The sequence below is a fragment of the Streptomyces luteogriseus genome, from assembly GCF_014205055.1.
In the GTDB taxonomy this organism is placed as follows: Bacteria; Actinomycetota; Actinomycetes; order Streptomycetales; family Streptomycetaceae; genus Streptomyces; species Streptomyces luteogriseus.
In genome coordinates this window covers 1,705,064-1,935,749 of sequence record NZ_JACHMS010000001.1, presented here as the reverse complement: position 1 = coordinate 1,935,749, position 230,686 = coordinate 1,705,064, and the positions used below count along the sequence as shown (strand labels likewise).

Annotated in this window: 184 protein-coding genes and 2 pseudogenes (2 of these 186 cut by a window edge); 93 read left to right on the top strand and 93 right to left on the bottom strand. The window is 71.4% G+C overall.

Going from position 1 to position 230,686, the window contains the following annotated elements; translation table 11 throughout:
* A protein-coding gene (locus tag BJ965_RS08615; protein ID WP_184908135.1) for a hypothetical protein crosses the window boundary here: on the top strand, nt 1-1,727 show its 3' portion. 847 nt of this gene lie to the left of the window's left edge; 1,727 of the gene's 2,574 nt are visible here — the last part of the coding sequence; the start codon falls outside the window, past its left edge; it ends in the stop codon at nt 1,725-1,727.
* Between the two features lie 121 nt (nt 1,728-1,848).
* Complete coding sequence (locus tag BJ965_RS08610) at nt 1,849-2,211, top strand: hypothetical protein (protein WP_184908134.1); 363 nt, start codon at nt 1,849-1,851, stop codon at nt 2,209-2,211.
* Between the two features lie 12 nt (nt 2,212-2,223).
* On the opposite strand, the gene BJ965_RS08605 is transcribed toward BJ965_RS08610, so the two are convergent.
* The 3 genes from BJ965_RS08605 to BJ965_RS08595 all read right to left on the bottom strand — a co-directional run bounded on the left by BJ965_RS08605 (nt 2,224) and on the right by BJ965_RS08595 (nt 3,417).
* Nucleotides 2,224-2,643 carry a PIN domain nuclease gene (locus tag BJ965_RS08605; protein ID WP_102908751.1) on the bottom strand — a complete coding sequence of 140 codons (420 nt, stop codon included), beginning with the start codon at nt 2,641-2,643 and terminating at the stop codon, nt 2,224-2,226.
* Nucleotides 2,643-2,885: a type II toxin-antitoxin system VapB family antitoxin gene (locus BJ965_RS08600; protein ID WP_102908766.1), complete on the bottom strand. Its 243-nt coding sequence runs from the start codon at nt 2,883-2,885 to the stop codon at nt 2,643-2,645. Before BJ965_RS08600 ends, BJ965_RS08605 begins: the two co-directional genes overlap by 1 nt.
* A gap of 97 nt (nt 2,886-2,982) precedes the next feature.
* Nucleotides 2,983-3,417: an ATP-binding protein gene (locus tag BJ965_RS08595; RefSeq protein ID WP_184908133.1), complete on the bottom strand. Its 435-nt coding sequence runs from the start codon at nt 3,415-3,417 to the stop codon at nt 2,983-2,985.
* A 166-nt stretch (nt 3,418-3,583) separates the two neighbouring features.
* Between BJ965_RS08595 and BJ965_RS08590 the strand changes: the two genes are divergently transcribed.
* The gene (locus BJ965_RS08590; protein WP_184908132.1) at nt 3,584-4,465 is read left to right on the top strand and encodes a helix-turn-helix domain-containing protein; all 882 of its coding nucleotides are present in this window, start codon (nt 3,584-3,586) and stop codon (nt 4,463-4,465) included.
* On the top strand, nt 4,462-4,647 hold the full coding sequence (locus BJ965_RS08585; protein ID WP_184908131.1) for a DUF397 domain-containing protein: 186 nt from the start codon (nt 4,462-4,464) through the stop codon (nt 4,645-4,647). Before BJ965_RS08590 ends, BJ965_RS08585 begins: the two co-directional genes overlap by 4 nt.
* 51 nt (nt 4,648-4,698) lie before the next feature.
* Here BJ965_RS08585 and BJ965_RS08580 read toward each other — a convergent pair whose 3' ends face one another.
* From BJ965_RS08580 to BJ965_RS08565, 4 genes are all read right to left on the bottom strand, one after another.
* Complete coding sequence (locus tag BJ965_RS08580) at nt 4,699-5,712, bottom strand: EcsC family protein (RefSeq protein WP_313666758.1); 1,014 nt, start codon at nt 5,710-5,712, stop codon at nt 4,699-4,701.
* 148 nt (nt 5,713-5,860) lie between these two features.
* On the bottom strand, nt 5,861-10,039 hold the full coding sequence (locus BJ965_RS08575; protein ID WP_184908130.1) for an Eco57I restriction-modification methylase domain-containing protein: 4,179 nt from the start codon (nt 10,037-10,039) through the stop codon (nt 5,861-5,863).
* Entirely contained in the window at nt 10,039-12,981 is a 2,943-nt protein-coding gene (locus BJ965_RS08570) for a DEAD/DEAH box helicase (RefSeq protein WP_184908129.1), read from the bottom strand. The genes BJ965_RS08575 and BJ965_RS08570 overlap by 1 nt, the downstream gene beginning before the upstream one ends.
* Nucleotides 12,982-13,003: 22 nt before the next feature.
* Nucleotides 13,004-19,417, bottom strand: a complete 6,414-nt coding sequence (locus BJ965_RS08565) for a protein kinase domain-containing protein (protein ID WP_184908128.1) — start codon at nt 19,415-19,417, stop codon at nt 13,004-13,006.
* Between the two features lie 324 nt (nt 19,418-19,741).
* Between BJ965_RS08565 and BJ965_RS08560 the strand changes: the two genes are divergently transcribed.
* The 6 genes from BJ965_RS08560 to BJ965_RS08535 all read left to right on the top strand — a co-directional run bounded on the left by BJ965_RS08560 (nt 19,742) and on the right by BJ965_RS08535 (nt 24,065).
* Nucleotides 19,742-20,173, top strand: coding sequence for a WXG100 family type VII secretion target (locus BJ965_RS08560; RefSeq protein ID WP_184908127.1), 432 nt, complete (start codon nt 19,742-19,744; stop codon nt 20,171-20,173).
* A 55-nt stretch (nt 20,174-20,228) separates the two neighbouring features.
* Nucleotides 20,229-20,543: a WXG100 family type VII secretion target gene (locus BJ965_RS08555; protein WP_184908126.1), complete on the top strand. Its 315-nt coding sequence runs from the start codon at nt 20,229-20,231 to the stop codon at nt 20,541-20,543.
* Nucleotides 20,543-22,270: an RNase A-like domain-containing protein gene (locus BJ965_RS39215; protein ID WP_246545865.1), complete on the top strand. Its 1,728-nt coding sequence runs from the start codon at nt 20,543-20,545 to the stop codon at nt 22,268-22,270. The genes BJ965_RS08555 and BJ965_RS39215 overlap by 1 nt, the downstream gene beginning before the upstream one ends.
* A gap of 229 nt (nt 22,271-22,499) precedes the next feature.
* On the top strand, nt 22,500-22,997 hold the full coding sequence (locus tag BJ965_RS08545) for a hypothetical protein (protein ID WP_246545864.1): 498 nt from the start codon (nt 22,500-22,502) through the stop codon (nt 22,995-22,997).
* Between the two features lie 29 nt (nt 22,998-23,026).
* Nucleotides 23,027-23,332, top strand: coding sequence for an RNase A-like domain-containing protein (locus tag BJ965_RS08540; RefSeq protein WP_184908124.1), 306 nt, complete (start codon nt 23,027-23,029; stop codon nt 23,330-23,332).
* Between the two features lie 37 nt (nt 23,333-23,369).
* Complete coding sequence (locus tag BJ965_RS08535) at nt 23,370-24,065, top strand: contact-dependent growth inhibition system immunity protein (protein WP_184908123.1); 696 nt, start codon at nt 23,370-23,372, stop codon at nt 24,063-24,065.
* A gap of 102 nt (nt 24,066-24,167) precedes the next feature.
* Here BJ965_RS08535 and BJ965_RS08530 read toward each other — a convergent pair whose 3' ends face one another.
* Nucleotides 24,168-25,697 carry a helix-turn-helix domain-containing protein gene (locus BJ965_RS08530; RefSeq protein ID WP_184908122.1) on the bottom strand — a complete coding sequence of 510 codons (1,530 nt, stop codon included), beginning with the start codon at nt 25,695-25,697 and terminating at the stop codon, nt 24,168-24,170.
* An 84-nt stretch (nt 25,698-25,781) separates the two neighbouring features.
* A complete protein-coding gene (locus BJ965_RS08525; RefSeq protein WP_030838640.1) occupies nt 25,782-25,982 on the bottom strand; it encodes a DUF4236 domain-containing protein in 201 nt (66 codons plus the stop codon).
* A 263-nt stretch (nt 25,983-26,245) separates the two neighbouring features.
* Between BJ965_RS08525 and acnA the strand changes: the two genes are divergently transcribed.
* Nucleotides 26,246-28,963, top strand: a complete 2,718-nt coding sequence (acnA, locus tag BJ965_RS08520; protein ID WP_313666757.1) for an aconitate hydratase AcnA — start codon at nt 26,246-26,248, stop codon at nt 28,961-28,963.
* A 174-nt stretch (nt 28,964-29,137) separates the two neighbouring features.
* Here acnA and BJ965_RS08515 read toward each other — a convergent pair whose 3' ends face one another.
* The 7 genes from BJ965_RS08515 to BJ965_RS08485 form a co-directional block, all read right to left on the bottom strand.
* Nucleotides 29,138-30,493, bottom strand: coding sequence for an ABC transporter substrate-binding protein (locus BJ965_RS08515; RefSeq protein ID WP_184908120.1), 1,356 nt, complete (start codon nt 30,491-30,493; stop codon nt 29,138-29,140).
* 86 nt (nt 30,494-30,579) lie between these two features.
* The gene (locus tag BJ965_RS08510) at nt 30,580-31,878 is read right to left on the bottom strand and encodes a sugar ABC transporter permease (RefSeq protein ID WP_376777907.1); all 1,299 of its coding nucleotides are present in this window, start codon (nt 31,876-31,878) and stop codon (nt 30,580-30,582) included.
* On the bottom strand, nt 31,875-32,654 hold the full coding sequence (locus BJ965_RS08505) for an ATP-binding cassette domain-containing protein (RefSeq protein ID WP_184908118.1): 780 nt from the start codon (nt 32,652-32,654) through the stop codon (nt 31,875-31,877). The genes BJ965_RS08510 and BJ965_RS08505 overlap by 4 nt, the downstream gene beginning before the upstream one ends.
* A 14-nt stretch (nt 32,655-32,668) precedes the next feature.
* Nucleotides 32,669-33,751, bottom strand: coding sequence for a substrate-binding domain-containing protein (locus tag BJ965_RS08500; RefSeq protein ID WP_184908117.1), 1,083 nt, complete (start codon nt 33,749-33,751; stop codon nt 32,669-32,671).
* Nucleotides 33,751-36,705 carry a SpoIIE family protein phosphatase gene (locus BJ965_RS08495; protein WP_246545863.1) on the bottom strand — a complete coding sequence of 985 codons (2,955 nt, stop codon included), beginning with the start codon at nt 36,703-36,705 and terminating at the stop codon, nt 33,751-33,753. Before BJ965_RS08495 ends, BJ965_RS08500 begins: the two co-directional genes overlap by 1 nt.
* 361 nt (nt 36,706-37,066) lie before the next feature.
* The gene (gene murJ / locus BJ965_RS08490; protein ID WP_184908116.1) at nt 37,067-38,755 is read right to left on the bottom strand and encodes a murein biosynthesis integral membrane protein MurJ; all 1,689 of its coding nucleotides are present in this window, start codon (nt 38,753-38,755) and stop codon (nt 37,067-37,069) included.
* 130 nt (nt 38,756-38,885) lie between these two features.
* A complete protein-coding gene (locus BJ965_RS08485) occupies nt 38,886-39,944 on the bottom strand; it encodes a lytic polysaccharide monooxygenase auxiliary activity family 9 protein (protein WP_030838658.1) in 1,059 nt (352 codons plus the stop codon).
* 580 nt (nt 39,945-40,524) lie between these two features.
* Between BJ965_RS08485 and BJ965_RS08480 the strand changes: the two genes are divergently transcribed.
* Entirely contained in the window at nt 40,525-40,935 is a 411-nt protein-coding gene (locus BJ965_RS08480; RefSeq protein WP_184908115.1) for an MmpS family transport accessory protein, read from the top strand.
* Nucleotides 40,936-41,088: 153 nt separating this feature from the next.
* Here BJ965_RS08480 and BJ965_RS08475 read toward each other — a convergent pair whose 3' ends face one another.
* Nucleotides 41,089-42,123: an acetylxylan esterase gene (locus BJ965_RS08475; RefSeq protein ID WP_184908114.1), complete on the bottom strand. Its 1,035-nt coding sequence runs from the start codon at nt 42,121-42,123 to the stop codon at nt 41,089-41,091.
* 231 nt (nt 42,124-42,354) lie between these two features.
* Between BJ965_RS08475 and BJ965_RS08470 the strand changes: the two genes are divergently transcribed.
* From BJ965_RS08470 to BJ965_RS08450, 5 genes are read left to right on the top strand one after another with little or no spacing between them, the layout of a single operon-like run.
* The gene (locus BJ965_RS08470; protein WP_184908113.1) at nt 42,355-43,347 is read left to right on the top strand and encodes an ABC transporter permease; all 993 of its coding nucleotides are present in this window, start codon (nt 42,355-42,357) and stop codon (nt 43,345-43,347) included.
* Complete coding sequence (locus tag BJ965_RS08465; protein WP_184908112.1) at nt 43,341-44,213, top strand: carbohydrate ABC transporter permease; 873 nt, start codon at nt 43,341-43,343, stop codon at nt 44,211-44,213. The genes BJ965_RS08470 and BJ965_RS08465 overlap by 7 nt, the downstream gene beginning before the upstream one ends.
* 39 nt (nt 44,214-44,252) lie before the next feature.
* Entirely contained in the window at nt 44,253-45,905 is a 1,653-nt protein-coding gene (locus tag BJ965_RS08460; RefSeq protein ID WP_184908111.1) for an ABC transporter substrate-binding protein, read from the top strand.
* Complete coding sequence (locus BJ965_RS08455; RefSeq protein ID WP_246545862.1) at nt 45,902-46,714, top strand: hypothetical protein; 813 nt, start codon at nt 45,902-45,904, stop codon at nt 46,712-46,714. The genes BJ965_RS08460 and BJ965_RS08455 overlap by 4 nt, the downstream gene beginning before the upstream one ends.
* Entirely contained in the window at nt 46,711-48,705 is a 1,995-nt protein-coding gene (locus tag BJ965_RS08450; protein WP_184908110.1) for a beta-galactosidase, read from the top strand. Before BJ965_RS08455 ends, BJ965_RS08450 begins: the two co-directional genes overlap by 4 nt.
* 59 nt (nt 48,706-48,764) lie before the next feature.
* Here BJ965_RS08450 and BJ965_RS08445 read toward each other — a convergent pair whose 3' ends face one another.
* Together BJ965_RS08445 and BJ965_RS08440 are read right to left on the bottom strand one after the other, a co-directional pair.
* Entirely contained in the window at nt 48,765-50,747 is a 1,983-nt protein-coding gene (locus BJ965_RS08445) for an alpha-glucuronidase (protein WP_184908109.1), read from the bottom strand.
* Between the two features lie 20 nt (nt 50,748-50,767).
* Nucleotides 50,768-54,565, bottom strand: coding sequence for a GH92 family glycosyl hydrolase (locus BJ965_RS08440; RefSeq protein ID WP_184908108.1), 3,798 nt, complete (start codon nt 54,563-54,565; stop codon nt 50,768-50,770).
* 368 nt (nt 54,566-54,933) lie between these two features.
* On the opposite strand from BJ965_RS08440, the gene ngcE reads away from it, so the two are divergent.
* The 11 genes and pseudogenes from ngcE to BJ965_RS08385 all read left to right on the top strand — a co-directional run bounded on the left by ngcE (nt 54,934) and on the right by BJ965_RS08385 (nt 70,376).
* Nucleotides 54,934-56,388, top strand: a complete 1,455-nt coding sequence (ngcE, locus tag BJ965_RS08435) for an N-acetylglucosamine/diacetylchitobiose ABC transporter substrate-binding protein (RefSeq protein WP_184908107.1) — start codon at nt 54,934-54,936, stop codon at nt 56,386-56,388.
* Nucleotides 56,389-56,430: 42 nt separating this feature from the next.
* Nucleotides 56,431-57,357 (top strand): carbohydrate ABC transporter permease, encoded by a 927-nt coding sequence (locus tag BJ965_RS08430; protein ID WP_184908106.1) that lies wholly within the window; start codon nt 56,431-56,433, stop codon nt 57,355-57,357.
* A gap of 3 nt (nt 57,358-57,360) precedes the next feature.
* Nucleotides 57,361-58,284: a carbohydrate ABC transporter permease gene (locus tag BJ965_RS08425; RefSeq protein ID WP_184908105.1), complete on the top strand. Its 924-nt coding sequence runs from the start codon at nt 57,361-57,363 to the stop codon at nt 58,282-58,284.
* A 1,256-nt stretch (nt 58,285-59,540) separates the two neighbouring features.
* The gene (locus BJ965_RS08420; RefSeq protein WP_184908104.1) at nt 59,541-59,963 is read left to right on the top strand and encodes a hypothetical protein; all 423 of its coding nucleotides are present in this window, start codon (nt 59,541-59,543) and stop codon (nt 59,961-59,963) included.
* Between the two features lie 942 nt (nt 59,964-60,905).
* Nucleotides 60,906-61,722 (top strand): annotated as a pseudogene (locus BJ965_RS08415) (IS5 family transposase).
* 176 nt (nt 61,723-61,898) lie between these two features.
* The gene (locus BJ965_RS08410) at nt 61,899-63,110 is read left to right on the top strand and encodes an ROK family transcriptional regulator (protein ID WP_184908103.1); all 1,212 of its coding nucleotides are present in this window, start codon (nt 61,899-61,901) and stop codon (nt 63,108-63,110) included.
* A gap of 133 nt (nt 63,111-63,243) precedes the next feature.
* Nucleotides 63,244-64,344, top strand: coding sequence for an ABC transporter substrate-binding protein (locus BJ965_RS08405; RefSeq protein ID WP_184916939.1), 1,101 nt, complete (start codon nt 63,244-63,246; stop codon nt 64,342-64,344).
* A 188-nt stretch (nt 64,345-64,532) separates the two neighbouring features.
* The gene (locus BJ965_RS08400) at nt 64,533-65,324 is read left to right on the top strand and encodes an ATP-binding cassette domain-containing protein (RefSeq protein ID WP_030838725.1); all 792 of its coding nucleotides are present in this window, start codon (nt 64,533-64,535) and stop codon (nt 65,322-65,324) included.
* Nucleotides 65,321-66,613 (top strand): sugar ABC transporter permease, encoded by a 1,293-nt coding sequence (locus BJ965_RS08395; RefSeq protein WP_184908102.1) that lies wholly within the window; start codon nt 65,321-65,323, stop codon nt 66,611-66,613. Before BJ965_RS08400 ends, BJ965_RS08395 begins: the two co-directional genes overlap by 4 nt.
* A gap of 181 nt (nt 66,614-66,794) precedes the next feature.
* Nucleotides 66,795-68,720 (top strand): 1-deoxy-D-xylulose-5-phosphate synthase, encoded by a 1,926-nt coding sequence (dxs, locus tag BJ965_RS08390; RefSeq protein ID WP_184908101.1) that lies wholly within the window; start codon nt 66,795-66,797, stop codon nt 68,718-68,720.
* A gap of 156 nt (nt 68,721-68,876) precedes the next feature.
* Nucleotides 68,877-70,376, top strand: coding sequence for an amino acid permease (locus tag BJ965_RS08385; protein WP_184908100.1), 1,500 nt, complete (start codon nt 68,877-68,879; stop codon nt 70,374-70,376).
* Between the two features lie 411 nt (nt 70,377-70,787).
* Here BJ965_RS08385 and BJ965_RS08380 read toward each other — a convergent pair whose 3' ends face one another.
* A complete protein-coding gene (locus BJ965_RS08380; protein WP_184908099.1) occupies nt 70,788-71,159 on the bottom strand; it encodes an NTP pyrophosphohydrolase in 372 nt (123 codons plus the stop codon).
* An 82-nt stretch (nt 71,160-71,241) separates the two neighbouring features.
* Between BJ965_RS08380 and BJ965_RS08375 the strand changes: the two genes are divergently transcribed.
* On the top strand, nt 71,242-72,261 hold the full coding sequence (locus BJ965_RS08375; RefSeq protein WP_184908098.1) for a hypothetical protein: 1,020 nt from the start codon (nt 71,242-71,244) through the stop codon (nt 72,259-72,261).
* Nucleotides 72,262-72,376: 115 nt separating this feature from the next.
* On the opposite strand, the gene BJ965_RS08370 is transcribed toward BJ965_RS08375, so the two are convergent.
* Both BJ965_RS08370 and BJ965_RS08365 read right to left on the bottom strand, forming a co-directional pair.
* A complete protein-coding gene (locus BJ965_RS08370) occupies nt 72,377-74,506 on the bottom strand; it encodes a 3-hydroxyacyl-CoA dehydrogenase NAD-binding domain-containing protein (protein ID WP_184908097.1) in 2,130 nt (709 codons plus the stop codon).
* Entirely contained in the window at nt 74,503-75,720 is a 1,218-nt protein-coding gene (locus tag BJ965_RS08365; RefSeq protein WP_030838745.1) for a thiolase family protein, read from the bottom strand. The genes BJ965_RS08370 and BJ965_RS08365 overlap by 4 nt, the downstream gene beginning before the upstream one ends.
* Before the next feature lie 304 nt (nt 75,721-76,024).
* Between BJ965_RS08365 and BJ965_RS08360 the strand changes: the two genes are divergently transcribed.
* From BJ965_RS08360 to BJ965_RS08340, 5 genes are all read left to right on the top strand, one after another.
* Entirely contained in the window at nt 76,025-79,438 is a 3,414-nt protein-coding gene (locus BJ965_RS08360; RefSeq protein WP_184908096.1) for a WD40 repeat domain-containing protein, read from the top strand.
* An 8-nt stretch (nt 79,439-79,446) separates the two neighbouring features.
* Nucleotides 79,447-81,123 (top strand): hypothetical protein, encoded by a 1,677-nt coding sequence (locus BJ965_RS08355; protein WP_184908095.1) that lies wholly within the window; start codon nt 79,447-79,449, stop codon nt 81,121-81,123.
* Between the two features lie 65 nt (nt 81,124-81,188).
* Complete coding sequence (locus BJ965_RS39865; RefSeq protein ID WP_184908094.1) at nt 81,189-82,241, top strand: hypothetical protein; 1,053 nt, start codon at nt 81,189-81,191, stop codon at nt 82,239-82,241.
* Nucleotides 82,238-83,623, top strand: a complete 1,386-nt coding sequence (locus tag BJ965_RS08345) for a hypothetical protein (RefSeq protein ID WP_184908093.1) — start codon at nt 82,238-82,240, stop codon at nt 83,621-83,623. The genes BJ965_RS39865 and BJ965_RS08345 overlap by 4 nt, the downstream gene beginning before the upstream one ends.
* Before the next feature lie 67 nt (nt 83,624-83,690).
* The gene (locus BJ965_RS08340; protein ID WP_313666754.1) at nt 83,691-84,227 is read left to right on the top strand and encodes an SLATT domain-containing protein; all 537 of its coding nucleotides are present in this window, start codon (nt 83,691-83,693) and stop codon (nt 84,225-84,227) included.
* 58 nt (nt 84,228-84,285) lie between these two features.
* On the opposite strand, the gene BJ965_RS08335 is transcribed toward BJ965_RS08340, so the two are convergent.
* Both BJ965_RS08335 and BJ965_RS08330 read right to left on the bottom strand, forming a co-directional pair.
* Nucleotides 84,286-85,323, bottom strand: coding sequence for a LacI family DNA-binding transcriptional regulator (locus BJ965_RS08335; protein ID WP_184908091.1), 1,038 nt, complete (start codon nt 85,321-85,323; stop codon nt 84,286-84,288).
* Complete coding sequence (locus BJ965_RS08330; protein WP_184908090.1) at nt 85,320-87,791, bottom strand: glycoside hydrolase family 2 protein; 2,472 nt, start codon at nt 87,789-87,791, stop codon at nt 85,320-85,322. The genes BJ965_RS08335 and BJ965_RS08330 overlap by 4 nt, the downstream gene beginning before the upstream one ends.
* A 163-nt stretch (nt 87,792-87,954) precedes the next feature.
* Between BJ965_RS08330 and BJ965_RS08325 the strand changes: the two genes are divergently transcribed.
* From BJ965_RS08325 to BJ965_RS08315, 3 genes are read left to right on the top strand one after another with little or no spacing between them, the layout of a single operon-like run.
* On the top strand, nt 87,955-89,268 hold the full coding sequence (locus BJ965_RS08325) for an ABC transporter substrate-binding protein (RefSeq protein WP_184908089.1): 1,314 nt from the start codon (nt 87,955-87,957) through the stop codon (nt 89,266-89,268).
* Complete coding sequence (locus BJ965_RS08320; protein ID WP_184908088.1) at nt 89,268-90,215, top strand: carbohydrate ABC transporter permease; 948 nt, start codon at nt 89,268-89,270, stop codon at nt 90,213-90,215. Before BJ965_RS08325 ends, BJ965_RS08320 begins: the two co-directional genes overlap by 1 nt.
* Complete coding sequence (locus tag BJ965_RS08315; protein WP_184908087.1) at nt 90,212-91,042, top strand: carbohydrate ABC transporter permease; 831 nt, start codon at nt 90,212-90,214, stop codon at nt 91,040-91,042. Before BJ965_RS08320 ends, BJ965_RS08315 begins: the two co-directional genes overlap by 4 nt.
* Nucleotides 91,043-91,072: 30 nt before the next feature.
* Here BJ965_RS08315 and BJ965_RS08310 read toward each other — a convergent pair whose 3' ends face one another.
* The 3 genes from BJ965_RS08310 to BJ965_RS08300 form a co-directional block, all read right to left on the bottom strand.
* Complete coding sequence (locus tag BJ965_RS08310; RefSeq protein WP_184908086.1) at nt 91,073-92,362, bottom strand: ribonuclease D; 1,290 nt, start codon at nt 92,360-92,362, stop codon at nt 91,073-91,075.
* Nucleotides 92,363-92,548: 186 nt separating this feature from the next.
* On the bottom strand, nt 92,549-93,211 hold the full coding sequence (locus BJ965_RS08305; RefSeq protein ID WP_003993737.1) for a response regulator transcription factor: 663 nt from the start codon (nt 93,209-93,211) through the stop codon (nt 92,549-92,551).
* Nucleotides 93,212-93,555: 344 nt separating this feature from the next.
* Entirely contained in the window at nt 93,556-94,230 is a 675-nt protein-coding gene (locus BJ965_RS08300; RefSeq protein ID WP_184908085.1) for a DUF3000 domain-containing protein, read from the bottom strand.
* Nucleotides 94,231-94,332: 102 nt separating this feature from the next.
* Here BJ965_RS08300 and hemE point away from each other — a divergent pair, with 102 nt between their 5' ends.
* Both hemE and BJ965_RS08290 read left to right on the top strand, forming a co-directional pair.
* Nucleotides 94,333-95,400, top strand: a complete 1,068-nt coding sequence (gene hemE / locus BJ965_RS08295) for a uroporphyrinogen decarboxylase (protein WP_184908084.1) — start codon at nt 94,333-94,335, stop codon at nt 95,398-95,400.
* Nucleotides 95,401-95,514: 114 nt separating this feature from the next.
* Nucleotides 95,515-95,847 carry a hypothetical protein gene (locus BJ965_RS08290; RefSeq protein ID WP_031109274.1) on the top strand — a complete coding sequence of 111 codons (333 nt, stop codon included), beginning with the start codon at nt 95,515-95,517 and terminating at the stop codon, nt 95,845-95,847.
* Between the two features lie 137 nt (nt 95,848-95,984).
* On the opposite strand, the gene BJ965_RS08285 is transcribed toward BJ965_RS08290, so the two are convergent.
* Nucleotides 95,985-97,373, bottom strand: a complete 1,389-nt coding sequence (locus BJ965_RS08285; protein WP_184908083.1) for an FAD-dependent oxidoreductase — start codon at nt 97,371-97,373, stop codon at nt 95,985-95,987.
* 27 nt (nt 97,374-97,400) lie between these two features.
* Nucleotides 97,401-98,381: a DUF4349 domain-containing protein gene (locus BJ965_RS08280; RefSeq protein WP_184908082.1), complete on the bottom strand. Its 981-nt coding sequence runs from the start codon at nt 98,379-98,381 to the stop codon at nt 97,401-97,403.
* A gap of 158 nt (nt 98,382-98,539) precedes the next feature.
* Here BJ965_RS08280 and hemG point away from each other — a divergent pair, with 158 nt between their 5' ends.
* Together hemG and hemQ are read left to right on the top strand one after the other, a co-directional pair.
* Nucleotides 98,540-99,985, top strand: coding sequence for a protoporphyrinogen oxidase (gene hemG, locus BJ965_RS08275; RefSeq protein WP_184908081.1), 1,446 nt, complete (start codon nt 98,540-98,542; stop codon nt 99,983-99,985).
* 5 nt (nt 99,986-99,990) lie between these two features.
* Nucleotides 99,991-100,734 carry a hydrogen peroxide-dependent heme synthase gene (gene hemQ, locus BJ965_RS08270; RefSeq protein ID WP_184908080.1) on the top strand — a complete coding sequence of 248 codons (744 nt, stop codon included), beginning with the start codon at nt 99,991-99,993 and terminating at the stop codon, nt 100,732-100,734.
* Here hemQ and BJ965_RS08265 read toward each other — a convergent pair.
* The 3 genes from BJ965_RS08265 to BJ965_RS08255 form a co-directional block, all read right to left on the bottom strand.
* Nucleotides 100,683-102,344 (bottom strand): alpha/beta hydrolase, encoded by a 1,662-nt coding sequence (locus BJ965_RS08265; RefSeq protein WP_184908079.1) that lies wholly within the window; start codon nt 102,342-102,344, stop codon nt 100,683-100,685. The genes hemQ and BJ965_RS08265 overlap by 52 nt on opposite strands.
* Before the next feature lie 114 nt (nt 102,345-102,458).
* Nucleotides 102,459-103,229, bottom strand: coding sequence for a TIGR04222 domain-containing membrane protein (locus BJ965_RS08260; protein ID WP_184908078.1), 771 nt, complete (start codon nt 103,227-103,229; stop codon nt 102,459-102,461).
* Between the two features lie 86 nt (nt 103,230-103,315).
* A complete protein-coding gene (locus tag BJ965_RS08255; RefSeq protein WP_184908077.1) occupies nt 103,316-104,059 on the bottom strand; it encodes a DUF4142 domain-containing protein in 744 nt (247 codons plus the stop codon).
* Nucleotides 104,060-104,442: 383 nt separating this feature from the next.
* Between BJ965_RS08255 and BJ965_RS08250 the strand changes: the two genes are divergently transcribed.
* The 3 genes from BJ965_RS08250 to BJ965_RS08240 are packed head-to-tail and all read left to right on the top strand — an operon-like array spanning nt 104,443 to nt 109,025.
* Entirely contained in the window at nt 104,443-105,909 is a 1,467-nt protein-coding gene (locus BJ965_RS08250; RefSeq protein ID WP_184908076.1) for an aldehyde dehydrogenase family protein, read from the top strand.
* A gap of 57 nt (nt 105,910-105,966) precedes the next feature.
* A complete protein-coding gene (locus BJ965_RS08245; protein WP_184908075.1) occupies nt 105,967-107,523 on the top strand; it encodes a GMC family oxidoreductase in 1,557 nt (518 codons plus the stop codon).
* The gene (locus tag BJ965_RS08240; RefSeq protein ID WP_184908074.1) at nt 107,520-109,025 is read left to right on the top strand and encodes an APC family permease; all 1,506 of its coding nucleotides are present in this window, start codon (nt 107,520-107,522) and stop codon (nt 109,023-109,025) included. Before BJ965_RS08245 ends, BJ965_RS08240 begins: the two co-directional genes overlap by 4 nt.
* A gap of 39 nt (nt 109,026-109,064) precedes the next feature.
* On the opposite strand, the gene BJ965_RS08235 is transcribed toward BJ965_RS08240, so the two are convergent.
* Nucleotides 109,065-110,681 carry a DUF692 domain-containing protein gene (locus BJ965_RS08235; protein ID WP_184908073.1) on the bottom strand — a complete coding sequence of 539 codons (1,617 nt, stop codon included), beginning with the start codon at nt 110,679-110,681 and terminating at the stop codon, nt 109,065-109,067.
* Between the two features lie 182 nt (nt 110,682-110,863).
* On the opposite strand from BJ965_RS08235, the gene BJ965_RS08230 reads away from it, so the two are divergent.
* The gene (locus tag BJ965_RS08230) at nt 110,864-111,055 is read left to right on the top strand and encodes a hypothetical protein (RefSeq protein ID WP_184908072.1); all 192 of its coding nucleotides are present in this window, start codon (nt 110,864-110,866) and stop codon (nt 111,053-111,055) included.
* 12 nt (nt 111,056-111,067) lie between these two features.
* On the opposite strand, the gene BJ965_RS08225 is transcribed toward BJ965_RS08230, so the two are convergent.
* The 4 genes from BJ965_RS08225 to BJ965_RS08210 form a co-directional block, all read right to left on the bottom strand.
* Nucleotides 111,068-111,529, bottom strand: a complete 462-nt coding sequence (locus BJ965_RS08225) for a DUF7144 family membrane protein (protein WP_184908071.1) — start codon at nt 111,527-111,529, stop codon at nt 111,068-111,070.
* Between the two features lie 69 nt (nt 111,530-111,598).
* Nucleotides 111,599-112,360, bottom strand: a complete 762-nt coding sequence (locus BJ965_RS08220; protein WP_184908070.1) for an aminoacyl-tRNA hydrolase — start codon at nt 112,358-112,360, stop codon at nt 111,599-111,601.
* 144 nt (nt 112,361-112,504) lie between these two features.
* Nucleotides 112,505-112,684 carry a hypothetical protein gene (locus BJ965_RS08215; RefSeq protein ID WP_030838829.1) on the bottom strand — a complete coding sequence of 60 codons (180 nt, stop codon included), beginning with the start codon at nt 112,682-112,684 and terminating at the stop codon, nt 112,505-112,507.
* A 28-nt stretch (nt 112,685-112,712) separates the two neighbouring features.
* Complete coding sequence (locus BJ965_RS08210; RefSeq protein WP_184908069.1) at nt 112,713-114,230, bottom strand: FAD-dependent oxidoreductase; 1,518 nt, start codon at nt 114,228-114,230, stop codon at nt 112,713-112,715.
* 86 nt (nt 114,231-114,316) lie between these two features.
* On the opposite strand from BJ965_RS08210, the gene BJ965_RS08205 reads away from it, so the two are divergent.
* On the top strand, nt 114,317-114,691 hold the full coding sequence (locus tag BJ965_RS08205) for an ArsR/SmtB family transcription factor (protein ID WP_184908068.1): 375 nt from the start codon (nt 114,317-114,319) through the stop codon (nt 114,689-114,691).
* Entirely contained in the window at nt 114,688-115,173 is a 486-nt protein-coding gene (locus BJ965_RS08200) for an SRPBCC family protein (protein ID WP_184908067.1), read from the top strand. Before BJ965_RS08205 ends, BJ965_RS08200 begins: the two co-directional genes overlap by 4 nt.
* 125 nt (nt 115,174-115,298) lie before the next feature.
* Here BJ965_RS08200 and BJ965_RS08195 read toward each other — a convergent pair whose 3' ends face one another.
* The 5 genes from BJ965_RS08195 to zapE all read right to left on the bottom strand — a co-directional run bounded on the left by BJ965_RS08195 (nt 115,299) and on the right by zapE (nt 121,820).
* Nucleotides 115,299-116,681 (bottom strand): PhoX family protein, encoded by a 1,383-nt coding sequence (locus tag BJ965_RS08195; RefSeq protein ID WP_184908066.1) that lies wholly within the window; start codon nt 116,679-116,681, stop codon nt 115,299-115,301.
* A gap of 90 nt (nt 116,682-116,771) precedes the next feature.
* Complete coding sequence (locus tag BJ965_RS08190) at nt 116,772-117,764, bottom strand: SPFH domain-containing protein (RefSeq protein WP_246545861.1); 993 nt, start codon at nt 117,762-117,764, stop codon at nt 116,772-116,774.
* A 171-nt stretch (nt 117,765-117,935) separates the two neighbouring features.
* Nucleotides 117,936-119,420: a SulP family inorganic anion transporter gene (locus BJ965_RS08185; RefSeq protein WP_184908065.1), complete on the bottom strand. Its 1,485-nt coding sequence runs from the start codon at nt 119,418-119,420 to the stop codon at nt 117,936-117,938.
* Nucleotides 119,421-119,428: 8 nt separating this feature from the next.
* Nucleotides 119,429-120,010, bottom strand: a complete 582-nt coding sequence (locus BJ965_RS08180; protein ID WP_184908064.1) for a carbonic anhydrase — start codon at nt 120,008-120,010, stop codon at nt 119,429-119,431.
* A 706-nt stretch (nt 120,011-120,716) separates the two neighbouring features.
* The gene (zapE, locus tag BJ965_RS08175) at nt 120,717-121,820 is read right to left on the bottom strand and encodes a cell division protein ZapE (RefSeq protein ID WP_184908063.1); all 1,104 of its coding nucleotides are present in this window, start codon (nt 121,818-121,820) and stop codon (nt 120,717-120,719) included.
* A gap of 37 nt (nt 121,821-121,857) precedes the next feature.
* Between zapE and BJ965_RS08170 the strand changes: the two genes are divergently transcribed.
* The 4 genes from BJ965_RS08170 (at nt 121,858) to msrB (ending at nt 125,295) form a co-directional block, all read left to right on the top strand.
* A complete protein-coding gene (locus tag BJ965_RS08170; protein WP_184908062.1) occupies nt 121,858-122,673 on the top strand; it encodes a pyrimidine reductase family protein in 816 nt (271 codons plus the stop codon).
* Between the two features lie 245 nt (nt 122,674-122,918).
* Nucleotides 122,919-123,392, top strand: a complete 474-nt coding sequence (locus tag BJ965_RS08165; RefSeq protein WP_184908061.1) for an indole-3-glycerol phosphate synthase — start codon at nt 122,919-122,921, stop codon at nt 123,390-123,392.
* Nucleotides 123,393-123,481: 89 nt separating this feature from the next.
* A complete protein-coding gene (murC, locus tag BJ965_RS08160; RefSeq protein WP_184908060.1) occupies nt 123,482-124,873 on the top strand; it encodes a UDP-N-acetylmuramate--L-alanine ligase in 1,392 nt (463 codons plus the stop codon).
* A gap of 14 nt (nt 124,874-124,887) precedes the next feature.
* Nucleotides 124,888-125,295 carry a peptide-methionine (R)-S-oxide reductase MsrB gene (gene msrB, locus BJ965_RS08155; protein ID WP_030838861.1) on the top strand — a complete coding sequence of 136 codons (408 nt, stop codon included), beginning with the start codon at nt 124,888-124,890 and terminating at the stop codon, nt 125,293-125,295.
* Here the strand turns inward: msrB and BJ965_RS08150 are convergent.
* The 8 genes from BJ965_RS08150 to BJ965_RS08115 are packed head-to-tail and all read right to left on the bottom strand — an operon-like array spanning nt 125,276 to nt 139,051.
* A complete protein-coding gene (locus BJ965_RS08150) occupies nt 125,276-129,436 on the bottom strand; it encodes a hypothetical protein (protein ID WP_184908059.1) in 4,161 nt (1,386 codons plus the stop codon). The genes msrB and BJ965_RS08150 overlap by 20 nt on opposite strands.
* Nucleotides 129,433-131,160, bottom strand: a complete 1,728-nt coding sequence (locus tag BJ965_RS08145; RefSeq protein WP_184908058.1) for a toll/interleukin-1 receptor domain-containing protein — start codon at nt 131,158-131,160, stop codon at nt 129,433-129,435. The genes BJ965_RS08150 and BJ965_RS08145 overlap by 4 nt, the downstream gene beginning before the upstream one ends.
* Nucleotides 131,157-133,082: a hypothetical protein gene (locus BJ965_RS08140; protein WP_184908057.1), complete on the bottom strand. Its 1,926-nt coding sequence runs from the start codon at nt 133,080-133,082 to the stop codon at nt 131,157-131,159. The genes BJ965_RS08145 and BJ965_RS08140 overlap by 4 nt, the downstream gene beginning before the upstream one ends.
* Nucleotides 133,079-133,420, bottom strand: a complete 342-nt coding sequence (locus BJ965_RS08135; RefSeq protein WP_184908056.1) for a hypothetical protein — start codon at nt 133,418-133,420, stop codon at nt 133,079-133,081. The genes BJ965_RS08140 and BJ965_RS08135 overlap by 4 nt, the downstream gene beginning before the upstream one ends.
* On the bottom strand, nt 133,401-134,951 hold the full coding sequence (locus BJ965_RS08130) for a hypothetical protein (RefSeq protein WP_184908055.1): 1,551 nt from the start codon (nt 134,949-134,951) through the stop codon (nt 133,401-133,403). Before BJ965_RS08130 ends, BJ965_RS08135 begins: the two co-directional genes overlap by 20 nt.
* Nucleotides 134,948-136,441 (bottom strand): hypothetical protein, encoded by a 1,494-nt coding sequence (locus BJ965_RS08125; RefSeq protein ID WP_184908054.1) that lies wholly within the window; start codon nt 136,439-136,441, stop codon nt 134,948-134,950. Before BJ965_RS08125 ends, BJ965_RS08130 begins: the two co-directional genes overlap by 4 nt.
* Nucleotides 136,438-138,582, bottom strand: a complete 2,145-nt coding sequence (locus tag BJ965_RS08120; RefSeq protein ID WP_184908053.1) for an Hsp70 family protein — start codon at nt 138,580-138,582, stop codon at nt 136,438-136,440. Before BJ965_RS08120 ends, BJ965_RS08125 begins: the two co-directional genes overlap by 4 nt.
* Before the next feature lie 16 nt (nt 138,583-138,598).
* Nucleotides 138,599-139,051 (bottom strand): hypothetical protein, encoded by a 453-nt coding sequence (locus tag BJ965_RS08115; protein ID WP_184908052.1) that lies wholly within the window; start codon nt 139,049-139,051, stop codon nt 138,599-138,601.
* 289 nt (nt 139,052-139,340) lie between these two features.
* Here BJ965_RS08115 and BJ965_RS08110 point away from each other — a divergent pair, with 289 nt between their 5' ends.
* Together BJ965_RS08110 and BJ965_RS08105 are read left to right on the top strand one after the other, a co-directional pair.
* On the top strand, nt 139,341-139,829 hold the full coding sequence (locus BJ965_RS08110) for a hypothetical protein (RefSeq protein ID WP_184908051.1): 489 nt from the start codon (nt 139,341-139,343) through the stop codon (nt 139,827-139,829).
* A gap of 52 nt (nt 139,830-139,881) precedes the next feature.
* Entirely contained in the window at nt 139,882-140,394 is a 513-nt protein-coding gene (locus BJ965_RS08105) for a RipA family octameric membrane protein (protein WP_184908050.1), read from the top strand.
* A gap of 9 nt (nt 140,395-140,403) precedes the next feature.
* Here the strand turns inward: BJ965_RS08105 and BJ965_RS08100 are convergent, their stop codons facing one another.
* A complete protein-coding gene (locus tag BJ965_RS08100) occupies nt 140,404-143,307 on the bottom strand; it encodes an ABC transporter substrate-binding protein (protein WP_184908049.1) in 2,904 nt (967 codons plus the stop codon).
* 220 nt (nt 143,308-143,527) lie between these two features.
* Between BJ965_RS08100 and BJ965_RS08095 the strand changes: the two genes are divergently transcribed.
* The 5 genes from BJ965_RS08095 (at nt 143,528) to BJ965_RS08075 (ending at nt 149,915) form a co-directional block, all read left to right on the top strand.
* Entirely contained in the window at nt 143,528-144,586 is a 1,059-nt protein-coding gene (locus tag BJ965_RS08095; protein ID WP_184908048.1) for a LacI family DNA-binding transcriptional regulator, read from the top strand.
* Nucleotides 144,587-144,607: 21 nt separating this feature from the next.
* Nucleotides 144,608-145,960: an ABC transporter substrate-binding protein gene (locus BJ965_RS08090; protein WP_313666752.1), complete on the top strand. Its 1,353-nt coding sequence runs from the start codon at nt 144,608-144,610 to the stop codon at nt 145,958-145,960.
* A gap of 114 nt (nt 145,961-146,074) precedes the next feature.
* Nucleotides 146,075-147,016 carry a carbohydrate ABC transporter permease gene (locus BJ965_RS08085; protein WP_184908047.1) on the top strand — a complete coding sequence of 314 codons (942 nt, stop codon included), beginning with the start codon at nt 146,075-146,077 and terminating at the stop codon, nt 147,014-147,016.
* Nucleotides 147,013-147,831: a carbohydrate ABC transporter permease gene (locus BJ965_RS08080; RefSeq protein WP_184908046.1), complete on the top strand. Its 819-nt coding sequence runs from the start codon at nt 147,013-147,015 to the stop codon at nt 147,829-147,831. The genes BJ965_RS08085 and BJ965_RS08080 overlap by 4 nt, the downstream gene beginning before the upstream one ends.
* Nucleotides 147,832-147,860: 29 nt before the next feature.
* Nucleotides 147,861-149,915, top strand: coding sequence for a beta-galactosidase (locus BJ965_RS08075; RefSeq protein WP_184908045.1), 2,055 nt, complete (start codon nt 147,861-147,863; stop codon nt 149,913-149,915).
* 166 nt (nt 149,916-150,081) lie between these two features.
* On the opposite strand, the gene BJ965_RS08070 is transcribed toward BJ965_RS08075, so the two are convergent.
* Genes BJ965_RS08070 through BJ965_RS08060 form a run of 3 tightly spaced genes read right to left on the bottom strand, consistent with a single transcriptional unit; the run spans nt 150,082 to nt 152,580 of the window.
* Nucleotides 150,082-150,816, bottom strand: a complete 735-nt coding sequence (locus BJ965_RS08070; protein ID WP_184908044.1) for an FAD:protein FMN transferase — start codon at nt 150,814-150,816, stop codon at nt 150,082-150,084.
* A gap of 5 nt (nt 150,817-150,821) precedes the next feature.
* Nucleotides 150,822-151,226 (bottom strand): FMN-binding protein, encoded by a 405-nt coding sequence (locus tag BJ965_RS08065; RefSeq protein ID WP_184908043.1) that lies wholly within the window; start codon nt 151,224-151,226, stop codon nt 150,822-150,824.
* A gap of 13 nt (nt 151,227-151,239) precedes the next feature.
* On the bottom strand, nt 151,240-152,580 hold the full coding sequence (locus tag BJ965_RS08060; RefSeq protein ID WP_184908042.1) for a ferredoxin reductase family protein: 1,341 nt from the start codon (nt 152,578-152,580) through the stop codon (nt 151,240-151,242).
* 152 nt (nt 152,581-152,732) lie between these two features.
* Between BJ965_RS08060 and BJ965_RS08055 the strand changes: the two genes are divergently transcribed.
* The 6 genes from BJ965_RS08055 (at nt 152,733) to BJ965_RS08030 (ending at nt 158,489) form a co-directional block, all read left to right on the top strand.
* Nucleotides 152,733-153,431, top strand: a complete 699-nt coding sequence (locus BJ965_RS08055; protein WP_030838894.1) for a response regulator transcription factor — start codon at nt 152,733-152,735, stop codon at nt 153,429-153,431.
* Nucleotides 153,428-154,885, top strand: coding sequence for a sensor histidine kinase (locus BJ965_RS08050; RefSeq protein WP_184908041.1), 1,458 nt, complete (start codon nt 153,428-153,430; stop codon nt 154,883-154,885). Before BJ965_RS08055 ends, BJ965_RS08050 begins: the two co-directional genes overlap by 4 nt.
* Before the next feature lie 81 nt (nt 154,886-154,966).
* Nucleotides 154,967-156,091 (top strand): ABC transporter ATP-binding protein, encoded by a 1,125-nt coding sequence (locus tag BJ965_RS08045; protein WP_184916933.1) that lies wholly within the window; start codon nt 154,967-154,969, stop codon nt 156,089-156,091.
* Nucleotides 156,088-156,792, top strand: a complete 705-nt coding sequence (locus BJ965_RS08040; protein WP_031110369.1) for an ABC transporter permease — start codon at nt 156,088-156,090, stop codon at nt 156,790-156,792. Before BJ965_RS08045 ends, BJ965_RS08040 begins: the two co-directional genes overlap by 4 nt.
* Nucleotides 156,789-157,454, top strand: a complete 666-nt coding sequence (locus BJ965_RS08035) for an ABC transporter permease (RefSeq protein WP_184908040.1) — start codon at nt 156,789-156,791, stop codon at nt 157,452-157,454. The genes BJ965_RS08040 and BJ965_RS08035 overlap by 4 nt, the downstream gene beginning before the upstream one ends.
* 78 nt (nt 157,455-157,532) lie before the next feature.
* Nucleotides 157,533-158,489, top strand: a complete 957-nt coding sequence (locus tag BJ965_RS08030) for an ABC transporter substrate-binding protein (protein WP_184908039.1) — start codon at nt 157,533-157,535, stop codon at nt 158,487-158,489.
* 65 nt (nt 158,490-158,554) lie between these two features.
* Here BJ965_RS08030 and BJ965_RS08025 read toward each other — a convergent pair whose 3' ends face one another.
* From BJ965_RS08025 to BJ965_RS07990, 8 genes are all read right to left on the bottom strand, one after another.
* Entirely contained in the window at nt 158,555-159,139 is a 585-nt protein-coding gene (locus tag BJ965_RS08025) for a GTP-binding protein (protein WP_184908038.1), read from the bottom strand.
* Nucleotides 159,126-159,485: a DUF742 domain-containing protein gene (locus tag BJ965_RS08020; RefSeq protein WP_184908037.1), complete on the bottom strand. Its 360-nt coding sequence runs from the start codon at nt 159,483-159,485 to the stop codon at nt 159,126-159,128. Before BJ965_RS08020 ends, BJ965_RS08025 begins: the two co-directional genes overlap by 14 nt.
* 1 nt (nt 159,486) lies before the next feature.
* Nucleotides 159,487-159,918 (bottom strand): roadblock/LC7 domain-containing protein, encoded by a 432-nt coding sequence (locus BJ965_RS08015; RefSeq protein ID WP_020271575.1) that lies wholly within the window; start codon nt 159,916-159,918, stop codon nt 159,487-159,489.
* A 14-nt stretch (nt 159,919-159,932) separates the two neighbouring features.
* A complete protein-coding gene (locus BJ965_RS08010; protein ID WP_184908036.1) occupies nt 159,933-162,359 on the bottom strand; it encodes a sensor histidine kinase in 2,427 nt (808 codons plus the stop codon).
* Nucleotides 162,360-162,550: 191 nt separating this feature from the next.
* On the bottom strand, nt 162,551-163,555 hold the full coding sequence (locus BJ965_RS08005) for a substrate-binding domain-containing protein (RefSeq protein WP_184908035.1): 1,005 nt from the start codon (nt 163,553-163,555) through the stop codon (nt 162,551-162,553).
* 497 nt (nt 163,556-164,052) lie between these two features.
* Entirely contained in the window at nt 164,053-165,297 is a 1,245-nt protein-coding gene (locus BJ965_RS08000) for a cytochrome P450 family protein (RefSeq protein WP_184908034.1), read from the bottom strand.
* A 126-nt stretch (nt 165,298-165,423) separates the two neighbouring features.
* Nucleotides 165,424-165,882, bottom strand: a complete 459-nt coding sequence (locus BJ965_RS07995; protein WP_184908033.1) for a DUF6114 domain-containing protein — start codon at nt 165,880-165,882, stop codon at nt 165,424-165,426.
* Nucleotides 165,882-166,553, bottom strand: a complete 672-nt coding sequence (locus tag BJ965_RS07990; protein ID WP_184908032.1) for a DUF6230 family protein — start codon at nt 166,551-166,553, stop codon at nt 165,882-165,884. The genes BJ965_RS07995 and BJ965_RS07990 overlap by 1 nt, the downstream gene beginning before the upstream one ends.
* Before the next feature lie 638 nt (nt 166,554-167,191).
* Here BJ965_RS07990 and BJ965_RS07985 point away from each other — a divergent pair.
* On the top strand, nt 167,192-167,833 hold the full coding sequence (locus BJ965_RS07985; protein WP_184908031.1) for a Tat pathway signal sequence domain protein: 642 nt from the start codon (nt 167,192-167,194) through the stop codon (nt 167,831-167,833).
* Between the two features lie 18 nt (nt 167,834-167,851).
* On the opposite strand, the gene BJ965_RS07980 is transcribed toward BJ965_RS07985, so the two are convergent.
* On the bottom strand, nt 167,852-168,778 hold the full coding sequence (locus BJ965_RS07980) for a lytic polysaccharide monooxygenase auxiliary activity family 9 protein (protein ID WP_184908030.1): 927 nt from the start codon (nt 168,776-168,778) through the stop codon (nt 167,852-167,854).
* A 361-nt stretch (nt 168,779-169,139) separates the two neighbouring features.
* Between BJ965_RS07980 and BJ965_RS07975 the strand changes: the two genes are divergently transcribed.
* From BJ965_RS07975 to BJ965_RS07950, 6 genes are all read left to right on the top strand, one after another.
* Nucleotides 169,140-170,939: a S8 family peptidase gene (locus BJ965_RS07975; protein WP_184908029.1), complete on the top strand. Its 1,800-nt coding sequence runs from the start codon at nt 169,140-169,142 to the stop codon at nt 170,937-170,939.
* A gap of 280 nt (nt 170,940-171,219) precedes the next feature.
* Complete coding sequence (locus BJ965_RS07970) at nt 171,220-171,867, top strand: ScbR family autoregulator-binding transcription factor (RefSeq protein ID WP_030838943.1); 648 nt, start codon at nt 171,220-171,222, stop codon at nt 171,865-171,867.
* A gap of 55 nt (nt 171,868-171,922) precedes the next feature.
* Complete coding sequence (locus BJ965_RS07965; protein ID WP_184908028.1) at nt 171,923-173,113, top strand: damage-control phosphatase ARMT1 family protein; 1,191 nt, start codon at nt 171,923-171,925, stop codon at nt 173,111-173,113.
* A gap of 105 nt (nt 173,114-173,218) precedes the next feature.
* Nucleotides 173,219-175,414: a germacradienol/geosmin synthase Cyc2 gene (gene cyc2 / locus BJ965_RS07960; protein ID WP_184908027.1), complete on the top strand. Its 2,196-nt coding sequence runs from the start codon at nt 173,219-173,221 to the stop codon at nt 175,412-175,414.
* Nucleotides 175,415-175,437: 23 nt separating this feature from the next.
* Entirely contained in the window at nt 175,438-175,578 is a 141-nt protein-coding gene (locus BJ965_RS07955) for a hypothetical protein (protein ID WP_184908026.1), read from the top strand.
* A 132-nt stretch (nt 175,579-175,710) separates the two neighbouring features.
* Entirely contained in the window at nt 175,711-176,277 is a 567-nt protein-coding gene (locus BJ965_RS07950; RefSeq protein WP_184908025.1) for a PDZ domain-containing protein, read from the top strand.
* A gap of 9 nt (nt 176,278-176,286) precedes the next feature.
* On the opposite strand, the gene BJ965_RS07945 is transcribed toward BJ965_RS07950, so the two are convergent.
* Entirely contained in the window at nt 176,287-177,042 is a 756-nt protein-coding gene (locus tag BJ965_RS07945) for a phosphodiesterase (RefSeq protein ID WP_184908024.1), read from the bottom strand.
* Between the two features lie 185 nt (nt 177,043-177,227).
* Between BJ965_RS07945 and BJ965_RS07940 the strand changes: the two genes are divergently transcribed.
* Together BJ965_RS07940 and BJ965_RS07935 are read left to right on the top strand one after the other, a co-directional pair.
* Entirely contained in the window at nt 177,228-178,355 is a 1,128-nt protein-coding gene (locus BJ965_RS07940) for an aminopeptidase P family protein (RefSeq protein WP_184908023.1), read from the top strand.
* A 46-nt stretch (nt 178,356-178,401) separates the two neighbouring features.
* Nucleotides 178,402-179,409, top strand: coding sequence for an aminoglycoside phosphotransferase family protein (locus BJ965_RS07935; RefSeq protein WP_184916930.1), 1,008 nt, complete (start codon nt 178,402-178,404; stop codon nt 179,407-179,409).
* Between the two features lie 294 nt (nt 179,410-179,703).
* Here BJ965_RS07935 and treZ read toward each other — a convergent pair whose 3' ends face one another.
* Entirely contained in the window at nt 179,704-181,449 is a 1,746-nt protein-coding gene (treZ, locus tag BJ965_RS07930) for a malto-oligosyltrehalose trehalohydrolase (RefSeq protein ID WP_184908022.1), read from the bottom strand.
* Nucleotides 181,450-181,623: 174 nt separating this feature from the next.
* Between treZ and BJ965_RS07925 the strand changes: the two genes are divergently transcribed.
* Both BJ965_RS07925 and BJ965_RS07920 read left to right on the top strand, forming a co-directional pair.
* Nucleotides 181,624-182,175 (top strand): DUF1707 and FHA domain-containing protein, encoded by a 552-nt coding sequence (locus BJ965_RS07925; protein WP_031111569.1) that lies wholly within the window; start codon nt 181,624-181,626, stop codon nt 182,173-182,175.
* A 161-nt stretch (nt 182,176-182,336) separates the two neighbouring features.
* Complete coding sequence (locus BJ965_RS07920; protein WP_184916927.1) at nt 182,337-183,695, top strand: M14 family zinc carboxypeptidase; 1,359 nt, start codon at nt 182,337-182,339, stop codon at nt 183,693-183,695.
* A gap of 67 nt (nt 183,696-183,762) precedes the next feature.
* Here BJ965_RS07920 and BJ965_RS07915 read toward each other — a convergent pair whose 3' ends face one another.
* From BJ965_RS07915 to glgX, 3 genes are all read right to left on the bottom strand, one after another.
* Nucleotides 183,763-185,013 (bottom strand): M14 family zinc carboxypeptidase, encoded by a 1,251-nt coding sequence (locus BJ965_RS07915; protein WP_184908021.1) that lies wholly within the window; start codon nt 185,011-185,013, stop codon nt 183,763-183,765.
* Between the two features lie 110 nt (nt 185,014-185,123).
* A complete protein-coding gene (gene treY / locus BJ965_RS07910) occupies nt 185,124-187,493 on the bottom strand; it encodes a malto-oligosyltrehalose synthase (RefSeq protein ID WP_184908020.1) in 2,370 nt (789 codons plus the stop codon).
* 106 nt (nt 187,494-187,599) lie between these two features.
* The gene (gene glgX / locus BJ965_RS07905; protein WP_184908019.1) at nt 187,600-189,765 is read right to left on the bottom strand and encodes a glycogen debranching protein GlgX; all 2,166 of its coding nucleotides are present in this window, start codon (nt 189,763-189,765) and stop codon (nt 187,600-187,602) included.
* A 179-nt stretch (nt 189,766-189,944) separates the two neighbouring features.
* On the opposite strand from glgX, the gene BJ965_RS07900 reads away from it, so the two are divergent.
* The 4 genes from BJ965_RS07900 to BJ965_RS07885 all read left to right on the top strand — a co-directional run bounded on the left by BJ965_RS07900 (nt 189,945) and on the right by BJ965_RS07885 (nt 194,408).
* On the top strand, nt 189,945-190,790 hold the full coding sequence (locus tag BJ965_RS07900) for a Tat pathway signal sequence domain protein (protein ID WP_184908018.1): 846 nt from the start codon (nt 189,945-189,947) through the stop codon (nt 190,788-190,790).
* 58 nt (nt 190,791-190,848) lie between these two features.
* Nucleotides 190,849-192,165 (top strand): copper amine oxidase, encoded by a 1,317-nt coding sequence (locus BJ965_RS07895; protein WP_184908017.1) that lies wholly within the window; start codon nt 190,849-190,851, stop codon nt 192,163-192,165.
* Nucleotides 192,166-192,267: 102 nt separating this feature from the next.
* Nucleotides 192,268-193,509 (top strand): SAV2148 family HEPN domain-containing protein, encoded by a 1,242-nt coding sequence (locus BJ965_RS07890; protein WP_037832048.1) that lies wholly within the window; start codon nt 192,268-192,270, stop codon nt 193,507-193,509.
* Nucleotides 193,510-193,685: 176 nt separating this feature from the next.
* Nucleotides 193,686-194,408, top strand: a complete 723-nt coding sequence (locus BJ965_RS07885; RefSeq protein WP_184908015.1) for a 3'-5' exonuclease — start codon at nt 193,686-193,688, stop codon at nt 194,406-194,408.
* A 25-nt stretch (nt 194,409-194,433) separates the two neighbouring features.
* Here BJ965_RS07885 and BJ965_RS07880 read toward each other — a convergent pair whose 3' ends face one another.
* Nucleotides 194,434-195,297 carry a phosphotransferase enzyme family protein gene (locus BJ965_RS07880; protein ID WP_184908014.1) on the bottom strand — a complete coding sequence of 288 codons (864 nt, stop codon included), beginning with the start codon at nt 195,295-195,297 and terminating at the stop codon, nt 194,434-194,436.
* Between the two features lie 158 nt (nt 195,298-195,455).
* On the opposite strand from BJ965_RS07880, the gene BJ965_RS07875 reads away from it, so the two are divergent.
* From BJ965_RS07875 to mgt, 4 genes are read left to right on the top strand one after another with little or no spacing between them, the layout of a single operon-like run.
* Complete coding sequence (locus BJ965_RS07875) at nt 195,456-196,418, top strand: carbohydrate ABC transporter permease (protein ID WP_376777906.1); 963 nt, start codon at nt 195,456-195,458, stop codon at nt 196,416-196,418.
* Nucleotides 196,415-197,248 (top strand): carbohydrate ABC transporter permease, encoded by an 834-nt coding sequence (locus BJ965_RS07870; protein ID WP_184908013.1) that lies wholly within the window; start codon nt 196,415-196,417, stop codon nt 197,246-197,248. Before BJ965_RS07875 ends, BJ965_RS07870 begins: the two co-directional genes overlap by 4 nt.
* Nucleotides 197,248-198,522, top strand: coding sequence for an ABC transporter substrate-binding protein (locus BJ965_RS07865; RefSeq protein ID WP_184908012.1), 1,275 nt, complete (start codon nt 197,248-197,250; stop codon nt 198,520-198,522). Before BJ965_RS07870 ends, BJ965_RS07865 begins: the two co-directional genes overlap by 1 nt.
* A 46-nt stretch (nt 198,523-198,568) precedes the next feature.
* Nucleotides 198,569-199,774 carry a macrolide-inactivating glycosyltransferase gene (mgt, locus tag BJ965_RS07860; RefSeq protein ID WP_184908011.1) on the top strand — a complete coding sequence of 402 codons (1,206 nt, stop codon included), beginning with the start codon at nt 198,569-198,571 and terminating at the stop codon, nt 199,772-199,774.
* 30 nt (nt 199,775-199,804) lie between these two features.
* Here mgt and BJ965_RS07855 read toward each other — a convergent pair whose 3' ends face one another.
* Entirely contained in the window at nt 199,805-200,755 is a 951-nt protein-coding gene (locus tag BJ965_RS07855) for a zinc metalloprotease (protein ID WP_184908010.1), read from the bottom strand.
* A 200-nt stretch (nt 200,756-200,955) separates the two neighbouring features.
* Here BJ965_RS07855 and BJ965_RS07850 point away from each other — a divergent pair, with 200 nt between their 5' ends.
* The gene (locus BJ965_RS07850) at nt 200,956-201,273 is read left to right on the top strand and encodes a hypothetical protein (protein WP_051715162.1); all 318 of its coding nucleotides are present in this window, start codon (nt 200,956-200,958) and stop codon (nt 201,271-201,273) included.
* Nucleotides 201,274-201,341: 68 nt separating this feature from the next.
* Here the strand turns inward: BJ965_RS07850 and BJ965_RS07845 are convergent, their stop codons facing one another.
* Nucleotides 201,342-203,594 carry an MMPL family transporter gene (locus BJ965_RS07845; RefSeq protein WP_184908009.1) on the bottom strand — a complete coding sequence of 751 codons (2,253 nt, stop codon included), beginning with the start codon at nt 203,592-203,594 and terminating at the stop codon, nt 201,342-201,344.
* Between the two features lie 338 nt (nt 203,595-203,932).
* Between BJ965_RS07845 and BJ965_RS07840 the strand changes: the two genes are divergently transcribed.
* Both BJ965_RS07840 and BJ965_RS07835 read left to right on the top strand, forming a co-directional pair.
* On the top strand, nt 203,933-204,481 hold the full coding sequence (locus tag BJ965_RS07840; RefSeq protein ID WP_184908008.1) for a DUF1697 domain-containing protein: 549 nt from the start codon (nt 203,933-203,935) through the stop codon (nt 204,479-204,481).
* Nucleotides 204,474-204,848, top strand: coding sequence for a nuclear transport factor 2 family protein (locus tag BJ965_RS07835; RefSeq protein ID WP_184908007.1), 375 nt, complete (start codon nt 204,474-204,476; stop codon nt 204,846-204,848). Before BJ965_RS07840 ends, BJ965_RS07835 begins: the two co-directional genes overlap by 8 nt.
* On the opposite strand, the gene BJ965_RS07830 is transcribed toward BJ965_RS07835, so the two are convergent.
* On the bottom strand, nt 204,829-205,068 hold the full coding sequence (locus BJ965_RS07830) for a hypothetical protein (RefSeq protein ID WP_184908006.1): 240 nt from the start codon (nt 205,066-205,068) through the stop codon (nt 204,829-204,831). The genes BJ965_RS07835 and BJ965_RS07830 overlap by 20 nt on opposite strands.
* Before the next feature lie 273 nt (nt 205,069-205,341).
* On the opposite strand from BJ965_RS07830, the gene BJ965_RS07825 reads away from it, so the two are divergent.
* Nucleotides 205,342-206,169 carry a GvpL/GvpF family gas vesicle protein gene (locus BJ965_RS07825; RefSeq protein ID WP_184908005.1) on the top strand — a complete coding sequence of 276 codons (828 nt, stop codon included), beginning with the start codon at nt 205,342-205,344 and terminating at the stop codon, nt 206,167-206,169.
* 3 nt (nt 206,170-206,172) lie between these two features.
* Here BJ965_RS07825 and BJ965_RS07820 read toward each other — a convergent pair whose 3' ends face one another.
* The 15 genes from BJ965_RS07820 to BJ965_RS07750 form a co-directional block, all read right to left on the bottom strand.
* Complete coding sequence (locus BJ965_RS07820) at nt 206,173-206,913, bottom strand: sirohydrochlorin chelatase (protein WP_184908004.1); 741 nt, start codon at nt 206,911-206,913, stop codon at nt 206,173-206,175.
* 5 nt (nt 206,914-206,918) lie between these two features.
* Nucleotides 206,919-207,815, bottom strand: a complete 897-nt coding sequence (locus tag BJ965_RS07815; protein ID WP_031107443.1) for an ABC transporter permease — start codon at nt 207,813-207,815, stop codon at nt 206,919-206,921.
* Nucleotides 207,802-208,590, bottom strand: a complete 789-nt coding sequence (locus BJ965_RS07810; protein ID WP_184916916.1) for an ABC transporter ATP-binding protein — start codon at nt 208,588-208,590, stop codon at nt 207,802-207,804. Before BJ965_RS07810 ends, BJ965_RS07815 begins: the two co-directional genes overlap by 14 nt.
* Before the next feature lie 46 nt (nt 208,591-208,636).
* Entirely contained in the window at nt 208,637-209,743 is a 1,107-nt protein-coding gene (locus tag BJ965_RS07805; RefSeq protein WP_184908003.1) for an aliphatic sulfonate ABC transporter substrate-binding protein, read from the bottom strand.
* 222 nt (nt 209,744-209,965) lie between these two features.
* Nucleotides 209,966-211,300, bottom strand: coding sequence for a sulfate adenylyltransferase subunit 1 (locus BJ965_RS07795; RefSeq protein WP_030839044.1), 1,335 nt, complete (start codon nt 211,298-211,300; stop codon nt 209,966-209,968).
* A 2-nt stretch (nt 211,301-211,302) separates the two neighbouring features.
* Nucleotides 211,303-212,238 carry a sulfate adenylyltransferase subunit CysD gene (gene cysD / locus BJ965_RS07790; protein WP_030839047.1) on the bottom strand — a complete coding sequence of 312 codons (936 nt, stop codon included), beginning with the start codon at nt 212,236-212,238 and terminating at the stop codon, nt 211,303-211,305.
* Complete coding sequence (gene cysC / locus BJ965_RS07785) at nt 212,235-212,771, bottom strand: adenylyl-sulfate kinase (RefSeq protein WP_184908002.1); 537 nt, start codon at nt 212,769-212,771, stop codon at nt 212,235-212,237. The genes cysD and cysC overlap by 4 nt, the downstream gene beginning before the upstream one ends.
* Nucleotides 212,772-212,794: 23 nt before the next feature.
* On the bottom strand, nt 212,795-213,505 hold the full coding sequence (locus BJ965_RS07780) for a phosphoadenylyl-sulfate reductase (RefSeq protein WP_184908001.1): 711 nt from the start codon (nt 213,503-213,505) through the stop codon (nt 212,795-212,797).
* The gene (locus BJ965_RS07775) at nt 213,502-213,690 is read right to left on the bottom strand and encodes a hypothetical protein (RefSeq protein WP_104778151.1); all 189 of its coding nucleotides are present in this window, start codon (nt 213,688-213,690) and stop codon (nt 213,502-213,504) included. Before BJ965_RS07775 ends, BJ965_RS07780 begins: the two co-directional genes overlap by 4 nt.
* Nucleotides 213,687-215,384, bottom strand: a complete 1,698-nt coding sequence (locus BJ965_RS07770) for a nitrite/sulfite reductase (protein ID WP_184908000.1) — start codon at nt 215,382-215,384, stop codon at nt 213,687-213,689. The genes BJ965_RS07775 and BJ965_RS07770 overlap by 4 nt, the downstream gene beginning before the upstream one ends.
* Nucleotides 215,385-215,513: 129 nt before the next feature.
* Nucleotides 215,514-215,597 carry a putative leader peptide gene (locus tag BJ965_RS40105; protein ID WP_311241247.1) on the bottom strand — a complete coding sequence of 28 codons (84 nt, stop codon included), beginning with the start codon at nt 215,595-215,597 and terminating at the stop codon, nt 215,514-215,516.
* Between the two features lie 126 nt (nt 215,598-215,723).
* The gene (locus BJ965_RS07765; RefSeq protein ID WP_184907999.1) at nt 215,724-216,296 is read right to left on the bottom strand and encodes a GNAT family N-acetyltransferase; all 573 of its coding nucleotides are present in this window, start codon (nt 216,294-216,296) and stop codon (nt 215,724-215,726) included.
* Nucleotides 216,297-216,363: 67 nt separating this feature from the next.
* Nucleotides 216,364-217,674, bottom strand: coding sequence for a hypothetical protein (locus BJ965_RS07760; RefSeq protein WP_184907998.1), 1,311 nt, complete (start codon nt 217,672-217,674; stop codon nt 216,364-216,366).
* Nucleotides 217,675-217,849: 175 nt separating this feature from the next.
* Complete coding sequence (locus BJ965_RS07755) at nt 217,850-219,127, bottom strand: GAF domain-containing protein (protein WP_184907997.1); 1,278 nt, start codon at nt 219,125-219,127, stop codon at nt 217,850-217,852.
* A gap of 263 nt (nt 219,128-219,390) precedes the next feature.
* Entirely contained in the window at nt 219,391-221,025 is a 1,635-nt protein-coding gene (locus BJ965_RS07750; protein ID WP_184907996.1) for an acyl-CoA dehydrogenase family protein, read from the bottom strand.
* A 110-nt stretch (nt 221,026-221,135) separates the two neighbouring features.
* Here BJ965_RS07750 and BJ965_RS07745 point away from each other — a divergent pair, with 110 nt between their 5' ends.
* On the top strand, nt 221,136-222,317 hold the full coding sequence (locus BJ965_RS07745; protein WP_184907995.1) for a YihY/virulence factor BrkB family protein: 1,182 nt from the start codon (nt 221,136-221,138) through the stop codon (nt 222,315-222,317).
* A 115-nt stretch (nt 222,318-222,432) separates the two neighbouring features.
* Here BJ965_RS07745 and BJ965_RS07740 read toward each other — a convergent pair whose 3' ends face one another.
* Nucleotides 222,433-223,248, bottom strand: coding sequence for an NmrA family NAD(P)-binding protein (locus tag BJ965_RS07740; protein WP_184916913.1), 816 nt, complete (start codon nt 223,246-223,248; stop codon nt 222,433-222,435).
* Nucleotides 223,249-223,419: 171 nt separating this feature from the next.
* Between BJ965_RS07740 and BJ965_RS07735 the strand changes: the two genes are divergently transcribed.
* Both BJ965_RS07735 and BJ965_RS07730 read left to right on the top strand, forming a co-directional pair.
* The gene (locus BJ965_RS07735) at nt 223,420-224,391 is read left to right on the top strand and encodes an AraC family transcriptional regulator (protein WP_184907994.1); all 972 of its coding nucleotides are present in this window, start codon (nt 223,420-223,422) and stop codon (nt 224,389-224,391) included.
* Between the two features lie 191 nt (nt 224,392-224,582).
* Complete coding sequence (locus tag BJ965_RS07730) at nt 224,583-225,272, top strand: helix-turn-helix domain-containing protein (protein ID WP_184907993.1); 690 nt, start codon at nt 224,583-224,585, stop codon at nt 225,270-225,272.
* On the opposite strand, the gene BJ965_RS07725 is transcribed toward BJ965_RS07730, so the two are convergent.
* The gene (locus BJ965_RS07725) at nt 225,252-225,656 is read right to left on the bottom strand and encodes a VOC family protein (RefSeq protein WP_184907992.1); all 405 of its coding nucleotides are present in this window, start codon (nt 225,654-225,656) and stop codon (nt 225,252-225,254) included. The two genes, BJ965_RS07730 and BJ965_RS07725, sit on opposite strands and share 21 nt — an antisense overlap.
* A 63-nt stretch (nt 225,657-225,719) precedes the next feature.
* Between BJ965_RS07725 and BJ965_RS39860 the strand changes: the two genes are divergently transcribed.
* Nucleotides 225,720-225,851 (top strand): hypothetical protein, encoded by a 132-nt coding sequence (locus BJ965_RS39860; RefSeq protein ID WP_281402779.1) that lies wholly within the window; start codon nt 225,720-225,722, stop codon nt 225,849-225,851.
* A 36-nt stretch (nt 225,852-225,887) separates the two neighbouring features.
* On the opposite strand, the gene BJ965_RS07720 is transcribed toward BJ965_RS39860, so the two are convergent.
* Nucleotides 225,888-226,352, bottom strand: a complete 465-nt coding sequence (locus BJ965_RS07720; RefSeq protein WP_184907991.1) for a helix-turn-helix domain-containing protein — start codon at nt 226,350-226,352, stop codon at nt 225,888-225,890.
* 168 nt (nt 226,353-226,520) lie between these two features.
* Nucleotides 226,521-227,567 carry a LacI family DNA-binding transcriptional regulator gene (locus BJ965_RS07715; protein ID WP_184907990.1) on the bottom strand — a complete coding sequence of 349 codons (1,047 nt, stop codon included), beginning with the start codon at nt 227,565-227,567 and terminating at the stop codon, nt 226,521-226,523.
* A 279-nt stretch (nt 227,568-227,846) separates the two neighbouring features.
* Between BJ965_RS07715 and BJ965_RS07710 the strand changes: the two are divergent.
* Both BJ965_RS07710 and BJ965_RS07705 read left to right on the top strand, forming a co-directional pair.
* Nucleotides 227,847-228,267: pseudogene (locus BJ965_RS07710) on the top strand (alginate lyase family protein); the annotation flags it as partial.
* A 161-nt stretch (nt 228,268-228,428) separates the two neighbouring features.
* Nucleotides 228,429-230,033 carry a carboxylesterase/lipase family protein gene (locus BJ965_RS07705; RefSeq protein ID WP_184907989.1) on the top strand — a complete coding sequence of 535 codons (1,605 nt, stop codon included), beginning with the start codon at nt 228,429-228,431 and terminating at the stop codon, nt 230,031-230,033.
* Here BJ965_RS07705 and BJ965_RS07700 read toward each other — a convergent pair.
* Together BJ965_RS07700 and mmuM are read right to left on the bottom strand one after the other, a co-directional pair.
* Entirely contained in the window at nt 229,986-230,189 is a 204-nt protein-coding gene (locus BJ965_RS07700) for a LacI family DNA-binding transcriptional regulator (protein ID WP_376777905.1), read from the bottom strand. The genes BJ965_RS07705 and BJ965_RS07700 overlap by 48 nt on opposite strands.
* A 154-nt stretch (nt 230,190-230,343) precedes the next feature.
* A protein-coding gene (gene mmuM, locus BJ965_RS07695) for a homocysteine S-methyltransferase (RefSeq protein WP_184907988.1) crosses the window boundary here: on the bottom strand, nt 230,344-230,686 show its 3' portion. 569 nt of this gene lie beyond the right edge of the window; 343 of the gene's 912 nt are visible here — the last part of the coding sequence; its start codon lies beyond the right edge, outside the window; its stop codon occupies nt 230,344-230,346.

Sequence of the window (230,686 nt, the reverse complement as noted above, 5' to 3'; positions counted from 1 at the left end):
GCAGGCGCCTGATTCCCGGCTTCGTCAAGCCGGCGGGAAGCCGCATCGTCCGGGCCTGTCTGTCCCTGCCCGACACGGTGCCGGCTCCCACGGACCAGTACGTCTACCAGCTCGCGGGTTCGGTCCGGCTGCTGGTCACGGACGTCGTCGAGGGAAACGGCTCCTCCTGGGCGGTCCGGGCCGACGCCCTGGTACGGCTCAACGGTCTGGAGGCGGAACGCACCGGGCTGTGGCGTCCCAGCGTCGCGCTCGACGAGAAGTACGTCCCGGCGGCCCGCGCCTCCAGCACTTGTGAGCGGGCCCCGCTCACCGAACCCGCGGCCAGCGGGCCCAAGACGCCGGAGACCGCACCGGGGAAGGCGGCCGACGAGCTCAGGAAGGTACTGGAGGGGGTCGCGGCGAAGGGCGCCACGATCACCTGGGGCGAGCTGACCGAGAGGCTCGGCAGGTGGGTCCACGACCTGCCGAACCCCAAGCGCCAGGAACTGCTGGTCGAGGTGGACAGGCCGCGGGTGCCCGACCACCCGCTGCTGAGCGTCCTGGTCGTCACCCACCTGGGGAGGCCCCTTCCGTACCTGGGGCAGGTACTGAGCCGCCTCGGAGCCGCCGAGCCGGCCTCGGAGTTCGCCCTGCAGCAGTGGGCGGCGGCCGAGACCAAGAAGACGCACGGGGCGTACGGACACCGGAGGACACGCGCGTCGGCCGCTCCGCCGTCCGCTGCGAAGCGGCCGGCCACCGGGGAGCGGGCACCCATCGGGAGCGACCTGAAGCAGGCACACCGGAGACGCGCGGAGATGCGGGAGAAGCTGGAGGAGGCGGCGAGGACCCGAGCCCGGACGAAGGGGGCGCGAGCCCAGCGGCTCTCACAGGCGATTCGGCAAGGAGAAGAGCATCTCCGACGGTACGAGGAAGTCCGCTCCCGGGGGCGGGCGTTGCGCGACTGGCTGGGAGAGGGCGACCGACTCCTCGGCCTCCTCATCGGTCTGATCGGCCGCCCCATCACCGTCACCCCGGCCAGGGCGGAGCGTCGGGCCGTCGCTCCCGAACCGAAACCGGCCAAGGCCCCCGAACCGAAGCCGGTCGAGAAGAAGGATCCGAACCTCAGGAAGGTCCGACGCCTGCTCGGCGAGCTGGACCGGACCCATGGGCACCGGCCCACCCAGGACCTGCTGCGACTGCTCGACGAGATCGGGAAACACCGCGATCAGCTCGCCCGACCGCTGCCCGCCGCGGAAACCAAGCATGTCGAGCGGTGGCGGAGCAGGCTGGAGGATCGGAGGTCCGCCGAGCGCTCCGCCCAGGCGGCGGCCGCCTCACGGAACGCATCGGCGGGGACGGGCCGCACCGCCGGGCCACCGCGGGACGACCGCCTGCCGACCGAAGGGATCGACAAGCTGGCCCCCACGGTCCGCGACATCCTCAAGGAACTGGCTCGCGCCGACGGCACTCCCCTGAGCTGGGGCGATCTCCGTCTTCGAGCGGGTGGGCAGCTCCCGTTCCTGCACCCCGACGACCAGGTCGCGTTGCTCGTCGCGGCGGACCGGGGCACACCGGGGAACGAACCGCTCCTGTCCACGCTGGTCGACCATTCCGTGGCCGCCCCGCACCGGCTCTACCACCTGGTGCGTCTCGGTTGCGGCCGGGAGCCCGTCCCTGATGCGGAGCTCGAAACCCATCGGGCCATGGAAGCTCTGCGGTTGCGGCAGATCTGGCGATACCGACGGTGAACAGGCCACTGGATCGACATCCGTGGCGAGGCGACGGCGAAGCCGTGTGCGTCACGCTCCGACCGGCGTCGTCAGTACCGTATCCGCTATGCGGTCACCTCCCACCAGCGATACGGGACGCATGGACGCGACGACCCCCGCCCCCGGCGCCGAAGTGCTGCGGGACCGTTACCGCAGTCGGCTGCCCGAGGACCTGCAGCAGCTCACCGGTCCCGTCGAGGGCACCGTCGACCTGCCGCTCCACATCGTCTGGTCCGGGCGGACGACCTACAGCCTGGACCGCCCGAAGTCCCGCATGACGCTCTACAGGACCGTCCTTGCCGAGGGCCTACGCGAGGACCTGGCGGCCTTCCTCCACCACCGGCTGCTGGCCGAGCAGTGGCCTGTGCTGCGTCGCCTGGTCAGCCCCTACATTCGCGAGGTCTGGGAGGGCGCCTTCTCCGAGCTGCTCCGCACCGCTCCGGACGGCCTGGGACGGCGATGATCTCGGACTCCCTCACCGGTCGGCACTGCCGGGCGGGACGACCCATTCGGTGGGCTGGCCGGTGAGGGAGGCGATCATGTCGAAGTCTCCGTCGTAGTGGAGGACCGTTCGCCGGTTCAGCTCCGCTGTGGCGGCGATCAGCAGGTCGGGCAGGGACAGAGCGCGGTGGAAGCCTGCGTTGAGGGCATGGCGCTGGATCTCGAGAGCGCGGGTGAAGGTGTCGTCGTCCGTGCGGAGGTAGTCGAAGGCGTGCAGCCATGTGCTGATCCGCGTCGCCTCCGAGCTGTCCCGAGCGGAGTGGATCATCTCGAACTCGGTGGGCCGGCACACGGCCAGGAGGTAGCGCTCGTGCAGAGGCTTGAGCACCTCCTTGACACTCGGCTTCGTCCAGCGGGCCAGGGCGGACTTGTCGATCAGGTACCGGTCCTGCATCAGGCGGCCCGGCCTCCGTCGCGCTTGAGGGAGCCGTCTGCGTTGCGGGGCCCGGTGGTCTCGACGATCTCACTGAAGTCGAGCTCCCCGGCCTCCATGGCGTCGAAGCCCTCCTGCCGCAGATGCCTCTTGACGGCGTCCTCCATGGCGAGACGGACGGCTTTGGCCTTCGTTTTGGTCCCGTAGATGCGCATGGCCTCGGCGACCATGTCCTCATCGAGGTCGATGACGGTTCTGGCCATGTGGATGATCCCTTCGAAGGTGACCTTGCCTCGTGAAACGATATCATTCTTCACGTAAGATAGATATCGATCGGCGCGTGCAGGCGGGCAGTCGTCCTTACGGCGTCGAGAGCACCGCGCGGACAGTCTTGCCGCTGGGCGGGTAGGGGACGCAGTCCCAGTGGTCGGCGAGGGCGGCGACGAGGGTCAAGCCTCGCCCGCAGGTGTGGAGTGCGTCGGTGCCCTTCGGGGCGATGTGCGGGAGCAGGTCACCGCGGGCGTCGGTGACCTCGACGCGCAGCCGCCCGCCCGACGGGTCGAGGGCGAGCGTGAGTCGGAAGCTGCGGCCCGGTGAGCGGCCGTGGAGGACGGCGTTCGCGGCAAGCTCCGCCACCACGGTCTCGGCACGCTCTGTGAGGTCCTGCCCGGCGCCCCAGGACCGCAGTTGCGTCACCGCGAGCAGCCGGGCGAGCCGGGCACCGCGTCGAGTGGACGACAGCAGCTGCGTGAAGGTGCGGGTGGGGGCTGCCAGTTGGGGAGCACGTTGGTTCATGACGCCAGAGTGGCGGTCACGCACGGGTGAGAGCGAGAACGGCGCCCCGTACGCGGAGTCAGCGTACGGGCACACGGAGTGGACAGTACGCCCTGTGTTCCGTCACGCTGAGTGGCGAGTGCGGGTGGCGTGAGAAGCCGCCTCGGTACGGAGAGAGGGGCGGCGGATGGGCATGGTCGAAGGGGACGTGGCCGAGGGCGTCGAGGCGCGGGCGGTTCCGGCGGGGGAGTGGGAGCGTGAACCCCATCCGTCCGACAGCCTGCGCACGTTCGGCGCGGTCGTCCAGGCGCTGCGCGAGCACGCGGGGCTCAGCAGGGCCGAACTCGCCGAGAGGGTGCGGTACTCCAAACACACCGTGGAATCGGTGGAGTTGGGCCGCCGCATGCCCGACACCCCCTTTGTGGACCGCGCGGAGGAGGCCCTCGGCAACACCGGCGCGCTGCGGATGGCCGCCCGGTATCTCACCCGGGGCGAGGCGGGGCTGGCGGCCTGGTTCCGGCGGTGGGCCCGGCTGGAACGGGAGGCGGTGAGCCTGTGTACGTACGAGTGCAGGCTGGTGCCGGGGTTGTTGCAGTCGGAGGCGTATGCGCGGGCACTCTTCGAGAATCGGATCCCGCTGCTGACGGATGAGCAGTTGGAGGCTCAGGTTGAGGCGAGGATGGAGCGGCAGCGGATGCTGTACGAGCGTCCGACAGTTCCGTTTCACTTCATCGTTGAGGAAGCGGTCCTGCGGCGGAGGCTGGGCGGTGCCGAGGTACGGCGCGAGCATCTGAACCACGTTCTGGAGCGCACGTTGCCTCGCAACGTGACGTTGCAGATCATGCCGCTGGAAGCCGAGTACCACTCGTGCATGGATGGGCCTCTGCGCCTACTGGAGACCCCGGATGGGCGTCGACTCGCATACTCGGAGGGCCAAGAGAGCGGGCGGCTGATTGGCGACTCGAAAGAGGTGAGAGTTCTCCAGCAGCGCTATGACACACTGCGGTCGCAGGCCCTGCACCCCAAAGATTCCCGGGCCTTGCTGGAGCGACTGCGAGGAGAGACATGACCACGACGGAACTCGCCTGGTTCAAGTCAAGCTATAGCGGTAGCTCGGGCGACGACTGTGTGGAGGTTGCCGTTACCGAGCAGGCCATCCACGTACGGGACTCCAAGGATCTGGCCCGCCCGCCCTTCGCCGTGGGCCGTGAGGGCTGGGCGTCGTTCGTGCGGTTCGTCGACAACGCCTGAGGGATCGGCGGACGTGACGATGGCGCCTCGGTTCAGGCGCCACCGCAGCGCTCACGTGGCGTCGGCCCGGGGGTCGTCATCCTCGTCGGTCGCCAGAGCGGCCGGGAGCGGCAGCCCGTACTTCTCGCACAGGAAGCGGGTCTGGCAGTACCGCTGGGCGTCCTTGGCCACCCTGCCGAGGACCGCGGAGTTCATGCCGGCGCCGATGAGGATGCCCACGAACGGCACGACCTTGGCGACGTTCTGCACCGGCACCCTGGAGCCGGCCGGGCCGAGTTGCTGCATCAGCTTCTCCAGGGCGGCCAGGAGACGGTGGTCGTCGCGGAGCTTCTCCGACCACTTGACGCGTCCCTTGAGGGCGTGCGCCGCCCGAGCGGTGTCACGCAACGGCTCGGCCTTGGCTGCCTGAGCCATGAAGGACCGGCGTACCAGGCGCTGGATGAAGACCTGTTCGTCGGGGTCCTTGGCGTCGTAGCCGTACGAGTACGCGATACGCGACGCGATCGACGTGCTCAGTACCTGGATGACGAGGATGTCCGCCGTCATCGCGGCGGGGATACCGGCGACGGGGACCATGGCCAGCAGGCCCATGGCGCCGCCTTCGAACGCGCCGGCGGTGCGCCACTTGAGGGTGTTGCGGGTCAGCAGCCGGTCGCAGACCTTGAGGTCCTGCTTCCGTAGTTCGGTGAAACTGTCGAGTTCGAGCCCCTGCTTGCGGGCGAGCTTCTCGACGTTCTTCGGGTCGTTGAGCTCCATGGCCCATTCGTTGACCAGTTCGAGCAACGCCGCCGCGCCCGCCAGCGCCGGTCGCATGGTCTTGTCGGCGACCGCGTCGCCCGCGCGACGCATCGGTTCCGAGATCGCGTCCGGGACGGCGTCGGCGACCCGTCTGGTGGCTTTCCCGGCGGCCTCGCCGGTGCGACTCAGCGCGGTGCTCGCCCAGTTCGGCAGGCCACGGCGGTTGTTGCGGCGCTGCCAGTGGTCGTTGAGCGTGGCCCACACCTGATCGTCGTACTCGCTCATCGCGGGTATGCCGTCGCGGAGTTGGTTGGCGTCAGTGCTCACTGAGGTTCTCCGTTTCGACGGTGGTCGCCGGGTGGCGTGGTGCGGGGCTGAGTGTTGTACGGGTCCGCGTAACTGCGCTTCTTGAAGTGCGGGCCCCGGGCAGGTGGTTGGGCCCGCTCGCGTTCTCGGACGGGTCAGGGTGGGGCTGTCAGGCTGGGTGCCTGGGGCCGTGGCCCGGGGGCGGGGTGAGGGGGGAGCGGTACGCGCCGGACTCACCCTCGGAGAGCGGGGTTTCCAGGGTCAGGCCGGCGGTGGCCATGCGGTCGTACTCGGTGAGGACGAGGCGCTTGGTCCGGTACTCGCCGAACGCGGAGATCTCGTTGTTCTTCAGGCCGCCAGACTCGGACTGGAAGGACTCCAGGATGTAGTCGGTGTCCTCGCGGGAGATTCCGTACAGGTGGAAGAAGTAGGCGTCCAGCTCGGCACGCAGTTGGGCTCGGCGGTCGTCGTCCCACTGGAACGGCTCGTCCTCGTCGCCCAAGTCGCGGGCGAGTGGGGTCATGTCGTAGGCCGTGTAGACGAGTTCGAGGACGCGGGGAAGAAGGAAGGGGAGGTGGGGTTCGAGGGTCGTGGGAGTGGGGACGGGGAGCTGCTTCCAGATGAACAGCTTCATGTGGGCGTCGCTGATCTTTTGACGGCTCACGAAGTCGAAGACCAGGGACGACTGGGTCGCGATCAGGGCGGCGACCAGTGAGGGTGCGACGCGGGGGAGCATCAGGGGGTAGGTGTGCAGGGTGGCTACGCGCGGGATGAAGGCCGGGATCGACGTGCGTTCGTTGGTCGAGGCGGTCACATCGCACCAACCGCAGAGCCAGTCGCGGTCCCAGTGGGCATCGGAGAGGCGAACATTGACGCCGGGCACGTCAACCGACCGACCATTGCGCTCCGTTGGGATCGTCCCATTCTGCTGGACCCAGTTCAGAGGCAGGGCCTGACGCGTCGGGTCACGCAGCTCCTTCTCAGGCAGATAGCTCGGTTGGTTCTGTCGATTCACCGCGGTCAGACTCTTGACGACATCGGCGGCACGGTGGTTGAAGAAGTCGACCATCTTGGCTTCGTACAAAGGCAGCATGCGGTCATCCCCGCGCACAAAGGCATGGCCCTGAAGCTGCCAACCCTCTTCTTCCAACTCGGCGCGGGTGCGGAAGATGTCCCCGTCGTTGGCGCTGCGGAAGATGTACTTGAAGGAGATCTTCCACGGGTCGCCGTCTCGCGCTTTCTCGTTCTGCAGTACTGGAAAGCGACGGTAGACACCTGCCGTGAGGTCCGCGTCCCGTCGGTTGCGGAAGATCGGAAGGGTCCCCGTGTTCGGGTTGATGAGTGCCAGTTCCTCCGGCGTCATCGTGAAGACACAGTTGTCGTCGTCGAGATCGATGATGTCGGAGAGGAAGAACCCGAAGCGCGCGGCGGGCACCCGTACGGATCGGCCCGTGAGGGCGAGCAAACAGAACTTGTATCCGGGGTGGACACTCTCGAACCACTTGCCTCCCTTCGGCAGCGCAGGAGACGTTGGTCGCCGATTCTCGAAGTCCAGTAGCGACGCCAGCGCACCCCTGCGTACGAAGTCGCCGAACAGGAACTGCCCACCAGCGTTCGTGGCGATCGCGGTTGGGATGATAGAGCCGAAACGGCCGGTTGGGCTGCACACGGATGAGAAGAGCTCGGTGAACAGCTGATCCGTCTGGAGCTTGGTGACGCCCCCAGCCGTGAGCCCTTGCGCGCACAGAGGGAAAACGCCCGAGTTCGCCGCGAACATGAAGGTCGACTTCAGCGTTCGGCGCGCGATCTGGTAGCGCTCCGCCTCCTCGGCGTTCTCTTGAAGCCATTCGGTGATGCGCTTGCGCATGGCGGTGCCCGCCAGTTCCGCGATAGACGGTTGCACCACGCTGAAGTACTTCTTGTCCTCAAATTCGGAACGGTCCCACGGCGGATTCCCCACCACACACGAGAACCCCCCGGCCCACCCCGTCGCCGAATCGACTGCACCTACGCCCGCCGAAACGTCCCCGTCCTCCGGAACCGCGAAGACCTCCGGGAACTCCAAGTGCCAGTGGAAAAAGGCGTACTGGTCCCGCAACCGCACGATCTCGTCGTGCGTCGACTGCGGTGCCGCGTCCCCCTCGGGATCCTCCAGCCCCCGGAACACCTTGTGCGTGATGGCCGGCGGTGCCTCCTCCTTCTTCACCCAGACGAACGCCGCACACCACGCGTCCGCCAGGTGCAGGGCCCGCAGATACTCCGCCGAATTCGCCCAGTCCCGGTAGTCGGCCTCCTTGCGGCGGATGTCCTTGAGGTCACCGGCCGGGGCCGCCGTGATCCGGCGCAGCCCGCGTGCGAACGAGCCGTTGGCGACCTTCGTCTCCGTCTCGACCTCGAACAGCCCTCCCTGACCCTCGCGTTCGAGAGCGTTACGGGAGAGGAGCTGCCGTGCCCACCCCTCGTCGTCGCCTTCGGCCTTCTTGAACGCCTTGTCGGGGATCCCGTCCCGCATCAGCGCGGGCGTCGCCCCGATCAGGCCGTTGCCGTGCTTGATGTGGGCGTCGAGGAAGCCGAGCGGGCGGCCGGGCTCCATCGCCTCCAGCCACAGCGACACCTTGGCCAGCTCGACGGCCATGGGGTTGAGGTCCACGCCGTACACACAGCGCGCGACGACCTGGTGCAGGGCGTGGCGCACGGCCTCGTCCGTGGGCTCCGGGTTGCGCTCACGCACCGCGGCCACCCGCTTGGCGATACGCCGGGCCGCCGCCACCAGGAAGTGCCCCGACCCGCACGCGGGGTCGCACACCGTGAGGGACAGGAGCTCCTCGACGATTGTGTCGGCGGGGTCGGGCCGCCCCTCGTCGCTCGCGCGCTGCTCCCCGCGCTTGACGGCGTCGTCGATCACCGGGTTCAGCGTGGAGTCGAGGAGGGTCTCGGTGAGCGGGGTCGGTGTGTAGTAACTGCCAGTCTTCTTGCGGTCGTTGCCGATCCGGTCGACCAGTTCGAAGGTGCGGTCGGCGGCGCTGTGCTTGGGCACCAGCTCCAGCAGCGCCTCGTACACGGACCCCAGTTCCTCGGCGCCCATGCGCAGGTAGTCCACCGGACGCCAGCGGGCGGAACCCGCGTCGCGCACGCGGGCCAGGTGCTTGACGGCCTCGAAGAGGTGGCGGTTGGCGAGCCGCACGCCACGCAGGGGCTTGTCGGCCGGGGTGTCGTTGAAGAGGCCGCCGAGTCCTCTGAGGCCCAGCTCGGGGCGGCCCTGCTCGGAGCCCAGCGCCTCGATCAGCAGCTCCAGGGCGCGGTACCGGTCGCCGTGGGCCGTGCCCAGGCGTCGTAGCGCATGGCGGCGGAGGCGGGCCGTGGAGAAGTAGCGGGTGAAGCGGTCGACGGTCCGTTCGTCCGCGTCGGGGTCCAGCAGGGCGCCCCGGTCCTCGGCCACGAAGAGGAAGATCATGCGGTAGACGAGCCGCAGCAGGGCCGTCTGGAAGGCGTGGACGTCCAGGTTGGCGCGGAGGGCGGTGTTGTCCGGGTGGCTCAGGAACCCGGTGCCGAGGACGGTGAGGGCCGCCTGGACGCCGTCGCGGAAGTGGTCGAGGGCCCGGCTGCCGGACTCTATGGCGACCGTCCGCCACTTCTCCAGCCAGCACCCCGACGCCGCCGTCCCCTCCGCCACCGTGAACCGCGACGCGTGCAGCACGCAGTACAGCAGCACGAACTCGCTGAACAGCTCGCCGTCGAAGATGGCTTCCAGGTCGAAGTCGACGTAGGCGGCCGTAGCGAAGGACGAGGAGTCGCGCAGCAGACGTACCTGGCGGCCGTTGGTGAGGACCGCCCACAGGTGGGCCTCGGTGCGGTTGAGGCAGTCCTGGACCATGGACTGCGGGGGGACCTGGCCGGGGGCCGGGCGCTTGTCCAGGTCCTGGTTCCAGGGGACGAGGTGGACGAGGGCCGGGCCGTGGCGGTGGGAGACCGGGAAGTGCCTGTCCGGGTCGGAGTCGGCCGGGATGCCCGCCGCGCCCACCTCTGTCAGCGCGCCGAAGTCCAGCTTGCGGAAGAGCTGGGAGAGCCAGTCGGTGCCCGCGCGGCCCGTCGGGTCCGCGGCGGGGGCGCCGGTCACGGGGTCGGAGGGCAGGGCGGCGCGCAGGTCGCGCCAGAGCGGCTTGAGGTACTCCCAGGCGCGCTCGGCCTCGTCGCGCACGGGCACCGAGGAGGGCAGGCCGTAGTCGGCCGGCTTGGTGCCCGGCAGGTTCTGCCCCTCGGGGATGCGCAGCAGCATGTCGGCGGGGAGGAGTCCGCCGACCGTGGTGACGGCGGTGAAGGCCAGGGCGGTGCGGGTGGCGGCGGACATCAGGCTTCGGCTCCGGACGCGGTAGAGGCGGGCTGCGGCAGGTAGACGTACACGCCGAGGACGTCGGCCGGCTCCTGGGGGACGACCTTCAGGCCGCGGACGATCTCCTCGTTGGCCTTGCGGACCCGGCGGTGTGAGGCGTCGAGTTCGGCGGCCAGGCGGGTGCCGTACTCGGAGAGGTGCCCGGCGAGGTCCGGCAGCCCGTCCAGATCGCGGCTGATCTGGTTGCGGGCCCGCTGCTCGTGGGTGTTGGCGCTGGCGCGGGCCGCGAGGAGCGCGGCGGCCGCGTCGTCGTCCAGCCAGCGGGCGCGGGAGGGCAGGCCCTCGTAGGCGAGCAGACGGGCGTCCTCGGCGACCAGCTGCTGATCGCCCTTACGGGACGGGAGGGTGAGATGGAAGCGGTAGCGGACCAGGAGGAGCGTGGTGCGGATCGTGACCGCGTCCGTGGTGACCACACCGCAACGGCGGGCCGGGCGCGGGCCGAGGGTGTTCGCGTCGAGCGCCGAGTCCAGGACGTAGGAGGCCACGGCTCCGATCGCCGGATCGGTGCGGACCAGGGCGGCCTCGCCGCGGGCGACCGCCGGGGTCGTACGGAACGGGATCTCGCGGTCCTCCTCGACGAGCCGGCCGCCGAGGGTGGCGGCGAGCGCGTCCCGCAGGCCCGCCGGGGTGCCGCCGACCTGCGCGGTGAAGTCACCGCCGCTGTCGCGTGGTTCGCGGACCAGGGCGTCCAGCTCGCGCAGCGCCTCCAGGGCGAATTCGCGGACCTCGTCGGCGCCGCCGAGGGCGGCCCGTACGGCGGCGACCTCCCGGGCCACCTCTTCCGGGTGGATGGTGCGCTGGGCGTACTTGGACTGGGAGGTCTTCTCCCGCTCGGCGGCCGAGGTCCACTCGCGCTCGATACGCTCGAAGGACTCCTGGTGGCCGTCCAGCTCGAACAGGCTCTCCTGGCTGCCCTGCCGTCCGTGCAGCAGCAGCCACTCCACCACGGCGTCGGTGACACCGGAGGCGGTCTCGTCGGGCACGGAGACGGAGATGCCCAGGTCCTTCTTGATCTGCCGGTGCTTCGCGAACAGCACCTCCAGGACCTTGCCGTCGATCCCGTTGTCCTCGCCGAACATGGTGATGACCCGGACCTCGTCGCGCTTCTGGCCGTACCGGTCGACGCGGCCCTCGCGCTGGTCGTGACGGGTCGGGTTCCAGGCCAGGTCGTAGTGGACGACGGCGTCGAAGTGGTGCTGGAGGTTGACGCCCTCCGACAGGCAGTCGGTGGCGATCAGCACCCGGCGGACGGCCGGGTCGCCCGCCTCCTCGGCGGAGTCGGCGCCGAGCTCCTCGATGCGCTCAAGGCGCTGCTGCGGGGAGAGCGTGCCGGTCACGGCGGCGATCTTCGTCTTCTTGCCGAGCTTGCCGTCGAGTTGCTGGGCGAGGTACTCCGCGGTGGGGATGTAGCGGCAGAAGACGATCGGGTGGTAGCCGTCGGCGATCAGCTTCTTCAGGTGGCCGGTGAGCGCCTTCAGCTTCGCGTCCTCGGCAGGGCCGACCAACCGCGCCGCCCGCTGCGAGAGTTCGAGCAGCCGGGCGCCCGCCTCCTCCGACTCGGCGGCTCCCGGAGCGACGTCCACGCCCTCCAGCCGGTCGTTGTCGGCGGAGTCGGCCGCCACCTTGGCACCCAGCGCGTCCGCCTCCTGTGCGGTGCGGGCCGCGGCGGACTCCGAGCGGGTCTTGAGGGTCTGCGCGGCGGCCGCCGGCGAGGACACCATCGAGCGCAGCAGCGCGATCACCGACCACCAGGCGATACGGGCTTCCCGCTTGCCCTGCTCCCCGGCCGTCTCGACGCGGTCCCGGGCGTAGGCGATGGCGTCGTCGAGCAGCGCCCGGTAGGCGGGGGTCAGCCGGTACGGCTCGTCCTTCGTCCAGCGGTCGGAGGGGAAGGCGGTCCGCTCGGCAAGGGAGTCGTCGGTGAGGCCGTCCTCCTTGGTGAGATAGGTACGGACGTCGGCGCGCTTGCGGGCCACGAAGTGCTCGGCGAGCTGCGCCCGCCCCGCCGGGGTCTCCAGGTTCACCGTCGCCAGCTCGGGCCGGACCAGGCCGAGCAGGTTGCGGAACGCGGACTCCTTGCCGGAGTGCGGGGTCGCGGTCAGCAGCAGCAGATGCCGGTCCGGGTCCGCGGAGATCCTGCGCAGCAGCTCGTAGCGGAGCTGGTTCGTGGAGGACGTGCCGCCCTGCGTGGCGTCGTCGGCGGCCACACAGGAGTGCGCCTCGTCGACGATCACCAGGTCCGGACAGTGCCGTACGAAGTCCTCGCGATGGCGGGTCGACTTGATGAAGTCCGTCGAGATGATCGTGAACGGGTGCCTGTCGAACAGGGACTGGCCCAGCTCCAGGCCACGCTCCAGACGCGACACCGTGGAGGCCAGGACCAGTTCGGCGTCGATCCCGAACTTCTCCCGCAGCTCGGACTGCCACTGCTCGGCGAGCGAAGGGGAGCAGAGCACGGCCAGCCTCGTCGCCTCGCCCTGCGCGAGCAGCTCCTTGACGATGAGACCCGCCTCGACCGTCTTGCCGATACCGACGTCGTCCGAGATCAGCAGCCGTACGGTGCGCTGCCGCAGGGCCATCAGCAGCGGGACCAGTTGGTAGGCGCGGGGCTCCACGGCGATCGACGCCAGCGAGCGGAACGGGCCCGCGCCGGACCGGAAGCCGACGCGCAGTGCCGTGCGCAGCAGACCGGCGGCCCGCTGGTCACCCAGGTCGTCCGCGCTCGGCTTTGCGAACTCCGCGTGGCGCACGTCCTCGAACGCCGGGAAGACGGCCGCGATGTCGTCCTCGCTCCCGCCCAGCGGGCGCAGCACCAGCATGTCGGCGGCGCTCTCGGGCAGCACCACCCATTCCCGGCCACGGGCGGCGACCAGCGAACCGGCTGTGTACGTGAGGCTCATGAGATGTCCCGGTTCCTAGCGGTCAACGGAGGTGGAAATAGGTGGCGTTGTGGTCGGCGATGGCGTCCCAGTCCGCGTCCGTGGGGAACCGTAGGACGTCCCAGCCGGCCTCCTCCAGGCGGTAGCCGGCTTCGAGGTCACGGTCGGAGCCGGGCGCGTGGCCGGGGACGTCGACGAACACGGCGAGGTCGGCGCCGTCCAGATGGAACACGAGGTCGGGGCAGGCGTCCGCCTCCGGGACGGGCACACGGACCTCGTCGGGGAGTCGGTGGCCCTTCGCCCGCAGCCAGCCGAGCAGGTCGCCGTCGGCGACGAGCGCGGCGAGATCGGCCTCCACGGGGGTCGGCGAGGTGTTCCCGGTGCCGGTGGCCGCCGCGTCCGGCGAGACGCTGCCGGATCCGCCGGGTGCCGGGGCCGAGACCGGGCTTCCCGGCCCGGAGGCCGCCGGAGCCAGCCTGCGGAACCGTTCGCTGCGGGACTCGCCGCGGTCCTCGCGCTCGGTGCGGGCCTCGGACAGCCGCAGCAGCAACGGCTGGGCCGCGTGCCGGCTCAGCTGGCGGTGGTGGGTCTGGTTGCCGTAGGTCAGCAGACAGGCGTAGCAGCCGCGGGCGCACTTCTCGCCCTCCGCCGGGCCGCCCTCGTCCTCGCCGGTGTCCCGGTCGAAGTGGCAGATCTCCAGGGCGGTCTTCGCGGCCTCGGCGAGGGCGCCCCTCTCGTGCTGGATCCGGCGCAGCACACCGGCGCCGCCCTCGGCGGCCTCCGTGAACAGCATGCGGCGGCGCGGCCCGTCGTCCGGCGGCAGCAGCTCCGCGGTCAGCTCGGAGTCCTCCAGCTCGAACGCCGCCTCGATGCCCCGCTCCAGCGCGTACAGGAACGACAGCGCCACCGGCTCGGGCAGCGGCTCGTCCAACGTGACGACGAGGATGTTGCGCCGGTCCTCCACGAACGGCAGGACCCGCTTCTTGCGCCGCTTCTCGTTGCCGTCGTCGTCGACCACCGGCATGCCGGTGCCCTCGATGGCGTCCGCGGCGGCCCGGTCGTTGAGCCAGCGGCCGTCGCCCAGGTCCAGCCAGTAGCCGTCCAGCTCCCCCTCCTTGTCGCGGACACGGCCGAGATTGGTGATCCGGACCGTGGCCGAGTCGCCGTAGTCCAGGTCGAGGACGGGCGTGCCGTCGGCGTCGGCGACATGTGAGGTGAGACGGCCCTTGCGGGCGCCGTGGTCCTGGAAGGCGTACGAGGTCTCCAGACGGAAACCGGCCCGCCGGCGCTCCTCCTCATCGGAGGAGATCCGCTCGCGCGGAGTGGTGTACACGGTGTGCAGATGGAGCAGACCGGTGCGCTTGCCGCGCAGCTCCTCCCCGCACATGTCGCACCGGTCGAGGCCGGGCCGGACGACGTAGTGATAGCCGCAGCCGTCGCAGCGCCGGGCCTCCGCCGTCGCCAGCTCGCCCGAGGCGTCCGGCGGCAGCTGCACCCGCGTGACCTGGTAGCGGGCACCCTCGTGGTAGATAAGAGCGCCCGGACCGAACTCGCGGATCGCGAGGAACCGGGGCCGCTGGAGATAGTCCCCGTCGGCGTTGCGGCGGTTGCCGGACCGCGGGATGTACGCGGCCAGCGGCAGCCGCGGGAAGCTGTAGCCGGGCAGGAACCCCTCGGACGCCAGATAGCGGTACGGATTGAAGTCGCTCATCACCGACTTGTTGTCGGTGGAGCGGTTCAGCAGCAGGTTCGTCTGTGTCTCGGCCTCCCGGCGGCGGCTGCGCGCCCGGCTCTGCTCGCCCTGCGTCAGGGTGTGGTCGACGACCCGCTTGTTCTGCTCGTACTGGTCGATGACGGCCGCCCGGAACAGGTCGCGCCACCGGTCGAAGGCGGCGTCGAACTCCGCCGGGGCCCGCTCGATGCGGTCCTCGATCCACTCGTCGTACCACCACGTGGTCGTCTCGAAGTCCGCGATCAGCGGGGCGAGAACGGTACGGGCGGTGTCGGCCGCCCGTGCGCGGGCGGCCTCGTCCAGGGACCGGTCGCGGAACTCCGAACGCAGCGGCAGCGGCATCAGCGGATCGGGGCGGTCCCCGCCCTCGGGGTCGTAGGCGACGTCGACGACCCCCGGGATCGCGGTGCCGAGCTTCATGTCGGCCTCTGCCAGCCAGATGCCCTGGAGGTGGGAGCGGACCAGGTCTTCATTGGCCAGATCCAGCCGCGGTGGGGCCACCTGCCCCGACACCATGTCCTGGGAGCGGCGGAAGTAGTACTGGTCGTGACTGTTGCCCGTCGCGCAGTACGTGGTCACCAGCGCGGGCTGACCGGAACGGCCCGCCCGGCCCGAGCGCTGCGCGTAGTTCGCCGGGGTCGGCGGTACGTTGCGCATCAGCACGGCGTTGAGCGAGGAGATGTCCACGCCCAGCTCCATCGTCGGGGAGCAGTACAGCAGAGGCAGTTTGGCCTCCCGGAACAGCTCCTCACGCTCCAGCCGGTCCTCCGGAAGGACCTGGGCGGTGTGCTCCCGCGCGTACAGGCCGGCCAGCTCGGCGGCCGCGGTGCGGTAGAGGTCCCGGAAGAACGGGTTGACGCGCGGGCCCTCGCCGCCTCGGTAGGTGCGCGCCAACGGGTCGACCACGCCCCGCTCACCGGTTCCGGCCCGCCAGATCAGGTGGGCGGCCGACACCCGGTAACCGGTGCGCTTCTGCGCCGCGCGGCGTCGGTAGGCCGGGCCGGAGAGCTCCGGGGTCGCGTCCACCTCGCGGATCAGATCCGCGTCCCTCAGTACCTTCAGCAGATCCTCGATGACGGTCTGTACGTCGTCCAGCGAGAAGGACGGATCGCGCAACTCGGGCATGTTCCGCTGCAGGTACTTGCCGAACTTGCCACGGGCCGACAGGAACAGCGCGGAGCGCTCCATACCCGGCCGGGACCCGTAGGGGTAGGCGGTTCCGACGGCCGGCCGGTCGCTCTCGCTCAGCACCCACGCCCCGGCCAGCCGCTCCTCGCTCGCCCGCTGAAGGACGTCGAAGTCCTCACGGAAGTACTGCACGTCGATGGCCAGCGCCCGCCGCATGAAGTCGAGCAGAGTACGGGTGATCTCCTCGCGCAGGGCCGGGTCGGCGCCCCGCAGCACGGCGTGCGTGGATTGCCAGCGCTCGTCGTTGGCGGCGAGCCAGTCCAGGTCCTCGTAGTCGATCCGCAGCAGCCCCGTCTGCTCCAGGTTCGGCATCGTGATGCGCCAGCCGCGCTCCAGGTCGCGGTAGAGGCGGTATCCCACGACCTCCCTGAAGGTCTTCACGGCCCGGCGTTCCATGGCGGGCGTCAGGTCCGCGCCCGTCGTGTATTCGCGGGGCGTCAGGCCCATCACCTCGGTGACGGCCTCGGCGAGGTCGTCGTGGCTCAGCCCCTCCTCACCGGCCCGCACCGCGGCCTGGTACAGGGCGCCGCGCAACTGCGTCACCTGGGCGAAGTCGTTGAAGTGCCCGGCCTGGAGCGAGGCGTCCTGCCGGTTGTCGACGAAGGTGAGCAGCTTGCGGGCCTCCTTGCCCAGGCTCTCCTCCGGCACCGCGCGCAGTGACTTCACGATCGACGCGGAGATCAGCGAGGTCGCCGAGGAACGCCCCTCCTGGTCCAGGGTGGCCAGCTTGGCGAAGTCGCGGCCGCGGGTCTGCTCGTAGGAGACCTGGCAGTGCACACAGAACAGGAACGGCGCCGGGACGAACGCCGCGGTCAGCCCCTCGTCCGATTCGTTCCCGTGGGCATCCACGACGACCCGCTTGGGCACCCGGGGCCGGTAGGACTTCTTGACGACCGTCACACCCTGGGCGTCCGGCTCCAGCCACGACTCCGGCAACCGCCGGTCGTCCACGGCCTTCTGCGCATCGGCCGGCCACTCGTAGTCCTCCCCGGGCATGCCCAGGTACAGATAGCCCTCGCCCTGGCGGCCCCCCGAGGCGGAGGTGTCCCGACGCGGCTCGTACCGGAAGCTGCCGCGGTCCTCGGTCCGCCACACGGTCAGGTACTCCTGACCGCACTCCCGGCAGAACGCCAGCGGGAACAGCGGCTTGCCGTCGCTGTCCGGCTGCTCTAGCTGGTAGGTGCGGGTCAGCGGCCGGGTGAGCGGATCCTCCAGCGTCGTGTAGACGGTGTCGCCCTTGGACAGGAACTGGTGCAGCCGGAACGCGAACAACGGCCGCTCCGTCACCGGGTGCTTGGCCTGCGCCCCCGCCTCCAGCGTCGTACGGATCGCCTCGCGCACACTCTCCTCGGGGACTCCGGAGGCGGCGGCCAGTTCCGCCGCCGCGGCCTCGACGGTGTCCGGGGCACAGCGGCGCAGCCGCCCTGTGCCCTCCTCGGACTCCAGACCGAACCGGGACTCCACCCAGCGGGCCAGCGGATCCTTCGTCAGCGCGTCGTACGAGCGGGGCGCAGCCGGGACCCGCAACCGTTCGGCGGGTACGGTCCCGGGTGCCTCGTCGGTCGCCCGGACCAGGGTCTCGCCGATGACCCGCTTCGGCAGCACCGTCGTACCGAACAACCGGCCGGCCACCCGGGCCACCTCGCGCCGCTGGTCCTCCCAGGAGCCCTCGGTGGACATGGTCGCCGAGGTGCCGATGCACTGGAGGGTCTTCGAGGCGCGGCAGGCCTCACGCACGCGGCGGATCAGGAGCGCCACGTCCGCGCCCTGCCGGCCCCGGTAGGTGTGCAGCTCGTCGAAGACCAGGAACTGCAGCCCCTCGGCCATGCGGATCAGGCTGGTCCGGTCGTCCGGCCGGGTCAGCATCAGCTCCAGCATCACGTAGTTGGTCAGCAGGATGTCCGGAGGATCCTTGCGCAGCTTGCGACGGTCCTCGTCGGACTCCTGGCCGGTGTAGCGGGCGAAGGTGACCGGCTCACGGCCCTTGCCGAAACCGTGTCGCAGGTACTTCTCCAGCTCGCCAAGCTGCGAGTTGGCCAGGGCGTTCATCGGGTAGACGACGATCGCCCGCACCCGGCCGCCCGCGTCCGGGCCCGCCGCCTGACGCTCCTTCAGCACCCGGTCCACGATGGGGACGATGTACGACAGCGACTTTCCGGAGCCGGTACCGGTGGTGAGCACATAGGAGTCGCCCGCCTGCGCGGCCTCGATCGCCTGCCGCTGGTGGAGGTGGAAATTCAGCGGCCGGCCGTCGGGGCGCGGCGAGGTCTTCTTCTTGCCGGCCTGGAAGATCTCCGCGCACCGTGGGTGCAGTACCCCGTCCCGGACGAGGTCGGTGACCTGGCCGCCGTCGGCGAAGAACGGGTTCAGCGACAGCCACGGGTCGGGCCACTGGGACTTCGCCGCCAGATCGTCCGCGACGAAGCCCTCGATCCGGGCGTCCCGGATCACCGTCGCGCTCCTGGTGAAGCTCTCGTACTCGCCGATCAGGGCGGCGTGGATGCCGAAGACGTCCATGGCCTCGGGCAGGCGAGCCTCCCTGCGCGGCACGGGTGACGGCGCGGCCGGAGCGGGCTCGGGGAGCAGGGCGCGCAGCCGCGCCACCGGGTCCATCGCCTGCCAGTGCGGAGCGAGCAGGGCGGCCGTTTCGTCCGGCGCGAACGCGAGCGGGATCAGCGCCTCACGGACCAGGTCGGCGTTGTCGGGCCGTAGTTCGGCGTCCTTCTCCAGGAGCCGGTCCACCAGTCGGACCAGTTCGGCGGGCAGATCCGGGCGCACCAGGGTGAGCCGGGGCGGACGCTCGTGCTGGTGCTGCTCGGAGAGTTCGTAGGGGGTTCTGGCGGAGAACGGCGGCCGTCCTATCAGCAGCTCGTACAGGACGCAGCCGAACGCGTAGAGGTCTGCGGACGCGGTGACCTGTTCGGCACGGAACTGCTCGGGCGCCATGTAGCGGGCCGTACCGACGCTCACGCCCGTGCTGGTCAGGCGGGTCTGGTCGGGATCGTCCACGACCGAACCCATGCCGAAGTCGAGGACCTTGACGGTGCCGTCGCGGGTCAGCATCGCGTTGGCCGGCTTCAGGTCGCGGTGGACGACCCCCGCGGTGTGCGCGGCGGTGAGACCGGAGGCGATCTGCGCCCCGATGGCGGCGGCCCAGGAGACCGGGAGTTGGGGCTCCTCGTCGATGAGGTCGGCGAGCGGATGACCGTCGAGCAGTTCCATGGCCAGGTAGGGCAGGCCGGTTCCGCCCGGCGCCCCGTCCGTACCGCCGTCGACGAGCAGGGTGAGGTTCGGGTGGCCCTGGGAGAGCATGCGCATGATCCGCACTTCGCGGCGGAAACGGTCGATCTCCTTGCCGGACCCCGAAGAGTCGACGGCGACCCCGGTCCGGGCGCGCAGGACGGTCTTGAGCGCAACCTCCCGGTGCGGGGAGTCCGGGGCGGCCTCAAGGTCCTCGGCCCGGTGCACCTCGCCCATGTTCCCGCGCCCCAACATCCCCGTGATCCGGAAGCGTCCGTCGACCGTCCCCAGGCTCACTGGCCCTCCCCGTCTCACCCGGCGTATACAAGGTGGGTACATCCGTAGGAAGCGTATACCTTCACCTGTTGACGAGCATCACACCTTCACGTTGACACTGTCAACGGGCAAAGCGCGGCGCGGTGTACGGCAGGCCGTGGCGCTCACCGGATGCGCCGGAGGCTGATCGGGGCACCTCGTCAGCAAGGAGTTCTGGCACCGGCTTCTTTCGGCCACGTACGGCCTGGTCGTGATGCCTCCCGCTCAACGGAGTGCTACACCTCGTACGATCACCTTGCGTATGTGACATGAGAGGCCGCAGCGATGGGGCGGGGGTAGTACGGCATGGGCACACCAGGCTCAGTGGCGGGGCAGGGAAACGGTCCCGATGTGCGCGTGTCCCGGGACAACCTCACCAAACTCGCCGAGGACCTCGACGACATGCAGGGCCACCTGGACAGACAGGTCCGACGCATGGACGCGATCGTCGACCGCGTGGAGGCGGGCTGGCGTGGCCCGGCCGGGGCCGCGTACCGCGCGTTCCACCAGGCCGCCGCTGAGGACGCCGTACGCATCAGGGACGTCATGCGTCACCTGGAGCAGGCCGTTCGCCTGAGTCGTGACGGTTTCTCGGAGAAGGAACTGGACGTGCTCCAGCAGATGCGCAGCGTCCGGGTGGACATCAACAGCGAGGTCGACCGGCTGTCCGCCCCTAACCCGGACACGGGGACCGACAGCGCGCCAGGCGGTCGGCGCAGCAGTCTCGACTCGTTCTGACGCCGCGGCCGGCCCCACCCTTTACAGCGCAGTTCCGAACACGAAACGGGGATTCATGACGACCGGGCCGTCGTATGACGACCACATCACCGTGTCCCTCACCGGTCTCCGCGAACTCGCCGGTGAATTGGAGGACATCCTCAAGAAATTGAACAACAGGCTCGACGATCTCTACGACCGTGCCGTCCCGGTCGTGCTGTCCTGGGAAGGCGAGGCCCGCGAAGTCTTCGTCGACAAACTCGACGAGTGGGACCGCTCGGCGCAGGACCTGCAGGCGGCGCAGAAGTGGCTTCACGCCTGTGCGACCACCTCTCACGTCAATTACACGGCCGCACATCAGGCCGTGCTGCGGGGCTGGGGTGCGCGCTGATGGCCGGCCCGCAGCCGGGTGTGCAAGCGCCCGGAGGGCAGAACGGCACCATCGACGTCAAGCCGTCCGACCTCTACCGGGTGTCGGCGGGAGTCGCCGCCCAGCAGACGCCGATGGACAAGGGCGCGAAGACCCTTATGGACGAGCTGAACAAGTACCCGGACGCCGGCGGTTACGGAACCGCTCCGCAGGCGTTCGCGACCTCGTACGTCAAAGTGGGCAACCGCTTCCTCGAGGTGTGGGCCAAGAGTGTCGTGAGTATCGGCGGAGTGGCGGTCGGCTTCACCACGACGGCCAACAACTACGCGAAGGCGGAGGCGGCCAACGATCCCTCCGGGCGAACGAGGGCGGTCACTCAGCCAGCGCCGCAGGTCGTCGACAGGGCTCCGGCCTACGGTCCCGTACCCAACCTCAAGTGGGGTGATGACGACGGGGGCGACGACATCATCCGCACCCTCCTGGAGTGGGTGCCGGAGCCCGTCCGCGACGTCCTGCGCCCCATCGTGAAGCACGCCTTCCGTATGGGGAAGGTCGCAGAGGTCTACCCTTACCCGCAGCAGCACTATCTCAACTCACTGTCCCAGGCGTGGATGGCGACGACCTCGACGCTCTCGATGTCCGAGACCGCGCTGACCGGAAACATCAGCAGCATCACGCAGCAGAGCAACAGCGAATGGCACGACGCCATGCGGCAGTTCTGCAGCGCTCTGTGGGGGACGACCGCGTGGGGCACGAGCCGCGAAGGCTACGAGTGGAAGCACGACTCGGCCTCGTCGCAGGCCTCCTCGCACCCGGTGATGACGGTGCTGTTCGACACCGCCCAGAAGGTCGGCGACCTGCTGTACGACTTCGCCGAAGCAGCCGTCTACCTCAATCGCGAGGTGTGGGACGTCTACGTGGACGCGATCCGGGAGGCGATCCCCAAGGTGGAGGTGAACCTCAAGGACGGTGTCGGGATGGACGACGTCAAGGGCCTCATCAAAGGTGTGGTGAAGGGGGTTGCCAAGGGAGCGAGACAGCTCGGCGCGGGCATCGTCCTCAACCTCGACACCGGTCGGCTCAATGCGATCGTCACCGAATACAACCGGCGGGTCAACGCGCTGGTGCCTCGTCTCGATGCGCTGGTGGGACCGTTGGACGAGGCATATCGCAGTGCGCCGACCTTCCACGCCGAAGAGGCGCGCGCGCAGGCGTTCGGTGCCCGGGCACTGAACGAGTTCCGGACCGAGCACACATACACAGTCCCGGGAGAGGACCCCAGAAACCACTTCTATCCACTGGACCTGGCCGGCCAGGAAGGCATTCATGGGAGCCACGGCGTCGACAAGCACATCGGACTCAGCGATGACCAGCTGAAGCAGCGCCTGCGGGACCAGGGGAACGCACCGTCGGCCTCCACGTACAAGGATCTGGCGTCCGCGCAGCGTCTGACGCAGCGGGCACTCGACGACATCAACAACGCCCAGCGCGTGGAGGACTGGATCAAGAGGGTGGAGAGGCGGGTGGCCAACAACCCCAACTGGAACCCCGACAACTCGAAACTCGACCCGGCTCTCAAACTCACCGTGAGCGAGGTGACCGGTCGCACCGTGGAACGCGGTGACTACACCTCGCACGGTATGAACGCCTCGGCAAGCGAGGTGCATTCCGTGCAGGTGGCCCTGAAGTACAAGACGGGTATTGACCCGCCCTTCGTCGTCGTCACCTCGTACCCTGTCAGTCCTTAGCAGATCGTAAGGTTCGTTCGTGGTTCATGTTCGTGGCAATGAAGACGGTGACAGCTTGGTAGTACACATCACACGCCTCTTCATCGACGGTCCGATGAGGAGGGTCCTGGAGCTCGCCGCCGCGGTGCGGGACTCCGAGGGAGCGCTTTCACTCGACGCCGAATTGCGGCGTTTCATCCGGACCACGCACGCAAGCGTTGCGACGGAGTGGGTGTGTCCCATCGAAACCGTGACCGCGCTGCTCGACCATGTCGCCGGTCTCTGTGCCGAAGGCGCGGAAGCCGCGCCGCAGGAGTTCCATGACCTCCTGGAACGAGCCGGCGCCGGAACGGACGCCGCCGCGTACCTGCACTCCCTGTCGAGGACGATCCGCACCCTGGCCCAGAACTCGCAGGACGATTACGACGAGCTCCCGTTGTCCCGTTGGGAGGTCGACGTCAGATTTCCCCGGCTCTCCGGGTTCGGGGTCAACTGGGTGTACGACGCGGAATACGCGACCCTTCAGGATTCCCTTCAGGCCGCAATCGATTCCGAGCATCCCTACTGCGGCGAGTTCCTCGCCCCGCTCGCCGCCGAGGCCCAGTCCGCCCTCGTGCTCTTCCCGGGGGGTCAGGCAATGGAGGACAGTCTGTCCCCCGTCGTCGGCTGGGCGACCCCCCAGGCGCTGCGTCACCTACTCCAGGCCGTCGACGACCACATGCAGCGGGAGCACACCGCCCCGTCATGACCCCAAATCCTTCAGAGGTCCTCACCGCCATGCCGTCCCGGAACCGGTCCGCCACCTACCCCGACCGAGAGACCGCCCAGTGGGCCACGCAGCAGGTCGTCACCGCCAACGAGCAAGTCGTCCACCGCTGGCTCGCCCAAGGCACGCGGCCCCGGCTGACCATCGAGGCGTCCTGGCCTACGCGGCCCGACCCCATCGGCCGGGTGCTGTTGCAGGCGATGATGCTGGCGGGGCGGGAGCCCGTCGACGTGCGTGCCGCGCGCGTCGTGCTCAGGCGGGACGCGTCAGCCCCGCACGGCTTCGTCGTCCATGCCACGTTCCCCGTCTATCTCTAGCGCATCCGCCGCTGGTCATCCATGAAGGCCTTTCCTCGTGCCCCTGAGCCCTCTCGAACACGACCGCCGCTACGGCGAACTGGACCAAGCGATCCGTGCCTATGTCGGGCAGTCGGCGGACGACACGCCGGACGCACCCGGCCACGCCCTGACGGCCTACCTCCGGCACACCTGGCACACCCGTCCCTGGGCTCTGGCTGTCGCCGAGCGGCAGGTGCGGGAGTACGCCGAGAACCCGCCCGGACGGCTGAGGCAGCGGCTGGGCGAGTTCTATGCGATCCCCGACGTGGGCCTGCCCGAGGGAGAAGTGCAGAAGTGGCTGTACACGCTCGCTGCCCACATCAGACGCAGCATCGAGAAGGGCGAGGTGCCGCCGCCCGCTGCGCCCGCCACCCACTGGGAGTGGCACGCCCGGTTCCCGGAACTCGGCCAGTTCCTCGGCGGGTGGTTCTCGCAGGACATGCCGGACGAGTTCGAGGATCATGACGCGGCCGTCGCCGACTACCGGACCTCCACCGACCCGCAACTCGTCGCCCGCCTCGTCGGCGAGCTTCAGGAATTGCTCGCCCTCGATCTCGACGAGTCCGACTGTGCCCTGGCTGTCGCAGAGCTGGGCATGGAGGTCGACCCCCCGGCCCCGTACGCCCCGAGCGGCTGGCTCGCCCACCTCGCCGATCGACTCGCCCAGCCGAGCGCGGCGTACAGGCCGTCGCCGCGGGCCGGGCACGAGTAGCCGGGACTCTGCCGGCGGCAGGTCGGGTCGTGGGCGCGTTCTGCCGGACCCCTCTCAGACGCGCAGCAGTGCAGGTCGAAATGGGCCCGGCTGCCTCACCCCTCAGATGTCCCGGAACGTCTCGATCTGTGCCCCCACCGAGTTCAGCCGCTCCGCCAGTTCCTCATAACCGCGGTTGATGACGTACACGTTGCGCAGCACCGACGTGCCCTCGGCCGCCATCATCGCGAGGAGGACGACCACCGCGGGGCGCAGCGCCGGTGGGCACATCATCTCTGCGGCGCGCCAGCGGGTCGGGCCCTCGACCAGGACGCGGTGGGGGTCGAGCAGTTGGAGCCGGCCGCCGAGGCGGTTCAGGTCGGTCAGATAGATCGCGCGGTTGTCGTAGACCCAGTCGTGGATGAGGGTCTTGCCCTGGGCGACCGCCGCGATGGCCGCGAAGAACGGGACGTTGTCGATGTTCAGGCCGGGAAACGGCATGGGGTGGATCTTGTCGATCGGCGCCTCCAGCTTGGAGGGCCGGACGGTGAGGTCCACCAGCCGGGTGCGGCCGTTGTCGGCGAAGTACTCGGGCGTGCGGTCGTGGTCGAGGCCCATCTCCTCCAGGACCGCCAGCTCGATCTCCAGGAACTCGATCGGCACCCGGCGCACCGTCAGCTCCGACTCGGTGACCACGGCCGCCGCGACCAGGCTCATCGCCTCGACCGGGTCCTCGGAGGGGGAGTAGTCCACGTCGACGTCGATGGTCGGCACGCCGTGCACGGTCAGCGTGGTCGTGCCGACGCCGTCGACCTTGACACCGAGCGTCTCCAGGAAAAAGCACAGGTCCTGGACCATGTAGTTGGACGAGGCGTTGCGGATGACGGTGATGCCGTCGTGCCGGGCGGCCGCGAGCAGCGCGTTCTCGGTCACCGTGTCGCCGCGCTCGGTCAGGACGATGGGGCGGTCGGGGCTGACCGCGCGATCGACCTGGGCGTGGTACTGGCCCTCGGTGGCGGCGATGTCCAGGCCGAACCGGCGCAGCGCGATCATGTGCGGCTCGATCGTGCGCGTGCCGAGGTCGCAGCCGCCGGCGTACGGCAGCTTGAACTGGTCCATGCGGTGCAGCAGCGGGCCGAGGAACATGATGATGGAGCGGGTACGGCGGGCCGCGTCCGCGTCGATCGTCTCCAGGTTCAGCTCGGCCGACGGCACGATCTCCAGGTCGACACCGTCGTTGATCCACCGGGTGCGCACACCGATGGAGCCCAGCACCTCGAGAAGGCGGTACACCTCCTCGATGCGGGCGACGCGGCGCAGCACCGTGCGCCCCTCGTTGAGCAGAGAGGCGCACAGCAGCGCCACGCACGCGTTCTTGCTCGTCTTCACGTCGATGGCACCGGACAGCCGACGCCCGCCGACCACGCGCAGATGCATCGGACCGGCGTAGCCGAGGGACACGATCTCGCTGTCGAGGGCCTCCCCGATCCGCGCGATCATCTCAAGGCTGATGTTCTGATTGCCGCGCTCGATCCGGTTGACCGCGCTCTGGCTGGTGCCGAGCGCCTCCGCCAGCTGCGACTGCGTCCAGCCCCGGTGCTGCCGGGCGTCACGGATGAGTTTGCCGATGCGTACGAGGTAGTCGTCTGCCATGCGCTTGAGGTTATCTCAGATATGAGATGTCACTCGGCCGGGGGGTCCGAACGGGTGACAGGACGTCAATATCGGCCGGTGTCCTCAGTGTCGGCGCGCCTTCGTGGTGCGCCGCCATCCGAAAGGTCCGGGCAGATCCATCGATGTCGTACGACGTCCGGTGCTGCTGCGGGTGTGGCGCGGGCCGTTCTTTCCGCCGCCGGTGGTGATGGACCAGGAGCGCTTGTTGATGTTCAGGCGCACCCCCGGAAGGATCCGGAAACTCTTGCGGAACGTGAGCGGCATGCCTGTCTCCTCCTCCGTCGGGCGTGGGTACCTGGTTCGGATACCCGGGAAAAGGGCGCACATGACCGCACTGCGGACGCCGGGGCATGACCATCCGGCGCTCGTGTACTAGAGTTATCTCGACATCGAGATATCTGCCGAGAGAGCACTCCAGTCGCCACCCTGGTAAGGGTTACCTAACTTAGCCTTACCTTAGCGGATCGGCCAAGATGCCGTGGCGGCAGGATCGTGGTGGTACGCGCACATCAATGAAGGAGACTGTCGTGTCGGCGAACAGCTTCGACGCCCGCAGCACGCTGCAGGTGGGCGACGAGTCGTACGAGATCTTCCGGCTGGACAAGGTGGAGGGCTCGGCTCGCCTTCCCTACAGCCTCAAGGTCCTGCTGGAGAACCTGCTCCGCACCGAGGACGGCGCGAACATCACCGCCGACCACATCCGTGCCCTCGGCGGTTGGGACTCGCAGGCCCAGCCCAGCCAGGAGATCCAGTTCACGCCGGCCCGCGTGATCATGCAGGACTTCACCGGCGTTCCCTGTGTCGTGGACCTCGCGACCATGCGTGAGGCCGTCAAGGAGCTGGGCGGCGACCCGGCGAAGATCAACCCGCTGGCGCCGGCCGAGCTGGTCATCGACCACTCCGTCATCGCCGACAAGTTCGGCACGAACGACGCCTTCAAGCAGAACGTCGACCTCGAGTACGGCCGCAACAAGGAGCGCTACCAGTTCCTGCGCTGGGGCCAGACCGCGTTCGACGAGTTCAAGGTCGTCCCGCCCGGCACCGGCATCGTCCACCAGGTGAACATCGAGCACCTGGCCCGTGTCGTCATGGTGCGCGACGGCAAGGCCTACCCGGACACCCTGGTCGGCACCGACTCGCACACCACCATGGTCAACGGCCTCGGCGTGCTCGGCTGGGGCGTCGGCGGCATCGAGGCCGAGGCCGCCATGCTCGGCCAGCCGGTCTCCATGCTCATCCCGCGTGTCGTCGGCTTCAAGCTCACCGGTGAGCTCACCCCCGGCACCACCGCCACCGACCTCGTCCTCACGATCACCGAGATGCTGCGCAAGCACGGCGTCGTCGGCAAGTTCGTCGAGTTCTACGGCGAGGGCGTCGCCGCCACCTCGCTGGCCAACCGCGCCACCATCGGCAACATGTCGCCGGAGTTCGGCTCCACCGCCGCGATCTTCCCGATCGACGACGAGACCATCAACTACATGCGGCTCACCGGCCGCAGCGAGCAGCAGCTCGCGCTGGTCGAGGCGTACGCCAAGGAGCAGGGCCTCTGGCTGGACCCGAAGGCCGAGCCGGACTTCTCCGAGAAGCTGGAGCTCGACCTCTCCACGGTCGTCCCCTCCATCGCCGGCCCGAAGCGCCCGCAGGACCGCATCGTCCTCGCCAACGCCGCCGAGCAGTTCAAGACGGACGTCCGCAACTACGTCGACTCCGTCGACGAGGCGGGCCAGGAGTCCTTCCCGGCCTCCGACTCCCCGGCCGTCGCCCCGAACGGCGCCCCGTCCAACCCGGTCACCGTGACGGCCCCCGACGGCACGTCGTACGAGATCGACCACGGTGCGGTGACGGTCGCGGCCATCACCTCCTGCACCAACACCTCCAACCCGTACGTCATGGTCGCCGCAGCGCTGGTGGCCAAGAAGGCGGTGGAGAAGGGCCTGACCCGCAAGCCGTGGGTCAAGACCACGCTGGCCCCGGGCTCCAAGGTCGTCACCGACTACTTCGAGAAGGCGGGCCTGACCCCCTACCTCGACAAGGTCGGCTTCAACCTCGTCGGCTACGGCTGCACCACCTGCATCGGCAACTCCGGCCCGCTGCCGGAGGAGGTCTCCAAGGCCGTCAACGACCACGACCTCGCGGTCACCTCGGTCCTCTCCGGCAACCGGAACTTCGAGGGCCGGATCAACCCCGACGTCAAGATGAACTACCTGGCGTCCCCGCCGCTGGTCGTGGCCTACGCGCTCGCCGGCTCCATGAAGGTCGACATCACCAAGGACGCCCTGGGCGCCGACCAGGACGGCAACCCGGTCTTCCTGAAGGACATCTGGCCGACCGAGGCCGAGGTCAACGAGGTCGTCGCCAGCGCCATCGGCGAGGACATGTTCGCCAAGTCCTACTCGGACGTCTTCGCGGGCGACGCCCAGTGGCAGGCGCTGCCGATCCCGACCGGCAACACCTTCGAGTGGGACGCCGAGTCCACCTACGTCCGCAAGCCCCCGTACTTCGAGGGCATGACGATGGAGACCACCCCGGTCTCCGACATCTCCGGCGCCCGCGTGCTCGCCAAGCTCGGCGACTCGGTCACCACCGACCACATCTCCCCGGCCGGCGCCATCAAGGCCGACACCCCGGCCGGCAAGTACCTCACCGAGCACGGTGTGGAGCGTCGTGATTTCAACTCCTACGGCTCGCGCCGCGGCAACCACGAGGTCATGATCCGCGGCACGTTCGCCAACATCCGCCTGCGCAACCAGATCGCGCCGGGCACCGAGGGCGGCTACACCCGCGACTTCACCCAGGCTGACGCCCCGGTGTCGTTCATCTACGACGCCTCGCAGAACTACCAGGCCGCCGGCATCCCGCTGGTCGTCCTGGCCGGCAAGGAGTACGGCTCCGGCTCGTCCCGCGACTGGGCCGCCAAGGGCACCGCGCTCCTCGGCGTCAAGGCCGTCATCGCCGAGTCCTACGAGCGCATCCACCGCTCGAACCTCATCGGCATGGGCGTCCTGCCGCTCCAGTTCCCGGAGGGCCAGTCCGCCGCGTCCCTCGGCCTCACCGGTGAGGAGACCTTCGACTTCACCGGCGTCGAGGAGCTCAACAACGGCACCACCCCGCGCACGGTGAAGGTCACCACCGACACCGGCGTCGAGTTCGACGCGGTCGTCCGCATCGACACCCCCGGCGAGGCGGACTACTACCGCAACGGCGGCATCATGCAGTACGTGCTGCGCAGCCTGATCCGCAAGTAAGCGGACCGCCACGGCAGTTCGAGGGCCGCGTTCCCGGGTGACCGGGGGCGCGGCCCGCGCCGTTCGCGGGCGGCCCCGGGGAGGGGCGGGCCGCGTTCCCGGGTGACCGGGGGCGCGGCCCGCGCCGTTCGCGGGCGGCCCCGGGGAGGGGCGGCCCCAGTGAGCGGTGGTGAGTCACTCGCCCCGGTACTTCGCCGCCGCGGCCTGGGCGAGGTCCTGGGACTTGTCCAGGGCCGCGTCCACCGACTGCTGCCCGGCGATGGCCGCGGCGATCTGCTCGGAGACGGCCGTACCCAGCACGGCGAACTCGGGGATGCCCAGGAAGCCGATGCCCTCATAGGGGCGGGGGCCGACGCCCGGGTCCTTGGGGTCGGCGGAGTCCGTCGCCGCCGTGAACTCCTGCCGGTACCAGGCATCGGCCGCCTGCTGGTACTCGGGCTTCTCGTAGAGCGACATGCGGTTCCCGGCGGGCGCCGAGGTCCAGCCCACCTCCTGGCCGACCAGCTCCTGGAACTCCTTGGAGGAGGCCCAGGAGATGAACTCCCAGGCGGCGTCCTTGTTCGCGGACGCCTGCTGGACGCCCCAGGCCCAGGTCCACAGCCAGCCCGCCTTGTCGGTCCTCTCGTGCGGTGCCGGGACGTAGCCCACCTTGCCCTTGACCGAGGAACTGTCGGCCTCGATCGACGAGGCCAGCGACGTGGCGTCGTACATCATGGCGCACTTGCCCTCGACGAAACGGTCCAGGATCTCCAGCACGCCCATCCGCTCGGCGCCGGGCTGCCCGTGGGTGCGGAGCAGGTCGACGTAGAAACCGACGGCCTTCCTGAACTCCGGTGAGGTCAGACGGGCGTTCCAGTCCATGTCGTACCAGGCGCCGCCGAAGGTGTTGACGACCGTGTTGATCGGGGCGAGGTTCTGGCCCCAGCCGGGCAGGCCGCGCAGGCAGATGCCGCTCGCGCCCTCGGAGCCGTCGACCCGGGCGGCGAGGTCGGCGACCTGCTGCCAGGTCGGGTCCGGCGGCATGGTCAGCCCGTCCTTGCGGAACAGGTCCTTGCGGTACATCAGGAAGGAGCCCTCGCCGTAGAAGGGTTCGGCGTAGAGCTTGCCGTCCTCCCCGGTCAGCGAGGACTGCAGATTCGGGAAGACGTCGTCCTGGTCGAACTCCTCGTCGGCCTTCACATAGGAGTCGAGCGGGGCGAGCCAGCCGTTGTCCGCGTAGATCGGCACCTCGTACGCGCTGACGCTCGCCACGTCGTAGGTGCCGGCCTGGGTGGCGAACTCGCGGTTCATCTTCTCCCGCGCCTCGTTCTCCGGCAGCAGCGTGTAGTCGACGGTGATGCCGGTCTCGGCCGTGAAGTGCTTCCTGGTGAGCTTCTCGAGGGTCTGGATCTGCGGCACGTCCGTCGCGAGCACGCTGAGGTCGGCCTGCTCCTCGCCGCCGGGCAGATCGGAGTCACCGCACCCGGCGAGGACCAGACCGGCGGCGGCCGCGAAGGCCACGGCCGCCTGGGTGAGGCGGCTTCGTTTCATGACATAGCGCCCCATACCCACCATTTCCCCGCGTTAGGCATTCCGAACGAAAAGGAATATCAGGTGAATTCCGGGCATGCCTGCCCTCAGGGTCGGCCGCGTCTGGCCTGAGCGCGCCGCGAGAGCGCGTCGGCCGCCACGGCGGCCAGCAGCACCCCACCGGTGATCATGAACTGCACGGCGTCCTGCACCCCCAGCAGCCCCATGCCCGAGGCGATCGACTGGATGACCACCACGCCGAGCAGCACCGACCAGGGCGAGCCCCGCCCGCCGAACAGGCTCGTCCCGCCGATGACGGCCGCCGCGATCGCGTTGATCAGCAGCATCCCCGAACCGGCGGCACGCGCCGTCGTGGGGCTCGCCGAGGTCAGTCCCGAGGCCACGAACAGCCCGCCGAACGCGGCCAGCGTCCCCGACACCATGAACATCGCGATCCGCACCCGCTCCACCCCGATCCCGGCACGCCGCGCCGCCTCGACCCCGCCGCCGAGCGCGTACACCCGCCGCCCGTAGCGGGTGCGGCGCAGCACGTAGTCCGAGACGACCAGGACCACCAGGAAGATCAGCAGCGCGAGCGGCAGCCCCTGGAACCGATTGAGGGTGTGGGCCCCGGCGAAGGCGACCACCGCCAGCAGACCGGTGCGCATCCAGATCTCGCCCCCGGGCCGGTAGGGCATCCCGGTCGCCCGGTGGCGGTTCCGCCGGCGGCGGGCGGCCAGGAAGTACCCGCCCGTGCCGAGCGCCGCGACCGCGTACGCCGCCAGGTCGTTGCCGAAGTGCCTGCTGGTCAGGGAGGCGACCAGGCCCTCCTCGTCGATGTTGATCGTGCCGCTCGCCCCCAGCAGGTAGAGCGTCAGCCCGTTCCAGATCAGCAGCCCGGCCAGCGTCACCACGAAAGCGGGCACGCCGAGCCAGGCGTGGAAGAACCCGTGGAAGGCGCCCACGGCCGTGCCCGCGGCCACCGCCACGATCACCGCCAGCCACTCCGGCACCCCCTGGTTCACGTTCAGCACGGCGAACGCCGCCCCCGCCAGGCCGCTGACCGAGCCGACCGACAGATCGATCTCCTTGATCAGCAGCACGAACACGATGCCGACGGCGACCAGCCCGGTCCCGACGATGTCCACGCTGAGGTTGGACAGGTTGCGCGGCGAGAGGAACTTGTCGTCCAGCCCCTGGAAGACGATCCAGATCACGATCAGCCCGGCGATGACCAGGAGCGGCCCGCGCTCGCCGTCGCGCACTCTGCCGCGGACGTCCCGGGCGTATTCCCGCACACTGTCCTGCCAGCCGCGGCCGGCGCGTCGCTCGCGGCCGGTGGCGACCGGCCCCGCACTGCCCGGCCCGGCCGGTCCACCGCCGCCGTGCGGCCCGCCGCGGCTCACGGCCACGCCTCCTCGTCGCCCTTCGAGCGATGGGCCACGGCGTTGTCCGCCGCCCCGGTGACGGAGGAGATGATCTGCTCCTGAGTCACGGTGCTGACGTCGAACAGACCGTTGTTGCGGCCCAGCCGCAGCACCGCGACCCGGTCCGCGACGGCCTTGATGTCGCCCATGTTGTGGCTGATGAGGATGATCGCCATCCCGCGGTCGCGCACCTCCTCGATCAGATCGAGCAGATGGCTGGTCTGCTCCACGCCCAGGGCGGCGGTGGGCTCGTCGAGCAGCAGCACCTTGGGCACGCCCATCAGCGAGCGGGAGATCGCCACGGCCTGCCGCTGCCCGGCCGACAGCTCGGCGACCGGCATCCGTACGTCGGGGATGCGGATCGACAGGGCGCGCATCAGATCGCGGGCCCGGCGCTCCATCTCGACCTCGTCGAGGACACCCACCCGGTCGATCTCGCGGCCGAGGAAGAGATTGCCGACCACGTCCAGGTTGTCGCACATCGCGAGGTCCTGGTACACGGTCGCGATGCCCAGGGCGTGGGCGTCGTGCGGGCGTTTGATCTGTACCAGGTGTCCCTCCCACTCGATGATGCCCCGGTCGGCGGGACTGACCCCGGAGATCACCTTGACCAGCGTGGACTTGCCGGCTCCGTTGTCACCCGCCAGCGCCACGACCTCCCCGGCCCGCACCTGGAGGTCGACGTCCACGAGCGCCTGGACGCCGCCGAAGCGCTTGGTGATGCCGCGCAACGCCAGTACGGGGGGATGGGCCACGGGGACCACCTCGCTCACCGGGTGAGCCCGGCCCGGTCGCAGGCGGGGCGGAGCTTCGGGGTGCAGATCTGGTCGAGCGTGTAGACGCCGTTCCGCACGACCGTCCGGCCGATCGTCTCGCGCGTCACTGCGGTCGGGGTGAGCAGGACCGCCGGGACGTCCTCCGTGGTGGGGCTGTCCACCGTCGTCGTGACCAGGGCGTCGATGTCGTTGCCGCGCGCCAGGGCGACGGCCATCGCGGCGGCCGCCTCGGTCTCCAGCCGGAACGGCTTGTAGACGGTCATGTACTGCTCGCCCTTGACGATGCGCTGCACGGCGTCGAGGTCGGCGTCCTGCCCGGTGACCGGGGGCAGGGGCGAGACACGGGCACTCTTGAGGGCCGAGATGACACCGGCCGCGATCGAGTCGTTGGCCGCGAGCACCCCGTCGATCCGGCTCGGCCCGAGGTCGCTGATCGCGGCGGACATGTGGTCGTGCGCGTTCTCCGTGCGCCACCCCAGGGTGTCGTACGACTTCAGGATCCGCACCTCGTCCCGGAGGGCGGCCCGGGCTCCGCCCTCGTACCAGGCGGCGTTGGGGCTGGACGGGTCGCCGTTCATCATGACGACACCGCCGCCGTCGGCCCTGGCGCCCATGCCCTTCATGAGTGCCTGGCCCTGGAGCATGCCGACCTGGGCGCCGTCGAAACTGACGAACCCCGAGATCGGGCCCTCGGCGAGCCGGTCGTAGGCGACGACCGGGATGCCCTCGCGCTGTGCGGCGCGGACCGAGGAGCGCAGGGCCTTGGGGTCGACGACGTCCAGGATCAGGGCCGAGACCCCCCGGGTGATCATGGAGGTCATCTGCTGCCGCTGGCTCGCCGCGTCGTTCTCGGCGTTGGCGTACACGACCGTGCAGTCGGCGCACAGCTCCTCCACCCGCTTCTCGATCAGCGGCTTGTCCGACTTTTCCCAGCGGGGCACGGCCCGGCTCGGCAGCAGCAGTCCGATGGTCAGGCCGCCCTCGCCCTCCCCGCCGCTGTCGGTACATCCGGCGAGAGACACGGCCAGGAGGACCGCCAGCAGCCCGGCGGCGCCACGCAGGCCGAGGCGGCCCATCAGGGACCTCCCTCGCGCGTCTCGGCCCGGGGCTGGGACGGGGCCGGACGGAGGCGGTGACGGTTCTGCTCGCTCCGTCCCCGGCCGCCTTCGATCCCGCCCCGGTCCCCTCCTTCGTGCCGCTCCCGGCTCCCGCCTTCGCCGAGGTCCGCGGCGTGTTGTCCGGCCCGGGGCGCGGGCCCGTCGCCGTCGCGGTCCGCTGTCCCGCCACGGTCCCGGTCCTGGCCCTGCTCGCGGGCCTTGCGCCGGTTCCGGCCCAGGCCCCAGGTCCGGTCTCGGCCCAGGCCCCAGCCGCGGCCAGGCTTCCGCTCCTCCTCCGGCTCGGCTTCCGGTTCCTCGTCCGGCTCCTCGCCGGACTCCGGCTCCCCTTCCGGACGGGTGACGACGATCTCGCTCCACACCTGCTTGCCGCCGCCCATCGGTACCGAGCCCCAGACCGCGGACACGGCCTCGACCAGGAAGAGCCCGCGGCCGCCCGTCGACTCCCAGTCCACGACCACCGGCTTGGCCGGCGCCCGCGGCGAGGAGTCGCTCACCGTCACCCGCAGCCGGTCCGCCGCCAGGGTCAGCTCCACCCGGACCGCGCCCTGCGTGTGCACCAGCGCGTTGGTGACCAGCTCCGACACCACCAGGAGCACGGTGTCGGCCTCGTCCGCGATACCCCACGAGCGCAGCGTGCGCGCACTGAACCGGCGGGCGTGCATCACCGCGTCCGGCAGCCGCCACACCACCCAGCCCGCCCGCACCGGCCGAACCCGCATCCCGTCGTAGCGCAGCAGCAGCACCGCCACGTCGTCCTCGCGGCGCCCGTCCTCGCCGAGCAGTTCGTCGGCCATTTGCCCGGGGTCGGCGGGGTCGGCCGCGGCGAGCGCCTGGCGTACGAGCCGCATGCCCTCGTCCACCTGCAGATCCGACGACTCGACCAGACCGTCCGTCACCAGCGCGAGCACCGAGCCCGGGGCGAGTGCCATCGCCGTCAGCGGGAACTCCGCGTCCGCGAGGACGCCCAGGGGGAGTCCGCCCTCGACCGCGATCTCCGCCGTGCTGCCGTCGGGATGCCGCACGAGGGGGGCCAGATGCCCGGCCCGTACGAACAGCGCGTTGCCCTCCTCCATGTCCAGCTCGACGTAGCCACAGGTGGCGAACAGGTCCGTCTCCATGCCCACGAGCAGCCGGTTGGCGTGCGCGACGACCACGTCCGGCGGATGCCCCTCCACGGCGTAGGCCCTGACCGCCGTACGCATCTGGCCCATGATCGTCGCCGCCCCGGCGCTGTGCCCCTGCACATCCCCGATGACCAGGGCCACCTTGTTCTCCGACAGTGCGATCACGTCGTACCAGTCGCCGCCCACCTGGAGTCCGCGCCGGGCGGGCAGATAGCGGGCGACCGCGGTGCCCCCGGGCAGCCGGGGGAGCCGGCGCGGCAGCAGGCTGCGCTGGAGCATCGTCGCGAGTTCCTGCTCGGCGTCGTAGGCGTGCGCGCGTTTGAGGGCCTGCCCGACGAGTCCCGCGGTCGCGGTCAGCAGGGCCCGCTCCTCGGGGGCGAACTCGTGCGGGGTGTCCCAGCCGACCAGGCACACCCCCGCCACCCCGCTCTTGGCCGGCAGCGGCAGCACCGCGAGCCCGCCGGGGCCGATCCCGGCGAGCCCCGGTTCCAGCACGGAACCCGCCGGCCACAGGCTCATCCGCCCGTCACGCAGCGCCGCCTGGAGCGTGGGCAGGGCGGTGACCGGCGCGTCGGGCCACTCCGAGCGCCACTCGCGCCGCCACAGCTCCGGCCAGGCACCGGCACCCGGCGGGTCGAGCACGGTGACCGCCAGCCGGTCCTCCAGCAGCTCGGCGAGCGCCACCCGGTCGGCACCCAGCGGCTCGCGCAGCGCGGCGACCACCACACGGCTGACGTCCCGCACGGTCGTGGCGTCGTCGAGGGCGGCCGTCAGCCACTGGATCCGGGCGACGTCGCTGGCGCTGCGGCGCAGCACCGGCGCCGCGCTCACCACGCCCAGCACCCGCTCCGGGGCGCCCTCGGGCCCCTTCAGCACCCGGCAGCTCAGCCGCAGCCAGCACAGTTCACCGGTCGGCCTGCGGATCCGGAACTCCAGCTCACGGCGGCCCGGGGTCTGCGCGGACGGCTCGATGACCGACATCAGCGCGGGGACGTCCTCCGGGACGCTGTAGGAGAGCAGGGTGTCGGTCTTGCCGTCGAAACCGCCCTCGGGGATGCCGACGAGTTCGAGCAGGGCCGGATCCGTCTCGACCAGCCCGGTGCCGGGCGACAGGGCGAAGGACCCGACCCCCATGGCGCGCAGGGCCGAATCCAGCAGGGGGGAGGGCGCCGACCGGTCGGCCTCGCCGCGCAGCCGCTCGGCGACGACCTCGGCGTACCGCTCCAGGAACTCCCGCTGTTCGGCGCCGAACCCCTCCCCGGCCTCTCCCACCACCACGAGACACCCCAGCCACCCGCCCGCGGCCCCCAGCGGCAGCGCCCCGAGCGGCACGGCGGTGGCGGCGGCTTCCGTCCGTCCGGGGAGCACCACACCCGGGAGCCACACGGCCCGCCCCCGCAGAAACGCCTCGGCGACGGCCGGACAACCGTCTCCCGAGTCGGTCGGGTCCGGCGGTACGGCGGGGGCAGCGCGGTGCGGGGCGGCAGGTGACTCCGGTCGTCCGGGGGAGGGGCTCGGCCCCGGAGGTCCCCCGGAATCCGAGACCGTCACCCGCCCCGGCAGCTGGTACCGCTGCCCGGGCTCGGCCTCGGCCTCGGCCGACTCCACCAGGCAGAGCTCCGCACCGTCCTCACTGCGCACGTACACCGCCGCCAGCGCCACGCCGGCGAAGGCCAGCAGCCGGATTCGCGCGGCCGTCTCCGGAACGGGACGAGGCGGACCGGTGCCCCCGTTCCCCGGCGCCCGGAGACCGGGGGCCGCGGCCCGGGCATCGCCGTAATGGGGCATGTCCGCATCCACCTCCCGTCCACACCGCGGTCAGCGGCAGGTGGGAGTCCCCGGAACTCAGGCGACGACGACGCGGGCACGGGACCGGCGGCGCGGGGTCGCGCCTCCCATGGCGGTTCCACGCCGCTCATGAGCGGCAGGGCACCCACACAACAGAATCGCACACCTGGATAACAGCGACATATGGGGCGGCCTGGCCGGCCCGGCAGGCGTCACCGGCGGGTTCTGATCGCCCGCCCCGGGGAGCCGGGACACCGCTCCGGTGGCAGCGGGGAGACCTCGGCGGCGATCCCCGTCCGGGGCTCACCCGCCCGGACAGCAGCCCCGCCACAACGCTCCGGGCCCCCGGCGCCCCGGGCCGTCATCGCCGGCCCGCGAGACCGCGCAGCTCGCCGACCCTCATCAGGCGGCCCAGGGCGAGGTAGGCCACCGCCAGCACGGCCGTTCCCGCGGCAAGACTCACCGCGGTGGGCCAGGTGCCCGTCCCCAGCGTGGCGGTACAGGCCCGGGCGGCGCCCCAGCCCAGCCCCGCGGCGAGAGCCGCGGCGCACAGCAGCTTCGCGTACGTGCGCCGCAGCTCCCCGTCGTCGAGACGGCCGCCCAGCCTCCTGCACAGCCGCCACGCCGTGACGGCCAGCCCGGCCAGATACGACACGGCGTAGGCGCCGGCCATGCCGGTCACCGCCCAGCGCGCGGGCAGCAGCAGGTGGCAGCCGGTGACCAGCGCGATGTTCACGGCGGCGATCCACGTGGCCATGAAGAACGGGGTGCGGGTGTCCTCGAAGGCGTAGAAACCCCGCAGCAGGAGGTACTGGGCCGAGAACGGGATCAGCCCGAGCCCGAACGCCTGGAGCATCTGCCCGAGCGGCTGGGCGGTGGCGGCGTCGGCCGCGCCGTGGGCGAACAGCAGCGTCGAGATGTGGGGGCCCAGCGCCAGGAAGAGGAATCCGGCCGGCACGATGACGACCCCGGAGGCTCGCAGTGCCCGGGAGAGATCGGCGCGCAGCTCGGGGACCCGGTTTTCGGCAGCGGCCCTGCTCATCCGCGGCAGCAGCGCCGTCACCAGGGAAACGGTCACGATCGACTGCGGCAGCATCCAGATGGTCTGCGCGTACATGTAGGCCGTGTAGCCGGCGCCGGCATCCGGCAGGGCCTGGTCCGCGGCGTTGGCGAAGTTCGTCACCACGGTCAGCGCGACCTGGTTGACCAGGACGAACAGCAGCGTCCACTTCGCGGCGTGGACACTCTTGCCCAGACCGGCGCCCCGCCAGTCGAAGCGAGGCCGGAACCGGAAGCCCGAAGCGCGCACGAAGGGGATCAACGCAAGGGCCTGCACGGCGATGCCGGCCGTCGTCCCCAGCCCCAGCAGCCGCACCTGCCCCGCGGTGATGTCCTCCACCCGGTCCGGGACCGTCATCAGCCCGAGGTACGCGCCGAACATGCCGATCAGTACGACGTTGTTCAGCACCGGCGTCCACATCATCGCGCCGAACTTCTCCCGGGCGTTGAGCACTTGGCCCAGGATGCCGAACACGCCGTAGAAGAAGATCTGCGGCAGCAGGAACCGGGCGAAGACCACGGTGAGTTCGAACGCCTCGTGGCCGTCCGCGGTGTCGCGCATGTACAGGCCCACGATCTGCGGCGCGGCCCAGACGGCCAGCGCCGTCCCCGCGGCCAGCACGCACAGCACGAGCGTCACCAGCCGCTGCTCGTAGGCCCGTCCACCGTCGGCCTCGGTGGCCCGCGACCGGACCAGCTGCGGCACCAGCACGGCGTTGAGCGCGCCGCCGATCACCAAGGTGTACAGACTGGTCGGCACGGTGTTCGCCGTGTTGTACGTGCTCGCCAGCAGCCCCGTGCCCAGCGCCGCGGCCTGAAGCACCTGCCGGACGAGCCCCGAGGCCCGGGACACCACCGTGCCCAGGGCCATCAGCAGGGCGGAGCGGGCCGGCCCGCCCTTCCTCCCCGTGCCGCTCCGTGCCGGCTGCCGCCCGCTGCCCTGCCCGCTCGTGGCCGCCGACTCGGCCGCGGCCTTCGCCCCCTCCGTCATGGCGGCCAACCTATGCGCTCAAGATCCGGAAAGGGTGCGGGACCGGCGTTCTTCGGCCGCCCCGGCCGTACGGCCCGACGGGCCCGGTGACCACGGCGCTCGGGTCACCGGGCCCGCCCCGTACGGCGGTTCAGCCCACCCGGCAGGGCGGACTGCTCGTGCTTTCAGCCCCCGAACCGGAGACGACGTAGCCGAACGTCGTGCTCTTGCCCGGGGCCAGGGAGCCGTTCCAGTTGGCGTTGTGGACCATCACCGCCTGGCCGTTGTAGGTCGCGCTGCCGCTCCACAGGCTGTCCACCTTCTGGCCCGCCGGGAGTGTCCAGTCGACCATCCAGCCGAGCATCGGGACCGTGCCGGTGTTGGTGACGGTCACCTCGGACTGGTAGCCGCCGTTCCAGGTGCCGGTCGTCCTGCGGGTGGCCGTGCAGGTGCCGGGCACCGGCTCGGAGGGGTTGCCCGGCTCCTTGATGCCGGTCACCTCGCCGTTGCCACCGTCGAATACGACGTCGGAGCACGAGTAGAAGGTCTCCTGGCTGTCCGAGCGCTGCCAGACCATGTAGATGATGTGGCGGCCCGACTTGGCGGCCGGGAGCTTGCCGGTCCAGGAGTAGTTGGCCTCGACCGTCCCCGGGGAGCCGTTCAGTGGCGGGTGGTCGACCGAGAGGAAGGGCTGGGCCTCCATGTCGTTCCAGGTGAGCGTCTTGGTCGGGTCGAAGCCGTCCTTGGTGATGTAGACGTAGAACCAACCCGGGTGCGCCGCCCAGGCGTTGTACGAGAAGTCGACCGTCGCCCCCGAGGTGAGATGGGTCAGCGGCCAGTCCTTGCTGGGCGTGTTGAACCCGGTGAAGTTGGTGTTGCCGCCGCTGCACAGCTCGCCGTCCGGTACGAAGCCCCGGGTGCGGCCGGCGCCGTCCGAGCGGAGCACCGAGAACCAGTTGTAGAACGGCGTGGTACCGCTGACCTGCTGCGCGCCGCGGCACGCGGGGTTGACCGGCTTGATCTCACCGGTGTCGGTCAGCCCGTCCTGCCAGCACAGGAAGGTGCGGCTGCCGGGCTTCATGGGGGTGCCGTGTGCCTCCGCCTCACCACCGGCCGTCATGACCAGGCCTAGGGCCGGGACGGTGACGAGGAGGGAGAGCAGCACGAGGAAGAGGGCTCTGGCCCGGGTGGGGAGCGCTGATCGGGGCATCGCGGATCCTCCCGGCTTTCTTGTCAGGATCATGACAGCATCATCCGTTCGTGGGGGTGTCGGACCTGCGGATGTGTGTGCCTGGATGCGCGGGATGGGAGCGACTCGAGGGCGGGTTCCGGTCCACCGTGATGGGAGCGCTCCCACCCCGCCTGTTGCGGAAGTTAGCGCCCGGCGGCGCAGATGTAAACGGCCCGGGCGAACGCCTCGGGCGAAAGGGTGCCGACCGTGGGGCCCGGCGGCCGGTGAGGGGGATGCGCCCGTCGCGTGGTGCGGGCCCGGGGGACGGGGCCCGTTCGGGTGGCGCACCGACCACCTTGCGGCCCACGAGGGACTCCGGGACACCGGTGCCCACGGCCTCCACCGTCCCGGACCGCAGTGCGCGCTCACTCCGCCGTACTCGCGGACTCCGGATGCGGGGACGGCTCGTCACGTGGTGCCTCACCTGGGAAGAGGCGCGGGCGCAGGCAGGTGTCATCGCCCGTCCCCGGCCCAAGAGGCCGCCGGGCAAAGCAAGTTGACTTTGCCTTCCCTTTGCGGTTGGCTGCGGATCCGACCATCATGATCCGGGGGGATCCACGTGAACCGCGCTCTTCGTGCAGTCGTCTGCTCCGTCGCAGTCGGCACTCTCGCGCTCGGCCTGAGCTCCTGCTCCGAGGCGGTCGACCAGGTCGACAAGGCGGTGAACGAGACCTACGAGGTCACCTACGAGGTCACGGGGAAGAACATCGACTCGATCGACTTCCACGGCGGCGGTGGCAAGGCCATGGAGCCGAAGGTCGAGTCCGTGTCGAAGCCCGAGCTGCCCTGGAAGAAGACGGTCACCCTGCGCGGCATCATGCCCGCGGCGGTCATCCCGGTCGCCACGGACCCCGAGGGTTCCCAGGTCACCTGCAAGATCATCCACAAGGGCAAGGTGCTCGAGGAGCAGAGCGCCGAAGGCCTGGTGACCGCCGGCGGCTGCACCGCGGAGTCCCCGGTCACGGAGTGATGCCAGGAGGTACGGCGGGATGGCGCGGCTTTGAGGCCTGCGCCACCGTCGTGCCGGCCGAACGCGCGCTGCGCCGTGGACTTGAGTGACTCCGGCCACGCAGGTGCTCGGGCCGGCCGCACACCTCGCGGCCCAGGAGGCCTCACCACGAGGTCAACCCGCCCCGGACACTGACCGCGAACCCCCGCCGACGTCACCCGGCTCGTCCAACACCGCACGCAGCCAGTTCAGTTGGCGCCGCACCTGCACAGCCTCGCCCCCCTCGTGCCCGTTGAACGCATACGCGTGGATCTCCTTGCGCGGCTGCGTACCGGTCAGTTCGGCATAGCGGTTGAAGGCGGCGTACGCCCCGCTCGGCGGACACACCGTGTCCCGCAGCCCCACTCCGACGTGGGCCGGGGCCTGCGCCCGCCGGGCGAAGGAGACGCCCTCGACGTAGGAGAGGGTGCGGCAGGCCGCCTCCTCGGCGCCCCGGTGGACGGAGAGGTAGGCGGCGATCTCGCCGTAGGGGCCGGCGTCGGTGAGGTCCAGGGCGCGGCGGATGCCGCACAGGAGCGGAGCGGTGACCAGGACGGCCGTCAGGTCCGGGACGAGCCCCGCGACCGCCAGGGCCAGCCCGCCGCCCTGGCTGTTGCCGACCGCCACGGTCCGCTCCGGATCGACGCCGGGCAGTCCCCGTACCGCCGCGACCGCGCGGACCGCGTCCGTGATCAGACGCCGGTAGTGGTAGTCCTCGGCGGCGAGCAGCCCCCGCACCGCAGGACCGGGCCCGCCCGGCGCGACGGCGTGCGGATCGGGTGTGTCACCGCCGCACCCGTACTGGTCGCCCTGACCGCGGTTGTCCATGAGCAGATGCGCGTACCCGGCGTTGACCCACGTCAGACGCTCATGGGGAAGGCCGCGTCCGCGCCCGTACCCGGCGAACTCGACCACGGCGGGCAGCGGTTCACCGCTCCCGGCCGGCCGGCTGAACCACGCCCGCACCGGGTCGCCCGCGAAGCCCCGGAACGTCAGGTCCCAAATACGCGTCAGCCGGAGACCCGTCTGGACCGGCCGCACCGACACCACCGGGTCCGTCTCCCCGGCCGCCTTCAGGGTGTCCCGCCAGAATGCGTCGAAGTCGGCGGGTTCCTCGATGTCCGGGCGGTAGCACTCCAGTTCCGGCAGCGGCAGGTCGAACGCGGGCACGGCGGCACCTCGCAGGAGTCGGTTGTCATACAGAAACTTGCGGTGCGGGAGGGGTGGTCGCCCCGGGGGTCTACCCAGCTTCGACGGCGTTCCAACGCGCCCCAGGCGTCCCGTCCGAGGACCGCCGTACCCATTGACAGCGCTTTCTGCTGCCCTTAGGTTGCCGCGGAGTTACCGGTAAGCGCTCGAAAGTTTCGGTTCCGCGTCCCACGCCCACGGGAGGCCCGAGCAATGAGCACGTCCACCACATCGGCCCCGCCGGGCACCCAGGACCAGCCTCCGGCCCGGGCCGCCCCCCGGCGCGGCAAGCGGGCGAACGCCCGGACGAGTTGGCGGCGGGCGCTGCGCCGCGACTGGCGGTTGTACTCGCTGGCGATCCTGCCGCTGCTGTTCTTCCTGGTCTTCCGCTATCTGCCGATGATCGGCAACGTCATCGCCTTCCGGCGCTTCGAGCCCGGCGGTTCCCTCTTCGGCGAGGACTGGGTGGGGCTGCGCTACGTGCGGATGTTCCTCAGCGACCCCACCTTCTGGCAGGTGTTCCGCAACACCCTCTGGCTGGGCGGGCTCACCCTCGTCTTCTGCTTCCCGATTCCCGTCGTGCTGGCGCTCCTGCTGAACGAGGTGCGCAGGCGTTCCCTGAAGCGGTTCGTGCAGTCGGTGTCGTACTTGCCGCACTTCCTGTCGATCGTGATCGTCGCCGGCATCACCCTGCAGATGCTGGCGAGCGACGGCCCGGTCAACCATGTCCTGGGCCTGCTCGGCCACGACCCGGTTCGCTTCATCCAGGAACCCCAGTGGTTCCGCGCCCTCTACGTCGGCTCGGAGATCTGGCAGACCGCCGGCTGGGGCACGATCCTCTACCTCGCCGCGCTCACCACGATCGACGAGGACCTGTACGAGGCCGCCCGCATCGACGGTGCCAACCGCTGGCAGCAGATCTGGCACGTCACCCTGCCGGGGATCCGGCCCACCATGATCACGCTGCTGATCCTCAACGTCGGCACGTTCATGGCGGTCGGCTTCGAGAAGGTGCTGCTGCTGTACAACCCGCTGACGTACCCGACCGCCGACGTGATCTCGACCTACGTCTACCGGGCCGGTGTCGAGTCCAGCAGCTTCAGCTACGCCGCCGCCATCGGCCTGTTCGAAGCGGTCATCGGCCTGGTCCTGATCACCTCCGCCAACACGCTCTCGCGCCGCACAGTGGGGACCAGCCTGTGGTGAAGCCGAGCCGCTCCTACCGGGTCTTCCAGGGCGTCAACGGGGTGGTCCTCACGCTCGTCGTGCTGGTCACCCTCTACCCGTTCGTCAACATCCTCGCGCGGTCCTTCAGCGGGGAGCGGCAGATCCGGGCCGGTGAGGTGACCCTGTGGCCCAAGGGGTTCAACCTCACCACGTACAAGATCGTGTTCCAGGACGCGATGTTCTGGCGGAACTACGGCAACACCGTGCTCTACACGGTCGTGGCGACGGCGATCGCCATGGTCCTGACGACCTGTTACGCCTACGTCCTGTCGAAGAAGCAGCTCAAGGGGCGCGGCGTGCTCGTCGGCATCGCCGTGTTCACCATGTTCTTCACCGGCGGCCTGATCCCGAACTACATCCTGGTCACCAGCCTCGGCCTGAAGAACAGCGTGTGGGCGATCGCCCTGCCCAACGCGATCAGCGTCTTCAACCTGCTGGTGATGAAGGCCTTCTTCGAGAGCCTGCCGACGGAACTGGAGGAGGCCGCGCAGATCGACGGCCTGAGCACCTACGGCGTCCTGCTGAGGATCGTGCTGCCGCTGTCCAAGGCGGTCGTGGCGACGATGGTGCTCTTCTACTCGGTGTCCTTCTGGAACTCCTGGTTCAGCGCGTTCCTCTACATGGACCACTCCGATCTGATGCCGGTCACCGTGTACCTGCGCAACCTCATCGCGGGCGCCACCGGAGGCGGCAACGCGGGTGCCGCCACCGCGGAGCTCAGTCAGGTGGGCGCGAGCATCCAGGCGGTCACGATCGTGCTCACCGCGCTGCCGATCCTCTGCGTGTACCCGTTCCTCCAGCGCTTCTTCGTCTCGGGCGTGATGCTCGGCGCGGTCAAGGGCTGACGTCCCCCCTCATCCCGCCCACGAACCAGAGGAGTTCCCGTGCAGAACGCAGGAGATTTGTCCCGGCGTCAGATTCTGGCCGCCGCGGGCTTCATCGGCCTCGCCACCCTGACCGGCTGCGGCGGCGACGAGGGCGGCGATGCGAAGGACCTCACGAAGAAGCGGAACGGCGCGATGAAGGACTACCAGCCCGGCCAGCAGTTCAAGGCCTCCAAGGCGCTGTCCTTCTCGATGCTGCACAACGACAACCCGGTCTACCCCCTCAAGGACGGCTGGCTGTTCTGGAAGGAGGTCACCAAGCGCACCGGGATCACCATCAAGCCGCTCGACGTCCCGCTGGCCGACTACGAGAAGAAGCGCAGTGTCCTCATCGGCTCGGGCGACGCCCCCTTCATCATCCCGAAGACGTACCACCCCGGCGAGGTCGCCTTCGTCTCCTCGGGGGCGATCCTCCCGGTCAGCGAGTACGTCGACCTGATGCCCAACTTCCGGGACAAGGTGAAGAAGTGGGGTCTCGAGCCCGAGCTCGACTCCATCCGCCAGTCCGACGGCAAGTACTACCTCCTGCCCGGCCTGCACGAGAAGCCCAGGTCCGGCTACTCGCTCTCGTTCCGCACGGACATCCTCGACAAGCACGGGCTCACGCTGCCGGAGACGTGGGACGAGGTGTACGACGTCCTCAAGGCGCTCAAGGCCGAGTACCCCGACACATACCCCTGGACCGACCGCTGGAGCACCAACACCCCGTTCCCGTGCGGGGCGTTGTTCCAGTACCTCGGCCAGGCCTACGGGGTGAAGGCCGGCTGGGCGTACGACAACATCAGCTTCGACACCACGGCGCGGAAGTTCCTCTTCACCGCCACCCAGGACGCCTACCGGCAGATGGTCGAGTACCTGAGAAAGATCGTCGCCGAGAAGCTGCTCGACCCGGAGAGCTTCACCCAGCAGGACGACCAGGCCGTGCAGAAGCTGCTGGCCCAGAAGTCCTATGCGATCAGCGCCAACCCGCAGGAGCTGGTGCAGAACTACCGCTACAACCTGAGCAAGCAGGTCAAGGGCTCGAAGATCGAGATGGTCCCGGTACCCCTCGGACCGGCAGGACCGATTCTGCTGAGCGGCATCCGGCTGGAGAACGGCATCATGATCTCCAGCAAGGCTCTCAAGAGCGACACCTTCGTCGCGATGATGCAGTTCGTGGACTGGCTCTGGTACTCCGACGAGGGCCAGAAGTTCTGCAAGTGGGGCGTCAGGGGCGTCACGTACACCGAGTCCGGCGGCACGTACACGCCGAAGCCCGGGATCTCGCTGATGGGCTCCGACCCGGACGCCCCGAAGGACCTCCAGAAGGACTACGGCTTCTTCAACGGCGTGTTCACCTACGGCGGCAGCTGGGAGCTGGTCTCCTCCAGCTTCAGCCCGGACGAGAAGAAGTTCCAGGACGTCATGTCCCGGCGCAAGGAACTGCCCGTCGACCCGGCCCACCCGCTCCAGTCCTTCGAGCAGGAGCAGGCGACCCTCTGGGAGACGCCGCTCAAGGACGCCGTCATCCAGAACACCCTCCGGTTCGTCCTCGGCAAACGGCCGATGTCCGAATGGGACGCGTTCCTCGCGGAGTTGAAGTCGAAGAACATGCAGCAACTCGTCGACCTGCACAACAAGGCGTACGAGCGGTTCATGAAGGAGAACGGATGATCCCGGGCGGACGAACGGCGACCGCCGGGCCGGATGTCGCCGGCACGATCACCGCGCGCACCTCCGGCTCCGGCACCCTCTCGCGCACCTCCGGCTCCGGCACCCTCTCGCGCACCTCCGGCTCCGGCACCCTCTCGCGCACCTCCGGCTTCGGCACCGGCCCCCTCTCCCGCGCCTCCGCCCTCGTCCACACCCTCCTGACCACCGAGGCACTGCTCCTCCTCGCCGCCTCCCCGGGCCTGGCCGGACTGCTCCTGCTCGGCCCCGACCCCGCGAACCTCCCCCTCGCGGCCCTGTGCCTGCTGCCGCTCGGACCGGCCCTGTCCGCCGCGCTCTACGCCCTCCACCACCGCAGCCGCGACCTGACCGAACTGCACCCGGCCCGCGCCTACCTGCGCGGCTGGCGGCTCAACGCCGTACCGGCACTGAAGCTGTGGGCGCCCCTGCTGGCCTGGCTGACGGTCATCGCCTTCACCCTCACGCACTTCGCCGCCACCGGCCTGCCCGGCTGGTGGGCCCTGCTGCTCGGGGCGATCGGCGTGGGTTCCCTCCTCTGGGGCGCGCACGCCCTCGTCCTCACGTCCCTCTTCGTCTTCCGGACCCGGGACACCGCCCGCCTCGCCGCCCACTTCCTGGTCCGGCACGGCCGCGCCACCCTCGCCGCCGCCTCCCTGCTGGTCCTGACGGCCGCGTCGGCCGGCCTGCTCACCGAGGCCCTGCCCGCCCTGCTGGCCGCCCCGCTGCTGCTGTCCCTGCTGCACGGCAGCCGGACCGTGATCGGCGAGACGCGGAGGGACTTCACCGCATGACGCACAAGATCCGCTACGGCGGTGACTACAACCCCGAGCAGTGGCCCCAGGAGGTCTGGGACGCGGACCACCGCCTGTTCACCCGGGCCGGAATCGACACGCTCACCGTCGGCGTCTTCACCTGGTCCGTCACCCAACCGGGCCCGGACACCTACGACTTCACGATCCTGGACCGCATCCTGGACCGGGCCGCCGCCGAGGGACGCCGGGTGTGCCTGGCCACCGGAACCGCCGCCCTCCCACCCTGGCTCGCGACGAGACACCCCGAGGTCAACCGCACCGACTTCGAGGGCCGCCGGCACCGCTACGGCCAGCGCCACACCTTCTGCCCCGGCTCACCGGTGTACCGGGAGCACGCCACCGCTCTCGCCTCGCGCCTCGCCGAACGGTACGCCGGCCATCCGGCCCTGCTCGCCTGGCACATCAACAACGAGTACGGCGGCGCCTGCTACTGCGACCTGTGCGCCGAGGCGTTCCGGGCGTGGCTCCGGGACCGGCACGGCACCCTCGACGCCCTCAACGACGCCTGGTGGACCACCTTCTGGTCCCACCGCTACACCGACTGGGACCAGATCGAACCGCCCAGCGCCCTCACCGAGCACTGGCGCGGTCCCGACCACACCGCGTTCCAGGGCATCACCCTCGACTGGTTCCGCTTCACGACCGACGCCCTCCTCGGCTGCTTCCTGGCCGAGAAGGAGGCGATCCGCGCCCACGACCCGGACACGCCCGCCACCACCAACTTCATGGGCCTCTTCCGCCCCCTCGACTACCACCGCTGGGCTCCCCACCTGGACTTCGCCTCCTGGGACAACTACCCGCCCCTGGACGCCCCGCCGACCCGGCCCGCCCTCGCCCACGACCTGATGCGCGGACTGAAGGACGGCGCCCCCTTCTGGCTGATGGAGCAGACCCCCTCGACGACGGCCTGCCGGGACGTCAACCCGCTCCGGCGGCCCGGCGAGCTCCGCCTCGCCACCTTCCAGGCCGTCGCCCACGGCGCCGACGCCGCCCTCTACTTCCAGATGCGCGCCTCCCGCGGTGCCTGCGAGAAGTACCACGGGGCCGTCGTCGGCCACGCGGGCCGCGACGACACCCGCGTCTTCCGCGAAGTCGCCGAGCTGGGAGGGGAACTGGAGGCCCTGGGCGCCCGCACCCTCGGCGCCCGTACCCCCGCCCGCACCGCGCTCCTCTTCGACTGGGACAGCTGGTGGGCCCTGGAGATCTCCGACGGTCCCTCCCGGCTGGTCAAGTATCCCGACGTGGTCCACGCCTACTACCGGGCCGCCCGCGAGGCAGGAGCCGACCTGGACGTGATCCCCCAGACCGCCGACCTCACCGGCTACGACGTGGTCCTCGCCCCCGCCCTGCACCTGGTCAAGGGCGACCTCGCCACCCGCCTGGAAGCCGTGGCCGCCCGCGGCGGCGCGGTCCTGGCGACCTTCCTCTCCGGCCGCGTGGACGAACACGACCGGGCCTTCCTCACCGACGTCCCCGGCCCCCTCGCCCGCCTGATGGGCATCCGCGTCGACGAATGGGACGCCCGCCCACCGGAGTTCGCCCAGACCGTCCCCGAACTGGGCGCGCAGGCCCGGCTCGTCTTCGAGATCGTGCTGCCGCGCGGCGCCGAGACGGTCGCCACCTACGGCACCGACTTCTACGCCGGCACCCCGGCCGTGACCCGCAACCGGTTCGGCTCCGGCGAGGCCTGGTACGTCGCGACCGCCCTCGATCAGCAAGGGGTCGACCAGGTGGTCCGCCGGATCCTGACCCGCCACGACCTGCTCGGCCCCTACGCGGACCACCCGGCGGTGGAGACCGCCACCCGGGTCGCCCCCGACGGCACCCGCCTGCTCTTCCTCCTCAACCACGCCCCCGAACCGGCCCGTCTGACCGCCCACGCCGCCTTCACCGACCTGCTCACCGGCAAGCGGACCGGCCAGGGCGAACCCCTGGAGCTCGACCCGCTGGGCGTGGCGATCCTTCAGTAGGTCCGCTCTGCCAGCGGATCCGCCCTGCCAGGGGTTCCGCCCGTCAGCGGATTCGTCCGTCAGTGGATGAGCCGCCCCCGCCCGTCCGGCACCCCGGACTTGCGGAAGAAGTAGCTGTTGACCTGATCGCGCCACTCGCGGGCACTGCGGAGCTGCTCCTCGTAGCGCTCGGCCACCCGGGCGTGGCGCGCCGGGTCCACCAGCCCGGTCAGCGAACCCCACACCGCCCGGGCCTCCTCCACCTCCTCGACCCCCTCGAAGTGGGTGTCGTAGATGTGCTGGATCACGGTCTTCCCGCTCTTCAGCACATGCCCGTACGGCACATGGTGGAAGAACAGCAGCAGCTCGTCCGGGCAGGTGTCCGGCGACTCGTAGAGCTCGGCCCACGGCTTGCCGTACTGCCCGGCGTACCCCGTCCCGCTCGCCACACCGCGATCGACCCCGACGCCCTCCCGGTCGGCGAAGTGGTACGTCCCCCACGGGCTGTACTCGTACCCGTCCACACTCGGCCCGTAGTGATGCCCCGGCTGCACCATGAAACCCACACCCAGGGGAGCGGTGTACTTCTCGTACGTCCGCCACGAACCGTCCAGCACGGCGTGCAGCCCGCCCGTGAGCCCCTCCAGGGCGTCCGGGAAACTGAGGGCGATCCACTCGTCGAGCACCGCGCCCGGCTCGGCGTCCGGCTGCCAGGCCAGCCGCCCGAAGGTGTACAGGTTCGCCTGCGCCAGCGGATGCCCCGTCCAGAACGGGTCGTCACCGACGTTCGACACGGCGACCAGCCCGCCCCGCGCCACCTCACCCACCGACAGCCCCTGTTCGTGCCGGAACCGCAGGACCTCGCTCCACATCGGCCCCAGCCAGCACACGTGCCGTTGCTGCCCGGTGTACTCCTGGGTGACCTGCAGCTCCACCGCCAGCCGGGTCCGCGGCATCGCCCCGAGCAGCGGCGACACCGGCTCCCGGACCTGGAAGTCCATCGGCCCGTGCTTCACCTGGAGCACGGCGCCGGCCGCGAACTCCCCGTCCAGCGGCACGAAATGGTCGTACGCGGCCCGGGCCCGGTCCGTCGTGCGGTCCCGCCAGTCCTGGCGATGGTCGTAGACGAAGGCCCGCCAGTGCACCGTGCCGCCGAACGGCTCCAGCGCCGCCGCCAGCAGGTTCGCGCCCTCGGCGTGACTGCGGCCGTAGGCGAACGGCCCCGGCTGCCCCTCCGAGTCGGCCTTCACCACGTACCCGCCGAAGTCGGGGATCGCCTGGTACACCCGCCGGGTCGCCTCGGCCCACCAGCCGCGCACCGTCCGGTCCAGCGGATCGGCCGTGGGCAGCCCGCCGAGCGTGATCGGCGCGGCGAAGGAGACCGACAGGTGGGTGCGGACGCCGTAGGGGCGCAGCGCCCCGGCGATCTCGGCGACTTCACCGATCCGGTCGGTGAGGAGACGCGCCTCGGCCGCATGCACATTGACGTTGTTCACGGAGATCGCGTTGATCCCGCACGCCGCGAGCAGCCTGCCGTACGCCCGCACACGGTCGAGTTCGCGCCGCGCCCTGCCGTCCTCCCAGAACAGCGAGCCACCCGCGTACCCGCGCTCCACCTGGCCCATGACCGGGTGGACGGCCACGTTGTCCCAGTGGTCGAGCATACGCAGGGCGAGCGCGGGGCGGTGGACCTCCCGTGCCCGTGCGCCGGTGAAGGCCGCCTCCCCGAGACGGACGACGTGGAACAGGCCGTAGAGCAGGCCGCGTCCATCGGAGGCGGTGACGGTCGTCGTGCCGTCCTCGCGGGCGAAGGCGAAGCCCTCGTCGCCGAGGTCGTCGCCGCCGAGGCCGAGGACCAGGTCGTACGCGCCGTCCGGCACGGCGTCCCGTACGGCCCGGCCCCCGAACCGCCGACAGGCCTCGGCCAGCTCCCCGTGCACCGTCTCCACCAGGGGACCCGATCCCCGGATCATGGTCCGCCGGCCGCCGACCGCCCGGAAGGCGGCGGGCGGCAGCCAGGCCGGGTCGACCCCTTCGGGCAGGACGGGCACGGGAAGCGGCATCGGACCCCCAACTAGGCTGCTCAGGAGAGCAGTTCGACCTCCGCCAGGGTGGCCTCGCCGTCGAGGACCAGGCGGTACTTCTCGTACGTACCCGGCTGCCTCACGGAGAACGCGCGGGTCTGCCGGTCCCAGGCGAAGGACTCCCCGGAGCGCCGGTCGAGCGTCCGCCAGGTGGTGCCGTCGGAGGAGCCCTGGAGCGTCCATCCGGCCGGTGCCTTCGCTCGGTCCGCCGATGACGTCAGCGTGTACTGGACGGCCTCGGCACCCTTCGGGACCGGCAGGTCCACGGAGGTCACCGCGGCGTCCGTCGCCGAGGTGTCGTCGAACAGGGCGCCGTCACCCTTCAGCACGTCCGCACGCGGCGCCGGCACCTCGTCGTCGCGGGTGATCGACACGGGCGCGGCATGCTCGCCCGTGCCCCAGGACGACGGCCGCGAGCCCATGTCGAACTCCAGTACACCGCCCTTGGCGATCAGGGAGTGCGGCAGCGAGGTCTTGGTCCAGGTCCGGCCGTTGACCTTCAACCCCTGCACGTAGACGTTCCTCGCGCTGTTCCGCGGCGCCTTCACCACCAGTTCGCGCCCGTTCTCCAGATGCACGGTCGCCTTGGTGAACAGGGGCGAGCCGATCGCGTACTCGCCGCTGCCCATCACCAGCGGGTAGAAGCCGAGCGAGGAGAACAGGAACCAGGCCGACTGCTCGCCGTTGTCCTCGTCACCGTGATAGCCCTGCCCGATCTCGCTGCCCGTGTAGAGCCGGGACAGCACCTCGCGGACGTTCTTCTGCGCCTTCCAGGGCTGCCCGGCCGCGTCGTACATGTAGATCGCGTGGTGGGCGACCTGGTTGGAGTGCCCGTACATGCCCATCCGGACGTCCCGCGCCTCGGTCATCTCGTGGATGACCCCGCCGTACGAGCCGACGAACTCGGGGGAGGCGGTCTCCGGCGTGGAGAAGTAGTCGTCGAGCTTGTCGGCGAGGCCCTTGCGCCCGCCGTACAGGTTCGCCAGACCTCGGCTGTCCTGCGGGGCGGTGAAGGCGTAGCCGTACCCGTTGGTCTCGGTGTAATCGTGGCCCCACACGCGCGGGTCGTACTGCGAGGACTCCACCCGCCAGTCGCCCTCGGCGTCGCGGCCCTGGAAGAACCCGGCCTTCGCGTCGAAGAGGTTCACATAGTCCCGGGCGCGGTTCAGGAAGTACTCCGACTCCTCCTTGTAGCGCCGCTCACCGGTCTCCTCGTAGAGCTTGTGGCCCATCCGCGAGATGCCGTAGTCGTTGAGATGGCCCTCCAGCGCCCAGGACAGGCCTTCGTGCGTCTCGGTGCTCGTGTAGCCGAGGAACGGGGAGGTGGCCATGCCCTTGCGGCCGACGCCCGAGTTCGGCGGTACGACCGTGGCGTTCTTCACCGCCGCCTCGTAGGCCGCCTTCGCGTCGAAGTCGACGCCCTTGACGTACGCGTCCGCGAACGCCACGTCCGACGAGGTGCCCGTCATGAGGTCCGCGTAGCCGGGGGAGGACCAGCGCGAGGTCCAGCCGCCGTCCTTGTACTGCTGCACGAACCCGTCGACCAGCTCACCCGCCCGGGACGGGGTGAGGAGCGAGTACGCCGGCCAGGTGGTCCGGTAGGTGTCCCAGAACCCGTTGTTCACGTACACCTCGCCGTCGACGATCTTCGCCCCTGTGTGCGTCGGGGTGTCCGGGTTCGGCATGGGGGAGAAGGGCGAGGCGTACTTGTGCCTGCCGCCGACCTTCTCGAAGCCGGAGTTCGGGTACAGGTACAGCCGGTACAGGCTGGAGTACAGCGTCGTCAGCTGGTCGGGGGTCGCGCCCTCGACCTCGACCTTGCCGAGCAGCCGGTCCCACTGCCGCTGGGCGCTCTTCTTGACCGCCTCGAACGACCTGCCCTCCGGGATCTCCTGGCGGAGGTTGTCCTTGGCCTGGTCGAGGCTGATGAGCGAGGTCGCCAGGCGCAGGGTGACGGTCCGGTCGTCGGCCTCGAAGCGCAGATAGCCCTTCACACCGGCCGACGACCCCTCACTCACCGGCTTGTCGAACTCGCCGTAGACGAACAGCCGGGTCGCCCCCGTCGACAGCCCGGACTTCACGTCCGAGTAGCCGGTGACGACCCCGTTCTCCTTGTCCAGGGTCAGCCCCGCCTGGTCGGTCACATTGTCGAAGAGGACACTCGCGTCGTCGCCCGGGTAGGTGAACCGCAGCGCCGCCGCGTGATCCGTCGGCGCCATCTCGGCCTTCAGCCCGTTCTCGAACCCCACCCCGTAGTAGTACGGCCGCGCGGTCTCGTTCTCGTGCCGGAAGGCCAGCTCCCGGGCCTCCCGGCCCAGCTCCGGAGTGCCGGAGGCGAGGGACGGCATCACCTGGAAGGTCTGCCGGTCGCCCATCCAGGGGCTCGGCTCGTGACTCGCGCTGAACGCCTGGATCGTCGGAAGGTTGTCCGCGTTGTTCGCACGCGCGTAGTCGTACAGCCAGCTCAGCGAACCCGCGTTGGTCACCGGCGTCCAGAAGTTGAAGCCGTGCGGCACCGCCGTCGCCGGGAAGTTGTTGCCCCGGGAGAAGCCGCCGCTGGAGTTGGTGCCCCGGGTCGTCACCGCGTAGTCCGACAGATGCGCCTTCGGCCGCTCGGGCGTGACGGACTCGATGCTCACGTCGTCCAGCCAGCCCCGGAACTTCGCCGGACCCTTGGGGGAGTCGTACGCCACCAGGACCCGGTCCACGGTCTTCCCGGCCGCGACCGAGCCGATCCGCGCCTCCACGTCGTTCCACTGGTTGACGTAGAGGATCTTCGCCGCGCCCTGTCCCTGCGGGGTCAGCGGGAAGCCGTGCTGGTCGGTGGCGCGCAGATCGCTCAGATGGGTGCCGTCGGTGAAGGCCAGGTCGACGGAGACGTTCGTCGCGTCGTAGTCGAGGTCACCGTCCGCCATGGACGGGAAGATGCGGTAGGCCAGCCGTGTGTTCCGGCCCACGGCCACGTTCACGTCGAAGATCTTGTTGTACGAGTAGGCCCGGCCCTCGGCGGTGTGCCGGCCGGCGTAACGCAGGGCGCGCTTACCGGTGAACCCGGCGCCCGCCTTGGCGGTGGGGGAGCCGCTGGGGCCCCGGTCGACGAGGGAGAGCATGTCCTGTGGGACGGGCCCGTCGGCTCCGCCCGTGGACAGCTGTAGGTCGGCGAGCTGGAGGATGTCGCCGCCGTTGTTCCGGTTGACCTCCAGCCGGAAGTGCCGGTACTCGGCGGGCTCGGCCAGGTCGTACGTCTTCGTCTGGAACCGCTCTTCGAAGGACTCGCCGGAGCGGGTGTCGAGCGTCGTCCACTCCTTGCCGTCGGCCGAGCCCTTCAGCGTCCAGTCCTTGGGGTCGCGTTCATCGGCGTCATTGGCCGACGTCAGTGCGTAACGCGCCAGTTTGACTGGTTTGTCCAGGTCGAACTCCACCCAGCCCGTGGGCTCGAAGGCGAGCCACTTGGTGCTCGGTTCGAGGTCGACGAGGTTCTCCTTCACCTCGCCGCCGCCCGTGTTCTCGGCGCTGGCCCGGACGTCGATGACCTGGTCGGTCACATTGCCCGGTATGCCGCTGCTGTAGCCGCCGTCGACCCCCGAGGCCCGTTTGCCGCCGTCGGGGGTGGTGTCGACGGTGTTCAGCCAGTCCGGAACCGGGTCGTCCGCCTCGAACGAGGACGCGAACTCCCGGTCGGGGCTCTCGGGGGCTACGGGCCGTGCGACCGCAACGCCCTGTGAACTCAGGGTCAAAGCGAAGGCGGTCGCCGACACGACCGCCGAACCCCATCTGTGCCGAGCTTTCCGCTGCATCAACGGGTACCCTCCCTGCGCAGTGGACAACGTTGTCACCTTCGATGCGCAAGGACCAGTAGTTGCCCAAGTGGCCGGGAGTGTCAAGGGTGTTGCCTGTGGCATTCGGGCGCGTCGACCGGGATATTTCCGGCGGAGCACCCACAGGCCGCTCATACTTCCGCGAGGTCTCAACTCGGATAAGACCCACGGCCAACCCTGTGTTCGATGTTGATCCGCTGGCGGGAAGTGGACTATACCTGTCGCACGCTTCACCCGATCCGCACATCACCACCCGCACTTCCCTGCACGACCCAGCTTGACCCGATCGCGGTGCCGGGAAGGATCCGGTTCACCGCCTGAGTCCTGGAGAAGGCGAGGACTTGAGCATGGGATCCACTTCCGCCGAGAACCACGGCACCGAAGGTGTCGGCCGCCGTGATCTGATCAAAAGGTCTGCCGCGCTCGGGCTGATCTCCGTCCCCACCATGAGTTTCCTCTCCGCCTGCGCCAGCAGCGGCGGCGACGACAGTGGCGACAAGGCCAAGGCCGGCAAGAAGACCGCGAAGAACCCGCTCGCCGTCAACGACACGGCCGGCATGGAATTCGTCCTGTTCGACGGCGGCTTCGGCAAGGAGTACGCCGAGGACGCCGTGAAGATCTACGAGAAGAACTTCCCCAAGGTGAAGGTGAAGTTCTCCGCCACCCAGAAGATCCAGTCCACCCTCCAGCCCCGCTTCAACCAGGGCACCCCGCCGGACCTCATCGACAACTCCGGCGCCGAGCAGATGGACATGGGCGTCCTGGTCGGCAAGGACCAGCTCACCGACCTCACCCCGCTGCTCGACGCGCCCTCCTACGACGACCCGGACAAGAAGGTCCGTGACACGCTGCGCCCCGGCATCGTGGAGATGGGCCAGTTCGACGGCGAGAAGGTCTGGATCCTGTACTACGCCTACACGGTGTACGGCGTCTGGTACTCGCAGAAGGCCCTGGACTCGCTCGACGAGCAGTACCCGGAGACCTGGGACCAGATGCTCGCGGTCTGCGCGAAGGCCAAGAAGAAGGGCATGGCGGGCTGGACGTACGCGGGCAAATACCCGTATTACATCCCCTTCTCGCTCTACCCGATGATCGGCAAGGTCGGCGGCCGCGAGGTCCTCGACGCGATCGACAACCTGGAGCCGAACGCCTGGAAGCACCCGGCCGTCAAGGCCTGCTTCGAGGCGTACTACGAGCTCTACAAGAAGGGCTACGTCCTCAAGGGCACCCCGGGCCTGGACCACATCCAGTCGCAGACCGCCTGGGCCGAGGGCAAGGCGCTGTTCATCCCGAACGGCTCCTGGGTGGAGAACGAGTCGGCCAACGTCATCCCCGACGACTTCAACCTGGCCGTCTCCGCGCCCACCGGCCTCGACTCCTCCGACAAGATGCCCTTCGGCACCATCTGGGCCTCCGGCGGCGAGCCCTTCATCGTCCCGGCCAAGGCGAAGAACGCGGCCGGCGGCATGGAGCAGCTGCGCATCATGCTCAGCGAGGCCTCCTCGAAGAACTTCACCGGCAAGGTGAAGTCACTGACGGCCTACAACGGCGGCACCGACGGCATCTCCCTCACCCCCGGTCTCAAATCCGGCGTCGCGGCGCTGGACAAGGCGGGCGACAACGTGGTGAATCCCCGTCTGCAGGACTGGTACGTGCAGTTGCAGAAGGAGAAGATCGGTGTGTCCGGCCTCGGCGAGATGATGGCCGGCCGTCTCACCCCGGCCGAAGCCATCAAGAAGATCCAGGGATTCGCCGACGAGGCCGCCAAGGACGACTCCATCAAGCACTACAAGCACCAGTAACAGCAACGGAAACCCATTTTACGCAACGGCACCGGAGTGGCGATGCAGCACGGCAAGTACCGGTTCATCGTGGGCTTCCTAGCGCTGCCCCTGGGACTGTACGCGCTCTTCGTGGTCTGGCCGTTCATCCAGTCCATCTACTACTCGTTCACGGACTGGACCGGCCTGAGCCCCGAATTCAAGATGGTCGGTTTCGACAACTACAGCCGGATGCTCGATGACGACATCTTCTGGAAGTCGTTGCAGCACAGCCTGCTGTTCGCCCTCCTGCTGCCGGTGGTGACGATCAGCCTGGCGCTGTTCTTCGCCTTCATGATCAATGTAGGCGGCAGAAAACGGAGAAACGGCCCGGTCGTCACCGGTGTCCGCGGCTCCTCCTTCTACAAAATCGTCTACTTCTTCCCGCAGGTCCTCTCGATCGCCATCGTCGCGCTGCTGTTCGCGTTCGCGTACAACCCGGACAGCGGTGCGATCAACACGCTCCTGCGCGGCATCGGCCTGGGCGACGTCCAGCCCCTCTGGCTGGGCGACCCCGATCTCGCCCTCTGGGCGGTGATGGCGGTCCTCGTCTGGTCCACGGTCGGCTTCTTCGTGGTCCTCTTCTCCGCCGGCATGGCCTCCATCCCCGCGGAGATGTACGAGGCCGCGCTCCTGGACGGGGCGAACCGCGTCACCACGTTCTTCCGGGTCACCCTGCCCCTCCTCTGGGACACGGTGCAGTCCGGCTGGGTCTACATGGGCATCCTCGCCCTGGGCGCCGAGTCGTTCGCGGTCGTGCAGATCATGACGACCGGCCCGGGCGGCCCCGACTACTCGACCACCGTCATGGTCCTGTACGTGTACCAGAAGGCGTTCCGCGACGGGCAGGCCGCCTACGCCACCACCATCGGTGTCGCCCTGCTCGTCGTCACGCTGGCCTTCGCCGCCGTGGTGATGCGGCTGGGCCGTCGCGAGCGGCTGGAGTACTGATCGATGAAGACGACCGAAACCCCCGCGCCGCTGCCGGCCGAGTCCGGCGCACCGATCACCAAGACGGACATCGGGCCGCCCCCTCCCGTGAAGGAGAAGAAGGAGGGCACGGTCCTCAACGTCTTCTCCCACGGCGTCCTGGTCGTCTGGGCGTTCATGGTGGTCCTGCCGCTGCTCTGGGCGGTCATGACGTCCTTCAAGGACGACCGCTCCATCTTCAGCTCCCCCTGGTCGCTCCCGGACTCCCTGCACTTCGACAACTGGTCGCGGGCGTGGACCCAGGCCAACATGAGCGACTACTTCCTCAACACGGTTCTCGTGGTCGGCGGTTCGCTCATCGGAACCCTGGTCCTGGGCTCCATGGCGGCCTACGTCCTGGCCCGTTTCGAATTCCCGGGCAATCGTTTCATCTACTTCCTGTTCATCGGCGGCATGAGCTTCCCGATCATGCTCGCCCTGGTCCCGCTGTTCTACGTCGTGAACAACATGGGCCTGCTGAACACCATCCACGGCCTGATCCTGGTCTACATCGCGTACTCGCTGCCGTTCACGGTGTTCTTCCTCACAGCGTTCTTCCGCACCCTGCCGACGTCGATCGCCGAAGCGGCGTTCGTGGACGGCGCGTCCCACAGCCGCACGTTCTTCCAGATCATGCTGCCCATGGCCAAGCCGGGCCTGATCAGCGTCGGCATCTTCAACTTCCTGGGCCAGTGGAACCAGTACATGCTCCCCACGGTCCTCAACACCGACCCCGACAAGCGGGTCCTCACCCAGGGCCTGGTCCAGCTGGCGGTCAGCCAGGGCTACAAGGGCGACTGGTCGGGCCTCTTCGCCGGCCTCGTGATGGCGATGCTGCCGGTGCTGGCGGCGTACATCATCTTCCAGCGGCAGGTGGTCCAGGGGCTTACGGCGGGGGCGTTGAAGTAACCCGGCGCCGTCGGATTGGCGGATGTGCCGCCCTGACTGCCGCTATGACACCCGTCGGCGGGGTTGAGCCGTCTGCTACCCGCCGGTGTGGTCGTGCAGCATGCCCCCGGAAGTCGAACATGGTGGTCCGGGGACCGGAGAACGAAGCCGCGTCGGCGTAGAACTCGGGGTTCGGCCAGGGCAGTACCTCGCCGCACACCTCCGCCGCGCGGAGCAGCACCTCCCGTGTGCGCACCGCCCGCTCCTGCATGCAGGCGCTCGTAGATCGCGCGGTTTGGATGGCGAAGCGGGTGCGGGCGCGCGCGAGCGGCCGACCGACCCTGTACACCAGCGCCGTCAGGAGCATGGATACCGACGCCCCTGAGACGGGCGGCGTGTGCGACGGCCGGACGGTGTTCGTCACACTCGGCATCACCGTCGAGTCGGTATCGACCCACAATGCCTGGGGACAACCCAGGAATACTTGACGCGAAACCTGTGCCGGCATGGGCATCAGTCCGCGCTGGGCGAAGTTAGTTCGGAGTCAGATTGTTCTTTGTGATCTTCGCGTGTTGAGGTCTCCCACAGGGGTCGGCTGCACCTGCGCATGGAGTCACCGTCGACGGTCGCATGAGCGGCCTCCTCGGAGCGCTGGAGAGCCGTAATTCCCGCCCCACCGCCGTTTTGGCGACACCAGCTCGCCCTTCGATGAACACTACCTTTGTCTGATCTAAGCGGCAGTGGGTCGACGGCCGACCACCTTACGCGTCCAATATCGATCGGTCGCCTGGTCCCCAGGGCGTCCACGAGATCACGAGTGGGCGCTAGAAACAGTCGTGTGACCGAAGTGTAGGTGGGTCAGTTCGGCTATGCACTTGGCGTGGAAACAGCCCTCTAGGCTGAAAACCGCCACCGGGTGACCTCGCGCGTTAGTCAGCCGAACCGCCCTGCCTGCCAACTGCGAGGAAAAGGCCTCATTCGAGCCAGAACAGCAGGAGGTCAGGTGAGGTTGTGAGGTATCGGCTGGCCATCGGCTCATTGATTGCGCGGTGGGATTGATTTGTGGATATAGGCAGGATTGCCGCCATAAAGTGCATATAAGTCCGCTTTCTGTTCGTGTTCGAATGAAGAGGTTGCAAAATTTGCTTCAGTCGCTGTTGAATGGCTCGGTGTGACTGCGGGGCAAGGGTTGCTTCAAGTGCTCAACCCGCCGGGTTGGCGACTTTCCCTTGGGTTTGCACAGTCAATGATGCCGAAGGGCTGCCGAAAGGGTGGAGATGGGTAAGAAGGTGCGAGTTGCAGGGGTAATCGCAGCATCGCTGGGGCTTGTCGTGACGATAGCCTCTCCTGCTAGTGCTTACGAGTTGCAAGTCAGATGCGACAATCCGGCATCGAGAGGGTACATTGACTACACGTGGGTCAATTCCACTCGAATTAACGTGAGCATTGCGGTTAGCGACTATGCGGAAGACGGACATCATGCCCGTGCGCGATTGCTGACGGAAAACCGTGCAGGGCAGATCGTCTACTGGGCATGGCGCAAGGATCTCAATGGAGCCTTCAATGGCTACATCAAGGATGCTACTTACGCAAGCGATGCCGGGGGTATCGTAGATGTGGGTGTCCAGGTGGGAACATATGAAGGTGACGAGCCCTTGGATCTGTGTTCGAGCTGGGATTCCGGACCTATCAATGGATAAGCGCAGATGATGGAGTAAGCGCGAGGGGCACCTAGTGTCCCAGTCCCGAGGCCTTTGAGCCGCAGTCGGCCAACGTTCTTACGTTCGCGGTGGACGAGAGAGAACGGACCGCTCCGGTGCTGCCCGGGGTGCTTGCACCTCGACGCCGCACTTTCGACTACGTCCGTCACGGCACGGTGGAACTGTCTGCCACCCTGAACGCTGCCACCGGCGAGGTGGTCCGGAAAACTATCCGCGCAGCAACCGGGCGGTGGTCTTCCGAGTTCTCCTCGACGAGATCGCCGGGCCAGCTTCGGTTCCGTAGTTCACGTGATCCACGACAACTTCTCCGGTCACAGGGCGCCGGTGGTGCACAAATAGCTGCTCGTGCACCACCGGCTCGAGTTGAACTTCATGCTGACGTACTCATCATGGATCGGTCCAGGCCGAGTGGTGGTTCACCGGGCCGGAAGGATGCTGTCGTGTACGCGCGTGTTCTGCTCACTCGCCGAGCTGAAGATCGTCCTCGATTAGTGGATTGCGACCTAGAACGAGCAGACCGCCTTCATGTGGACCAAGACCGAAAAAAGGATCAACCCACCGCATTACTGCTGGCGGCAGAATCTTCAGGCCAGGATACTAGGCTAAAGGTCGCATTTGCAGCCGCGGTGCCGCAAGGAAGCGCTGGGTTTTCTGTCTAGGTCATTTTCCGGCTAAGCGTAGCGGATGGTGTCGTCGGTGAAGGGCCTCGCAATCGGATGATCCGGAACGGCGCGAATGTGGCCGCCGCCGATGCTGTCCCTTCGCGCGTGAGCGCGAAGCCCGTGCGGCTTGGACGAGTACTGGGTCTGCTGCTACCTCGCTTGTGTCGACACAGCCCCCTGCCTCTTTTCTGCCTCGCCGTAGACGGAGTGAAGAATCGGCTTCACTGAGATTGTGTCCTACGGGGTCGTTGGTCCGCGCATGAGGCAGGGTATGTTGAGTTGGATTCCGGACGGCCGTGGGAGATCGCGCAAACCGCTGATTCCACCTTCGAGAGTGTGACCGTGCAGGGCGGCGGAACGCAGGGCACCTGATGAGCCGCTATTCGCGGCGATCGTCTACGCCCTGGCAAGCGGCTGAGCTTGGCGCCAACTGCCGCCCTGTAGCGGCATATCGAAGTCGACGGCTCACCGCCAGCTCGTGATCTGGTCGAGAGAGCCGGTGTCTGGGGCCGCCACCACGAGGCGGTGCTGCACCGGCTCGACGAAGCCGGCCTCATCGACGTCACCCGCGTCGTCCTCGACACAGCCCACGTCAGGGCTGAAAAGGGGCGAACACATAGGTCCGAGCCTCGTGGACCGGGGCAAGCCGGAATCCAAGATGCACATCTTGTCGGACGCAACGGACTGTCCCTCCTTATCGGCGACTCGGCCGGCAGCACCCACGGCAGCGAAGGGCTCAGGCCGGGATCGAGGGTCAGCAAAACGAGACACGACCCTCACTACGGCCGCCATTTCAACCGCCAGCGCCTCCAGCCGACGATGCCTGCGACCCCGCCGACCTGCGCAGATGGTCAGATGAAAGCGCATTGGCGTGCGCATCGCTGGCCGCGAAGGGGCTCGAGTCCAGCGAACGATTAGGGCGACGCCGGTGGGTCATCGAGCGGATGATGTCCTGCCTGTCCGGCTACCGACGACTCAGCCCACGCTACAAGCGTTACCCGCAACCACCTGGCCCTTCTCGGCCTCGCCGCCGCACTCTTGCTCCTTGAGAGCGACTCGTCCGCCTCGCCACGTAGGAAACGGTCTCAAGCCAAGCAAGCCAAGATGACCATCTGAGAGCTGGGAATCCCTCATTTGCCCGGGGCAGCGTTCAACCTCTTGACGGGAGGCGCCCCGAACAGCTCAGCTTAGAGTTCACTAGTTGGACATAGACGGGGCCTCATCGATGCGGCCCCGCGCGCAGGAGGTCGTCGTGGAGACTCCGGGGTCGCAGTCGTCGCTGCACCGAGCCAACCTGGAGCGGGTCGTACGTGCCGTGCGCCTGGCGGGCTCCCTCACCCAGGCCGAGATCGCTCGGACGACAGGTCTGTCCGCGGCGACGGTCTCCAATATCGTCCGGGAGTTGAAGGACGGCGGCACCGTCGAGGTCACCCCGACCTCCGCCGGCGGCCGCCGCGCCCGCAGCGTGTCGCTGAGCGGCGACGCCGGCATCGTCATCGGCGTCGACTTCGGCCACACCCACCTCCGCGTCGCCATCGGCAACCTCGCCCACCAGGTCCTCGCCGAGGAATCCGAGCCCCTGGACGTGGACGCCTCGTCCACCCAGGGCTTCGACCGCGCGGAACAGCTGGTCACCCGCCTGATCGAAGCCACCGGCGTGGACCGCTCCAAGATCGCCGGCATCGGCCTCGGCGTCCCCGGCCCCATCGACGTGGAGTCCGGCACCCTCGGCTCGACCGCCATCCTCCCGGGATGGACCGGCACCAAGCCCGCCGAGGAGCTGCGCGGCCGCCTCGGCGTCCCCGTGCACGTGGACAACGACGCCAACCTCGGCGCCCTCGGAGAGATGGTCTGGGGCAGCGGCCGAGGCGTCCGCGACCTGGCGTACATCAAGGTCGCGAGCGGTGTCGGCGCCGGTCTGGTGATCGACGGCAAGATCTACCGGGGCCCCGGCGGCACGGCCGGAGAAATCGGACATATTACACTCGATGAATCCGGCCCGGTCTGCCGCTGCGGCAACCGCGGCTGCCTGGAGACCTTCGCGGCGGCGCGCTACGTGCTCCCGCTCCTCCAGTCCAGTCACGGCACCGATCTGACCATGGAAGGCGTCGTACGGCTCGCGCGGGACGGAGACCCGGGCTGCCGTCGGGTGATCGCCGACGTCGGCCGCCACATCGGCAGTGGAGTGGCCAATCTCTGCAATCTGCTGAACCCGAGCCGCGTGGTCCTCGGCGGTGATCTCGCCGAGGCCGGTGAGCTGGTTCTCGGGCCGATCCGGGAGTCCGTGGGCCGCTACGCCATCCCCAGTGCGGCACGCCAGTTGTCCGTTCTCCCCGGCGCCCTCGGCGGCCGTGCGGAGGTGCTCGGAGCGCTCGCCCTCGCCCTCAGCGAGATGGGCGATTCGACCCTTCTGGACGGAACTGCTCCCAGTGCGCTGAAGGCAGCCACCCCTGCCTTCACTTAGAGAACGGATGGCACCGTTGCCATCTCGTTAAGGATTTACTTCTTGACGTCGCACGTGCGGCCGAGTTGACTTCCAGCCACCTCGGCCGCAATGTCGCGGCCTCGTCAGGGAGGTTTCTGAAGTGAACACGCGTATGCGTCGCGCCGCTGTTGCTATTGCCGCCGGTGCGATGGCCGTTTCGCTTGCTGCCTGTGGCAGCGCCAAGGAGTCGGGCGACAACGCCGACTCCACCGGGTCCGCCAAGAAGGGCGACGACATCAAGGTCGGCCTGCTCCTTCCGGAGAACGCGACCGCCCGTTACGAGAAGTTCGACCGGGTTCTCATCGAGAAGAAGGTCAAGGAGCTCACCGGCGGCAAGGGCGAGGTCGTCTACGCCAACGCCAACCAGGACGCCGCCAAGCAGAACCAGCAGGTCGACACCATGGTGTCGAACAAGGTCGATGTGCTGATCGTCGACGCCGTGGACTCCAAGGCCATCGCCGGCGCGGTGAAGAAGGCCAAGGACTCCGACATCCCCGTCGTCGCCTACGACCGCCTGGCCGAGGGGCCGATCGACGCCTACACCTCGTTCGACAACGTCACCGTCGGCAAGACCCAGGGCGAGGCCCTGCTCAAGGCCCTCGGCGACAAGGCCAAGGACGGCCAGATCGTCATGATGAACGGGTCCTCCACCGACCCGAACGCCGCCGACTTCAAGAAGGGCGCGCACTCCGTGCTCGACGGCAAGGTGAAGGTCGGCCGCGAGTACGACACCAAGGAGTGGAAGCCGGAGAACGCCAACCAGAACATGGAGGGCGCCATCTCCGCCCTCGGCAAGGACAAGATCGTCGGCGTCTACTCCGCCAACGACGGCATGGCGGGCGGCATCATCACCGCCCTGAAGGCCGCCGGCATCGCCGACATCCCCGTCACCGGCCAGGACGCCGAACTCGCGGGTGTGCAGCGCATCGTCACCGGTGAGCAGTACATGAGCGTCTACAAGCCCTACCCGCAGGAGGCGGACGTCGCTGCCGAGATGGCCGTCGCCCTCGCCCAGGGCAAGTCGCTCGACTCGATCGCCAAGGACAAGGTCGACAGCCCGACCACCAAGGCCATCCCGTCCGTCCTCGTCCCGGTCGTCTCGCTGACCAAGGACAACATCAAGGACACCGTCATCAAGGACGGCATCTACACCGTGAACGAGATCTGCACGGGCAAGTACAAGGCCGCCTGCGACAAGATCGGTCTCAAGTAAGCAACCGCCAAGTCCCCTGCGGAGCACGGGAGTCCGAGTCGGACTCCCGTGACCCGTGCGGGGGACAGGTTGCCCCCGAGTTCCTCCGGCGCCCCGCCACATCAGCCCCGCAAGCTCCGCGGGGCGCCGGACGGATCACCCCTCCCACCCTTCTGCACAACCTCCCGCCGGGTCAGGCGGCGAAGGAGATGGTTCACGTGTCCGCTACGCCCGTGCTGGCGTTGCGCGGGGTCTCCAAGCGGTTCGGTGCCGTTCAGGCGCTCACCGACGTAGAGCTTGAGGTCCACGCCGGTGAAGTGGTCGCCCTGGTGGGCGACAACGGAGCCGGAAAGTCCACGCTGGTCAAGACGATCGCCGGCGTGCACCCCATCGATGAGGGAGTCATCGAATGGGACGGCAGGTCCGTCCAGATCACCAAGCCGCACGACGCCCAGAACCTGGGCATCGCGACCGTCTACCAGGACCTCGCGCTCTGCGACAACATCGACGTCGTCGGCAACCTCTACCTGGGCCGGGAGATCCGCAAGCGCGGTGTCCTGGACGAGGTGGAGATGGAGCGCCGCTCCCGCGAGCTGCTCGACACGCTGTCGATCCGCATCCCCAGCGTGCGCATCCCGATCGCCTCGCTCTCCGGCGGTCAGCGACAGACCGTGGCCATCGCCCGCTCCATGCTCGGCGAGCCCAAGCTGGTCATCCTCGACGAGCCCACCGCCGCCCTCGGCGTCGAGCAGACCGCACAGGTCCTCGACCTGGTCGAGCGGCTGCGCGAGCGCGGCCACGCCGTGATCCTCATCAGCCACAACATGGCCGATGTGAAGGCCGTCGCGGACAAGGTCGCCGTGCTGCGCCTCGGGCGCAACAACGGCGTCTTCGAGGTCAAGTCGACCTCGCAGGAAGAGATCATCTCCGCCATCACCGGCGCCACCGACAACGCCGTGACCCGCCGTGCGGCGCGCACGAACGGGGAGGTTTCCAAGTGAGCATCGACAAGACCTCCGCGGCTCCGGACGACCACGCCGTGGAGAACCCCGAGGCGGCCAAGGCCGCCGTCACGGTGGTCGACCCCCGGCTGCTGGTCCGCGAGCAGGGCCTCAAGGGCTACGTCACCGAGTTCAAGCGGAAGATGAAGTCCGGCGACCTGGGATCCATCCCGGTCGTCATCGGTCTGGCCATCATCTGGCTCATCTTCACGAGCCTGAACTCCAACTTCCTCACCGCGGGCAACCTGTCCGACATGTCCGTCGCCATGGTCGGCACGGGCATGATCGCCGTCGGCATCGTGTTCGTGCTGCTGCTCGGCGAGATCGACCTGTCGGTCGGCTCGGTCTCCGGTGTGGCGGGTGCGTCGTTCGCGGTGCTGAACGTCACCAACGGCATGAACGAGTGGCTCGCCTTCGTGCTGGCCATCCTCACCGGCACCGTCGCCGGCGTGCTGCACGGCTTCTTCTTCGCGAAGATCGGCGTCCCCGCGTTCGCCGTCACCCTGGCCGGTCTGCTGTTCTGGAACGGCCTCATGCTCCAGATCCTGGGCAGCAACGGCACGATCAACCTCGACCCGGACGGGGTCGTGGCGCAGCTGACCAGCTACTACTTCTCCGACGTGGCCGCCGCGTACGCTCTGGCCGCCGTGGTGACCGCCGGGTTCTTCCTCAGCTCCTTCCTCGGCAACCGGCGCCGCGAGGCCGCCGGCGTACCGTCGAGGCCGCTGAGCGAGACCATCGTGCGGACCGCGCTGCTGGCGGCTCTCGCGTTCACCGTCGCCATCGTCTTCAACCAGTACAAGGGCCTGCCGCTCGCCGTGGTGATCTTCATCGCGGTGCTGCTGGTCACGGACTTCGTGCTGCGCCGCACGGCGTACGGCCGGAAGGTGTTCGCACTCGGCGGCAGCGTCGAGGCGTCCCGCCGCGCCGGCATCAACGTGGAGATGGTCCGGATCTCGGTGTTCGCGATCTCGGGCACCTTCGCCGCGGTCGGCGGCCTGTTCATCGCCTCCAAGATCGCCGCTGCCAACCAGGGCGCCGGTGGCGGTGACCTGCTGATGAACGCGATCGCCGCGGCGGTGATCGGCGGCACGTCGCTCTTCGGTGGCCGTGGACGCACCTGGAACGCCCTGCTCGGTGTGCTGGTGATCGTGTCGATCCAGTACGGGCTCGCCCTCGAGGGCATCGCCTCCCCGGTGCAGTACATGATCACCGGTGGTGTGCTGCTGGCCACGGTCGTCATCGACGCCGTCACCCGCAAGACGCAGAAGACCGCCGGGCGCGCGTAGCGCCCGAGAACCCGCCTGTGCCCGGTACCTCCCAGGTACCGGGCACAGCTGTGTCGTAGGTGTGGCACAAGATGGGTACAGCCGAACGCGTGACGTACGACGCAAGGCCACGGCGCCGCCCGCGAAGGCGGAACATTAGACTCGACAAGCCCGGCAACAGCTCTACTGCAAGGAGGCACGGGTGCCGCTGCTGACCCGTATCAGGGGACCGCGCGATCTGGACCGGCTCAACCTGGAGGAGCTGAACCAGCTGGCGGAGGAGATCCGGACCTTCCTTGTCGAAGCGGTCTCCAAGACCGGCGGTCACCTCGGCCCCAACCTCGGCGTGGTGGAGCTCACCATCGCCCTGCACCGGGTCTTCGACTCACCCCGGGACAAGGTGCTCTGGGACACCGGCCACCAGTCCTACGTCCACAAGCTGCTCACCGGCCGCCAGGACTTCTCGAAGCTGAAGATGAAGGGCGGCCTGTCCGGCTACCCCTCGCAGGCCGAGTCCGAGCACGACGTCATCGAGAACTCGCACGCCTCGACCGTCCTCGGCTGGGCCGACGGCATCGCCAAGGCCAACCAGATCATGGAGCGCGACGACCACGTCGTGGCCGTGATCGGCGACGGCGCGCTGACCGGCGGCATGGCCTGGGAAGCGCTGAACAACATCGCCGACGCCAAGGACCGCCCGCTCGTCATCGTCGTCAACGACAACGAGCGCTCCTACGCACCGACCATCGGCGGCCTCGCCAACCACCTGGCGACCCTGCGCACCACCGACGGCTACGAGCGCTTCCTGGCCCGCACCAAGGAGGTCCTGGAGCGCACCCCCGTCGTCGGACGGCCGCTCTACGACACCCTGCACGGCGCCAAGAAGGGGTTGAAGGACTTCATCGCCCCGCAGGGCATGTTCGAGGACCTCGGCCTGAAGTACGTCGGGCCGATCGACGGACACGACCTGGAGGCCCTGGAGTCGGCGCTCGCCAAGGCCAAGCGGTTCGGCGGGCCGGTCATCGTGCACTGCCTCACCGAGAAGGGCCGGGGCTACCAGCCCGCTCTCCAGGACGAGGCGGACCGCTTCCACGCCGTCGGCAAGATCCACCCCGACACGGGCCTGCCGATCGCCAGCTCCGGCGCCGACTGGACGTCCGTCTTCGGCGAGGAGATGGTCAAGCTCGGCGAGGAGCGCGAGGACATCGTCGCCATCACGGCCGCGATGCTCCAGCCCGTGGGCCTGGACAAGTTCGCCAAGCGCTTCCCCAAACGCGTCTACGACGTCGGCATCGCCGAGCAGCACGGCGCCGTCTCCGCGGCCGGGCTGGCCACGGGCGGGGTGCACCCGGTGTTCGCCGTCTACGCCACCTTCCTCAACCGCGCCTTCGACCAGGTGCTGATGGACGTGGCCCTGCACAAGTGCGGCGTCACCTTCGTGCTCGACCGGGCCGGGGTCACCGGGACGGACGGCGCCTCCCACAACGGCATGTGGGACATGTCGATCCTCCAGGTCGTGCCCGGGCTGCGGCTGGCCGCGCCGCGTGACGCCGACCAGGTCCGCGCCCAGCTGCGCGAGGCCGTCGCCGTCGACGACGCGCCGACCGTGGTCCGCTTCTCCAAGGGCGCCGTGGGCCCCGCCGTGCCCGCCGTGCGGCGCGTCGGCGGCATGGACGTCCTGCGCGAGCCGGGCACCGACCGGCCGGACGTCCTGCTGGTCTCCGTCGGCGCCCTCGCGCCGATGTGCCTGGAGATCGCCGGCCTGCTCGACAGGCAGGGCATCTCCACGACCGTCGTCGACCCGCGCTGGGTCAAGCCCGTCGACGAGGCCATGGCCCCGCTCGCCGAGCAGCACCGCGTGGTCGTCACCGTCGAGGACAACAGCCGCGTCGGTGGCGTCGGCTCGGCGATCGCCCAGGCGCTGCGCGACGCCGGTGTCGACGTGCCGCTGCGGGACTTCGGCATCCCGCCGCGCTTCCTCGACCACGCCTCGCGTGCCGAGGTGCTGGCCGAGATCGGTCTCACGGCGCCGGACATCGCCCGGCAGGTGACCGGGCTGGTCGCCAAGCTGGACGGCCTCCCCACCGACCGCGGCGCCAGGGACGCGGTGGAGAGCGCGCGCGACTGACACGGCCGACAGGGCCGAACGGGTACGGGATGGGCCGGTTTCCCCACCATGAGGGTGGTGGAACCGGCCCATTGGCGTGAATTCGCCCGTGCCGGGGCATACGGATGGTGCCACCTCTCGATCATGTCGAGGACGACGAGCGTGGGAGGTAACCCCGTGAGCAGTACCCTCTTCCGGACGAAGAAGGTCGAGCAGTCCATCCTCGACACCGAGGAGCCAGAACACGCGCTCAAGAAGTCCTTGTCCGCGTTGGATCTGACCGTCTTCGGCGTCGGTGTGATCATCGGTACCGGCATCTTCGTTCTCACCGGAACAGTCGCCAAGAACAACGCGGGGCCGGCCACGGCTCTGGCGTTCGTGGCGGCCGGCGTCGCCTGCGCCCTGGCCGCCCTCTGTTACGCCGAGTTCGCGTCCACGGTCCCGGTCGCCGGGTCCGCCTACACGTTCTCGTACGCCTCCCTCGGTGAACTGCCCGCCTGGATCATCGGCTGGGACCTGGTTCTGGAGTTCGCACTCGGTACGGCGGTGGTGGCCGTCGGCTGGTCCGGCTACATCCAGTCGCTCATGGACAACGCGGGCTGGAGCATGCCGGCGGCTCTCGGCAGCCGCGAGGGCGCCGACGTCTTCGGCTTCGACATCCTCGCCGCCGCGCTCGTCCTCGTCCTCACCTGCATCCTCGTGATCGGCATGAAGCTGTCCGCGCGGATCACGTCGGTCGTCGTCGCCATCAAGGTGACGGTCGTCCTCGTCGTGATCATCGCGGGCGCGTTCCTCATCAAGGGCGACAACTACGACCCGTTCATCCCCAAGGAGCAGCCGGTGGAGGCCGGGGCGAGTCTCGACTCCCCCCTGATCCAGCTCATGTTCGGCTGGGCGCCCTCCAACTTCGGCGTGATGGGCATCTTCACCGCCGCCTCGGTCGTGTTCTTCGCCTTCATCGGCTTCGACGTCGTGGCCACGGCCGCGGAGGAGACCAAGAACCCGCAGCGCGACATGCCGCGCGGCATCCTCGGCTCCCTCGTCATCTGCACGACGCTGTACGTCCTCGTGTCGATCGTCGTCACCGGCATGCAGCACTACAGCGAGCTGTCCGTCGACGCCCCGCTCGCCGATGCCTTCAAGGCCACCGGGCATCCGTGGTACGCGGGCTTCATCAGCTTCGGCGCCGCGGTCGGCCTGACGACGGTGTGCATGATCCTGCTGCTGGGGCAGACCCGCGTGTTCTTCGCGATGAGCCGGGACGGGCTGCTGCCGAGGTTCTTCTCGCGCGTCCACCCGCGGTTCAAGACGCCGCACCGGCCGACCATCCTGCTCGGCGTGATCATCGCGGTGCTCGCCGGGTTCACGCCGCTGACGGAACTCGCCGCGCTGGTGAACATCGGCACGCTGTTCGCCTTCGTGGTCGTCGCCATCGGCGTGATCATCCTGCGCAAGAGCCGCCCGGACCTGCCCCGGTCCTTCCGCACGCCGTGGGTGCCGGTCATTCCGATCCTGTCGGTGTGCGCCTCCCTGTGGCTGATGATCAACCTGCCGGCCGAGACGTGGGTCCGCTTCGGCATCTGGATGGCCGCCGGCTTCCTCGTCTACTTCCTGTACGGCCGTACTCACAGCCGTCTCGCACGCCGCGAAGCGGGTGAGGAACAGCCGAGCGCCTAGGCGCCGGTGGTGGGTCGGGGCCGCGCCGGGGTGTCCGTCCTCGGAAGGGCGCGATGGGGTCAGATACCGACTGACTCCCCGTCGACGCGCCAACCGCTGCGGGCGGACACCTCCCGAAACGGCCCGTTCTCGCCGTACGCGGGTGCGGGAGCGCGTCGTGGTTTGCGGCGCATGCGCGCGGGTGCGGGCCGTCCTGCGTGCGCGCGGTGGCTGCCTCAGCCGCGGGCGCCCGCTCGGCCTGGCCGCGCGCCGCCCCCGCTGCGGGCATACGTGCCGCTGGGGGCGGCACGGGTGGGCGCAGCGGCACCCCGTTACGCCGGGCTGCGGACCCACCCGGCCTCAGCCCCGCCGCCGAGTACGCCACAACGCCCGCTGCGCACCCACCCGGCCCCAGCTACAACCCCGGGCACCCTACGGACGAACAGACCGCGGTCCCGCCACGTCCGCCCCCAGCTCCCCGACCCGTCTCCTCAGCTCCCGGTCCGCCGTGATCACCAGGACGGAACGGTCACCGGCCGAGGCCACGACCTCGACGATGTGGTCGTCGCCGCTGCCCGGGGCGGACGACACCCGTACCCCGGGCACGGACTCCACCCCGCGGGCCGCCCCCTCCACGACCAGGAGGATCTCCACCGGGCCGGAGACGGCCGGAACCCCCTCCGACGCCAACCGGTCCCGCAGCCGCTCCGCCGCGCCGCGACGGTCCCGCCACCACCCGTCCGGCACGGATCCGACGACGTTCGCGGCGTCGACGACGACGAGGACGGGCACGGTGGCGTTCATGTGGCCAGGGTCGCACGGGAGATGGGCGCGAGGCAGGGGTGGGCGGGAGCACCGGGCCCGGTCGGCCGCATAAAGTGAACACGTGAACGGCGACTGGCTCCTCCGCGGCCGCGACGGCCGCCTCACTGTCTATCTGCCCTCCGGCGACGCCGTCCTGTGCCGCGCGGAACGCGGCCCCACCGGCTCCTGGGAGGACACTCCGCGCACCGTCGGCGGCAGCCAGAAGGTGCACCCGGGCGCGGCGGTCGGCCAGGGCGCCGACGGGTACGCGCACCTGGCCGCCTGGCGCCCCACCGTGCCGGGGGAGTCGGGCCTCGTGCACTCCACGCACTTCCGCCCCGGGCTCGCGCCCCTGGACTGGGTGCCCATCGGCCACCCGGACCAGAAGGGCGACCGGACGGGCCCACCGGCGGTCGCCGTCGACGGCGCGGGGCGCGGCTACGTCTTCGTCCGGAACAAGGGCGGCGGGGTGAGCCTGCGCAACCAGAAGGTCAAGGGCGGCTGGGGCGGCTGGCTGGACCTCGGAGGGCCTGAGGTCGAGGGGGAGTTGGCGGCCGTGACGGGGGAGTCCGGGTTCGTGGAGCTGTACGCCTGCGTGCCCGGCGGGATCCTGCGCTGGCGGCAGGAGGGGGACGGGAAGAAGCCGGTGCGGGCCGAAGGCGTCGACGCCCCGGTCCGTCCGGGGACCCTGCGCGCGCTCGCCACGTCCGTCGAGCACACCACCCTCTTCTTCACGGACCTGTCCGGAGACCTGTGCGCCTGGCGTCCCGGTGAGAAGCCGGTGACCCTGCTGGCGTCCGCCGGCCCGGGGCCGGTCTCCGCCGTGCGGTGTGTCATCGAGGGGCACGACTGCACCGTGCTCGCGCAGCGGTCGGCGAGCGGCCGGGTCGCCTTCGCCGCGTATCCGACCGAGCAGGAGTCGGCCGGTGCCTGGTGGACCGAGTCCGGGCCCCCGCTGCCCGCCGACGCGATGGTGTCGGTGGCGCTCGACGAGCACGACGAGGTCGTCGCCGCCTCTCTCTCGCCGTCGGCCGGGACCGTGCTGCTCACCCGCCGCAAGGACGAGCCGGGGCTCGCGTTGGAGGCCTGGCGGGAGATCTGAGCCCCTTCACGAAGCGGAACCTTTTGTGTGAGGAACCAGTCTGTGGCGGCATACAGAAAGGGGGGCGGGTGCACGGATTGTTACCGTACGCCCCACCCCCCTCAGGGGTAACGCGTTACGCCGGGACGCTCGCGACGCCCTGCGCCAGGAACCTCTTGCCGTTCACGCGCTCGGAGACACCCTCGCGGTCCAGGTACGGCGTGATGCCGCCCAGGTGGAAGGGCCAGCCGGCGCCCGTGATGAGGCACAGGTCGATGTCCTGCGCCTCGGCGACGACGCCCTCGTCGAGCATGATGCCGATCTCCTGCGCCACCGCGTCGAGCACGCGGTCGCGGACCTGCTCCTCCGTCAGGACCTTGTCGCCCTGCTTCAGCAGCGCGGCGACCTCGGGGTCCAGCTCCGGCTTGCCGGAGTCGTAGACGTAGAAACCGCGCTTGCCCGCCTTGACGACGGCGGCGAGGTTCGGGGAGACCGTGAAGCGGTCCGGGAAGGCCCGGTTGAGCGTCTCCGAGACGTGCAGACCGATCGCGGGGCCGACCAGCTCCAGCAGGACCAGCGGCGACATCGGCAGACCGAGCGGCTCGACGCCCTTCTCGGCGACCTCGACGGGGGTGCCCTCGTCGATGATGTTCTGGATCTCGCCCATGAAGCGGGTCAGGATGCGGTTCACGACGAACGCCGGGGCGTCCTTGGTGAGGACCGCGGTCTTCTTCAGCTTCTTGGCGACGGCGAAGGCCGTGGCCAGGGAGGCGTCGTCGGTCTTCTCGCCGCGGACGATCTCCAGGAGCGGGAGTACCGCCACCGGGTTGAAGAAGTGGAAGCCCACGACCCGCTCGGGGTTCTTGAGCTTCGACGCCATCTCGGAGACCGACAGCGAGGAGGTGTTCGTCGCGAAGATGGCGTGCGCCGGGGCGACCGCCTCGACCTCCGCGAACACCTGCTGCTTGACGCCGATCTCCTCGAAGACCGCCTCGATGACGAAGTCGGCGTCCGAGAAGCCCTCGGCCTTGTCCAGCACACCGGACACCAGCGCCTTGAGGCGGTTGGCCTTGTCCTGGTTGATGCGGCCCTTGCCGAGCAGCTTGTCGATCTCGGCGTGGACGTAGCCCACACCCTTGTCGACGCGCTCCTGGTCGATGTCGGTCAGCACGACCGGCACCTCCAGGCGGCGCAGGAACAGCAGCGCGAGCTGGCTGGCCATCAGACCGGCGCCGACGACGCCGACCTTGGTGACCGGGCGGGCCAGGTTCTTGTCCGGGGCGCCGGCCGGGCGCTTGCCGCGCTTCTGCACCAGGTTGAAGGCGTAGATGCCGGAGCGCAGTTCGCCGCCCATGATGAGGTCGGCGAGGGCCTTGTCCTCGGCGTCGTAACCCTGCTGGAGGTCGCCGTTCTTGGCGGCGGCGATGATGTCCAGGGCGCGGTAGGCGGCCGGGGCCGCGCCGTGCACCTTGGAGTCCGCGATGAAGCGGCCCTTGGCGACGGCCTGGTCCCAGGCCTCGCCGCGGTCGATGACCGGGCGCTCGATCTCCAGCTCGCCCTTGAGGACGGCCGCGGTCCAGATCAGCGACTGCTCCAGGAAGTCCGCGCCCTCGAAGATCGCGTCGGCGATCCCGAGCTCGTAGACCTGCTTGCCCTTGAGCTGCTTGTTCTGGTTGAGGCTGTTCTCGATGATCACCGAGACGGCCTTCTCGGGGCCGATCAGGTTCGGCAGCAGGGCGCAGCCGCCCCAGCCCGGGACCAGACCGAGGAAGACCTCGGGCAGCGAGAACGCCGGGAGGGCCGCGGAGACGGTCCGGTAGGTGCAGTGCAGACCGACCTCGACACCGCCGCCCATCGCGGCGCCGTTGTAGTACGCGAAGGTCGGCACGGCCAGCTTGGACAGCCGCTTGAAGACCTCGTGGCCGCCCTTGCCGATGGCGAGGGCGTGCTCGTACTCCTTGAGGATCTCCACGCCCTTGAGGTCGGCGCCGACCGCGAAGATGAACGGCTTGCCGGTGAGGCCGACGCCGACGATCTCGCCGTCCGCCGCCTCCTTCTCGACCTGGTCGATCGCGGCGTTCAGGTTCGCCAGCGAGGCCGGGCCGAAGGTGGTCGGCTTGGTGTGGTCGTGGCCGTTGTCCAGGGTGATCAGGGCGAAGCGCCCGGCACCCAGGGGGAGGTCGAAGTGGCGTACGTGCGCACTCGTGACGACCTCGTCCGGGAACAGCTCGGAAGCCTGCTTGAGAAGCTCGGCGGTGGTGCTCACTTGTCCCCCTCGAAGTGCGGGTTCTCCCAGATGACCGTCGCGCCCATGCCGAAGCCGACGCACATGGTGGTCAGGCCGTAGCGGACGTGCGGCTGCTCCTCGAACTGGCGGGCCAGTTGCGTCATCAGGCGGACGCCGGAGGAGGCCAGCGGGTGGCCGAACGCGATGGCGCCGCCGTACTGGTTGACGCGCTCGTCGTCGTCGGCGATGCCGTAGTGGTCCAGGAAGGCCAGGACCTGGACGGCGAAGGCCTCGTTGATCTCGAACAGGCCGATGTCGGAGATCGACAGGCCCGCCTGGGCCAGCGCCTTCTCCGTCGCCGGGATCGGGCCGTAGCCCATGACCTCCGGCTCGACACCCGCGAAGGAGTAGGAGACCAGGCGCATCTTCACGGGGAGGTCGTGCTCCCGCGCGAAGTCCTCGGAGGCGATGAGCGAGGCGGTGGCGCCGTCGTTCAGACCGGCCGCGTTACCGGCGGTGACCCGGCCGTGCACACGGAACGGGGTCTTCAGGCCGGAGAGGTTCTCCAGGGTCGTGCCCGGGCGCATCGGCTCGTCGGCGGTGACCAGGCCCCAGCCCGTCTCACCGGCCTCGGGGGAGGTGCGGCGCACCGAGACCGGCACCAGGTCGGCCTGGATCTTGCCGTTGGCGTACGCCTTGGCGGCCTTCTCCTGGGAGCGCACGGCGTATTCGTCGGCGCGCTGCTTGGTGATCTGCGGGTAGCGGTCGTGCAGGTTCTCCGCGGTCATGCCCATGAACAGGGCCGACTCGTCGACCAGCTTCTCGGAGACGAACCGCGGGTTCGGGTCCACGCCCTCGCCCATGGGGTGGCGGCCCATGTGCTCGACACCGCCCGCGATGGCGATGTCGTAGGCGCCGAAGGCGACGGAGCCGGCGACCGAGGTCACGGCCGTCAGGGCGCCGGCGCACATGCGGTCGATGGAGTAGCCCGGCACGGACTGCGGGAGACCCGCGAGGATCCCGGCGGTGCGGCCGATGGTCAGGCCCTGGTCACCGATCTGCGTGGTCGCGGCGATGGCGACCTCGTCGATCTTCTTCGGGTCGAGTCCGGGGTTGCGGCGCAGCAGCTCCCGGATCGCCTTCACGACGAGGTCGTCGGCACGGGTCTCGTGGTAGATGCCCTTCGGGCCCGCCTTGCCGAACGGGGTGCGGACGCCGTCGACGAAGACGACGTCCCTGACGGTACGAGGCACGATGGCTCTCCTCCAGGGTCAGGATCTGCATTGCTGCTGCGATGCGCTGAGCGCGCGCTCAGGCCCCATGCTACTTATGAGTAACGTAGCTGCACAGCCCTGGCGGGGGGAGCGGCGAAGGTCACACGTCCGCCGCCCCGAGAGTACCCACGTGGTCGGACGCCGGGCGCGGGAGATATCCCACGATTCGCCTGAAGGCAGAGCCCCTCCCCTGCCACACTGAGTGACCGGACCAACACGGCGCCCGCGCCGGGTCGAGTCGAGGGGATCGGGACGAGCGGTGGGTGACCAGCCTGCTCCCGCGGTGGACATCGCACCTCTGCTGGCTGCGATGCCGCCGCTCAAGGAGCGCGAGGAGATCAGACGTGGCCTGCTGTCACCCGGTCAGCCCGTGTTCGCCTACGTCCGGGAGCGGGTGGCCGCCGAGGACGTCGCGACCCTGCGCGTGCTGCGCGACGAGGACCGGCCCCTGCACCGGCTGCTGACACCGAGGGCGGCCGCGGCGTCGAGCGTCCGGTCGCTGGTCGGACACCCGCCCTATCTGAAGGAGGAGCCAGCCGCAGCCCAGTCGCTCCGGGCCGCGGCGGCCATGGGGCTGGCACTCGTCGGCGACGCCGGACAGAGCGCCGGGGAGCTGGCCTCCGGGCTGCTGTGGCTGCGCCGCAACCACGCCCACCCGGGCTACGAACACATCGCGGCGCTCGCCCTCGCGGCCGCGACCGAAGCCGGTCATGCCACCCGGCTGCGCCGCCTCACCGACGCCGTGCCCGAGGCCGACCGGGACCTGGCCCTGCCCGCGCTGACCTGGCTGCTCGCCCTCGACGGCGCCCTCCCCGAGGCCCGGACGGTGGCCACGGCGACCGTCCTGTTCGACGACGGACGCGGCGGTGTGCGGGGAACCCTCACCGCCGCCGTGCTGCCGGAGGGACCGCCCGCGCTGCTGCCCGACCCCCGCATCATGTCGGGTTTCCGCGGCGACGAGGGGTTCCGGCAGTCGCTGCGGGACGCTTGGGACGGCGCGGGCCACAGCGTCAGGAGCACGGTGCTCTGGTCGCTGACCGATGCGGAGGGCGTGGTCGGCATGGTGGAGGACACCTCGCTCGGCTGCGCCTTCGCTGTGTTGTTGGGCGAGGTCGCACGGGCCGGGCGCCGCTTACGGCCGCCCGCCCTGCGCAAGGTCAATCCGCGGACGGCGCTGGTCGGAGCTCTCGACCCGGGCCGGCCCGGGACGCTGGCCTCCGTGGGCGGGTACGAGGCCAAGCTGAAGGCCGCCGGGGAGGGCACCAACGTCGTCGTGCCCGCCGCTGACCGGGCCGACGCCGCGCGGGCCCTGCCGGGCGGCACCGCCGGCGGGCTCCTGTACGCCGCGACCGTCCAGGAGGCGGCGCGCGGGGCGCGCATGTGGGACCTCCCGGTGGTGAAGCGGTGGAGCGTCACCGTGGTGGCCGTGCTGATCGTCCTCCTGGTGATCAGCGTGTCCGTGATCAGAGCGGTCAGCGAGTCCGGCGAGGCGGAAGCCCGCAAGGCGCTGGCAGCCGACCTGGCGGCCGAGGCGATGCTGCAACGGGGCACCGATCCGAGGCTCGCCGGTCTGCTCGGTCTGGCCGCCTACACCATCGAGCCGGACACCCCACGCGCCGTGCAGGCCATGCGCGACGTGCTGGAGGCGAACTCCGGGGTCCGGATGTCCTGGCGGGCGAGCCCGGCTGCGGTGAACGGCATCGCCGTCGACGACAAGCGGGGCCGCGTCCACACCTCCGGGGACGACCCGTACGTCAAGACCTGGGACCTGCTGACCGGCAAGGAACTCGGCAGGGCCGAGGGCGCCGTCACCGACCTCGTGTTCGACGAGGGAAGCGGTCTGCTCGCCGGCCGGGACGGCAAGGCCGTGTCCGTCTACTCTGCCCTGGAGCCCGTCCCCCGGCTCATGGGCAGGCTCGGCACCCCCTCGTGCGGGGGAAAGGGCACCAAGCCCGTCGCGACGGCGTTCGCCAACAGCGGTGTGCGACTGGTGGAGGTGCGGGACGACGGGGTCGTCGCCCAGTACGACACCACGACGCTGGAGGAGGTCTCCTGCCGGCGGACCGGGGACCAGGAGGTGGACGGCCGGCCCGTCCCCATGGAACCCGGCCGCGTGCTCGACGCCACGGTCGCGCCCGGCACGCGACCGGCCGGCAACGGTGAACTGCCGGAGGAGGAACGGGCACTGCTGCTCGTCGAGTCCGACGACGTCCTCGCGGTCGGACTGGACAGCCACAAGGTCAGCACCGAGATCCGGCGCGACGACATCCAGGGCGAGGCGTTCCAGATCGCCGCCAACGACGCCGACGTGCTCCTCGCGTCCGCGCAGGGGGTCCAGGCCTGGGACCGGCGCCACCGACGACAACTCGCCTTTCCCGTCGGCGGACTCGCCTACCCGCCCCGCGCCCTGGCCGAGCGGTCGGGCAGTGTGGTCATCGCCGGGGACAACGGCACCGCCCTCGTCCCCGTGGGCACCGGTGACCAGGCGATCGCCAGCCGGGATCTCGAGGAGCCGCGCGGCGGACCCGCCGTCACCGCCGCGGTCGGGGAGCTCTTCACCGTGGTGGCCGCCGGGCGGGGTGGGCGGGTCAACGTACTCGACCGGCGGCCCGGCCCCCTCAGCCTCAGCCCCGCCGTGCAGTCGGCCGTCGCGAACTTCGGGCCGGGGGGCCAACTGGTGATGACCCAGGTCGCCTTCGACGGCTCCGATGGCGTGTACACCATCGACCCCGACACCGTCCCCGAGATCGCGCTCAACCCGGCGGAGCAGTCGTACGGCCCCCTCGCGCAGTACTCGTTCCAGAGTTTCGGCATCCGTGACGCCACCGCCAGAGGGAAGCTGGTGGTCGCCGCCGGCACGTACGGAGGCCGGTCCGTCCTCGGTGTGTGGAGCAAGGGAAAAGACGTCCCCCGGACCCTGCGGGTTCAGGCCCTCGACCGCGCCGTCGGCAGCACCGAACGGGCCCTCACCGACGTCGCCTTCGTGCCCGGGAAGGACCTGCTCGTGGCCCGCCACGCCGATGGCCCCCTGGCGATCTGGTCCACCAGGACCTGGAAGCTCGTGAACACCATCCAGGTCGGGCAGGGTTCCGGTCTGGCCGTGCACGGACGGCAGGCGCTCGTCCTGGAAGCCGGAGCGGGGGACGGCCCCCGCCTCGTCCTCGCCGACCTCACGACCGGGACCACCCGCGCGGCAGCCGCACCCGGCGCCGAGCGCATCGCCTGGAGCCACGACGGTTCCCTCATCGCCGTGCTCGGCGGCGACAACACCGTGCGCTACCGGAACGCCGGCCTGAAGGAGACCGGAGAGCCCCTCGTCCTGCCCGGGACGACCGAGCGGCCCACAGCGCTGGCCCTCGCACCGGACGGCCGGCACGTCGCCGTCGCGGCCGGCGACGAGGTGCTCGTCCACGACACCGCCACCGGCCTTCAGGCCCTGCCCACTCTGCACAGTTCCCGCGGTCAGCGGATCACCCGCCTCGCCTGGTCGCCGGACGGCCACTTCCTCGCGGGGGTGACCAGCCCGGTCGACTCCGGCGAGGCGCCCGGGCCCGTGAGCCTGTGGCGTGTCGACGGCATCGACTGGCAGAACCAGGTCTGCCGCTGGACCGGTGGCGCCGGTCTCAGCACCAAGGAATGGAGAACCCACATCGGCGAACGCCACGCCTACATCGACCTCTGCGCCGAGACGAAGTGAGCCGCCTCATGCCCCGTACCGGACACCGCCTCCGAGGCTTTCGGGCCCTGGCCCTGGCCACGGTCCTCGCAGCCGCCGCGTGCACCTCCGCCGGTGACGGACCCGCGGCCCCGAAGTCCCGCCCCGCGTCCACGGCCACCGGGAAACCCGACCGGCAGCATCCCGTCGCGGCGTTCCTCCAGCCCGCCCGCGAGGCCGTGATGATGGCGGACGCCGCAGGCCGTACCTGGAAGGCCGCCGACCTGCCACCCAGCACGGCGACGTCCTCCTTCGACACCGAGCGACTGCCGTCCGAGCTCGTCTGGTCGCCCGACGCGAGCCGCCTCGCCTGGATCGACCCCGGGGGTGTGGGCCAGACCGGACAGATACATCTCCTGGACGTGCGCAGCGGACGGCTGGCCTCCCGCACCTGCCCCTGCGCCGGGCTCGGTTTCCTGGGCGAGGACGCCGTCAGCCTCGCCACCGACGGCAGGTCCCTCCTGCTGTTCCCGCCGGGCGGCAAGGCGCGGCGTATCGCACTCGACAAGCGGCTCTCCCCTTACTCGCAGCTCGCGACCGGAGGCGCCGACGACGTCATCCTGTTCTCCCTCCTGCCTGAGGGGGGTGACATCCACCGCGGAGAAGGCGCCCTCGTCGTGGCCGACCGCAAGGGCACGGTCCGCCCGCTGCTGCCCGACAAAGGCACGACGTCCTTCGCCGAGGCCCAGCGGAAGCCCGGCGGTGACACCGTCGCCTGGGCCGACCTGGAGTCGAACGGTGCCTGCTGGCCCCTCCAGACCGTCAAGACCCACCCCGGCACCTCGGGCGCGGGCGCCCACAGATCGCTCCCCGACGACGCCGCGTTCCGCCACGCCCTGGTGGAACTGCCGCGCATGGTCACCCATCTCGCCTGGGCGGGCGACGGCCTCACCCTCACCTACAGCGCTCTGAGCGCCTGCCAGGTCATGTCTCCCGAGCGGGCCGTCTCCTACTACCTGCGCGACGGGCGGTGGACCTACCTCGGCAACGGCATGCTCGGCATCGCGTTCGGAGCCGAGGGCCGGGTCGTACGTCTCAAGAACCCGGTGTACGGGAAGGCCGACATCACCGAGACCGCCGACCCGATCACCGGCACTCTCACCCTCACCACCGGCGGCGGCGAACCGGTCCTCGGAAAGGGCGTGTCCCTGTTCGCGCTCACTCCCGCCGAGAGCGCCGCCGCACGCCCTCCCAAGTCGTCGGCGGCACAACCGGCGGCAAGGGTGGCCGCCGTCGACGACCACGGCGCCCGGCTGCCCGCCGCGGCGCGGAAGCTGGCCCGGGACATCGCGGACGCGGCGGGACGAGGCGACACCGACCGGCTCGTGGAACTCTGCGACCCGTGCAGCACGGGAGAGCACGACTGGATCCGCTCCGACGACGGCCCGCGCAACGTCCTGCGGGCCATCCGCACCCATCCCCTGCGGCAACCAGGCGGTGGTCTGCTCTACCCGGGCCTCACCACGTGCGTGGACGAGCCGGACCAGGACATCAGCTGTACACCGCAGCAGCTCCACGACGCCGCCGCCCTGCGTCTGAAACCCGGATCGGCCCCCGGCATGGGGTACGGCGGCTCCTCCTACAGCGCCTCGGACGCCGTACTCGTACCGCTCACCCTGCGCCTCGAGAAGGGACGTGCCCGATGGACCGGGCTCGCCGCGGGGTGAAGCCCCCCGCCACCGCATCTATCGTCCCTCACCAGGCGCAGGCCACGAGCGGCCCGGCGCCCATCATGAGCGGCGACACCGTCGAGGGCCGGCGCGTGCTCGGCTTCACCTGCACCGCGTCGTCCGCGCCCACGCCGGCCGACGACCAACTGCTCCTCGTCGGCGACGAGTACGCCGACCCCCCGCCACGGCGGAGTACCGACCCGGCCGACCAGCCGAGCCTGGTCCGCACCGGCCATCGTCCGGACCAGCAGATCCGCTCCGCCCGTACCCACCGGCCGGACGACCTGGACCCCGGCCTGACCGACCGCTTCCGGGCCCTGCTGCACGGCCCCCGCACACCTCCCTTCACAGCCACCCTGATCGAGCGCCTGGCCGCGGCGGGACACCGCACCTGGCTCAGCGGAGGCGCCCCCCGTGACCTGCTGTCCGGAGCCGCACCCGACGAGATCCAGGACCTGGACCTCACCGGCACCGCCCCCGCCGGGGCCTACACCGAGACCACCCGCCAGGTGCTCGACCTCGACGGCACCAGCGCGGAACACCCCCAGCGCTTCTGCCCCGACACCCTCGTCTGCACGGTCCTCGACCCCGTCGCCCGAACCGGCGGTCCCAGTCTCGACTACCGGGGCCTCGGTCTCGGCCTCGACGGCGCGTCGGTCCCCGCCACCGGCACCGACCTGCTTCAGGACAGCCGGCAGCGCGACCTCACCGTCAACACGCTGCTCTACGACCCCGCACACCACCTGATCGTCGACCCGTCCGGCCAGGCGCTCGACGACCTCTCCGACGCCGGCGGGAGACGCCGCATGGTTCCCGTCACCACCTCGGCGGATCCGCTCGTGTGCGCCGAAGTGCTCCTGCGAGGCCTGAAGTTCCTGTTGCGCTGGCAGGGCCGGGACCTGGACGACGGGCCGTTGCGCGCCTGGGCCAGGGCACTCCCGCCCGACCTCCCCGCCCGGCTCGACCGGCGGGGCGAGCAGACCTGGGACCGGCTGCGCGGCCTGCGGGCCCAGTGCGTCCCCGACCCACGGGCGCCCGTCGTGCGGGAGACGGTCCGCGATTTCGGTACCGTCGCGGCCGAGATCCTCACTCGATGCGATGAGGACGGCTCATGACGACCGAGCACCCGGAGAGGACCGCCCCGCCCCCGCACCGGCCCCTCAGCGACTGGATCGCCCGCGTGCGCCCGGCGGCGCCCGGGCGGCTCCCCGTCATCGGGCCGGTCAACGACGGGGACGAGCGCACCGACGCCCGCACGATGCCCCGCTTCCGCACGGAGCCGTGGACTCGGACCAGCCTGATCGTCGAGCGGGCCGGCGAGCGCTGCCGCGCCCTGGCGCTGCGGGCGTCCGACGGCGGCGCAGTCGTCGAACTGGACGACTGCGGAGCGCCCATCGCCGTTTCGGAGACCGGTGCCGAGCTGATCGACCGTCTCGAGAACCACTGGGCCGAGCCCCCCGCCGACCCGAGGACCGTCGACCGGCTCCGCGCCGAAGGCCTCGCCCTGCGCTACTTCCTCCTGCACCGGCTCGCCCGCGAGACCGACGCACCGGCGGCGCTCTTCCACAGCCTGCCCTGGGAGCGCGTCGACGCAGCGGCGCGCTCGGCCACGGCCCTGCTGCACGCCCAGACCGATGGCCCGCCGGCGTCGCCCGTCCCGCCACCGGACGGAGAGCTGCGCCACTGGTTCACCCCCGCCGCGTCGTCCCTCGCCGGCCCCCTCCAGGTCCTCGAAGCCGGACTTCGCACCGAGCGGGCGGGCCCGTGGTTCGGCAGGGAAGCCGCCAACCTGCTGAGCGGCCTCCTGAGCGCGGAGCCCCGCCGCCTGCCCGATGCCACCCGCAACGCCCTCGCCGGTCTCGCCGGTGTGCTCGGCGAGGCCGACCGGGCCCTGCACCACGCCGCGCGCCTGGCCGCCGCCCGGCTGACCGGGATGCACCCCGTGACACCGATGCGGCGGCTCCTCGACTCCGACTTCGTCCTTCGGGCCTCGTCCGGCGAACCGCGATCCGGACGCGACGAGCCGTCCGGCCGCGGTGAGTTCCTCGAGCAGTGGCCGGTCGCCGCCGTCCTCACCGTGACCGGCAACCGCCTTCTGGAGATCGAGATGGAGATCGAGGACCACCCGGACCCTCCCACCCGGCGCCGGACCGACGGCCCGCTCTGCCAGCCGGTGACCCTGCGCCCGGTCATGGAAGACACGGGCACTCCCTCCGCCGGGCGCGGCATCCGGTACTGGATGCTGCTCCACACGGGGGCGGGGGCGCTGGGCGGCTTCATCGCGGTGCCCGCCCCGGACCACACCTTCGAGGTCGACCTCGACGCACCGCCCCTGCCGCTGCGCTTCCTCGACCGTGTCCCCCCGGGCGAACTGGAGGCGTCACTGCACGCCAACGAGCACATCACGCTGTCCGAGTGGCACCGCATGATCGACGACCTGGCACCGTGGCACCCGGCCCATACCGCACTCGCCGCCTACGTGTCGCGCCATGGATGACGCCAACTCGCCCAGCAGCGACGGGCATTCGGCCACGCCTCCAGCGCGGCACCGGTACGGTGGGCCCGTGGACACCGAGGATCGGGCACGCCTCGACAGCGACGCCCGGCGGCGCCGAGCCATCGGGGCCGAGTTCAGGCGGCTCGAAGAGAGCGCCATGTACAGCGCGCAATGCCAGTTCGAGGAGACCAAACGCTGGCGCGCCGTGCACCTCCTGCTCGGCGTCCCGGCCACCCTGCTCGCCGCCATCGCCGGAACCACGGCCCTGGTGGAGTCCACCGGACGGACCGCGGCCGGCATCCTCGCCCTGATCTCCTCCGGTCTCGGCGCGGTCCTCACCACGGTCAACGCACCCCAGCGGACCGCCCAGGCCTCGGCAGCGGCGAATGCCTTCCTGGAGATCCAGACCGCCGCCCGCCAGCACCGCGAGATCGACATGGACCAGTGGACCCTGGACGAGGCCCGGCAAGCTCTGGCGGCCTTGACCGTACGGCGCGACGAACAGAACGCGACGGCCGAGGTGCCGGGCCGCCGTGCCTACCGCAAGGCCCAGGCCAACCTCAGGGCCGGGACGCAGAGGTACGCGGTCGACGGCGATTCCTGAGAGGGCAGCGCCGGAACGCGCACACCCGCGCGCATGGCCGGCGCTCTCCGCCCGGGGCTCAGGATTTCGGAGGTGCCGTGGAACCCCGGGGCGTCAGCACGGGAGTGGGCACCGGATGCGATCCGGCCTCACCCCCCGTGATCACCGAGAACAACGTCCGGGCCACTTCCGCCCCGAACCCGTGCACATCATGGCTCATCGCCGACAGTGTCGGATGCGTCAGCCGGCACAGCTGTGAGTCGTCCCAGGCCAGCAGTGAGACGTCCTCCGGCACCCGAAGGCCCATCTCCGCCGCCACCGACAGCCCCGCCACCGCCATGATGTCGTTGTCGTACACGATGGCGGTGGGCCGGTCGGCAGGGGCAGCGGTGAGCAGTGACCGGGTCGCCCGCGCCCCCGCGTCCCCCGAGAAGTCCGTCGCCACCTGCCACGCCCCGGCCAGCGCCAGCGCCCCCGCCGCCTCGTCGAACGCCGCCGTCCGGATCGCCGTGTGCCCGAGGTCCGCCGCCCCGCCGACCCGGGCGATCCGCCGGTGTCCGAGCGCGGCCAGGTACCGCACCGCCTCCGTCACGGCCGTGGCGTCGTCCGTCCACACCGAGGTGAGCCCCCCGGTCAGCGAGGGATGCCCGACGGCGACCACCGGCATCCCGAGCCGCTGCGTCATGGCCGCCCGCGGATCGTCCGCGCGGAAGTCGACGAGGATCGACCCGCCGATCTGCCGCCCCCGCCACCATGTCTCCTGGACGCCCACCTCCTCGTCCATGTTCCGTACGAGCCGCAGCAGCAGCGAGCTGGAGTGCTCGGCCAGCACGCTCTCCACGCCCGAGACGAACTCCATGTACCAGGGCTCGAGCCCGAGCACCCGCGCCGGCCGGCACACGGCGAGACCCACCACGTCCACCCGCGATCCGGCCAGCGTCCGCGCCGTGAGGCTCGGCGACCAGCCCAGCTCCCGCGCCGCGAGGAAGATCCGGTCCCGGGTGGCCTCAGACAGCCCGGGCTTGTGGTTGAAGGCGAGGGACACGGCACCCTTGGACACGCCGGCGCGCGCGGCGACGTCCTTGATGGTGACGCGAGGGGCCGGCGTTGCCGTCATCGGGCGGTCTCCACGCAGTACAGGGCCGAACGAGCAGTCTCCGCGTCCGGAGTCTTCCAGCCGCGCACCCCGATGGTCACCTGTTCGCCCGGCAGCAGTGTGACCCGCCCCCGGTCGGCCCGCGCCCCGGGGTCGAGCCGGTCGGCTTGGAGCAGCAGGTCCCGGACGAGGGTGCGGGCGGTCACCGTGATGCCGCCCGGGGCGAGAGCGACCTCGAAACGCGGGGCGGGGTAGGGGACTTCACGGTCGGGCACGGGGAAGTGCAGCGCCCGCAGCCCCTCCGCGTCCGCCCCGGAGTCCGCGCCCGTTCCGGAGTCCGCGACCACGGCGGAGTCCGCGTCCGTCCCGGAATCCGCGTCCGCCCCGGAATCCGCGACCGCGCCGGCGTCCGCGACCAGGAACTCCTTCGGCCCGAGGGGCGTCAGCTCGCGCGGCACGTCCACCCGGGCCACGGTCCGCGCCCCGGCCGTCAGCTCCACCTCCGTCCGCCCCAGCATCTCGCCCTCGACGGACATCCGCCGCAGGGTCAGCGTCCCCCGCCACTCCTCCCGCCCCTGGTTGACGGCGGCCAGCACCAGCCGGCCGTCCCGCTCCTGGAACGTCAGCAGCCGGTCCGCGTACAGCCGCCGCAGCTCGTGGTACAGCGGCTTCTCCCGGCCGTCCCCGTCGATCGCCGCCCAGGACGTCACCGGCCAGCAGTCGTTGAGCTGCCAGACGATCGTGCCCGCGCAGACCGGCCAGTGGGAGCGCCAGTGCTCGATCCCGGCCGCGACCGCCCGCGCCTGGTTGAGCTGCATCAGGTAGTGCCATCGGTCGAAGTCCCCGTCCGGCACGGCGAAGTGCCGCTCGAGTCCCCGCTCCAGCTTGCCGTTGCCGTCGTCCGCCTTCTGGTGGTGCAGCATGCCGGGGGAGTCCGGCGCGAGCTCCTCCCCGGGCAGCGCCCGGCGCAGCGTGGTGTAAGCGGGCGGCGCCTGCCAGCCGAACTCGGCCACGAACCGCGGCACGCTCAGCCGGTAGTCCGCGTAGTCCTCCCGGTTCCACACCTCCCACGAGTGGTGGGTGCCGTGCGCCGGGTCGTTCGGGTGGTGCTCCCACGACCCGGACCAGGGACTGCCCGCCGTGTACGGCCGGGTCGGGTCCAACTCGGCCACCAGGCGCGGCAGTACGCCCAGGTAGTAGCCCTCCCCCCAGGAGTCCCCGGCCAGCCGCGGCTCCCACTCCCAGTCCCGGAAGCCCCACAGGTTCTCGTTGTTGCCGTTCCACAGCACGAGCGAGGGGTGCGGCATCAGCCGTACGACGTTCTCCCGCGCCTCGGCCTCCACCTCGCCGCGCAGCGGCTGTTCCTCCGGGTAGGCCGCGCAGGCGAACGGGAAGTCCTGCCAGACCAGCAGGCCGAGTTCGTCACAGGCGTCGTAGAAGTCCTCGCTCTCGTAGATCCCGCCGCCCCAGATCCGGACGAGATCCACGCCCGCGCCGGCCGCCTGCTCCAGTCGTTCCCGGTAGCGCTCGCGGGTGATCCGGGAGGGGAAGACGTCGTCGGGGATCCAGTTGACGCCCCGCGCGAAGAGCCGCTCGCCGTTGACGACGAGGGTGAAGCCGGTGCCGTGCGCGTCGGGCCGCCGGTCGAGTTCCACGGTCCGGAAGCCGACCCGCCGCCGCCACACGTCCAGCGCGTCCTCGCCGTGCAGCAGCTTCAACTCGACGTCGTACAGCGGATGTTCGCCGTAGCCGCGTGGCCACCACAGCCGCGCGTCCGGCACCCGCAGCCGTACGACCCCGCCCGCCCCCTCGATCTCCGCCCGCGTCCGCACCCCCGCGACGGTCGCCTCCACGGCGAGCGGTGCCTCGACCCGGGTCCGCTCGACGTCGACGGCCAGTTCGACGACGCCGGTGCCCTCCTCGACGGTGACCAGGGGGCGCACCCGGGCGATCCGGGCCGTCGACCAGCGTTCCAGGCGCACCGGCCGCCAGATCCCGGCCGTCACCAGGGTCGGCCCCCAGTCCCAGCCGAAGGAGCAGGCCATCTTGCGCAGGTACTGGTAGGGCTCGGCATAGGCGGCGGGCCGCTCGCCCACCCGGCCCCGCACGGCCTCGGCCTCGGCGTAGGCGGAGACGAACCGCACGGACAACCGCCCGGACAGGCCCGTCACGTCGAACCGGTAGGAGCGGTGCATGTTGCGCACCGTCCCCAGCAGCCGCCCGTCCAGGGAGATCTCGGCGACGGTGTCGAGCCCGTCGAAGACCAGGTCGGTCTGCTCCTGCCCCGGCGAGCCGCCGATCTCCCGCTCGTACGTCCAGTCCCGGCGCGCCACCCACGCCACCTCGGTCTCGCCCAGGCCGAGGAACGGGTCCGGGATCACCCCGGCTGCCATCAGGTCGGTGTGCACGCACCCCGGCACGGTGGCCGGGATCGGCTCCGAGTCGTGCCGCAGGGTCCATCCGTCGCCGAGCGGTGTGGCCTCCAGCATGCGCACTCCCTTAACCGGTCCAGTAAAGAGTGGTGTGACGGTTTCGCATCGTTGGCGGGATTGGGACTTTACCGGTTGAGTGCACGCTGCCAGAGTTCCGAACCAGCCATACCGCACGTGCTCGTCCGTCCCGAGTTCCCCTCCGCGAACGGAGCTGATGCACATGAACCGCCGTACCCTCCTCGCCCTCGCCGTGGGCGCGGCCCTGCTGGCCTCCGGCTGCACCGGCTCCGGAGGCTCCGCCGAGGGCGCCGACGCAAAGGCGCCCGACGATCCCTCCAAGGTCGACGGGACCATCACCGTCCTCACCCACCGGACCGACCTCGTGCAGGACGGGACGATGAAGAAGTACGCCGCCGAGTTCAACAAGACGTATCCGAAGGTGAAGGTCGAGTTCGACGGCATCACCGACTACGAGGGCGAAGTCAAGATCCGTATGAACACGGAGAACTACGGCGACGTCCTCATGATCCCCGCGGTGATCGAGAAGAAGGACTACCCCAAGTTCTTCGCCGCCCTGGGGAGCAAGGAGGAGCGGAGCGAGAAGTACCGCTTCACTGACTACACGGCCGTCGGCGGCAAGGTCTACGGCCAGAGCCCGCTCGGCGCGGTCCCGGGGTTCATCTACAACAAGAAGGTGTGGAGTCAGGCCGGGATCACCGAGTGGCCCACGACACCGGCCGAGTTCCTCGCCGGCCTCAAGGCCGTCAAGTCGAAGACCGACGCGGTCCCCTACTACACCAACTTCAAGGACGGCTGGCCGCTCAGCCAGTGGACGGGGGTCAGGGGCTCGGTCAGCTGCGACGAGCAGGCCACCACCCGGTGGGCCGAGGGCAACCCCTGGGCCGAGGGCGGCGAACTGCGGGTGGCGGACGGCCTGCTGTACGACATCGTGCGCCAGGGGCTCGCCGAGAAGGACCCGACCACGACCAACTGGGAGGCGTCCAAGCCCAAGCTGGCCAAGGGCGAGATCGCCACCATGTGGCTCGGCTCCTGGGCGGTCATCCAGATGCGGGGCGCGGCGAAGCAGGCCGGCACGGACCCGGACGACATCGGGTTCATGCCCTTCCCCGCCCAGAAGGACGGCACCTTCTGCGCGGTGACGTCACCCGACTACAACCAGGCCGTCAACATCCACTCCTCGCACAAGGACGCCGCCCGCGCCTGGATCGACTGGTTCACCGACGAGTCCGGCTACGCGCGGGACAACCTGGCGCTGTCCCCGCTCAAGGACGCCCCGCTGCCCGACGTCCTGAAGCCGTACGAGGAGGCGGGCGTCAAACTCCTCGACCTCGACGACGCCAAGGGCGCCGAGCTGAAGACCCTCGAGAACCAGTCCGAGGTCGGCATCAACAAGCCGGACTACCGCAAGGAACTCGTCGACATGGCCCGCGGCGCCAGGAAGGGCGACCCGGACGACTTCCTGGACGGCCTCGGTGAGAAGTGGACCGAGACCCAGAAGTCGCTGGGGTCCTGATGACGGGCACGACCGAGACGGCGGCCGTCAAGGCAGCCACCGGGACGGCCTCCCAGGCCCCGGCACCCGCCCCGCGCCCGGCACGCCTGTGGCGCGGGGCCACCCCCTGGCTCTTCCTGCTCGCCCCGCTCGCCCTCCTGATCGTCTTCACCTACGCGCCGATCGCCAACATGGTCGCGTACAGCTTCACCGACTGGGACGGGGTGAGCCCCGAGCTGCGCTGGACGGGCACCGGGAACTACGCCGAACTCTTCACGCGCCCGGAGATGTTCGAGGTCTTCTGGGTCAGCGGCTACTACCTGGCGGCGTCGGTGATCCAGATCGTGGCCGCGCTCTACTTCGCCACGATCCTCAGCTTCGACGTCCGCTTCCGGAACTTCTTCAAGGGCGTGCTGTTCTTCCCGTACCTGATCAACGGCGTGGCGATCGGGTTCGTCTTCCTCTACTTCTTCCAGGACGGCGGCACCCTCGACTCCGTGCTGGGCCTGCTGGGCGTGCGGACGGACCGCGCCTGGCTGGGCACCCCGGAGTCGGCGAACACCTCCCTCGCCGCCGTCTCCGTCTGGCGCTACCTGGGCCTGAACTTCGTGCTCTTCCTCGGCGCGATCCAGTCGATCCCCGGTGAGCTGTACGAAGCGGCGGAACTGGACGGCGCGAACCGCTGGCACCAGTTCCGCCACATCATCGCGCCGGGCATCAAGCCGGTCCTGTCCCTCACCGTGATCCTCTCGATCTCCGGCTCCCTGTCGGTCTTCGAGATCCCGTACATCATGACCGGCGGCGCGACCGGCACCGAGACGTTCGTGATCCAGACCGTGAAGCTGGCGTTCCAGTTCAACAAGACGGGACTCGCCTCGGCGGCCGCGATCGTGCTGCTGCTGATCGTCCTGGCGGTGACCTGGGTGCAGCGGCGCCTCGCCCCCGACGACAAGGTGGACCTCGTATGACGCGCCGCGCGGTGACCCGCGTCCTCGTGTACCTGTCGCTGATCGCCGCGACCGCGGTGGTCCTGCTCCCGCTGGCCGCCGTGTTCCTGACCTCGCTGAAGACGGAGAAGGAGATGGCGGCCGGCAGCGGAGCGCTCGCGCTGCCCGACGACCCGTTCCACTTCGACAACTACGTGACCGCGTTCCAGGACGGCCGGATGCTCTCGGCGTTCGCCAACACCGCGGTCATCCTGGCCGTCGCCATCGGCGGTACGGTCCTCATCGGCTCGATGACGGCCTACGCCATCGACCGGTTCCGGTTCCGCTTCCGCGCGTGGGTGCTGGCGCTGTTCCTGGTCGCCGCGCTCGTCCCCGGCGTGACCACCCAGGTGGCCACCTTCCAGATCGTCAACAGCTTCGGCCTGTTCGACAGCCTCTGGGCGCCCATCGCCCTCTACATGGGCACGGACATCGTCTCGATCTACATCTTCCTGCAGTTCGTCCGCTCGATCCCGGTCTCCCTGGACGAGTCGGCCCGCATCGACGGCGCCAACGCCTTCACGGTCTACCGCAAGGTCATCTTCCCGCTGCTGAAACCGGCGATCGCGACGGTCGTGATCGTGAAGGGGATCACCGTCTACAACGACTTCTACATCCCCTTCCTCTACATGCCCTCCGAAGATCTTGGCGTGATCTCGACGTCGCTGTTCCGCTTCAAGGGACCGTTCGGCGCTCACTGGGAGACGATCTCGGCAGGGGCGATCCTGGTGATCGTCCCCACGCTGGCCGTCTTCCTGTTCCTCCAGCGGTTCATCTACAACGGCTTCACCCGGGGGGCCACGAAGTAGCGGCCCCCTCTCGGGCGTCGTTCACCGGCTTCAGGCGTCCTTCGCGGACAACGCCTCCACCAGCACCGGCGTCACCTGCTCCACCTGCCACGGCCGCGCACCGTGCCCGGCCAGGGCGGCGGCCACCGACTCCGCGTCCACCACCGCCGGCGGCTCCCAGCACACCCGCCGCACGGTGTCCGGCGTGATCAGATTCTCCTGCGGCATGTTCAGCCGCTCGGCCAGGGCCGACACCCCGGCCCGGGCCGCGGACAACCGCGCCGCGGCCACGGGGTCCTTGTCGGCCCAGGCGCGCGGCGGCGGTGGCCCGGCCACCGACTGGCCGGGCTGCGGCAGCTGCGCCTCGCTCAGCCCCTTCGCCCGGTCCACCGCGGCCTGCCACTGCTCCAGCTGCCGCTTGCCCACACGGTGGCCGAAACCGTTCAGCGCGGCGAGCGCGTGGACATTGGCCGGAAGCGCCAGCGCTGCCTCCACGATGGCCGCGTCCCCGAGCACCTTGCCCGGCGACACGTCCCGGCGCTGCGCGATCCGGTCCCGGGTCTGCCACAGCTCCCGTACGACGGCCAGCTGCCGCCGCCGGCGCACCTTGTGCATGCCGGACGTACGCCGCCACGGGTCCTTGCGGGGCTCGGGCGGCGGAGCCGAGGCGATCGCGTCGAACTCCTGGCGGGCCCAGCCCAGCTTGCCCTGCCGGTCCAGCTCCTTCTCCAGCGCGTCGCGCAGGTCGACGAGCAGCTCGACGTCCAGCGCCGCGTAGCGCAGCCAGGGCTCGGGCAGGGGCCGGGTCGACCAGTCGACGGCGGAGTGCCCCTTCTCCAGGACGAAGCCCAGCACGCCCTCGACCATCGCGCCGAGACCGACCCGGGGGAACCCGGCGAGCCGCCCGGCCAGCTCCGTGTCGAACAGCCGCGTCGGCACCATGCCTATCTCGCGAAGGCAGGGCAGGTCCTGGGTGGCGGCGTGCAGCACCCACTCGACGCCGGACAGGGCATCACCGAGGGCGGACAGGTCGGGGCAGGCCACGGGGTCGATCAGGGCCGTTCCGGCGCCCTCGCGGCGCAGCTGCACGAGATAGGCGCGCTGCCCGTAGCGATAGCCGGACGCGCGCTCGGCGTCCACGGCCACGGGCCCGGACCCCGCCTCGAAGGCGGCGATCACCCGGGCCAGTGCGGTCTCGTCCGCGATGACGGGCGGAATGCCCTCACGCGGCTCGAGCAGAGGGATCGGCGCCTCCGTAGCAGAAGATCCGCCGTCGTCCGGAGGGGCGCCTCCGGTGGTGCGCAGTGAGCTGTCTGCTGCGGTGTCGTGGGCGTCGGTCACCTGTCAAGGGTATCCATGTATGGACAGCGCCCGCCGACGGAACGTTCCGTCGGCGGGCGCCCGAGGGTCGCAAACCAGTCATGTCGGGGAAGCGGCGGGTTCACGAACCGTGCGGGACGTGAACGGGACCGACGGCCGGTCCCGTTCACGTGAATGAATGATCACGATGGGTCACAGTGGATCGGGTCAGTGGATGATCCCGGTCCGCAGTGCCACCGCGACCATGCCGGCGCGGTCACCCGTGCCGAGCTTGCGGGCGATGCGGGCGAGGTGGCTCTTGACGGTCAGGGCGGACAGTCCCATCGAGACGCCGATCGCCTTGTTCGACTGGCCTTCCGCGACCAGGCGCAGCACCTCGACCTCACGGCCGGACAGTTCGCGGTAGCCGCCCGGGTGGCTCGGGGCACCCGGGGGGCGGCGGTGCAGACGGGCGGCGGCGGCGCCGATGGGGGCGGCGCCCGGCCGGGTGGGGAGCCCGACATTGGTACGGGTGCCGGTGACGACGTAACCCTTCACCCCGCCGGCGAGTGCGTTGCGCACGGCGCCGATGTCGTCGGCGGCGGAGAGGGCGAGCCCGTTGGGCCAGCCCGCGGCGCGGGTCTCCGACAGCAGGGTGAGGCCGGAGCCATCCGGCAGGTGGACGTCGGCGACACAGATGTCGCGGGGGTTGCCGATGCGGGGACGAGCCTCCGCGATGGACGAGGCCTCGATGACGTCGCGCACACCGAGCGCCCACAGGTGGCGGGTGACGGTGGAGCGGACGCGCGGGTCGGCCACGACCACCATGGCGGTCGGCTTGTTCGGGCGGTAGGCGACCAGGCTTGCGGGCTGCTCGAGGAGAACGGACACCAGGCCTCCTGGGGTGCGGGACGGGGCCGGCTCGCGGGGGTGAAGCCGGGACGAACCGTGCTTTCAAGGTCACAGTCGTCTTCGGCACCGAGTCCGCCCGCCTTTAGAGAATGATCACGATTCAGTGATAACAATCCGTGCAATTCGGACACGCGGTCGATCATTCGAAGGCCGGACGGTTTCGGTCTGCGTCGATACGCGGTCGAAAGTGGCCGTATCGACAAAGTGATTCGGCCAAGAGGGGTACGCAGGTGTGATCGTCGGCCGGACATGGTTGACCGCCCCGCACAAGGTCGATCAGTGCGGGGCGGTCGGGGGTCGTTCAGGAGCCGGTCAGAGGTCGGTCAGCGGGACTGCGGCCCTCGCCGCTGGGGGAGCGTCACCACGGACGCGTCCCCGGGGCCGGCCGGGGGCAGCCCCGCGATCTGGGCCAGCAGATCGCACCAGGCCGCCAGATGCGCGGCCGTGTCCGGGGCTCCGCCCAGGCCCTCGCGCGGTGTCCACGACGCACGGATCTCGATCTGCGAGGCGGACGGGCGCGCGGACAGCCCGCCGAAGTAGTGGGAGCTCGCGCGCGTGACGGTGCCGCTCGGCTCCCCGTACGTCAGCCCGCGTGTCTGGAGCGCACCGGTCAGCCAGGACCAGCACACCTCCGGCAGCAGCGGGTCCGCCGCCATCTCCGGCTCCAGCTCCGCGCGCACCAGCGTCACCAGCCGGAAGGTGCCCCGCCAGGCGTCGTGCCCGGCCGGATCGTGCAGCAGCACCAGCCGGCCGTCGGCCAGGTCCTGGTCGCCGTCGACGACCGCCGCCTCCAGCGCGTAGCTGTGAGGAGCGAGCCGCCTCGGCGGGGGTGTGGGCTCGACCTCGATCTGGGGCCGCAGCCGCGCCGCCTTGAGCGCGTCGACAGCGGCCCGGAAGGCAGGCGGGGCGGAGTCCGCCTCCCGCCGGTCGTTCTCGGTGTCCTTCGCTTCGTCCATTCCGCCAGCGCCGTCCGACAGTCGTCCCTGAGCCGCAGCCATGCGGGAAGATTACGGGGACCCGGGCCCGGGTGCCGGGCTAGACACCCCGCGCCTCTCCAGGGGCTGAATAGTGCCGTCCGACGGCGTGCGAAACTTGGCCCCGTGAGTGCCAACGACGCCCCTCGGGCCCAGCAGCCGTCCGCCCCGTACGACTCCGCCTTCCTCAAGGCGTGCCGGCGCGAGCCCGTGCCGCACACGCCGGTGTGGTTCATGCGGCAGGCCGGGCGCTCACTGCCGGAGTACCGCAAGGTGCGCGAGGGCATCCCGATGCTCGAGTCCTGCATGCGGCCCGAGCTGGTCACCGAGATCACCCTCCAGCCGGTGCGGCGGCACGGCGTGGACGCGGCGATCTACTTCAGCGACATCGTCGTCCCGCTCAAGGCCATCGGCATCGACCTCGACATCAAGCCCGGCGTCGGCCCGGTCGTCGAGCGCCCGATCCGCACCCGCGAGGACCTCGCGCAGCTGCGCGACCTCACCCCCGAGGACGTCTCCTACGTCACCGAGGCCATCGGCCTGCTCACCCGCGAGCTCGGCGCCACGCCCCTCATCGGCTTCGCCGGAGCCCCCTTCACCCTCGCCAGCTACCTCGTCGAGGGCGGCCCGTCGCGCACGTACGAGAACGCCAAGGCGATGATGTACGGCGACCCGGAGCTGTGGGCCGACCTGCTGGACCGCCTTTCGGACATCACGGCCGCGTTCCTGAAGGTGCAGATCGAGGCGGGTGCCTCGGCGGTCCAGCTGTTCGACTCCTGGGCCGGTGCGCTGGCCCCCGTCGACTACCGGCGCTCGGTGCTGCCCGCGTCGGCGAAGGTCTTCGAGGCCGTGGCCGGGTACGGCGTGCCGCGCATCCACTTCGGCGTCGGCACCGGCGAGCTGCTGGGCCTCATGGGCGAGGCCGGCGCCGATGTCGTCGGCGTCGACTGGCGCGTCCCGATGGACGAGGCCGCCCGCCGTGTCGGCCCCGGCAAGGCGCTCCAGGGCAACCTCGACCCGACCGTGCTGTTCGCCCCGACGGAGGCCGTCGAGGCCAAGACCCTCGAGGTCCTGGACTCGGCGAAGGACCTCGAGGGCCACATCTTCAACCTCGGCCACGGCGTCATGCCGTCCACGGACCCGGACGCGCTGACGCGGCTGGTGGAGCACGTGCACACCCGGACCGTGCGCTGACTTTGGACCCGATCCGCCGGTTCGGTGAACGCGGCCGTACGGGCGTGCGTATGTCTCGGCAACCGCCCGCGGCGCGGGGAAGGCGGGTCGCGGGGCCGACGTGAGGAACAGGCGATGAACGACCGAGTCACTCCCGCGATGCACGCACTGCCCGACGGCGAGGCCGAGCTGACGCTGGTGGTGCGGCTGCCCTGGGAGGACGTGGCCCGCCTCGGCCAGGACGCGGGGCGGCTGGCCACCCAGTTGCGGCGGCCCGTGACGTTGGAGGAGGCGGTGAGCCACCGGTTGCGGTCGACCCGGGTGGCCTCGCACGCGAAGCCCGCGGGGGAGCAGCCGCCGGCGGTGACGGCCGCGCCGGCGTCGGTGTCGTCGTTGCCCTCGCGGCCGCCGGCGGAGCAGGCGCGGCAGGCGATCGACCGGATCAACGGTACGGCCGGGACGGCATAGGCCGTTTCGCCGTAGGGGTGCGGGTGCGGGTGCGGGTGCGGATGCGTCGGCGGCTGCGGGTGCGTGGTGGCTTGTCGCGCCCACGCGGCGGAGCCGCACATTGATGCAGCCCCGCGCCCCTGACGGGCCCTACCCCGTCACGAGGTGCTGCGGACTTTCGCCGCCGCCTTGCGGGCCGCCACCAGGACCGGGTCCCAGACCGGGGAGAAGGGTGGGGCGTAGCCGAGGTCCAGGGCCGTCATCTGTTCCACCGTCATGCCGGCCGTGAGGGCGACCGCCGCGATGTCGACGCGTTTGCCCGCGCCCTCCCGGCCGACGATCTGGACGCCGAGGAGGCGGCCCGTGCGGTGCTCGGCGAGCATCTTGACCGTCATGGGGGAGGCGTTCGGGTAGTAGCCGGCGCGGCTGGTCGACTCGATGGTGACCGACTCGAAGCGCAGGCCCACCCGGCGGGCGTCCTTCTCGCGCAGGCCCGTGCGGGCGATCTCCAGGTCGCAGACCTTGCTGACCGCCGTGCCGACCACGCCCGGGAAGGTGGCGTAACCGCCGCCGATGTTGGTGCCGATGACCTGGCCGTGCTTGTTGGCGTGGGTGCCGAGCGGGATGTGCCGTTCCTGGCCGGAGACCAGGTCGAGGACCTCGACGCAGTCGCCGCCGGCCCAGAGGTTCTCGTGGCCGCGCACCCGCATCGAACGGTCGGTGAGGAGACCGCCGTGCGGGCCGAGGGGCAGACCGGCGGCCCGGGCGAGGGCCGTCTCGGGGCGGACGCCGATGCCGAGCACGACGACGTCCGCGGGGTACTCGCGGTCGTCGGTGACCACCGCCCGCACCGCTCCGTCGTCGCCGGTCAGGATGTTCGTGACCTCGGCGTCGTTCACCATCGTGATGCCCAGGCCCTCCATGGCCTCGTGCACCAGACGGCCCATGTCGGGGTCGAGGGTCGACATGGGCTCGCTGCCCCGGTTGACGACCGTCACCTCGTAGCCGCGCTTGATCAGCGCCTCGGCCATCTCCACGCCGATGTAACCGGCCCCGACGACCACCGCGCGACGGCCCCGCGTGCCCTCCAGCGTGTCGAGGAGCGCCTGCCCGTCGTCCAGCGTCTGCACGCCGTGCACCCCGGCGGCGTCGGCCCCGGGCATGTCCGGCCGGATCGGCCGGGCGCCGGTCGCGATCACCAGCTTGTCGTACGAAGTCCAGGACTCCTCGCCGGACTCCACGTCACGCGCGCGTACCCGCTGCCCTGCGGGGTCGATTTCCGTGACCTCGGTGCGCAGCCGCAGGTCGATGTCCCGGGCACGGTGCTCCTCGGGCGTGCGGGCGACGAGCTCGTCCCGGTCGGTGACGTCGCCGCCGACCCAGTAGGGGATGCCACACGCCGAGTACGACGTGAAGTGGCCCCGTTCGAACGCCACGATCTCCAGTTCGCCGGGGCCCTTCAGACGGCGGGCCTGCGACGCCGCGGACATGCCCGCGGCGTCGCCGCCGATGACGACCAGTCGCTCCCGTGTACGGCTCAAGTTCATGCGAACACGCTACGGGAGCAGGGCATTTCAGTCCCGCTCACCCGGAGTTCGCGGCTGCGTGGCCTCGGGGGCGGGGCGGGCCGTCGGCAGCGGGCCCAGCGCGGTCGCCGTGGGGGCGGGCGCGGGGCGGCGCGGCAGCCGGGGGCGTACGACGCGCAGCCACAGCACGACGATCAGTGCGGCCACCGCCGCGAACGGCAGGACCGCCCCGAAGGCGACGGCGAGCCAGCGCAGCATCGTCACGAAAGCGCTCCAGCCGCCCGCGAGCGCGTCCACGAAGCCCGGGTCGTCGTCCTTGGCCGCCTTCTTCACCGGGGTCTCGGACAGCGACAGGGTGATGGTGGCCAGGCTGGTGCGGTCCTTCAGGGACTTCTGCCGGGCGAGCAGCGACTCCAGGTCGGCCTGGCGGGTGCTCAGCTCGCCCTCCAGGGTCACCACGTCGCTGAGTTTCGTGGCCCGGTCCATCAGCTCGCGGATCCGGGCCACGCTGGCGCGCTGCGAGGTGATGCGGCTCTCCACGTCCACGACCTGGTCGGTGACGTCCTCCGCCTTCGCGCTGCGGTCGAGGAGCTTGCCGGTGCCCTCCAGTTCGGCGAGGACCTCGTCGTACTTCTCGACGGGCACGCGCAGCACGACGCGGGTGCGCTCATGGCCCTCGGCGTCCCGGGTGGTGGTCTCGTCGCCGATGTAGCCGCCCGCGTTCTCGGTGCCGGTACGGGCCTGCTCCAGGGCCTTGGGGACGTCCTTGACCTGCACGGTCAGGGAGGCCGTGCGGATGATGTGGCTCGCGGCGAGCTTCGGCGGCGCCGTGGCCCCGGCGCCGCTTCCGGTGCCACCGGGGGCTGCCTCGCCCGAGACGGCCTTGTCGTCCGCCCCGCGGTCGGCGGCGGAGTTGCTGCCGCCCGACGCGTCGTCCCCCGCGCTGCACCCCGTGAGGGCGAGAGCGGCGGCCAGCAGGAGGGCGGCCAGGGCCGGTGCGGGGCGTCGTACGGATCGTCGTGTGCGCATGCGGGCATCCCCCGGGGGTCGATTCTGCTGACGCTTCTTCGACGCCCGGACGGCGCCGATCGTTTGGCCCGGGACGGTTCCGATGCGGTCACGGTCGGGACTCGTGCCGGACACCGGGGCGCGGCGGCGCTGTCGGCGGGGTCTGAGAGGCTGGGGGCATGCGCGAAGTTCAAGGGCAGGTCGTCGTCATCGGGGCGGGCATCGCGGGGCTGGCCGCCGCACACCGGCTGCTGGAGCGCGGGGCGCGGGTGACCGTGCTGGAGGCGTCCGGCAGGGTCGGCGGCAAGCTGCTGCCCGGGGAGGTCGCGGGTGCGCGTGTGGACCTCGGCGCCGAGTCGATGCTGGCCCGCCGCCCCGAGGCGGTGGCGCTCGCGCGCGAGGTGGGCCTCGCCGACCGTCTCCAGCCTCCGGCCACGGCGACCGCCTCGCTCTGGACCCGCGGCGCCCTGCGCCCCTTCCCCAAGGGGCATGTGATGGGCGTGCCCGGCACCGCGTCCGCCCTGGCCGGCGTGCTGTCCGAGGAAGGCCTCGCCCGCATCGAGCGGGACGCCGAGCTGCCCCGCACCGAGGTCGGTGACGACGTGGCGGTGGGGGAGTACGTGGCGGAGCGCCTCGGCCGCGAGGTCGTCGACCGCCTGCTGGAGCCCATGCTGGGCGGGGTGTACGCGGGCGACGCGTACCGCATCTCCATGCGCTCGGCCGTCCCGCAGCTCTTCCAGGTGGCCCGGACCCACACCTCCCTGACGGAAGGGGTCCGCGAGCTCCAGGCCAGGGCGGCCGCGGCCCGGCAGACCGGCCCGGTGTTCATGGGCATCCGGGGCGGCATCGGCACCCTGCCCCGCGCGGTGGCCGACTCGGTCCGGGCACGCGGGGGCGAGATCCTCACCCGGACGCCGGTGACGGAGCTGCGCCGTACGCCCGAGGGCGGCTGGCGGGTCGGCTCCGGTGACCGCGAGTGGCGCGCGGACGCGGTGGTCGTCGCCGCCCCGGCCCCCGTCGCCGCCCGGCTGCTGCGCGCCGAGACCCCCGGGGCCGCCGCCGAACTCGACGCCGTCGAATACGCCTCCATGGCCCTGGTCACCCTCGCCTACCGCCGCGACGGGACGGCCCTGCCCGACGGCAGCGGCTTCCTCGTGCCGCCGGTCGACGGGCGCACCATCAAGGCGTCCACGTTCGCCTCGCAGAAATGGGGCTGGATCGCCGACGAGAACCCGGACCTGGTCGTCCTGCGCACCTCCGTCGGGCGGTACGGCGAGACGGAGATCCTCCGGCGCGACGACACCGAGCTGGTCGAGATCTCCCGGCACGACCTGAAGGCGGCGACCGGCCTGGACGCCACGCCCGTCGCCACCCGCGTCACCCGCTGGGACGACGGCCTGCCCCAGTACCCCGTCGGCCACCACGCGCGCGTGGCCCGCATCCGCGAGCACATCGCCCGGCTCCCCGGCCTCGCGGTCTGCGGCGCCCCGTACGACGGCGTCGGCATCCCGGCCTGCATCGCCAGTGCGTACGCCGCCGTCGATCGGATCCACGGTGATCCGCGTGGTGTGGAGGAGCTCACCGCCCACCCGGTGCAGAGCCTGCACGGCGGAGCGGGAGAATGAGAGGCATGAGTGACGACGCCTCCACCACGGCCTCCAGCGCCTCGCCCGACCGCATCGCGAACAAGGGCAAGCTGGCCAAGGACCTCAACGAGGTCATCCGCTACACGCTCTGGTCCGTCTTCAAGCTGAAGGACGTCCTCCCCGAGGACCGCGCCGGGTACGCCGACGAGGTCCAGGAGCTGTTCGGCCAGCTCGCCGCCAAGGACGTGACCATCCGCGGCACCTACGACGTCTCCGGCCTGCGCGCCGACGCCGACCTCATGATCTGGTGGCACGCCGAGACCAGCGACGCGCTGCAGGAGGCGTACAACCTCTTCCGCCGGACGAAGCTGGGCCGCGCCCTGGAGCCCGTCTGGTCGAACATGGCGCTGCACCGCCCCGCCGAGTTCAACCGCTCGCACATCCCGGCGTTCCTCGCCGACGAGACGCCCCGCAACTACGTGAGCGTCTACCCCTTCGTGCGGTCCTACGACTGGTACCTGCTGCCCGACGAGGACCGCCGGCGCATGCTCGCCGACCACGGCAAGATGGCCCGCGGCTACCCGGACGTGCGCGCCAACACCGTCGCGTCGTTCTCCCTCGGCGACTACGAGTGGCTCCTCGCCTTCGAGGCCGACGAGCTGTACCGCATCGTCGACCTCATGCGTCACCTGCGCGCTTCGGAGGCCCGGATGCACGTCCGCGAGGAGGTGCCGTTCTACACCGGCCGCCGCAAGGACATCGCCGAGCTGGTCGCCTCTCTGGCCTGATCAGCGGATGCGTCGCCCGGCCCCGGCCCGGCCCGGTCCGGGGCCGTCGGCTTCGGCTCGGCGTGCGGGGCGCACCGCGCGCCGCGTCCCGGCAGCCGGCCCTCCAGCAGATACGCCTCCAGGTGTCCGTTGACGCAGGCGTTCGGGCCGCCCACCAGCCCGTGGGCGCCGGCGTCCCGCTCGGTCACCAGCACCGAGCCCGCCAGGCGGTCGTGGAGTTCGAGGGCGCCGTCGTACGGCGTGGCGGCGTCCCGCTCGGCGGCCAGGATCAGCGTCGGCGGCAGCTCGCCCGGCCCGGCGCCGACGTCGAGCGGCCGCCGCCGGGGCGCCGGCCAGTAGGCGCACGGCAGGTTCGTCCACACGTTGTCCCAGGTCTCGAAGGGCGCCACCCGCGCGAGCCGGGTGTTGTCCCGGTCCCACACCCTCCAGTCCGTGGGCCAGGGGGCGTCGTTGCACTCGACGGCCACATAGACCGCGCGGGAGTTCTCCGCCTCGGCCGCCGCCTCCGGGTGCTGCTCCAGCTGCTCGATCAGGGGCTTCGCATCACCCTTGAGGTACGCCGACAGCGCGTGCGCGCGGTGCGGCCACTGGTCGTCGTAGTAGCCGGCCTGCAAGAACGCCCCGTGCAGCTGCCCCGGTCCGACCTTCCCGCCCGCCGGCTCGGCGGCCAGCCTCGCGCTCGCCCGCTCGTAACTGCGCAGCACCTCCCGCTCCGTCGCGCCCAGCCCGTACACGTCGTCGTGCCGGGCGATCCACTCCCGGACGTCCCGCCAGCGGTCCTCGAACGCCGCCGACTGGGCGAGGTTGTTGCGGTACCAGATCCGCCCGGGGCCGGGATGGACCACCGAGTCGAACACCATCCGCCGTACGTGCGCGGGGAACAGCGTCGCGTACAGGGCACCGAAGTAGGTGCCGTACGACGAGCCCATGAAGGTCAGCCGCTCCTCGCCGAGTGCGGCGCGCAGCACGTCGAGGTCGCGGGCGTTGTTCAGCGAGTGGTAGTGCCGCAGCGCGCTGCCGTTCCGTTCGGCGCAGCCCCGCGCGTACGCCTTCGCCTTCGCGATGCGCTCCTGCTTGTACGCCTCCGAGGGGTGGGCGGGCGCCTGCGAGGGCCCGGTGAAGAACTGCTTCGGGTCCTTGCACGACAGCGGTGCCGAACGGCCGACCCCGCGCGGGGCGTAGCCGACGAGGTCGTACGCGGCGGCGATCCGCTTCCACTCGGGGAGCAGGCCGATGAGCGGGAAGTACAGGCCGGTGGCACCGGGACCGCCCGGGTTGTGGACGAGGGCGCCTTGCCGGAGGACCTTGCGCTTGTCGTTCTGCGGGTCCTTCTGCGTGGCCCGGGCCCTGCTGACGGACAGTTCGATCTGCCGGCCGTCCGGGCGGGCGTAGTCCAGCGGGACGCTCACCGTGCCGCACTGCATGCGGCCCGGCAGGTCCTGCGCGTCGGGGCAGGGGCCGAAGTCGACACCGGCCGCCTTCGCGCGCGCGGCGGCCACGGCGGTGCCGCGCCGCTCGGCCGCGCCCGTCCGGTCCTCGGCGTCCGGGGCCCCGGTGAGGGCGCTCAGCAGCAAGGACCCGGCGGCCGAGTAGAGGAGGGCGGCTCTCATCGCGTATCCCTTCGGTGCACGGTGGCGACGAAAGGGATGTTTCGGTCGGGCGGCGGGGAAGGCAAGCACCGTCGGCCGGTGTCGGGCCCCCTGCCCCCGCGCGCCCCCGGTCGGTCAGTCGTGCGACTCGCGGTGCGTGAACGCGGCGCGCAGGTCCGGTTCACCGATCGCGCGGACGCCCCGTACGGCCACCGAGGTGAGGTACGTACGGTCGTCGGCGGCGCCGTCCGCGGTGTGGGTCAGCGCGCCGAGCAGGCGCCGGCCGGCCGGGGAGGCCCAGCGCGAGTAGGGGTGGATCTCGACCCGGGCGACGGCCAGGCAGCTCAGGGTCAGGGCGAGCGGCAGGGCGAACCACAGGGCGACCAGGTGCCGGGGCATGTCCGGCGGAAGCGGCGTCAGCAGCGCGGCCACGCCCAGCCCGAGGACGGCGACGGCCGCGACGCGCACCTGCCGGACGGCCGAGGCGACCGTCGTACGGGCACTGTCGGGCACCGCGAGCCCCGCGCGCACCAGCCCCTCGGCGATCCCGCGCACCGGGTCCGCCGCGGCGGCCGTGGCCCGCACCGGCGCGATACGGGACTGCCCCTCGGGGCCGATGGCCCCTATCACCGACCGCTCCATCTCGTCCCGCCCGCGCGGGTCGACGACCGTCGCCCAGCCGGTACGGGCCAGGAGCAGGCGGCGCTGGCGGGCCATGGCGACCAGGGTCACGTCGGCGACCCGCCGAGGGCCGCCGGAGAGGAACGCGGCCTCGTACAGCGTGAGTTCACGCACCCGGCCGGTGTCCGCGTCCACGGCCGCCGCGCGCACGGCGGCCAGGCACAGGCGCGTGCACGCCGTGCCGGCCACGGCCCAGGCCGCCAGCAGGAAAAGAACCCAGAGCATATGTTGTTTGTATGTGACACGGTCCCGAAAGCACCATGCCTCGTTCACGATCCGGACGGAGTGTTGTCGGTATGTGACGTTCCGTTTCAGTCCGGTGGCGGGCTGTAGGCGGGCGGCGGGAGCGTGTAGTACGGGGAGGGGGACGCCGGCGGCGGGACGGCGGGACCCGGGTCGACGGCCGGGGGAGCGCTGTCGCCGGCCAGGTCGCGGGCCACGGCGTCGAAGTCGACGTAACCCGTGGCCTCCAGCACCTTGATGTGGTCGAGGACGGTCGTGTTGGCGTCGTCGGCGAGTTCGCGCACCAGGGAGTTGCGGGTGCTCGCGCGGACCTGGGCGACGACGGAGAACACCTTGCCGTGCGCCAGCCGGAGGATGTTGGCGAACTCGCGGTCGTACTCGGCGCCCTGTGCCCGGTCGAGCCGGTCCAGCCACTGCCGCTGCTGCTCGTTCGGCTCGTCCGCCAGGTCGAGGTGGATCCGGCCCGCGACGTCGCGGACCCGCTCGTCCAGGAACCGGTGCCCCTCGACGAGGTGCCGGCCCGCCGTGCGGACGGCCGGTGTGGTGCCCTTCGACTGTGCCTGCCGCCCCGCGGGCAGCTCCCACAGCCCGGCCAGCCGGACCTTCGTGAGGAAGTCCTGGTCGAGCGCGGACAACGGGCCGTAGCTCGTCTGCAGGGTGTGGGCGCTCAGTACGTTCGGCGCGGTCTCCGGCCGGTCCGTGTACGACCAGACCGGGAAGACCAGGGCGGCGAGCGTCGCCGCCAGGCACATGACGATGAGCCCTGTGCCGCTGAAGACGCCTCGGCCCTTGACGGGGGGTCGCGGTCGCATGGTGGTGCCTCCTGATACGGCACCGCACGCTAGTGCGCTTCGGGTGCCGAGTTGACATGTTACTGCTGGGTCTACGTCAACTGCCGTACAGGGAGGAATGGTTGTTTCGGGGGTGAGCAGGGGCAAATGCGGGACATGAGACGGGTGACGTACCGGAGCGAGAAGGGCGAATGCGCCCATGTCATGCCTCGCGCGTGACCCGGCTGTCAGACGCGGCACACTCGGGCGCGCCCGTTGGGACCGGGCGACTAGCCCACCCGGGTCCTCTGGGCCGCCCGGACACCGTCGCGGCGGTGTGCCCCGTGGCCGCCGCCCGCCCGATGGGCCATGTTGCTGACCGTCGAGCCGATCGGGCTCCGGCCGGACGCGAAGGAGGCCCCGCGGTGGGTGAGCTGTACATCGACGGCGAGTGGACACGGGCGGCGGCCGGCGGCCGCCGCGAGGTGGTCAACCCCTACGACGCCTCGGTCGTCACCACCGTCGACGAGGCCGACGCCACCGACGTCGACCGCGCCGTGCGCGCCGCCCGGCGCGCCTTCGCGGAGGAGGACTGGGCGAACGCCCCCTCCCGCCTCCGCGCCGACCTGCTGATGCGCGTCCACGACCTGCTGATGCGGGACCGCGAGGACATCGCCCGCACCGAGACGCTCGACACCGGCAAGACACTCACCGAGGCCCGGATCGACGTGGAGGACGTGGCGAACGCCTTCCGCTACTTCGCCGAACTCGCGGGCAAGGACGGCGGCCGGGTCGTCGACGTCGGCCCGGACGTCCTCAGCCGGGTCGTCTACCAGCCGATCGGCGTGTGCGCGCTCATCGCCCCGTGGAACTACCCGCTGCTCCAGGCCTCCTGGAAGGTCGCCCCGGCGCTGGCCGCCGGCAACACCTTCGTCCTCAAGCCCAGCGAGACCACCCCGCTCACCACCATCACCATGATCCGGCTGATCGAGGAGGCCGGTGCCCCGCCCGGCGTCGCCAACCTCGTGCTCGGCTCCGGGGCGACCGTCGGCGCGGCCCTGACCGGCCACCCCGACGTCGACCTGGTCTCCTTCACCGGCGGCCTGAACACCGGCCGGGCCATCATGGCCGCCGCCGCCGAGGGGCCCCGGAACATCGCCCTGGAACTGGGCGGCAAGAACCCCAACATCGTCTTCGCCGACGCCGACTTCGACGCCGCCGTCGACTACGCCCTCGACGCCGCCTTCCTGCACTCCGGGCAGGTCTGCTCGGCCGGTTCACGCCTGCTCGTCGAGGACTCCCTGCACGACCGGTTCGTCGAGGCCTACGCCGAGCGCGCCCGGGCCATCCGGCTGGGCAACGGCCTGGAGGAGGGCACCGAGAGCGGCCCGCTCAGCTCCGCCGAGCACCGCGAGAAGGTCGAGGGCTACATCGCCGTCGCCAAGGAGGAAGGCGCCCGGCTCGTCACCGGAGGCACCCGCCCCGACGACCCGGCCCTCGCCGACGGCTTCTTCCTGCTGCCGACGATCTTCGCCGACTGCGACCGGTCCATGCGCATCGTCCAGGAGGAGGTCTTCGGCCCGGTCGTCACCGTCGAACGCTTCCGCACCGAGGACGAGGCGGTGGAGCTGGCCAACGACACCCGCTACGGCCTCGCCGGCGGCGTGTGGACCTCCGACGCGAGCCGCGCCCAGCGCGTCGCCCAGCGGCTGCGGCACGGCACCGTCTGGATCAACGACTTCCACCCCTATGTACCGCAGGCCGAGTGGGGCGGCTTCGGCCGCTCCGGCGTCGGACGCGAGCTCGGCCCCACGGGACTGCGCGAGTACCAGGAGGCCAAGCACATCTACCAGAACCTCGCCCCCGCCCCCTCCGGCTGGTTCAAGGGCTGACCAGAGGCACCCCCACCGTCCGCCCGTGGCACGACGACCACCGAAGAAAGGCACCGCATGGCCACCACTCCCGCGCACGGCGCCGAGTCCGCCTACGACTACGTCATCGTCGGCGGCGGCACCGCCGGATGTGTGCTCGCCGCCCGGTTGAGCGAGGACCCCGACTGCCGTGTCTGCGTCATCGAGGGCGGCCCCAGCGATGTGGGCGACGAGCGCATCCTGCGCCTGCGCAACTGGATCAACCTGCTCGGCTCGGAGTTCGACTACGGCTACACCACCGTCGAGCAGCCGCGCGGCAACTCGCACATCCTGCACTCCCGGGCCCGGGTGCTCGGCGGCTGCTCCTCGCACAACACCCTGATCAGCTTCCTGCCGCTGCCGCAGGACCTCGACGACTGGGTGAGCCACGGCTGCTCCGGCTGGGACCCGGCGACGATCCTGCCCTACCGCGACCGGCTGCTCACCCGGATCGTGCCGGTGGCCGAGGCGGACCGCAACCCCATCGCCAAGGACTTCGTCACAGCCGCCTCCCGCGCCCTCGGCGTCCCCGTCGTCGACGACTTCAACGCCGAACCCTTCGCCGACGGCACCGGGTTCTTCTCGCTGGCCTACCAGCCGGAGGGCAATCTGCGGTCCTCCGCGTCCGTCGCCTACCTCCACCCGGTGCTCGACCGGCCCAACCTCACGCTGAAGCTGGAGACCTGGGCCCACCGGCTGATCCCCGATGCGTCGGGCCGGCTCACCCGGGTAGCAGTCCGGGGCGCCGACGGCGAAGCCGCCACCGTGCGGGCCGAGCGCGAACTGCTGCTGTGCGCGGGCGCCATCGACACCCCGCGCCTGCTGATGCTCTCCGGCATCGGACCGGCCGACGACCTGCGCGCCCTGGGTATCGCGGTACGGGCCGACCTGCCCGGCGTCGGGGAGAACCTGCTGGACCACCCCGAGTCCGTGATCGTCTGGGAGACCGCGGGGCCGCTGCCGCCCAACTCCGCGATGGACTCCGACGCCGGCCTGTTCCTGCGCCGCGACAAGGGGCAGCCGCGTCCCGACCTGATGTTCCACTTCTACCAGGTGCCGTTCACCGTCAACACCGAGCGCCTGGGCTACCCCGTACCGCAGCACGGGGTGTGCATGACGCCGAACGTGCCGCGGGCCCGCTCCACCGGCCGCATGTGGCTGCGCAGCAACAACCCCGCCGAGCATCCCGCCCTGGACTTCCGGTACTTCACCGACCCCGAGGGCCACGACGAGCGCACCATCGTGGACGGCCTGAAGGTGGCCCGCGAGGTCGCCGCGGCCGACCCGCTGCGCGACTGGCTCGTCCGCGAGGTCGCGCCCGGCCCGGACGTCGTCTCCGACGCCGACCTGTCGGAGTACGGCCGCCGCGTGGCCCACACCGTCTACCACCCGGCCGGCACCTGCCGGATGGGCGCGGCGGACGACCCGGCGGCCGTCTGCGACCCCGAGCTGAGACTGCGGGGCTTCGAGGGCGTGCGGATCGTCGACGCGTCGGTGTTCCCGACGATGCCCACCATCAACCCGATGGTGACCGTGCTGCTCGCCGCCGAACGGGCCGCCGACCTGATCATCGCGGACCGGAGGTCCCAGCAGTGACCGGTACACAGCCTCCCGCACCGGCGTCCGGCGCCCCCTCGGGGGAGCCGGGCTCCGAGTTCCGCAAGGACATGAGCCCCTGGGCCAACTTCGCCCTCGGCTTCACCTACCTCTCCCCGGTGGTGGGCACCTACACGCTCTTCGGCATCGCGATCGCCGACGGCGGACCGCCGATGATCTGGGCGTTCCTGGTGGCCGGCTGCGGCCAGTTCCTCGTCGCGCTGATCTTCGGCGAGATCGTCGCCCAGTACCCGATCGCGGGCGGCGTCTACCCCTGGGCCCGGCGGCTGTGGGGCAAGCGCTGGGCGTGGATGACCGGCTGGGTGTACATGTGGGCGCTGCTGGTGACCATCACCTCCGTCGCCTACGGCGCCGGCCCCTACATCGCCATCCTCTTCGGCTTCAGAGCCACCGTGCACACCACCGTGCTGTGCACCGCCGTGCTCATCGTCGTCGCCATCCTCATCAACTACATGGGCACCAAGGCACTGTCGACGGCGGCGCTCATCGGTTTCGCCGGCGAGCTCATCGGCGCCCTCGTCGTCGGCGTCTACCTGCTGGCCACCCACCGGCACCACGGCCTCGGCGTCATCTTCGACACCTACGGAGTCGAGGGAGACGGCTCCTACCTGCCGGCGTTCCTGGCAGCCGGCATCATCGGCCTCTACCAGTACTACGGCTTCGAGGCGTGCGGCGACACCGCCGAGGAGGTCGCCCACCCGGGCCGGGTCATTCCCCGCGCGATGCGCCGCACCATCTACATCGGCGGCGCGGCGGCCACGTTCACCTGTATGTCGCTGCTGCTGTCGGTCACGGACTTCAACGCGATCATCTCGGGCGAACAGGCCGACCCGGTGGTGGACGTGCTGTACGACGCGATGGGCGAGGCCGGGGCGCGGATGGTGATGGCCGTGGTGCTGATCTCCTTCCTGTCCTGCACGATCAGCCTCCAGGCCGCGGCCGGGCGGCTCATCTACTCCTACGCCCGGGACGAGATGATCGTCGGACACCGGCTGCTGCGGCGGTTCGTCCACGCCCGTGCGGTGCCGAGCTGGGCGCTGTTCGTCTCCGCGGCGGTGCCGCTGATCATCGCCTTCGCCTCACTGCTCTCCGAGGACGCCCTCACCAACATCGTCTCGTTCGCGATCCTCGGCATCTACGGCTCGTTCCAGATGGTGGTCCTGGCCGCGCTGCGCGCCCGGCTCAAGGGGTGGCGTCCGGCGGGGGAATTCACCCTGGGCCGCTGGGGCCTGGTGGTGAACGTCGCGGCGCTGGTCTACGGCATCCTCGCCATCATCAACATCTGCTGGGCCCGCTCCCCGGAGAAGGCCTGGTGGGAGAACTGGATCGTCCTGTTGTGCGGCGGCGTGGTGCTGGGAACGGGGCTGCTGTACATGTTCACGACGCATCACTACGGCCGGGGTGAGGCGCCGGCGGGCGACGCCGTGCCGGAGAAGAAGGCCGGATCGATGTCCGGCGGGCCTCCTCCCGGGCAGCGGTGAGACGAGGAGCGAGGGGCCCGGGTTCGGGTCCCTCGGCCGTCAACGCCGCGACAGCACCCTGCGCGTGGCGCGGGCGAGCCGGTGGGCGGGCCGCCGGGAGCGCGGCGCCGGGCCCGACCGCTCCAGCCACCACTCCCGCAGCTCCCGCCGCGCCTGCGGGTCCCCGGGACGGCCGGTGGACAGCAGCCGCTCGGCGAAGGTGAGGGCGTCGCGTCGGTAGCCGGCGGTCATCGGGTGGGTCTGGGCGTAGCCGAGGAACGCCGTGCGGTACTCGCCCCCGAGGATCACCGGCAGCTCGGGGGCGACCTTCGCCACCACGTCCGCCCGCTTCGCGGCGAGCGCCCGCGCCTGGACACCGACCCGCACCCGGTCGAACCCCTCGGGCACGGGTGTTCCCGCGACCAGCGCCGACAGCAGCGCGGTCTGTGCCAGACCGAGCCGCTGCCGGGCCTCGTCGACACCCTGTCCAGGGGGCAGGCCGAAGGCGCCCCGTGTCGCCCCGGCCGCCCCGGTCTCATCTCCCCGCCGTGCCGCTGCGGCCCCTGCCGGTGCCTCGCCGCGGGCATCCCTGGCCGCCTCCCGCCGCATGGGCCGGACTCCGACGAGCCGTCGCGCGGCCGGGGCCCCGACGAGCGGCTCATCGTCACCGCCCCGGGCCACGCTGGGCCGTCCGAGGGCGGCGGCCCCGAGCCGTTCACCGTCGCCGCGGGTCCGCTCCTGCCGTCCGGCGCCCGCCTCTCCGAACAGTCCGGCCCCGACGCCCGCGGGCTCCCTCCGCCGGGCGGCCGGCGCGTCGGCGGCCGAGCGGAGTTCCGTCTTCACGCGTTCGACGGCGCCGGCCTCCAGCGCCCGGCGGATCGCGCCCAGCTCGCGCTCCAGCTCCACCGGCTCCGGGAAGTTCTCGTCCCGTTCCAGGAGGACACCCGGAGGCGCGACGCGGGAGGCGAGGTCCGTGAGGATGTCGAGGACCGGCCGGGGGACCGGGTGGGCGTGGCTGTCGTGCCAGACGCCGTCGCGTTCGAAACCGCCCGCGACATGGACGTAGGCGATGGCCTCCAGCGGCAGCTCCGCGAGGGCCTTGGCCGGGTCCTCCGCGCGGTTGACGTGGTTGGTGTGCAGATTGGCGACGTCGATGAGCAGGCGGACGCCCGTGCGGTCGGCGAGGTCGTAGAGGAACTGGCCCTCCGTCATCTCCTCGCCCGGCCAGCCGATCAACGCGGCGATGTTCTCGACGGCCAGCGGCACCGGCAGCGCGTCCTGCGCGATGCGGACGTTCTCGCAGAGCACGTCCAGAGCGTCCCGGGTGCGCGGGACGGGCAGCAGGTGGCCCGCCTCCAGGTGCGGGGAGGCGGTCAGCGAGCCGCCCGCCCGTACGAACGCGATGTGCTCGGTGACCAGCGGGGAGCCCAGCGCCTGCGCGCGCTCGGCCAGCGCGGTCAGCCGTCCCGCGTCGGGCCGGTCCGCGCCCCCGAGGCCGAGCGAGACGCCGTGCGGCACCACGGTGATGCCGCGCTCGCGCAGCCGCCGCAGCGAGTCGGGCAGGTGCCCGGGGCAGACGTTCTCGGCCACCGCCTCGACCCAGTCGATCCCCGGCATCCGCTCCACGGCGTCCGCGATCTCCGGCCGCCACCCGATGCCCGTCCCCAGTCGCTCCATCGTCCCCTCCTCCACCCGGCCCGTTCCTCGAACGTGAGGGGGGTATGGCCCAGCCGCCGGTTCCCGAACCGTGCCCCGGCCTCCTTCAGAGCAACATTTGAGGTTTCGGTCCCCGCTCCCCGCCCCCACCGACGGAGGTACCAAGGGTCGCGTCCCGCCCCGATTCGACATAGACCGGACCTGTGCCCGAAGGCAGCGAGCAGCCCCACCGCCCCGCGCGGAAGCGGGAACCGGAGTCGGGGCCGGGGTCGGGGGCGGCCGGTGTACGCCGACTGCGGATCGGGGCCTGGGCCCTGCTCGTGGTGGCCGGCACGGCCTACTTCCTGCTGCCGCTGGAAGGGCTCGGCGCCGACCGGCGCCCGCCGCCGTCCTGACCGGGTGCGGCTCTACACCGGGCGGGAGGAGCGGTAGTTGAACACCGACCAGAGGACGAACAGGCCGGTCACGATCATGATGATCGACCAGAACGGCTGGTACGGCAGCCAGAGGAAGTTCGCGATCAGCGCCAGGCCCACCACGATCGCGCTCGCGACCCGGGCCCAGTCGGCTCCGGTGAACAGGCCGAGGCCGGCCACCACCACGAGCACGCCGACGATCACGTGGATCCAGCCCCACGCGGTCAGGTCGAACTCGAAGGAGTACTGGCCGAAGCTCGTGTACACCTCGTCGCCGGCGATCGCCGCGATGCCCTGGAGCACCGCGAAGAGGCCGTAGACGACCATCAGGACGCCCCCGAGGACGAGACCGCCGGCCGCCCACGGGTCGCCGGGACCGCCCGCGCCGGAGCCGTCGGGCCCCCGGTCACCGGGGGCGGGCGGGGCAGGGGGAGGGGGCGCGGCGCTGGTCATGGCTGCCTCCGGGGTCGGGTCGGCTGGTAACCCCACTGGAGCACTCGTCCGGAACCGGCGCGCCTGCGGCTACTCCGGACGGGTGGACGCCGCGCGGCCCGACCCGTGCGGCTCACGGCGCAGCGCCGGGTGGTCGGCGACGACGGTGCACGAGCCGGGCGCGATCTCCGTGAACCCCGCGTCGCGCACCAACGGAAGCCCGATGCCGGTCAGTTCGGACCAGCGGGACGGGTCGGCCGTCCGGACGGCGAGTGGGAACCCCGCGTCGCGCCAGGCGGCCCGCTCCTCGTCGGACAGCTCCCACCAGGCCAGTTGCGCGGCGTGCCCGGCCTGGGCCATGGCCTTGCCGGCCGACATGCCGAGGTCGGGGTTCAGCCACAGCACGGGGGCGGCCGGGTCCGCGTCCACCGGCGGTTCCGGGTCGTCGAGGTCGGTGCCGGACACCTGGAGCCTGGCCAGGTCCTTGGGCCAGCCGTCCAACGGGACGGGCGGGAAGACCCGCACCTCGGCCGACTTGCCGGTGACGGAGATGCCGGGCAGCGCCTCGGCCCGCCGCCACTCCGCGCCCCGTGCCCGCCGCACCACCTTGCGGATCCTGGCGTCCTGCCAGTCCCGCATCGCCCCGGCCCACTCGCCCTCGCCGGCCGAGCGGTCGTCGGCCAGGATCGTCAGCACGGCCCGCGCGGACGTCTCCAGCGCGTCCGTGCGCGCGGGCGGCTCCGCCTTCTCGATCCGCACGACCAGCGGCAGCACGAACTGCGGTGCCTCGTCGCGCGCCGAGGGCTCGGACCGGAAGGGACTGTCGCTCACGGGCGTCGGGTCTTCACTCACGAAACCCAAGTGTGCCAGCCGGGAGATCGTGCAGGACGGCCGCATGCGACCCGGCCTGCGCCCGCGCACCGCGGGCGGCCGCTACGGCTGCGGGGTCGCTCGGCGCCGCGCGGTGTCGGTCGTGGTGCGCCGGCCTCCCGCGGATCACCCTGAACAGGCGGTGCGCTGCGCCTCCTGCCACTCGCAGACGGGGCAGAGCGTGATGCCCTTGTACGACTCGGGGTGCTCCGTGGGCTCCCGGCACAGCACGCACTCCGCGTACGGCGGCCCGTCCGCAACGGGCGGCCTGCTCGCGTCGATCAGGCAGTAGTCGTCGTCGCTCATACGTCCAGCGTAGGTCCGGGGCGGGCCGTCAGAGGTCCCGCTGCTCCAGCGGTTTGGTCGCCGGGCCCTGGATCACCTTGCCGTCGGTGTCGAAGCGGGAGCCGTGGCAGGGGCATTCCCAGGCGCGTTCGGCGGCGTTGAAGTCGACCAGGCAGCCCAGGTGGGTGCAGCGGGCGGAGACGGCGTGCAGCCCGCCGTCCTCGTCCCGGTACACCGCGACCCGGTGGCCGTCGGCACGGACCACGGCGCCCTCGCCGGGCGGCAGGGACTCCACCGGCGGGGAGGGCCGCAGCCGGTCGCCCACGAAATGCCCGGCGACCTTGGCCTGGGTCTTGAGGAACGTCGGCGCCTCACGCAGGGCGGGCTTGATCCGGCGCGGGTCGTACAGCCCGCTCCACTCGCACTCCTCGCCCGTGATCTGCGCGGTCAGCAGCCGCCCGGCCATGATGCCGCCGGTCATGCCCCAGCCGCCGAAGCCGGTGGCCACGTACGTGTGCCGGGCGCCGGGGTGCAGCGGGCCGACCATCGGCACGGTGTCCGTGGGCTCGGTGTCCTGGGTGGCCCATCGGTGAGTGACCTCCAGGTCCGGGAAGTGGCCGGTGGCCCAGGCGGTGAGGCGTTCCAGACGGGCCCGCGGGTCGGAGGTGCCCGGTGTGAAGTGCTCACCGGTGACGATGAGCAGCCGCCGGTCGCCCTCGTGGGGCGCCGTGCGCACCGAGCGGGTGTCCTCGTCGGGCGTGATGAACATGCCGTCCGGGTCCTGGCCGGCGGGGATCGTCCCGGCGACGACCAGTTCGCGGCGCGTGGAAAGACGGGCGAACAGCAGCGCCCGGTCGAAGATCGGGTAGTGCGTCGCCACGACGACGTCCCGGGCCCGGACGGTCGCCCCGGTCGCGGTCGACAGCCTGCACGGCTCACCCTCGTCCAGGCCGAGGACGGTGGTGTCCTCGAAGATCCGCCCGCCGTGTTCGACCAGGTCGGCGGCGAGGGCCAGCAGGTACTTGCGCGGGTGGAACTGGGCCTGTCCGGTGACCTGGACCGCGCCCGCCACCGGGAAGGGCAGCCCGGTCTCGGTGACGAACGAGGCGGGCAGCCCGGCCGCGGCCGCGGCCTCCGCCTCGGCGCGCAGTTCCGCCACCCGGCCCGGGTCGCGCGCGTACGTGTAGGCGCTCCTCGTCTCCCACTCGCAGTTGACGCCCAGTTCCTGCGCGATCCGGGCCGCGTGCCCGATCGCCTCGGACTGGGAACGGGCGTACAGCCGTGCGCCCTCGGGGCCGCGGGTGCGCCGCAGCTTGTCGTAGACGAGCGTGTGCAGGGCGGTGATCTTGGCGGTGGTGTGCCCGGTGACGCCGGCCGCGACCCGCCCGGCTTCCAGCACGGCCACGCTCCGCCCGGCCCGCGTCAGTTCCCACGCGGTGCACAGCCCGGCGATCCCGGCGCCGATCACGGCCACGTCGACGTCCAGGTCCCCGTCCAGCGCCGGGTGGTGACCGTCCGGTGCGGTCTCGAGCCAGTACGAGCTGCTGACCTGCTGTTTTTCGCCCATGGCCCGACGAGTACCCCGGTGCGTCCTCTTCAGTGTCCGGGCGGGCCGCTTTACAGCGGGGGCGGACAGGACTAACGTACAACCAAATGGTTGTAGATGAGCTGGGTGACGAGACGGTGGACCGGCTGTTCCACGCCTTGGCCGACACCACGCGCCGGGACATACTGCGCCGCTGCGTGCGCGGGGAGCTGTCGGTGTCCCGGCTGGCCGAGGCCTATCCGATGAGCTTCGCCGCGGTGCAGAAGCACGTCGCGGTGCTGGAGCGGGCGGGGCTGGTCGTCAAGCAGCGCAGCGGACGGGAGCAGCTCGTGCGCACCGACCCCGACGCGCTGGGCCGCGCACGCCAGGCCCTGGACGAACTCGAGTCGGCGTGGCGCGGGCGGGTGGACCGGATGGCCCGGATCCTCGCCGAGGACCCCGGAACCGGAGAGAACGACACGACGGAAGGACCCGAGCGATGAGTGTCACCAGCGTCGACAAGGACCTCGACGCCCTCACCCTCACCCTGATCGCCGACTTCGCCGCCCCGGTCGAGCGGGTGTGGCGGCTGTGGGCCGACCCGCGGCAGCTGGAGCGCTGGTGGGGTCCGCCGACCTACCCGGCGACCGTGGAGGAGCACGACCTCACCCCCGGCGGCGAGGTCACCTACTTCATGACCGGCCCGGAGGGCGACCGGCACCGCGGGTGGTGGCGGATCACCTCGGTCAGCGAGCCGACGGCCCTGGAGTTCACCGACGGCTTCGCCGACGACGACGGCAAGCCCAAGGACGACATGCCGACCATGTCCGTGACGGTGCGGCTCACCGCGCGCGACGGCGGCACGCGCATGGAGATGCGCTCCCTGTTCGACTCCCGCGAGCAGATGGAGCAGATGGTCTCCATGGGCATGGAGGAGGGCCTGAAGGAGGCCGTCGGCCAGATCGACGCCCTGCTGGCCGCCTGACCGGCGGGACCAGGGCCGCCCCAGCAGCCGTTCCCGGCACTGCCGGGATCAGGTGATCGGGGGCGTGCGAGGTGCCGTGGCGGGGCGCCGGGTGTCGCACCCGGCCCCCCGGTCCGCAGCCGCCGCTACCGGCGCCAGGGGCCCGTCACCGCGAAGGTGGTGCCGGGCGCGTAGCAGTTGACGTACATCGTGTCGCCGTCCGGGGAGAAGGCCACCCCGGCGAACTCACCCCACTCCGGCTCCTCCGCGGTGCCGATGTTCTGCCGGTTGCGGGCCATCGCGTAGACCTGGCCGCGCCTGGTGACACCGAAGACGTGCTGGGCGCCGTTGCCGTCCTCGCAGACCATCAGGCCGCCGCTGGGCGCCAGGCAGATGTTGTCCGGCGACTCGCCCGGCAGCTGCACATCGGTGTCCGGGCCGAAGACGATCACCAGGGTGAGCCGGCGGCGCTCCGGGTCGTAGCGCCAGACCTGCCCGTAGTGGTCGGCGGCCGAACCGTCAGACCGGCGCGCGAAGGACGACACGAAGTACACCGAACGGCCGCCCCAGTAGCAGCCCTCCAGCTTCTGCGCGTGGGTGATGCCCTTGCGGCCGAAGTCCTGGAAACGGATCGGCGTCTGCGCGGCCTGCGGATCCGGGACGTCGACCCACTCGATGTGGTCGAACTCGGCGCCGACGTCCTGGATGGACGACAGGTCCGGCACCCCGGGCACGCGCATCGCCTGGAGCCGACCACCCGCCCGCAGCGAACCCCGGCCGCCCAGCGGCCGGTCCGGCAGGAAGCGGTAGAAGAGGCCGAAGGGCTTCTCGAAGGCGTCCTCGGTCTCGTAGACCACGCCCCGCCGGGGATCGACGGCGATCGCCTCGTGCGCGAAGCGGCCCATCGCGGTCAGCGGCACGGCCCCGCTGCGGTGCGGGTCGGCCGGGTCGACCTCGAAGATGAAGCCGTGGTCCTTGGTGTAGCCGTTGGTACCGGCCCTGTCCTCGGTCTCCTCGCAGGTCAGCCAGGTGTGCCAAGGGGTGGGCCCGCCCGCGCAGTTCACGGCCGTGCCGGCGATCGCGACGCGTTCCGACTGCACCCGGTTGCGGGAGTCGAGCGTCAGCGCCGTACAGCCGCCCTTGGCGGCCGGGTCGTAGGTGAGGCCCTCGACGGTGGGGACCGGGACCCTGCCGTTGGCGCGGTTCTCGTGGTTGCGGACCAGATGGACCCGGCCGCCTCTGCCCGGGAAGGCCGACATGCCGTCATGGTTGGAGGGCACCTTGCCCTCACCGGAACGGAGTTCGTCCCCCTCGCGGGAGAGGATCCGGTAGGCGAACCCCTCCGGCAGGTCGAGGACGCCCTTCGGGTCGGGGACGAGCGGGCCGTAGCCGGTGCGGCCCATGCCCTGTGCGGCGGCGGTACCGGCGAAGAGTTCGGAGAGCGCGCCGGAGAACGCGATCCCGACGCCCACGGCGCCCGTTCCCGCGAGCATCTGACGTCGTGACGCGAAGCGACCGGTTTCGGTCATGGGGAAACCTTCCTGCTGGCGGACAGGAACTGTGATCCCGTTGTGTCTATCACCTGGTGCGGGCAGCGGGAACCACGCGCGTAGCGCGGGTCACTGCTCGACGGCGCGCCGCAGCTTCTCCATGGCCTCTCCGGCCTGGTCGGTCAGGTCGACGGCCCGCTCCGTGATCTCCGCGCGCTCCGCGGCCCCCGCGTGTCCCGGACTCTCCGCGTGTCCCGGACTCTCCGCTTGTCCTGAACTCGCCGCGGGCCCCGGACTCGCCGCGGGCCCCGGACTCGCCGCGGGCCCCGGACTCTCCGCGAGCCCGGAGCGCTCCGCGGGTGGCTGTGCGCCCCGCTCCAGGAAGCGCAGGAGTTCCACCGGAATGGGCAGCACGAGCGTGGAGTTCTTCTCCGCCGCCACCGCCATGACGGTCTGCAGCAGCCGGAGCTGGAGCGCCGAGGGCGTGTCGGCCATCTGACGGGCGGCCTGGGCCAGCTTCTTGGAGGCCTGGTACTCGGCGTCGGCATTGATCAGCCGGGCCCGCCGCTCCCGGTCGGCCTCGGCCTGGCGGGCCATGGAGCGCTTCATGGTGTCCGGCAGGGAGACGTCCTTGATCTCCACGCGGTCGATGGTGACGCCCCACTCCACGGCGGGACTGTCGATCATCAGCTCCAGGCCCTGGTTGAGCTTCTCGCGGTTGGACAGCAGGTCGTCCAGCTCGCTCTTGCCGATGATCGAGCGCAGCGACGTCTGGGCCATCTGCGAGACGGCGAAGCGGTAGTCCTCGACGTTGACGATCGCGGCCGACGGATCCACGACCTTGAAGTACACCACCGCGTCGACCCGCACGGTCACGTTGTCGCGGCTGATGCCCTCCTGGGCGGGCACGGGCATGGTCACGATCTGCATGTTGACCTTGCGGAGCCGCTCCACCCCCGGAACGATCAGGTTGAAGCCGGGCAGCCGCACGTCCCCGTGCAGGCGTCCGAGCCGGAAGACGAGCCCGCGCTCGTACTGCTTGACGACCCGCGCCGCGGCGGCCAGATACACCAGCGCACCGGCCCCGACCGCGGCCACCACGCCGACCACCTCTTCGACCATGCCGACCTCCCCGTTCAGAGGTCCGAATTCGTCTACTTCTGTAACGATATGCCTGAACCGGGGCGTGGGGCCATGCCCCGGTACCGGGGCCGGAACGGGGGCGGACACACGTGATCCGGGGCGCGCCGGCTGCGCGCCCCGGACCCGTGCACGGGTGATCCGCTCGGGTGGCTAGACGGCGGTGACCTTCTCCGCCGGGGTCACCTCGGGCTCCGTGACCTTCACCGGCTCCGTGCCCGTCGCGCTGTGGCGTGCGGCCCAGCTCTCCAGGGCCGTGCGGCAGGCGTGGTCGAGGTGGTGCAGACCCGTGAGATCCAGCTCGACCGGACGGTCCTGGGGCAGGCTCTCCAGGCTGTCGAGGATCTTCGGCAGCCGCAGGAAGGTCGCGTTGCCGGACAGGTAGGCCTGGATCGGGCCCGCGCCCTTGTCGATGATCTCGAGCTTGATGTGCGAGGCCTCCCAGGCGGTCTTGACGACCGACAGGGCCAGACCGATGAGCACGCCCTCGAACATGTTCACCGCGACGATCGACACCGCGGTGACGACGAGGATGAGTGCCTCGCCCCGGTGCTCCCGCCACAGCGGCACGATCTTGGCGAACGGGATCAGCTTCCAGCCCGCGTGGACCAGGATGCCGGCGAGGGCGGGCAGCGGGATCAGGGCCAGCGTGCTCGGCAGCAGCGCGGCGAACAGCAGCAGCCACACGCCGTGCATCACCCGGGACGCCTTGGTCCTGGCGCCCGCGCTGACGTTGGCGGAGCTGCGGACGATGACCGCGGTCATCGGCAGCGCGCCGAGCACACCGCAGACGGTGTTGCCCGCGCCCTGCGCCATGAGCTCCTTGTCGTACTGGGTGCGCGGGCCGTCGTGCAGCCGGTCCACGGCGGCGGCGCTGAAGAGGCTCTCGGCGGAGGCGATCAGGGTGAAGGCGACGATCGTGCCGATGATGCCGATGCCCACACTGCCGAAGGCGTCCAGGCCGGGCGGCTGGATGGATTCCAGCAGGCCCTTCACCTCGACCGTGGCGACCGGCAGGTCGAAGACGGCGTTGGCCGCGATCGCCAGGATCACCGCGGCGAGCGCGCCGGGCACGGCCTGGGCCTTCTTCGGCAGCTTCTTCCACAGCACCATCACCGTGATGGTGGCCGCTCCGAGCGCGAGGGAGGTGAGCGCCGCCGTGCTACCGGCCGCGTCGACGGCCGCACCGGGCAGGCCCAGGATCTTGTCGATGCCGGAGGCGGGTGCCTTCAGTCCGGCCGTCGCATACAGCTGGCCGGCTATGAGCACCAGACCGATTCCGGCCAGCATGCCCTCGACGACCGAGACGGATATCGCACGGAACCAGCGGCCGAGCTTCAGCGCGCCCATGACGAGCTGGAGCAGACCGGCGGCCAGCACGATGATGCCGAGCGCGGGCAGCCCGTAGGTGTCGACCGCTTCGAAGACGAGCACGGTCAGACCGGCGGCCGGCCCGGACACCTGAAGGCTGCTGCCCGGCAGGAATCCGGTGACGAGTCCGCCCACGATGCCGGTGATCAGGCCGAGTTCGGCCGGGACACCGGAGGCGACGGCCACGCCCACGCACAGCGGGAGCGCGACCAGGAAGACGACGAGCGAGGCGGTGAAGTCCTGCCTGAGGTAAGGGAACTTGGTCATGGTGCCCCTCACAGCTTCTCGAAGGAGTCGGTGTCCCCGCGGTGTTCGCGCACGATGCCGGTGTGCACTTCGTAGAACCAGGCGTGCAGGCCGAGCCGTCCTTCCGCCAGCCGGCGCTCGATGCAGGGGTACGACCGCAGGCGCAGGACCTGGGCGAGGGCGTGGTTCTGCACGGCCTCGGCGACCGTCGGGTCGGCGGGGTCCGAGCAGTCGGGCTCGTCGGCGGCGCGTGCGAGCCAGTCGCGCACCGCCGGTACGGCGGCGAGGTCGTCACCGCGTACCACCGCGCCCACGGCGCCGCAGTGCGAGTGGCCGCAGACCACGATCTCCTTGACGCCGAGGACCTCCACGGCGTACTCGATCGTGGCCGCCTCCGACGTGGGGTGCTCGAAGGAGTGCGGGGGGACGACGTTGCCCGCGGTGCGCAGCTCGAAGAGCTCGCCGGGACGGGCGCCCGTGATCAGGGCCGGGACGACCCTGGAGTCGGAGCAGGTGATGAACAGGACGTCGGGGGACTGGCCCTCGGCGAGGTGGGCGAACTCCTCAGGGCGCTGTCCGAAGGTGCGGGCGTTGTCGATGAGGGGTTGCATGAGTGTGGTGACTCCTCCTGGCGCGCAGTGGGGGCGCGTCGGACGGGCATGACAGGGGTGGGGGGAGCTGCTCGGCCGCTCAGCAGCGGAAGACTTGCAGGGCTGCCGGGGTGTGCGACGTCGACGATCTCGACGCGCGGTGGTACCCGGCGCCGGGTCTGACCGGTTCGGGCACCGTCGGCCGGATGTCCTTGCGCAGGGGCCGCTCCGGCGCCGAGGGCGCGGAGTCGGTGGTGTGCGACCGGTCACGGGTCCGCAGGGGACCGGTCGGGTCCCCGTGCTGTCCGGCGCGACAGGTGGCCGTCTCGTCGCGCAGAGCCTTCCCGGAGGACTTGTGTCCGGGGCGTGAGGACGTGCCCGAGGGCTTTGTTACGGGCTGAGCTTTGGCCTCGGCTTGGCTGTGCGTATGCGCGGTTGCGAAGGACGCGGTCGGTGCGAAGAGCTGGAGCGCGAGCAGAGCGGCGGCGAGGACCGCAACCACGGTCCGTGCCGTCGTACCTCGGAACATGCGCCCCCTCCCGCTGACTTCATGCGTCTAGACCGAACCAACAGTTGGTCAATGGCTGGTCAAGAAACACGTTAACCCTGCAAGGTCGTTTGCAGGGTTAACTTAACGTTTCAAGCTGAAGAGAGCCTGAAAACCACAGGTGGGCTGGCTTGAACAAGCTCTACCCGGCGGGTCGTTGACGCGGTAATGGAGTGGTGGTCAGCGGGGGCCCACCAGCTTGCCCGCGTCGCGGGCCAGCGCGGTGAGCCGGGAGATGGCCCGGAAGTACTTCTTGCGGTAGCCGCCGTTCAGCATCTCGTCGCTGAAGAGCTGGTCGAAGGGCAGGCCCGAGGCCAGCACGGGCACCTCGCGGTCGTAGAGCCGGTCCGCGAGAACGACCAGCCTGAGGGCGGTCGACTGGTCCGGAACCGGCCGCACACCGGTGAGGCACACGGCCTTGATCCCGTCGGTCAGAGCGCCGTACCGGCTGGGGTGGACCCGGGCCAGATGCTCGAGGAGGGGCGAGAACGCGTCGAGGGAAGCGCCCTCGGTGGCGTGCGCCGCGTCGGTGACCTGTGTGTCGGAGTACGGCGGCGGCGCCTCGGGCAGACCGCGGTGGCGGTAGTCCTCGCCGTCGATGCGCAGGGCGCGGAAGTGGGCGGACAGGCCCTGGATCTCGCGCAGGAAGTCGGCCGCCGCGAAGCGGCCCTCGCCGAGCTTGCCGGGCAGCGTGTTCGAGGTGGAGGCGAGCGCCACGCCCGCGTCGACCAGCTTGCCGAGCAGGGTGGAGACCAGGACGGTGTCGCCCGGGTCGTCGAGCTCGAACTCGTCGATGCACAGCAGGCGGTGGCCGGACAGTGTCCGGACCGTCTGCTGGAAGCCGAGGGCGCCGACCAGGTTGGTCAGCTCCACGAACGTGCCGAACGCCTTCAGCTCGGGCTCCGCCGGGGTCGCGTGCCACAGGGACGCCAGCAGGTGGGTCTTGCCGACCCCGTACCCGCCGTCGAGGTAGACGCCGCGCGGGCCCGCGGGGGTCTTCTTCGGCGCCTTGCCGAAGCCGAACAGCCGCCGCTTGCCGGACCCCGCGGCCCCGCCCGGGCCGAGACCCGCCGCGAAACCCTCCAGGACGTGGACGGCCTCCGTCTGGCTGGGCTGGTTCGGGTCGGGGAGGTACGTGCTGAAGCGGACCGAGTCGAACCGCGGCGGCGGCACCATCTCGGCGACCAGCCGGTCCGCGGGGACATGCGGCTCACGGGCGCACAGGGACAGCGGGGCCGGGTCGGTTATGGGGCCGGATCCGGAGGGGGCCAGGGGAGAAGACACGGTTCACCATGCTACGGCGCGTGGAACACTGCACGGCATGCGACGTCTGTTCCCTGTGACCGATGAAACAGCAGTTCCGGCGCCGGGTGGCGGGTCCGGTGACGGCGCCGGGCGGGAGTGGAGCCTGGCGGAGCTGGCCACCGCGTACGCCTATCCCGAGCCGGGGCCCGGCGGGCCGGTGCCGTGGCTGCGCGCCAACATGGTGTCCACGCTGGACGGGGCCGCCCAGCACGACGGCCGCTCGCAGCCCATCTCCAACGCCACCGACATGCGGATCTTCGGCACGCTGCGGGCGCTCGCGGACGTCGTGGTCGTCGGCGCGGAGACCGTGCGCAAGGAGGGGTACCGGCCGGCCCGCGCGCGGGAGGACTTCGCGGCGATGCGGGAGGCGGCCGGGCAGCAGCCCGCACCCGCGATCGCGGTGGTCACCGCCAGCCTCGACCTGGACTTCTCGCTCCCGCTGTTCACCTCGCCCCTGGTGCCCACCCTGGTCCTCACGGGCGCCGCGGCCGCCCCGGACCGCATCGCCACCGCCGAGAAGGCGGGCGCCAGGGTGGTGACCGCCGGGGACGGCATCGGCGTCGACCCCGCCCGTGCCGTCCGGGCCCTCGCCGACCTCGGCCACACCCGGCTCCTCACCGAGGGCGGCCCGCGGCTGCTCGGGCAGATGGTCGCGGCGGGCGTGCTCGACGAGCTGTGCCTGACCGTCTCCCCGATGCTCACGGCGGGCGGGGCCCAGCGCATCGCCGGCGGGCCGGCGGTCACGGTCCCGCACCGCTTCGGGCTGGTGTCGATGCTGGAGGAGGACGGCTTCCTGTTCACGCGGTACGGGCGGGCCCGGGAGGCGTACTGAAACGCCGAACCCGGGGTAGGAGGAGTCGGCGGTCGGGGAGTCCGGCCGGCCGGTTCATCCGGAAGCGGGGGTGAACCTCACTGTCAGTCCGTTAATCGGCGGAATATGCCGTTCTGTTTGGTTTTCGGAGGGCACACTGGATCCGGCAGTACCCGTGCGAGCACGGGGCAGGACGGTTTCCGCAGGCCCGGTGCGGCCCGCGGAGGAGTGGGGGCCACGGGCCCCCGGAGCAGAAGGGGCGCCTGGTGTTCACAAGCGTATTGATGATCGAGAAGGCGCTGACGTCGGCCGACGTGGAGTTCGTCACCACCTTGCACGGCGAGGAGCAGGTCTCCTTCCAGGTGCTGCTCCAGCCGCGCGGTGAGCAGGCGGACCGCCTGCTGCGGGCGATCGACGACGTGGCGCTCGGCGAGCTCGACGAAGCCGTGCGCGAGGGGGAGACACCGGAGGGGGAGGAGGCCCTGAGCGTGGGGCAGCGGGCGCTGGAGGTCTCACTCGCCGCGTTGCGCACCTCGGGCAGTCCCGCGGAGGGACGGCTGATCGAGGACCATCCGCTGGACGCGCTGAAGTCCCTGGTGGAGGACGCCGGGGCGGACGAGGTCATCGTGCTGACCGATCCCCACTACGTGGAGGAGTTCTTCCACCGCGACTGGGCGTCCCGGGCCCGGCACAAGGTGGGGGTGCCGGTGCTGAAGCTGTTCTCGCACAGCAAGGCGTAGGAGCGGGTCTGCGGGCCCGGCGCGGCTCTGCGCGCTCCTGAAATAGGGTGGGGGCCGCTCACTCTCGTCACCCGAACTTGGAGACACGCATGGCAGCCGGCCTTCCTCCCGCCATGGACCGACCGCACTTCATCGGGATCGGTGGGGCCGGCATGTCGGGGATCGCGAAGATCCTCGCGCAGCGCGGAGCCGTCGTGGCGGGCAGTGACGCCAAGGAGTCGGCCACGGCCGAGGCGCTGCGGGCGCTGGGCGCGACCGTGCACATCGGGCACGCCGCGGAGCACCTCGCCGACGACGCCAGCTGTGTGGTGGTGTCGTCGGCGATCCGGCAGGACAACCCCGAGCTGGCCCGCGCGGCCGAGCTCGGCATCCCCGTCGTGCACCGGTCCGACGCGCTCGCCGCCCTGATGGACGGGCTGCGGCCGATCGCCGTCGCCGGTACGCACGGCAAGACGACCACGACGTCGATGCTGGCCGTGTCGCTGAGCGAGCTGGACCTCAAGCCCTCGTACGCCATCGGCGGCGACCTGGACGCGCCCGGCTCCAACGCGCTGCACGGCGAGGGCGAGATCTTCGTCGCCGAGGCCGACGAGTCGGACCGCAGCTTCCACAAGTACGCCCCCGAGGTCGCGATCGTCCTCAACGTCGAACTCGACCACCACGCCAACTACGCGTCGATGGACGAGATCTACGCGTCGTTCGAGACGTTCGTGGACCGGATCACCGAGGGCGGCACGCTGGTGATCGCCGCCGACCACGAGGGCGCCCGGGAGCTCACCCGCCGCGTCCGGGCGCGTGACGTGACCGTGGTGACGTACGGCGAGTCCGACGACGCCGACGTGCGCGTGCTGTCGGTCGTGCCGCAGGGACTGAAGAGCGAGGTCACCGTAGTGCTGGAGGGACAGGAGCTGACCTTCACGGTCTCCGTCCCCGGCCGGCACTACGCGCACAACGCGGTCGCCGCGCTGGCGGCGGGCGTGGCCCTCGGGGTCCCGGCGGCCGACCTGGCCACGGCGATCGCCGCGTACACGGGCGTGAAGCGGCGGCTCCAGCTGAAGGGCGAGGCCGCGGGCGTCCAGGTCATCGACTCCTACGCGCACCACCCCACCGAGATGACCGCCGACCTGGAGGCCATGCGCGCGGCGGGCGGCGACGCCCGGATCCTGGTCGTTTTCCAGCCGCACCTCTTCTCCCGGACCCAGGAGCTCGGCAAAGAGATGGGGCAGTCCCTCGCCCTCGCCGACGCCTCCGTCGTCCTGGACATCTACCCGGCGCGCGAGGACCCGATCCCGGGCATCACGAGCGAGCTGATCATCGACGCCGCCCGGGCCGCGGGCGCCGACGTGACGCCGGTGCACGACAAGGCGGACGTCCCGTCGGTCGTCGCGGGAATGGCGAAGCCGGGTGATCTCGTTCTCACCATGGGAGCGGGCGACGTCACCGACCTCGGCCCGCACATCCTGGACCGTCTGTCGAACTGAGGGGCTGGAGGCTCATGCCGTACGACGTGGAGAAGCCGGACGAGCAGTGGCGCGCGGAACTGACCCCGGGCGAGTACGCGGTCCTGCGGCAGGCGGCGACCGAGCCCGCCTTCACCGGTGAGTACACCGACACCAAGACCCGGGGTGTCTACTCGTGCCGTGCCTGCGGCGCGGACCTGTTCACCTCGGACACGAAGTTCGAGTCCCACTGCGGCTGGCCGTCCTTCTTCGACCCCAAGGACACCGACGCGGTGGAGCTGATCGAGGACCGGTCGCACGGCATGGTGCGGGTCGAGGTGCGGTGCGCCCGGTGCGGCTCGCACCTCGGGCACGTCTTCGAGGGCGAGGGGTACCCGACGCCCACGGACCAGCGATACTGCATCAACTCGATCGCGGTGCGGCTCACGCCCGACGCGAACTGAGCGGGTCAGGGGGTTCCTCCGGGCGGACGGCCCGGAGGAACCCCCTGATCTGCTCGCTTCGTTCCTCGTCGGTGAGCAGGCCCGAGTCCAACAGGCCGGTAGCGGAGTCCGCGCACTGCGCGCAGACCGTCTTGAGCCGCTCACCCAGCGTCGCGCGCTCCCTGCCCGTGGTGGAGCGCATTCCCGTACGGACCGCCACCGCGTGCCGGTAGAGCGCGGCCACATGCTGTTCGCGGGCACCCACGTTGTCCGGGTCGTCCTCGCACACCCGCCGCAGGTCCTCGGCGACCGACCGGGCGGCGCTCACGGGGTCCAGTCCGCTCCGGTCCTTGGCCAGAACCGCCTTCACCACCAGCGTGCGACGGTCCCGCACGGTCTCGGCATCCGTCCACCGCGCGAGTTCCGCGGCGATGACGGACGCCTCGGGAACGTCCCTCCCCGAGGTGATCCAGCTGTGGTACGCCTCGACGAGGAGGCGGCGCAGCGACACCTCGTCGGGCTCGCGCAGCAGGAGTTCCCGCACCCGGTCCACGGCCTCGGCGAACTTCCCGCGGGTGATGTCGAGACGGACCTGCGACAGGGCGACCTGCCGTCGTCCCCGCGCGCTGAACGCCTCGCGCAGCGCCTGATCCAGCACCCGCCGGGCCTCGTCGTGCCGGTCGAGGGCGCTGAGGACCACGGCCAGGGTGCGGGCGGGGCCGGTGGCCCCGGGGAGCCGTTCCACCCAGCGTTCCAGGGCGGTCACGGCGGCCGTGAGGATGCCGCGTTCCCTCTCGTCGGCGGGGCGCCCGGCGTCCCGCAGCCTCTCCAGGATCGCGAACGCCGACTCGGCGGACGGGTGGTAGAGGCGCTGGGGGTCGTCGAGGGCGCCGGACCAGCGTTCGGGGATGACGTCGTCATTGCGTCCCCAGGAGCGGGTCATCCGCCGGAACCGGTCGGAGAAGTGCCGCGTCGCGGGCCCGGACGCAGCCTGCTCGGCGGCCTCGTGAATACACCCCAGGGCGAAGTCGCAGGCATGCTCGGTCAGCCGGTTGTACCTCTCGATGATCTGCCCGGCGTCACCCCGCAGGCCCAGCTTCTGGGCGCTCACGAGCAGCCCCGGATCCGCCGGGTCCAGGGGGAGGGAGTCGACGAGGCGCAGACCCGCGAGCACGTCACCCGAGTACTCGGTGAGCGGCCACTCGGACGCCGGCCCCTGCACCGCGCCGGCGAGCCGGTGCTTCCACAGGATCCGGTCCCGCGCCCACTCCAGGTGCGCGCCCTCCTCGGCCTCGTCCCCCGCACGCCGGGTGCGTCCCCGCGCCGTGGACGCCGCCTCGTACGCCTCGTCGATCAGCTCGTCGCACAGCTTCCGGAAGCCCGCCCTGGTCCTGGGCGGGAGCAGCCGCACGGTCGCTTCGACGGTCGCCTTGCGACGGTCCCGGGCAGCCGCCAGCTCGGTCTCCTCGACGGAGCGGCCGACGCCGAGCAGCAGGGTCGGACCGCGCTGGGAGAGCATGTGATTGAGCTCTTCCAGCCGCAGGTGGGCGACGGTGGCCGTGACCTTTCCGGCACTGGCCAGCAGGGGCACCACCTGCGCGGTCTCCTGCTCCGTCTCCCGGTCGTCCGTGGCGCGCGGACAGAGGGGAGCCGTACCGAAGGACGCGGCCAGCACGCGATGCAGCTCGGCGCGTTCGGCGGCACCGCGGCGCAGGTCCCCGTCGAGCACGGCCCCCAGGTACAGCGCTTCGAGGTGGCGCCGCCACGCGTGCGCGGCCTGGCCCAAGTCACCGGCGGTGGTGTGCGCGACCGCCAGGTTGCGCAGCACGGCCGGATGCAGGGGGTCGTCGGAGAGCATGGCGTTCCAGCCCCGCCGGGCCGCCGCCGACCGACCCAGCCGCTGGTCGGACTCGGCCTGCCGCCCGCCGAGGTAGGTCCGCAGCATCACCACCGCGTCCCGGTGCCCGAGCCCGGCCGGATAGCGCTCCAGGGTCCGCCAGGCCTCGGCGAAATTGGCGTCGAGCGCCTGCTCGGCGACGGCCAGGGCATGCCGCACCCGCTCGCGCGGGCCGGCCTGCGCGTCCGGCGGCGGGGGAGAGGGGCGTGGGGCGGGCGGCGTCGTGACGGTCGCCGTCGGGCCGGCGGGGGGCGTGCCGGGGGCCGAGTCGAGGGCGGTGAGCCGCTCCGCGAGCGCCCGGGCGGCCGGTGAGGGCGCGGGAGCGGCCTGCGCGAACTCCGCCCGCCCGGGCGCGAGGTTCTTGCGAACCCTCTTGTTGAGGATGTTGCGCAGACCCCCCGGGCCCTCCTGGAACCGCGTCTCGCACTCCTCCACCCGCCGGTGGAACTCCGCGAAGGGCATCACCAGTCCGTTCGCCGACGCCTCGGCGGCCTTGAGATCCTGCACCGCCTCCAGCCGGTCGAGCCGCACCGCTTCCAGGCGGTCGACCAGACGGAGGAGGAGTTCCTGGTCGCCCAGGACGCGGGCGTAGTCCGGCTCCTCGGTGACGGGGGTCCTGGCGAGAGCCTTGGCATGGTCGAGCGCGTCCCCGGCGAGGCCGGCCAGCCGGGCGGCCGTCTCCTCCAGGAGAGCCAGCCGGTCGTCGGGAGGAGGTGTGCCGGCGGGGTCCGTCTCCAGGGCGGACAGGCGCTCTCGCAGCGTCAGCGCCTCCTGGCCCGGCGCGGGCTCCGTCGTGCCGAAGTCCCGCTCCTTCGCGGCCAGTCGCTTGGCGACCCGCTTGTTCAGGATGGTCCGCAGACTGCCCAGCGGTTCCTGGAACGAGGCCTGGCACGCACCGAGCCGCCGCTGGAACTCCTCGAAGGCCATCACCAGACCCGAGGGCTCACGGTCCTGGAACCGCTGGAGCTCCTCCAGCCGGGTCTGCCGGACGGCCTCCAGACGCTCCAGGAGGTCCGTCAGCACGTCCCGGTCCCCGGCGACCCTGGCGTAACCGGCCGCGTCCGCCACCGTGGCTCCCGCCAGGTCCTTGGCGTGGGCCCGGGCGTCCGTCGCGAGGCCGGTCAGAGAGGCGGCGGTCTGCTCGAAGAACGCCAGCCGCCCGTCGGGATCCGGCGGTCCCGGTGCGTCAGGACCGGCCGGTGGCGCAACGTCCGCCATCGGTTCGGCGGGCTCGGCCGCGAGCTGTTCCACGGCCGACCGCATCGCCTTCTCGTGCCGTTCGGGGTCGCCGTCGGTGAACTCCCGCGCCGCCGCGTGGGCACCCGGGTCCGGGAAGGCGAGCGGACGCCGGAACAGGCGCCTGCGGTGGATCAGCGCGATGAGCACGTCGGGCAGGGAGCGGTCGGAAAGGCACTCGGCGAGCCGGTCCGGCAACTCGTGGAGGTCCGCGTCGAAGAGATCGCACACCAGGTGCAGCATGCGGGTCGCGGGGCCGTCGTCGGGCGGGAGCCGCTTCGCCAGCCGGCGGACGGTCGCCGTCGGATAGCCGTACACCATCCACTGCACGGCGAGGACGCTGAACGCCGCCGTCCGGCCCGGGCGCCGGCCGGACAGGTCGGCGATGCTTTCCAGTTCGGCGGCGAGCACGTCCCGGGTCTGGGTGGTGGTGTTGCCGCGAAGCCGGCTGTCGGCCGTCATGTCGTGGATGCCGGTCCAGCGGCAGACGCCGGGGCGGAGCAGCGGCCGAGCGGCCGCCGAGGCGCCGCCCTCCGCGCCCTCGCCGTCCTCGGCGGGTACGGCGCTCTCCTCATCCACCGGGAGGAAGTCGTGGCGGCCCTCGCGCACCGTGGCCGCGATCGTCTCGGCCCGCGACCGGTGATCGCCGTCCGTGCTCTCCCCCTGTCGGCCCATGGTCCGGTACGCGAGGCTCAGATGGGCCCAGACGCGGTGATTGCCCGGGGAGAGGGCCGCGGCCGCCGTGAACCAGGGGACGGCGGCCTCCGGCCGGCCGTGGCGCAGGTAGAGCAGTCCCACGTGGTACGGGTGTTTGGGGTTCGTGCCGTCCAGCCGGTGGGCGCGGGTCAGCATCGTCAGCGCCGTCGCCGGTTCGGTGGCCGGATGCACACCGATCCGGAAGCCGGCCTCGACGGCCGCCTCCAACTGGCCCTGGGTGAGCGGCCGTCCCTCTTCCAGATCGGACCACAGCCCGTCCGCCAGGCGGCGCAGCACCTCCGGCCGGTTCTCCAGGGGCCCACGGGATGTCATGACGACTCCTCCAGCTCCTCGGGGGACAGGATCAGCAGCCGCTCGCCGTCCGACACCGCCGCCCGCCGCCCGTCCGGGGAGACGGCCATCGGAAAGCCGGAGACATAGGTGGTGCGGCCGTCGCGGACCAGGGCGTGGGAGCCGTCGGGGCACTCCATGACCAGCAGCTGTCCGCCGGCACCGGAGCCCACCGGTCGCGCACCCGGCACGGTCCCGAAGCCGACCCGCACCGCCAGCTCGGCGTCGAAGCAGACGCCCTGTCCGGCCGCGTCGACGATCGCCGTCAGTTCACCGCCCGTCAGCGTCCCGGTGATCGCCGTCACCGGCTGGGTGACCCGGAGCAGCCGTCCAGCGGTCAGGTCCAGCCGGTACACCTGGTGCTCCCCGACGACCAGCGCGAAGTTCCGTATGCGTGTGGCCGCCAGGAGCACCGGTTCCAGAAGGTGCTCGCCCTCCACCCGGCCGTCCGTGTACCGGGTGAGCCTGCCGTCCAGGCCGCCCACCAGGAGTCCCGGGCCGTCCGCCGCCAGGACCTGGACGCCCGCCGCGTGCTCCAGCACCGGCTCCGGCTCCTCGGCGTCGAGCGACACCCTCCAGACCGACCCGCCCCACATGCCCGCGTACAGCTCGTCCCCGGCGAAGGCCAGCGCCCCCGGCACGTTGAGCCGCCCGCCGTGCGGCGCCGGAAGGTCCACGACCCGGGTGCGGCCGTCGGGCGCCGCCAGCACCACCCGCCCCGACCAGTCGGCGACGGCGACGCAGCGCTCCCCGCGCGCCCACAGCCGCGGCCGCTCCCTGAGCTGCGCCGTACCGGCGGCCTCGTGCTCCGCCGTGTGCACGGCCAGGGTCCGCCCGTCGAGCACGGCCAGGGCCCGGCCGTCGGGGAAGAAGACCGGGTGCCCGCGCGCGGTGAGGACCGGGCGGTCCGGCTCGTCCCAGGACGGCTGTTCGTCAGGAGCCCGCACCTCGAAGGGCGGGGTCAGCACCGGTTCGCAGCCGGGGGCGGTCGCGACGAGCCGTACCTGCGCTGCGGGCGTGCGGAACGCGAGGTCGCCGAAGACCGCCGTGCTGCCGGCGGCCGACACGGAGAGCGTCCCGGTCAGTTCCGCGGTGGGCGGTTCCGCGGTCAGGGTGACCGTGGCCCCGGACGGCCACGGGGACATGCCGTCCGGCGCCGTGCCGGTCACGCGCACGGGCGGCAGCGTGTGACCGGCGACCGCGCCGGTGACCGGGGTGTCGAAGCGCAGGACGACGCCGGGCTCGGCCGGGCGCAGCCCCACGGCCTTGCACACCTCGTCGATCCAGTGGGGCCGTGCCGCGGAGATCCAGTTGATCCGGTGCACGCTGTACGGCACCTTCGCCACCGCTCCCGGATCGATGAGCAGCGGGATGAGCCGGCCGCCCTCCGGGGGGTTCAGCTTGAGTGCCTCGTGCAGTTCCCACTGGCAGACGTGCTTGTCGAAGTACGTCGACGAGTAGAGCGCCACGACACGACGGCTTCGCGGGAGCGCGTCCTCCAGGAAGCCCTGCCAGTCCGCGCCGACCGGGGTGCCGCTGCTGCTGGACACGTCCAGGTAGATCTTCGGCGCGGCACCGTCCGCTGTCACGCAGCCGCTCAGGGCGTCGTACAGGTCCTTGGCGTGGATGTAGTCCTCGCGGGCGTAGCTGATGAACACGTCCCAGTGGTCGGTGCCGGACGCCGTCGCCGTGGTGTCCGTCGTCATCCCAGTACCTTCGAGATCGTGGCGATCAGCTCGTCGAGCAGCTCGGTCTCCCGGGCGGCCAGCGTCTTCTTGTGGTTGCGGCGGAGCGCGCGGGCCTCCTCGCGGATTCCGGACAGCTTCGTACGCAGCGTGTACGGATCCGGGGGCGGCGGCGCGAGGAAGTCGCGCACCGTCATCGGCATATCCGAGTACTCGGACCCCCGTTGCGGCTTGACCAGCTCGTTGAACCGCTTGACGAGGTCCGACACCAGCAACCCCGCACGGACCCGGTCGAGTTCCGCCCGGCGCATGCTCACCAGCTCCGCCAGTTTCTCGAACTGTTCCTGCCCGGTGCCCTTCCCGGCCGCACGGCGCTTGTCCTTGATCCGCGCGGCCAGGTCGTCCAGAGAGCGGGCCAGCCGGTCCGCCGCCGCGGTGTCGGTGAGACCGCCCTGTACCGGGGCCATGGCGGCGTCGTACCTGTCGTAGAGGTCCGCCACGACCATGGCGTCCCCGACCTCGGAGAGCCGCTGGCCGATCGCCTTCTCGAGTTCACGCACGACCTGCCCGCCCTGCTCGCTCAGGGCCGCCGCCCGGAGTGCGGGCAGCCCGCGTTGCAACACGGTCAGCCGGGTGCGCAGCCTGGCCAGGCTGTCGGCGGACACCCCGCCGCTCACCGACTTCATGGCGGCGACGTACTCGTCGACCGCCGGGTTGATCACCGTCGCCTCCTGCCAGCCGCGGATCGCCGCCAGCAGCTCGCCGGCCTGGGTGATGGTGGCGTCACGCCCGGCGATCTCCGCGCAGGCCGCCGCCCGTTCGGGATCGCGGCCCAGGCGCAGCAGGCAGGCCGCGTAGAGGAAGTTGAGCCAGCGGAAGCCCGGCACCAGCGGCAGGACCCGGGCCAGCACCTGCTCCGCCGCCTCCGCCAGGCCGGCCTGCATCAGGGCCGCGGCACTCTGGCCGTCCGGCTCGGCGATCAACGAGTAGACGTCGTCGGCGCGGTCGTCGGGCAGTCGCGGTGCGGGCGGCGAGGCGCCGGTCCAGCCGGTGACGCACAGCGCGAGGTAGGCATCGAAGTCCTCGATGACGGCGCTGCGCCGCCAACGGGGTTCCATCCGGGCCAGCTCGGCGCGCGCCAGGCGCGGGTTGCGCGCCTTGAACGCCGCCACGGCCGGCGCCGCTGCCGGGCGCAGATACGGCAGGAGGAGCCGGCGGGCCAGCGCCGAGACCTGCTCCCGGTCGACGTCCGCTTCCGCGGCACCCCGGGTGGCGGTCTCCAGGGCCTGGTCCAGCGCGCCGGCCCTGGCCTGTCCGAGAGCCACGAGACAGGACAACGACCCCTCCTCCGGGGCCAGTTCCAGGAACGCCTCCGCCCGCTCCAGCGCACTCCGGGGGTCCGAGCGGGCCGTGCGGGCGTAGGCGCCGACCTCCAGCGGAGTGAGCAGGCGGCGCAGTTCACGGCGCAGCTCGCGGACCTGCTCGCGCAGGCCCTCCTCCATCGGCTCGTCGCGCAGTGGACGCAGGGTCCTCAGGGCCTCCACCCGGTCCTGCCCCTCCAGCCGGTACATGCAGAACGCCCTCAGGTAGCGGGCCTCCTGGTGGCCGGGCCTGCCGCGGAGATACTCGGTCAGCAGCTCCAGGGCCGTGCCGTACTCACCGGCGTGGGCGTTCGCCCGGCCGTCCTCCAGGAGGTCCTCGCCGTCGTCGCCGATGACCAGCGACATCTCCTGGAGCGTGTCCGAGGCCATGGTGGACAGTTCCAGCAGGCGGTCCGCGACCGGAGCGGTGTGCGCGCGGCGGGCCAGCTCGTCCAGCCGACGGTCGTGCTCAGCGAGGTCGGCGTGGCGGGTGACCTCCGCGAACTCGAAGGACGGCGTCCGCAGCGACTGGACGGGGCCGACGTCCCGGAACGAGTGGCGGTCGTCCGACGGACCGGTCATGCGGACTCCCCTCCGGAATACGGCGACTCCCCGAGCTCCGACACCTCGCCGGGATCGGGCACCGAACCCAGCGCGTGCGCGGCCAGCTCCCGGCAGAGCAGGTACTCGGACTCCTGGTCGACCTTCACCATCAGCAGCAACACCCGGGCCAGCCCGGCCTGTTCGAAGAGCTGCTTCTCGTCCGCCGCCGGCCGGCTCTCCACGGTCGGGAGCCGGTCGAGCAGCGCGGCGCGGTCCAACGTACGGCCCCGCCCGGGCAGCAGGCCGGCCAGCCGCCCGGGCGTCGGTGCGCCGTCCCGTCGCCGGGGCGCGAGGCGCCTAGGCACGATCCTGGTCATCGCTCTCCTCGGGCAGCAGGATCTCTCCTGTGGTGGTGATGAGCTTGTGCTCCGCTCGGTGCAGCACCTCGGCGCCGTCGCCGTACACCCGGGAGGCGGCCTCGAGTTCCTCCATCAGCGCGCGCAGGGCGACCTTGGCGGGGGCGTCCTCGGGGAGGTCACGGATTCTCGGGTACACGATCAGTTCGACGCGGCGGCGCAGTGCCTCGTTGCGGCGCCGCAGGTCGTCCTGGGGGGCCCGCTGCCGGGGCATGGGCGTCGTGTCGAGGTCTCCCGCAGCGCCGAACTGCCCGAACCTGTCCTTGAGTCGGCGATAGTGGGCCCGGTCCTCGGGCGAGCGGTCGGGATCGTCGAGGAACTCGCTCACCAGGACCAGGTAGCGGGAGAGGGCGTCCCCGTCGTCGCCCAGGGCCCGTTCCCGTTCCATCAGGTCCAGCACCTCGGGCAGCGTGATGCCCCTGGCGAGGTTCCTTCCTTTGTCCAGCATGTCCAGGGCCCGCTCGCGCTCGGGCCGGCTCAGGGCGAAGTAGTAGCGGACCAGGCCCTCGACGAGCGCGGCGTCACCGAGGTCGGGGTCCGCCTCGCGCACCGCGGCCGCCCGCCGCTCCAGTTCCTCGACGTCGGCCGGCCACGGTGCCCCGGACTGCGGGGGCCTGCCGAGCCACTCCCGCACCAACGCGACCAGCCGCAGCACCTCGACGCCGGTGCGCAGCAGTCCTGTCGTGGGCTCGTCGGCCGGGAGGCCCGCCATCTGGCGGCTCAGCCGTTCCAGCCGCTCGCCCAGCTCGGCGGGATCGCCGTCCGCCCAGTCGCAGACCAGGACCCCCAACTCCGCCTCTACCGTGGGCAATCCGCGGGAGGCGGCGCGCTCCCGCGCGCCGGTGAACGCCTCGCGGGCGTCCTCGGTGCGCCCGTCGAACACCGACTGCACGCCCTTGACGAGTTGCAGGTCGTTGACCTCGGGCGGGATCCGGTCGGTGAGTTCTCCCAGTTCCCGGACCCGGTCGAAGTGGTGCAGCGCCCCGTCGGTCTCCCGCCGCCGCCAGTGCTCGACGGCCAGCTGGAGGTGGGAGACGGCAGCGATACGGCGGCTCTGCGGGCGGGTGTCCAGCAGCGCGGTGTGTTCCGTGTACAGGTCGGTGACACGGTCGTGGTTCCTCAGCTGTGCCTGCACCCACAGCTCGAGGTAGGCGGTGTCCTCCGTGCGGCCCTCGGCGGCGATCAGCTCGTCGATGACGGTCGCGGCGGCTCCGTAGCGGGCCGGCTCGTACCGCCCCAGCATGGCCCGCGCGCAGGCCTGGGCGAACCGGATCCGGTCGAGCGCCCGGCCCCGTGGCCCCGCGTTGACGGCCTGCCCCAGCAACTGGTCGGCGCGCTCCAGCTCGTCGCGGTCGTCGCTGTCGAGAAGTGCCAGTGACCGCTCGTACGGCAGCCGCCAGCGACTGGGCAGCACCAGGAGGAAGTACCCGGCACCGGTCAGGACGGCGAGGAGCAGCAGGGGCAGGACGACCGCCAGCAGAATCGTGATCACCCGCGGCTCCCGCCGTTGCGCCTGTCGTGCAGCTTCCGGACGAGGTCCGCGTACCTCATGCCGTGTTCGTGGATGTCGCGCCGGGTCATCTGACCGTTCTCCCTGAGGCGCCGTAAACCGGCCCCGACCTGTTCGGCGACCTGCTCCGCCTCGTCCAGCCGGTCGAGCAGCAGGAAGGTGACGGCGTAGTCGAGCATGAGGTCCAGACGCCACCACATCAGCGTGGACCCGTCGTGCAGCCAGCGGTGCGCGAACGCGTTGGCCTCGGCCAGCTCGCCCTGGCCGATGAGGCACAGGGCCATCTCGTGGGCGTGTTCGCGGCGCCGGTCGGGCGGCAGCCCGTCGAATGCCGTGCGGGCCGTGGCCAGGAGCCGGTGGGCGAACGAGCCGTCCGTGGCCCCGGCGAGCCGTCCCTGCACGACCGCCCACAGACCACCGATGATCGACAGCTGTGCCGTGTACGCCTCGCTGCGCTCCGGGTCCGCCTGTACCGCGCGCTCCAGGAGCGACAGCGCCTCCAGCGGGTCGTGCAGGTCCTGGTGGGCGATCTCGGCGGCGAGGATCAGCAGCGGGTAGCCGGGGCTGTCGACCAGGGCCGCGTGGGTGAGTCCGACGGCCTTGCGCGGCCTGCCCTCGGCACGGAGGGCGTGCACCGCGACCAGGGGATCCATCGCGTGCCGCGCCTCGTCGAGGGTGTCGGCGAGGCGCAGCGGATCGACGGGCCGCGATCCCGAGGTGAGGGCGCGCAACTGTTCGTGCGCCGCCCGGACCGGCTCCACGCGCCGCGTCCAGGACGGCAGCCTGCTGCCGTGCGGCCGGGAGGCGAACACGGCGGCACACGCCGCCCGTTGCAGGAGCCGTTCGCTGTCGGCGTCCGGCGGTGACTCGAAGCAGCCCAGGGCCGCGACGCCCAGGGCGTGCAGACCGGGGTCCCGGTCGCCGGCCGGGAGACCGCGAGCCGCTTCCGGCGCGAGGTGCGCCAGACGCTCCGGCTCCGCGAAGAGCTGACCGACGGACGGTGCTCCCCAGGCGGGCAGGGGCAGCAGCAGCGGGCCGTGTCCGCCCAGCACGATGTCCGCGGGCAGGGCCACCAGCTCGGGGCCGATCGCGGAGCGCCAGGCCGGGAGCGCACGCAGTGCCCCGGCCACGGACGCGAGCCGTGCGGCCGCCGTGTCCTCGGAGAGGGCGTCGGCGAGCGCGCGGGGCGCGTCGGTCTCGTAGCTGACGACCTGGAACCAGCGCCCGGCGAGCTGCCGTTGCTCGCCCTGCTCGCCGGGGACCACGGGAACCAGCTCCGGCCTGCGCGGCCGGGTGTGCCAGGCCAGCAGTTCGGAGCGCTGGTCGCCGTCGATCTCCTCGACGGGGACCAGCCGGTACCAGCGGCGGCGGTGCGGCGCGCGATAGAGCGTGCCCCACCAGCCGACGCCGACGTACTCGGCGTCGAGCTCCGCGGCGACGGCCGCGTGCGAGGCCTCCAGGGTCGTGGTCAAAGCTCGTCCTCGAGCCCGTCGGCGAGCTCGTCCAGCGTGTCCTCGTCGGCACCGGCGCGCACCGCGTCCCAGAACGCGCCCAGGGCGGCGGTGAGGGCGGGCGAGGCCTGCCCGTCGCGGCCCGCCCGCAAGGCCTTCTTGACCATGCGGCGGTACTCGGCCGGCACGACCGCGGGGTCGATCCCGGCGTCGCCACCGGCGGAGGGAGCCGCGCCCTGAGCGGGGACGGAGGCGGGCGCCGTGGCGGCGACCGGCCCGGGCACTCCGGCGGCGACCGGGTCCGGCAAGCCGGCGGCGGGGTCAGGCAAACCGGCGGCGACGGGGCCGGGCGAGCCGGTGGCGGCCGGGCCGGTGGAGCCGGGGGCCACCGGGCCCGGCAATCCGGTCCCGGCCGGGGCCGGAACCTCGGCCGTGACCGGTCCCGGGACCGTGGCGGCGACCGGTGCAGGGACGGTGAACTCCGCCGATCCGACCCGCTGTTGACCCACGGTCGGCATCCCGGCGCCGGGCTGCCCGTCCGTCGCGAACAACCGCACCAGTGCCGCCCGCCGCTCCGCCAGCTCGTCCAGCTTGCCGATGGTGGTGCTCTGGTCGAACGTCGCCTGGTACTCCCGCCCGGTGTTGGTGTGGGTGACCTGCACCCCGAGCAGTCCGTTCACGTCGAGCGAGAACTCGACCTCGAACTCGTGGTAGCCCTGCGGGCGGCGCTCGATGTCGTCGAGGTGGATCGTGCCGACGAGGGTGTTGTTGTAGACGTACTTGTCCTCGCCCTGGTAGATCACCGCCTCGATGCGGGGGGCCTGATCGGGGTTGGTGTACGTCCGCACCTGGCGCGCGGGGATCTTGGTGCCGCGCGGGATCAGCATGCTGAGCTCGCCGTCCTGCACCCCGACGCCCAGGGTGTGCTCGGTGATCAGCGTGACGGCGTAGTCCTGCTCGTCCGCGGACCGCTCGGCGGTGGGCCGGCTCGCGAGGTCGAAGGCGGGTGAGGCCTCGAACCGGTTGGCGACGATCGCCGCGCCCCGGGCGACCAGGGTGTCGGGGTTGGCGTCGCCGCGTACGAACCCCTCGTCCCGGTCGAAGTGGTTCAGAAGCATCCGCTTGACCTGCGGGATACGCGTCGAACCACCCACGAGCAGCACGGCGTTGACATGCTCGGGCAGCACGCCCTTGGCGCTCCGGGCGAACTTCAGTGCCTCGTCGACCTGCTTCAGGGACCGGTCGAGGATCGGCTGGATCAGCGTCTCGAAGGTGTCTCTGTCGAGCTCCAGCGCACGCGTCCCGCCACCGAGGTCGACGGTGGTCGCGGAGCGCAGGGACAGCTCGCGCTTCGCCGCCTCGGCGGCCGCCTTGATCTGGAGCGGCTGGACGTCCTCGGGGAGGGCGTCGCCGAGCTCCCGGACGATCCACTCCGCCACGACGTCGTCGAAGTCGCCGCCGCCGAGCCGCTGGTCACCCGCGGTCGCGATGACCTCGATCTCGTCCTCACGGGTCTCGATGATCGACACGTCGAACGTGCCGCCGCCCAGGTCGAAGACGAGGTAGACCTGCCGTTCGGACTCGGCCCTGTCGACTCCGTAGGCGATGGCCGCGGCGGTGGGCTCGGGGATGAGCTGACGCGGATACAGACCCGCCAGCAGCGCCGCCTCCTCGGTGGCCTTCTTCTGCCGCTCCATGAAGTAGGCGGGCACGGTGACCACCGCGTCGTGGATCTCCCCGCCCAGTGACCGCTCGGCGATCCGCTTCATCTTCATCAGCACCAGTGCGCTGATCTCCTGCGGTCGCAGCCACTCGTCGCCGAGCCTGGCCCGCACGGGGTCGCCCACCTGGTAGATGCCCCGCGCGCCGAAGCGTTCGAGCAGTTGCTCGTCGAACACCGCTCCCATCTCGCGCTTGATCTCCACCAAGGTGCCCTCGGCACCCGGCCCCTCGCTGATGGCGTCCTTGGCGTCGTGACCGACGACCAGCATCCCGGTGGCCGTGTCGAGCCGGACGACCGAGGGCATGGCGACGGCGGCGGCGCCCTCGCGTTCGGGGTCGGCGAGGATCTTGGGCGCGTAGTCGTCGGCGTGGTAGGCGGCCACGGCCGAGTAGGTGGTGCCCAGGTCGATGCCGACGACCCGGTGCATCTCGTCTTCCATGGGGGACCTCCGGGGTTCACTCGTCGGCGAAGCCGTCGAGCAGATGGGTGCGGGTGAAGTCGCCGGTGAAATCGGTGCGGGTGGTGTCCATGGGGTGGTGGACCGGCTCGCCCGCCGCGATGAGGAAGGCTTCGATCTCCCTGCGCAACACGGACAGGCCGATCGCCTTCTCGTCCGCGTCGAGGATCGGCTCCCAGGTCGGTACGAGGCGCAGCAGCGGAAGGGGTGGGTAACGGGCGTCGTGCGCGGCGCGGGCCTCGGCGTTCTCGATACTGGCGGCGTGCGCGGCGGCGATCTCCTCGTCGCTCGCGCCGCGGGCCCTCAGCCGGGCGTCGTTACGGTTGGCGGCCGCACGGATCTCGTCGGCCGTCGCCTCGGGCGGCACACCGAGGCGCGTGTACTCGGTCGTCCTGGGGACGACCATGGGTAACGAGAACAGCGCCCCGTCGGCCTCATGGGCAGCGGGCATCCCAACATCCCCCGTTCGCGAACGTCACGCACCGGGGGACGAGGCTGGGAAGCTCGCGCCCGGCGCAGTATTTCCTGCCACAGGACGATTGTGTGCGGTCGTGATGGTGCGCCGATTCTAGGGGGGTTCGAGAGCAAGCCGAAGCCGATCCGCACCAGTTGGGAGGACCGGGATCGACTTGACCGAATTAGATGCCTGCGCGGTCGCCGACGAGACCTGGGCGCGTCCCGGGCGCCGCATAGGATCAGGGCCGGACGTGACCCGTAGTCACGCGAAAGGGGGAGGGGACGTGACGACCCTCGCGGTGACCGGGCACATGGACCTGACCGAGGACAGCGTCCCCCTGGTGCGCGCGGCCCTGGACACGCTGCTCGAGCAGCATGCCGCCGCGGCCGGACTGGTCGGCGTCTCGTGCCTCGCCAGGGGCTCCGACGCCCTGTTCGCCGAGGTCGTCCTGGCACACGGCGGGCGTCTGGTCGTGGTCGTGCCGTCCGAGGACTACCGCCGCAAGCACGTCGGGGCCGACCACGCGCAGGCGTTCGACCGGCTCGTCGAAGCCGCCGACGAGGTGGTCGTACTGCCCTACGGCACAGCCGGGAGACCGGCGTACGACGCCGCCAACGCCGTCCTGCTGGAACGCGCCGACCGGCTCGTCGCCGTGTGGAACGGCGAGCCCCCGAGCGGCAGGGGCGGGGGCACGGCCGACGCGGTCCTCGAGGCGCGGCGGGCGGGCGTCCCGGTGGACGTGGTGTGGCCGGAAGGCGCCTGCCGCGGCTGAGCGGTTCCTCGCCCGGCCCTCGCGCCGGGGCGGCGTTCGCCATGCTGGGGGCATGAGCGACCTCGGGGATGTGCTGTGGAACGAAGCGGTCGGTCCGTCCGCGTACACGGAGGCGCAGGAACGGTACCGGCAGGCGGTGCTGGACCAGTACAAGCTCTGCGTGGAGATGGCCGACCGGGTCAGTGCCCGGCGCAACCTGACCAACACCTTCTTCCTGTCGCTCAACAGCGCGGTCGTGGCGGCCGTGGCGGCGGTCTCGGCCCGGGGGGTGTCCGGGCTGCCGGTCCTGCTGCTCCTGACCGGCCTGGTCATCCTGTTCGCCCAGTGCGCGGCCTGGTACGTCATGGTGCGCTCGTACCGGCAGCTCAACTTCGCCAAGTGGGCGGTGATCGGAGCGCTGGAGGAGCGACTGCCGGCGTTCGCCTACTCCCGGGCGGAGTGGAAGGCGTCCGGAGAGGGCCGCGACTGGCGCAAATACCTGCCCCTGACCCATGTCGAGCAATGGGTACCGGTCATCTTCGCGCTGTCGTATCTGGTGGGCTTCTGCGCCGTGGCCTTCCGGTGAGGGCGGTCCTCAGCGGCGGATCCGGCACTCCTTCTGGGTGAGGGGCGCGGTGTTCCCCGCCGTGCGCCGGCACACCACGCGGGGTGTGGACGTGCCGTCGGTGGTGCGGCTGACCTCCTTGAGGACGATGCTGTGCCCGGTGCGGTCGCCGTACAGCGGGGCGCCGGTGAAGTCGATGGTGCCGGTGGCCATGCCCTCGATCTTGACGCTGCGCAGGTTCACCCAGGTCGAGGCACGGCTCTGCGGGCGGTCGCCCCGGGTGGCCGCCCAGAACAGGGCGCGGGTCGCGTCGTGGGCGAGGGCGGTCTGGCCGCTGGCCAGGGCGGGGCTGTCGTAGCGCAGGCGGTGGTCCCGCAGTCCGGGCAGATGTTCGGCGGCGTCCAGGTAGAAGGCCGTACGGGTGGCGGCCTTCTCCAGTTCCGCGAGGGCCGCGTGGTACAGCGTGACCTTCGGGGCGACGGACTGGCCGCCGCCGGCGAAGTCGGCCTTGGACAGGTCGTCGCCGGTGAGGATGGCCAGGGGCTTCCCGGCGCAGCCCGGCTCGGTGCCCAGCTGGGTCATCAGGGGGTCGATGTCCTCGACCCGGCCCGCGAAGTAGATGACGGAGGGGACCCGGCTGCCCCGGCAGATCTCCTGGGCGTGCGAGCGGAGTTCGGGCTTGCCGCCGGTCAGCGTGTAGCGGCGCTGAGGGAGCGGGGTGAAGCCCTGTCTCCGCAGCATCCCCTGGCCGTAGCGCGCCTGTTCGTCGGTGTAGAGGTCGTCGGTCTTCGCCGTGTCGCGAGCCAGGACGAGGGCGTACTGCCTTCGGTCCGGTGTGCGCAACTGGGCGGCGATCAGCCCGAGTTGACGGGTCTGCCACTCGTCCGTGGCGGCCAGGCTGAACCAGTTGGCGAACTCGCGGGGCAGATAGGTCGCGGAGTTCGTGCCCGAGACGACCGGCAGGCCGGCCTCCATCAGGGTGCGGATCGTCGCCCGGCTCGACTCCAGGTCGCGGCCGGTGCCGACGACCCCCACCACGGTCGGGTCGTGGGCGGCGTACGCGGCGATCGACCTGGCCATCTCCTCCTGGTGGCCCAGGTCCACGCCGCCGTTGGCGATCAGGACGCGCAGCTTCACGCTGGAGTTCTCGTTGATGACGGCCTGGGCCAGATACACGCCCGCCAGTTCCTCGGCTCCCTTCACGAGGGAGGAGCCGGCCGCGGTGTCGGCGCTGAGCGGCCCGGCGTAGACGACGGTGACGTACGAGCCGTCGCGGGCGTCCGCGTTCTGCCGGGCGATGCGGTCCTCCAGGTCCGCCACCGTCCAGGGCGTCTCGTCGTCGGCCGCGAGCGCCTTGACGTCGTCGCCCGGCTCGGGCGCGGGCAGCCAGTCGGCGAAGCGGAGTCCGTCCGTCGCTATGCCGATGCACTCGGTGCGGCCGTCGGGTGCCGGCTCGCGCCGGGTGTCCCGGTTGGCGGTCAGCACGGACGCCGAGCAGTACCGGTCGTGCAGGGCGTCGGCCCGCATGACGGTGGCCGCGGCCAGCAGGGCGATCACCAGGACCAGGGTGTGCAGGGCCCACACCAGCCGGGCGAGCGTCGGCCGCGCGGAGGCCCGCAGATGGTGGCGGCCCTCCTCCAGAGGGCCCAACTGGTCGTGCGGCAGCGGGACCTTCATCACCCACGGCAGGACGGACCGTTCCCGGCTGGGTGACTGCTCGGCGCGCAGATTGCGGCCCCACTCCCGGTACCAGGTGCGCAGCCGCACCCCGAACGTGGGCGGCGTCGGGTCCGGGGCGGGCACCGTCTGGACGACACTGCGCTCCAGACGCTCCACGTCGTGGGCGCGCACCGCGGCGACCACCAGCAGCGGGTCGAGCTCGCTGCGCCGGCTGCGGACGTCGCTGATGGCCCGGATCAGCTCGACGCCGCCGTTGCGGTCGTCCGCGTGGGGCAGGAACAGCATCGGCGGGCGCGGCCGTTTGAAGCCGCGCAGGTCCCAGCTCCAGCGCCGGTGGTTGTCCCGCAGGTCCTCGCGCAGCGCCAGCACGCACAGCTGGAGGTGGAAGTCGCCACCCGCCCTGAGCGCCTCGGCCACGTCGTAGGCACGGGCCGCGATCGCCTTCCAGGAGCGCACCGGGCGCAGCAGCGACACCTCGGTGGACTCCTCCTGGTCCGCCGCCCTCAGGAAGGTCGTCGTCATGAACCAGCGGCTCTCCCGGCGCAGCCACAGGAAGATCGGCGCCCGCCCCGGCAGGACGTAGTTGAGGACCGTCAGCAGCAGCAGGAAGACGAGACCGGCGCCGACCGCGACGTACCACTCGCTGCGGGCCAGCAGTGCGGCGAGCACGGTCACCAGGCTCGCCGGGAGGATGTGTGCCATGTCGAACAGCGGCAGGCCCGAGCGCCAGCGGGCGGTGTTCTTCGGCCGCCAGCGCTGCTGCGCCAGCTCGTTCAGCAGCCGCAGCCGCTGGTCCTGCCCGGCCTCGGGGCTGCCCGGGGCGGGCGCCGGCCAGCTGTCGCCGAGCGCGGCGACCGCGTCGTCGATGGCGTGCACCAGCCGCAGCCGGGGGAACGCGTAGCGCCGGTAGAGCGCCTTCGGGCCGCCCCACTTGCGCGGGTCGCTCAGCGCCCGCACCAGGGCCGCGGCCCGGCGCACCTCCGTGGAGCCTTCGTAGGCGTCCTGGGTCACCGCGCAGCGCGTGCCGTGTGCCTCCTGGCCCGCGTGCAGCTGCCGGACCAGCCCGGCCACCGCGTCGTCGTCCCGGCTCTCCTGCGCGTGCACGACGAACACCGGCATCGGCGGTTCGGTGCTCCTGCGGAAGTCCTGGATGAGGATCTCGAGCTGGTTCTGGAGATGGCGCCCGGCGTCGCTCTCCGGCATGCCCTCGTGGCCCCCAGGGCAGTCCGGCGGCGTGCGATCGGCGTTCACCATGGGTAACCCCCGTTAACCTTCGGCGACCTACGAGGTTAACCGGTGCGTGTGGTGTGGGAGTGGGTGACGCGCGAACTCCTGTTCCGGCCCGGTCATTGACGCCGCCCGCCCCGATCCCCACACTGGCATGACTACGTAGTCAAGCAAGCCCTTTCTCCCCGCGGGAGGCACGTGACTGCGTAGTCCGAGCTGTCGGCCGCCACCACCCAGGGGAGCCTCCATGACGACGACCGGAGCCACCGGTGGACGACGCCGCCGCGGGCCCGGGATGACGGAGGTCGCCCGCGCGGCCGGGGTGTCGCAGAAGACCGTGTCGCGGGTGGTCAACGGCGAACCGCACGTCAGCCCCGAGGTGCGCGACCGCGTACTGAGGGCCGTACGCGACCTGGACTACCGCCCCAACACCGCGGCACGCGCCCTGCTCCTCGGCCGCTACCGGCGCATCGGCGTGGTCTCACTCGGCAGTTCGCTCTACGGCCCGTCGACCCTGCTCATCGCCCTGGAGCGGGCGATGCAGCGGGCCGGCTACTCCGTGGCCCTGGCCAGCACCCTGGAGGGGCAGCAGGTCTCGGCCGCCGTGGACGCGCTGCTGGAGCAGGGCGTGGACGGGATCGTGCTGTCGGAACCGATCGACGACGGCACGCCGCTGCGGCTGACCGCGGACGTGCCCGTCGTCAGCCTCGGGGAGGGCGTCGAACTCATGCCCGGTGCCGGGCTCGTGGTCGGCGCCGACGGCGTCGCGGCGGCCCGGCTCGCCACCGAGCACCTGCTGTCGCTCGGCCACCGCACCGTCTGGCACATACCCGGCCCCCAGGACTGGTGGGCCGCCCGCGACCGGCTGCGCGGCTGGCGCGAGGCCCTCGCCGCCGCCGGGGCCCCCGAACCGCCGCTGCCGTCGCCGGGCGACTGGAGCCCGGCCTCCGGATACGCCGCCGGACGGCAGCTCGCCCGGCTCGCCGATGTCACGGCCGTGTTCGTCGCCAACGACGACATGGCCATCGGCGCCCTGCACGCGTTCGCCGACGCCGGCCGCGCCGTCCCCGGTGACGTGAGCGTCGTCGGCTACGACGACATACCCGCCGCCGCCCACCTCTTCCCGCCGCTGACCACCGTCCGGCAGGACTTCGCCGCCGTCGCCGACCGCGCCGTCGACGCCCTGATCGCCCTGATCGAGGGCCGCCCCGCACCGGCCGGACCGGCCGGCCGGGCGGTCGAGCTGACCGTACGGGCCTCGACCGGGCCGGTACGCGGCCCGGACCCCGCGCGCCCCCGCCCGTAGCCGCACCACGTGAGGAGTCACGTGTCGTACCTTCCGGCAGCACCCGCCTCTCCGGCCCGCCGCGCCCTGCTGCGCGGTGCCCTCGGCCTCGGCACGGCCGCCGCCCTGACCGCCTGCGGCGGCGGCAGCACCACGCCCCGCACCTCCGGCGACGTCACCCTCGGCCTGTGGACCCACGATCCGGGCTACGAGAGGTTCTTCGCGAAGGGCATCCCGGACGCCGACCGCACCGGCGACTTCCGCTACCACCTGAGGGTCACCCGGGCCGGCGCCCCGGACGTCGTCACCAAGCTCCTCGCCCAGGCCGTCGCCGGACGCGGTACACCCGATCTCGTCGGCTTCGAGATCGGCAGCTTCCCGCGCATGCTGCGCGGTGACATCGCCGAGCGGCTGCTGCACGACTTCACCCCCGACATCGAGGCGGTGCCCGGGCTGAAGGAGGACCTGCTGCCGGCCCGCACCGCTCCCTTCAGCCGGGACGGCCGCGTCTACGCCTTCGACTCGGACACCCCGATGGTCGTCTACTTCCACCGCCGGGACCTCTTCGAGAAGTACGGCCTGCCCGAGGACGTGGCGACCTGGGAGGAGTTCGCCGAGGCCGGCGCGCGGGTGCACCGGGACCACGGGGCGTCGATGTGCGTCGTCTCCACGGTCGGCAGCGACCCCGGCCAGGTCGTGCAGTCCTTCCAGATGCTGCTCTACCAGCGCGGCGGCGCCTTCTTCGACGCCGACGGCACGCTGGTCCTGGACTCACCGGAGGCCGAGGAGGTGCTGCGGTTCCTCTGCGAGGGGCTGCGCAGCGGCTTCGTCGTCGAGGTCTCCGACTACTACGGCGCCGGCATACAGACCGCGCTGAAGGCCGGCCGGGTCATCGGACTGCCCATGGCCATCTGGTACAAGAACTACGGCCTGGTGACCAACGTGCCCGAGCAGAAGGGCAGATGGCGGGTGCGGGCGCTGCCGCGGTTCGCGGGCGGCGGCGGGGTGACCGCCGCGCTCGGCGGCACCGGCTTCGGCGTCGTCGAGGGCAAGCCAAACACCCGGGCGGCGACGGAGTTCCTCTTCAGGACCTGGCTCACGCACGAGGGCCAGGTGCGGCGGTTCACCGAGACCGGGTATCTGCCCACCCGGCGGTCGGTGTACGAGGATTCGCGGCTGGGGGCGTACGCGGACGACTTCTGCGGGGGGCAGCGGCTGTTCGGGCTGTACCGGTCGCTGCTGCCGGATGTTCCGCCGTTTCATCAGAGTCCCGACCAGTCGATTCTCTACGACGTGCTCGGGGGGAATCTGCTGCGGGCGTATCACGGGGATCTGTCGCCTCGGCAGGCGCTGAAGCAGACGGCGAGGGATTTTCGTGACCAGGCCGGGCGGTAGTTCGGGTGCGGAGGTGTTGGGGCTTGTCGCGCCCACGCGGCGGAGCCGCACATCGATACTGCCCCGCGCTCCTTTGGGGCGCTCACGAACTCGGCGTACGAGGAGCAACCCGCCATGACCACCACCGTTGTCGGGCCGCCCGGCGCTGCCCGCGCGCGTAGCACACCGAAAGGGGAGGAGCGACGCCCCCGCCGGACCTGGGCGCCCTACCTCTTCGTCTCGCCCTTCTATCTTCTCTACGTCCTGTTCATGCTGATCCCGGTCGGCGTCTCGCTGTGGCTGAGTCTCACCGAGTGGGTGGGGCTCGGGACGCCCCGCTGGGTGGGGCTGCGCAACTACCGGCTGCTCGCCACCGACATCAGCTTTCACCGGGCCCTCGGCAACACCGCCGTGTTCGTGCTGGTGGCCCTCTGCCTGGTCGTCCCGCTCGCCCTGCTGATCGCCCAGGCGCTCAACACCCGGGGACTGCGCGTGCGCGACCTGTGGCGGACCGCCTACTTCGTGCCGATCGTGGTGTCGCCGATCCTCGTCGCGCTCGTCTTCGGGCTGGTCTTCGACCGGCAGTTCGGGCTCGCGAACGCGGTGCTGCGCGCACTGTTCGGCTCCGGCGGTGTCGACTGGCTCGGCGATCCGGACCTGGCCAGGGTGAGCATCGCCCTGGTCATGCTGTGGCGCTGGACCGGCTACCTCACCGTCTTCTTCCTCGCCGGGCTCCAGAACGTGCCCCGGGAGCTGTACGAGGCCGCCGCGCTCGACGGGGCAGGCAGGCTGCGGACGTTCACCACCGTCACCCTGCCGGCGCTGAAGCCGGTGACGGCGTTCGTCGTCGTCACCTCCTTCATCGGCGCGGCCCAGATCTTCGAGGAGCCGTATCTGCTGACCGGCGGCGGGCCGGCCGAGTCCACCCTCTCGGTGACCATGTTCATCTACCGGGCCGCCTTCCAGCGCCAGCAGTTCGGCTACGCGGCGGCCGCCGCCGTCGTGCTGTTCGTCCTCGTCTTCGGCCTCAGCCGGCTCTTCAACCGTCTCCTCGGCATCGGGAGGGCCGCCTCGTGACACGCGCCCGCCTGCCGCTCCACGTCTTCCTGCTCCTGCTGTTCGTGGGGTTCCTCGCCCCGCTGGTGTGGGCGCTGAGCGGCTCGTTCAAACCGCGCGGCGAGATCTTCGGCTACCCGCCGGAACTCGTCCCCGACCCCTTCACCCTGGACAACTACCGCAGTCTGCTCACCGAGCAGCCCTTCGGCCGCTGGTTCCTGATGAGCACGGTCGTCGCCGTCGTCGCCACGGTCGTGTCCGTCTTCGTGTGCGCACTCGCCGGCTACGGCTTCGCCAAGTTCCGCTTCGCGGGGAAACGGCTGCTGTTCAACGTCATGTTCAGCTCGCTGTCGATACCGTTCGCGGTGATCCTCGTGCCGCTGTTCGTGATCCTGGTGAAGACCGGGCTCGGCAGCCCCTGGTTCGCGCTGATCGTGCCGTGGGTGGCGCCCGCGTTCGGGATCTTCATGATGCAGCAGTACATCGTGCAGTCCATCCCGGACTCGGTGCTGGAGGCCGCCCGGATCGACGGGGCGAGCGAGTTCGGCATCTTCCGGACCATCGTGCTGCCGCTTCTGCGGCCCGCGCTGGGAGCGCTCGGCGTCTGGCAGTTCCTGCAGAGCTACAACAGCTTCCTGTGGCCGCTGGTGCTGGTGTCCGACAGCTCCCAGTACACCCTGCCGCTGGGCCTGCAGACCCTGTTCGTGTCGGAGCAGCGGCAGTACGACCTCGTGCTCGCCGGAGCGGTCCTCGCCGTCCTGCCCGCCGTGGCCCTCTTCGTGCTGCTGCGCAAACAGCTCCTCGAAGGGCTCTCCACGGGCGCGGTCAAGGGCTGACGTCCCATCAATACCTCTGGAGGAGAGACATGTTCGAACTGCCCCGGCGCGTGCTGTTCGGCGCCGCCTACTACCACGAGTACCAGCCCTACGACCGCCTCAAGGACGACCTCGACCTGATGGCCGAGGCCCGCTTCAGCGTCATCCGGGTCGGGGAGTCCGTCTGGTCCACCTGGGAGCCCGAGAACGGGCGTTTCGACCTCGACTGGCTCCAGCCGGTCCTGGACGGCGCCCACGAGCGGGGCATCTCCGTGATCCTCGGGACGCCGACGTACGCGGTGCCGCCCTGGCTGGCCCGGCAGTACCCGGAGATCGCGGGCGAGTCCCGCACGGGTGAGCGCATCGGCTGGGGTGCCCGGCAGGAGGTCGACTTCACGCACCCGGCGTTCCGCTTCCACGCCGAGCGGATCATCCGCAGGGTCGCCGAACGCTACGCGAGCCACCCGGCGGTCATCGGCTGGCAGGTGGACAACGAACCCGGCCCGCACCTCTTGCACAACCACGGCGTCTTCCAGCGCTTCACCGACGAACTGCGCGCACGGTACGGCGACGTGGAGACCCTCAACCGCGAGTGGGGCCTGGTCTACTGGTCGCACCGGCTGTCCACCTGGGCCGACCTGTGGACCCCGGACGGCAATGCCCAGCCGCAGTACGACCTGGCCTGGCGGCGCTTCCAGGCCCGGCTCGTCACGGAGTTCATAGCCTGGCAGGCGGACATCGTCCGCGAGTACGCCCGCCCCGGCCAGTTCGTCACCACGTGCATCTCCTACGACCGTCAGGGCGTCGAGGACGACAGGCTCACCGAACGCCTCGACGTCACCGCGGGCAACCCGTACTACACGATGCAGGACGCCCTCGCCCTGCCGGACACCGGCGCCGGCGGACAGCACTGGACGACCAACGGCACCTGGGCGCTGTACCGCAGCGCCGACCGCATGTACTCCTCACGCCAGGAGCCCTTCCTGGTCACCGAGACCGACGCGCAGGCCATCGGCGGACCGTGGGACAACCGCCCCGCCTACGACGGCCAGTGGCGCCAGGCGGCCTGGGCGCTGATCTCCCGCGGCGCCTCGATGATCGAGTACTGGCACTGGCACACCCTGCACTTCGGCACCGAGACCTACTGGGGCGGGATCCTCCCGCACAACGGCCGCCCCGGCCGCGTCTACCGCGAACTGGCTGCGCTGGGAGGTGAGTTGGAGCAGGCGGGCGACCTCGTCTCGGCCCTCACCCCGGACGCCGACGTGGCCTTCCTCTACGACGGGCCCAGCAAGTGGGCGCTCCAGGGCCAGCCGCCGCTGGCCGATACCGACGGAGGTCCAGACGGGCGGTCGTACGAGAGGATCTTCGACGCGTTCTACCGCGGGGCCTTCGACGCCGGACTCCAGGCCCGCGTCCTGCACCCCGGGCAGCTCCCGGACACTGAACTGCCGCCCCTGCTGGTCGTCCCCGCCTACTACGCGGCCGACGACTCCGTCCTCGACCGGCTCCGCGCCCACGCCGAGGCCGGCGGCCATCTCGTCCTCGGCCCCCGCACGGGCTACGGCGACACCGAGGCCCGGGCCCGCACCGACCTCCAGCCGGGGCGGCTGGCCGAGGCGGCCGGGGTGACGTACGACGAGTTCAGCAACCTGCGTGACCCGCTGCCCGTCACCGGCACGGACCTGCTCCCTCTCCCGCCCGGCGCGCACGCCCTGCACTGGGCGGACGGGCTGTCGCCGCAGGGCGCCGAGACCCTGGCGGCCTACGAGCACCCGCACTTCGGCCGCTGGCCCGCCGCCACCACGCACCGTCACGGCGCGGGACGCATCACCTACGTGGGCACCGTGCCCGGCCCCGTCTTCGCCCGGGCGCTGTTCGACCGGTACGCCCCGGACGGCGCCTGGCGTCCCGCCCACCCGAGCGTCACGGCGACCTCGGCGACCGCCCGGGACGGCCGTCGTGTGCGCTTCCTGCACAACTGGTCGTGGGACGAGGTGTCCGTACCGGTGCCGACGGCCCTGCGGGACGCGCTGTCGGATGCCGTGTTCGCCGACGCGGTGCCGCTCGGACCGTGGGACGTCAAGGTGCTGCGGGAGGTGTAGTCCGAGCAACCGTCCCTCGCACCAAGGGAGTTCCGGTCGCCTGTTCGCCGGGCATCGTGTCAGGGGCGTGGGCCGCGCCGTCCCGGAGGGGGAGCGGGCGGGCCGTGCCGGACAGCTGACCGGCGCCACCGGCTCAGGCCGCCACGCCCGGGCCCGCCACCCCGGTTCACGCTGCCACGACCGGGCCCGCCACCCCCGGAAACCCCGCACTCCGCAGCACTCGCCTGCCCGCGTCCACCGCGAACACCTCGCAGTTCTCGCGGGCCGCCGCCCACGCGACACCCTCCGCGCCGAGGGCGAACGCCGCCGTCGCGACCGTGTCCGCCTCCGTCATGGTCGGGGCCACCACGGTCATGCTGAGCAGGCCGGTCGCGGGGCGGCCGGTGCGGCCGTCGAGGATGTGGTCGCCGCGTTCGTAGCGGGCGGAGGTTGCCACGGCCCGGTCCGTGACGTCCAGGACCGTGCAGAGCCGGTCGGCGTGCTCGGGATGGCGCACACCCACGCGCCAGGGGCCGCCGGAGGCGATCACGTCGCCGCCCGCGTTGAGGCAGAAGCGCGTCGCACCGGCCGCCGACAGCAGGTCCGCCCCCTTCTGCACCGACCAGCCCTTCACCACGGCGCAGGGGTCGAGACGGCGGCCCGGGAGGCGGACGTCGAAGGCACCCCCGGTCGCGATCCGGTACTCCTCGCACAGGTCCAGGACCTCGCGGAGCCCCGGACTCGCCGTGCGCACCTCGCCCCGGTCCAGCCGTGACACCTCGCTGTCGGGGCGGAACGGACTGAACCGGGCGTCGACCTCGCGCAGCCAGGCGAACAGGTCGTCCACCGGTGCCCGGGGGAAGTCCTCGTCGTCGATCCGCACCGACACCGGGAACCCCATGACGTGCTCGACGCGGCGCATGCCCCTCAGCCCCTCGCGTCGAGGGCGGCCTGGAGCGACTCCTTGTAGCCGTCGCTGGTGACGGTCGCGCCGGACACCGTGTCGATGTCGGCGCTCTGTGCCTGGAGGGTCTCCTCGATCAACTGCGGTACGGCGGCCGTGGTCTGCGGATGGTCAGGCTGCCGGAGCATCCGCACCGAGGCGATCCGGTCCCCGTCGAAGGTGACCTCGACCTGCACCGGTCCCTTCTCGGTGTCGACGGTGGACCCCGGCACCACCGTGGAGGTGGTGCCGCCCGACGACGAGACCGAGGGGGTCGGGGCGGGCGCCGCGGCGGCCGGGGACGACCCGGTGTCGTGCGACGGGGCGTAGCGCCACAGGGGGATCAGTCCGGCGACGCTCAGGACGAGGACGGGCAGGGCTCGTTTCACGACGGTCTCCTCGTCATCCGGCCAGGCTGAAGCGTTCGAAGTGGGTCTGCGGCCCCGGCACGCCCAGCTCGCGCAGGCTGCCGAGGACGGCGTTCATCATCGGCGGCGGACCGCACAGGTAGACGTCCCGGTCGGCGATGTCCGGCACCAGCCGGGCGAGTTCCCGCGGCGCCAGCCGGTCGGGCACGGGCGGGCCGGTGACCAGGTGCAGTTCGGCGCCCCTGGCGAGCGCGAGGTCGCGCAGTTCGTCGTGGAGGACGGCGTCCCGGTCCGTGGACACCCGGTAGATCACGACCGCGTGGCCGTGCAGTTCCTCCAGCAGGGCCCGGATCGGCGTGACGCCGACGCCCCCGGCGATGAGCACGGCGTCGGGACGGGTGCGGTGCAGGGTGGTGAAGGCGCCGTAGGGGCCCTCGGCGAACACGCGGGTGCCGACCTTCAGGTGCCGCAGGGCCGCGCTGCCGTCACCGGCCCGCTTGGCGGTCAGGCGCAGCGTACGGCCGTCAGGAGCGGCGGACAGGGAGAACGGGTTCGCCTGCCACCAGCGGTCCTTCGTCAGGAACCGCCACAGGAAGAACTGCCCGGCCCGGGCGGGCAGCCGGTCCAGGTCGCGGCCCGTGATGTAGACCGACACCACGTCGTCGCTCTCGGGCACGACGGCCGTCACCCGGAGCCGGTGGCGGAGGTTGCGCCACAGTGGCAGCACCAGCCGGCCGGCGCACACCGAGGTCAGGGCCACGCCCCACACGCCGTACCAGTACGCCGTCGCCGCCGGGGACGAGGCGAACGTCGTCCCCGCGGCGACCTGGTGCGTGAACGCCAGCACCACGGCCACGTAGGTGTACAGGTGGATGAAGTGCCAGGTCTCGTACGCCAGCCGGCGGCGGGCGTAACGGGCCGAGACCGCGCCGACCACGAGGATGATCGCCAGCGCGACGATCGCCCGCAGCACACCCTCGACGGTCTCGGCGAGGTCGACCAACTGGTTCACCGGGTCCAGGGACGAGGACCGCGCGTAGCCGAAGACGATGAACACGGCGTGCGACAGCAGCAGCCACAGCACCGAGAAGCCGGTCCAGCGGTGCCAGGACGTCAGCCGGTCCATGCCGATCCTCCGGTCGAACCACGGCAGCCGGGCCACCAGCAGCAGCTGGAACGCCATGAGCAGCGCCGCGTACAGGCCGGTCAGCCGGCCCAGCACGATCAGCGCGTTCGAGGCGAAACCGGCCTGTGCGAAGAACACGGCCACCACGACCGCGTTCGCCAGCAGCACCGCGTACAGGCCGGTGCGGCCCACCACTGAGGGGCGCACACCAGGGCGGGTCGCCACGGGGGGTTGTCGGACGGTCGTCACGGTCGGCAGCTCCTTGATCGGCTCCTGGGACACCGAGCTTGGCGCGGGGGAGCTGTCGGGAAGCTGTCGCTCAACTTTCAAGTGTTTATCGATCCCGCTGCGAGGGGGTGCGCGGCTATGGCGGCACCGGACCCGTGCAGCACTATGAGTTCGTGGAAAAAGTACGACTTCTCGTCGTCGACGACGACCCGCCCATCGCCGACCTCGTCGCGACCGTCGCCCGCTACGAGGGCTGGGAGGCGGTCACGGCGTACACCGGCGAGGACGCGCTGAAGCGGGCCGCCGAGTTCCACCCGGACATCGTGGTGCTGGACCTGATGCTGCCCGGCGTGGACGGCTTCGGCGTCCTGGACCGGCTGCGCGCCTCCGGCACGATGGTGCCGGTGGTGTTCCTCACCGCGCGCGACGGCGTCGCCGACCGGGTCGCCGGCCTCACCCGGGGCGGCGACGACTACCTGGTCAAGCCGTTCGCCGTGGAGGAGCTGATGGCCCGGCTGCGGACCGTGCTGCGGCGCAGCGCCGGACCCGCCTTCCAGCGGTCCGTGCTCCGGGTCGGCGACCTCACGATGGACGAGGACACCCGGGAGGTCCGGCGCGGCGCGAGGCTGCTGTCGCTGACCCCGACCGAGTACGAGGTGCTGCGCTACCTCATGCGCAAGTCGCCCACCGTGCTCACCAAGGCGCAGATCCTCGACCACGTGTGGGAGTACGGCTTCGGCGGCCGCTCCAACGTCGTCGAGCTGGTCGTCAGCCGGCTGCGCCGCAAGCTCGACGAGACCGACGACGGCGGCGCGCCCCTGATCCACACCGTGCGCGGCTTCGGGTACGTGCTGCGGCAGGCCGCCGAGTGATCGCCCGGCTGCGCCGGGCCTACCGCCGCATGCGCCTCGGCACCCGGCTGGCCCTCGGCCTCGGCGCCCTGTCCCTGGCCGTGTTCGCCGTCGTCGGCACCGCCCTGACCATGTACATGCGGGACTATCTGTCGGCCCAGCTCGACACCCAGCTCGCCCAGGCCCAGATCGCCCAGTCCAAGAGCATCGCGGACTACGGCACCCTCTCGGGCAAGAAGTACTACAGCTGGTTCTACGCCGTGTACGACGTGTCGGACGGCACGCCCGAGCTCCGCAGGCCCGAGGACCCCGCCGACCTGCCCAAGGACGTCGACGACTTCACATCGCTGGCCCGCGCCCAGACCGTGGCGCACACCGAGCTCCTGCGCACCGAGCACCTCAGGGGCGCGGGCTCCTACCGGCTGCGCGCCTGCCAGGTCGAGCGCGGCGTGGTCCTGGTCAGCGCCGCGCCCATGGACGAGATCGAGGACACGGTCGAGCAGCTGATCACCCTTCAGGTCGTCACCTTCGCCCTCGCGGTCCTCGCGCTGGTCGTCTTCGGCCGCCGGCTGCTGCGCCGGGGCCTGAAGCCGCTCAGCGACATGGCGTCCACCGCGCACGGCATCACCTCGCACGACCTGACCGAGTCGGCGGCCCGGCTGCCGCTGCGCGCCGACGGCCGGGACGGCGGACCCGAGGTGGACGAACTGCGCACCGCCTTCAACACGATGCTGGAGCACATCGACGACTCCCTCGCCGTGCGTGCCGAGGCCGAGCAGCGGCTGCGCCGCTTCGTCGCCGACGCCTCGCACGAACTGCGCACCCCGCTGATGTCGGTGCGCGGTTACGCCGACCTCTTCCAGTACGCCGCCGCCAACGCCCCCGAGGAACGCGACCGGCATCTGGCCCGGCTGCGCGCCGAGGCCGCCCGCATGGGCATCCTCCTGGACGACCTGCTGCTGCTCGCCCGGCTGGACGCGGCGGAGGTGGAGGCGCCGCTGCGGCGGCAGGACGCCGATCTGGTGGAGCTGGTGGTCCAGGCCGCGGACGCCTTCCGCGCGGCCCGCCCGGACCATCCGCTGACGGTCCTCGCGGGTCCGGGACCGCTACGGCTGGCGATGGACCCGCTGCGCATCCGGCAGGTCGTCGACAACCTCCTCACCAACGCCGCGGTGCACACCCCGGCCGGAACCGAGGTGTCGGTGGAGGTGGCCGTCGCGCCCGGCGCGGCCGAGGTGCGGGTCGCCGACACCGGGCCGGGCATTCCTCCCGACGACCGGGCCCGGGTCTTCGACCGCTTCTACCGCGTCGACAAGGCCCGCAGCCGCGACCGCGGCGGCAGCGGACTCGGCCTCGCGGTCGCCCAGTCGCTGGTCCGCGCCCACGGCGGCCGCATCGAGCTGACCAGCGAACCGGGAGCGACGGTGTTCACCGTGCGTCTGCCCGTGAAGGATGGACGCCCCACGGACCGGTGACGGGGCGCCCTCTAGACTCGTCCGGAAACAGCCCGTACGACCATGGCCAACGCTTCCGCCAACCCGAAGGGCTCCGGCGCCTTGATACGGATCGAATCAGTCACCAAGCGGTATCCGGACGGCACGGTGGCTGTCGACCGGTTGTCCCTGGAGATACCCGACCGCTCGATCACCGTCCTCGTCGGCCCCTCGGGCTGCGGCAAGACGACCACCCTGCGGATGATCAACAGGATGGTCGAACCGAGCGAGGGAACGATCCTCCTCGACGGCGAGGACATCCAGCGCCGGCCCGTCACCACCCTGCGCCGGTCGATGGGTTACGTCATCCAGAACGCCGGTCTCTTCCAGCACCGTACGATCCTCGACAACATCGCCACCGTGCCCCGCGTGCTCGGCTGGGGCAAGCAGAAGGCCCGGGCCCGGGCGGCCGAGCTGATGGAGCGCGTGGGCCTCGACGCCGCACTCGCCAAGCGGTACCCGTACCAGCTCTCCGGCGGCCAGCAGCAGCGCGTCGGCGTGGCCCGGGCGCTCGCCGCCGACCCGCCCGTGCTGCTCATGGACGAACCGTTCTCCGCGGTCGACCCGGTGGTTCGCAAGGGACTCCAGGACGAACTGCTGCGCATCCAGGACGAGCTGGGCAAGACCATCGTCTTCGTCACCCACGACATCGACGAGGCGATCAAACTCGGCACGATGGTCGCCGTGATGCGCGAGGGCGGTCACCTCGCCCAGTACGCGCCCCCGGCCGAGCTGCTGTCCAACCCCGCCGACGCCTTCGTCGAGGACTTCCTCGGAGCCGACCGCGGCATCCGGCGGCTGTCGTTCTTCCCCTCCGCCGAACTCCCGCTGACGACCGGCCCGGTGATCCCGGTGGACGCCACCGCCGAGCAGATCACCGCCCCCGGAGCCGCCTGGCTCCTGGTGACCGACGCCGGGGGGAAGCCCCTCGGCTGGGCCGGGCCGGACGACCTGACGGCGGGCGACATCGACCCCGGCCGGCTCCTGCCGCACGGCCGGCCCTTCGTCCCCGGCACCGACTCCCTGCGGGCCGCCCTCGACTGCGCTGTCCTCTCCCCGTCCGGCTGGGCCGTCGCCGTGGACGACACCGGCCGGGTGACCGGCGTGGTCGCGCAGCAGACCATCGGCGAGGCCATCCGCAGCGCCCACGCCGCCGGCCACGCCGACGAGGCCGAGGTCGCGTCGTGAACGGCTTCTTCGACATCCCGAGCGACCTCCAGCACAGCTACGCCGGCCTGATCGGACTGCATCTGCGCGAGGCCCTGCTGCCCGTCCTGGCCGGGCTGCTGCTCGCGCTGCCGCTCGCCCAGCTCTGCGTCCGCTTCCGCTGGCTGTACCCGCCGGTGCTCGGCGCGACCACCATCCTCTACGCCGTCCCGTCGCTGGCCTTCTTCGTCGTCCTCATCGACTACACCGGCCAGACCGAGCTCACCGTGATGATCCCCCTGGCCGTGTACAGCCTCGTGGTGCTCGTCCCGGCCATCGTCGACGGGGTGCGCTCCGTGCCGCAGGAGACCCTGGCCGCGGCCACCGCCATGGGGTTCGGACCCGTACGCCGTTACGTGCAGGTGCAGTTGCCGATCGCCGTGCCCGCCATCATCGCCGGGCTCCGGGTCGCCACCGTCTCCAGCATCTCCCTGGTCAGCGTCGGCACCCTCATCGGCAACCAGGGCGCCCTCGGCAACCTGCTCGCCGACGCGCAGAAGTACGACCGCCCCGAGCTGGCCGTGAACTCCGTGATCACGACGGCCGTCCTGGCCATCCTGTGCGACGCCCTGCTGGTGCTGCTCCGCGTCGTGCTGACCCCGTGGATGCCGAACGGCACCCGCAGGCGCCCGAAGCCGAGCACGCGACAGCAGCTGCCCGCCCCCCAGGACGTGACCCGGTGAACGTACTGAACTTCGTCAACGCCTTCTTCAGCGACAGCGCCCACTGGCACGGCTACGACGGAATTCCGCAACGCCTGCTCGAACATGTCCAGTACTCGGCCCTGGCCCTGGTCCTGGCCGCCGCGATCGGCCTGCCCGTCGGCCTGCTGACCGGACACACCGGCAAGGGCGGCAACGCCCTCGCGTTCATCGCCACCGCCGCCCGCGCGCTGCCCAGTTTCGGCCTGCTGGTGCTGATCGTCATCATGATGGGCTTCGGCCTGCTGCCCGTGATGATCCCCCTGGTCGTCCTCGCCGTGCCGCCGATCCTGGTCACGACCTACGAGGCCGTCCGCACCGTCGACCCGTCCCCGGTGGACGCCGCGCGCGGCATGGGCATGCACGAGTCGCGGATCCTCTTCCAGGTCGAACTGCCGGTCGCACTTCCGCTGATCCTCAGCGGTCTGCGCTCGGCGGCCATCCAGATCGTGTCGACGGCCACCATCGCCGCGTACGTCAGCCTGGGCGGCCTCGGCCGGTACATCGTCGACGGGCTCTACCAGCGCGACTACGAGAAGGTGGTGGGCGGCGCCACCTTGGTGGCCGTGCTGGCGCTCGTCACGCTGGCGCTGTTCTGGGCGGCGGGCCGGGTGGCCGTGTCGCCGGGGGTGCGCAGACGCTGAGACCCGGCCCCGGGTCTGTAACAAACCGTGACCAGCACGCTCTTGACTGATCACAAAGCGGCTGGATTGGATCGTTGAATGACTTCTACCGCGAAGAGCAGCAGGTCCAGGACGAGGCACACCAGCGCGGCGGCCGTCGCGCTCACCGCCGCTGCGGCGCTGCTCGCGGGCTGTTCGTCCGGCGGCTCCTCCGACAACCCCCTGGCCGGCGACAAGGCGAAGGCGGGCACCGTCGTCGTCGGCTCCAACAACTTCGCCGAGAGCACCCTGCTCGCCGACATCTACGGCGAGGCACTCAAGGCCAAGGGCCTCAAGGTTTCGTACAAGCACAACATAGGCAGCCGTGAGACGACCTACGGGCTGATGAAGAACGGCTCCGTCACCGTGCTGCCGGAGTACAACGGCTCGCTGCTGGCCTACCTGGACCCCAAGGCCGAGCAGAAGTCCGCCGAGGCGGTGAACGCGGCCGTCAAGGCCAAGCTGGACAAGAAGCTGACCCTGCTTCAGTCGTCGCCGGCCGAGAACAAGGACTCGGTCAGCGTCAACGCCGAGACCGCGAAGAAGTACAAGCTGACCTCCTCCTCCACCCTCGCGGACCTCAAGGACGCCGCCCCCGATCTGGTGATCGGCGGTTCCCCCGAGTTCCAGACCCGGCAGCAGGGCCTCAAGGGCCTGAAGTCCGTGTACGGCCTGGAGTTCAAGACCTTCAAGGCGCTCGACGCGGGCGGCCCGCTGACCCAGGCGGCGCTGACCAGGAACACCGTCCAGGCCGCGGACGTCTTCACCACGGACCCGACCATCGTGAAGGAGAAGTTCGTCGTCCTGAAGGACCCGGAGAACCTCTTCGGATTCGCCAACGTGACCCCGCTGGTCAACAAGAGCGGCCTCCCGCAGAAGGGCGCCGACGCACTCGACGCGGTCTCCGCCAAGCTGGACACCAAGACGCTCCTGGAGCTGGACACGCAGGTGCAGCTCGAGAAGAAGGACCCGCTGGACGTGGCGACCGCGTGGCTGAAGTCGGCGGGCCTGAACTGACGGACCGCTGACCACCGGACCCGGGCGGAAGGAACCGCCCGGTCCGGCACTCCCGCGGCCGGCCCCTACGCCTGCACCGCCGACGCGATCAGCTGGTCGATCAGGGCGATCAGCACGTCCCGGCACGACTCCCGGTCCCGGGCGTCGCACAGCAGCACCCGCACGTGCTCCGGCACCGCGAGCGCCTCCCTGATGTCCTCCGGCGGGTACGGGTGTTCGCCGTGGAAGCCGTTGACCCCGACGACGAACGGGATGCGCCGGCGCTCGAAGAAGTCGATCGCCGCGAAGCTGGACTCGGGCCGGCGGACGTCGACCAGGACCACCGCGCCGAGCGCGCCGAGCGCCAGGTCGTTCCACATGAACCAGAACCGCTGCTGCCCCGGCGTGCCGAACAGGTACAGCACCAGTTCCCGGCTGATGGTGATCCGGCCGAAGTCCAGGGCCACCGTGGTGGCCCGCTTCTCCTCGATGCCGTCGAGGTCGTCGACACCCAGACCGGCCATGGTCAGGGGTTCCTCGGTGCGCAGCGGGACGATCTCACTGACCGACCCGACCATCGTGGTCTTGCCGACGCCGAAGCCCCCGGCGATGAGGATCTTGACCGTGTCGGGTGCCGAAGACGCGTCGGTGGCAAGGTCAGAGCCGGCCAAGGCCTTCCCTCACTTTCTGCAGCAGGTCCAGGTCCGGAGTGGTACGGGAGACGAGGCGCGGTGGGCGGACGGTGATGCGGCCCGCCTCCAGCAGGTCGCAGAGCAGGATGACGACCACGCTCACCGGCAGGTCGAGCCGGGCGGCCAGCTCCGCCACGGCGACCGGCTCCGCGCACAGCCTGAGGATCCGGGAGTGCTCGGGCTGGCACCGGGCCACCGTGACGGGTGGCGGATCCACCGCCGTGACCGTGGAGATGAGCGTGAAGTCGGCGCGGCTGGGCCGGGTCCGGCCACCGGTCAGAGCGAACGGCCTGACGAGCCGCCCAGCCGGATCACCTACTTCCACCTCACACGCCGGGATCGACGACGGGGCCGGCCATGCCCCGCGGTGCCGCGCTCAGGTGTTCGCCGATCTTCTTGACCAGCATGTTCATCTGGTACGCCACCACCCCGACGTCCGCGCCCGGCCCGGTCAGCACGACCAGGTGCGCACCGGGGCCTGCGGAGGTCAGGATCAGATAGCTGTTGGCCATCTCGATGAGCGCCTGGCGCACCGGACCGCCCCGGAAGTCCATGCTGACGCCCTTGCTGAGGCTCATCAGCCCGGACGCGGTCGCCGCGAGCCGCTCGGCGTCGTCGCGCAGGAATCCGGTGGACTTGCTGACCACCAGGCCGTCCTCGGAGAGCACCACGGCCTGGTTCACGTCGGCGACCCGCTCCACGAGTCCGGTCAGCAGCTGGTCGAGCTGGGTGTGCGTGGCGGGGATGGGGCGTGTCATTGCGGTGTCCTTCGTCAGCGGTCGGCGGGCGGAGTCGAGGGGACGGGGGCGGCCGGGTCCTGCCGGGGTGCTGCGGCCACCTCCTCGTCGTGGGGCGGCTCGGCGTCGTCGTCACGGGCCCGGAGGGTGCCGCGCTGGAAACCGGCCAGGGAGGACGCGGCGGCTTCCGCGGTGAAGTCGTCGAGGAAGCCGTCGTGCTCGGCGGGCGCGGACTCCTCGCGCAATTCCTCCACCAGGCTGGTCTGCGGCACTCTGCGGGGGAGCGGGGTGAGACCGTCCCGGCGGGGGATCACCTCGCTCGTGGCGGACGGGGCGGCGGAGGCCGTGCGGGCGGTGACCAGGGGCCGGGGCTCGCGGACGGACCCGGCGGTGCGCTCGGTTCCGCGTTCGGACTTCTCCGGTACGTCGGCGCGCTGCGGCGCCTCGCCGGGCCCGGCGTCCCTCGCACCCCGTCCGTCCACCGCCATCAGCCCGTCCTCCGGGGTGTCGCCGTCCTTCTCGTCGCCGCCAGTCGTCTCCCGCACCACGATCTCGTGCGGGACCAGCACGATCGCCGTGGTCCCGCCGTACGGCGACGAGCGCAGGGTGACGGCGATGCCGTGCCGGTGGGCCAGCCGGCCGATCACGAACATGCCGAGGCGCAGGTCGTCGGCGAGCGCCACCACGTCGAACTGCGGCGGCACCGCCAGCTGTTCGTTGAAGGACGCGTAGTCCTCCTCCGACATGCCGAGGCCGCGGTCCTCGACCTCGACGGCCAGGCCCTTGGCCACCATCCCGGCCCGCACCGTGACGGGGCTCGGGGCGGGGGAGTACGCGGTCGCGTTGTCGATGAGCTCGGCCAGCAGGTGGATGACGTCGGCGACCGCGGGCGGCGCGACGTACACCTCCTCCTCGGTGAGCACCTCCACCCGCTGGTACTCGGCGACCTCCCCGACCGCGCTGCGCAGGATGTCCATGAGGGCGACCGGCTCGGTCCAGCTGCGGCCGGGCCGTTCGCCGCTGACGATGACGAGGTTCTCCTCGTAGCGGCGCAACTGGCTGGCCGTGGAGTCCAGTTCGTACAGGCCCTTGAGGATGTCGGGGTCGGTGTGCTCGCGCTCCAGCGTGTCGAGCTTGCTCAGCTGGAGGTTGACCAGGTTCTGGCTCTGCCGGGCAATGCCCAGGATGATCTTCTGGAAGCCGCGCCGGGTGTCGGCGAGTTCGACCGCGGTGTGCACGGCCGTGCGCTGGGCGGTGTTGAACGCCCGTGCCACCTGGCCGAGTTCGTCATGGCCGTAGTCCAGCTCGGGCGTCGCCGACTCCGGGTCGACCGTCTCGCCCCGGTCCAGCCGCGCCACCACGTCGGGCAGCCGCTCCTGCGCGAGGCTGACGGCGGCCCGGCGCAGGCCGCGCAGCCGCCGGGACAGCGAGCGGGTGATCCGCCACGACATGCCGACGCACAGCAGCAGCGCGAGCAGCCCACCGGTGCTCAGCAGTGCCGCCTTGAGCAGCAGGGCGTCGGCCTTCTCGGCGCTGCGCTCCAGCAGCCCCGCCGTCTGCTGCTCGATGAGGCCCGCGTACCGGTCGGACAGCCGGTCCATGGCGGCGGACCACCGTTTCCGCGCGTCCGGCAGGGCGATCCGGTCGGCGGTGGGGCTCGCGTTGCGGGACGCCAGCACCTGGTCCTCGACGGACTGCAGCGTCTGCCACTCGCGGCTCGCCAGGATCCGCTCGGTCTGGGCCTTGGCGCCGCCCGTCAACTGCGGCAGGACCTGGTCCTGGACGAGCCAGCGCCGGGTGTTCACCAGCTCCGTGAACTGCGTCCACGTCGTGTCGTCCAGATGCCCGGTCGGCCAGGCCAGCGTCAGCTGCGCGTCCTCCCGGGAGACCAGCTCCGCCGCGTGCTCCAGACCCACCAGCGGGCCGGCCTGCGAGGTGAGGTCGCCGTCGTCGACCTGGGACAGCTCCTGGAAGGCGTGGATCTGGTCGTCGATGATCGAGGAGTACTGGTCCAGCGCCTGCTGCGCGGTGATGTCGGTCGGGTCGTCCACCTGGTCCCGGTAGTACTCCAGGCTGCCCACCGAGCCCAGCACCGAGTACAGCCGGTCGGAAATGCGGGAGGGCGCCTTCTCGATCGCGTCCGCCTGCCCGACCAGCTTGGCGACCGCCTTGTCGGTCTCCGCGCGCTGCGCGTCGAGGGCGGCCCGGGAACCCTTCGGGGTGGCAAGCCAAGCGGCCGACAGGCTGCGCTCGCGTTGCAGCGCCAGCGTCGCGTCGGTGCCCATGGCACCGGTCGAGCGGCTGAGGTCCGTCTGGTCGCGCAGCCGGAGGCCCTCCGAGAACATCTGGATCGTCGTCACGCCCCACATGGCGGCGAGGGTGACGCTGGGCACGAGGGCCAGGAGCACCAGGGAGAGGCGTATGGAACCGAGACGGCGCCGGGCACCTGTCCGTCGAGACATCGTCGTCCTAGGGCGATCAGCGGGAGGTGAGGAGCGGGGAGGCGGAGCGGTCGGGGGGTGTGGGGGACGGGCGCGGGGGTGGTGCCGTCCCGGGTGCGGCACATGGGATGGGCAGGATGTTATCCGTACAAGTGGGCGTGCGGGTCGGGCCTGACCGAAACTTTGGCGACACCGTCACGGGAAGCGTCCGGTCACCGGGTCCCGGCGGCCGCGAACCGCGCCACGGCGGACACGTTCGACCGCGTCACGAAGGCGGGTCCGGTGAGGACCGGGGCCGTGCCGCCGCCGCTGACGTTGCCGTTGGTCCGGTACAGCCACAGGGCGTCCACCGCGAGGTAGCCCTGCAGATACGGCTGCTGGTCCACGGCGAACTGCACCTCGCCGTCCTTGACCGCCTCGACCAGGTCCTTGTCGAGGTCGAAGGTGGCGACCTTGGCCCGGCTGCCGGCCTGCCGCACGGCCTTGACGGCACTGAGCCCGTACTGGGCGCCCAGCGTGACGACTTCGTCGATGCTCGAGTCCTGCCGCAACCGGGACGCGATCGCGGCGGTCACCGCGTTCATGTCGCTGCCGTCCACGTACAGGTTGTCGGTGTCGCCGCGGAACGTCTTCCGCATGCCGGCGCAACGGGCCTCCAGCGCCACGTTGCCCCGCTCGTGCACCACGCACAGGGCGTGCTGGGCCTTGAGGTCGTCCAGCTTGTCGCCGACGGCCCGGCCCGCGACGGACTCGTCCTGGCCGAAGTACTCCAGGAGCCCGGTCGGCCGCCAGGCGTCGATGCCGGAGTTGAGCCCGACGACGGGAATGCCGGCCGCCTTGGCCTGGGCGACCGGACCGCGCATCGCCGCCGGCTTGGCCAGGGTCACCGCGATGCCGTCGGCCTTGTCGCGGACCGCGTCCCGCACCAGTTCGGCCTGCGCGGCCGGGTCCGCGTCACCGACGTACGTCAGCTCGACGCCGTCCTTGGCGGCCGCCGCCTCGGCGCCCCGGCGTACCCGGTCCCAGAAGGCGTCACCCTTGCCGCCGTGCGTCACCAGGGTGACCTTCATCCCGCCGCCGGATCCGCCCGCTCCGTCCGTCGCGTCGTCGGCCGCGCCGAGCACGGAACAGCCGGACACCAGCAGGCACAGGGCGGAGGCCAGCGCCGCGAGACGGGTGCGTCTCACGGAGGTGTGCGGCGGGGGAGGAATGTTCATGAGGGGCGGACCTCGCTGTGCGGCCGAGCAAGAGCAGGGTGAGAGTGCGAGCGGGGCCGCAGGTGCACCGACCGCATGACTCTCGCTGGCCCGGAGCCAACCGTGTGTGACCACCGGTCGTCAAGTGAGCGGCCACTTGCCGTGAGTTGACGCTGCCGCATCGTGATGATCTGTCCGACCGGTCGAACGATGGGTGGTTGTGGATGCTCTCACCTCGGCTTTCCGTACCGTCCGTGCGGTTCGGCCACCTCGTACGGACCGGCCCGACGGCGGAAGGAATCGCTTACTGTCCGCGCCACACCGGCGCGCCGTCGCCTCCATGGCATCTGCTGATCGTGGCGATCGTCGTGATCGTCCTGTTCGGATAGAAGAAGCTACCGACACGGCGCGATCGCTGGGACGCTCGATGCGGATCCTGAAGAGCGTGGCCAAGGCCCTGAAGGAGGAGGGCGCCGGAGAGCCGGACCCCTGGGACACGGCGCCCGTCGCGCCGCCCGTCAGCCCGTCAGCACCGGCAGCGACCGATGGCCGTGGGAGATGAAGGAGTCCACCGGAGGCAGTCCGTCCACCGGCACGGCGAGAGTCAGGCCGGGAAACCGTTCGAAGAGCGCGGGCAGGGCCACCCGCGCCTCCAACCGGCCGAGCGGGGCGCCCAGACAGTGGTGGACGCCGTACCCGAAGGCCAGATGATCCTTCGAAGCCCGGGTGACGTCGAAGACGGCGGCGTCCGGGCCGTGCTGCTCCGGGTCGCGTCCGGCGGCGGCGTACGCGGCGAGGATCGCCTCTCCCTTGCGGATCACCGCGCCGTCCGGCCCGCCCAGTTCGCCGAGGGGCAGGTCCTCGACCGCGTACCGCAGCGGCAGGCTGGCCACCGGCGCCTCGGCCCGCAGCGTCTCCTCGACGACGTCGTCCCAGGAGGCCTGCCCACCGAGGACGAGCGCGAGCTGGGCGGGGTGGCCGAGCAGCGCGTGGACGGCGTTGTCGAGCAGGTTGACCGTCGTCTCGTGACCGGCGCTGATGACCAGCATCAGCGTGTCCAGCAGCTCCTGCTCGCTGAGCCGTGTGCCGCCGCCCTCCTCGCGGGCCGAGATCAGCGCGGAGGTCAGGTCGTCTCCGGGTGCCGCCCGTTTCGCGGCGACCAGTTCGCCGAGGACGGCGTAGAACCGGGCGTAGATGTCGGCTACTTCGGCCGGGTCCGCAGAGGTGTGGAAGACGCCGTCCACCACGACCCGCAGCTCGGCGCCCAACTCCTCCGGCAGCCCGAGCAGTTCGCCGATGACCTGGATGGGCAGCGGATAGCAGAACTCCTCCCGCAGATCGACAGCGTGGCCGTCGGCACCCGCCTTGGCGACGCGGTCGAGGAGCGCCGCGGTGATCTCCTCGATCCGAGGGCGCAGCGCGGCGGTGCGACGGGCGGTGAAGGCCTTGGAGACGAGGGTGCGCAGGCGTTTGTGCTCGGTGCCGTACGCCGTGAACATGTTCTGCACCGCGACCCAGGTGTACAGCGGCCAGTCCGGTGAGACCTCGCCGTCGATCCAGCGCTGCCAGTGCCGGCGTGGGTCCTTCGACACCCGCGGGTCGGTGAGCAGCCGCTTCAGAAGCGGTGCGCTGCTGACCGCCCAGGCCGGGACGCCGTGGGGGAGTTCGACGGGCGTGACGGGTCCGCGCTCACGGATCCGTGCGGCCTCGCCGTGGATGTCGCGGCCGGTCGGGTCGATCACCATCGGGCGGCTGAACTCCATCGGACTCTCCCCGGGCTGACGGCTGTTCTCGGAGTGCGCGTACGCCCGGCGGGGCGGGCGCGCGACACGTCCAGCCAAGTGGCCGCGGCCGGGCCGCGCCAGGGGGTCGAGGGGGACTGGCCTGATTCAGGCGGTCCGGCCGGCCTCCCGCTCCAGCGGCCGTGCCACGGCCTTGGCGGCCTGGGCCTCCTTCCGGCGCCGCCTGCGGCTGACGCGGGGTTCCTGGTCCGGGAGCCAGCCGAAGGCGAGGCAACTGCCCACCAGGCCCAGGGCCAGGCCGATGAAGAAGCCGCCGAGGTTGGAGGTCAGCCAGGTGCCCAGGGAGACCAGCACCCCGATGACCGAGTAGAACAGGCGCTGGGCGGGGTTGAAGAGGATCAGTACGCCGCACAGCAGCATGACGACCGGCAGCAGGTAGCCGGCCAGGCCCTGCATGCCGACGTGCAGGATGACGTCCAGCGACGCCTTCAGCGTGAGCAGGACCTCCGCCCCGCCCAGGGCGAGCAGCAGCCCGCCCCAGAACGGCCGGCCGGCCCGCCACTGCCTGAAGGCGGGCCGGACTCCCTCGCGCGGACCGCGCGGCATCAGCAACCCGACCCGCTGAAGCCCAGCTTCAGACCCGGCAGCTTGAACACGCCCGCTGTCGTGGCGTAGTTGGTCTGCCGCAGGTTGGCGATGTGCACGGTGTCGGACTGCTGGCTGAACACGCCCTTCGGTCCGCGGCCCTTCGGGCCGGCCTTGTCGAGTGTGCTGGCGTCGTTGCCGATCTCGATGTTGTTGAACGCGGCGTTGCCGGTCAGCTCGGTCGAGTCGGTGGTCAGATCGCTGGCTCTGACCTTCTGTGAGCCCTCACCCGCCCTGATGACCAGGTTCGTGCCGCCCAGGTCCACGCTCTGGCACAGCTTGGTGAGCGTCGCGTTCTTGATGACGGACGTGACGACCAGCACCTGACCGCCGGTGTCCCCCGCGTTGGGGCTGCCCTCGGCCATCTCGTCCAGGCCGCCGAACTGTGCGAAGCCGGTGCCGTCCAGCTCGGTCGCGGTGACCGTGAAGGGCATGCCGGAGATGGCGAACTGCACGCCCAGTGCCCCTTGGGCGGTGAGGACCGCGAGGCCCGCGGCGGCCAGGGTGGCGGGCACCGCCATCACCGCGGCCCGGCGTGCCCGGACCCGCCCGCGTCGCGCGGGAGCGGCACTGGCGTCCGGGGCGGCGGCGCCGTCCGGTCTCTCGGGGGTGTGCTCGGCGGAGGAGGTCATGTCTGCTCCAGGTGCGTGTCGGTGCGGATCGGACTTCGGTGGCACGTTGCCCTGGCGCGGACATCGACCGCGTACGCACGTCTCCCGCAACTCCCGGCGGTTGCAAGGGCTTTCTCGTTACGCCGCAGTAGCCATCGAGGAAGTTACCGGCGGTTACATGAAGGGTCAAGGTAAGTGTGAACAAAGAGTGTTCCTTCTGTGTCGCAGGTGAGCCGTCGGTCTTCCGGAAGGCTCAGCTCGCTCACAACTCCCTTGCAAAGCCTTGACGTTGACGGAGGCGCAGGTCTACAACTCTCCTCGTCCCACCGGATCCGTGGCGCCGGATCCGCCACGCGGCCCGTCCGCGTTCCCCGGACCCACTCGTCCCCGTACGGGCATCTCGTCGCCCGGTGCGTCCGAACGGGCTTTCCCTCGCCCGAACCCCCCGCCACGGCATGGCCGCCTTCCCCGGAGCCGTGCCACCAGCCACCCCCCGCCCGGTCCGGCCGGAGACCCCTTCCCGTGTGAGTCTCCGGCCGGTGTCCGGAATGCCGTTGCCGGCCCGTCACGTACGGAGAAGGCGTGACGAGCCGGCAACGGCGGACGCCCGGCACACCCCCCACCCCCTCACCCCCCGCAACCGAAAGAGGTACACCCGCATGCGTACGCGCACCCTCCTCACCCTCACCGCCGCGGTCGCCTCCTTGGGCCTGGCCGTCCCCGCCTCCGCCGCCGACACCCCCGTCCTGACCACCACCGACGGCGCGGCCGTCGCGGTCGGCGACGTCCTCGACGCGTCCCTGGCGAGCGGCACCGCCGCCACCTTCTACTCCAGCGCCACCGGCACCAGCGGCATCTCCTGCACCACGTCGGCGTTCTCCGCCACCGTCACCGACAACCCGGCCGCCCCCGGCACCGCCACCGAGACCCTGACCAAGCACAGCTTCGACACCAGCGGCTGCACCACCAACGTCGTCGGGGTGCTCGGCGTCAGCGGCATCACCGTCGACAACCTGCCCTACACCACCAGCGTGTCCTCAGGCGGAACCGTCTCCGTGACCCCGGCCGCGGGCTCCACCGTCCAGTCCACGGTCAAGCTGCGCACCCTGCTCGGCACCATCACCTGCGTCTACCAGGCCCCCGGCCTGAGCGGCACGGCGAGCAACGCCGACAACAGCATCTCCTTCGCCAACCAGCAGTTCACCAAGGTGTCCGGCTCGTCGCTCTGCTTCGCCAACGCCTTCTTCACCGCCAAGTACGCCCCGGTGACCAAGGGCGGCGCCGCCGTCAACGTCAACTAGAAAATGAACAGCGGTAGTTCAGCGTCGCCGTAGCCGTACGGCCAGGGCGGCGCCGCCGGTGAGCAACAGCACCGCCGCGGCGCCGCCCGCCAGCATGGGCGCGGACGGGCCGGAGGCCGGACCGGACGCGCCGGCCAGTGGCGTCTCGTCGCCGCCCCGAGGCCGCGGAGCGGGGGAGTCGTGCCCGGCGGTGCTCGCCGACGGCTCCTCCTTCTCCGGCTCCGCCGTCCGCCCGGGCTCCTTCCGCGGGGGCTCCTCCCTCTTCTTCCGCTCGGGCTCCCTCCCCTCGGGCCGCTCCTTCTCCGCCTCCGGGAACACCACGTCCGAGCACGAGTAATAGGTGTCCGGCGTGCTGCTGTTCTGCCAGACCGTGTACAGCACATGCCGCCCGCTCCGGTCGGACGGCAAGGTCGCCCTGATGCGGTACGCGCCGTCCGTGAGGGCCGGGTCCGTCACCGTGGCGAACGGCTTCTCGGGCAGGTCGGACCAGGACAACGGCCCGGCGGGGTCGTAGCCGGGCTTCGTCAGATACATCCGGAACGTGCCGGTGTGCGGGATCGTGGAGACGTACCGCATCGTCAGGGTCGCGCCGGGCGTCATCCGGGTCGCCGGCCAGTCGGCGCGGGCGAGATCGAGGCCCCGGTAGGCGGGCAGGCCGCCGCTGCACAGCTTCCCGTCCGGGACGACCTGCCGGTCCCGGCCGTTCACGTTCGCCAGCCGCAGGTTGTCCCACGCCGCGAAGGGCGCGTCGTTCGCGGCGACAGCCGCACGGCACGCCGCCGTGCCGGTGCGCGCACCACCCTCCGGGGAACAGGCCACCACCCGGCTCACCGGGTCCGTCGGGGCGCCGTGCGCCCGGGCCGGAACCGCCGCCCACCACGGCAGCAGCAGCGGGGTCACGAGGGCGGCCGCGAGTGCGGTGCGGTGTGCGGTCGTACGAGGCATCCGGCTGCTTCTCCTCGGCCCGGGGGCGGCGACGTTCGGTAGTGCAGTACGGAAAATCGGCCCGACGCGTTCATCACGCCACGACCTGCGCGAAAAGGGGCCATTGGGCGCCCAACTGCCCTGCATAGAGGGTGGGGTTCCAGCCGGATCGAGGGTTTCCCCCGTATCCCGCTGACCTTCCCTTTGCCTATCGTTCGAGCACTGCTGACCCACAGGTAACCCCGAACGGTCCGCTCCCCACACGCCTGGCCGGCCATTGCGTCGCTCTTCGCTTTTCGAACGACCCCCCTCCGCTTCGAGGACGAAGCGACCCCACCGCCGCTCCGCCCAGCCCGGAGTCCGGCCACGAAAGGCAACGACTGTGCGTATCTCCCCAGAGCTCAGACGGAAGCTGATATCCGTCGCTGTCGTCTCCACCGCCCTGCTGACCGCAGCCCCCGCCTCGGTCGCCGTCGCCCAGGAGTCCGCCCCCCGCCCGGCCGCGGTCCCCGCCGCCCAGACCGAAGCCGCCCCCGGCATCCAGGCCGAGCGCCTCATCGTCGGCTACAAGTCCGGCGCCACCGAGGCCAAGTCCAACAAGGCCGCCGCCGCCGACGCCGCGTCCAAGGCCGAGAAGACCGGCGAGGACATCGACTTCCAGCGCCGCCTCGGCACCGGCGCCGCACTCGTCGAGCTGGGCACGAACCCCACCCGTGCCTCCGTCGCCGACGTCGTCGCCCAGTACAAGGCCGACCCGCAGGTCGCCTACGTCGTCCCCGACCGCCTGAACAAGCCGACGGCCGTCACCCCGAACGACACCGAGTACAGCAAGCAGTGGGACCTCTTCGAGTCGACCGCGGGCATGAACGTCCCCGGCGCGTGGGACACCACCACCGGCAGCGGCGTGACCGTCGCCGTCATCGACACCGGCTACGTCACCCACTCCGACCTGGCCGCGAACATCGTCGGCGGCTACGACTTCATCTCCGACACCGCTGTCTCCGTCGACGGCAACGGCCGTGACAGCAACCCGGCCGACCCGGGCGACTGGTACAACGACAACGAGTGCGGCCAGGGCATCGCCGCCTCCGGCTCCTCCTGGCACGGCACCCACGTGGCCGGCACCATCGCCGCCGCCACCAACAACGGCAAGGGTGTCGCCGGTATCGCCCACGGCGCGAAGATCTCCCCGGTCCGTGTCCTCGGCAAGTGCGGCGGCTACGACTCCGACATCATCGACGCCATCACCTGGGCGTCCGGCGGCACCGTCTCCGGCGTGCCCGCCAACACCAACGTCGCCAAGGTCATCAACATGAGCCTCGGCGGGGGCGGCGCCTGCTCCACCGCGACCCAGAGCGCCATCAACGGCGCCGTGAACCGCGGCACCTCGGTCGTCGTCGCGGCCGGCAACGAGAACCAGAACGTCTCGAACGCCTCCCCGGCCAACTGCAACAACGTCATCGCGGTCGCCGCGACCAACCGCGCCGGCAGCCGGGCCTCGTACTCCAACTACGGCTCGCTCGTCGACATCGCCGCCCCCGGCGGTGAGACCCGCACCGCCACCGCCAACGGCATCCTCTCCACGCTGAACTCCGGCACGAAGACGCCGTCGAGCGAGAACTACGCCTACTACCAGGGCACCAGCATGGCCACCCCGCACGTCGCGGGCCTCGCCGCGCTGATGAAGTCGGCCAACTCCGCCCTCACCCCGGCGCAGATCGAGTCGGCCATCAAGGCCAATGCCCGTGCCCTGCCCGGCACCTGCTCCGGCGGCTGCGGCGCGGGCCTCGCGGACGCCGCCAAGACGGTCCAGGCCGTGAAGGGCGGCACGTCCACCGGCACGACCTTCTCCAGCACCACCGCCGTCGCCATCCCGGACAACGGCGCCGCGATCGAGTCGCCGATCAGCGTCACCGGCCGCAGCGGCAACGCCCCCTCGGCCCTCCAGGTCGGCGTCGACATCACCCACACCTACCGCGGCGACCTCGTCATCGACCTGGTGGCGCCGGACGGTTCGACGTACCGCCTGAAGGCCGCCGCGTCGGACTCCGCCGACAACGTGAACACCACCTACACGGTGAACGCCTCCGGCGAGGCGGCCAACGGCACCTGGAAGCTGCGCGTCCAGGACACCGCCGCCCAGGACACGGGCACCCTCAACGGCTGGAAGCTGACCTTCTGATCCTCTTCGGGGAACGCTGAACGAGGCAGGCCACAAGCGGGCGGGCCGGCCGGTGCGGATGGGGCACCGGCCGGCCCGCCTTTACGTCTGCCCCCGCATCCCGCACAGTCAGATACCGAACGCGCTGTTTTCTTTCACCGATTGCGCTTGTTTTGCCGGATGTGCACGCGCACTCCGGCACACTGGTGTGAAGAGGGCCGTCTCAGGGTGAGTTATCGTGTACGCGGGGTAAAAACAAACGGCATGACCCGTTCATTTCCGTCCCGGGAGAGTTCAGCCGATGGCGAGGCAGTTGCGAGCCGAGCAGACCCGCTCGACGATCATCACGGCCGCCGCTGACCTGTTCGACCGTCGCGGGTACGAATCGACCAGTCTCAGCGACATCGTGGAACACGCGCACGTCACCAAGGGAGCCCTGTACTTCCACTTCGCGGCGAAGGAGGATCTCGCCCACGCGATCCTCGAACTCCAGTCGCACACCGCCCGCCGGCTGGCCACGGAGACCGACAGCCGCGGCCACACCTCCCTCGAAGCGCTGATGCGCCTCACATTCGGCATCACCCGCAAGTCCGTCGAGGATCCGGTGCTGCGGGCCGGTCTGCGGCTCGCCACGGGCGGGATCCGGCCCCGGCCGCCCCTGAGCCACCCGTTCACCGAGTGGCTGGACATCGTCACGGCCCGGCTCGTCGGCGCGGTCAAGGAGTCCGATGTCCACCCAGACGTCGACATCGACGTCGTGGCCCACTCGTTGGTCTGCTTCTTCGTCGGCACCCGCGTCGTGGGCCGCTCCCGCGAGCCGGTCGCCCGCCAGCCCCGCCGCACGGCCGAGATGTGGAACATACTCATCCGCGGCCTGGTTCCGGTGACCCGCCGCGCCCGCTATCTGAGCCTGGCGGCGCGACTGGAGCGGGAGATCGCACCCGTGTGACCGGAGGGCGGGCGGCTCGGCCCCCGCGAAGGGCACGCGCGTTACGGTGAGTCCCATGCCCGACACCCCCTCCGCGCCCCTGCTCCTCGGCAACCAGCCGGGCTCCTTCCCCCACAGTGTGCTGGCCGAGCGGCACCCCGCGATCATCAAGCAGGTCCGCGAGGCCTTCCCGTACGAACCCGCGCAGCACCGCGCCCTCGACGAGCTGCTCGCCGCGTGCACGGAGGGCGAGATCGAACCCCTTCCCGCCGACGCGCACGACCGGGGCCTCTGGGAGACCTGGGGGCTGCGCGACCACACCGGCCGGTCCTGGTTCGACGTTCCGTGGCTCTGGTCCGAGAGCTGGTTCTACCGCCGGCTGCTCCAGGCCGTCGGCTACTTCGGCCCGGGTCCCTGGCAGGGCATCGACCCCTTCCGCCCCTTCAAACTCGCCGAACTCCACTCCGCCGAGACCGACGAGGAACTCGCCGCACTCGACGACCTCGCCGCCCGGCCCGCCGCCGAACAGAGCCGGGCCCTGCTGCACGGCTCCCTCTGGGGCAACCGGGCCGACCTCGGCTTCCGCCTCTCCGCGGAAGGCGCACACGCCACGGACGCCGCGCCCGGCCTGGTCGCCGACGACAGCGACCGCCTCTGGTCACGGCTCGACGCCACCGGGCCCGGGACCGGCACGCTGTGCCTGGTCGCCGACAACGCGGGCCGCGAACTCGTCCCCGATCTCCTCCTGGTCGCCCACCTCCTGGAGAGCGGCCGCATCGGACGGGCGGTCCTGCACGTCAAGCCGTACCCCTACTACGTCTCCGACGCCACCACCGCGGACGTCGTCGACGCCGTGCGCCGGCTGACCGGTGCCGGGGGAGCGGCCGCCGCGTACGGCCGGACCCTCTGGTCCGCCCTCGCCGACGGCCGCCTCACACTGCGTGCCCACGCCTTCTCCAGCGCGCCGCTGCCCTACGAGGAGATGCCCGGGGACCTGCGCGCGGAGTTCGCCTCGGCCACCCTCACCATCGTGAAGGGCGACCTCAACTACCGCCGCCTGGTCGGCGACCGGCTGTGGGCCCCGACCACGCCGTTCGCCGACGTCACCGCCCACTTCCCCGGTCCGGTCGCCGCCCTGCGCACCCTGAAGTCCGACGTGATCACCGGCCTCGACGCGCAGACCGAGGCCGCCTTGGACGCGGCGGAGGGCCGGCGCTGGCGCACCGGCGGCACGCACGCGCTGATTCAGGTGCGGGTCCCCGGTTAGGCCAAGTCACCTCCACACCGGCTGCGTTCAGGTTCGATTCACGCGATGGTGTGATCATGTCCGGCCCGGCGGATGCCGCCGCGGGGCGGCGGGTAGGGCCCGGCCATGACGCAGCCGTTCGAACTCCCGCATTTCTACCTGCCGCACCCCGCGCGGCTGAACCCGCATGTCGACGAGGCCCGGGCCCATTCGACCGCGTGGGCGCGCGAGATGGGCATGCTGGAGGGCTCCGGCGTCTGGGAGCAGGCCGACCTGGACGCGCACGACTACGGCCTGCTGTGCGCCTACACCCACCCCGACTGCGACGGCCCCGCCCTGTCCCTCATCACCGACTGGTACGTGTGGGTCTTCTTCTTCGACGACCACTTCCTGGAGATGTACAAGCGCAGCCCCGACCGTATCGCCGGCAAGGCGCACCTGGACCGGCTGCCGCTGTTCATGCCGCTGGACCTGTTCGCTCCCGTGCCGGAACCCGAGAACCCGGTCGAGGCGGGCCTCGCCGACCTGTGGGCGCGCACGGTGCCGAGGATGTCCGAGGGGTGGCGGCGCCGCTTCGCCGTGGCCACCGAGCATCTCCTCAACGAGTCGATGTGGGAGCTGTCCAACATCAACGAGGGGCGGATCGCCAACCCCGTCGAGTACATCGAGATGCGCCGCAAGGTCGGCGGCGCCCCCTGGTCGGCGGGTCTCGTGGAGTACGCGACCGCCGAGGTGCCCGTCGCCGTCGCCGGGACCAGGCCGCTCAGGGTGCTGATGGAGACGTTCTCCGACGCCGTGCACCTGCGCAACGACCTGTTCTCCTACCAGCGCGAGGTCGAGGAAGAGGGCGAGAACAGCAACGGGGTGCTCGTCCTGGAGACCTTCTTCGGCTGCACCACCCAGGAGGCCGCCGACACCGTCAACGACGTCCTGACCTCCCGCCTCCACCAGTTCGAGCACACGGCGTTCACCGAAGTGCCCGCGGTGGCCCTGGAGAAGGGGCTCGGGCCGGACGAGGTCGCGGCCGTCGCGGCGTACACGAAGGGGCTGCAGGACTGGCAGTCGGGCGGCCATGAATGGCATCTGCGCTCCAGCCGCTACATGAACGAGAACGCGGTGCGCGGCGGCAGCCCCTGGCCGGGATGCACCGGCATCGGCACCTCGGCCGCCGACGTGCGTGCCCTGCTCGCGACGGCCGGAGCCACGGGGGCACCTCCCACGCCTTTCGGGCAGTGGGGGAGGCTGCGCTCCCACACCCACGTGCCGTACCAGAAGGTCGGGCCGTCGCGGATCCCCGACATCCGCATGCCGTTCCCGCTGGAGCTCAGCCCGCACCTGGACAACGCCCGCCGCGGTCTGCGCGCGTGGGTGGAGCGCATGGGCATCCTCGCCGAGGGCGTCTGGGACGAGGACAAGCTCCGCGCCTACGACCTCGCCCTCTGCTCGGCCGGTCTCGACCCGGACGCCACGCCCGAGGCCCTCGACCTCAGCGCGCAGTGGCTCGCCTGGGGCACCTACGGCGACGACTACTACCCCCTGGTCTACGGCCACCGCCGCGACCTCGCCGCCGCCCGCCTGACGACGGCCCGCCTGTCCGACTGCATGCCGGTCGACGGCGCTGCACCGCCCCCGGCCAACGCCATGGAGCGCGGCCTGGCCGACCTGTGGGCGCGTACCACCGCCGGGATGACGCCCGAGGCGCGGCGCACGCTCAAGGACGGGGTGAACGTCATGACCGAGAGCTGGGTGTGGGAGCTGTCGAACCAGGTCCACAACCGCGTGCCCGACCCGGTCGACTACCTGGAGATGCGCAGGGCGACCTTCGGCTCCGACCTCACCCTGAGCCTGTGCCGGATGGGACACGGCCCGGCCGTCCCGCCCGAGGTCTACCGCAGCGGCCCGGTCCGCTCCCTGGAGAACGCCGCGATGGACTTCGCGTGCCTCCTCAACGACGTCTTCTCGTACCAGAAGGAGATCGAGTTCGAGGGAGAGATCCACAACGCGATTCTCGTCGTGCAGTCCTTCTTCGGCTGCGACTACCCGACCGGACTCGGCATCGTGCACGACCTGATGAGCCAGCGCATGCGCCAGTTCGAGCACGTCGTCGCGCACGAACTGCCCGTCCTGTACGACGACTTCCAGCTCGGCAAGGAGGCCCGAGCGGCCATGGCGACCTATGTGGCGGACCTGCGGAACTGGATGTCCGGCATCCTCCACTGGCACCGCGAGGTGGACCGCTACAAGGCCGAGTGGCTGTCCCGGCGCACCCACGGCTTCCTCCCGGACCGCCCGCCGGCCGTGCCCGTGCCCGCGCTCCGCTGAGGCGGCGATGTCCGGCCGGACCGATGCGGCACGGGACATCCACCGCCACCTCGGCGCACGAGGACATGGGCGTGATGCGGCCCGTCGTCGTGATGCCCGGGCGGGTGCTGAAGTCCGGCCACGACGGGGCGCACGGCGGTCACGGGGACGGCCGCACCGGCTGATCCCTGACCGCGCCGGGCCCCGGTCAGTCTCACTCGTTCGTGGCTCGTCGTCCGCCGGTGCGCCGGGTAGAGCACCTGCCGTGATCGTTCCGGGATCCGCCGGATGCGATCGGCACCATGCGGAGGCGAGCCATGGAACAGACCGCGCTGCGACCCAAGCCGATGCCGGGTCAGGAGCCCGGGGGAGTCACGGCCGTGACGGGGCCCGGCCCGTCACGGCCCCGCCCGCACGCCGCCCGGCGACGCGGGAGGCGGCTCCTGAACGTCCTGCTCGCCTCGTTCACGGGCGTGGTCCTGGTCCTCTCCGGGATCGGACTCGGGGCGATGGGCACCGCGGTACTCGGCAAGGGCGGACGTCTCGACCCGCGAGGGTGGCAGCACACGCCGTCGCTCCCCGGCCCCGCGCCCGCCGCTGCGACGCCCTCCGCGCCCGCCGCCGCGACGCTCGGCGTGCAGGTCATGGACGCCCGTAAGCCGGGGGCCGTGGTCGTGGGGCTGCACGTCCCCGGGCCTGCGCAGGCCGCCGGGCTGGTGCGCGGCGATGTCCTCCTGGCCTACGGCGCGACCCGTATCGACACCGCCGCCGATCTGGTCCGGGCCGTCGCCCGCACCCGGCCGGGCTCCGAGGTCAGACTGACGGTCCGCCACCGCAGCGGCGGCTACGAGCAGCTGACGCTCGTACCTGCCGTCGCCGCGTGACGCCTGCCCTCACGGCACGACGCGGAAGTGGCTGGTGAGCCGCCCCGAGCCGTCCAGCACGTGGAACGCCAGCCCGGGCGGCGCCTCCCGGTCGGCGATCTGCTCGCCCTCCCAGGGCAGCCGCAGCGTCCACGTCACACCCGGCCCGACGACCAGGGGCCGCCCCGCGAACGAGGTGGCGGCGGGGGTGTGGGCGTGGCCGGTGATCAGCCCGGCGATCTCCGGCCGTCGGGCCAGCAGGTCCGCAAGCCGGCCGGGGTGACGCAGCGCGCAGGAGTCGGGCAGCGGGTGGTGCAGTGCCACCGGCGGGTGGTGGAAGGCGAGCAGGGCCGGAAGGCCGCCGTCGAGTTCGTCGAGGGTCGTCTCGATCCAGTCGCAGGTCTCCTCGTCCAGTTCCCCGTCGTCGCTGCCCGGGACGCTGGAGTCGCACATCAGCACCGCGCCGTCCTCGAAGACCTGCACGCTGTTGACCGGCCCCTCGCCGCCGGGCCGGCCCAGCAGCGCCTTGCGGTAGGGCGTACGGCTGTCGTGGTTGCCCGGGCAGGTCAGCACCGGGAACGGGGCGTCGCCGGTGCGCAGTCCCAGGATGCGGGCGGCCTCCTCGTACTCCGGCTCCGTGCCGTGGTCCGCGATGTCCCCGGTCACCAGCAGCGCGTCCACGTGGCCCGGCAGCTCCCACAGGCGGTCGCGCACCCGCTCGGCGCGCTCCGTCGCCCGCGCGCTCCCGTCCAGATGCAGATCGCTGATGTGCGCGAGTACCAGCACCGTCGTACGCCCCCTCGATCGACCACTTAATGGAAGAGTCGCATCTAAGCATTAGCTATAACGCTCGGGCAATCCGCTGCCGTGAGGCAGGTTGCCGGGGTGAATGCCCGCAGACGGCTCGCGCCGCCCCCTCCGGCCGGGCAGGATGCTGCCCGTAGCCCCTTCGCCCGTTCTGGGAGGCCCGGATGACCGGAAGCACGGCCGCGTCCTTCACCGCCGACGACTACCGGGCCCGTATGGAGCGCGCCGCGCGGACGGCCGCCGAAGCCGGGCTCGCCGGCCTGCTGGTGGCCCCGGGACCGGACCTGGTGTGGCTCACCGGCTACACACCCCCGGCCGTCACCGAGCGCCTCACCCTGCTGGTCCTCTCCGCCGGGCAGGACCCCGTCCTCGTCGTCCCCGCCCTGGAGGCCCCGGACGCGCACCGGGCGGCCGGCGCGGCCGCCCTGACCCTGCGCGACTGGACCGACGGCAAGGACCCCTACGCCGCCACCGCCGCCCTCCTCGACCCCGCGGGCCGGTTCGGCATCAGCGACAACGCCTGGGCCCTGCACCTGCTGGCCCTCCGGCAGGCCATGCCCGGCAGCTCCTACGCCTCGCTCACCGAGGCCCTGCCGATGCTGCGCGCCGTCAAGGACGCGGCCGAGCTGGACCTCATGGCGGCCGCCGGAGCCGCCGCGGACGCCACGTTCGAGGAGATCCGTAACGTCCCCTTCGCCGGGCGCCCGGAGTCCGAGGTGGCCGCGGACCTCGACCGGCTGCTGCGCCGGCACGGCCATGAGCAGGTCGACTTCACCATCGTCGCCTCGGGCCCGAACGGCGCGGACCCGCACCACGAGGCGGGCGACCGCGTCATCGCCCGCGGCGACATGGTCGTCCTCGACTTCGGCGGACTGCGGGACGGCTACGGCTCCGACACCTCCCGCACGGTCCACGTCGGCGAGCCCACCGACGAGGAGCGGCGTGTGCACGACATCGTGCGCGAGGCGCAGGAGGCCGGCTTCCGCGCCGTGCGGCCCGGCGCCGCCTGCCAGGACGTCGACCGGGCCGCCCGCGAGGTCATCGCCGCCGCCGGCTACGGCGAGTACTTCATCCACCGCACCGGACACGGCATCGGTGTCACCACCCACGAGCCGCCGTACATGATCGAGGGCGAGGAGCGGCCCCTCGTGCCCGGCATGTGCTTCTCCGTGGAACCCGGCGTCTACCTGCCCGGCCGGTTCGGCGTCCGCATCGAGGACATCGTGACCGTCACCGAGGACGGCGGACGGCGCCTGAACACCACCGCGCGCGAGCTGGTCATAGTGGAGTGAGGCCCCGATGTCCCCAGCTCGCCTCCCGAACGGCAACGGCGCGACCATGACCCAGGCACCCACACCCACCGCGGACACCGTCCGCCGGCTGGTCCTGTCCCTCCTCAAGGACGCCAAGGAAGGCAAGAACGCCAAGGACTCCAAGGGCGCCGAGGGCGCCCGGGAGGGCCGCGGCGGCAAGGAGCCCCGGACGGGCGGGAGTGGCTCCGGCCCCGACGTCCGGCCCGCCACCCCGGGCGCCGAACCCGTCACCTGGTGGGTCGGCACCCGCCACGTGCTGCGGCTCGCCCCCGACCGCGAGGCCACCCTGCGCCAGCGCCGCGAACTGCGCCTGCGTGACCTCGTCCGCCCGCACGTCCCGGCGGCGGTGCCCGTCAGCGTCGCGAACGGCGAGTGGGCCCCCGGGCTGAGCTACACGCTGGACACCAAGGTGCCCGGCGGCTCGGGGGAGGAGCACGACGTGTCCGCCGTCGGCGAGGCCGACCTCGCCGCGCTCCTCACGGGTCTGCGCGAGGTGCCGGTCCGGCAGGCAGAGACGCTCGGCGTGCCGCGCGCCGCGCCGCGTTCCCTGGAGGCACTGCGCCGGGCCGCCGTACGCGCAGCCGAACGCCTCTCCGCAGCCGACGAGTTCGACGCCACACGCCTGAACCAGCTCACCCCGCCCGCCGCGTCCCAGCTCGCCGCCCAACCCGCCTCGGCGGTCCTCACCCACCGCACCCTCACGGGCGGGCATCTCGTGGTCAGCGCCGACGGCCGGGTGCGCGGCGTGCTCGGCTGGGCGGGCGCGGTCGTCGGTGACCCGGCCGAGGACATCGCGGGCCTCGCGCTCGCCGTCGGCTCACCCGCCGCCGTGCGCGCCGCCACCCTCGCCGGCTACGGCGCCCGGCCCTGCCTGCGCGGCCTGTGGCTCGCCCGCTGCGACAGCGTCGTCCACCTCGCCGAGGACCTCACCGGCAAGGACGTCACCCTGCTGCGGACCCGGCTGCGCCGCGCCTGGGAGCCGATCCTGCTGGAACGCGTGACGGACCTGGGGAACGCGGACGACTCCCTGTAGCGGGCCGGGCGGTACCCTCCCCCATGGCTGTCCTCCGCCCATGAAGCGCACCGCGGCGGCCGTCTCCCCGCCGACCGCCGCCGCCCTTCACCTGCCTGGCAGGCTGCTCCGGGAGCGTCGGCAGACCCCGGCACGGCGCCTCACCGTTGTACGCCACGCAGACGTCCTCTGTACGCCACGCAGACGTCATCGCCGTGTGCACCGCGGTGGGCGGCGCCCGCATCGCGAGTCCGACGGTCCTCACGCCCGTGATCAAGGCGCAGGACGCGAAACTCCGCTGACGTCTCCCGCCGCTCAGTCCTGGGCGAGCACCACCGCCGACTCCCCGGGCAGCCGCACCACCCCGTCCGCCCCGGGCTTGTCCACCGGCTCCCACGCGGCCAGCACGCGCGCGTGGGGCACGCCGAGCGGCAGCTCGGCCGGCTCGGGAGCCAGGTTCACCGCCACCAGGACGTCCCCGCGCCGGAAGGCGAGCCAGCGGCGCTCCTCGTCGTGGGCCACCCTGGTGTCGGCGAGGTCGGGGTCGGTCAGGTCCGGCTGCCCGTGACGCAGGGCGAGGAGCTGCCGGTACCAGGCCAGCACGCGTGCGTGGGGCTCGCGTTCCGGCTCGGACCAGTCGAGGCAGGAGCGGTCCCGGGTCGCCGGGTCCTGCGGGTCGGGCACGTCCTCCTCCTTCCAGCCGTGCGCGGCGAACTCCCGCCGCCTGCCCCGCCGTACGGCGTCGGCGAGCTCGGGGTCGGTGTGGTCGGTGAAGAACTGCCAGGGCGTGCCCGCCGCCCACTCCTCGCCCATGAAGAGCATCGGCGTGAAGGGCGCCGTAAGGATCAGCGTGGCCGCGCACGCCAGCAGCCCGGGGGAGAGCAGGGCCGAAAGCCGGTCTCCCTGGGCGCGGTTGCCGACCTGGTCGTGGGTCTGGCCGTAGCCGAGCAGCCGGTGCCCGGCCACCCGGGTGCGGTCCAGCGGGCGCCCGTGGTGGCGCTGCCGGAAGCTGGAGTACGACCCGTCGTGGAAGTAGCCGCCGGTCAGGGTCTTGGCCAGCCCGCCGAGCCGGGCGTGCGCGAAGTCGGCGTAGTACCCCTGCGACTCACCGGTCAGCGTGGTGTGCAGGGCGTGGTGGAAGTCGTCGTTCCACTGCGCGTGCAGCCCGAGGCCCCCCTCCGCGCGGGAGGTGATGAGCCGCGGGTCGTTCAGGTCCGACTCGGCGACCAGGAACAGCGGTCGGCCCGTCTCGGCGGCCAGGGCGTCCACGGCCTCCGACAGCTCCTCCAGGAAGTGGTACGCGCGCGTGTCCACCAGCGCGTGCACCGCGTCCAGGCGCAGCCCGTCGATCCGGTAGTCGCGCAGCCAGGCCAGCGCGCTGCCGATCAGGAACGCGCGCACCTCGTCCGAGCCCGGCGCGTCCAGATTCACCGCGGCGCCCCAGGGCGTGTGGTGGGTGTCAGTGAGGTACGGGCCGAAGACGGGCAGGTAGTTGCCGGACGGCCCGAAATGGTTGTGCACCACGTCGAGCACCACGCCCAGACCGAGCTCGTGGGCCCGGTCGACAAAGCGTTTCAGCGCTTCGGGGCCGCCGTACGGCTCGTGCACCGCCCACAGCGAGACACCCTCGTAGCCCCAGCCGTGCGTCCCCGGGAAGGGGCACAGGGGCATCAGCTGCACATGCGTGACGCCGAGTTCGGCGAGATGACCGAGCCGCTCGGCCGCCGCGTCCAGAGTGCCCTCGGGCGTGTACGTCCCCACGTGCAGCTCGTACAGCACCGCGCCGGGCAGCGGCCGTCCCGGCCACCGCGCGCGCCACGCGTACCGCTCGTGGTCGACGACCGCGCTCAGCCCGTCCGGGCCGTCCGGCTGCCGCCGCGAGCGCGGATCGGGCAGCACGGGCCCGTCGTCCACCGCGAAGCCGTACCGGGATCCCTCGCGCGCCTCGGCCTCGCCCCGCCACCACCCCGCCCGTTCCGGATCACGCTCCAACGCGTGGGTGACGCCGTCGCACTGGAGCGTCACTCGGCCGGCCTGTGGTGCCCACACCTCGAACTGCACGGACGGTTCCCCTTCGTCTGCTCACCGTGATGTAGCTCGTCCATGGTGCGTCAAAAGAGATCAATCCGCCGGTGCATCCACCCATTTGCGGCGGGTCTCCCCGTAGTGCGCGCGTGGGGCGGCCGATTTCCCGTTTCCTGGACAGCCCGGCCGCACTGTCCGACAATCACGAGCGTGACGTCGTCCTTCGAGTTCAACACGTTCCCCGCGCGGCTCTCCGACGCGGAGCGGGACCGGGTGCTGAAGGTGCTGCGGGACGGCGTCGCCGTGGGCCGCCTCTCCCACGACACGTTCGTCCACCGCATGGAGCTGGCGCTCGCCGCCCGCCGCCCGGACGAACTCGCCGCGCTCACCGCCGACCTGCGCACGGAGAGCCGCCTCTCGCGCCTGGTGTTCGGCACCGTCGAGGCCGTCTCCGGATTCTCCGTACGGCTGCGCAGGGCCTGGCAGGCCGAGCGGCTGCCCAAGCTGCAACTGCCCCACCCGTCGCACGGCCATCCGCTGCGCATAGGCCGCGACCCCGCCAGCGGACTGCGCCTCAACCACGAGACGGTCTCCCGTGTGCACGCCGAACTCCGTCACCAGGGCGGCATGTGGGTCCTGCGCGACCTCGGCTCCACCAACGGCACGACGGTGAACGGCAGGCGCGTCGTCGGGGCGGCCGTCGTCCGTGAGGGCGACCAGGTGGGCTTCGGCAGGATGACGTTCCGGCTGTCGGACGGCTGACCGGAAACGGAGCCACGCCTCACCTCTGGCCTGGGGGTTACCGAATGTCGGTCCCGGGGGATTGGCCGAAATCCCATTGCGGTTCACGGTGTTGACGTACCCCTGAAGTCGTGACTGACTGTGTGTAGGCCAGCTACACCTGGTGAACCGACGGCACCGCCCTGGGGAGGTGTGCCCTGCCGCCCCTGCCGCGCTTCCCGACCGTCGACGAACTGGGTGCGCGGGCCGCCGCCCTCGTCGCCCGCCACCCCCGTGACGCCCGGCTGCGCCGGGTCGGCACCTCCCGTGCGGGCACCCCCCTGTGGCTGCTCTCCGTCGGCCACGGCAGTCGCCAGGCCCTGGTCGTCGCCGGCCCCCACGCCAACGAACCGGTGGGCGGCGCCACCGTGCTCCGCCTCGCCGAGCGGGCCCTGGCCGACCCGCGGCTCACCGAGGGCGCGGACGCCACCTGGAACCTGCTGCTGTGCCTCGACCCGGACGGCTCCCGCCGCAACGAGGGCTGGCTGCCCGGCCCCTACACGCTCGGCCGGTACGTCCGCCACTTCTTCCGGCCCGGCTTCCTGGAGCAGCCCGAATGGCTGCCCGACGGCGCGGCGGGCGCCGCCCTGCCGGAGACCCGCGCCCTGCTCGGCCTCCAGGACGAACTGCGCCCGTTCCTCCAGTGCTCCCTGCACGGCGTCGACATCGGCGGCGGCTTCGTGGAACTCACCCACGACCTGCCCGGCCTCGACCGGCGCCTCGCCCACATCGCCGCCCGGCTCGGCATCCCCCGCGAACTCGGCGCCTACGACGCCCTGTACTGGCCCGGCCTCGGACCCGCCGTCTACCGGATCCCGCCGCCGCGCCGGGCCGGTCTGGTCGCGGCCATGACGGAGGCCGCCGTCGAGTCCACGTGGTACCACCCCTCACGGCACGGCACCGTCACCGCGGTTGTCGAGGCACCCATGTGGGGCGTGATGGCCGTGGCGGACGGCTCCGCGCCGGCGGACCGGGACGCCGTGCTCCGGGCCGTCAGCCGCACCCTGCGCCACGACACGGGCCGGCTGCGGCACCTGCTGGCCCGGATCCGGCCGCACCTCGGCACCGCGCCGGACACGGCCCGCCTGCTCGCCCCGGTCGACGACTACCTCCTGGTCTGCCCCGGCCTCGCCGACGCCTGGGACCCCGACACGGGCGACAACCCGACCCACCCCCTCCCGGCCCTGAGCACCGCCCACCTGGTCGCCCTGCGCATCTCCGCGCGACGGCTCGCCCTGCGCACGGCGGGACTGCTGCACCAGCTCGTCCGGGCAGCCGGCCGCGACCCGGACGGGGTGCTGCCGGAGCTGGACCGGATGATCGACGACTGGTGCGCCGAGTACCGCGACGACTGCGGGGCGCGCTGGATCCCGGTGGCCCGCCAGGCGGAGTACCAGGCCCGGGTGGTGCTCGCCGCGTTCGAGCTGGCGGGGCGGCACACCCGTGCCCGCTCCGGTTCCGGTCCTGGTCAGGGCGAGCCGGTGCCGCTGCAACGGGACTGAGACACGGGGGCCGACCCACAGGGCTGGGACACGGGGCCGACCCACAGGGCTGGCACACGCAGGCCGGCTACGACGCCCTCTCGCGCGCGTGCAGCGCCGCCGCGACGACCGTGCGGGACTGGTGCTCCACCTGGTGCTCCAAAGGCACCCAGCGGGCACGGAACCGTTCCGCGAAGGCGTCGCTCCAGGTCGACACGAGTTCCTCGAGCTGCTGCGCCGCCGCCTCGTCGATCCCGCGCAGCACCCGCAGCAGCATGGCCGCCGCCCGCAGCGGCACGCGGCGCGCGAACGCGTCCACACTGCCGACGTACGCCCGGGTGCGGTCGGCGGGCGGTGTGTGGAGCAGGTCCGAGGCCAGGCCCGGCACCAGGTCCAGCCCCCACCGCGCGGCCCGCAGCAGCGGCCCGTCCAGGTCCGCCAGCCGGGGCAGCACGCCGTCGAGCACGCGCGACACCTCCAGCGCGTCCCGCTGCAGCCGGCGCGCCAGCAGCCCGATCGCCGCCGCAGGAGCCGGATGCGGAGCCGGGTCGTCGACCAGGTCGCTCGCCCACATCGGCACCTCGACGACCGCGGTCAGCCCGTCGTACCGATGGGCGTGGTACCAGGTGCTGTGCCGCGCGTCGTCCGGCAGGCTCGGGTACGCCGGCCCGATCCCCGGCGCGGGCATCACATGGACGCCCGGCCCGGAGGCGGGCCAGCCCGCGGCGTCCGACGCGCCGGTCTCCACCGGGATGTGCAACTCGGCCGCGGACTTGGCGAACGGCTCCGCGAGCCCCGGTACGTCCCTCGTCAGCTGCACCCAGCTGCCGCCCAGGTCCGTGCCGTGCAGGGTGACCTGGAGGTACGGGCGCAACTCGTCGATGACGCCCGTCAGGGCCCGGGTCTCGGGCGGCAGCCGGTCCGGCGGCAGTACGGACGGCGCCCACTCGGGCTGCTCCGGGCCCGCCGGCCGGAAGAATCCGAGGTGGTAGTCGAAGAGGCTGCGCGGCGCCGGCGTGACGTGCAGGCTCGCCCCGTCGGGGTCCGCGCACAGCAGGAAGTGCCAGGAGATGCCGTCGCGCAACTCCCGCTGCTCCAGGACCCGCCGGGCGAGCGCGAGCAGTGTGCAGGAGCCGGTCGGCTCGTTGGCGTGGGCGCCGGCGACCACCAGGACGGCACGGCGGGCCCGGCCCACGGACAGCAGGTGCAGAGGCCTGCCCGCGCGTGAGGCACCCACCTGCCGCAGGGTGCACACTCCGGGACGCTGAGAGGTCAACGCCCGGGCAGCAGAGACCTGTTCGGTCACCGTCGGGTAGCGCAGCTCCGGCAGGACACTCACCCCCGTCACATCCCCCCGAGTTCGCCATCGCAGTACCCCACGGCCGTGGTGCGGTGTCAAGGGCCCGGCGGGGGAGGCTCCGGGGGGCGCCCGGAAGCATGGCCCCGCCCTCAGCCGTCCACCCTCTCCAGCAACGCCACCGGCACCCCCGCGAACAGCTCCGCCACGCGCGCGTGCCCCGTGAACTCCCGTCCCGGCTCCAGCACGTCGGCCCAGCGGCCCGGCGGCAGCGGCAGTCGCGTGTCCCCCCAGCCGCCCGCCTCGGCGAGCCGCAGGGACAGGCGGGTCACGGCCGTCAGCACCTCACCGGAGCGGACGAACGCCAGGCAGTGCCGAGCCGCCGGGCCCTCGGCCGGCAGCGCCAGGTACGTCGCCGTGTCGCCGAAGGCGCCGGGCCGCCGGGCCCGCAGCCCCAGCGCCGCCCGCGTCACCGCCGCCTTCTCCCCGGACGTGCCGCCGGACTCCGCGGGCGGGAAGTCCACCGCCCGCCGGTTGTCCGGGTCGACCAGCGCCCGGTACTCGGCCTCCGTGCCCTGGTAGACGTCCGGGACGCCCGGCATCGTCAGCTGCACCAGCGCCGTGCCCAGCACGTTGGCCCGGATGTGGGGCGCCAGCGACTCCCGGAACGTGGCGACCCGCTCACCCGGCGCCCCGCACGGCCCGGCCGCCACGAACCGCTCCACCGCCTCCTCGTACGGAGGCTCCTGCTCGGTCCAGCTGGTGTACAGGCCCGCCTCACGCACATGCTTCAGCAGCGCCCCCTGCGCCCGCTCCCGCACCCCGGAGGCCGGGCCCAGGCCGAACACCGTCTGCCAGGCCGCCCACGCAAGCTGCGCGTCCGGCACCCCCTCCCCGGTGCGGGTCACCTCCGCGAGCACGTCCGCCCAGCGGTCCGGGCACTCGGTGAGCACGTGCAGCGCCGCCCGGACGTCCGCACTGCGCTTGGTGTCGTGCGTGGTGGCCACCGTGCCGGTCACCGGCCAGTCGCGCTGCACGCGCGCGCAGTACGCGTGGAACTCCTCCGGCGACAGCGCGGGAGCCCCCGGATTCCCGCCCACCTCGGTCGCCGACAGCAGGGGTACGTACCGGTAGAACGCCGTGTCCTCCACGGACTTGGCGCGCAGCGCCGACGAGGTCTGCGCGAACCGCGTCCGGAACTCCAGCTGCGCCGGCCCGTCGCCGTACCGTCCCAGCACCAGGTCCCGTACGACGTCCACCGCACCGGCCTCCTCGGGCACCGCGAAGGCGTGCCGGGCCTCGGCGGCTGCCTCCTCGGTGACCACCAACGCCGCGTCGGCGGACTCGTAGGGCCGGTAGACCTCCATGCGCACCAGGAGCTCCTGGAGTGCCGTGCGCAGTGCCCAGGGGGCCCGGTCGCGCAGGGCCGGCTCCGGCGAGGTCGCGCACAGCCGGCTCGCCACCCGCGTCAGCCGGTCGGTCTCGGTGGCCAGCTCGTGCGTGAGGACCTTGTACGCCGCCCGCCGCACCGTCGCCTCCCACTGCCCGCCCCGGTCCGTCTGCGGGGCCGCGAAGCGCCGGTACTGCCCCAGCAGCTCCCCGAACCCGGCGGGGTCCGTGAAGACCCCGTCCACGTGCCGCAGGGCGTCGTACCCGGTGGTTCCCGCCACGGGCCAGGACGCCGGCAGGTGCTCGCCGTCGGCCAGGATCTTCTCCACGACCGTCCAGCGGCCCCCGGTCGCCTCGTGCAGCCTGGCGAGGTAGCCGTCGGGATCCGCGAGACCGTCGGGGTGGTCGATGCGCAGCCCGTCGATCACGCCCTCGTGCAGCAGCCGGAGGATCTTGTCGTGAGTGGCCTCGAACACCTCCGGGTCCTCCACGCGCACCCCGATGAGCTCCGAGATGCTGAAGAACCGCCGGTAGTTGAGCTCGGTCCGGGCCAGCCGCCACCACACCGGGCGGTACCACTGCGCGTCCAGCAGATGCGGCAACGGCAGGTCCTCGGTGCCCTCGCGCAGCGGGAGGACATGGTCGTAGTAGCGCAGCACGTCACCGTCGACGCGCAGCTCGTCGAGCACCTCGCTCAGCGGCCCGCCGAGGACCGGCAGCAGTACCTGGCCGTCCTGCGCCTCCCAGTCGATGTCGAACCACCGGGCGTACGGCGACTTCGGGCCCTCGCGGAGCACCTCCCACAGGGCGCGGTTGTGGCGCGGGGCCATGGCCATGTGGTTCGGGACGATGTCCACCACCAGGCCGAGCCCGTGCTCGCGCGCGATGCGCGCCAGCGCCCGCAGTCCCTCCTCGCCGCCCAGTTCCTCGCGCACGCGCGCGTGGTCGACGACGTCGTAGCCGTGTGTGGAGCCCGGTACGGCCTCCAGGACGGGGGACAGATGCAGGTGCGAGACGCCGAGCGAGGCCAGGTACGGCACGACGGCCGCGGCTGCTCCGAACGGGAACTCGGGCTGCAGCTGCAGCCGGTACGTGGCCGTGGGCACCACCGGGTCAAGTCGCTCAGGTGTCATGGAACGTACGTACCCGCCCCGCCGCCGTTCGTGTCATCCCCCGCGCCAGGTGCGCCGCGCGTCGCCCGGACGGGTGGCTTCCGGGCGACACGCACGCGCCGAGCGGTCAGACGGGCCGCTGGAGCACCGTCATGCTCCGGTCCGGCAGGGTCAGCCGGTCCCCGGCCTGCACCTTCGGGCCGGTGTCCGAGGGCACGCCGGACGGGAGGGCCGTGTCGACCACGACCTCCCACTGCCGCCCGTGATTGACCGGAACCACGAACTCCAGCGACTTCGGTGAGGCGTTGAACATCAGCAGGAACGAGTCGTCGCTGATGCGCTCCCCGCGGGCGCCCGGCTCGGAGATCGCGTTGCCGTTGAGGAACACGGTCAGCGCCGACGCCTGCGCCGAGTCCCAGTCCCGCTGGGTCATCTCGCGGCCGTCCGGGGTGAACCAGGCGATGTCGGACAGGTCGTCGTGCGTGCCCTCCACGGGCCGGCCGTGGAAGAAGCGCCGCCGGCGGAAGACCGGGTGGTTGCGGCGCAGCCACACCATCGCGCGCGTGAAGCCCAGCAGTTCCCTGCTCGGCCCGCCCCGCGCGTCCCCGTCCTTCGCGTCCGCGCCCTCGCTCTCCGCGTCCTCCTCCTGCGGCCACTCGACCCAGGCCAGCTCGTTGTCCTGGCAGTAGGCGTTGTTGTTGCCGCGCTGGGTGCGGGCGAACTCGTCGCCGTGGCTGATCATGGGCACGCCCTGGGACAGCATCAGCGTCGCGATGAAGTTCCGCATCTGCCGGGCGCGCAGCCGCAGCACGTCCGGGTCGTCGGTTTCGCCCTCGACCCCGCAGTTCCAGGACCGGTTGTGGCTCTCGCCGTCCCGGTTGTCCTCGCCGTTGGCCTCGTTGTGCTTGTCGTTGTAGGCCACCAGGTCGTGCAGCGGGAAGCCGTCGTGGCAGGTCACGAAGTTGATCGAGGCCAGCGGGCGGCGCCCGTCGTCCTGGTACAGGTCGGACGAGCCGGTCAGCCGCGAGGCGAACTCCGCGAGGGTGCGCTGCTCGCCCCGCCACAGGTCGCGCACGGTGTCCCGGTACTTGCCGTTCCACTCGGTCCACAGCGGCGGGAAGTTGCCCACCTGGTAGCCGCCCTCGCCCACGTCCCACGGCTCGGCGATCAGCTTCACCTGCGAGACCACCGGGTCCTGCTGCACCAGGTCGAAGAACGACGACAGCCGGTCCACCTCGTGGAACTGCCGGGCCAGCGTCGCCGCCAGGTCGAAGCGGAACCCGTCGACGTGCATGTCCGTCACCCAGTACCGCAGCGAGTCCATGATCAGCTGGAGCACGTGCGGGGACCGCATGAGCAGGGAGTTCCCGGTCCCGGTCGTGTCCATGTAATAGCGGGGGTCGTCGGTGAGCCGGTAGTAGCGCGAGTTGTCCAGGCCCTTGAAGGACAGAGTCGGGCCCAGGTGGTTGCCCTCGGCGGTGTGGTTGTAGACCACGTCGAGGATCACCTCGATCCCGGCCTCGTGCAGCGCCTTGACCGCCGACTTGAACTCCAGCACCTGCTGGCCCCGGTCGCCCCAGGACGCGTAGGCGTTGTGCGGGGCGAAGAAGCCGATGGTGTTGTAGCCCCAGTAGTTGTTCAGACCCATGTCGACCAGGCGGTGATCGTTCACGAACTGGTGTACGGGCATCAGCTCCAGGGCGGTGACCCCGAGCTCGGTGAGGTGCTCGATGATCGCCGGGTGCGCGAGGGCCGCGTACGTGCCGCGCAGCTCCTCCGGCAGGCCCGGGTGCCGCATGGTGAGGCCCTTGACGTGGGCCTCGTAGATCACCGTGTGGTGGTACTGGGTGCGCGGCCGCCGGTCGTCGCCCCAGTCGAAGTAGGGGTTGACCACGACCGACGTCATCGTGTGCGGCGCCGAGTCGAGATCGTTGCGCCGGTCGGGATCGTCGAAGTGGTAGCCGTAGACCTCCTCGCCCCAGCGGATCGAACCGCTGATCGCACGCGCGTACGGGTCGAGCAGCAGCTTCGCGGAGTTGCAGCGCAGCCCCCGTTCCGGGGCGTACGGACCGTGCACCCGGAACCCGTACCGCTGTCCCGGCATGATGCCCGGTACGTACGCGTGCCGCACGAACGCGTCGCTCTCCCGGAGCTCGATCGCCGTCTCCGAGCCGTCGTCGTGCAGCAGACACAGCTCTACTCGGTCCGCGGCCTCCGAGAAGACCGCGAAATTGGTACCGGCGCCGTCGTACGTGGCACCGAGTGGATACGCCTCGCCAGGCCAGACCTGCATGGATACGACTCTTTCAGGTGTGCGGCGCCGGTGGGGACGCCTTGGTCCCGAGTCTCCCCGAAAGTGAGGGAACCTCCTATGACTTATGTCCCTCTTACCGAGTGACCAGTGCATACGCGGTATGCCAAACCATTGGGGCAATCACATACTCCCGGGGCTTGGGGGAGTAGGGGGAAGACGTGCGCAACATAGTGCACCGCCACCTGGGGAAGATGGTGGCCGGTACGGCCATCGCGGTGGCGGGGACCGCCGTGATGGTGGCGGTGACCCTGCCGGGTACGGCGGGGGCGGACGACACCGGGACGCGGGCGGGCCGATCCGCTCAGCAGGGGACGGGCGCCGCGGGGGCGGGCGCCGCGGGCTCGGGCGCCGCGGGCTCGGGCGGCCGGGCCGTGTCGCCGGGCGTCGTGGAGGCGGCACCTGCCGAGGGGCAGAAGGGCGAGGGCCGCGACCCGCTGACCGACGACGAGCTGAAGCGGGTCGAGAAGATCGCCCTCAGCAAACAGCTGTTCCGCAGCAGCGAGAGCGTCGACGGGGACCGCGGCCCGCAGCGGCTCGGCGTCGACCTCGCCGAACCCGAGGCCGACGAGGTCGGCCGGCCGGACGCGCCCCGGCGCGCCGACGTGACGTTCTACGACTACCGGGACGACACCCTCGTCACCCGGACCGTCGATCTCGGCACCGGCACGGTGGTGCACAGCGACACCCAGCACGGCGTCCAGCCGCCGCTGAGCCGCGCCGAGAAGGCCGAGGCGGCCGCCCTCCTGATCGCCGACCCGCTGGGCGCGGGCCTCAAGGCCGACTACAAGGACGCCACCGGCAAGGCCCTCACCTCCCCGGACCAGCTCCAGCTCAGCGGCGCCGTCTACCGCGCCGCGCCGGGCGCCCAGCCCGCCGTGCTCGACCGGTGCGGGGAGCACCGCTGCGTCCGGCTGTTCCCGAAGGTCAAGAACGGTCCGTGGGTCGACGCCCGGTCGCTGGTGATCGACCTGAGCGCCCGCAAGGTCGCCCGGCTCGACCGCTGACCCGCCCTCCTCGCTCACCCGTCCACCTCGCTCCTCCTCGTCAGGGAGTCATCTCGTCATGCGCGTGAACAGCAACACCAGGGCCCGCACCCGGGCGGCCGTGGGCCTGACCGTGGCCGCGCTGGCCGCGGGCGCCACGGCCGGCGCGGGACCGGCCACCGCCCAGCCGAAGGCCGCCCCCGCCGCGGCAGCCGACTGCAACGCCGCCTACCGCATCGAGCAGAAGCTCTCCACCGGCACCACGTGGCGGATGTGCTGGCGCTACGACGGCAAGGCCGGCCTCGTGCTGGAGAACATCTCGTACCAGCCCAAGGGTGAACCCAAACAGATCAAGGTCCTCAACAGCGCCCGCCTCGGCCAGATCCACGTCCCCTACGACGACGGCAAGGTCGAGTACGACGACCTCACCGGCTTCGACTTCGCCCAGGGCCTGATGAACCTGGCGCCGGGCGAGTGCCCCGGCGGGACCATCAGGACGGTCAAGGTCCCGGACTCCTGGAACGAGGACCCGAACGTCAAGGGCCTGTGCACCACCACCCGCTCCCGCGGCCACGCCTACCGCATGCAGGGCGACACCGCGAACAAGGTCTTCCAGACCGAGGGCAAGGACCTCCTCGTCTACACGGTGAACCAGGTCGGCTGGTACGAGTACATGACCGAGTGGCGCTTCCAGGACGACGGCACCATCACCATGAACGTCGGCGCCACCGGCAGCCTCTCCTGGGACGACTACGACGCCGGCGACGGCCGCGGCTGGCCCATCGGCAAGGGCGCGAGCGCCAAGGCCACCAGCCACAGCCACAACGCCTTCTGGCGGCTCGACTTCGCCCTGGACGGCTCCACCAAGAACAAGGTCGAGCAGTACGACTCCACCGTCACCGCGCCCACCCGGGGCCAGCGCGCCCCCACCACCAAGACCACCCGCACCAAGGTGACCAAGGAACTGGCCGGCGACAGCAAGGCCTACCGCTGGTGGCGCATGGTCAGCGCGACCGGCAAGAACAAGGACGGACACGCGCGCTCCTACGAGATCGTCCCCGGACCCACGACCAGGTACCCCGGACGCAGCTACACCAAGCACGACCTGTACGTCACGCAGTACAACAAGTGCGAACTGTTCGCCAGCAACAACCCCGGCAACTGCGGGGCCGGAGCCGGGAAGTCCGTCGACAAGTGGGTGAACGGCCAGGCCCTGACCCACCCGGTGGTCTGGATGAACATCGGCTTCCACCACATAGCCCGGGACGAGGACCAGCAGCCCATGCCCGTCCACTGGCAGGGCTTCTCCATCGCCCCGCGCGACGTCACCGCCATGAATCCGCTCACTCCGGCCGAGCTCGGCTGGCAGAACGGGCACTGGCGCCCCCGGAGTTGAGAACTACCCTGCCCATCCGGCTGCACCGCCGACCGCTCCCGGAGTACCCTTCCTTGATCGTTGACAAGGGCGGTGCCCGGGGGAGTGGAAGGCGGTGCGCGGGTGGGCTCGGGAGGGCTGGAGCTGCCCCCTGGTGACGAGGGTCACGAGGGGAACTCCACTGACGTCCCGACCGGTGCCGTGTCCCTGGCGCGGCCGATGGACGCGACGGGCTCCATCGGCCCGGAGCTGGACTGGGACGCCGACGCCTGGCGCGAGGTGCGCACCCGTGCCCAGCGGGCCGGCCGGGCCTACATCTGGCTGAACCTCGTCGAACAGCGGCTGCGCGCGGTGGTCGCCGCCGTGCTGCGGCCCGTCTACGAACCCGTGCACGGCGAGGACTGGGTGGTGGCCGCCGCCGGGCCGGCCGGCCAGGAGTGGGTGCAGCGCGCGGTCGCGGTCCGCGAGGTCAGCCGCCGCAAGGGCTATCTGCTCGACCCGGCCGACGACAACGTGCTCTCCTTTCTCACCCTGCCGCAGCTGCGCGAGCTGATGGTGCAGCACTGGCCCTGCTTCGAGCCGTACTTCGACGACCGCCGTGACGTCGAGCTCGCCCTGGACGAGCTGGAGGTCACCAGGAACGTCGTCTCCCGCAACCGGGCCCTGTCCGAAGCTGTGCTGAACCAGGCCGAGCGGGCCTCGGCCCGGCTGCTGGAGATGCTCGGAGCGGGCGGTGACGTGCCCTCGGCGCGCAGGCTGCCCATCGACGCGGTCGAGGACCTGGTCGGCGACCGGTACGCCGACGTGGTCGCCGTCCACCCGGACCGGGTGCGGCTGATGCGGCAGTTCCCGGCCGAGGACATCTTCGGCGGCGCCCGTCGGCTCGACGCCATCGGCATCGGCCTCAACCTGCTCGTACAGAACTTCTCCGGCCGGCGCCTGGTGCGGCTGGCCGAGTCCGGCTGCCGGGTGCGGCTGCTGTTCCTCAACCCGGCCTCCAGCGCGGTCAAGCGCCGCGAGCGGGAACTGGGCATCAAGCGCGGCGAGCTCAGCCGGGCCGTCGAGATGAACATCCTGCACATGCGCCGGGTGCGCGCCCGGCTGCGCGACCCGGGCGCCTTCGAGATCCAGGTCTTCGACGAGACGCCGCGCTTCACGGCCTATCTGGTGGACGGCGACGGCGCGGACGGCATCGCGGTCGTGCAGAACTATCTGCGCCGCACCCGGGGCATGGAGGCACCGGTGTTCGTGCTGCGCAACGGCAGCAAGGTGGTCAAGTCGGGCGAGATGGACGAAAGCGGCCTCTTCCCCACGTACCGCGAGGAGTTCGAGGTGATGTGGGCGGATTCGAGGCCGGTGTCCTGAACGGTGCCTCTGTGCACGGTGGTTCTCCGGTCCGCCGCCGGGGCTGAGCGGAGTGCCCGACGGGGGGTGCGCGGAACGTCGGCGGGGGGTAAGCGGAGCGCGCTCCTCTGATTGTCAGTGGTGCATGGGAAGGTGGAGACCACTGGGGGAACGCACCACAAGAAGGGGGACCGCCCATGGGCTGGCACCGGGAGCTGCTGGTCGGCTTCGACCTGGAGACGACGGGCACGGATCCGCGCGAGGCGCGCATCGTCACGGGGGCCGTGATCGAGGTCAGGGGCGGGGAGCCGATCGGGCGCCGGGAGTGGCTGGCCGACCCGGGAGTACCGATCCCCGAGGACGCGGTGGCGGTGCACGGCATCAGCAACGAGCGCGCGGCGGCCGAGGGCAGACCGGCCGACCAGGTGGCGGACGCGCTGGCCGACGTCCTCACCTCCTACTGGAAGACGGGTGTGCCGGTCGTCGCCTACAACGCGACCTTCGACCTCACCCTGCTCTCCGCGGAGTTGCGGCGCCACGGACTGCCGTCCCTGCGCGACCGCCTGGGCGGCGTGGACCCGGCCCCGGTCATCGACCCGTACACCATCGACCGCTGGGTCGACCGCTACCGCCGCGGCAAACGCAACCTCGAAGCGGTCTGCGCCGAGTACGGCGTCGTCCTCGACGCAGCCCACGACGCCATGGCCGACGCCCTGGCGGCGGCCCGCCTGGCCGGGGCGATAGCCGACCGCCACCCCAAGATCGCCATGCTCGGCCCGGCGGCCCTGCACCATCGCCAGATCGAGTGGTACGCGCAGTGGGCGGCGGACTTCCAGAGCTTCCTGCGCGGCAAGGGCGACGCGACCGCCTCCATCGATGGGACGTGGCCCCTGCGGGAGTTGGCGGACGAGCCGGTCTGAGACGGCTTCAGCCGGCGCCGGACGGTCAGAACGGATACCACCGCACCGTCTCGTCCCCGTCCCTCAGCGACCGCACCCGCCGCTCGAACTCGGCCCGTGCCTTCGGGTTGCCCGGCGCATGCTGGGCGACCCACGCACAACTGGCCGTCTCCCGGGCCCCGCGCAGCACACCGCAGCCCGCCCAGTCGCGTACGTCCCAGCCGTAGGTCTCCGTGAACGAGGCGTACGCCTCGTCCGGCATCCCGTACCGGTCGTGGGACAGCGCCATCACCACGAGATCGTGCTCGCGCAGATCCGCGGACACCGTCTCCAGATCCACCAGCACGGGCCCGTCGGGTCCGACGTGCACATTGCGCGGCAGCGCGTCCCCGTGGATAGGCCCCGGCGGCAGGTGTGGCGTGAGCGCGGCGACCCGGGCGGCGAACCCGTCCCGCCGCTCGCGCAGGTACGCCGCGTCCGCGGCATCGATCGCGTCCCCCGCGAGCCGCAGCCACCGCTCCACACCGCCCAGCAGATCGCGGGCCGGGAGTGCGAAGGGAGGGAGGGGCGTGGCGTGCACGACCCGCAGCAGTTCGGCCAGATCCCGCGGCTCGGCGGGCCGCACGGCGTCAGGCAGCCGGTGCCACACCGTCACCGGATGCCCGTCGACCAGCAGCGCCTCCGGTTCGGCCGCCCGCACCGCCGGCACGTCCGCCTCGGCGAGCCACGCCGCGATGTCCAGTTCGCGGCGCGCCCGATCGAGGAGTTCGGCGTCGCGGCCGACCTTGACGACCAGGTCACCTGAGGCGAACACCGCGTTCTCACCCAGGGCGAGCAGCCGCGCCTCCCGGGTGGCACCGGGCAGCACCCCTGCCGCGGCCAGTACGTCCCGCGCCCGTGCCTCGTCCATCGTCCGCCTCCGTCGTCCACACCTCGACCGTCGGGTTCCGGCCATCCACCGGCCAGTGTCGCATCGGCACAGGTCGGGCGGCGTACGCGGTGCCTTGACGAGGCACACGGCCTTCACGAGCATGACCAGGCCGGCCGAGCGTGCAAAGGGGCTGATTCGTGACAACGGTGACCGAGGCTTCCCCACCTTCGCCACCCTCGCCCCCGAGGAGAAAGGCCGGCCGCAGACCGGGCGGCGGCCGGCCCCGGCGCGCCGTCGACCACGGGGCCTGGTTCCTGGTGCTGCCCGCCCTGATCCCGATCCTCGTCCTCAGCGTCGGACCGCTGCTGTACGGGATCCTGCTGGCCTTCACCGACGCCCAGTCGGGCCGCACCGCACCCACCCGGTGGATCGGCGCCCTCAACTTCCGGGACCTGCTGCACGACACGCTGTTCTGGGAGTCGTTCCGGATCGGGCTGGTGTGGGCGGTCGGCGTGACCGTGCCGCAGTTCCTCCTCGCGCTGGGCCTCGCCCTGCTGCTCAACCAGGACCTACGGCTGCGCTGGGCGGCCCGCGCCCTGGCGATCATCCCCTGGGCCATGCCCGAGGTCGTCGTCGGCATCATGTGGCGGCTCGTCTACAACCCCGACGCGGGCATCCTCAACGAGACCCTGCGCGACATCGGTCTGGGCGGCGGCCGGGACTGGCTCAGCGGACTGGCGACCGCACTGCCGGCCGTGATCGTCGTCGGAGTCTGGGCGGGCATGCCCCAGACGACGGTGGCGCTGCTCGCCGGGCTGCAGAACACCCCGCGCGAACTGCACGAGGCGGCGGCCGTCGACGGCGCGGGCGCCTGGTGCCGCTTCCGCACGGTCACCTGGCCCGCCCTGAAGCCCATCGCCCTCGCCATCACCGCGCTGAACCTGATCTGGAACTTCAACTCCTTCGCCCTGGCCTACGTGCTGACCAGCGGCGGCCCCGGCGGCCGGACCCGGCTGCCGATGCTCTTCGCCTACGAAGAGGCCTTCCGGTACGGGCAGTTCGGCTACGCGGCGGCGATGGGCTGCGTGATGGTGGCCGTGATCTCGATCGCCCTGGCCGTCTTCCTCGCCGGCCGGCTCAGGGGAGGTGACGACGCATGAGGACCAGCACACCGGCCCGCGTCGGCCAGTACACCGCGCTGCTCGCGTACCTCGTCTTCCTCGCCTTCCCGTTCCTCTGGCTGGTCTCCACGGCGTTCAAGCCGCCGCGCGAGCTCGGCAGCCTGCACCCGACCTGGGTTCCGAAGGACCCCACCCTCGCCAACTTCCGGCAGGCTTTCGACGAACAGCCGCTGCTGCACGCCGCCCTCAACTCCCTGCTCGCGGCGCTCGCAGCGGCCGTCGTCGCCGTGCTGATCGCGACGCCGATGGCGTACGTCGTCGCCCGCCGCCGCACCCGGCTCGCGAAGGCCGTGACCGGCTGGGTGGTGGTCAGCCAGGCGTTTCCGTTCGTGCTGCTGATCATCCCGCTGTTCCTCGTGCTGAAGAACCTCCGTTTGATCAACTCCGTGCCGGGTCTGGTGCTGGTGTACGTGGTGTGGGCGCTGCCCTTCGCGCTGTGGATGCTCGCCGGGTACGTGCGGGCCGTGCCGCCCGAACTGGAGGAGGCCGCTGCGGTCGACGGGGCGGGCCGGGTGCGGACGCTGGTGTCGGTGACCGCGCCGCTGCTCGCGCCGGGCATCGTGGCGACCGCGCTGTTCGCCTTCATCACCGCGTGGAACGAGTTCTTCTTCGCGCTGGTGCTCCTCAAGACACCGGAGAAACAGACGCTCCCCGTGGTCCTCACCCACTTCATCGGCGCCGAGGGCGTCGCCGACCTCGGACCGCTCGCGGCGGCGGCGTTCCTCGCGACGCTGCCCTCGCTGGTCGTCTTCGCGCTCATTCAGCGGCGGATCACGGGCGGCATGCTCACCGGGGCGGTGAAGAGCTGATGCGCACCCGCCTGCTCGCCCTCGTCGTCCTGCTGCTGCTCGCGGGCTGCTCCTCCGGCGGCACCCGCGACGACGGCCGGATCACCCTGCGCTTTCAGTCCCTGGCCTGGCAGGAGGAGTCCGTCGCGGCCAACGAGCAGCTGGTGAAGGAGTGGAACGCCACCCACCCTGACGTCCGGGTCGAGTACGTCCAGGGCTCCTGGGACAGCGTCCACGACCAGCTCCTCACCGCCTTCGAGGGCGGCGAGGCACCCGACATCATCCACGACGCCTCCGACGACCTCGCGGACTTCGCCTACGGCGGCTACCTCGCCGATCTCGGCGGCCTGCTGCCCGCGAGGCTGAAGTCGGACATACCGCAGCGCAGTTGGGAGACCACGACCTTCGGAGACGGTGTATACGGCGTGCCGTTCCTCCAGGAACCGCGCGTACTCATCGCCAACGCGACGTGGCTGCGGAAGTCCGGCGTACGGATCCCGACCCCCGAGAAGCCCTGGAGCTGGGCCGAGTTCCGCCGGATCACCGAACGCCTCAGCGGCCCGGGGAGGTACGGCGTCGCCTGGCCACTGAAAGAACCCGTCTCCGCCACGCTGAACCTCTCCCTGTCGGCGGGCGGACAGCTCTTCCACCGGGGTCCGGACGGCAAGGTGACGGTGCGGTTCCAGGCGGGCGACCAAGTGGTGCCGCGCACCGTCCACGACCAGGCGAACACCGACCGCAGCGCCTCGCCCACCACCCTGGGCAGCGGCGGCTCCGACACGCTGCCCGGCTTCTTCGCGGGCCGGTACGCGATGGTCCCGCTCGGCTTCTCCTACCGTCAGCAGATCGTCCAGCAGGCCCCCAAAGGCTTCGACTGGCAGGTGCTGCCCGCCCCGGCGGGCGCCGGCGGCCGCACCCAGGGCGTCAGCCCGCAGACCCTCTCCATCGCCGAGGACTGCCCGCACAAGAAGGAGGCCGCGGAGTTCCTCGACTTCTTCCTCAGGCCGCCGAACATGGTCAGTCTCGCCCTCGGCGACTGGATGCTGCCCACCGGCACCGAGGCGCTGAAGGACCCCGCCCTGCACCGGACGAAGGACGGCTGGGCCACCGGCACCGCTCTCGCCGGACACCTGCGACCGGCACCGGCCCAGTCCGTCCGCGGCTACCCCGAGTGGAAGGACAAGGTCGCCACCCCCGCGCTCCAGGAGTACTACAGCGGAGCGATCGGTATCGCCGAGCTGCGCCGACGGCTGGAGGAGGACGGCAACCTGGTGCTGGCGCGCTACCAGCGCTGACGCAAAAAGGTTGTACGAGACGTCTCGTCTCGCGTACGGTCGGCGCATGACCAGTCGTGCCCACATCGCCATGTTCTCCATCGCCGCCCACGGCCACGTGAACCCGAGTCTGGAGGTGATCCGCGAACTCGTGGCGCGCGGCCACCGGGTGACCTACGCGATCCCGCCCGTCTTCGCGGACAAGGTCGCGGACACCGGCGCCGAGGTGAAGCCCTGGAACTCGACGCTGCCCTCACCCGACGACGATCCGGAGGCGTGGGGGAGCACCCTGCTGGACAACGTGGAGCCGTTCCTCGCCGACGCGATCCAGGCCCTCCCGCAGCTGATCGAGGCCTACGAGGGCGACGAGCCGGACCTCGTCCTGCACGACATCGCCTCCTACCCGGGCCGGGTCCTAGCCCACCGCTGGGGCGTCCCCGCGGTCTCCCTCTCGCCGGCCATGGTCGCCTGGGAGGGGTACGAGGAGGAGGTCGCCCGGCCCATGTGGGAGGAGCCGAAGAAGACCGAACGGGGCCGCGCCTACTACGCCCGCTTCCAGGCCTGGCTCGAGGCGAACGGGATCACGCAGCACCCCGACGACTTCGGGGGCCGGCCCGACCGATCGATCGTCCTGCTTCCCAAGGCGCTCCAGCCGAACGCGGACCGTGTCGACGAGCGCGTGTACTCCTTCGTCGGCACCTGTCAGGGCGACCGCACCGCCGAGGATGACTGGCAGCGGCCGACCGCCGCCGAGAAGGTCGTGCTCGTGTCCCTCGGGTCGGCCTTCACCAAGCAGCCCGGCTTCTACCGGGAATGCGTCGGGGCGTTCGGCGACCTGCCGGGCTGGCACCTGGTGCTCTCGGTCGGCAAGCACGTCGATCCGGTCCTGTTCGGGGACGTCCCGGCCAACGTCGAGGTGCACTCCTGGGTGCCGCAGCAGGCCATCCTGAAGCAGGCCGACCTGTTCGTCACGCATGCCGGCGCCGGCGGCAGCCAGGAGGGCCTGGCCACCGCGACGCCCATGATCGCCGTACCGCAGGCCGTGGACCAGTTCGGCAACGCGGAGATGCTCCAGGGCCTGGGCGTCGCCCGCCGCGTCCCCACGGAGGAGGCGACCGCGCAGACGCTGCGCGCGGCGGCCCTGGCCCTGGTGGGCGACCCGGAGGTGGCGCGGCGCCTGAAGGAACTCCAGGCGCAGACGGCCCGGGAGGGCGGCACCGGGCGCGCGGCCGACCTCATCGAGGCCGAACTGACCGCAGCCCGGGGCCACTAGGCCCGCCGTGCCGGGGTCGGGCCGTCGTCATCACACCGCGACGGCCTGCCGGGTCAGGGTCAGGCGGGCGTTGTCGAGCGTGGCGTCCATGCGCGCCGACTGGCCCTTGGTGAACATGAACATCGCGGCGTCGTCCGTGTAGTCCATGTAGTTCATGAACATGTCGCCGTCCGGTCCGTTGCCGCACGTCACATGGGGGAACGTGGGCGAACCGGCGTTCGCGCCGCCCTGGTTGGGGGTGTCCGCCACGAAGTCGCTGCCGCTGCACCCCTCGTCGTCGTCGCCCCAGATGTGCCGCAGGTTCAGCCAGTGCCCGATCTCGTGCACGGCCGTGCGGCCGCCGTCGAACGGCGCCGTGGCGGTACCGGTGGTCCCGAGGGCGGTGTGGGTGATGACCACGCCGTCCGTGGAGGCGGCGCCGCCCGGGAACTGCGCGTAGCCCAGCAGCCCGCGGCGCAACTGGCAGACCCAGAGGTTCAGGTAGATGTCCGCGGGCCAGGCGTCCTGGCCACCGCTCAGACTGAACTTGACCAGGTCGTCCGTGTCCCAGCCGTCGTTGGCGCTCCTGGTCCGGGTGATGCCGTCCGTGGGGCGACCCAAGGGGTCGGTCCGGGCGAGGTGGAACTGCAGCCGGGCGTCGGCCACCAGGTCCTGCCAGACCGCGGGCACCTTGCTCACGTCCGGGTTGCTCGCGCGGAAGTCCTGGTTGAGGACGTCGATCTGACTGTGGATCTGGGCGTCGCTCACGTCCTGTTCGGGGGTGCTGTGCACGACGTGCACGACGACGGGGATGTCGATCAGGCCCTGCCGGGCGGTGACCTGCTCCATCGACTCGTAGGCGAACGCGGTGTTCTCGATGAGGGCCCGGTTCTCGGCGTACTCCGGGTTCAGGCTGAGGAGTCTGCGGTGTACCTCCATGGCGCCGCACCAGCGGCTGTAGTCGGGCGAGGTGGCGCGAAGGAATGCCTGCGCATCGGACATGGCTTGCCCCCGGGGGGAGCTGGGGTGTGCCGCGCACGCGGCTGCGGAACTGCGCGTCTGACACGCGCCGCGAGGGCCGGGCGACGCCGGTCGGAGCGGTCGGTTGCCCGTGCCCTCTGAACCCATACACTGATAATTCTAGTCACTTGTGTATCAGAGCGGCAATGCGGACAGTATGGGACGAGTGAGGTGGCCGGGTCATGCGAGAACCCCCGTCGGGCCTGTTCCGTTCGTGGCTCCACTCCTACGAGGAGGACCACGAGGACGTACGGGTCTACCGGCCGGACGACTTCCCCTTCCCGCCGGCGCGAGGGCGCCGCGGCATGGAGTTCGCACCCGACGGCGCCTTCGTCGACCACCCGCTGGGACGCGGTGACGCCCCCGGTGCCGTGCCCGGCCGCTGGCGTCTGGTGTCGGACCGTCACCTCGCGCTCTCCTTCGGGGGCAGCCGCCCGGACCGCGAGCTGGAGATCGTGCGCTGCGACGAGCGGGTGCTCCAGGTGCGGCGGCTGACCTGACGAGCGGACGGGGAAGGGCCTGTTGGTTGCCCCGGCAACCAACAGGCCCTTCCCCGCCACCGCGGTGATCAGACTTTCAGGGGCTCGCCCTCGTCGTCCCGCGTCGCCGGCGCCGCGACCGCCTGCGGCGTCTCGTCGTGCGTGAGGTCCGGAAGCCGGTGCAGCCACTTCGGCAGGTACCAGTTGCGCTCGCCGAGCAGCGCCATCACGGCCGGCAGCAGCACGCCCCGGATGATCGTCGCGTCGATGAGCACCGCGGCCGCGAGGCCGACGCCCATCTGCTTCATGGACTGCATGGACAGCGTCCCGAAGATCGCGAACACGGCGACCATGATGACCGCGGCACTGGTGACCACCCCGGCCGTGGTGACCACGCCGTGCCGGATCGCGTCCTTCGTCGCCAGTCCCCGCAGTCGCGCCTCGCGGATCCGGGAGACCACGAACACGTGGTAGTCCATCGACAGGCCGAACAGGATCACGAAGAGGAACAGCGGCAGCCAGGTGATGATCGCGCCGACGCCCTCCGCGCCCACCAGGGACGCCCCCCAGCCGTGCTGGAAGACGGCGACGAGAATGCCGTACGCGGCGCCCACCGACAGCAGGTTCAGCACGATCGACGTGATCGCGATGGTCAGCGAGCGGAACGACAGCAGCATCAGCACGAAGGCGAAGACCACGACGAACGCGAACACCGGGACCACGGCACCGGCCAGCTGGTCGTTGAAGTCCTTCGACCCGGCCACCTGCCCGGTGATGGGCGCCTCGACCCCGTCGACCTTGCCGAGCGTCGCCGGGCGCACCTCGTCCCGCAGCGTGTCCAGGCTCGCGCCCGCCTTGTCCTGATCGGAGCCGCCGACGAGCGGGACGTAGACGAACGCGACGTTCTGCGCGTCGTGCAGCTTGATCTCCACCGGCCCCCGCGAGGCGCCCGAACTGATCGCCCGGTCACGGAAGTCGGCGAGCGCGGACTTCACCTCCGGCGCGTTGATGTCACGCGCCTTGACGATCACCTCGGCCGGTTCGGAACCGCCCGGGAAGGCGTCGTTGAGCCGGTTGTACGTCTGCACGATGGGCAGCGAGTCACCGAACTCCTGGTCCAGAGTGAGCTGTTGCGTCTTCATGCCGAGCGCGGGAGCCGAGATGGCCAGCAGCGCACCGGCCGCCACGACGACGGCGACCACCGGCTTGGCGAGGACGCGCCGCAGCACGGCCGTCCAGAACCGGCTGTCCTGACGCCCGCCGCTCCGCCTGCGCCGCCCCAGGAACGGCAGACGGCCCTTCTCGACGCGCTCGCCCAGCAGCGACAGCAGCGCGGGCAGCACCGTCACGGACCCCACCATCGCCACGGCCACCACCATCAGCGAGGCCAGGCCCATCGCCTCGAACTCGGCGAGCCCGGTGAACAGCATGCCCGCCATCGCCACGCACACCGTGACACCCGAGACGACGATCGCCCGGCCACTGGTCGCGGCGGCGATCCGCAGGGCCGTCTGCGCGTCCCGGCCGGCCTCGCGCTCCTCGCGCTCGCGGCGCAGGTAGAACAGGCAGTAGTCGACGCCGACGGCCAGACCGACCAGCAGCATCACGGAGTTCGCGGTGTCGCTCATCGGCATCACATGGCTGACGACGCCCATCAGACCCATCGTCGCCATGATCGCGGTGATCGCCAGCAGTACCGGCAGCAGCGCCGCCACCAGCGCCCCGAAGGCGATGAGCAGAATGCCGAGGGCCACCGGCACCGCGGAGTACTCGGCCTTCTCGAAGTCGTCGCCGAACGCGTCGTCGAACGTCTTCATCATGCTGGCGCCGCCGATCTCCTCGATCCGCAGCGACTCGTGATCCTGCTGAACGCCCTCGACGGCCTCCAGCACCGGTTCGATCCGCTCGCCGGCGGTGTCCGACTCGCCGCGCATGTCGAACTGCACGAGCGCGCTGCGGCCGTCCTTCGAGATCGTCTTCGTCTCGTACGGCGAGGTCACCTCGGTGACCCGGCCGGTCCCCTCGACGGCCCGCACGACCGCGTCGACGGCATCCCGGAACTCGGGGTCCGTCGCCTTCAGGCCACCGCCCCTGGCCTGGAGCAGCACGGTCTCACTGGCCGGCTCGTCGATGCCGGCGTCCTCGACGATGCGTGCCGCGGTGTGCGTCTCGCCCTTCAGCTGGTCGCTGTCCTTGACGTCGACCCGGCCCGCAGCCGAACCGAGCCCCATCGCCAGGGCGACGAACAGTACCCAGATACCGACGGCAGCCCATCGGTGCCGGGCGCTCCAGCCGCCGGCCCGGGCGGCGAGACCCCGCACCCGTATGTCTCCGTTCCCCATGACGGGCTTGCCCCCTCGTGATGCGGTGGCGGCCCCCTGCCGCCCCCTTTCACTTCGAAGGTATGGGCCGGATAAAGCCATCTCGTCGTGCTGCCCGGTGAAGTGGCGGGGCCGGAACTCATCCCCATGGGGCGCCCCTCTCCCCACTGGGGAGGACCCCCACGGGCCGTGGCCCCTTACACCTATCGCCGGACATCTCGGGCTCCCCGGGTGTGTGGATCCTGAGCAGACGGTTGTGCCCCGCAATGACCGGTGAGTAATTTACGGGGCCGGGCACTGCCCGGAGCGGCCGTCGTGCCCACCCCCACGGGGCACGACGGCCGCCTTATCGTGAGCGGATGACGACGACATACGCGGCCCTGCTGCGCGGCATCAACGTGGGCGGCAGCCGGAAGGTCCCCATGGCCGACCTGCGCACGCTCCTGACGGACCTCGGCCTCGACGACGTCCGCACCCATCTGCAGAGCGGCCAGGCCGTGTTCGCCTCCGGCCACGGCGACGAGGAGTCGCTGGCCGGTGAGATCGCGCGGGCCCTCGAGGAGCGCTTCGGCTTCGGCGTCGACGTGATCGTGCGCGACCACGCCTACCTGCGGGCGATCGCGGACGCCTGCCCGTTCCCGGCCGCCGACCTGGAGCCCAAGCAGCTCCACGTCACCTACTTCTCCGCCCCCGTCACCCCCGACCGCTTCGCGGAGATCGGCCAGGAGGCCTACCTCCCCGAGGAGTTCCGCCTCGGCGACCGGGCCCTGTACCTGTACGCCCCGAACGGCCTGGGCCGCTCCAAGCTGGCCGAACACCTGTCGAAACCCCGCATCAACAAGGGCCTGATCGCCACCACCCGCAACTGGAACACGGTCGTCAAGCTGGTGGAGATGACAGGTGCCTGAGCACAACCCGGCCGTCGAGTCCGCGATGGAGGGCGAACTCGCCCTGCTCACCCCGAAGATCCGCCGCTCACCCGAACGGGTCGGGGCGCTGCTGCACCCCGACTTCCACGAGTTCGGCGCCTCCGGCCGGCACTGGAGCCGGGCCGCCATCATCGCCTCCCTGGCCGCGACCACCGAGACCGGCGCCCGGCCCGTCGCCGTCTCCGCCCTGCGAGGCGTGCAGCTCGCCCCCGACCTGGTCCACCTCACCTACGACACGGAGTACGACGGCAGCCGCGCCCACCGCAGTTCGCTGTGGCGGCGCGCGGAGGGCCGCTGGCTGCTCTACTTCCACCAGGCCACCCCGTTCAGCGAACGGGCGACGTGACCCGGCGGCCCCCCGGACAGGACGTGCACGACGTGATCCCGGCCGGCGCTCTCAGCCGCGGGTCCGCGAAGAGCCGCGGCCAGTAGTCCGGGGAGCGGGCGGCGACGACCGCGTCGGCCACCGCGAGGGCGTCCTCGCCGAGGGACGCGCCCTTGCGGAGCCAGGACTCCCGGCCGTCCCAGGGGAGCAGCTCCACGCCGTTCAGCGTCAGCAGCTCCACGCCGTTCGGCGGCGTGAAAGGCCGTACCCGCTGTGGAGCTGAGCATCGGCGGCGGCCGGCCGCCGTCCCGCGCCCGGTACTCCGTGACTCAGTGGTCCTCGTACCAGCCGTCGCGGTAGTGCTCCCGCCGGAGCCGCCCTGACCCCGGGGCGAGGCCAATCCGTCGGCCGTTCCCGTGAACGCCTCCGCCGTCCGCTGCGTACCTACCGGCGGACGGCACGAGAACGGAGTCTCGCGAGAGGAATCGCACGGCCACCGACAGGAGCCCGCAGCATGAGCGACACGAACCTCGTCTACGCCTACGCGGTCCTGCGCCGCACCCCCGAGGCCGCGGCGGCCACGGCCCGTCTGCGCGGTGTCGCCGGTGAGCCGATCCACCTGGTCGACCCGGCCGTCACCAGTCCTCCGCTCGCCTTCGCCGTCGGCCACGTCCCGCCCGCCGACTACGACGACGCTCCCCTCCAGGCTCACCTCGACGACCTGGACTGGCTGGAGTCCACGGTCCGTTCCCACCACGCCGTGGTGGCCGCCCTGGTGGCCTCGGGCGCCGCCGTACTGCCCCTGCGCCTCGCCACCGTCTACCGCGACGAGGACACCGCCCGGCAGGCCCTCGACACCCGCCGCGGCTACTTCCTCTCCCTGCTCGACCGGCTCACAGGTCATGTCGAACTCGGCGTCAAGATCTACGCCGCCCCGGACATCACCCCTCCCGAGGCCGACGCGGAGTCCCCGCAGGACCCCCTGACGGGCCTCGGCGTAGGCCGTGCCTACCAGGTGATCCGCCGCCGCAGACAGCGCAGGAACGAGGAGGCCTGGCGCACGGTCGTCCAGGCCGCCGCCCGCCTCACCGACACGGCCGGGACCCTCGCCGTCGACCGCGTCGCCCACACCCCCGAACGCGGCAGCCTGGCCGGTACGGCCCCCGGCACCAACATCGGCAACGACGCCTACCTCGTCCCGAAGGACCGGGTCACCGCCTTCCGCACGGGCATCCTCACGGCCGCCCAGGGCGTCCCCGGCCTCCGCGTGGAGATCACCGGCCCGTGGGCCCCGTACTCCTTCGCCCTCCAGCCGGAACCCCACGAGGAGACGGCGGCGTGACCGTCAGGCGCTCACGGCCGCCGGCAACGGCATCCGTGCCGCCTCGTACCGCTCCAGCACCACCCGTGCCACCTCCGGCGCCGGTCCCAGGACCTCCGCCAGGACATCCGCCTCGGCCGCGCCCCGGGCGATACGGTCCGGGAGGAAGCCGGGGGCCAGGACGTACGGGGCGACGGCGACCCGGGAGCAGCCGAGTGCGCGGAGTTCGCGGACCGCGTCCTCCGTGCGGGGGAGGGATGCGGAGGCGAACGCAGGCCGCACGGCGCACCAACCGGTGTGCCGCCACTCCCGCGCGATGTCTGCGATCACTGCGATCGCCTCCGGGTCGGTGGACCCCGCCGAGGCCAGGACGACCCCGGTCGAGGACTTGTCGGCGGGCGTCAGGCCCGCCTCGTACAGGCGCCGTTCCAGCGCTGCCGTGAGCAGCGGGGAGGGGCCCAGGACGTCCGCCTGGTGGATGCGCAGCTGCGGGGGCGCGTCCGCGAGGACCGCCGGGATGTCCGCCTTCGCGTGGAACGCCCGGGTGAGGAGGAGGGGCAGGGCGACGACGTCGCGTACACCCTGCACCGCCAGGGACTCCAGGACCCCCTGTACCGAGGGGACGTTGAAGTCCAGGAAGCCCGTCTCCACCCGTACGTCGGGGCGCGTCGCGCGCACCCGGCGCACCAGGGCGTGCACCGTCGCGGCATGACGCGGATCGCGGCTGCCGTGGGCGATGACGAGGAGGACGGGCTTGTTGGTCATGGGACTCAGCTCTTCACCAGCAGGCCGCGGCTGCGCAGCACCCACCGCTCCAGCGGACTGAAGATCAGCAGGTCGATGGCGATGCCCACGATCAGGATGAGCAGGATCGCCTCGAACACCATGGCCATGTCGCTGGCGTTGCGGCCGTTCTCCAGCAACTGGCCGAGGCCGACGCCGAGGTCCGGGAAGGACGCGATGATCTCGGCGGCCATCAGGGAGCGCCAGGAGAAGGCCCAGCCCTGCTTCAGACCCGCCACGTAGCCGGGAAGGGCGGCGGGCAGAACGATGTGCCAGGTGCCCTTCAGGCCCGTGGCGCCGAGCGTGCGGCCCGCGCGCAGGAACAGCGGAGGCACCTGGTCGACGCCGGAGACCAGGCCGTTGGCGATCGACGGGACCGCGCCGAGCAGGATCACGGCGTACATCATCGAGTTGTTCAGGCCCAGCCAGATCACCGCCGGCGGCACCCAGGCGACCGACGGCAGGGACTGCAGTCCCGACAGGATCGGGCCGATCGCCGCGCGGATGAACTTCACCCGGGCCACGATCAGGCCCAGCGGCGTGCCGATCAGCAGGGCGAAGAGGAACCCGAGCAGACCGCGCGAGACGCTGGTCCAGATGTAGCCGAGCAACTCGCCCTGGAGCCACGCGGTCTGGACGACGTCCCACACCGCGGACGGCGCGGGCAGCTTCGTCGGGTCGTCGACGACCTTGAACGAGACGAGTGCCTGCCAGACCGCCAGCACCAGCGCGACGGCGAGCACGGGCGGCAGGATCTTCTCGGTGAACGTCTGCCGGAACGGGGTCCGGCCCGTCTGCCGCGTCTCCAACGCGTCGAGGCCCGCCTCCAGCCCGGCGAGATCGTTGCCGTCCTTGGCGACGGTCGTCGAATCAGTGCTGGCCATGACGGCGGATCTCCCCACGCAGTTCTTCGGTGATCTCGACGGACAGTTCCGCCACCTGGGTGTCCTCGATGCGCCGCGGGTGCGGGATGTCCACCGTCCACTCGCGGGCGATCCTGCCCGGACGGGAGGACAGCAGCACCACGCGCTGCGCGAGCCGGACCGCCTCGCGCACGTTGTGCGTGACGAACAGGACGGACAGCTGCGTCTCGCGCCAGATGCGGGTCAGCTCGTCGTGCAGCACGTCCCGCGTGATGGCGTCCAGAGCCGCGAACGGCTCGTCCATCAGCAGCAGCTTGCTCTCCTGGGCGAGCGCACGGGCCAGCGCGACGCGCTGACGCATGCCGCCCGACAGCTCGTGCACCCGCTTGCCGTACGCGCCCTTCAGCCGCACCAGTTCGAGCAGCTCCTCGGCACGCTCCCGGCGCTCGGCCTTCGGCACGCCCCGCAGCTTCAGGGCGAGTTCGATGTTCTTGCCCGCGGTCAGCCACGGGAACAGCGCGTGCTCCTGGAACATCAGCGCCGGCCGGCCGTCCGTGGCGATCGCGCCGGCGGTGGGGCGGTCCAGGCCCGCCACCAGGTTGAGCAGCGTCGACTTGCCGCAGCCCGAGGCCCCCAGGAGGGTGACGAACTCGCCGGGCGCGACATCGAGGGTGATGTCGTCCAGGACGAGCTGCTGTCCGGCGGGCCCCGCGAATGACTTCGACACGTGCTCGATCCGGGCGGCGTGCGTGGCCGACTCGGTGCCGTCGGCGGCCTTGGCGAGGGTCGTGGCCATGGTCGTCACCTCCTGGGAACTCTTCATGCGGCTTCGGGATGCGGGCTTACTTCACGCCGAGACCGGCGTCGTCGACCGTGGGCTCGCCCTCGGCCTTCAGGACCTTGTTCAGCGGAACGAGGTCGTAGATGCCCCTCAGGTCCGGCTTCTCGAGCAGCCCCGCCTTCACCGCGTGCTCCGCCTCGGTGTTGAGGGTGGAGGCCAGCGGGTCGTCGGTGAACCGGATCGACTTCCATGCCGGGTCGAGCACGTCGGCGGGCAGCGCCTTGCCGGTTTCCTGCTCCAGCAGCTTGTTCGCCGCCTCCTTGGCCGCATCCGGGTTGGCGTTGATCCACTTGTTGGTCTCCACCGAGCCCTTGAGCACGGCCTCGACGACCTTCGGGTGCTTCTTCAGGAAGTCCTGTCGCACGATGATGTTCGTGATCACGAACTTCTTGTCCGGCCACAGAGTCGACTCGTCGAGCAGCACCTTGCCGCCCTCGGCGACCAGCTTCGACGCGGTCGGCTCCGGCACCCACGCGCCGTCGACCGAACCTGCCTTGTAGGCGTCCGGGGTGACCTTGTTGTCGCTGCGGACGACGGTGACATCGCCCTTACCGCTCTGCGGGTCGACCTTCCAGCCCTGCTCCGCGGCCCAGTTGAGGAACGCCACGTCCTGCGTGTTGCCGAGCTGCGGGGTCGCGATCCGCTTGCCCTTGACGTCCTTCAGCGACTTGATCTTGTCCGGGTTCACCACGAGCTTCACACCGCCGGACGCCGAACCGCCGATGATGCGCAGGTTCTTGCCGGCTGACTTGGTGTAGCCGTTGATGGCGGGGGAGGGACCGATCCAGCCGATGTCGATCGAGCCGGAGTTGAGCGCCTCGATCTCCGAGGGGCCGGCGTTGAAGACGGCCGGCTCGACCTCGGTGGCGCCGAGGGCCTTCTGGAAGAAGCCCTTCTGCATGCCCACCAGAGCGGTGCCATGGGTCAGGTTGCCGAAGTAGCCGATCTTGACGGAGTCGAGTCCGTCGATCTTCTTCGCCCCGGCTGCGACCTTGGCGGCGCCGTCGTCGTCCTTGGCCTCGGAGCCGTAACCGCAGGCGGCCAGCGTGAGCAGGGGAAGTGCTGCGATGACCGCGAAACCGCGGCGAAGAGCGGATGAAGCAGGCACGGGAGGTGGTCCTCTCGGAGGCCCGGCGGTCACGGTCTCTCAGGTCGTGGCCGGGAGGTCGGCAGGTTTTCGTCTACGGCGGTGGGGGGTGAGGGCGCGCATGCAGTGCGCGTACGTCAGCGCACACATCGCGCCACTCCGCCCTGCCCGCTGCCGAGAGCACCGCTGCCGACGCGGCCGCCCTCCTTGGCGAACATCGAGTAGAAGTCGGGGGAGGTCATGTCAGAAGTCCCACCCGTCGTCCTCGGAGTCGTCCTTGACCGGCTCCGGTGCCGCGAAGGACTCGCCGACCATGCCGGCGGTGAGGGTGGTGCCGTCGTTCGGGTCGATCAGGATGAACGAGCCGGTGCGGCGCGAGTCGGCGTAGGAGTCGACCGGCAGCGGCTCGGCCGTACGGATCTTCACCCGGCCGATGTCGTTGGCGACGAGCTGTCCCGGGTGCGGGTGCAGGGACAGGTCGTCGAGCGTGAGGCGGGACGGGATGTCCTTGACGATCGCCTTGACCGTGCGGGTGCCGTGCTTGAGCAGCACCCGGTGCCCGACCGTCAGTGGGGCGTCGGCGACATGGCAGACGGTCGCCTCGATGTCCTGCGTGGTCGCGGGCGCGTCCTTGCTCGGCACGATCAGGTCGCCGCGCGAGATGTCGATGTCGTCCTCCAGCAGGAGGGTCACCGACTGCGTCGTCCAGGCCACGTCCACCGGTTCGCCCAGCAGGTCGATGCCGGAGATCTTCGAGGCCCGGCCCGACGGCAGCACCGTGACGGACTCGCCGACGTGGAAGGAACCCGCCGCGATCTGACCGGCGTACCCCCGGTAGTCCGGGTGGTCCGGGCCCTGGGGCCGGATCACGTACTGCACGGGCAGCCGGGCGTGGCAGTGGCTCAGGTCGTGCGCGACCGGGACGGTCTCCAGGTGCTCCAGCACCGTCGGACCGCCGTACCAGTCCATGTTCGCCGACGGCTCCACCACGTTGTCGCCGACGAGCGCCGAGATCGGGATCGCGGTGACCTCGGGGACGCCCAGCTCGGTCGCGTACGCCGTGAACTCCTCGGCGATGGCCGCGAACACCTTCTCCTCGTAGCCGACGAGGTCCATCTTGTTGACGGCCAGGACCGCGTGCGGCACCCGGAGCAGGGCGGCGATGGCCGCGTGCCGGCGGGTCTGCTCGACCACGCCGTTGCGGGCGTCGACCAGGATGACCGTCAGCTCGGCGGTGGAGGCGCCGGTGACCATGTTGCGCGTGTACTGCACATGGCCCGGGGTGTCGGCGAGGATGAACCGCCGCCGGGGCGTGGCGAAGTAGCGGTACGCCACGTCGATGGTGATGCCCTGCTCCCGCTCGGCCCGCAGGCCGTCCGTCAGCAGCGCGAGGTCCGGCGCCTCCTGGCCGCGGCTCGCGGAGACCCGCTCCACGGCCTCCAGCTGGTCGGTGAGGACCGACTTGGAGTCGTGCAGCAGTCGCCCGACCAGGGTGGACTTGCCGTCGTCGACGGAGCCGGCGGTGGCGAACCGCAGAAGCGTCGTTTCCGCGAGTTCCTCGGTGGTGATGGTGCTCATCTCTAGAAGTACCCCTCGCGCTTGCGGTCTTCCATCGCGGCCTCGGACATCTTGTCGTCGGCGCGGGTGGCGCCGCGCTCGGTGAGCCGGGAGGCGGCGATCTCCACGATCACCTTCTCGATGCTGTCGGCCTCGGAGTCGACGGCGCCGGTGCAGGACATGTCACCCACGGTCCGGTAGCGCACGAGCCGCTTCTCGACGGTCTCGCCGTCCTTCGGCCCGCCCCACTCGCCGGCGGTCAGCCACATGCCGTTGCGGGAGAACACCTCGCGCTCGTGGGCGTAGTAGATCTGCGGCAGCTCGATGCCCTCGCGGGCGATGTACTGCCACACGTCCAGCTCGGTCCAGTTGGACAGCGGGAACACGCGGACGTGCTCGCCGGGCGCGTGCCGGCCGTTGTACAGGTTCCACAGCTCCGGGCGCTGCCGGCGCGGGTCCCACTGGGAGAACTCGTCACGCAGGGAGAACACCCGCTCCTTGGCCCGGGCCTTCTCCTCGTCGCGACGGCCGCCGCCGAAGACCGCGTCGAACCGCTCCTGCTGGATCTTCTCGGTCAGCGGCAGCGTCTGCAGCGGGTTGCGGGTGCCGTCCGGGCGCTCCTTGAGGACACCGCGGTCGATGTAGTCCTGCACGGAGGCGACGTGCAACCGCAGCCCGTGCTTCTCGACCGTGCGGTCGCGGTAGTCGAGGACCTCGGGGAAGTTGTGCCCGGTGTCCACGTGCAGCAGCGAGAACGGCACGGACGCCGGCCGGAAGGCCTTCAGCGCCAGGTGCAGCATGACGATGGAGTCCTTGCCGCCGGAGAAGAGGATCACCGGCCGCTCGAACTCGCCCGCCACCTCGCGGAAGATGTGCACCGCCTCGGACTCGAGGGCGTCGAGGTGCGACAGCGCGTACGGGCTGTCGGTCTCCTCGGACACGGTGGCGGCGGTCGTCATGCCAGTCCCCTTTCGGTCAGCAGGGCGTGCACGGAAGCCGCGGACTCCTGCACGGTCTGGTTCTGCGACTCGATGCGCAGCTCGGGCGACTCGGGCGCCTCGTACGGGTCGTCGACCCCGGTGAGCCCGGTGAGCTCGCCAGCGGCCTGCTTGGCGTACAGGCCCTTCACGTCCCGCTCGCTGCACACCTCGACGGGCGTCGCGACATGTACCTCGACGTACGCGGTGCCGTTCGCCTGGTGGCGCTTGCGGACCGCGTCCCGGCTGTCCTGGTAGGGCGCGATGACCGGGACGAGGGCCAGCACGCCGTTACGGGCGAGCAGTTCGGCGACGAAGCCGATGCGCTGCACGTTGGTGTGCCGGTCCTCGCGGCTGAAGCCGAGGCCCGCCGAGATGAACTCGCGGATCTCGTCGCCGTCGAGCACCTCGACCCGGTGGCCCTCCTCACGGAGCCGGCCGGCCAGTTCGTAGGCGATCGTGGTCTTGCCGGCGCTCGGCAGACCCGTGAGCCAGACGGTGGCTCCGGTCGTCACGTCACTCTCCTGAATCGTCGTCGTCATCCGTGCAGTCCGCACTCGGTCTTGCTCCGCCCCGCCCAGCGGCCGGCGCGTGCGTCCTCGCCCTCCAGGACGCGGCGGGTGCAGGGGGCGCAGCCGACGGAGGCGTAGCCGTCCATCAGCAGCGGGTTCGTCAGGACGCCATGCTCGGTGACGTACGCGTCCACGTCGTCCTGGGTCCAGCGGGCGATCGGCGAGATCTTGACCTTCTGCCGCTTCTCGTCCCAGCCGACCACCGGGGTGTTCGCCCGGGTCGGGGACTCGTCGCGGCGCAGACCGGTCGCCCAGGCCTGGTAGTCCTTCAGGCCCTGCTCCAGCGGCTGCACCTTGCGCAGCTTGCAGCACAGGTCGGGGTTGCGGTCGTGCAGCTTCGGGCCGTACTCCGCGTCCTGCTCGGCGACCGTCTGAACCGGGGTGAGCGTGATGAGGTTGACGTCCATCACGGCCTCGACCGCGTCGCGGGTGCCGATGGTCTCCTCGAAGTGGTAGCCGGTGTCGAGGAAGACCACGTCGACGCCGGGCAGGGCGCGGGAGGCGAGGTGGGCGACCACCGCGTCCTCCATGGAGGAGGTCACGCAGAAACGCTTGCCGAACGTCTTCGCCGCCCACTGGAGGATCTCCAGCGCGGAGGCGTCCTCGAGCTCGCGGCCCGCCTGCTCGGCGAGCTGCTTCAGGTCCTCGGTGGTGCGCTCTTCCTGAGCGGTGGTCATATCTGTGCCCCTCCGGAATCGGATCGCTTCAGTCCCTGGGCCAGCAGCCCGAGGAACTTCAGCGAAAAGGCCCGGCTGCATGCCGCGCATTCCCACGCGCCGTGCCCACCCTCCGCGGCCTCGCTCGGACGCAGGTCCTCGTCGCCGCAGTAGGGGCAGTAGAACGGTGCCGCGCGCTCGCTCACGACAGGGCCTCCTCGCCGGCCCGCGCCGCCCAGGTGGCGAACCGCTCGCCGTCCTCGCGCTCGGCCTGGAACCGCTTCAGGACGCGCTCGATGTAGTCCGGCAGTTCGTCCGAGGTGACCTTCAGACCGCGCACCTTGCGGCCGAAGCCGGCCTCCAGGCCCAGGGCGCCGCCCAGGTGCACCTGGTAGCCCTCGACCTGTTCGCCCTGGTCGTCGAGCATGAGCTGGCCCTTGAGACCGATGTCCGCGACCTGGATGCGGGCGCAGGCGTTCGGGCAGCCGTTGAGGTTGATGGTGAGCGGCTCGTCGAAGTCCGGCAGGCGGCGCTCCAGTTCGTCGATCAGCTGCGCACCGCGCTGCTTGGTCTCGACGATGGCCAGCTTGCAGAACTCGATGCCGGTGCAGGCCATGGTGCCGCGCCGGAACGAGGAGGGCCGGGCGGTCAGGTCGAGCGCCTCGAGGGCCTCGACGAGCGACTCGACCTGGTTCTCCTCGACGTCGAGGACGATCATCTTCTGCTCGACGGTGGTGCGCACCCGGCCCGAGCCGTGAGCCTCCGCGAGGTCGGCGATCTTCGTGATCGTCGCGCCGTCGACGCGTCCCACGCGCGGGGCGAAGCCGACGTAGAACCGGCCGTCCTTCTGCCGGTGCACGCCGATGTGGTCGCGCCACAGCTGGGACGGCTGCTCGGGGGCCGGGCCGTCGGTCAGCTTGCGCTTCAGGTACTCGTCCTCCAGGACCTGCCGGAACTTCTCCGGGCCCCAGTCGGCGACGAGGAACTTCAGCCGGGCGCGGTTGCGCAGCCGGCGGTAGCCGTAGTCGCGGAAGATCGAGATGACGCCCTCGTAGACGTCCGGCACCTCGTCGATCGACACCCAGGTGCCCAGGCGCACGCCCAGCTTGGGGTTGGTGGACAGGCCGCCGCCGACCCACACGTCGAAGCCGGGGCCGTGCTCGGGGTGGACGACACCGACGAACGCGACGTCGTTGATCTCGTGCACCACGTCCAGCACCGGCGAGCCCGAGATCGCGGTCTTGAACTTCCGGGGGAGGTTGGAGTACGCCGGGTTGTTCAGGACCCGGCGCTTCATCTCCTCCAGGGCCGGCGTGGCGTCGATGATCTCGTCCTCGGCGATGCCCGCCACCGGCGAGCCGATCATCACACGCGGGGTGTCGCCGCAGGCGGTGACCGTCGACAGGCCCACGCCCTCCAGCCGGTTCCAGATCTCGGGCACGTCCTCGATCCGGATCCAGTGGTACTGGACGTTCTGCCGGTCCGTGATGTCGGCGGTGCCGCGCGCGAACTCCTGCGAGACCTCGCCGATGACCCGCAGCTGCCGCGTGGTCAGCGCCCCGCCGTCGATCCGGACGCGCAGCATGAAGTACTCGTCGTCCAGCTCCTCCGGCTCCAGAACGGCCGTCTTGCCGCCGTCGATGCCGGGCTTGCGCTGGGTGTACAGACCCCACCAGCGCATGCGGCCGCGCAGGTCGTTCGGGTCGATGGAGTCGAAGCCCCGCTTGGAGTAGATCGTCTCAATGCGTGTCCGCACATTGAGACCGTCGTCGTCCTTCTTGAACTGCTCGTTGCCGTTCAGTGGGGTGTGGTGCCCCACGGCCCACTGACCCTCACCGCGGTGACGGCTCACCTTGCGGCGGGGAGTCGCGGCGGCAGGCTTCTGCGGGGTGGCGGCCATGGTTGATACGTCCTTCGGGACAGGCGAAAATGCGGCTCTGACCTGCGCATGCGGGCGCATGGGCTTGGGGCGCGTCATTGCGCAGGAGTGAGGCAGGAAAGGAAGATGTCGGGCGCGGGCTGAGTACGCTCAGTGCGCCGGACAGATGGCGCTGGACATGCGGCCGAGGTCGACGTGCCGCCGACTCACCAAGGCAATTCCAGTTCCAGACATGACGGAAGCGTGTCACGGCGATCTGGACACAGTCCAGCTTCGTCCAAGATGCGGACACCCTTGTCTCGCAGAGCAAGACAAGGGTGGTGTGGGTCACATCGGGTGCTCCCGAGGTGTCCGTCCAGGTCAGACGGGGAACGCCCCAGGCCACGGTCCCGGAGCGGCGGCGTCCGCCTCCTCCTCGACCTTGGTGTCGAACAGCTTGAAGCCCCGCCGCTGGTAGTTGTCCATCGCGTGCTCGCCGTCCTTGCTGCAGGTGTGCAGCCAGACCCGCTTCGTCGGGGTCAGTCCCGCCCATCGGTCCGCGAGGTCCCAGGCCCGGGCCGCGCCGTACGACAGCAGGTGCCCGCCGATGCGCCGGCCCCGGAAGGCGGGGAGCAGCCCGAAGTAGACGATCTCTACGACCGCGTCGTCCTGCGCCTCCAGTTCCACGAACCCGGCGGGCGTGCCCCGGTCGTACGCCACCCACGTCTCCACGCCGGGCCGCTCCAGGTGCTCCATCCACCGCGCGTACGGCCAGCCGAGCCGGTCCGTCCAGCGGATGTCGCCGCCCACCGACGCGTACAGGAACCGGCTGAACTCGGGCGAGGGCACCTCGGAGCGGACGACCCGGACGTCCCCGTCCGGCGCGACGGCCGGCAGCAGGTCGGTCGGGGCGGTCTGCTCCAGGGACCAGGTGGTCACGGCGATGGTGGTCATGACGGCCAGAAAATCATCTGACCACCTGGTCTGTCGATCGGCCCCCGGGCCGGGCGGGCGGCGCCGGTCAGTCCAGCGCCCGGTCGATCGACGTCAGCGGCAGCGCGAACAGCGTCCGCCCCGACTGGGACCAGACCTCGCCGGTCGCCTCCCAGTAGGACAGCGAACCCGACCCGCCGCTCCAGCAGTGCCGTGTCTCGTCCGTTCCGCACTCCGGGGCTCCCGCCCCCTCCGTGTCCTGGCGCCACAGCGTCCCGTGCCCGCCCGGGCTGCCCGCGGCGCGGTCCAGGTACCAGCCCGAGCGGTGGGCCAGCACGCCCCGCACGTCGGCCGTCTTCGTCTCGAAGGCCTCGACCGGGGCCGCCTCGCCGGAGAGGTCGGTGGTGAGCAGGCCGGAGCGGGCCGGATCCCGGCTCAGCGCGTAGCGCCACAGCCGGGTGTGCCGGTCGCCGTCCGCGGGCACCCACTCGCTCGCGACCAGACTGTCGGGGGAGGTGCTGCGGTCCAGGGAGACGGTGGCCGGACGGGAGGAGTCGCCCCCGCGGGGCAGGGTGTACGAGCCGACGGCCGGCAGCACGAACCGGTGGCCGTGCGCGGCCCAGCCGCCCCGGACCCGGCCGACCGCGTCGGACTCGACGGTGGCGCGCTGGATGCGGTCCATGTCGTACACGTACAGCGCGTCCCGGTCGCCCTCGCGGGTCGTCACCAGCAGCTTGTCCTGATACCAGACCATGCCGGACAGGGGGGAGACCAGCCCCCGGTAGTCCCGCCCGCCGTCCACCGGCACGGCCAGCAGGGCCCAGGTGTAGCGCAGCGCGCCCGGGTCGTTCGCATCGACGAAGGCGACCTTGGCCAGTCCCTGCCCGGGGGCCGGGCCGTCCATGGAACCGCCCGCGGCGCCCCGGGTCCAGCCGGAGAGGATCACGCGGTTGCCGCCCCAGAGGCCGTCGTCGTCCGCGTCACCCGAGGTCGTGACCGCGCCCGCCCGCCAGCCCCGGGTGTCGGAGCCGCCGAAGCAGTAGGCGCGCGTGGCCGCCGGCTCCACCGGCAGGCTCCGCTTCTCGGCCGTCGAGCAGTCGGCCGCGTTGCGCAGCGGCCGGTCGGCGCCCTCCAGCACCGCGCCGACACCGACGGGCCGGCCCATCTTCGACGCGAGCCGGTCCAGCCACCGCCCCGGCACCCGGTGCTCGGCCAGCGGCAGCCGCCCCGCCTCGTCGGAGGCGGCGACCGGCTTCAGAGCCCCGGGGGCGTCGGCGACGGTGGCCTGCGAGGCGCTGATCAGGGTGGCGGCGGCGGTGAGCGCGAGGGCCGTCCCGGCCAGGGTCGCGCGCAGCGCCCTGCCCCGCCTGCGCCGCCGGTGTCTGCCGCGATGCTTCATAACGTCCTCCCGAGACGGACCAACTGCGCCTGTTGATCCGCACGTTGACGGAGGAGCAGGTGGGGTGGTCCGTAGAGGGATGCTACGGCAGGTAAGCGGTGCGGCGGACGAAGACTCCGCAAATATGCGAAAGATGCACCCCTCGGGGCGGCTTGTACGACACGTGCGGTGAACCTCAGGGCGCCGCTGCGGGCCTGCGCTGCCTGCTCACCGACGGTGCCGTCGAGTGCGGCAGCAGATCCCGCGGGTCCTCCGGAAGCAGCACCTCGACCTCGGCCGCCTCGGCGAACCGGTACGGCCGGTGCTCCAGGAACGCACCCAGATACCGCCGCACCCGCGACATCTCGGCACGCACCGTCACCGTACGGGCCGGATCGCCGAACACGTCCCCGGCCAGCCCCGAGGCGCTGCGGCCGGAGCGGTGGACCGCCAGGAGGTACAGCAACTCCGCGTGCCGGGGGCTCAGTTCCCGGGCCCAGGAGCCCGCTCCGCCGATCACCTCCACCGACCAGCGCCGCGCCTGCCTGAGGTCCAACACGATCCTTGCCGGACCGCGCGCCCCCGGCTCGTCGTCGGCCACCCGCAGCAGCCAGCCCCCCGCCAGCGGCTCCACCGAGCACAGCCCGAGCGCCGGCAGCCATCTCGGGCCCGCCGAAAGAGACTTCGGCAGCGCAACGCGCCGCGCGTACGGCATCCCGCTGACCGCGGCGGTCCAGCCGTCCGGGTCCACGACCAGAGCACGGCCGCCGAGCCGGGCCAGCACCGGGGCCGCCACCGCCCGCAGCCGCTCCAGCGACTCCGTGTGCATCTCCCGCAGCCGGGCTTCGGCGAGTCTGGCCACCGAACCGACCCAGGAGAGCGTCGCCGGATGCATCGTCTCCAACGGGCCGCTCACATCCACCACGCCGAGCAGCCGGCCGTCCCGCGGATCCGTCAGGGGAGCGCCCGCGCAGGTCCAGCCGGCCTGGGAGCGCACGAAATGCTCGGAGGCGAAGACCTGCACGGGCCGGCGCACCACCGCCGGGGTGCCCAGACCGTTCGTGCCGACGACGTCCTCACGCCAGTCCGCACCGAGTTCGAAGCCCAGCCCGTCCGCCTTGCGCAGCACCGGCGCACTGCCCTCGCGCCACAGCACCCGGCCGTCCTCGTCGGCCACCACCATGATGTGGTGCGCCACGTCCGCCGCCGCCAGCAGTCCCTCCCGCAGCACCGGCAGGACATGGCGCAATACCGTCGTCTCGCGGCGCCGCTGCACCTCCTCGCGGGAGAGCGGATCCGCCCGCACGTCGTGGTCGGGATCGACACCGCTGCGCATCATCCGCTCCCAGGACCGCTCGATCACCGGACGTGGCGCCACCGGGGCGGGCCGCCCGGCCAGCCGGGCGGAACGCACCTGGCTGAGGACCCGGGCCGCGCGCGTGCTGTCGACGGCGGCCAAGTGCGTGACGTCCATACGCGTGCGCCCCCCCGGGAGTCGCTTTTGACTGACCGTCTCATAGTGCCGTCTGCCCCAGGGGCTCGCGCACACTCCGCACACAGTCAGCAGCAAGTTGCAACCCCCTGCAACCCTGGTGGACGGCCCGGCCGTGGCTGAAACTTGAGCGGCGCTGTCCCGAGCGGCGTTCGGAGGCTCGAACGGGCCAGTGCTGCGGGGGTGGTGCCGTGTCGGCGCAGCACCACCCCCGCTCTACGCGGACGAGTGACGTGTGGACCGGATCAGGACACCGGACGGGCCCGCTCCACCACCGACGCCAGGTCCAGCGTGTGCGGCAGCGTCCCGAACGCGGCGCCCGCGTCACCCCCGAACCGCCCCGCGCAGAACGCGTCGGCGACCTGCGGTGGCGCGAAACGGACCAGCAGCGAACCCTGGAGCACCAGCGCGAGCCGCTCCGCCAGCCGTCGAGCCCGCCCCTCCACGCCCTCCAGATCGGCCAGTTCGGTCAGAAGGTTCCTGATGGCCGCGTCGAGCCGGTGATCGGCGCCGCGCGCCTGCCCGATCTCCCGCAGATACGCGTCCAGCGCGCCCGGCTCCCGCTGCAGGGCCCGCAGCACGTCCAGCGCCTGCACGTTGCCCGCTCCCTCCCAGACCGAGTTCAGCGGCGACTCGCGCACCAGCCGCGGCATCCCGGACTCCTCCACGTACCCGTTGCCGCCGAGGCACTCCGCCGCCTCCACGGCAACCGACGGGCACCGCTTGGTCACCCAGTACTTGGCGGCCGGCACCGCGATCCGCAGCAGTGCCCGCTCCTGCTCGCCGCCGTCGTCGTACGCCGCCGCGAGCCGCAGCGCCAGCGTCGTCGCCGCCTCCGACTCGAGCGCCAGGTCGGCCAGGACGTTGCGCATCAGCGGCTTGTCGACGAGCTTCCCGCCGAACGCCTCACGGTGGGTGCAGTGGTGCACCGCCTGCGCCACGGCCTGCCGCATCAGCCCGGCGGAGCCGAGCACGCAGTCGAGCCGGGTCGCCGCGACCATCCCGATGATGGTGCGCACCCCGCGCCCCTCCTCGCCGACCCGGCGCGCCCAGGTCCCGTCGAACTCGACCTCGGCGGAGGCGTTCGACCGGTTGCCGAGCTTGTCCTTGAGCCGCTGGATCCGGAACACGTTGCGCGTGCCGTCCCGCAGCACCCGCGGCACCAGGAAGCAGCTCAGCCCGCCCGGGGCCTGCGCCAGCACCAGGAACCCGTCGGACATGGGCGCCGAGCAGAACCACTTGTGCCCGGTCAGCTCGTACGTCCCGTCCTCGGCGAGGGGCCGCGCCGACGTGGTGTTCGCCCGGACGTCGCTGCCGCCCTGCTTCTCCGTCATGCCCATCCCGAACAGTGCCCCGGCCTTGAGGTGCGCGGGCCGCAGCTCACGGTCGTAGACCATGGACGTCAGCCGCGGCTCCCACTCGGCGGCCAGATCCGGGTCGGTGCGCAGGGCCGGCACCGCCGCGTGCGTCATGGACAGCGGGCAGCCGTTGCCGGCCTCGACCTGGGTCCACACCAGGAAGGCGGCGGCCCGCCGCAGGTGCCCGGCCGGGCGGTCCCACGCCGCCGTCAGACCGGCCGAGACGCCCTTGCCGAGCAGCCGGTGCCAGGAGGGATGGAACTCGACCTCGTCGACGCGGTTGCCGTACCGGTCGTGCGTGAGCAGCCGGGGCGGGTTCTCGTTGGCCAGCCTCCCCCACTCCTGCACCTGGGCCGAGCCGGAGGTCCGGCCGAGTGCCGCCAGCTCCCCGAGGACCTCCTCGCGCAGATGCGGTTCCAGATGCCGCTCGACCGCGGCGGCCAGGGCCCGGTCGGCGGAGAAGACGTCGTACCCGACCAGCGGCGGGACCTGGTTCGTCACGGTGTGGGTGCTGCCTGCCATGCTGCGAACGTACCCCGGGGCAGCACCTCGGCACCCGGTGAACCCGGGCCCGTCCCCGAAGACCCGGCCTGTGGGTGAGTGCGGCAGGGCACGGCGGATACCGTTAGGGGGTGCAGCCAGCAAGCGAAACCCCCGACACGCCCTCCGGGCGCCTCCACCGGGCGCGGGCCCTCTACCGGAACGTCTCCAAACGCAGGACCGCCTGGCTGTTGGTCAAGGACACCGTCAACTCCTGCGTCGAATACCGCATCCTCGGCCTCGCGGCCGAGGCCGCGTTCTTCACACTCCTGTCGGTGCCGCCACTGCTGCTCAGCATGATCGGACTCCTCGGCTACGTCGACGCCTGGACCGGCGCCGACACCATCCAGAGCCTTCAGACCAACCTCCTGGAGGCCTCCCGCACGGTCCTGTCCGACCAGGGCGTCCGCGAGATCGCCCAGCCGATCCTGCACGACGTGATGAAGGGCGGCCGGCCCGACGTCATCTCCATCGGCTTCCTGTTCGCCCTGTGGTCGGGCTCCCGCGCGGTGAACGTCTTCATCGACACCATCACCGTGATGTACGGCCTCGACGGTGTCCGGGGCATCGTCAAGACCCGGCTGATGGCCTTCCTGCTGTTCATCGTGGCCCTGCTGATCGGCTCGGTCGCGCTGCCGTTGATGGTGGCCGGGCCGGACGCCGTGGTGCGGATCGTGCCGTGGTCGACGACGGTCGTCCAGGTCCTCTACTGGCCCACGGTGATCCTCCTGTCGATCGCCTTCCTGACGACGCTGTACCACGTGTCGGTGCCGGTCCGCTCCCCGTGGATCGAGGACGTGCCCGGCGCGCTGGTCGCCCTCGGCATGTGGGTGCTCGGCAGCTTCCTGCTGCGGATCTACCTGACCAGCACGGTCGAGGGCCCCACGATCTACGGCTCCCTCGCCGCGCCCGTCGCCGTGCTGCTGTGGATCGGCGTGGCCGCGTTCGCCGTGCTCGTCGGGGCCGCGGTCAACGCCGCCATCGACCGGGTCTGGCCGGCCGCCGCCACGGCCGCGGCCCGCGAGGCCAACGAGCGGCTGCGGCAGGCGCAGGTCGCCGAGTACGTGGCACGCGCCACCGCCGCGGGCGAGGCCGACCCCGACATGCCCTCCGAGTTCCCGGAACGCTGGTCGCGCTTCCTGCCGCCGGAGGACGTGTCGGCCCGGCTGCGCACCCACGTGAAGAGCACCCACGTCAAGAACAGCCACGTGAAGAACAGTCATGTGAAGAGCAGCCAGGTCAACGGGGAGGGGCAGCCGCCCGAGGAGAAGTGACGGCCGCCGCCGTCAGCCCTCCACGGCGCGCCGTGGTCCTCCTCTCGCAGGCCTCCAGGCCCTCGCCGTGGTCCTCCTCTCCCAGGCCTCCAGGCTCCTGCCGCGGCCTCCTCCGTCAGGCATTCCAGGTCCCCGCCGCGGCCTCCTCGCGCACGAAGTCGCCGAAGTCCCGCGGCGCACGGCCCAGCACCTCGCGCACGCCGTCCGAGAGGTGCGCGTTACGGCCGTCGAGGAGGGTGTCGAAGATCGCCGTCATCCCCGCCACCTCCTCCGGCGGCACACCGAAACCGACCAGCGCCTCTCCGTAGTCGCGCGTCGAGACGGCCCGGTACGTCAGCGGGCGCCCCGTCGCCCTGGCGATCTCCGCGACGGCCGCCCCGAAGGTCAGCAGCCGCGCCCCGGAGAGCGTGAGCGTGCGCCCCACGTAGTGCTCGCCGGACGTCAGAGCGCTCACCACCACATCCGCGATGTCCCGCACGTCGAGGAACGGCTCGCGCACCTCGTCGGCCGGGAAGACCAGCTCACCGCTCTCCCGCAGCTCGGCCACCAGCGGCCCCTCGCTGAAGTTCTGCGCGAACCACGCGGCCCGTACGACCGTCCAGTCCGCCCCCGAGGCGTGCAGCGCCTCCTCGGTGGGCAGGGCCTGGTCCTCGCCCCGCGCGGACAGCAGCACCAGCCGCCGCACCCCGAGCCCGACCCCCTCCCGCGCGAGCGCGCCGACCGCCTCGGCGGCACCCGGGGCGCCGACGTCCGAGGGGTGGGCGAGATAGGCCGCGTCGGCGCCGCGCAGGGTGTCCGCCCAGGTCGAGCGGTCCCACCAGTCGAAGCCCGTCGCCCGCGACGCCGCCCGTACCGTGAGCCCGGTCGCCTCCGCGGCCCGCGCCACCCGGCTCCCGGTACGCCCCGAGGCGCCCGTCACCACCACCGTCATGCCCGGCGCGTTCCGTGTCGCGTCCCGTGTCGCGTCCCGTGTCGCGTCCCGTGTCGCGTCCCGTGTCGTGTTCTCCGCCGTGTTCGTCATGCCGTCGAGTCAACTGCCGTACACCGCACGGAACCATCGCTGAACGGCTCATTCCCATACGACCGCGTCTACGCTGGCCGCATGGACCCGCCCCCACGCTCGAACACGCTCACGCGGGGGGACCCCCTTGCCGGTCTGCTGGAGGGCCCCCGCGCCCGGGGCGCGTTCATGATCAGGGCCTGCTTCGACCCGCCGTGGGCGGTCCGCGTCGAGGACCGGGCCCCGCTCACCGTGATGCTCGTCGTCCGCGGCGAGGCATGGATCGTGCCCGACCGGGGCGAGAGGGCGCGGCTCGCGGCCGGGGACCTCGCCATCGCCCGCGGCCCGGACCCGTACACCTGCGCCGACGACCCCGGCACGGCACCGCAGGCGGTGATCCTGCCGCACCAGGAGTGCCGCCACCCCGACGGACGGCCCCTCAACGGCTCCATGGACCTGGGGGTGCGCACCTGGGGCGACCGGCTCGACGGCGACACCGTGATGCTGATCGGCACCTACCCGATGCAGGGCGAGGTCGGCGGGCGGCTGCTGGACGCCCTGCCGCCGCTGCTCACCCTCACGACCGACGTGTGGGACTGCCCGCTCACGCCCTACCTCGCCGAGGAGATCGTCCGCGACGAGCCGGGGCAGGAGGTCGTCCTGGACCGGTTGCTGGACCTGCTGGTCATCGCCGCGCTGCGGGCCTGGTTCGCCCGCCCCGAGGCGGAGGCACCGGCCTGGTACCGGGCCCTCGCCGACCCGGTCGTCGGCGGAGTGCTGCGCCTCCTCCAGGACGACCCGGCCCACCCGTGGACCGTCGCCACGCTCGCCGCGAAGGCCGGGGTGTCCCGGGCCGCGCTGGCCCGGCGCTTCACCGGCCTGGTGGGCGAGCCCCCGATGAGCTACCTCACCGGCTGGCGCCTCGCCCTCGCCGCCGACCGTCTGCGCGACTCCACCGACACCCTCGACGCGGTGGCCCGCAGGGTGGGCTACGGCAGCGCGTTCGCTCTGTCGACGGCGTTCAAGCGGGTGTACGGGGTGAGCCCGGTGGAGTACCGGGGGCGGGCTGCGTAGCGGCGGGCACAGGGAGGGGGCGGGCTGCGTAGCGGCGGGCACAGGGAGCTTGGCTGTCGTCGCCGGGGCGGAGCTGGTGCCTGATGCCTGGTGCCGGGTCGGTCCCCGTGCCCGCTGTCGGGCGGGCCCTCGTGCCTGCCGTCGGCTCGGCCCCCGTGCCGGGCGCCGGGCCGCGGCGTAGCCTGGCCCCCGTGTACGTGGAGCGGGCGTCGCGGCTGCCCGGGGCGGTCGTGTGGACCAACACCCCGTCCCGGCCCGGGGTGGGACGGGTCCTGCCAGACGGGTGCATGGACCTGCTCTGGCACGACGGGCGGCTGATGGTCGCCGGGCCCGACACCCGCGCGTACCTTCCGGGGGGTGCGACCGGCCCCTGGGCCGGGATCCGCTTCTACCCGGGCACGGCACCGGCGCTGCTGGGCGTACCGGCGCACGAGCTGCGCGACCGGCGCGTCGAGCTCGCGGACCTGTGGCCGGCCTCGCAGGTGCGGCGCCTGGCCGACCAGGTGAACGCGGCCCCCGACCCGGCGAGCGGCCTGGAGGACCTGGCGGTGCGGCAGGCGGCCGGTGCCGAACCCCCGGACCCGCTGCTCCGGCAGGTCGTCACCGCCTTGGACGCGGGCCGCCCCGTCGCCGCCACCGCCGGTGAACTCGGTCTCGGCGCACGCCAGTTGCACCGCCGCTCGCTGTCCGCCTTCGGCTACGGCCCCAAGACCCTGGCCCGCATCCTGCGGCTGCGCCGCGCCCTCGCGCTGGCCCGGGCCGGTGTGCCCTTCGCACAGACGGCCGCCCGGGCCGGCTACGCCGATCAGGCCCATCTGGCCCGTGACGTGAGGGAGTTGTCGGGACTTCCGCTGGGGGAGCTACTCGGCGGCGGTGGCTAGCGGGGCGTACAGATCCACTCCGTTGCCGTCCGGGTCGTGGACGACGGCGTACCGCTGCCCCCAGAAGGCGTCCCACGGCTTGAGCTCGCCGTGGTACCCCGAGCCGACCAGTTCCCCGTACAGCGCGTCCACCTCCTCGGGTCCGTCGCAGCGCAGGGCCAGCGAGGCCCGGCCCCCGCCCGCAGGGGGCTGCCACTCGGGCAGGAAGGAACGGACCGTCGCCTCGGTGTCGAACATCAGCCGCAGCCCGCCGGGCAGTTCCGCCTCGGCGTGCGGCTGGTCCTCGGAGCCCTCCGGGAAGGCGAACCCGAGCCGCCGGTAGAACGCGATGGAGGCGGCCATGTCGGAGACGACCAGGCCGATGGCATCGAATCGTGCAGTCATGGGGCCACCGTAGGCAGGGCCCCGCTGTCCGGTCTTGAACGAATCGGACACCCCGGTCCGGTCGTGCTCGGCGGTGCCGCACCCTGGCGCGGGCCCGAAAATTTCGGCTGCTTCAAGCGCGTGGGCGGCAAGTACCAGGTGAAGCTGAAGAACGTCGGTCCGTGGAAGTACGCCCGCTACCGCACGCTCGGCTGAGCGACACCGTCGCCGGGGAGCGGAGGGCCGTGACGGTCACCCGCTCCCCACCGGCAGCACCCACAGCAGCCAGGCCGGCAGCACCACGATGACCCCGAACGACACCAGCGCCGCCGCCCGCCACCGCCGGTACGCGGCACCGGTCGGTGCCGCCGCCCGCCACCGCCGGTACGCGGCACCGGTCGGCGGCTCGTCCGCCACCGGCTCCGCCGGCCCGGCCGCCACCGCCGCCCCGTGCGGCCACGTCCGGTCGGCCAGATCCCACAACGCCGGCAGCCGCACCTGCTCTGTCCCAGCCATCCGGCACAGTGCCTGCACCGCTCCCCGCGGCGGCTGCTTGGCCCCGCTGAGGTACCGCTGCCACGACGACTTGCTGTAGGCGGTCCGCCGGGCCAGCTCGGCAAGGCTCAGACCCGTACGGTCCTTCAGGGCCCTCAGCTGCTCGACCAGGTGCCGCGCCTCCCTCGGCCGTACGTCCGGAAGCGGCCGCCAGCGTGTCATGGTCGTCCCCCCCCCACTGCTCGCCGCCGTCCCCGCCCCCTCCCCACCGCAACGTTCGACGCGGGCCCGTTCCGGCCAGTTCCCCCCGATGGCGGGCGCGCGACGCGCACAAGGGGGGTGCGGCGAGCGCCCGCACGACCACGGTTCGGCCGGGAGCACCCCTGGGCGCTATGCGGACCGCGGAGCCGCCGTGCTCGCCCGCTCCACCAGCCGCGTCGACAGTTCCGTCCGTGTGCTCTCCGGGTGATGGCCGTCCATCATGCGCAGCAGCGACCGCAGGGCTGTCGCGGCCATCTCGGACAGCGGCTGGCGCACGGTGGTCAGGGCGGGGGAGGCCCAGCGCGCCTCGGGCAGATCGTCGAAGCCGACCACACTGATGTCGTCCGGGACCCTCAACCCCCTTTCGGCCAGGGCCTCGTAGACCCCGAGTGCCATCCGGTCCGAGCAGACGAAGACGGCGGTCGGCGGCTCGGGCAGGTCGAGGAGTTCCAGCATGCGGCGATGGGCCACGCTCTCGTCGAAACCGGCGTGCCGGACGTACTCGGCGCGGTGCCGGACCCCGGCCGCCGCCAGCGCCGAGCGGTACCCGGCGACCCGGGCACTGCTGCACAGCGTGCGCCGGGGACCGGCGATGACGGCGACCCGCTCGTGGCCCAGGGACAGCAGATGCTCCGTGGCCGTCAGCCCGCCCTGCCAGTTCGCCGCCCCCACCGAGACGACGCCCTCCGGCGGTTCCTGCACCGGATCGATCATCACGAAGGGGATGCGGTGCTGCTCCAGCCACGCGTACTGCGAGTCGCTCAGCTCGGCCAGGTTGAACAGGACGCCGGAGGAGCCGCGGGCGACCAGCTTGTCCAGCCAGCCGCGTTCCGGGCGGCCGACCCGGGAGCGGACCAGAGCCGCCGACACCACGACCTCCAGGCCCGCGTCGTGCGCCGCCTCCTCCACGCCGTGCAGCACCGCGCCCGACCAGGAACTCTCCAGCGAGTGCACGACCAGGTCGACCAGCCGGGGTGCCTTCGCCGCGTCGAAGCGGGGTCTGCGCACGTACCCGAGCCGGTCGAGTGCCTCGGTCACGCGGCGGCGGGTCTCGGGTGCCACGTCCTCACGGCCGTTGACCACCTTCGACGCGGTCGGCACCGACACCCCCGCCTCGCGCGCCACGACCGCCAGTGTCGGACCGGCAGCCACGCTCGCACTCGCCGTACGGACCATCGGGGAACCCACCTCTCCGGCCCGCCCGTGGGCCGTGGAAAGTTTCGACCAGCGCTGCCGACGGCGGGCACGAGGTCCGGCCGGGCAGAAAGCGCTTCCTACTCTAGGTGCGGCGCAGGACGGCGGGAAGGGAAAGTGAATTCACCGCCACACGCCGGTCAAAACTTTCGAAACCCCGAACAGTCCCTCAGTCAGGTGTGCAGGTCAGCCGAAACCCGGTGAAGTCCGCCGTGAACGCCGCGTCCACGAGGTCCCGGGCATGGACCCCGCCATCACCCCGGTTGGGTGCAGTTCGCTAACGCCTGTGAACTCATGCGCGACTACTCCGGGTTCGACCTCGCCGCCGCCCAGGAGATGCTGGTCAGAGTCTTCTACCCGCTCAACAACCAGTTCCTCACCGGCCACAACGACGCCTGCATCACCAACTACTGGGCCACCTGGGACCTGTGCAACATGGCCGCGGTCGCCGCGACCAGGGCCACACCGTCATGGGCATGGGCCAGATGGGCGCGCTCTGCGAGATGGCCTGGAACCAGGGCGACGACCTCTACTCCTATGACGGCCGCCGGCTGCTCCTCGACGACAAGTACATCTCCCAGATGTGCTTCTCCGTCGCCCCGAGGGCGGAGGAGGTGACTACGGCACCACCAGCGGCGGATTCGACCAGCTCGGGTTCGGCACGCTGATGTACGCGAAGTAGCCGTGTACATCGAGTAACCGCCCCCGTCGGGTGACGGCGCACGCGGTGTAACCGCGTACCCCGAACAGCCCCCTCATCCGCTCGTGCGCCGGAATACCGGAACACAATGAGTTGCTCTGATCCTCACGGTGCACGAGCGCGGTGAGGAGGCCGGTGGACGGATGACGGCAGACCAGGCAGACCCCGTGGTGAGCACGCCCCATGGTGCCCTCCGGGGCCGGTACGAGGGCGGTGTCGCGGTCTTCCGTGGCATCCCGTACGCGGCCCCTCCCTTCGGTCCTCGCCGCTTCCGCCCGCCCGTGCCCCTGCCGCCCTGGGACGGTGTCCGCGACGCCGGCGCCTTCGGCCCCACCCCGCCGAAACCGCCGTACTCCGACGCCTTCGCCCACTACCTGTCCGACCCGGTCGTGCCCGGCGACGACTGCCTCAACCTCAACGTCTGGACCCCGCAGCCCGACCCCGGAGCCCGTCTCCCCGTCCTCGTGTGGATCCACGGCGGCGCCCTGACCAGGGGTTCTTCCGCCGTACCCGTCTACGACGGCCACGCCTTCGCCCGCGACGGCGTGGTCTGTGTATCCATCAACTACCGGTTGGGCGTCGAGGGCTACGGACTGTTCCCGGACACGCCCCCGAATCCCGGTCTGCGCGACCAGATCGCAGCCCTGACCTGGGTCCACGAGACGATCGAGGCCTTCGGCGGGGACCCCGGCCGCATCACTCTCTTCGGGCAGTCCGCCGGGGCGATCAGTATCGGCGCCCTCATCGCCGCCCCGCAGACCCAGGGGCTGGTCCGCCGGGCCGTCCTGCAGAGCGGGCCGCCGGAGGCGTCCGAGCGGGCCAAGGTACGGCGCATGGTCCGCCGGATGGCCTCTCGGCTGAAGATCCCCGCCACCGCCGAGGCCTTCGCGGCCGTCGACCGCGACCTGCTGCTCCGTACCCAGGCCGAGGTGGGCAAGCTGAGCGGCCCGGTGGTCGGAGGCCCCGCGTTCGGCCTCGTCATCGACGGCGACGTCGTCCCCCGTGACCCGCTGGAGGCCCTCACGGACGGTGGCGCGGCCCCCGGCGTCGAACTGCTGCTGGGCTGGACCCGCGACGAATACCGGCTCTGGCTGGTACCGGGCGGACTCCTGGAGCGCGTCGACCGCCTCGGAGCCGTCGCCCTCGCGGGCGCCATGGCCCGCTGCCACTGCGGGAGCGAGGTCCCGCGCGGCTACCGCACCCTGCACCCCGAGGCCGGCACCGCGGAGATCGTCGGACAGCTCGTCACCGACCACCTGCTCCGCATCCCCCTGCACCACCTGGCCGACGCCCGCACGGAACCGTCGTACGTCTACGAGTTCGCCTGGCCCTCGAACCTCCCCGACCTCGGCTCCTGCCACGCGCTGGAGCTGGGCTTCGTCTTCGACACCGGGGACGTCGCCGAATCCCGGAAACTGGCGGGGGAGGGCGCGCCGCAGGAGCTGGCGGACGCCATGCACACGGCCTGGGTGCGGTTCGCCACGGACGGCGACCCCGGCTGGGAACGCTGGGACGACGCGCACCCGGTGCGGGTGTTCGGAGACCGCACGCCGGACGCCGAGAACGGGCTCGCCTACACGGCCCACGGCCCCCGGGACCGTGAACTCGCCCTCTGGAACGCCGACGCCCTCCGGCCTCCGGAGCCCGCACCCACGGTGGTCCCGGCCGACGTCTCGCCCAACCGAAGCGAGGAACTGCGGTCAGCCGTACGGCGACTCCGCCGCGCCGGCGCTCTGCGACGCCACTGACAGCTCGCGGACCGCCCGCATCACGCTCCCGCGGGTCGCCGCGCTCACCGGATACACCCCGCCCAGCACCCGGGACACCGTCGACGCGGAGACCCCCGCACACGCCGCGACGTCCCGGATGGTGCTGCGGCCCGCGTCCTCGCTCTTCCTCGTCATGCCTGCCTCGGCTCTCCGGGCACCGGTCCGCACCCACCCCCTCGGGAACCGCGGCAACGCCGCAGCAACCGGTTCCCATGACGGGGGCTGGCAGCGGGGAGGGGGCGCAGGAGGGGTGTGCGCGTACCTCCGGGCAGGGCGCGATGCCGTAGGGCTACGCCGTTCCCAGGGTCCCCGCGATGCCCGCGATGCCATCCGGACCCACCCGGCAGCAGCCGCCGATCAGCCGGGCCCCCGCCTGCTGCCAGCCCTTCACCTGGCCGGTGGTGAAGGTGGACCGGCCCGACCAGGCACGCGCCTCGGCGTCCCAGGTCTCGCCGCTGTTGGGGTAGACGACGACCGGCTTGCCGGTGACGCGCGCGGCCGTCGCCGCCGCGGCCTCCACGTCCTCGGGCGCGCAGCAGTTCACCCCGACCGCGATCACCTCGTCCGCCTCGGCGGCCAGGGCGAAGGCCTCCTCCAGCGGCTGCCCGGCACGCGTGCGGTCACCTGCGACG

Excerpts from the sequence above, each read along its gene's own strand:
- BJ965_RS08190 (WP_246545861.1), bottom strand. The coding sequence starts at position 117,764 with ATGGTCGAAGAGGTGGTCGGCGTGGTGGCCGCGGTCGGGGCCGGTGCG.
- murC (WP_184908060.1), top strand. The coding sequence starts at position 123,482 with ATGGCAGCCGGCCTTCCTCCCGCCATGGACCGACCGCACTTCATCGGG.
- BJ965_RS08115 (WP_184908052.1), bottom strand. The coding sequence starts at position 139,051 with ATGCCCGCTGCCCATGAGGCCGACGGGGCGCTGTTCTCGTTACCCATG.
- mgt (WP_184908011.1), top strand. The coding sequence starts at position 198,569 with ATGACCAGTCGTGCCCACATCGCCATGTTCTCCATCGCCGCCCACGGC.
- BJ965_RS39215 (WP_246545865.1), top strand. The coding sequence starts at position 20,543 with ATGGCCGGCCCGCAGCCGGGTGTGCAAGCGCCCGGAGGGCAGAACGGC.
- BJ965_RS08530 (WP_184908122.1), bottom strand. The coding sequence starts at position 25,697 with ATGGCAGACGACTACCTCGTACGCATCGGCAAACTCATCCGTGACGCC.
- BJ965_RS07815 (WP_031107443.1), bottom strand. The coding sequence starts at position 207,815 with ATGGCCAGCACTGATTCGACGACCGTCGCCAAGGACGGCAACGATCTC.
- cyc2 (WP_184908027.1), top strand. The coding sequence starts at position 173,219 with ATGACGCAGCCGTTCGAACTCCCGCATTTCTACCTGCCGCACCCCGCG.
- hemQ (WP_184908080.1), top strand. The coding sequence starts at position 99,991 with ATGAGTGACGACGCCTCCACCACGGCCTCCAGCGCCTCGCCCGACCGC.
- ngcE (WP_184908107.1), top strand. The coding sequence starts at position 54,934 with ATGGGATCCACTTCCGCCGAGAACCACGGCACCGAAGGTGTCGGCCGC.
- BJ965_RS08105 (WP_184908050.1), top strand. The coding sequence starts at position 139,882 with ATGAGCGACCTCGGGGATGTGCTGTGGAACGAAGCGGTCGGTCCGTCC.
- BJ965_RS07895 (WP_184908017.1), top strand. The coding sequence starts at position 190,849 with ATGCGCGTGAACAGCAACACCAGGGCCCGCACCCGGGCGGCCGTGGGC.
- BJ965_RS07940 (WP_184908023.1), top strand. The coding sequence starts at position 177,228 with ATGACCGGAAGCACGGCCGCGTCCTTCACCGCCGACGACTACCGGGCC.
- BJ965_RS08030 (WP_184908039.1), top strand. The coding sequence starts at position 157,533 with ATGACTTCTACCGCGAAGAGCAGCAGGTCCAGGACGAGGCACACCAGC.
- BJ965_RS08255 (WP_184908077.1), bottom strand. The coding sequence starts at position 104,059 with ATGCGACCGCGACCCCCCGTCAAGGGCCGAGGCGTCTTCAGCGGCACA.
- BJ965_RS07810 (WP_184916916.1), bottom strand. The coding sequence starts at position 208,590 with ATGGCCACGACCCTCGCCAAGGCCGCCGACGGCACCGAGTCGGCCACG.
- BJ965_RS07885 (WP_184908015.1), top strand. The coding sequence starts at position 193,686 with ATGGGCTGGCACCGGGAGCTGCTGGTCGGCTTCGACCTGGAGACGACG.
- BJ965_RS08265 (WP_184908079.1), bottom strand. The coding sequence starts at position 102,344 with ATGAGAGCCGCCCTCCTCTACTCGGCCGCCGGGTCCTTGCTGCTGAGC.
- BJ965_RS08600 (WP_102908766.1), bottom strand. The coding sequence starts at position 2,885 with ATGGCCAGAACCGTCATCGACCTCGATGAGGACATGGTCGCCGAGGCC.
- BJ965_RS07840 (WP_184908008.1), top strand. The coding sequence starts at position 203,933 with ATGACGACGACATACGCGGCCCTGCTGCGCGGCATCAACGTGGGCGGC.
- BJ965_RS07870 (WP_184908013.1), top strand. The coding sequence starts at position 196,415 with ATGAGGACCAGCACACCGGCCCGCGTCGGCCAGTACACCGCGCTGCTC.
- BJ965_RS08345 (WP_184908093.1), top strand. The coding sequence starts at position 82,238 with ATGACGACCGAGCACCCGGAGAGGACCGCCCCGCCCCCGCACCGGCCC.
- hemG (WP_184908081.1), top strand. The coding sequence starts at position 98,540 with ATGCGCGAAGTTCAAGGGCAGGTCGTCGTCATCGGGGCGGGCATCGCG.
- BJ965_RS08605 (WP_102908751.1), bottom strand. The coding sequence starts at position 2,643 with ATGCAGGACCGGTACCTGATCGACAAGTCCGCCCTGGCCCGCTGGACG.
- BJ965_RS07880 (WP_184908014.1), bottom strand. The coding sequence starts at position 195,297 with ATGGACGAGGCACGGGCGCGGGACGTACTGGCCGCGGCAGGGGTGCTG.
- BJ965_RS08140 (WP_184908057.1), bottom strand. The coding sequence starts at position 133,082 with ATGACCGGTCCGTCGGACGACCGCCACTCGTTCCGGGACGTCGGCCCC.
- BJ965_RS08000 (WP_184908034.1), bottom strand. The coding sequence starts at position 165,297 with ATGGAGTTCAGCCGCCCGATGGTGATCGACCCGACCGGCCGCGACATC.
- BJ965_RS07965 (WP_184908028.1), top strand. The coding sequence starts at position 171,923 with ATGCCCGACACCCCCTCCGCGCCCCTGCTCCTCGGCAACCAGCCGGGC.
- BJ965_RS08245 (WP_184908075.1), top strand. The coding sequence starts at position 105,967 with ATGGCCACCACTCCCGCGCACGGCGCCGAGTCCGCCTACGACTACGTC.
- BJ965_RS08180 (WP_184908064.1), bottom strand. The coding sequence starts at position 120,010 with ATGCAACCCCTCATCGACAACGCCCGCACCTTCGGACAGCGCCCTGAG.
- BJ965_RS07700 (WP_376777905.1), bottom strand. The coding sequence starts at position 230,189 with ATGACGAGGAAGAGCGAGGACGCGGGCCGCAGCACCATCCGGGACGTC.
- BJ965_RS07715 (WP_184907990.1), bottom strand. The coding sequence starts at position 227,567 with ATGGTCCGTACGGCGAGTGCGAGCGTGGCTGCCGGTCCGACACTGGCG.
- BJ965_RS39865 (WP_184908094.1), top strand. The coding sequence starts at position 81,189 with ATGAGCGGCGACACCGTCGAGGGCCGGCGCGTGCTCGGCTTCACCTGC.
- BJ965_RS08330 (WP_184908090.1), bottom strand. The coding sequence starts at position 87,791 with ATGCTGGAGGCCACACCGCTCGGCGACGGATGGACCCTGCGGCACGAC.
- BJ965_RS08015 (WP_020271575.1), bottom strand. The coding sequence starts at position 159,918 with ATGACACGCCCCATCCCCGCCACGCACACCCAGCTCGACCAGCTGCTG.
- BJ965_RS08085 (WP_184908047.1), top strand. The coding sequence starts at position 146,075 with ATGACCACCACCGTTGTCGGGCCGCCCGGCGCTGCCCGCGCGCGTAGC.
- BJ965_RS07755 (WP_184907997.1), bottom strand. The coding sequence starts at position 219,127 with ATGGACGTCACGCACTTGGCCGCCGTCGACAGCACGCGCGCGGCCCGG.
- BJ965_RS07725 (WP_184907992.1), bottom strand. The coding sequence starts at position 225,656 with ATGACTGCACGATTCGATGCCATCGGCCTGGTCGTCTCCGACATGGCC.
- BJ965_RS08420 (WP_184908104.1), top strand. The coding sequence starts at position 59,541 with ATGGGTAAGAAGGTGCGAGTTGCAGGGGTAATCGCAGCATCGCTGGGG.
- BJ965_RS40105 (WP_311241247.1), bottom strand. The coding sequence starts at position 215,597 with ATGTCTGGAACTGGAATTGCCTTGGTGAGTCGGCGGCACGTCGACCTC.
- BJ965_RS08335 (WP_184908091.1), bottom strand. The coding sequence starts at position 85,323 with ATGACGGCAACGCCGGCCCCTCGCGTCACCATCAAGGACGTCGCCGCG.
- BJ965_RS08320 (WP_184908088.1), top strand. The coding sequence starts at position 89,268 with ATGACGGGCACGACCGAGACGGCGGCCGTCAAGGCAGCCACCGGGACG.
- BJ965_RS08485 (WP_030838658.1), bottom strand. The coding sequence starts at position 39,944 with ATGCCCCGATCAGCGCTCCCCACCCGGGCCAGAGCCCTCTTCCTCGTG.
- BJ965_RS07705 (WP_184907989.1), top strand. The coding sequence starts at position 228,429 with ATGACGGCAGACCAGGCAGACCCCGTGGTGAGCACGCCCCATGGTGCC.
- BJ965_RS07950 (WP_184908025.1), top strand. The coding sequence starts at position 175,711 with ATGGAACAGACCGCGCTGCGACCCAAGCCGATGCCGGGTCAGGAGCCC.
- BJ965_RS08210 (WP_184908069.1), bottom strand. The coding sequence starts at position 114,230 with ATGGGCGAAAAACAGCAGGTCAGCAGCTCGTACTGGCTCGAGACCGCA.
- BJ965_RS07770 (WP_184908000.1), bottom strand. The coding sequence starts at position 215,384 with ATGGCCGCCACCCCGCAGAAGCCTGCCGCCGCGACTCCCCGCCGCAAG.
- BJ965_RS07970 (WP_030838943.1), top strand. The coding sequence starts at position 171,220 with ATGGCGAGGCAGTTGCGAGCCGAGCAGACCCGCTCGACGATCATCACG.
- BJ965_RS08095 (WP_184908048.1), top strand. The coding sequence starts at position 143,528 with ATGACGACGACCGGAGCCACCGGTGGACGACGCCGCCGCGGGCCCGGG.
- BJ965_RS08610 (WP_184908134.1), top strand. The coding sequence starts at position 1,849 with ATGGACGCGACGACCCCCGCCCCCGGCGCCGAAGTGCTGCGGGACCGT.
- BJ965_RS08235 (WP_184908073.1), bottom strand. The coding sequence starts at position 110,681 with ATGGAGCGACTGGGGACGGGCATCGGGTGGCGGCCGGAGATCGCGGAC.
- BJ965_RS08170 (WP_184908062.1), top strand. The coding sequence starts at position 121,858 with ATGCGACGTCTGTTCCCTGTGACCGATGAAACAGCAGTTCCGGCGCCG.
- BJ965_RS08400 (WP_030838725.1), top strand. The coding sequence starts at position 64,533 with ATGGTTCACGTGTCCGCTACGCCCGTGCTGGCGTTGCGCGGGGTCTCC.
- BJ965_RS08300 (WP_184908085.1), bottom strand. The coding sequence starts at position 94,230 with ATGGCTGCGGCTCAGGGACGACTGTCGGACGGCGCTGGCGGAATGGAC.
- BJ965_RS08555 (WP_184908126.1), top strand. The coding sequence starts at position 20,229 with ATGACGACCGGGCCGTCGTATGACGACCACATCACCGTGTCCCTCACC.
- BJ965_RS08290 (WP_031109274.1), top strand. The coding sequence starts at position 95,515 with ATGAACGACCGAGTCACTCCCGCGATGCACGCACTGCCCGACGGCGAG.
- BJ965_RS08570 (WP_184908129.1), bottom strand. The coding sequence starts at position 12,981 with ATGAGCCTCACGTACACAGCCGGTTCGCTGGTCGCCGCCCGTGGCCGG.
- BJ965_RS08495 (WP_246545863.1), bottom strand. The coding sequence starts at position 36,705 with ATGCCCCATTACGGCGATGCCCGGGCCGCGGCCCCCGGTCTCCGGGCG.
- BJ965_RS08315 (WP_184908087.1), top strand. The coding sequence starts at position 90,212 with ATGACGCGCCGCGCGGTGACCCGCGTCCTCGTGTACCTGTCGCTGATC.
- BJ965_RS07955 (WP_184908026.1), top strand. The coding sequence starts at position 175,438 with ATGCGGCACGGGACATCCACCGCCACCTCGGCGCACGAGGACATGGGC.
- BJ965_RS08285 (WP_184908083.1), bottom strand. The coding sequence starts at position 97,373 with ATGAACTTGAGCCGTACACGGGAGCGACTGGTCGTCATCGGCGGCGAC.
- BJ965_RS08500 (WP_184908117.1), bottom strand. The coding sequence starts at position 33,751 with ATGGGCCGCCTCGGCCTGCGTGGCGCCGCCGGGCTGCTGGCGGTCCTC.
- BJ965_RS08585 (WP_184908131.1), top strand. The coding sequence starts at position 4,462 with ATGACCACGACGGAACTCGCCTGGTTCAAGTCAAGCTATAGCGGTAGC.
- BJ965_RS07760 (WP_184907998.1), bottom strand. The coding sequence starts at position 217,674 with ATGAAGCATCGCGGCAGACACCGGCGGCGCAGGCGGGGCAGGGCGCTG.
- BJ965_RS07980 (WP_184908030.1), bottom strand. The coding sequence starts at position 168,778 with ATGCCTCGTACGACCGCACACCGCACCGCACTCGCGGCCGCCCTCGTG.
- BJ965_RS07865 (WP_184908012.1), top strand. The coding sequence starts at position 197,248 with ATGCGCACCCGCCTGCTCGCCCTCGTCGTCCTGCTGCTGCTCGCGGGC.
- BJ965_RS07845 (WP_184908009.1), bottom strand. The coding sequence starts at position 203,594 with ATGGGGAACGGAGACATACGGGTGCGGGGTCTCGCCGCCCGGGCCGGC.
- BJ965_RS07780 (WP_184908001.1), bottom strand. The coding sequence starts at position 213,505 with ATGACCACCGCTCAGGAAGAGCGCACCACCGAGGACCTGAAGCAGCTC.
- msrB (WP_030838861.1), top strand. The coding sequence starts at position 124,888 with ATGCCGTACGACGTGGAGAAGCCGGACGAGCAGTGGCGCGCGGAACTG.
- BJ965_RS08560 (WP_184908127.1), top strand. The coding sequence starts at position 19,742 with ATGGGCACACCAGGCTCAGTGGCGGGGCAGGGAAACGGTCCCGATGTG.
- BJ965_RS08430 (WP_184908106.1), top strand. The coding sequence starts at position 56,431 with ATGCAGCACGGCAAGTACCGGTTCATCGTGGGCTTCCTAGCGCTGCCC.
- BJ965_RS07820 (WP_184908004.1), bottom strand. The coding sequence starts at position 206,913 with ATGACCAACAAGCCCGTCCTCCTCGTCATCGCCCACGGCAGCCGCGAT.
- BJ965_RS08100 (WP_184908049.1), bottom strand. The coding sequence starts at position 143,307 with ATGGTGAACGCCGATCGCACGCCGCCGGACTGCCCTGGGGGCCACGAG.
- treY (WP_184908020.1), bottom strand. The coding sequence starts at position 187,493 with ATGACACCTGAGCGACTTGACCCGGTGGTGCCCACGGCCACGTACCGG.
- BJ965_RS07735 (WP_184907994.1), top strand. The coding sequence starts at position 223,420 with ATGGACCCGCCCCCACGCTCGAACACGCTCACGCGGGGGGACCCCCTT.
- BJ965_RS07995 (WP_184908033.1), bottom strand. The coding sequence starts at position 165,882 with ATGCCGCGCGGTCCGCGCGAGGGAGTCCGGCCCGCCTTCAGGCAGTGG.
- BJ965_RS08540 (WP_184908124.1), top strand. The coding sequence starts at position 23,027 with ATGCCGTCCCGGAACCGGTCCGCCACCTACCCCGACCGAGAGACCGCC.
- BJ965_RS08525 (WP_030838640.1), bottom strand. The coding sequence starts at position 25,982 with ATGCCGCTCACGTTCCGCAAGAGTTTCCGGATCCTTCCGGGGGTGCGC.
- BJ965_RS08455 (WP_246545862.1), top strand. The coding sequence starts at position 45,902 with ATGATCCCGGGCGGACGAACGGCGACCGCCGGGCCGGATGTCGCCGGC.
- BJ965_RS08405 (WP_184916939.1), top strand. The coding sequence starts at position 63,244 with ATGCGTCGCGCCGCTGTTGCTATTGCCGCCGGTGCGATGGCCGTTTCG.
- BJ965_RS08205 (WP_184908068.1), top strand. The coding sequence starts at position 114,317 with ATGGTTGTAGATGAGCTGGGTGACGAGACGGTGGACCGGCTGTTCCAC.
- BJ965_RS08325 (WP_184908089.1), top strand. The coding sequence starts at position 87,955 with ATGAACCGCCGTACCCTCCTCGCCCTCGCCGTGGGCGCGGCCCTGCTG.
- BJ965_RS08150 (WP_184908059.1), bottom strand. The coding sequence starts at position 129,436 with ATGACATCCCGTGGGCCCCTGGAGAACCGGCCGGAGGTGCTGCGCCGC.
- BJ965_RS08445 (WP_184908109.1), bottom strand. The coding sequence starts at position 50,747 with ATGCCGCTTCCCGTGCCCGTCCTGCCCGAAGGGGTCGACCCGGCCTGG.
- BJ965_RS08200 (WP_184908067.1), top strand. The coding sequence starts at position 114,688 with ATGAGTGTCACCAGCGTCGACAAGGACCTCGACGCCCTCACCCTCACC.
- BJ965_RS07765 (WP_184907999.1), bottom strand. The coding sequence starts at position 216,296 with ATGACCACCATCGCCGTGACCACCTGGTCCCTGGAGCAGACCGCCCCG.
- BJ965_RS08515 (WP_184908120.1), bottom strand. The coding sequence starts at position 30,493 with ATGAAACGAAGCCGCCTCACCCAGGCGGCCGTGGCCTTCGCGGCCGCC.
- BJ965_RS08425 (WP_184908105.1), top strand. The coding sequence starts at position 57,361 with ATGAAGACGACCGAAACCCCCGCGCCGCTGCCGGCCGAGTCCGGCGCA.
- BJ965_RS08120 (WP_184908053.1), bottom strand. The coding sequence starts at position 138,582 with ATGGAAGACGAGATGCACCGGGTCGTCGGCATCGACCTGGGCACCACC.
- BJ965_RS08450 (WP_184908110.1), top strand. The coding sequence starts at position 46,711 with ATGACGCACAAGATCCGCTACGGCGGTGACTACAACCCCGAGCAGTGG.
- BJ965_RS08380 (WP_184908099.1), bottom strand. The coding sequence starts at position 71,159 with ATGAACGCCACCGTGCCCGTCCTCGTCGTCGTCGACGCCGCGAACGTC.
- BJ965_RS08070 (WP_184908044.1), bottom strand. The coding sequence starts at position 150,816 with ATGCGCCGCGTCGAGCACGTCATGGGGTTCCCGGTGTCGGTGCGGATC.
- BJ965_RS08595 (WP_184908133.1), bottom strand. The coding sequence starts at position 3,417 with ATGAACCAACGTGCTCCCCAACTGGCAGCCCCCACCCGCACCTTCACG.
- BJ965_RS07990 (WP_184908032.1), bottom strand. The coding sequence starts at position 166,553 with ATGACCTCCTCCGCCGAGCACACCCCCGAGAGACCGGACGGCGCCGCC.
- BJ965_RS08470 (WP_184908113.1), top strand. The coding sequence starts at position 42,355 with ATGAGCACGTCCACCACATCGGCCCCGCCGGGCACCCAGGACCAGCCT.
- BJ965_RS08280 (WP_184908082.1), bottom strand. The coding sequence starts at position 98,381 with ATGCGCACACGACGATCCGTACGACGCCCCGCACCGGCCCTGGCCGCC.
- BJ965_RS08590 (WP_184908132.1), top strand. The coding sequence starts at position 3,584 with ATGGGCATGGTCGAAGGGGACGTGGCCGAGGGCGTCGAGGCGCGGGCG.
- BJ965_RS08215 (WP_030838829.1), bottom strand. The coding sequence starts at position 112,684 with ATGAGCGACGACGACTACTGCCTGATCGACGCGAGCAGGCCGCCCGTT.
- BJ965_RS07935 (WP_184916930.1), top strand. The coding sequence starts at position 178,402 with ATGACCCAGGCACCCACACCCACCGCGGACACCGTCCGCCGGCTGGTC.
- BJ965_RS07740 (WP_184916913.1), bottom strand. The coding sequence starts at position 223,248 with ATGACGGTGGTGGTGACGGGCGCCTCGGGGCGTACCGGGAGCCGGGTG.
- BJ965_RS07825 (WP_184908005.1), top strand. The coding sequence starts at position 205,342 with ATGAGCGACACGAACCTCGTCTACGCCTACGCGGTCCTGCGCCGCACC.
- BJ965_RS08005 (WP_184908035.1), bottom strand. The coding sequence starts at position 163,555 with ATGAACATTCCTCCCCCGCCGCACACCTCCGTGAGACGCACCCGTCTC.
- BJ965_RS07855 (WP_184908010.1), bottom strand. The coding sequence starts at position 200,755 with ATGTCCGATGCGCAGGCATTCCTTCGCGCCACCTCGCCCGACTACAGC.
- BJ965_RS08575 (WP_184908130.1), bottom strand. The coding sequence starts at position 10,039 with ATGTCCGCCGCCACCCGCACCGCCCTGGCCTTCACCGCCGTCACCACG.
- BJ965_RS07720 (WP_184907991.1), bottom strand. The coding sequence starts at position 226,352 with ATGACACGCTGGCGGCCGCTTCCGGACGTACGGCCGAGGGAGGCGCGG.
- BJ965_RS08010 (WP_184908036.1), bottom strand. The coding sequence starts at position 162,359 with ATGTCTCGACGGACAGGTGCCCGGCGCCGTCTCGGTTCCATACGCCTC.
- BJ965_RS08075 (WP_184908045.1), top strand. The coding sequence starts at position 147,861 with ATGTTCGAACTGCCCCGGCGCGTGCTGTTCGGCGCCGCCTACTACCAC.
- BJ965_RS07985 (WP_184908031.1), top strand. The coding sequence starts at position 167,192 with ATGCGTACGCGCACCCTCCTCACCCTCACCGCCGCGGTCGCCTCCTTG.
- BJ965_RS07750 (WP_184907996.1), bottom strand. The coding sequence starts at position 221,025 with ATGGCAGGCAGCACCCACACCGTGACGAACCAGGTCCCGCCGCTGGTC.
- BJ965_RS08440 (WP_184908108.1), bottom strand. The coding sequence starts at position 54,565 with ATGCAGCGGAAAGCTCGGCACAGATGGGGTTCGGCGGTCGTGTCGGCG.
- murJ (WP_184908116.1), bottom strand. The coding sequence starts at position 38,755 with ATGACGGAGGGGGCGAAGGCCGCGGCCGAGTCGGCGGCCACGAGCGGG.
- BJ965_RS07795 (WP_030839044.1), bottom strand. The coding sequence starts at position 211,300 with ATGAGCACCATCACCACCGAGGAACTCGCGGAAACGACGCTTCTGCGG.
- BJ965_RS08225 (WP_184908071.1), bottom strand. The coding sequence starts at position 111,529 with ATGACCAGCGCCGCGCCCCCTCCCCCTGCCCCGCCCGCCCCCGGTGAC.
- cysD (WP_030839047.1), bottom strand. The coding sequence starts at position 212,238 with ATGACGACCGCCGCCACCGTGTCCGAGGAGACCGACAGCCCGTACGCG.
- BJ965_RS08145 (WP_184908058.1), bottom strand. The coding sequence starts at position 131,160 with ATGACGACGGACACCACGGCGACGGCGTCCGGCACCGACCACTGGGAC.
- BJ965_RS07850 (WP_051715162.1), top strand. The coding sequence starts at position 200,956 with ATGCGAGAACCCCCGTCGGGCCTGTTCCGTTCGTGGCTCCACTCCTAC.
- BJ965_RS08260 (WP_184908078.1), bottom strand. The coding sequence starts at position 103,229 with ATGCTCTGGGTTCTTTTCCTGCTGGCGGCCTGGGCCGTGGCCGGCACG.
- BJ965_RS08195 (WP_184908066.1), bottom strand. The coding sequence starts at position 116,681 with ATGACCGAAACCGGTCGCTTCGCGTCACGACGTCAGATGCTCGCGGGA.
- glgX (WP_184908019.1), bottom strand. The coding sequence starts at position 189,765 with ATGCAGGTCTGGCCTGGCGAGGCGTATCCACTCGGTGCCACGTACGAC.
- BJ965_RS08185 (WP_184908065.1), bottom strand. The coding sequence starts at position 119,420 with ATGACCAAGTTCCCTTACCTCAGGCAGGACTTCACCGCCTCGCTCGTC.
- BJ965_RS08355 (WP_184908095.1), top strand. The coding sequence starts at position 79,447 with ATGCCCCGTACCGGACACCGCCTCCGAGGCTTTCGGGCCCTGGCCCTG.
- BJ965_RS08135 (WP_184908056.1), bottom strand. The coding sequence starts at position 133,420 with ATGACCAGGATCGTGCCTAGGCGCCTCGCGCCCCGGCGACGGGACGGC.